The organism is Pseudomonas sp. 1L-E-NC-VB-C3 (assembly GCF_057291535.1).
The window spans coordinates 1-227,311 of the sequence record NZ_JBXAWD010000007.1; the positions used below are offsets into that span (position 1 = coordinate 1).

Annotated in this window: 211 protein-coding genes and 1 pseudogene (1 of these 212 cut by a window edge); 134 read left to right on the top strand and 78 right to left on the bottom strand. The window is 60.4% G+C overall.

Annotated features, from left to right (window positions below; genetic code table 11):
• Positions 1-154: 154 nt before the first annotated feature.
• The 4 genes from AC0Z5Z_RS12850 to AC0Z5Z_RS12865 form a co-directional block, all read right to left on the bottom strand.
• On the bottom strand, positions 155-532 hold the full coding sequence (locus tag AC0Z5Z_RS12850; RefSeq protein WP_252877654.1) for a YgaP family membrane protein: 378 nt from the start codon (positions 530-532) through the stop codon (positions 155-157).
• Between the two features lie 81 nt (positions 533-613).
• A complete protein-coding gene (locus tag AC0Z5Z_RS12855; RefSeq protein ID WP_007911337.1) occupies positions 614-1,084 on the bottom strand; it encodes an RNA methyltransferase in 471 nt (156 codons plus the stop codon).
• A 182-nt stretch (positions 1,085-1,266) separates the two neighbouring features.
• A complete protein-coding gene (locus tag AC0Z5Z_RS12860) occupies positions 1,267-1,638 on the bottom strand; it encodes a YajD family HNH nuclease (RefSeq protein WP_003222612.1) in 372 nt (123 codons plus the stop codon).
• A gap of 47 nt (positions 1,639-1,685) precedes the next feature.
• Complete coding sequence (locus AC0Z5Z_RS12865; RefSeq protein WP_071174691.1) at positions 1,686-2,372, bottom strand: spermidine synthase; 687 nt, start codon at positions 2,370-2,372, stop codon at positions 1,686-1,688.
• 80 nt (positions 2,373-2,452) lie between these two features.
• Here AC0Z5Z_RS12865 and AC0Z5Z_RS12870 point away from each other — a divergent pair, with 80 nt between their 5' ends.
• A complete protein-coding gene (locus AC0Z5Z_RS12870) occupies positions 2,453-2,737 on the top strand; it encodes a hypothetical protein (RefSeq protein WP_016771228.1) in 285 nt (94 codons plus the stop codon).
• On the opposite strand, the gene AC0Z5Z_RS12875 is transcribed toward AC0Z5Z_RS12870, so the two are convergent.
• Entirely contained in the window at positions 2,734-3,207 is a 474-nt protein-coding gene (locus tag AC0Z5Z_RS12875) for a cyclic nucleotide-binding domain-containing protein (protein ID WP_016771227.1), read from the bottom strand. The two genes, AC0Z5Z_RS12870 and AC0Z5Z_RS12875, sit on opposite strands and share 4 nt — an antisense overlap.
• 235 nt (positions 3,208-3,442) lie before the next feature.
• Positions 3,443-5,497, bottom strand: a complete 2,055-nt coding sequence (locus tag AC0Z5Z_RS12880; protein ID WP_252877656.1) for a S9 family peptidase — start codon at positions 5,495-5,497, stop codon at positions 3,443-3,445.
• Between the two features lie 236 nt (positions 5,498-5,733).
• Here AC0Z5Z_RS12880 and AC0Z5Z_RS12885 point away from each other — a divergent pair, with 236 nt between their 5' ends.
• The 3 genes from AC0Z5Z_RS12885 to AC0Z5Z_RS12895 are packed head-to-tail and all read left to right on the top strand — an operon-like array spanning position 5,734 to position 7,578.
• Complete coding sequence (locus AC0Z5Z_RS12885; protein WP_056783588.1) at positions 5,734-6,231, top strand: hypothetical protein; 498 nt, start codon at positions 5,734-5,736, stop codon at positions 6,229-6,231.
• A 15-nt stretch (positions 6,232-6,246) separates the two neighbouring features.
• Positions 6,247-7,023, top strand: coding sequence for a class II glutamine amidotransferase (locus tag AC0Z5Z_RS12890; protein ID WP_252887460.1), 777 nt, complete (start codon positions 6,247-6,249; stop codon positions 7,021-7,023).
• 12 nt (positions 7,024-7,035) lie between these two features.
• Positions 7,036-7,578, top strand: coding sequence for a DUF2937 family protein (locus tag AC0Z5Z_RS12895; RefSeq protein WP_016771223.1), 543 nt, complete (start codon positions 7,036-7,038; stop codon positions 7,576-7,578).
• Positions 7,579-7,880: 302 nt separating this feature from the next.
• On the opposite strand, the gene AC0Z5Z_RS12900 is transcribed toward AC0Z5Z_RS12895, so the two are convergent.
• A complete protein-coding gene (locus AC0Z5Z_RS12900) occupies positions 7,881-8,795 on the bottom strand; it encodes a LysR family transcriptional regulator (protein WP_485611182.1) in 915 nt (304 codons plus the stop codon).
• Between the two features lie 159 nt (positions 8,796-8,954).
• Between AC0Z5Z_RS12900 and AC0Z5Z_RS12905 the strand changes: the two genes are divergently transcribed.
• The 4 genes from AC0Z5Z_RS12905 to AC0Z5Z_RS12920 all read left to right on the top strand — a co-directional run bounded on the left by AC0Z5Z_RS12905 (position 8,955) and on the right by AC0Z5Z_RS12920 (position 12,677).
• Positions 8,955-10,241 carry an MFS transporter gene (locus AC0Z5Z_RS12905; RefSeq protein WP_016771221.1) on the top strand — a complete coding sequence of 429 codons (1,287 nt, stop codon included), beginning with the start codon at positions 8,955-8,957 and terminating at the stop codon, positions 10,239-10,241.
• A gap of 62 nt (positions 10,242-10,303) precedes the next feature.
• Positions 10,304-11,056, top strand: coding sequence for a 5-oxoprolinase subunit PxpA (locus tag AC0Z5Z_RS12910; protein ID WP_353188785.1), 753 nt, complete (start codon positions 10,304-10,306; stop codon positions 11,054-11,056).
• A complete protein-coding gene (gene pxpB, locus AC0Z5Z_RS12915) occupies positions 11,053-11,757 on the top strand; it encodes a 5-oxoprolinase subunit PxpB (RefSeq protein ID WP_457264058.1) in 705 nt (234 codons plus the stop codon). The genes AC0Z5Z_RS12910 and pxpB overlap by 4 nt, the downstream gene beginning before the upstream one ends.
• A complete protein-coding gene (locus AC0Z5Z_RS12920; protein WP_256809410.1) occupies positions 11,754-12,677 on the top strand; it encodes a 5-oxoprolinase subunit C family protein in 924 nt (307 codons plus the stop codon). Before pxpB ends, AC0Z5Z_RS12920 begins: the two co-directional genes overlap by 4 nt.
• Before the next feature lie 19 nt (positions 12,678-12,696).
• Here the strand turns inward: AC0Z5Z_RS12920 and AC0Z5Z_RS12925 are convergent, their stop codons facing one another.
• On the bottom strand, positions 12,697-13,875 hold the full coding sequence (locus tag AC0Z5Z_RS12925; RefSeq protein ID WP_016771218.1) for a vWA domain-containing protein: 1,179 nt from the start codon (positions 13,873-13,875) through the stop codon (positions 12,697-12,699).
• Positions 13,876-13,887: 12 nt separating this feature from the next.
• Entirely contained in the window at positions 13,888-14,733 is an 846-nt protein-coding gene (locus AC0Z5Z_RS12930; RefSeq protein ID WP_007911294.1) for an AAA family ATPase, read from the bottom strand.
• A 225-nt stretch (positions 14,734-14,958) separates the two neighbouring features.
• Between AC0Z5Z_RS12930 and AC0Z5Z_RS12935 the strand changes: the two genes are divergently transcribed.
• Complete coding sequence (locus AC0Z5Z_RS12935) at positions 14,959-15,456, top strand: helix-turn-helix domain-containing protein (RefSeq protein WP_056783602.1); 498 nt, start codon at positions 14,959-14,961, stop codon at positions 15,454-15,456.
• On the opposite strand, the gene AC0Z5Z_RS12940 is transcribed toward AC0Z5Z_RS12935, so the two are convergent.
• On the bottom strand, positions 15,453-16,529 hold the full coding sequence (locus AC0Z5Z_RS12940) for a DUF748 domain-containing protein (protein ID WP_056783605.1): 1,077 nt from the start codon (positions 16,527-16,529) through the stop codon (positions 15,453-15,455). The genes AC0Z5Z_RS12935 and AC0Z5Z_RS12940 overlap by 4 nt on opposite strands.
• A 141-nt stretch (positions 16,530-16,670) precedes the next feature.
• Here AC0Z5Z_RS12940 and cysK point away from each other — a divergent pair, with 141 nt between their 5' ends.
• Both cysK and AC0Z5Z_RS12950 read left to right on the top strand, forming a co-directional pair.
• The gene (gene cysK, locus AC0Z5Z_RS12945) at positions 16,671-17,645 is read left to right on the top strand and encodes a cysteine synthase A (RefSeq protein ID WP_095180659.1); all 975 of its coding nucleotides are present in this window, start codon (positions 16,671-16,673) and stop codon (positions 17,643-17,645) included.
• Positions 17,646-17,829: 184 nt separating this feature from the next.
• Positions 17,830-18,768 carry an aspartyl/asparaginyl beta-hydroxylase domain-containing protein gene (locus tag AC0Z5Z_RS12950; protein WP_252868967.1) on the top strand — a complete coding sequence of 313 codons (939 nt, stop codon included), beginning with the start codon at positions 17,830-17,832 and terminating at the stop codon, positions 18,766-18,768.
• A 46-nt stretch (positions 18,769-18,814) separates the two neighbouring features.
• Here the strand turns inward: AC0Z5Z_RS12950 and AC0Z5Z_RS12955 are convergent, their stop codons facing one another.
• Together AC0Z5Z_RS12955 and AC0Z5Z_RS12960 are read right to left on the bottom strand one after the other, a co-directional pair.
• Positions 18,815-18,991 carry a hypothetical protein gene (locus AC0Z5Z_RS12955; protein ID WP_191622380.1) on the bottom strand — a complete coding sequence of 59 codons (177 nt, stop codon included), beginning with the start codon at positions 18,989-18,991 and terminating at the stop codon, positions 18,815-18,817.
• Between the two features lie 43 nt (positions 18,992-19,034).
• Positions 19,035-19,571 carry a hypothetical protein gene (locus tag AC0Z5Z_RS12960; protein WP_056783608.1) on the bottom strand — a complete coding sequence of 179 codons (537 nt, stop codon included), beginning with the start codon at positions 19,569-19,571 and terminating at the stop codon, positions 19,035-19,037.
• Positions 19,572-20,017: 446 nt separating this feature from the next.
• On the opposite strand from AC0Z5Z_RS12960, the gene AC0Z5Z_RS12965 reads away from it, so the two are divergent.
• Positions 20,018-20,881 (top strand): DMT family transporter, encoded by an 864-nt coding sequence (locus tag AC0Z5Z_RS12965; RefSeq protein ID WP_095180660.1) that lies wholly within the window; start codon positions 20,018-20,020, stop codon positions 20,879-20,881.
• A 113-nt stretch (positions 20,882-20,994) separates the two neighbouring features.
• Here the strand turns inward: AC0Z5Z_RS12965 and AC0Z5Z_RS12970 are convergent, their stop codons facing one another.
• Positions 20,995-21,903: a DMT family transporter gene (locus AC0Z5Z_RS12970; protein ID WP_056783615.1), complete on the bottom strand. Its 909-nt coding sequence runs from the start codon at positions 21,901-21,903 to the stop codon at positions 20,995-20,997.
• A gap of 214 nt (positions 21,904-22,117) precedes the next feature.
• Between AC0Z5Z_RS12970 and aceK the strand changes: the two genes are divergently transcribed.
• The 5 genes from aceK to AC0Z5Z_RS12995 all read left to right on the top strand — a co-directional run bounded on the left by aceK (position 22,118) and on the right by AC0Z5Z_RS12995 (position 30,529).
• Complete coding sequence (gene aceK, locus AC0Z5Z_RS12975) at positions 22,118-23,839, top strand: bifunctional isocitrate dehydrogenase kinase/phosphatase (RefSeq protein WP_056783617.1); 1,722 nt, start codon at positions 22,118-22,120, stop codon at positions 23,837-23,839.
• Positions 23,840-24,113: 274 nt separating this feature from the next.
• Positions 24,114-28,025: an ATP-dependent RNA helicase HrpA gene (gene hrpA / locus AC0Z5Z_RS12980; protein ID WP_485611183.1), complete on the top strand. Its 3,912-nt coding sequence runs from the start codon at positions 24,114-24,116 to the stop codon at positions 28,023-28,025.
• 402 nt (positions 28,026-28,427) lie between these two features.
• Entirely contained in the window at positions 28,428-29,549 is a 1,122-nt protein-coding gene (locus AC0Z5Z_RS12985) for a beta-ketoacyl-ACP synthase III (RefSeq protein ID WP_016771207.1), read from the top strand.
• Positions 29,550-29,684: 135 nt separating this feature from the next.
• Positions 29,685-30,296 (top strand): RNA polymerase sigma factor, encoded by a 612-nt coding sequence (locus tag AC0Z5Z_RS12990; protein ID WP_041478829.1) that lies wholly within the window; start codon positions 29,685-29,687, stop codon positions 30,294-30,296.
• On the top strand, positions 30,290-30,529 hold the full coding sequence (locus AC0Z5Z_RS12995; protein WP_236167956.1) for an anti-sigma factor family protein: 240 nt from the start codon (positions 30,290-30,292) through the stop codon (positions 30,527-30,529). The genes AC0Z5Z_RS12990 and AC0Z5Z_RS12995 overlap by 7 nt, the downstream gene beginning before the upstream one ends.
• A gap of 176 nt (positions 30,530-30,705) precedes the next feature.
• On the opposite strand, the gene AC0Z5Z_RS13000 is transcribed toward AC0Z5Z_RS12995, so the two are convergent.
• Positions 30,706-32,028 (bottom strand): putative porin, encoded by a 1,323-nt coding sequence (locus AC0Z5Z_RS13000; RefSeq protein WP_041478827.1) that lies wholly within the window; start codon positions 32,026-32,028, stop codon positions 30,706-30,708.
• 280 nt (positions 32,029-32,308) lie between these two features.
• Here AC0Z5Z_RS13000 and AC0Z5Z_RS13005 point away from each other — a divergent pair, with 280 nt between their 5' ends.
• Positions 32,309-33,433, top strand: a complete 1,125-nt coding sequence (locus tag AC0Z5Z_RS13005) for a GNAT family N-acetyltransferase (RefSeq protein ID WP_485611184.1) — start codon at positions 32,309-32,311, stop codon at positions 33,431-33,433.
• A gap of 117 nt (positions 33,434-33,550) precedes the next feature.
• Here AC0Z5Z_RS13005 and AC0Z5Z_RS13010 read toward each other — a convergent pair whose 3' ends face one another.
• From AC0Z5Z_RS13010 to AC0Z5Z_RS13025, 4 genes are all read right to left on the bottom strand, one after another.
• On the bottom strand, positions 33,551-35,383 hold the full coding sequence (locus tag AC0Z5Z_RS13010; RefSeq protein ID WP_095180666.1) for an ABC transporter ATP-binding protein: 1,833 nt from the start codon (positions 35,381-35,383) through the stop codon (positions 33,551-33,553).
• Positions 35,384-35,471: 88 nt separating this feature from the next.
• Positions 35,472-36,035 carry a peptidylprolyl isomerase gene (locus tag AC0Z5Z_RS13015; RefSeq protein ID WP_252868970.1) on the bottom strand — a complete coding sequence of 188 codons (564 nt, stop codon included), beginning with the start codon at positions 36,033-36,035 and terminating at the stop codon, positions 35,472-35,474.
• A gap of 3 nt (positions 36,036-36,038) precedes the next feature.
• Positions 36,039-36,842: an alpha/beta fold hydrolase gene (locus AC0Z5Z_RS13020; RefSeq protein ID WP_150636572.1), complete on the bottom strand. Its 804-nt coding sequence runs from the start codon at positions 36,840-36,842 to the stop codon at positions 36,039-36,041.
• 14 nt (positions 36,843-36,856) lie between these two features.
• Entirely contained in the window at positions 36,857-37,780 is a 924-nt protein-coding gene (locus AC0Z5Z_RS13025) for a PA3225 family LysR-type transcriptional regulator (RefSeq protein WP_016771199.1), read from the bottom strand.
• 49 nt (positions 37,781-37,829) lie between these two features.
• Here AC0Z5Z_RS13025 and AC0Z5Z_RS13030 point away from each other — a divergent pair, with 49 nt between their 5' ends.
• The 3 genes from AC0Z5Z_RS13030 (at position 37,830) to AC0Z5Z_RS13040 (ending at position 40,544) form a co-directional block, all read left to right on the top strand.
• Positions 37,830-38,144 (top strand): hypothetical protein, encoded by a 315-nt coding sequence (locus AC0Z5Z_RS13030; RefSeq protein WP_016771198.1) that lies wholly within the window; start codon positions 37,830-37,832, stop codon positions 38,142-38,144.
• Between the two features lie 231 nt (positions 38,145-38,375).
• On the top strand, positions 38,376-38,975 hold the full coding sequence (locus tag AC0Z5Z_RS13035) for an FMN-dependent NADH-azoreductase (RefSeq protein ID WP_041478822.1): 600 nt from the start codon (positions 38,376-38,378) through the stop codon (positions 38,973-38,975).
• Between the two features lie 711 nt (positions 38,976-39,686).
• Entirely contained in the window at positions 39,687-40,544 is an 858-nt protein-coding gene (locus tag AC0Z5Z_RS13040; protein ID WP_485611185.1) for a carboxylate/amino acid/amine transporter, read from the top strand.
• Positions 40,545-40,634: 90 nt separating this feature from the next.
• On the opposite strand, the gene AC0Z5Z_RS13045 is transcribed toward AC0Z5Z_RS13040, so the two are convergent.
• A complete protein-coding gene (locus AC0Z5Z_RS13045) occupies positions 40,635-41,933 on the bottom strand; it encodes a mechanosensitive ion channel family protein (protein WP_056783642.1) in 1,299 nt (432 codons plus the stop codon).
• 191 nt (positions 41,934-42,124) lie between these two features.
• Between AC0Z5Z_RS13045 and AC0Z5Z_RS13050 the strand changes: the two genes are divergently transcribed.
• Positions 42,125-43,465: a DEAD/DEAH box helicase gene (locus AC0Z5Z_RS13050; protein WP_485611186.1), complete on the top strand. Its 1,341-nt coding sequence runs from the start codon at positions 42,125-42,127 to the stop codon at positions 43,463-43,465.
• A gap of 51 nt (positions 43,466-43,516) precedes the next feature.
• On the opposite strand, the gene AC0Z5Z_RS13055 is transcribed toward AC0Z5Z_RS13050, so the two are convergent.
• From AC0Z5Z_RS13055 to AC0Z5Z_RS13065, 3 genes are all read right to left on the bottom strand, one after another.
• Positions 43,517-43,792, bottom strand: coding sequence for a hypothetical protein (locus AC0Z5Z_RS13055; RefSeq protein WP_041478956.1), 276 nt, complete (start codon positions 43,790-43,792; stop codon positions 43,517-43,519).
• Positions 43,793-43,895: 103 nt separating this feature from the next.
• Entirely contained in the window at positions 43,896-44,069 is a 174-nt protein-coding gene (locus AC0Z5Z_RS13060) for a YhfG family protein (RefSeq protein WP_110645024.1), read from the bottom strand.
• A 256-nt stretch (positions 44,070-44,325) separates the two neighbouring features.
• Positions 44,326-45,069 carry a DUF899 domain-containing protein gene (locus tag AC0Z5Z_RS13065; RefSeq protein ID WP_485611187.1) on the bottom strand — a complete coding sequence of 248 codons (744 nt, stop codon included), beginning with the start codon at positions 45,067-45,069 and terminating at the stop codon, positions 44,326-44,328.
• Between the two features lie 174 nt (positions 45,070-45,243).
• Here AC0Z5Z_RS13065 and AC0Z5Z_RS13070 point away from each other — a divergent pair, with 174 nt between their 5' ends.
• Entirely contained in the window at positions 45,244-45,636 is a 393-nt protein-coding gene (locus AC0Z5Z_RS13070) for a transcriptional regulator (RefSeq protein WP_095180673.1), read from the top strand.
• Positions 45,637-45,756: 120 nt separating this feature from the next.
• Here AC0Z5Z_RS13070 and AC0Z5Z_RS13075 read toward each other — a convergent pair whose 3' ends face one another.
• From AC0Z5Z_RS13075 to AC0Z5Z_RS13085, 3 genes are all read right to left on the bottom strand, one after another.
• Entirely contained in the window at positions 45,757-46,626 is an 870-nt protein-coding gene (locus tag AC0Z5Z_RS13075; RefSeq protein ID WP_252868975.1) for a DUF6279 family lipoprotein, read from the bottom strand.
• Positions 46,627-46,703: 77 nt separating this feature from the next.
• On the bottom strand, positions 46,704-47,420 hold the full coding sequence (locus tag AC0Z5Z_RS13080) for a TorF family putative porin (protein WP_236167948.1): 717 nt from the start codon (positions 47,418-47,420) through the stop codon (positions 46,704-46,706).
• A gap of 203 nt (positions 47,421-47,623) precedes the next feature.
• Complete coding sequence (locus AC0Z5Z_RS13085; RefSeq protein ID WP_016985943.1) at positions 47,624-47,812, bottom strand: hypothetical protein; 189 nt, start codon at positions 47,810-47,812, stop codon at positions 47,624-47,626.
• A 339-nt stretch (positions 47,813-48,151) separates the two neighbouring features.
• Between AC0Z5Z_RS13085 and AC0Z5Z_RS13090 the strand changes: the two genes are divergently transcribed.
• The 3 genes from AC0Z5Z_RS13090 to AC0Z5Z_RS13100 all read left to right on the top strand — a co-directional run bounded on the left by AC0Z5Z_RS13090 (position 48,152) and on the right by AC0Z5Z_RS13100 (position 50,657).
• Entirely contained in the window at positions 48,152-48,988 is an 837-nt protein-coding gene (locus tag AC0Z5Z_RS13090) for a CvfB family protein (RefSeq protein ID WP_485611188.1), read from the top strand.
• Positions 48,989-49,082: 94 nt separating this feature from the next.
• Positions 49,083-49,475 (top strand): DUF2177 family protein, encoded by a 393-nt coding sequence (locus AC0Z5Z_RS13095; protein WP_150636587.1) that lies wholly within the window; start codon positions 49,083-49,085, stop codon positions 49,473-49,475.
• Between the two features lie 252 nt (positions 49,476-49,727).
• Positions 49,728-50,657 carry a DMT family transporter gene (locus AC0Z5Z_RS13100; protein WP_024012047.1) on the top strand — a complete coding sequence of 310 codons (930 nt, stop codon included), beginning with the start codon at positions 49,728-49,730 and terminating at the stop codon, positions 50,655-50,657.
• Here the strand turns inward: AC0Z5Z_RS13100 and AC0Z5Z_RS13105 are convergent.
• Positions 50,605-51,786 (bottom strand): MFS transporter, encoded by a 1,182-nt coding sequence (locus AC0Z5Z_RS13105; protein ID WP_485611189.1) that lies wholly within the window; start codon positions 51,784-51,786, stop codon positions 50,605-50,607. The genes AC0Z5Z_RS13100 and AC0Z5Z_RS13105 overlap by 53 nt on opposite strands.
• 103 nt (positions 51,787-51,889) lie before the next feature.
• On the opposite strand from AC0Z5Z_RS13105, the gene ptrR reads away from it, so the two are divergent.
• Both ptrR and AC0Z5Z_RS13115 read left to right on the top strand, forming a co-directional pair.
• The gene (gene ptrR / locus AC0Z5Z_RS13110) at positions 51,890-52,783 is read left to right on the top strand and encodes a putrescine utilization regulator PtrR (protein ID WP_041478964.1); all 894 of its coding nucleotides are present in this window, start codon (positions 51,890-51,892) and stop codon (positions 52,781-52,783) included.
• 142 nt (positions 52,784-52,925) lie between these two features.
• Positions 52,926-53,054 carry a PA1414 family protein gene (locus AC0Z5Z_RS13115; protein ID WP_003184145.1) on the top strand — a complete coding sequence of 43 codons (129 nt, stop codon included), beginning with the start codon at positions 52,926-52,928 and terminating at the stop codon, positions 53,052-53,054.
• Positions 53,055-53,215: 161 nt separating this feature from the next.
• Here AC0Z5Z_RS13115 and AC0Z5Z_RS13120 read toward each other — a convergent pair whose 3' ends face one another.
• The 4 genes from AC0Z5Z_RS13120 to speB all read right to left on the bottom strand — a co-directional run bounded on the left by AC0Z5Z_RS13120 (position 53,216) and on the right by speB (position 57,704).
• Entirely contained in the window at positions 53,216-54,595 is a 1,380-nt protein-coding gene (locus tag AC0Z5Z_RS13120; RefSeq protein ID WP_150636591.1) for a sodium:solute symporter family protein, read from the bottom strand.
• Positions 54,596-54,758: 163 nt separating this feature from the next.
• Positions 54,759-56,270: a purine-cytosine permease family protein gene (locus AC0Z5Z_RS13125; RefSeq protein ID WP_150636593.1), complete on the bottom strand. Its 1,512-nt coding sequence runs from the start codon at positions 56,268-56,270 to the stop codon at positions 54,759-54,761.
• 51 nt (positions 56,271-56,321) lie between these two features.
• Entirely contained in the window at positions 56,322-56,744 is a 423-nt protein-coding gene (locus tag AC0Z5Z_RS13130; RefSeq protein ID WP_150636595.1) for a YybH family protein, read from the bottom strand.
• Between the two features lie 9 nt (positions 56,745-56,753).
• Complete coding sequence (gene speB / locus AC0Z5Z_RS13135; protein ID WP_003222717.1) at positions 56,754-57,704, bottom strand: agmatinase; 951 nt, start codon at positions 57,702-57,704, stop codon at positions 56,754-56,756.
• A 396-nt stretch (positions 57,705-58,100) separates the two neighbouring features.
• On the opposite strand from speB, the gene AC0Z5Z_RS13140 reads away from it, so the two are divergent.
• Together AC0Z5Z_RS13140 and AC0Z5Z_RS13145 are read left to right on the top strand one after the other, a co-directional pair.
• Positions 58,101-58,994 carry a LysR family transcriptional regulator gene (locus AC0Z5Z_RS13140; RefSeq protein WP_095180681.1) on the top strand — a complete coding sequence of 298 codons (894 nt, stop codon included), beginning with the start codon at positions 58,101-58,103 and terminating at the stop codon, positions 58,992-58,994.
• Positions 58,995-59,001: 7 nt separating this feature from the next.
• Complete coding sequence (locus AC0Z5Z_RS13145; RefSeq protein WP_485611190.1) at positions 59,002-59,598, top strand: tRNA-uridine aminocarboxypropyltransferase; 597 nt, start codon at positions 59,002-59,004, stop codon at positions 59,596-59,598.
• Positions 59,599-59,716: 118 nt separating this feature from the next.
• Here AC0Z5Z_RS13145 and AC0Z5Z_RS13150 read toward each other — a convergent pair whose 3' ends face one another.
• The 3 genes from AC0Z5Z_RS13150 to AC0Z5Z_RS13160 all read right to left on the bottom strand — a co-directional run bounded on the left by AC0Z5Z_RS13150 (position 59,717) and on the right by AC0Z5Z_RS13160 (position 64,768).
• Positions 59,717-61,078, bottom strand: coding sequence for an HlyD family type I secretion periplasmic adaptor subunit (locus AC0Z5Z_RS13150; RefSeq protein ID WP_024012054.1), 1,362 nt, complete (start codon positions 61,076-61,078; stop codon positions 59,717-59,719).
• Positions 61,079-61,088: 10 nt separating this feature from the next.
• Positions 61,089-63,248, bottom strand: coding sequence for a type I secretion system permease/ATPase (locus AC0Z5Z_RS13155; RefSeq protein ID WP_122505896.1), 2,160 nt, complete (start codon positions 63,246-63,248; stop codon positions 61,089-61,091).
• Positions 63,249-63,409: 161 nt separating this feature from the next.
• Positions 63,410-64,768: a TolC family outer membrane protein gene (locus AC0Z5Z_RS13160; RefSeq protein WP_039761048.1), complete on the bottom strand. Its 1,359-nt coding sequence runs from the start codon at positions 64,766-64,768 to the stop codon at positions 63,410-63,412.
• Between the two features lie 532 nt (positions 64,769-65,300).
• Between AC0Z5Z_RS13160 and AC0Z5Z_RS13165 the strand changes: the two genes are divergently transcribed.
• Positions 65,301-73,148, top strand: coding sequence for a retention module-containing protein (locus AC0Z5Z_RS13165; protein ID WP_485611191.1), 7,848 nt, complete (start codon positions 65,301-65,303; stop codon positions 73,146-73,148).
• A gap of 167 nt (positions 73,149-73,315) precedes the next feature.
• Here AC0Z5Z_RS13165 and AC0Z5Z_RS13170 read toward each other — a convergent pair whose 3' ends face one another.
• The 3 genes from AC0Z5Z_RS13170 to AC0Z5Z_RS13180 all read right to left on the bottom strand — a co-directional run bounded on the left by AC0Z5Z_RS13170 (position 73,316) and on the right by AC0Z5Z_RS13180 (position 77,479).
• Positions 73,316-76,336, bottom strand: coding sequence for an Ig-like domain-containing protein (locus AC0Z5Z_RS13170; RefSeq protein WP_485611192.1), 3,021 nt, complete (start codon positions 76,334-76,336; stop codon positions 73,316-73,318).
• Positions 76,337-76,485: 149 nt separating this feature from the next.
• Positions 76,486-76,881 carry a YbaN family protein gene (locus tag AC0Z5Z_RS13175; protein WP_056783699.1) on the bottom strand — a complete coding sequence of 132 codons (396 nt, stop codon included), beginning with the start codon at positions 76,879-76,881 and terminating at the stop codon, positions 76,486-76,488.
• Positions 76,882-76,891: 10 nt separating this feature from the next.
• Entirely contained in the window at positions 76,892-77,479 is a 588-nt protein-coding gene (locus AC0Z5Z_RS13180; RefSeq protein ID WP_101158594.1) for a UPF0149 family protein, read from the bottom strand.
• A 397-nt stretch (positions 77,480-77,876) separates the two neighbouring features.
• On the opposite strand from AC0Z5Z_RS13180, the gene recQ reads away from it, so the two are divergent.
• The 3 genes from recQ to AC0Z5Z_RS13195 all read left to right on the top strand — a co-directional run bounded on the left by recQ (position 77,877) and on the right by AC0Z5Z_RS13195 (position 82,678).
• The gene (recQ, locus tag AC0Z5Z_RS13185) at positions 77,877-80,006 is read left to right on the top strand and encodes a DNA helicase RecQ (protein ID WP_485611193.1); all 2,130 of its coding nucleotides are present in this window, start codon (positions 77,877-77,879) and stop codon (positions 80,004-80,006) included.
• 307 nt (positions 80,007-80,313) lie between these two features.
• Entirely contained in the window at positions 80,314-80,748 is a 435-nt protein-coding gene (locus AC0Z5Z_RS13190; protein WP_016771142.1) for a MarR family transcriptional regulator, read from the top strand.
• A 127-nt stretch (positions 80,749-80,875) separates the two neighbouring features.
• The gene (locus AC0Z5Z_RS13195) at positions 80,876-82,678 is read left to right on the top strand and encodes a motility hub landmark protein FimV (RefSeq protein WP_252868982.1); all 1,803 of its coding nucleotides are present in this window, start codon (positions 80,876-80,878) and stop codon (positions 82,676-82,678) included.
• Positions 82,679-82,783: 105 nt separating this feature from the next.
• Here AC0Z5Z_RS13195 and AC0Z5Z_RS13200 read toward each other — a convergent pair whose 3' ends face one another.
• The gene (locus tag AC0Z5Z_RS13200) at positions 82,784-84,973 is read right to left on the bottom strand and encodes a patatin-like phospholipase family protein (RefSeq protein WP_310214889.1); all 2,190 of its coding nucleotides are present in this window, start codon (positions 84,971-84,973) and stop codon (positions 82,784-82,786) included.
• A gap of 71 nt (positions 84,974-85,044) precedes the next feature.
• Here AC0Z5Z_RS13200 and AC0Z5Z_RS13205 point away from each other — a divergent pair, with 71 nt between their 5' ends.
• Positions 85,045-85,332, top strand: a complete 288-nt coding sequence (locus AC0Z5Z_RS13205) for an Rdx family protein (protein WP_076566525.1) — start codon at positions 85,045-85,047, stop codon at positions 85,330-85,332.
• On the opposite strand, the gene AC0Z5Z_RS13210 is transcribed toward AC0Z5Z_RS13205, so the two are convergent.
• Complete coding sequence (locus AC0Z5Z_RS13210) at positions 85,326-86,219, bottom strand: DMT family transporter (RefSeq protein WP_095180689.1); 894 nt, start codon at positions 86,217-86,219, stop codon at positions 85,326-85,328. The two genes, AC0Z5Z_RS13205 and AC0Z5Z_RS13210, sit on opposite strands and share 7 nt — an antisense overlap.
• Before the next feature lie 72 nt (positions 86,220-86,291).
• Complete coding sequence (locus tag AC0Z5Z_RS13215; protein WP_024012062.1) at positions 86,292-87,056, bottom strand: AraC family transcriptional regulator; 765 nt, start codon at positions 87,054-87,056, stop codon at positions 86,292-86,294.
• Between the two features lie 135 nt (positions 87,057-87,191).
• On the opposite strand from AC0Z5Z_RS13215, the gene AC0Z5Z_RS13220 reads away from it, so the two are divergent.
• On the top strand, positions 87,192-88,007 hold the full coding sequence (locus AC0Z5Z_RS13220) for a UDP-2,3-diacylglucosamine diphosphatase (protein WP_095180691.1): 816 nt from the start codon (positions 87,192-87,194) through the stop codon (positions 88,005-88,007).
• Between the two features lie 110 nt (positions 88,008-88,117).
• Here AC0Z5Z_RS13220 and AC0Z5Z_RS13225 read toward each other — a convergent pair whose 3' ends face one another.
• Both AC0Z5Z_RS13225 and AC0Z5Z_RS13230 read right to left on the bottom strand, forming a co-directional pair.
• Positions 88,118-88,708 (bottom strand): HD domain-containing protein, encoded by a 591-nt coding sequence (locus AC0Z5Z_RS13225; protein ID WP_056783723.1) that lies wholly within the window; start codon positions 88,706-88,708, stop codon positions 88,118-88,120.
• A 14-nt stretch (positions 88,709-88,722) separates the two neighbouring features.
• Entirely contained in the window at positions 88,723-89,034 is a 312-nt protein-coding gene (locus AC0Z5Z_RS13230; RefSeq protein WP_095180692.1) for an Mpo1-like protein, read from the bottom strand.
• Positions 89,035-89,199: 165 nt separating this feature from the next.
• Between AC0Z5Z_RS13230 and AC0Z5Z_RS13235 the strand changes: the two genes are divergently transcribed.
• Positions 89,200-90,261 carry an AraC family transcriptional regulator gene (locus AC0Z5Z_RS13235; RefSeq protein WP_485611194.1) on the top strand — a complete coding sequence of 354 codons (1,062 nt, stop codon included), beginning with the start codon at positions 89,200-89,202 and terminating at the stop codon, positions 90,259-90,261.
• Here the strand turns inward: AC0Z5Z_RS13235 and AC0Z5Z_RS13240 are convergent.
• Entirely contained in the window at positions 90,218-91,672 is a 1,455-nt protein-coding gene (locus AC0Z5Z_RS13240) for a TrkH family potassium uptake protein (RefSeq protein WP_024012066.1), read from the bottom strand. The two genes, AC0Z5Z_RS13235 and AC0Z5Z_RS13240, sit on opposite strands and share 44 nt — an antisense overlap.
• A 121-nt stretch (positions 91,673-91,793) precedes the next feature.
• Between AC0Z5Z_RS13240 and AC0Z5Z_RS13245 the strand changes: the two genes are divergently transcribed.
• Complete coding sequence (locus AC0Z5Z_RS13245) at positions 91,794-92,360, top strand: nitroreductase family protein (RefSeq protein ID WP_056783730.1); 567 nt, start codon at positions 91,794-91,796, stop codon at positions 92,358-92,360.
• A gap of 213 nt (positions 92,361-92,573) precedes the next feature.
• Here AC0Z5Z_RS13245 and AC0Z5Z_RS13250 read toward each other — a convergent pair whose 3' ends face one another.
• The 6 genes from AC0Z5Z_RS13250 to AC0Z5Z_RS13275 all read right to left on the bottom strand — a co-directional run bounded on the left by AC0Z5Z_RS13250 (position 92,574) and on the right by AC0Z5Z_RS13275 (position 96,904).
• Positions 92,574-93,914: a sensor histidine kinase gene (locus AC0Z5Z_RS13250; protein ID WP_485611195.1), complete on the bottom strand. Its 1,341-nt coding sequence runs from the start codon at positions 93,912-93,914 to the stop codon at positions 92,574-92,576.
• 176 nt (positions 93,915-94,090) lie between these two features.
• Positions 94,091-94,543, bottom strand: a complete 453-nt coding sequence (locus AC0Z5Z_RS13255; protein WP_310214903.1) for a Spy/CpxP family protein refolding chaperone — start codon at positions 94,541-94,543, stop codon at positions 94,091-94,093.
• 259 nt (positions 94,544-94,802) lie between these two features.
• The gene (locus AC0Z5Z_RS13260; RefSeq protein ID WP_016771129.1) at positions 94,803-95,480 is read right to left on the bottom strand and encodes a response regulator transcription factor; all 678 of its coding nucleotides are present in this window, start codon (positions 95,478-95,480) and stop codon (positions 94,803-94,805) included.
• 7 nt (positions 95,481-95,487) lie between these two features.
• Positions 95,488-95,898 carry an SH3 domain-containing protein gene (locus AC0Z5Z_RS13265; protein WP_039761083.1) on the bottom strand — a complete coding sequence of 137 codons (411 nt, stop codon included), beginning with the start codon at positions 95,896-95,898 and terminating at the stop codon, positions 95,488-95,490.
• Between the two features lie 108 nt (positions 95,899-96,006).
• Positions 96,007-96,306 carry a YciI family protein gene (locus AC0Z5Z_RS13270; RefSeq protein ID WP_016771127.1) on the bottom strand — a complete coding sequence of 100 codons (300 nt, stop codon included), beginning with the start codon at positions 96,304-96,306 and terminating at the stop codon, positions 96,007-96,009.
• Between the two features lies 1 nt (position 96,307).
• Entirely contained in the window at positions 96,308-96,904 is a 597-nt protein-coding gene (locus tag AC0Z5Z_RS13275) for a septation protein A (protein ID WP_024012071.1), read from the bottom strand.
• An 87-nt stretch (positions 96,905-96,991) separates the two neighbouring features.
• On the opposite strand from AC0Z5Z_RS13275, the gene AC0Z5Z_RS13280 reads away from it, so the two are divergent.
• From AC0Z5Z_RS13280 to rluB, 6 genes are all read left to right on the top strand, one after another.
• Entirely contained in the window at positions 96,992-97,855 is an 864-nt protein-coding gene (locus tag AC0Z5Z_RS13280; RefSeq protein WP_460125148.1) for a PHP domain-containing protein, read from the top strand.
• Between the two features lie 13 nt (positions 97,856-97,868).
• A complete protein-coding gene (locus AC0Z5Z_RS13285; RefSeq protein ID WP_041478985.1) occupies positions 97,869-98,498 on the top strand; it encodes an L-threonylcarbamoyladenylate synthase in 630 nt (209 codons plus the stop codon).
• Positions 98,499-98,621: 123 nt separating this feature from the next.
• Positions 98,622-99,320, top strand: a complete 699-nt coding sequence (locus AC0Z5Z_RS13290) for a segregation and condensation protein A (protein WP_172828192.1) — start codon at positions 98,622-98,624, stop codon at positions 99,318-99,320.
• 11 nt (positions 99,321-99,331) lie between these two features.
• Positions 99,332-100,297, top strand: coding sequence for an SMC-Scp complex subunit ScpB (scpB, locus tag AC0Z5Z_RS13295; protein ID WP_485611196.1), 966 nt, complete (start codon positions 99,332-99,334; stop codon positions 100,295-100,297).
• Positions 100,298-100,440: 143 nt separating this feature from the next.
• On the top strand, positions 100,441-100,632 hold the full coding sequence (locus AC0Z5Z_RS13300) for a DUF1289 domain-containing protein (protein WP_016771121.1): 192 nt from the start codon (positions 100,441-100,443) through the stop codon (positions 100,630-100,632).
• Between the two features lie 142 nt (positions 100,633-100,774).
• Complete coding sequence (gene rluB / locus AC0Z5Z_RS13305) at positions 100,775-101,995, top strand: 23S rRNA pseudouridine(2605) synthase RluB (protein ID WP_485611197.1); 1,221 nt, start codon at positions 100,775-100,777, stop codon at positions 101,993-101,995.
• A 196-nt stretch (positions 101,996-102,191) separates the two neighbouring features.
• Here the strand turns inward: rluB and AC0Z5Z_RS13310 are convergent, their stop codons facing one another.
• A complete protein-coding gene (locus AC0Z5Z_RS13310; RefSeq protein WP_485611198.1) occupies positions 102,192-103,157 on the bottom strand; it encodes a leucyl aminopeptidase in 966 nt (321 codons plus the stop codon).
• 71 nt (positions 103,158-103,228) lie between these two features.
• A complete protein-coding gene (locus AC0Z5Z_RS13315) occupies positions 103,229-103,366 on the bottom strand; it encodes a hypothetical protein (protein WP_003222780.1) in 138 nt (45 codons plus the stop codon).
• An 892-nt stretch (positions 103,367-104,258) separates the two neighbouring features.
• Between AC0Z5Z_RS13315 and AC0Z5Z_RS13320 the strand changes: the two genes are divergently transcribed.
• Both AC0Z5Z_RS13320 and arfB read left to right on the top strand, forming a co-directional pair.
• The gene (locus tag AC0Z5Z_RS13320; protein ID WP_252868992.1) at positions 104,259-105,671 is read left to right on the top strand and encodes an amino acid permease; all 1,413 of its coding nucleotides are present in this window, start codon (positions 104,259-104,261) and stop codon (positions 105,669-105,671) included.
• Positions 105,672-105,894: 223 nt separating this feature from the next.
• Positions 105,895-106,308 (top strand): alternative ribosome rescue aminoacyl-tRNA hydrolase ArfB, encoded by a 414-nt coding sequence (gene arfB, locus AC0Z5Z_RS13325; protein WP_016771119.1) that lies wholly within the window; start codon positions 105,895-105,897, stop codon positions 106,306-106,308.
• On the opposite strand, the gene AC0Z5Z_RS13330 is transcribed toward arfB, so the two are convergent.
• From AC0Z5Z_RS13330 to phhA, 6 genes are all read right to left on the bottom strand, one after another.
• Positions 106,305-107,492 (bottom strand): MFS transporter, encoded by a 1,188-nt coding sequence (locus AC0Z5Z_RS13330; RefSeq protein ID WP_041479047.1) that lies wholly within the window; start codon positions 107,490-107,492, stop codon positions 106,305-106,307. The genes arfB and AC0Z5Z_RS13330 overlap by 4 nt on opposite strands.
• Before the next feature lie 112 nt (positions 107,493-107,604).
• Positions 107,605-107,787 carry a hypothetical protein gene (locus tag AC0Z5Z_RS13335; RefSeq protein ID WP_039761215.1) on the bottom strand — a complete coding sequence of 61 codons (183 nt, stop codon included), beginning with the start codon at positions 107,785-107,787 and terminating at the stop codon, positions 107,605-107,607.
• Positions 107,788-107,857: 70 nt separating this feature from the next.
• Positions 107,858-107,989, bottom strand: coding sequence for a hypothetical protein (locus tag AC0Z5Z_RS13340; protein WP_016771117.1), 132 nt, complete (start codon positions 107,987-107,989; stop codon positions 107,858-107,860).
• Between the two features lie 333 nt (positions 107,990-108,322).
• Positions 108,323-109,516: an amino acid aminotransferase gene (locus AC0Z5Z_RS13345; RefSeq protein WP_095180700.1), complete on the bottom strand. Its 1,194-nt coding sequence runs from the start codon at positions 109,514-109,516 to the stop codon at positions 108,323-108,325.
• A complete protein-coding gene (locus tag AC0Z5Z_RS13350; protein WP_016771115.1) occupies positions 109,516-109,872 on the bottom strand; it encodes a 4a-hydroxytetrahydrobiopterin dehydratase in 357 nt (118 codons plus the stop codon). Before AC0Z5Z_RS13350 ends, AC0Z5Z_RS13345 begins: the two co-directional genes overlap by 1 nt.
• A gap of 115 nt (positions 109,873-109,987) precedes the next feature.
• Positions 109,988-110,779: a phenylalanine 4-monooxygenase gene (gene phhA / locus AC0Z5Z_RS13355; protein ID WP_130926714.1), complete on the bottom strand. Its 792-nt coding sequence runs from the start codon at positions 110,777-110,779 to the stop codon at positions 109,988-109,990.
• Positions 110,780-111,172: 393 nt separating this feature from the next.
• Here phhA and AC0Z5Z_RS13360 point away from each other — a divergent pair, with 393 nt between their 5' ends.
• From AC0Z5Z_RS13360 to AC0Z5Z_RS13400, 9 genes are all read left to right on the top strand, one after another.
• Positions 111,173-112,735 (top strand): sigma-54-dependent phenylalanine hydroxylase transcriptional regulator PhhR, encoded by a 1,563-nt coding sequence (locus AC0Z5Z_RS13360; protein WP_016771113.1) that lies wholly within the window; start codon positions 111,173-111,175, stop codon positions 112,733-112,735.
• Positions 112,736-113,079: 344 nt separating this feature from the next.
• Complete coding sequence (locus AC0Z5Z_RS13365) at positions 113,080-113,820, top strand: flagellar basal body rod protein FlgF (RefSeq protein ID WP_016771112.1); 741 nt, start codon at positions 113,080-113,082, stop codon at positions 113,818-113,820.
• 45 nt (positions 113,821-113,865) lie between these two features.
• Positions 113,866-114,651, top strand: coding sequence for a flagellar basal-body rod protein FlgG (gene flgG / locus AC0Z5Z_RS13370; protein WP_016771111.1), 786 nt, complete (start codon positions 113,866-113,868; stop codon positions 114,649-114,651).
• A 51-nt stretch (positions 114,652-114,702) separates the two neighbouring features.
• Positions 114,703-115,398 (top strand): flagellar basal body L-ring protein FlgH, encoded by a 696-nt coding sequence (gene flgH / locus AC0Z5Z_RS13375; protein ID WP_016771110.1) that lies wholly within the window; start codon positions 114,703-114,705, stop codon positions 115,396-115,398.
• A gap of 27 nt (positions 115,399-115,425) precedes the next feature.
• Entirely contained in the window at positions 115,426-116,514 is a 1,089-nt protein-coding gene (locus tag AC0Z5Z_RS13380; RefSeq protein WP_024012083.1) for a flagellar basal body P-ring protein FlgI, read from the top strand.
• 11 nt (positions 116,515-116,525) lie between these two features.
• Positions 116,526-117,842 (top strand): flagellar assembly peptidoglycan hydrolase FlgJ, encoded by a 1,317-nt coding sequence (flgJ, locus tag AC0Z5Z_RS13385; protein WP_056783752.1) that lies wholly within the window; start codon positions 116,526-116,528, stop codon positions 117,840-117,842.
• A gap of 25 nt (positions 117,843-117,867) precedes the next feature.
• A complete protein-coding gene (flgK, locus tag AC0Z5Z_RS13390; RefSeq protein ID WP_071171415.1) occupies positions 117,868-119,913 on the top strand; it encodes a flagellar hook-associated protein FlgK in 2,046 nt (681 codons plus the stop codon).
• 13 nt (positions 119,914-119,926) lie between these two features.
• Complete coding sequence (locus tag AC0Z5Z_RS13395; protein ID WP_485611199.1) at positions 119,927-121,495, top strand: flagellar hook-associated protein 3; 1,569 nt, start codon at positions 119,927-119,929, stop codon at positions 121,493-121,495.
• 109 nt (positions 121,496-121,604) lie between these two features.
• On the top strand, positions 121,605-125,198 hold the full coding sequence (locus tag AC0Z5Z_RS13400; protein WP_485611200.1) for a glycosyltransferase: 3,594 nt from the start codon (positions 121,605-121,607) through the stop codon (positions 125,196-125,198).
• A gap of 362 nt (positions 125,199-125,560) precedes the next feature.
• Here AC0Z5Z_RS13400 and AC0Z5Z_RS13405 read toward each other — a convergent pair whose 3' ends face one another.
• A complete protein-coding gene (locus AC0Z5Z_RS13405; protein WP_485611201.1) occupies positions 125,561-125,770 on the bottom strand; it encodes a hypothetical protein in 210 nt (69 codons plus the stop codon).
• Positions 125,771-126,277: 507 nt separating this feature from the next.
• Between AC0Z5Z_RS13405 and rfbF the strand changes: the two genes are divergently transcribed.
• The 42 genes from rfbF (at position 126,278) to flhB (ending at position 167,711) form a co-directional block, all read left to right on the top strand.
• Positions 126,278-127,051, top strand: a complete 774-nt coding sequence (gene rfbF / locus AC0Z5Z_RS13410; RefSeq protein WP_041478997.1) for a glucose-1-phosphate cytidylyltransferase — start codon at positions 126,278-126,280, stop codon at positions 127,049-127,051.
• Positions 127,033-128,115: a CDP-glucose 4,6-dehydratase gene (rfbG, locus tag AC0Z5Z_RS13415; RefSeq protein WP_122691622.1), complete on the top strand. Its 1,083-nt coding sequence runs from the start codon at positions 127,033-127,035 to the stop codon at positions 128,113-128,115. The genes rfbF and rfbG overlap by 19 nt, the downstream gene beginning before the upstream one ends.
• Positions 128,112-128,672: a dTDP-4-dehydrorhamnose 3,5-epimerase family protein gene (locus AC0Z5Z_RS13420; RefSeq protein ID WP_485611202.1), complete on the top strand. Its 561-nt coding sequence runs from the start codon at positions 128,112-128,114 to the stop codon at positions 128,670-128,672. The genes rfbG and AC0Z5Z_RS13420 overlap by 4 nt, the downstream gene beginning before the upstream one ends.
• Positions 128,669-129,895 (top strand): methyltransferase domain-containing protein, encoded by a 1,227-nt coding sequence (locus AC0Z5Z_RS13425; RefSeq protein WP_485611203.1) that lies wholly within the window; start codon positions 128,669-128,671, stop codon positions 129,893-129,895. Before AC0Z5Z_RS13420 ends, AC0Z5Z_RS13425 begins: the two co-directional genes overlap by 4 nt.
• Entirely contained in the window at positions 129,892-130,743 is an 852-nt protein-coding gene (locus AC0Z5Z_RS13430) for an NAD-dependent epimerase/dehydratase family protein (protein WP_485611204.1), read from the top strand. The genes AC0Z5Z_RS13425 and AC0Z5Z_RS13430 overlap by 4 nt, the downstream gene beginning before the upstream one ends.
• Complete coding sequence (locus AC0Z5Z_RS13435) at positions 130,740-131,810, top strand: class I SAM-dependent methyltransferase (RefSeq protein ID WP_024012091.1); 1,071 nt, start codon at positions 130,740-130,742, stop codon at positions 131,808-131,810. Before AC0Z5Z_RS13430 ends, AC0Z5Z_RS13435 begins: the two co-directional genes overlap by 4 nt.
• Before the next feature lie 17 nt (positions 131,811-131,827).
• Positions 131,828-132,565, top strand: coding sequence for a rhamnosyl O-methyltransferase (locus AC0Z5Z_RS13440; RefSeq protein WP_122506029.1), 738 nt, complete (start codon positions 131,828-131,830; stop codon positions 132,563-132,565).
• A gap of 55 nt (positions 132,566-132,620) precedes the next feature.
• A complete protein-coding gene (locus AC0Z5Z_RS13445) occupies positions 132,621-135,533 on the top strand; it encodes a TIGR00180 family glycosyltransferase (protein WP_485611205.1) in 2,913 nt (970 codons plus the stop codon).
• Between the two features lie 30 nt (positions 135,534-135,563).
• Positions 135,564-136,565 (top strand): UDP-N-acetylglucosamine 4,6-dehydratase (inverting), encoded by a 1,002-nt coding sequence (pseB, locus tag AC0Z5Z_RS13450; RefSeq protein WP_485611206.1) that lies wholly within the window; start codon positions 135,564-135,566, stop codon positions 136,563-136,565.
• On the top strand, positions 136,562-137,725 hold the full coding sequence (gene pseC, locus AC0Z5Z_RS13455; RefSeq protein ID WP_485611207.1) for a UDP-4-amino-4,6-dideoxy-N-acetyl-beta-L-altrosamine transaminase: 1,164 nt from the start codon (positions 136,562-136,564) through the stop codon (positions 137,723-137,725). Before pseB ends, pseC begins: the two co-directional genes overlap by 4 nt.
• 6 nt (positions 137,726-137,731) lie before the next feature.
• Positions 137,732-138,427 carry a pseudaminic acid cytidylyltransferase gene (gene pseF / locus AC0Z5Z_RS13460; RefSeq protein WP_485611208.1) on the top strand — a complete coding sequence of 232 codons (696 nt, stop codon included), beginning with the start codon at positions 137,732-137,734 and terminating at the stop codon, positions 138,425-138,427.
• Positions 138,424-139,929, top strand: coding sequence for a UDP-2,4-diacetamido-2,4,6-trideoxy-beta-L-altropyranose hydrolase (pseG, locus tag AC0Z5Z_RS13465; protein WP_485611209.1), 1,506 nt, complete (start codon positions 138,424-138,426; stop codon positions 139,927-139,929). Before pseF ends, pseG begins: the two co-directional genes overlap by 4 nt.
• Positions 139,922-140,974 carry a pseudaminic acid synthase gene (gene pseI / locus AC0Z5Z_RS13470; RefSeq protein ID WP_122602236.1) on the top strand — a complete coding sequence of 351 codons (1,053 nt, stop codon included), beginning with the start codon at positions 139,922-139,924 and terminating at the stop codon, positions 140,972-140,974. Before pseG ends, pseI begins: the two co-directional genes overlap by 8 nt.
• A 227-nt stretch (positions 140,975-141,201) precedes the next feature.
• A complete protein-coding gene (locus AC0Z5Z_RS13475; protein ID WP_016771093.1) occupies positions 141,202-142,128 on the top strand; it encodes a ketoacyl-ACP synthase III in 927 nt (308 codons plus the stop codon).
• 87 nt (positions 142,129-142,215) lie between these two features.
• Complete coding sequence (locus AC0Z5Z_RS13480) at positions 142,216-143,505, top strand: motility associated factor glycosyltransferase family protein (protein ID WP_485611210.1); 1,290 nt, start codon at positions 142,216-142,218, stop codon at positions 143,503-143,505.
• On the top strand, positions 143,502-143,768 hold the full coding sequence (locus tag AC0Z5Z_RS13485; RefSeq protein ID WP_056783793.1) for a hypothetical protein: 267 nt from the start codon (positions 143,502-143,504) through the stop codon (positions 143,766-143,768). The genes AC0Z5Z_RS13480 and AC0Z5Z_RS13485 overlap by 4 nt, the downstream gene beginning before the upstream one ends.
• Before the next feature lie 242 nt (positions 143,769-144,010).
• Positions 144,011-144,871, top strand: a complete 861-nt coding sequence (locus tag AC0Z5Z_RS13490) for a flagellin domain-containing protein (RefSeq protein ID WP_016771090.1) — start codon at positions 144,011-144,013, stop codon at positions 144,869-144,871.
• A gap of 72 nt (positions 144,872-144,943) precedes the next feature.
• The gene (locus AC0Z5Z_RS13495; protein ID WP_041479011.1) at positions 144,944-145,300 is read left to right on the top strand and encodes a flagellar protein FlaG; all 357 of its coding nucleotides are present in this window, start codon (positions 144,944-144,946) and stop codon (positions 145,298-145,300) included.
• An 82-nt stretch (positions 145,301-145,382) separates the two neighbouring features.
• Entirely contained in the window at positions 145,383-146,831 is a 1,449-nt protein-coding gene (fliD, locus tag AC0Z5Z_RS13500) for a flagellar filament capping protein FliD (protein WP_095180716.1), read from the top strand.
• A 129-nt stretch (positions 146,832-146,960) separates the two neighbouring features.
• Entirely contained in the window at positions 146,961-147,359 is a 399-nt protein-coding gene (fliS, locus tag AC0Z5Z_RS13505; RefSeq protein WP_041479013.1) for a flagellar export chaperone FliS, read from the top strand.
• 11 nt (positions 147,360-147,370) lie between these two features.
• On the top strand, positions 147,371-147,667 hold the full coding sequence (fliT, locus tag AC0Z5Z_RS13510) for a flagellar protein FliT (protein WP_016771085.1): 297 nt from the start codon (positions 147,371-147,373) through the stop codon (positions 147,665-147,667).
• 172 nt (positions 147,668-147,839) lie between these two features.
• The gene (locus AC0Z5Z_RS13515) at positions 147,840-149,315 is read left to right on the top strand and encodes a sigma-54 dependent transcriptional regulator (protein WP_041479014.1); all 1,476 of its coding nucleotides are present in this window, start codon (positions 147,840-147,842) and stop codon (positions 149,313-149,315) included.
• A 110-nt stretch (positions 149,316-149,425) separates the two neighbouring features.
• Positions 149,426-150,637 carry a sensor histidine kinase gene (locus AC0Z5Z_RS13520; RefSeq protein WP_485611211.1) on the top strand — a complete coding sequence of 404 codons (1,212 nt, stop codon included), beginning with the start codon at positions 149,426-149,428 and terminating at the stop codon, positions 150,635-150,637.
• Positions 150,638-150,642: 5 nt separating this feature from the next.
• A complete protein-coding gene (locus AC0Z5Z_RS13525; protein ID WP_056783797.1) occupies positions 150,643-152,025 on the top strand; it encodes a sigma-54-dependent transcriptional regulator in 1,383 nt (460 codons plus the stop codon).
• 128 nt (positions 152,026-152,153) lie between these two features.
• Positions 152,154-152,483, top strand: a complete 330-nt coding sequence (fliE, locus tag AC0Z5Z_RS13530) for a flagellar hook-basal body complex protein FliE (RefSeq protein ID WP_016771081.1) — start codon at positions 152,154-152,156, stop codon at positions 152,481-152,483.
• A 14-nt stretch (positions 152,484-152,497) separates the two neighbouring features.
• The gene (fliF, locus tag AC0Z5Z_RS13535; RefSeq protein ID WP_041479017.1) at positions 152,498-154,285 is read left to right on the top strand and encodes a flagellar basal-body MS-ring/collar protein FliF; all 1,788 of its coding nucleotides are present in this window, start codon (positions 152,498-152,500) and stop codon (positions 154,283-154,285) included.
• Complete coding sequence (gene fliG / locus AC0Z5Z_RS13540) at positions 154,278-155,297, top strand: flagellar motor switch protein FliG (RefSeq protein WP_016771079.1); 1,020 nt, start codon at positions 154,278-154,280, stop codon at positions 155,295-155,297. The genes fliF and fliG overlap by 8 nt, the downstream gene beginning before the upstream one ends.
• Positions 155,298-155,301: 4 nt before the next feature.
• Complete coding sequence (fliH, locus tag AC0Z5Z_RS13545) at positions 155,302-156,108, top strand: flagellar assembly protein FliH (protein WP_041479018.1); 807 nt, start codon at positions 155,302-155,304, stop codon at positions 156,106-156,108.
• Complete coding sequence (gene fliI / locus AC0Z5Z_RS13550) at positions 156,098-157,456, top strand: flagellar protein export ATPase FliI (protein WP_016771077.1); 1,359 nt, start codon at positions 156,098-156,100, stop codon at positions 157,454-157,456. The genes fliH and fliI overlap by 11 nt, the downstream gene beginning before the upstream one ends.
• A 6-nt stretch (positions 157,457-157,462) precedes the next feature.
• Entirely contained in the window at positions 157,463-157,912 is a 450-nt protein-coding gene (fliJ, locus tag AC0Z5Z_RS13555; RefSeq protein ID WP_016771076.1) for a flagellar export protein FliJ, read from the top strand.
• Between the two features lie 190 nt (positions 157,913-158,102).
• On the top strand, positions 158,103-158,408 hold the full coding sequence (locus AC0Z5Z_RS13560) for an STAS domain-containing protein (RefSeq protein ID WP_056783805.1): 306 nt from the start codon (positions 158,103-158,105) through the stop codon (positions 158,406-158,408).
• A gap of 5 nt (positions 158,409-158,413) precedes the next feature.
• Complete coding sequence (locus AC0Z5Z_RS13565; protein WP_485611212.1) at positions 158,414-160,117, top strand: ATP-binding SpoIIE family protein phosphatase; 1,704 nt, start codon at positions 158,414-158,416, stop codon at positions 160,115-160,117.
• 30 nt (positions 160,118-160,147) lie between these two features.
• The gene (locus tag AC0Z5Z_RS13570) at positions 160,148-160,495 is read left to right on the top strand and encodes an Hpt domain-containing protein (RefSeq protein ID WP_041479021.1); all 348 of its coding nucleotides are present in this window, start codon (positions 160,148-160,150) and stop codon (positions 160,493-160,495) included.
• A gap of 105 nt (positions 160,496-160,600) precedes the next feature.
• Positions 160,601-161,968: a flagellar hook-length control protein FliK gene (locus AC0Z5Z_RS13575; protein ID WP_150636662.1), complete on the top strand. Its 1,368-nt coding sequence runs from the start codon at positions 160,601-160,603 to the stop codon at positions 161,966-161,968.
• Positions 161,969-162,306: 338 nt separating this feature from the next.
• A complete protein-coding gene (gene fliL / locus AC0Z5Z_RS13580) occupies positions 162,307-162,810 on the top strand; it encodes a flagellar basal body-associated protein FliL (RefSeq protein WP_016771071.1) in 504 nt (167 codons plus the stop codon).
• 9 nt (positions 162,811-162,819) lie between these two features.
• Complete coding sequence (gene fliM / locus AC0Z5Z_RS13585; protein WP_003222890.1) at positions 162,820-163,788, top strand: flagellar motor switch protein FliM; 969 nt, start codon at positions 162,820-162,822, stop codon at positions 163,786-163,788.
• Positions 163,789-163,843: 55 nt separating this feature from the next.
• A complete protein-coding gene (fliN, locus tag AC0Z5Z_RS13590) occupies positions 163,844-164,302 on the top strand; it encodes a flagellar motor switch protein FliN (protein ID WP_016771070.1) in 459 nt (152 codons plus the stop codon).
• Entirely contained in the window at positions 164,303-164,755 is a 453-nt protein-coding gene (gene fliO / locus AC0Z5Z_RS13595; protein ID WP_016771069.1) for a flagellar biosynthetic protein FliO, read from the top strand.
• Positions 164,755-165,513 carry a flagellar type III secretion system pore protein FliP gene (gene fliP / locus AC0Z5Z_RS13600; protein ID WP_150636664.1) on the top strand — a complete coding sequence of 253 codons (759 nt, stop codon included), beginning with the start codon at positions 164,755-164,757 and terminating at the stop codon, positions 165,511-165,513. The genes fliO and fliP overlap by 1 nt, the downstream gene beginning before the upstream one ends.
• Positions 165,510-165,779, top strand: coding sequence for a flagellar biosynthesis protein FliQ (gene fliQ / locus AC0Z5Z_RS13605; protein WP_016771067.1), 270 nt, complete (start codon positions 165,510-165,512; stop codon positions 165,777-165,779). Before fliP ends, fliQ begins: the two co-directional genes overlap by 4 nt.
• Positions 165,780-165,782: 3 nt before the next feature.
• A complete protein-coding gene (fliR, locus tag AC0Z5Z_RS13610) occupies positions 165,783-166,568 on the top strand; it encodes a flagellar biosynthetic protein FliR (RefSeq protein WP_073472764.1) in 786 nt (261 codons plus the stop codon).
• A gap of 3 nt (positions 166,569-166,571) precedes the next feature.
• Positions 166,572-167,711: a flagellar biosynthesis protein FlhB gene (flhB, locus tag AC0Z5Z_RS13615; protein WP_016771065.1), complete on the top strand. Its 1,140-nt coding sequence runs from the start codon at positions 166,572-166,574 to the stop codon at positions 167,709-167,711.
• A gap of 667 nt (positions 167,712-168,378) precedes the next feature.
• Here flhB and AC0Z5Z_RS13620 read toward each other — a convergent pair.
• Positions 168,379-170,688, bottom strand: a complete 2,310-nt coding sequence (locus AC0Z5Z_RS13620) for an Ig-like domain-containing protein (RefSeq protein WP_485611213.1) — start codon at positions 170,686-170,688, stop codon at positions 168,379-168,381.
• A 276-nt stretch (positions 170,689-170,964) separates the two neighbouring features.
• Entirely contained in the window at positions 170,965-171,324 is a 360-nt protein-coding gene (locus AC0Z5Z_RS13625) for a DUF6124 family protein (protein ID WP_217850644.1), read from the bottom strand.
• A 622-nt stretch (positions 171,325-171,946) separates the two neighbouring features.
• On the opposite strand from AC0Z5Z_RS13625, the gene flhA reads away from it, so the two are divergent.
• The 14 genes from flhA (at position 171,947) to AC0Z5Z_RS13695 (ending at position 186,484) form a co-directional block, all read left to right on the top strand.
• Positions 171,947-174,076 carry a flagellar biosynthesis protein FlhA gene (gene flhA / locus AC0Z5Z_RS13630; RefSeq protein WP_016771062.1) on the top strand — a complete coding sequence of 710 codons (2,130 nt, stop codon included), beginning with the start codon at positions 171,947-171,949 and terminating at the stop codon, positions 174,074-174,076.
• A gap of 11 nt (positions 174,077-174,087) precedes the next feature.
• Positions 174,088-175,428 carry a flagellar biosynthesis GTPase FlhF gene (gene flhF / locus AC0Z5Z_RS13635; protein ID WP_024012117.1) on the top strand — a complete coding sequence of 447 codons (1,341 nt, stop codon included), beginning with the start codon at positions 174,088-174,090 and terminating at the stop codon, positions 175,426-175,428.
• 116 nt (positions 175,429-175,544) lie between these two features.
• A complete protein-coding gene (gene fleN / locus AC0Z5Z_RS13640) occupies positions 175,545-176,375 on the top strand; it encodes a flagellar synthesis regulator FleN (protein WP_016771060.1) in 831 nt (276 codons plus the stop codon).
• On the top strand, positions 176,372-177,112 hold the full coding sequence (fliA, locus tag AC0Z5Z_RS13645; RefSeq protein ID WP_016771059.1) for an RNA polymerase sigma factor FliA: 741 nt from the start codon (positions 176,372-176,374) through the stop codon (positions 177,110-177,112). The genes fleN and fliA overlap by 4 nt, the downstream gene beginning before the upstream one ends.
• 167 nt (positions 177,113-177,279) lie before the next feature.
• Entirely contained in the window at positions 177,280-177,651 is a 372-nt protein-coding gene (locus tag AC0Z5Z_RS13650) for a chemotaxis response regulator CheY (protein ID WP_024012118.1), read from the top strand.
• A gap of 18 nt (positions 177,652-177,669) precedes the next feature.
• Positions 177,670-178,458, top strand: coding sequence for a protein phosphatase CheZ (locus AC0Z5Z_RS13655; protein ID WP_016771058.1), 789 nt, complete (start codon positions 177,670-177,672; stop codon positions 178,456-178,458).
• Positions 178,459-178,511: 53 nt separating this feature from the next.
• The gene (locus AC0Z5Z_RS13660) at positions 178,512-180,797 is read left to right on the top strand and encodes a chemotaxis protein CheA (RefSeq protein ID WP_252883383.1); all 2,286 of its coding nucleotides are present in this window, start codon (positions 178,512-178,514) and stop codon (positions 180,795-180,797) included.
• A 49-nt stretch (positions 180,798-180,846) separates the two neighbouring features.
• Entirely contained in the window at positions 180,847-181,992 is a 1,146-nt protein-coding gene (locus AC0Z5Z_RS13665) for a protein-glutamate methylesterase/protein-glutamine glutaminase (RefSeq protein WP_056783833.1), read from the top strand.
• Positions 181,992-182,732, top strand: a complete 741-nt coding sequence (locus AC0Z5Z_RS13670) for a flagellar motor protein (protein ID WP_016771055.1) — start codon at positions 181,992-181,994, stop codon at positions 182,730-182,732. Before AC0Z5Z_RS13665 ends, AC0Z5Z_RS13670 begins: the two co-directional genes overlap by 1 nt.
• Positions 182,733-182,744: 12 nt before the next feature.
• The gene (gene motD, locus AC0Z5Z_RS13675) at positions 182,745-183,635 is read left to right on the top strand and encodes a flagellar motor protein MotD (RefSeq protein ID WP_016771054.1); all 891 of its coding nucleotides are present in this window, start codon (positions 182,745-182,747) and stop codon (positions 183,633-183,635) included.
• Between the two features lie 42 nt (positions 183,636-183,677).
• Positions 183,678-184,466 carry a ParA family protein gene (locus AC0Z5Z_RS13680; protein WP_039763606.1) on the top strand — a complete coding sequence of 263 codons (789 nt, stop codon included), beginning with the start codon at positions 183,678-183,680 and terminating at the stop codon, positions 184,464-184,466.
• A gap of 91 nt (positions 184,467-184,557) precedes the next feature.
• The gene (locus AC0Z5Z_RS13685) at positions 184,558-185,511 is read left to right on the top strand and encodes a CheW domain-containing protein (protein ID WP_485611214.1); all 954 of its coding nucleotides are present in this window, start codon (positions 184,558-184,560) and stop codon (positions 185,509-185,511) included.
• Positions 185,512-185,601: 90 nt separating this feature from the next.
• Positions 185,602-186,087 (top strand): chemotaxis protein CheW, encoded by a 486-nt coding sequence (locus tag AC0Z5Z_RS13690; protein WP_016771050.1) that lies wholly within the window; start codon positions 185,602-185,604, stop codon positions 186,085-186,087.
• 1 nt (position 186,088) lies between these two features.
• Positions 186,089-186,484, top strand: coding sequence for a DUF2802 domain-containing protein (locus tag AC0Z5Z_RS13695; protein ID WP_016771049.1), 396 nt, complete (start codon positions 186,089-186,091; stop codon positions 186,482-186,484).
• A gap of 142 nt (positions 186,485-186,626) precedes the next feature.
• Here AC0Z5Z_RS13695 and AC0Z5Z_RS13700 read toward each other — a convergent pair whose 3' ends face one another.
• The 3 genes from AC0Z5Z_RS13700 to fliK all read right to left on the bottom strand — a co-directional run bounded on the left by AC0Z5Z_RS13700 (position 186,627) and on the right by fliK (position 190,074).
• Complete coding sequence (locus tag AC0Z5Z_RS13700; RefSeq protein ID WP_485611215.1) at positions 186,627-188,021, bottom strand: RCC1 domain-containing protein; 1,395 nt, start codon at positions 188,019-188,021, stop codon at positions 186,627-186,629.
• A 152-nt stretch (positions 188,022-188,173) separates the two neighbouring features.
• The gene (locus AC0Z5Z_RS13705) at positions 188,174-188,503 is read right to left on the bottom strand and encodes an EscU/YscU/HrcU family type III secretion system export apparatus switch protein (protein WP_485611216.1); all 330 of its coding nucleotides are present in this window, start codon (positions 188,501-188,503) and stop codon (positions 188,174-188,176) included.
• Entirely contained in the window at positions 188,500-190,074 is a 1,575-nt protein-coding gene (fliK, locus tag AC0Z5Z_RS13710; RefSeq protein ID WP_485611217.1) for a flagellar hook-length control protein FliK, read from the bottom strand. The genes AC0Z5Z_RS13705 and fliK overlap by 4 nt, the downstream gene beginning before the upstream one ends.
• A 197-nt stretch (positions 190,075-190,271) precedes the next feature.
• Here fliK and ccmA point away from each other — a divergent pair, with 197 nt between their 5' ends.
• From ccmA to AC0Z5Z_RS13760, 10 genes are all read left to right on the top strand, one after another.
• Entirely contained in the window at positions 190,272-190,907 is a 636-nt protein-coding gene (gene ccmA, locus AC0Z5Z_RS13715; RefSeq protein WP_073472746.1) for a cytochrome c biogenesis heme-transporting ATPase CcmA, read from the top strand.
• Complete coding sequence (ccmB, locus tag AC0Z5Z_RS13720; protein WP_039763615.1) at positions 190,904-191,572, top strand: heme exporter protein CcmB; 669 nt, start codon at positions 190,904-190,906, stop codon at positions 191,570-191,572. Before ccmA ends, ccmB begins: the two co-directional genes overlap by 4 nt.
• A 97-nt stretch (positions 191,573-191,669) precedes the next feature.
• Positions 191,670-192,425, top strand: coding sequence for a heme ABC transporter permease (locus AC0Z5Z_RS13725; RefSeq protein ID WP_150741294.1), 756 nt, complete (start codon positions 191,670-191,672; stop codon positions 192,423-192,425).
• Entirely contained in the window at positions 192,422-192,598 is a 177-nt protein-coding gene (gene ccmD / locus AC0Z5Z_RS13730; RefSeq protein WP_016771045.1) for a heme exporter protein CcmD, read from the top strand. Before AC0Z5Z_RS13725 ends, ccmD begins: the two co-directional genes overlap by 4 nt.
• Complete coding sequence (gene ccmE / locus AC0Z5Z_RS13735) at positions 192,595-193,050, top strand: cytochrome c maturation protein CcmE (protein ID WP_016771044.1); 456 nt, start codon at positions 192,595-192,597, stop codon at positions 193,048-193,050. Before ccmD ends, ccmE begins: the two co-directional genes overlap by 4 nt.
• Before the next feature lie 3 nt (positions 193,051-193,053).
• Positions 193,054-195,042 carry a heme lyase CcmF/NrfE family subunit gene (locus tag AC0Z5Z_RS13740; protein WP_056783848.1) on the top strand — a complete coding sequence of 663 codons (1,989 nt, stop codon included), beginning with the start codon at positions 193,054-193,056 and terminating at the stop codon, positions 195,040-195,042.
• Positions 195,039-195,575, top strand: a complete 537-nt coding sequence (locus AC0Z5Z_RS13745) for a DsbE family thiol:disulfide interchange protein (protein ID WP_024012128.1) — start codon at positions 195,039-195,041, stop codon at positions 195,573-195,575. The genes AC0Z5Z_RS13740 and AC0Z5Z_RS13745 overlap by 4 nt, the downstream gene beginning before the upstream one ends.
• On the top strand, positions 195,572-196,042 hold the full coding sequence (locus tag AC0Z5Z_RS13750) for a cytochrome c-type biogenesis protein (RefSeq protein WP_485611218.1): 471 nt from the start codon (positions 195,572-195,574) through the stop codon (positions 196,040-196,042). Before AC0Z5Z_RS13745 ends, AC0Z5Z_RS13750 begins: the two co-directional genes overlap by 4 nt.
• The gene (gene ccmI / locus AC0Z5Z_RS13755; RefSeq protein ID WP_150636686.1) at positions 196,039-197,238 is read left to right on the top strand and encodes a c-type cytochrome biogenesis protein CcmI; all 1,200 of its coding nucleotides are present in this window, start codon (positions 196,039-196,041) and stop codon (positions 197,236-197,238) included. The genes AC0Z5Z_RS13750 and ccmI overlap by 4 nt, the downstream gene beginning before the upstream one ends.
• Positions 197,239-197,263: 25 nt before the next feature.
• A complete protein-coding gene (locus tag AC0Z5Z_RS13760; RefSeq protein ID WP_016771039.1) occupies positions 197,264-197,668 on the top strand; it encodes a hypothetical protein in 405 nt (134 codons plus the stop codon).
• A 45-nt stretch (positions 197,669-197,713) separates the two neighbouring features.
• On the opposite strand, the pseudogene AC0Z5Z_RS13765 reads toward AC0Z5Z_RS13760, so the two are convergent.
• Together AC0Z5Z_RS13765 and AC0Z5Z_RS13770 are read right to left on the bottom strand one after the other, a co-directional pair.
• A pseudogene (locus AC0Z5Z_RS13765) lies at positions 197,714-198,285 on the bottom strand (VapC50 family PIN domain-containing toxin).
• Entirely contained in the window at positions 198,282-198,749 is a 468-nt protein-coding gene (locus AC0Z5Z_RS13770) for a helix-turn-helix domain-containing protein (protein WP_217850660.1), read from the bottom strand. The pseudogene AC0Z5Z_RS13765 and the gene AC0Z5Z_RS13770 overlap by 4 nt, the downstream one beginning before the upstream one ends.
• A gap of 183 nt (positions 198,750-198,932) precedes the next feature.
• On the opposite strand from AC0Z5Z_RS13770, the gene AC0Z5Z_RS13775 reads away from it, so the two are divergent.
• Both AC0Z5Z_RS13775 and AC0Z5Z_RS13780 read left to right on the top strand, forming a co-directional pair.
• Positions 198,933-199,145 carry a type II toxin-antitoxin system HicA family toxin gene (locus tag AC0Z5Z_RS13775; RefSeq protein WP_076566640.1) on the top strand — a complete coding sequence of 71 codons (213 nt, stop codon included), beginning with the start codon at positions 198,933-198,935 and terminating at the stop codon, positions 199,143-199,145.
• Complete coding sequence (locus AC0Z5Z_RS13780) at positions 199,145-199,549, top strand: type II toxin-antitoxin system HicB family antitoxin (RefSeq protein WP_016771035.1); 405 nt, start codon at positions 199,145-199,147, stop codon at positions 199,547-199,549. The genes AC0Z5Z_RS13775 and AC0Z5Z_RS13780 overlap by 1 nt, the downstream gene beginning before the upstream one ends.
• A 112-nt stretch (positions 199,550-199,661) precedes the next feature.
• Here AC0Z5Z_RS13780 and AC0Z5Z_RS13785 read toward each other — a convergent pair whose 3' ends face one another.
• The 9 genes from AC0Z5Z_RS13785 to gcl form a co-directional block, all read right to left on the bottom strand.
• On the bottom strand, positions 199,662-200,861 hold the full coding sequence (locus AC0Z5Z_RS13785; protein ID WP_122611605.1) for an MFS transporter: 1,200 nt from the start codon (positions 200,859-200,861) through the stop codon (positions 199,662-199,664).
• A 167-nt stretch (positions 200,862-201,028) separates the two neighbouring features.
• On the bottom strand, positions 201,029-202,027 hold the full coding sequence (locus AC0Z5Z_RS13790) for a sulfate ABC transporter substrate-binding protein (protein ID WP_056783861.1): 999 nt from the start codon (positions 202,025-202,027) through the stop codon (positions 201,029-201,031).
• Positions 202,028-202,131: 104 nt separating this feature from the next.
• Positions 202,132-202,956, bottom strand: a complete 825-nt coding sequence (locus tag AC0Z5Z_RS13795; RefSeq protein WP_041479613.1) for an ion transporter — start codon at positions 202,954-202,956, stop codon at positions 202,132-202,134.
• A gap of 21 nt (positions 202,957-202,977) precedes the next feature.
• On the bottom strand, positions 202,978-203,892 hold the full coding sequence (locus AC0Z5Z_RS13800) for an urea transporter (RefSeq protein WP_252869021.1): 915 nt from the start codon (positions 203,890-203,892) through the stop codon (positions 202,978-202,980).
• A 226-nt stretch (positions 203,893-204,118) separates the two neighbouring features.
• The gene (gene pyk / locus AC0Z5Z_RS13805) at positions 204,119-205,534 is read right to left on the bottom strand and encodes a pyruvate kinase (RefSeq protein ID WP_095180738.1); all 1,416 of its coding nucleotides are present in this window, start codon (positions 205,532-205,534) and stop codon (positions 204,119-204,121) included.
• Complete coding sequence (locus tag AC0Z5Z_RS13810) at positions 205,531-206,805, bottom strand: glycerate kinase type-2 family protein (RefSeq protein ID WP_457263951.1); 1,275 nt, start codon at positions 206,803-206,805, stop codon at positions 205,531-205,533. Before AC0Z5Z_RS13810 ends, pyk begins: the two co-directional genes overlap by 4 nt.
• Before the next feature lie 154 nt (positions 206,806-206,959).
• Positions 206,960-207,853 (bottom strand): 2-hydroxy-3-oxopropionate reductase, encoded by an 894-nt coding sequence (locus tag AC0Z5Z_RS13815; protein ID WP_016771028.1) that lies wholly within the window; start codon positions 207,851-207,853, stop codon positions 206,960-206,962.
• A 162-nt stretch (positions 207,854-208,015) separates the two neighbouring features.
• Complete coding sequence (gene hyi, locus AC0Z5Z_RS13820) at positions 208,016-208,798, bottom strand: hydroxypyruvate isomerase (protein ID WP_056783872.1); 783 nt, start codon at positions 208,796-208,798, stop codon at positions 208,016-208,018.
• Positions 208,799-208,976: 178 nt separating this feature from the next.
• Positions 208,977-210,752: a glyoxylate carboligase gene (gene gcl, locus AC0Z5Z_RS13825; RefSeq protein ID WP_041479607.1), complete on the bottom strand. Its 1,776-nt coding sequence runs from the start codon at positions 210,750-210,752 to the stop codon at positions 208,977-208,979.
• Positions 210,753-211,020: 268 nt separating this feature from the next.
• Between gcl and AC0Z5Z_RS13830 the strand changes: the two genes are divergently transcribed.
• Both AC0Z5Z_RS13830 and AC0Z5Z_RS13835 read left to right on the top strand, forming a co-directional pair.
• Positions 211,021-211,461, top strand: a complete 441-nt coding sequence (locus AC0Z5Z_RS13830; protein ID WP_460142901.1) for a GlcG/HbpS family heme-binding protein — start codon at positions 211,021-211,023, stop codon at positions 211,459-211,461.
• A 212-nt stretch (positions 211,462-211,673) separates the two neighbouring features.
• On the top strand, positions 211,674-212,132 hold the full coding sequence (locus tag AC0Z5Z_RS13835; protein WP_460142902.1) for an REP-associated tyrosine transposase: 459 nt from the start codon (positions 211,674-211,676) through the stop codon (positions 212,130-212,132).
• A 102-nt stretch (positions 212,133-212,234) separates the two neighbouring features.
• Here the strand turns inward: AC0Z5Z_RS13835 and AC0Z5Z_RS13840 are convergent, their stop codons facing one another.
• On the bottom strand, positions 212,235-212,843 hold the full coding sequence (locus tag AC0Z5Z_RS13840; RefSeq protein WP_041479604.1) for a TetR/AcrR family transcriptional regulator: 609 nt from the start codon (positions 212,841-212,843) through the stop codon (positions 212,235-212,237).
• Between the two features lie 135 nt (positions 212,844-212,978).
• Between AC0Z5Z_RS13840 and AC0Z5Z_RS13845 the strand changes: the two genes are divergently transcribed.
• Entirely contained in the window at positions 212,979-213,893 is a 915-nt protein-coding gene (locus AC0Z5Z_RS13845) for a DUF808 domain-containing protein (RefSeq protein WP_024012143.1), read from the top strand.
• A gap of 127 nt (positions 213,894-214,020) precedes the next feature.
• On the opposite strand, the gene AC0Z5Z_RS13850 is transcribed toward AC0Z5Z_RS13845, so the two are convergent.
• Positions 214,021-214,809 carry an MlaA family lipoprotein gene (locus AC0Z5Z_RS13850; RefSeq protein WP_041479602.1) on the bottom strand — a complete coding sequence of 263 codons (789 nt, stop codon included), beginning with the start codon at positions 214,807-214,809 and terminating at the stop codon, positions 214,021-214,023.
• Positions 214,802-216,100: a serine protein kinase PrkA gene (locus tag AC0Z5Z_RS13855; protein ID WP_024012145.1), complete on the bottom strand. Its 1,299-nt coding sequence runs from the start codon at positions 216,098-216,100 to the stop codon at positions 214,802-214,804. Before AC0Z5Z_RS13855 ends, AC0Z5Z_RS13850 begins: the two co-directional genes overlap by 8 nt.
• A gap of 224 nt (positions 216,101-216,324) precedes the next feature.
• Between AC0Z5Z_RS13855 and AC0Z5Z_RS13860 the strand changes: the two genes are divergently transcribed.
• A complete protein-coding gene (locus AC0Z5Z_RS13860) occupies positions 216,325-216,693 on the top strand; it encodes a hypothetical protein (RefSeq protein ID WP_485611219.1) in 369 nt (122 codons plus the stop codon).
• Positions 216,694-216,813: 120 nt separating this feature from the next.
• Here AC0Z5Z_RS13860 and AC0Z5Z_RS13865 read toward each other — a convergent pair whose 3' ends face one another.
• Positions 216,814-218,409: a glycoside hydrolase family 17 protein gene (locus tag AC0Z5Z_RS13865; protein WP_485611220.1), complete on the bottom strand. Its 1,596-nt coding sequence runs from the start codon at positions 218,407-218,409 to the stop codon at positions 216,814-216,816.
• 297 nt (positions 218,410-218,706) lie between these two features.
• Between AC0Z5Z_RS13865 and AC0Z5Z_RS13870 the strand changes: the two genes are divergently transcribed.
• From AC0Z5Z_RS13870 to AC0Z5Z_RS13880, 3 genes are all read left to right on the top strand, one after another.
• On the top strand, positions 218,707-219,558 hold the full coding sequence (locus tag AC0Z5Z_RS13870; RefSeq protein WP_056783890.1) for a glycine betaine ABC transporter substrate-binding protein: 852 nt from the start codon (positions 218,707-218,709) through the stop codon (positions 219,556-219,558).
• A gap of 240 nt (positions 219,559-219,798) precedes the next feature.
• The gene (locus AC0Z5Z_RS13875) at positions 219,799-220,110 is read left to right on the top strand and encodes a DUF485 domain-containing protein (RefSeq protein WP_016771016.1); all 312 of its coding nucleotides are present in this window, start codon (positions 219,799-219,801) and stop codon (positions 220,108-220,110) included.
• On the top strand, positions 220,107-221,765 hold the full coding sequence (locus AC0Z5Z_RS13880; protein WP_236169685.1) for a cation acetate symporter: 1,659 nt from the start codon (positions 220,107-220,109) through the stop codon (positions 221,763-221,765). The genes AC0Z5Z_RS13875 and AC0Z5Z_RS13880 overlap by 4 nt, the downstream gene beginning before the upstream one ends.
• A gap of 1,041 nt (positions 221,766-222,806) precedes the next feature.
• Here the strand turns inward: AC0Z5Z_RS13880 and gltA are convergent.
• Complete coding sequence (gene gltA, locus AC0Z5Z_RS13885) at positions 222,807-224,096, bottom strand: citrate synthase (RefSeq protein ID WP_003222994.1); 1,290 nt, start codon at positions 224,094-224,096, stop codon at positions 222,807-222,809.
• A 363-nt stretch (positions 224,097-224,459) separates the two neighbouring features.
• On the opposite strand from gltA, the gene sdhC reads away from it, so the two are divergent.
• The 4 genes in view from sdhC to AC0Z5Z_RS13905 are tightly spaced (at most 11 nt apart) and all read left to right on the top strand, a layout consistent with a single transcriptional unit that may run on beyond the window.
• Entirely contained in the window at positions 224,460-224,834 is a 375-nt protein-coding gene (gene sdhC / locus AC0Z5Z_RS13890) for a succinate dehydrogenase, cytochrome b556 subunit (RefSeq protein WP_016773673.1), read from the top strand.
• A complete protein-coding gene (gene sdhD / locus AC0Z5Z_RS13895) occupies positions 224,828-225,196 on the top strand; it encodes a succinate dehydrogenase, hydrophobic membrane anchor protein (RefSeq protein WP_008049683.1) in 369 nt (122 codons plus the stop codon). The genes sdhC and sdhD overlap by 7 nt, the downstream gene beginning before the upstream one ends.
• A gap of 3 nt (positions 225,197-225,199) precedes the next feature.
• Positions 225,200-226,972, top strand: coding sequence for a succinate dehydrogenase flavoprotein subunit (gene sdhA / locus AC0Z5Z_RS13900; protein WP_024012149.1), 1,773 nt, complete (start codon positions 225,200-225,202; stop codon positions 226,970-226,972).
• An 11-nt stretch (positions 226,973-226,983) separates the two neighbouring features.
• Positions 226,984-227,311: the 5' portion of a succinate dehydrogenase iron-sulfur subunit gene (locus tag AC0Z5Z_RS13905; protein ID WP_016773675.1), read on the top strand. It continues 377 nt past the right edge of the window; only the first 328 of its 705 coding nucleotides appear in the window; it begins with the start codon at positions 226,984-226,986; its stop codon lies off the right edge, out of view.

Genomic DNA, 227,311 nt, shown 5'->3' on the forward strand with positions numbered 1-227,311 from the left:
TGGGCCTGCATGCGGGCAGGCGAAGACTTCAGTACAGCCAAGCTTTTTAGCGATAAACACACCCAAAAAGCTTGACCGTGAACAGAGTATCTACAATGGAAAACGTGATTCCGTGTAGGAGCTGCCGCAGGCTGCGATCTTTTGCTTTAAAGCCTCAGACGCCGGCCTTCGGCGAGGTCAGCGAATCATTGCCGGTGACGGTCGCCGTTTCCGTGGCCACTTCGGCATTGGTCTTCAACTTGCTCAGTTCTTCCCCGGCGCGTTCGATCTTCGCCCGCACGTTGCTCATGTCCTGACGGCCTTTTTCCAACAGGCTTTTCGCCGAGCAGTGTCCGGTGATGCCACGGGCTACGGCCATGCCGCCGAGCGCCACTTGCAGCAGGCCGAATACGCCGCCACGGCGCAGGCCCTTGCCGACCATCAGCACGCCGCCGGTCAACGAGCCGACGCGCTCCCAGCCATGCACATTCTTGTGCGAAGGCGACTGGAACGGGGTGGATTCGATGCGTTCTACGCGTTTGAGCTCGCTCATGATCTATCTCCAAGCAGGGTGCGATTGATAGATAAGCTGACTGCCGGGGCCGTCAGCTTGTTCCATCGAATGTGCGACGCTTCAGCGGAATTTCGGCCCGGAGCGGGTGTTCAGGCCCTTGGCCATGCGGTCGTAGAGCACGACGTTGACCGTGGCGGCGAGGTTCATGCAGCCGGTGGTGGGGATGTACACGACGTCTTCGCACCAGTCGCGAATCTCCTTATCCAGCGAGCCGTCTTCCGGCCCGAAGATGTACAGGGCGCGGTCGGGGTGGGTGTATTCCGGCAGCGGCCGTGCGCCTTCGACCAGCTCTACCGCAACGGGCACGCAGTTAAGCGGAAGGATTTTTTTCAGGTCGTCGATGCCGATCAACGGGATGTCGTAGTGCACGCGCTTGGTGTCGGTGACGAAATCGGCGGCGCGTTCATAACGCTTGCCGGTGTAGAACACCGACGCCACGCCGTAACAGCCTGCGGCGCGCATCACCGAACCGACGTTCTCCGGTGATTTGGGGTTATACAAACCAATGCAGCTGTACCGTTTGTCTGCCACGAGCGGGGTGCCTTCGGGAAAAAGAGGGCGATTATACGGGGATTGGGGGAGGGCGGGCAGATTCGAGATTTGTGGTGCCTGGCCGGCCGCCTTCGCGAGCAGGCTCGCTCCCACAGGGGAACGCATTTCAACTGTGGGAGCGAGCCTGCTCGCGAAAGGGCCAGCTCAGGCGATGAAGATCTTCAATCTTCTTTTTTCATCAGGCCAGCCAGGGCCGCAAACGGGTTATGCGTGGCCTTGGCGATCTTCGGTGTGCTCAGCGAGCCGTCGCCGAAATACTGCTGATCGGTGTAACGCGAGTGCTCGTTGTCGTGGCAATACAGGCACAACAGCTCCCAGTTCGAGCCGTCCTGCGGGTTGTTGTCGTGGTTGTGGTCGCGGTGATGCACAGTCAGTTCGCTCAGGCGCTTGCCGGAAAACTCGCGGGCGCAGCGGCCGCAGACGTGCGGGTACATTTTCAGAGCCTTGTCGCGGTAGCCCATTTCCTTGTCGCGCTGGTTGTCGGCGAGGATGCGGTCCAGCTTCGACGTGTTGGTGGGGGTGGACGAACTCATGGGTTCACCTTTGCAGAAAGACTGATGACGGTTATGCGCAGTTTAGCTCAGCCCTTGAGCTTCTCGGCAATCCAGATCGTGTGACGGGTGCCCTTGTTGCCGTGGGCGAAGACCTGGACTTCTTCGGCCTTGAAACCGGCCTTCTTCAATTTGTCGGAAAACTGTCGGTCGGCGCTGGCCGACCATACCGCGAGCACACCTTTGGGGCGCAGCGCCTTGGCGCAGGCATTCAGACCTGCGGCGGAATACAGCCAGCTGTTGGCCTTTTGAGTCAGGCCTTCGGGGCCGTTGTCAACGTCAAGCATGATCGCATCGAAACCGTTCGGCTCGCTTTGCAGCACATTGGCCACATCTTCCTGACGGATCACCGTGCGCGGGTCGAGCAATGGCCGACCGGACTTCTCCCCGAGCGGGCCGCGATTCCACTCGACTACGCCGGGCACCAGCTCAGCGACCACCACTTCGGCGGACTTGCCCAGGTGCTTGAGTGCCGAGGCGAGGGTGAAACCCATGCCCAGGCCGCCGATCAACACCCGCGAATTCGGCCGGCCGGCGACCTTGCGGCAGGGGATCTCGGCCAGCGCATCTTCAGAACCGTGCATGCGCGTGTTCATCAACTGTCCGCCGTCGCCGCCCTGGATCTTGATGACGAAATCCTCGCCATACTCGAACAGGCACAGGGCACCGCCGTTTTCAGGGATCGGGGTGGTGTCGAGCAGAACGAAACGTTTCATGGAAATCTCTAAAGGGGGGAAGGCAAGCAGGCGCGTTGGGAGTAGCCTGAGCACAGACTAAAGGCCAAACGGAGCCCTTGATGAAGCGCACCATTCTAACGGTCATTACCCTGGCCGCGCTCGCGATTACTGCAGTGCAGGCCCAGCAGAGCGTTCCGGTCAGCCCGACGCCGCAGCCCGGCTCGCCCGGCACCGCGACGCCGACACCGTATCCGCAGATCACCCCGATCACCCTGCCCAAGTCGGGCGCCGGTAGCGGCAGCCCGCCATTGGTGCCGATCGAAATGCCCAGCCCGCCGAGCAAGGATCAACCGGTGCCGGGCATCGAGCCGAACGGCAACAAGGTCAAATCCCCCGGCGGTTAAACCTGTTGCGCGGCGAGCTGGCCGTCGGCCATGCGCAGGCGTTTGGACAGCGAGACGGCGAGGGCGCGGATGATCTTCGCGGCGATTTTCGGTGCGTCGTTGAGCATTTTCTCCAGCGAATCCTTGCCCAGATTGAGCAACTGACAATTGCTCGCCGCGATGCAGGTAGCCGAGCGGCGCTCGCCATCGAGCACGGCCATTTCACCGAAGGCCCGGCCGCTGCGCAGGGTGGCCATGGTGATGACCTGGCCGTCAGCGCCGGTTTTCTGCACGGCGACCTGGCCGGTGTGGATGATGCACATGAAACTGCCGGCATCACCCTCGCGAAAAATCGCCTCGCCTTCAGCCACGGTGCTGATGCTGAAATAGCCGGAAGCGGCCGCGAAGTCGGCCAGCTGCAATTGATCGAACAGGCCACAGTCCATCAGCCAGTCGCGGATCTCGTTGTTCAGAAAGGTCGGTTCAGACATGTCGATGCGGTCTTTTTGTTATCACATTTCAAGGCTATACACGGATCCCGTAGGAATGGGCTTTTGTGGCGAGGGGATTTATCCCCGCTCGGCTGCGCAGCAGTCGCAAATCCTGCCAACTCGGTGCTTCAGGAATACTGAGTTTGCAGGGTTTGGGGCCGCTTCGCAGCCCAACGGGGATAAATCCCCTCGCCACAAGGGTCTGCTGTAAGACCCAAGCCACCCACAGAGTTCCTCAGGCAATCTGCAAAACCTTGAACACAAATGCATATTCGAGCGCTACGTCACGTAATCCCTGATAGCGCCCGCTCATGCCGCCATGCCCGGCGCCCAGTTCGGTCTTGAGCAGCAGCACATTGTCGTCGGTCTTGGTTGCGCGCAATTTTGCTACCCACTTGGCCGCTTCCCAGTACTGCACGCGGCTGTCGTTGTAGCCGGCGATCACCAGCAGTGGCGGATAAGCCTGCGCGGTGACGTTTTCGTACGGTGCGTAAGCCTTGATCCGATCATAGACGTCCGGTTCTTGCGGGTTGCCCCATTCGTCGTATTCGGTGACGGTCAGCGGCAGATCGGGGTCGAGCATGGTGTTGAGCACGTCGACGAACGGCACTTCGGCAATCGCCACGCCGAACAGGTCCGGGCGCTGATTGAGTACCGCGCCGATCAGCAGGCCACCGGCGCTGCCGCCGCTGATCGCCAGTTTTTCCGCCGTGGTGATGCCGTTGAGGATCAGAAACTCAGCGCAAGCGATGAAGTCGCTGAAGGTGTTGTGTTTGTGTTCCTGCTTGCCGGCGCGATACCAGGCTTCGCCCAGCTCGCCGCCGCCGCGTACGTGGGCAATGGCGAAGGCCATGCCGCGATCGAGCAGGCTCAGGCGGGCGTGAGAAAACCACGGATCGAGGCTGGAGCCGTAAGCGCCATAACCATACAGATACAGCGGCACCGGTTTACCGACCATTTCGCGCTTCATCACCAGACTGATCGGCACCTGCGTGCCGTCCGGGGCGGTGGCCCATAGGCGTTGGCTGACATAGGCGTCGGCATCAAATTGGCCGAGTACCGGGGTTTCCTTGAGCACCGTTTGCTCGCCGCTGGCAAGAATCAACTGGCGCACCTGGGCCGGGCGATTCAATGCTTCGTAGCGCAAGCGAATGCGGTCGCTCTCGAATTCCAGGCTGTTTTGCACGTGGAGGCTGTAGGCCGCATCGGGCAATTGCACGCGATACGGCGCCGAGCCCTGCGGGTGAACCTCGATGATCGGCAGGCCACCTTCGCGCAGACTCAAAGTCATCGCTTCGGTGTTGAGGCTGACACCGTCGAGCATCACTTCTTCGTTGTGCGGGATCAGGTTCTGCCAGTCGGCCTCGCTCGGCGGCACGCCAGTGTCCGGGGCCTGATACAGGGCGAAGTTGATGCCGTCGCGGTTGGTACGGATAAACCATGTCCAGACGCCATCGAGCAGGCCGTGGTCGACGTCGTATTCGTGATCTTCGACCCGTGGCGCCAGGCAGCTGAACGGCAGGTGCGGTTGGTTGGCGTCCAGCGCCCAGACTTCACTGGTGGTCTTGCTGCCCAGCGACAGCAGCAATTGCTGTTCGGAGCTGGCGCGGTAGCAATGCAGGAAGAAACGCCCGTCCGGCTCGTGAAAAACCTCTTCGGCGGCAGTGCCATCAAGGCGATAGCGGAACAGTTTGTGCGGGCGATGGGTGTCGTCGAGCACACCGAAAAACAGGGTCAGGCTGTCGTTGGCCCAGGTCATGCTGCCGTCGCAGTCCTCGAATTCCAGTTCGCTGACCTTGTCGTTGGACAGCTCCTTGACGAACAGCGTGTAGATCTCGTCGCCCGAGGTATCGACGCTGTAGGCCAGGCGCTGGTGATCGGGGCTGATGCTGAAAGCACCGAGCGAGAAGAAACCGCCGTTGGCCAGCGCATTCGGGTCGAGCAATAGTTGCTCGCGGCTTTCATCGAGGGTCAGGCTGTCGTCCGCCGGGCGCGGGCAGCGGTAGTGCCGGGCATATTCGTCACCGGCGGTGGTGCGCGTGTAATAAAGGTAGGGGCCCCAGGGCGAGGGCAGGGACAGATCAGTCTCGAGAATCCGCCCCTTGATTTCGTTGAACAGGCTTTCGCGCAGCTCGGCCTGATCGGCGATTTGCGCTTCCTGATAAGCGTTTTCAGCCTTGAGGTAGTCGAGCACCGCGTCGGTATCGCGTTCCTGCAGCCAGGCATACGGGTCGGCGCCGGGCGCCCGCTGGGCAATCGGGGCAGTCATGACATTGGCGGATTGGGGCATGGAAGGCTCTCGGACAATATTCGGAATTGGGTTGTTCGCAGGTCTTGAAAGCGCCGCAGCCCGTGTGGGAGCGAGCCTGCTCGCGAAAGCGGTGTGTCAGGCAACGCTGTTGCAACTGACAGTCCGTATTCGCGAGCAGGCTCGCTCCCACAGGGGCGGCTGCTGGCCGTCTGGTATTGGGACAAGCCGCATGGGCGAAAAGTCGTTACTATAAGCGCCTATTTGCCTGCCTTGCCATGGACACCATGACCGAGAACGACTATCTGATCGCCTGGGGCCTTTACGCCTTTGCCGCCGTGGGCTGCCTGCTGGTATGGATGCGCCTGACCACCTGGATGTGGCGTTGGCTGCGCGAGCCGCTGCGTGTGCTGATGGCGGTGTTGCTGTTCAGCCCGACCATCGTCGATCCGGTGAAAGCCAAAGTTGCACCGGCCATCGCCATCACCGCCCTGGACATGCTGTTCAAGGTCGGCAACAACGCCTGGCGCGCGGTTTCCGATCTGTTCATGTACGGCATGATCGCCTTCGGGGTGTATCTGGTTTTCGTCTTGATCCGCCTGCCGATCGAGCGTGCCTCGGTAGCACGGCGTGAACGCGCCGAGGCAGCCAAGGCCGCCGCCCGTGCCGAAGAGCGCGACGATGATCAACCGTTCGGTGGCGCCGGTGACGACCGCTACGGTCGCCCGCCAGTACCGAACAATCCGCAGCGCATGCGGGTCGAGCCGCGTCTGTAACCCGAGAGTCCGCACATGTGTGAATTACTGGGCATGAGTGCCAACGTGCCGACCGACATCGTGTTCAGCTTCACCGGCCTGATGCAGCGCGGCGGCCGTACCGGCCCGCACCGCGACGGCTGGGGCATTGCCTTCTACGAAGGGCGGGGCCTGCGGCTGTTTCAGGACCCGGCAGCGAGCAGCGAGTCGGAAGTTGCCAACCTGGTGCAGCGTTATCCGATCAAGAGCGAAGTGGTCATCGGCCATATTCGCCAGGCCAACGTCGGCAAGGTCTGCCTGTCCAACACCCACCCGTTCGTCCGCGAACTGTGGGGGCGCAACTGGTGTTTCGCGCACAACGGCCAGCTCGCCGACTTCACTGCGATCAAGAGTTTCTACCGACCGGTCGGCGATACCGACAGCGAAGCGGCGTTCTGCGATTTGCTCAACCGGGTACGCGCAGCCTTCCCCGAGCCGGTCGATATCGAAACGCTGCTGCCGGATCTGGTCGCAGCGTGCGCCGAATATCGCAGCAAAGGCGTGTTCAATTGCCTGCTCAGCGACGGTGACTGGCTGTTCTGTTACTGCTCGACCAAACTCGCCCAGATCACCCGCCGCGCCCCGTTCGGCCCGGCGCGGCTCAAGGATGTCGATGTGATCGTCGACTTCCAGGCCGAAACCACGCCCAACGACGTGGTCACGGTGATTGCCACCGAGCCTCTGACCGAAAACGAAACCTGGACCCGTTACGAACCGGGCCAATGGAGCCTGTGGCGACGCGGCGAATGCGTCAGCCAGGGCAAGACCGAATAAGGATTTGCACCCATGTTGCTCAGTTATCTACGGCTGGTGTTGTTTGCGGCGGGCCTGTTGATCGGTGTCCAGGTGCCGGGGTTCATCAACGATTACGCCCAGCGTGTCGAAGCGCACCTGATCGAAGCGCAGACCGGTCTGCGTGGTTTCCAGGGCACGGCGGATCAGTTTTTCAAAGGCGATATGCAGGCGCTGGTCGCGCATTACCGGGCCAGCGAAGATCCGATTTTTCGCAGCGATGCCGACAGCCTGAACACTTTGCTCACTCGCCAGGTCGCGCTGGATAAGCAGTTCCAGGCGATGCAAGGCCCGTGGTATGTGCGCTTCCTGCAAGTGGTGCTGGCCGCCGATCCGGATATTCGCAAGGAAACCTGGAACGGCTACAGCTACCAGATCCTGCTGACGCCAGAGGCGATGATCTGGGGCATGAGCGGCGCATTGCTGCTGTCGTTCGGCATCGAATGCCTGTTCCGCCTGATCGACTGGGTCGTCCTCGGCGGCCGCCGCCTGCGCCAGAGCCGGCCGATCGAAGATCGCGATGTGCGCGGTTTGTAAGACTTGCACAATCCCCTCTGGCAAGAGAGGCCTTATGGCATGGGGGATTCTGTGGTGAGTGGGCTCTGGGGTGAGTGGGTTCTGTGGTGAATGGGCTCTGTGGTGAATGGGCTATGGGGGGAGTGGGTTCTGTGGCGAATGAGTTCCGTGGCGAGTGGGTTCTGTGGTGAATGAGTTCTGTGGCGAGGGGATTTATCCCCGTTGGGCTGCGCAGCAGCCCCAAAACCTGCACTGAAAGACCGCGTTGGCCGCAATCACGACTGCTGCGCAGCCGAGCGGGGATAAATCCCCTCGCCACGTAATCATTCAGTAAGGGTGATGTAGTCCTTGCCGACCTTGTGCGCATACCCCGCCAGGACCTGCTGACACAACGTCACGATCTCCTCGACCCACTCAACCCCGACCCGCCACGACACCACCACCGGCAGATTCGCCGGCCGCTGCTCGATGTCGAGCAAGATCAATTCGCCCCGTGCCAGCCCCTCGGTCACCAGCACCGGCGGCAGCGCGCCGATACCGAAGCCGTCGCGCAACAACCGGGTGATCGCCGACACCGAGTTCACGCAATTCAAGCGTGGCGCCATGACGCCGCTGGCCTGCATCAGCGCGACGATATCCTGATGCGGTCGTGAGTTTTTCGAATAGGTGATGATCCGCTCCTGCGCCAGTTCGGCGAGGTCGGCGTAGTCGCGGTTGTAGATCGAATTGCTCGCGACAATCCAGCCCAGCGGATGGCTCGCCAGCTCGAGGCTGCGCACGCTTTCGTGACGGACCAGATCGGTTTGCAGAACCAGATCAAGGAAGCCTTTTTGCAGTTGATCGCAGAGGTTCAGCGCGGTATCCGCGACCAATTCGATTTCCACCCGTGGGTACAGATCGGTCATCTGCGCCACCAGCGGGCTCAGCCAGGTATGGATCACTGTGTCCATCACGCCGATACGCACCCGGCCGACCTTGCTCGAACGGGTCTCGATCGACTGCTTCAGCGCCGCCATGGTGTCGAGCATCTGCTCGGCATAGTCGAGCACTTTCAGGCCTTCCGGGGTCAGGCTGACGCCGCGTGAGTCGCGCAAAAACAGCTTTACGCCCAGCTCGCCTTCGAGCACCGCAATGCGGCTGGAAATCGATGCCTGGGTGGTGAACAGCTTGTCAGCGGTCAGGCGAAAACTCTTCAGGCGCGCGACCCAGACAAAGGTCTCGAGAAACTTCAGATTCATGGACAAGGCTCGAGTGACAAATTTTTCTTATGCCTAAGGCGGGTTTTTATTCGTTGGACGGCGCAGGGCAGGGCGACGAAAAATCGGCGCATCCGGTTCCCACGATAGGCGTCGTCGGAGCTTCGAACAAGACCAATAAAAGCCCTGCGGAGATTTGCCATGAGTGCTCCCGATACCCTTCCTTTATCCAAGCCTGCGGCGCGTCCGGGGCCATTCGACTGGTACCGCAACATCAACCAGCAGGAGCGCCGCACGTTCTGGAGCTGCAAGATCGGCTACGGTCTGGACGGTATGGACACGCAGATGCTCAGCTTCGTCGTGCCGACGCTGATCGCGATGTGGGGCATCACCACGGGCGAAGCGGGGCTGATTCACACCAGCACCTTGATCGCTTCGGCGATCGGCGGTTGGGTCGCCGGGATCCTCTCCGACCGCATCGGCCGCGTGCGCACGCTGCAACTGACGGTGCTGTGGTTCGCCTTCTTCACCTTCCTCTGCGGCTTCGCGCAAAACTACGAACAATTGTTGATCGCGCGCACGTTGATGGGCTTCGGTTTCGGCGGTGAATGGACCGCTGGCGCAGTGTTGATCGGTGAAGTGATCCGCGCCAAGGATCGCGGCAAAGCGGTGGGCATGGTGCAATCCGGCTGGGCGCTGGGCTGGGGCCTGACGGCGATTCTGTACGCGCTGCTGTTTTCGGTGTTGCCAGCGGAAGATGCCTGGCGCGCGCTGTTCATCCTCGGCATCGTGCCGGCGATATTCGTGATTTTTGTCCGTCGACTGGTGAAAGATCCGGAGATCTATCGCGAAGCCAAAGCCGCGCAAACTCCGGAAAACCCGGCGAAGTTCTACGAGATCTTCGCACCGGGAATGCTCTTCACCACGTTTCGCGCTTCTTTGCTGACCACCGGTGCGCTGGGCGGCTACTACGCGATCACCTCCTGGCTGCCGACTTTCCTCAAAAACGAGCGCGGTTTGAGCGTGCTCGGCACCGGTGGTTATCTGGCGATGGTGATCGTCGGTTCCTATGTCGGTTATGTGATCAGCGCGTATCTGACCGACCTGCTGGGGCGGAAAAAGAACTTCATTTTGTTCGCGGTCGGCTCGTTCACCATCGTTCTGCTCTACACGCAGATGCCGGTCAGTAACGGCGTGATGCTCTGGCTGGGCTTTCCGCTGGGCTTCTTCGCTTCGGGGATTTTCAGCGGCATGGGTGCGTTTCTCACCGAATTGTTCCCTACGCGGATTCGCGGCTCGGGCCAGGGTTTCTGCTACAACATCGGCCGCGCGCTGGCGGCGTTGTTCCCGCTGTTGATCGGCCTGCTCAGCCAGAAAGTGCCATTGAGCATGGGCATCGGCGCCTTCGCGGCGGTCTCCTATGGCGTGGTGATTCTGGCGGCGCTGAGCCTGCCGGAAACCCGTGGCAAGCAACTCGACGCGCAGTAACTGATACCCTGCGCAGAAGTCTCCTACAGATAAAAAGACCAGCAGCTACAGGAGTGTTCACCGTGAGCCGCCTGCTATTGAATTGCGACATTGGCGAGAGCTTCGGCAGCTGGACCATGGGTCTGGACGCCGAAGTCATGCCCTTCATCGATTGCGCCAACGTTGCCTGTGGTTTCCATGCCGGCGACCCGAGCATCATGCGCAAAACAGTGGCGCTGGCGCTCGAGCATGGCGTGCAGATTGGCGCGCACCCGGCCTATCAGGATCTGGTCGGATTCGGCCGGCGTTCCATGGCCTATTCCGCGCAAGAGCTGCAAGACATCCTGCATTACCAGATCGGTGCCCTCGACGGCATCTGCAAGGCGCAGGGCGGGCGCGTGAGCTACGTCAAACCCCACGGCGCGATGTACAACGACATGATGGCCAACCCTGCGCAATTGCGTGCGGTGGTGCAGGCCGTGGCCGCTTATGATCGCAATCTGCCGCTGATGTTGATGGCGACCCGAGACAACGCTGCGGCGCAGCAAATTGGCGATGAATACGGCGTAACGCTGTGGTTTGAAGCATTCGCCGACCGTGCCTACGACAGCGCCGGCCGGCTGGTCTCCCGGCAACTGCCGGGCGCCGTGCATCACGATCCCGAAAAAATCATCGAGCAAGCGCTGACCATTGCCGATGGCGGCGCGCTCACCGCCAGCGATGGCAGCGCCTTGATCCTGCGCGCCAATACCTTGTGTGTACACGGCGACAACGCCAGTTCCGTGGCCGCCGTGCAGCGCATTCGCCAGGCCTTGCAGCAGTCGAGTGCGTCATGAACCCACGGATTGAAGTGGTGGCGCTCGACTGCCTGATGCTGCGTCTGTTCGATGAAATCGCCGAAGCCAACATGCCGTGGCTGCTCGCCGCCAGCGAGCGTTTGCGCACGGCGTTTGGTGCACAGTTGATCGATCTGGTGCCGTCCTATACGACGTTGATGGTGCATTACGACCTGACGCTGTTGAGTCCTGCTCAGGCGCGTGACTTGATCGCCGAAGCGCTGGTCGATCTGACGCCGAATGCGCGCCGTGCCGGGCAGCGCCACGTCTTGCCGGTCTGGTACGACTTGAGTGTCGGCCCGGAACTGAGCCTGTTGGCTGAACGCAGCGGTCTCGCGGTGGAGGAGGTGATTCGTCGCCACAGCGCACGGGAATATCAGGTGTTCGCGTTGGGCTTTGCGCCGGGTTTTGCCTTCATGGGCCTGGTCGAAGAAATGCTCGCCGCGCCGCGCTTGAACACACCGCGCAAGAAAGTCGCCGCTGGCAGCGTCGGTATCGCCGAGCGGCAGACCGCTGCCTATCCGGTGGTCTCGCCCGGTGGCTGGAACCTGATCGGGCGCACCCCGGCGCAACTGTTTGATCGCCATCGCGACGGCTACAGCCTGATGCAACCGGGCGACACGGTGCGCTTCGAAGCCGTCGATCACGCCGAATTCATACGCTTGGGCGGCGATGACACCCCACTGGAGGCGCTGGCATGAGTCGATTGATGATCGAGGCCAGCACGCCGCTGTGCCTGTTGCAGGATGCCGGGCGGTTTGGCGTGCGGCATCTGGGCGTGACCCAGGGCGGCGCGGCGGATTGGTGTTCGATGAGCTGGGCCAATTGGCTGCTCGGCAATGAGCTGGATGCAGCAGTGGTTGAAATCACCCTCGGCGGGTTTGCTGTTGTGGCTGAAGAGGATTGCCTGCTGGCGCTGGCGGGAGCGGATCTCGGCGCGCAGATCGACGGCCAGCCGCTGGCGCCGTGGCGCAGTTTCAAATTGGCGAAAGGCCAGACATTGCGGTTCACGCAGCCTTCGCTCGGCGCCCGGGCGTATCTGGCCGCGCCCTTTGGGTTTACTGCGCCCAAGGTACTGGGCAGCAGTGCCACGGTGGTGCGCGAAGAATTGGGCGGGCTTGATGGCATGGGCCTTCCGCTCGCCAAAGGGGCGGTGCTCGGTTACAGCGGCGAAGCGTTGGCAGTACGGGAAATGCCTTCGGCGCTGCGGCCGGATTTCAAAACGCACGCGCCTTTGGACTTGGTGCTCGGCGCACAGATCGGCCAGTTCAGCGGGCAGAGCCTGTTCGATGTCTTCAACAGCGCCTGGACCATCGACAGTCGCGCCGACCGCATGGGCATCCGCCTGCTCGGCTCGGCGTTGCAATATCAGGGCGCGCCGATGATCTCCGAGGGGATTCCGTTGGGCGCGGTGCAGGTGCCGCCCGATGGCCAACCGATCGTGTTGCTCAATGATCGCCAGACCATTGGCGGATACCCGCGCCTGGGCGCGTTGACGCCGCTGGCGCTGGCACGATTGGCGCAATGTCTGCCGGGAGTGAAGGTGAGATTGCGGCCGGTGGTGCAGGACGTCGCGCACCGCGAGCATGTCGAGTATTTGCAGCGCTTTAAAGATCGCTAAAAGCTTCGCGAGTTAACGATTATTTGGAAAGAAACCGCATCCCTTCTTCAAGCCCGCGCAGCGTCAGCGGATACATCTGATCCTCGATCAGATCGCGGACGATGTTGGTCGACGAGGTATAGCCCCAGGTGTCCTTTGGATACGGGTTGATCCAGATGAGCTTCTTGTATTTCTCCATGAAGCGCTGCATCCACACGTAACCCGGCTCTTCGTTCCAGTGCTCGACGCTGCCACCGGCCTGGGTGATTTCGTAAGGCGCCATGGCGGCGTCACCGATGAAGATCACTTTGTAGTCGGCGCCGTATTTATGCAGCAGATCCTGGGTCGAGGTGCGTTCGGAAGTGCGGCGCATGTTGTTCTTCCACACTGATTCATAAATGAAGTTGTGGAAGTAGAAATACTCAAGATGCTTGAACTCGGTCTTGCAGGCCGAGAACAATTCCTCGCAGATCTTCACGTGCGCATCCATCGAACCGCCGATGTCGAACAACAGCAGCAGCTTCACCGTGTTGCGCCGTTCCGGGCGCATCTGGATATTCAGCAGGCCGGCGTCCTTGGCGGTGTGGTCGATGGTGCCGTCAATGTCGAGTTCTTCCGCCGCACCCTGACGGGCGAACTTGCGCAGACGACGCAGGGCGACCTTGATGTTGCGCGTGCCCAGTTCCACCGAATCGTCGAGGTTCTTGTACTCGCGCTGATCCCAGACCTTGACCGCTTTGCCCTGACGCTTGCCGGCATCGCCAACGCGGATGCCTTCCGGGTTGAAACCGCCGGAACCGAACGGGCTGGTGCCGCCGGTGCCGATCCATTTGTTGCCGCCGGCGTGACGTTCCTTCTGTTCTTCCAGACGCTTCTTGAATTCCTCGATGAGCTTGTCCAGCCCGCCAAGGGACTGGATCTGCGCGCGTTCTTCGTCGCTCAGCGAACGCTCGAATTCCTTGCGCAGCCAGTCTTCGGGAATCAGCGCCTGCAAGTGATCGTCGAGTTTCTCCAGGCCATTGAAGTAGGCACCGAACGCGCGGTCGAACTTGTCGAAATGGCGCTCGTCCTTCACCAGAATCGCCCGCGACAAGTAGTAGAACTCGTCCATGTCGGCGAAGGTCACGCGCTGTTTCAGCGCGTTGATCAGGTCGAGCAGCTCGCGTACCGACACCGGCACCTTGGCTGCACGCATTTCGTTGAACAGGTTGAGCAACATGGCAGCAGCCTCTTAGCGGGTGCCGCGCCGGCTCATGAACGCCAGGCGCTCAAGCAGTTGCACGTCCTGTTCGTTTTTCACCAGTGCGCCTGCCAGCGGCGGAATGGCTTTGGTCGGATCGCGCTCGCGCAGCACCGCTTCGCCGATGTTGTCGGCCATCAGCAGTTTCAGCCAGTCGACCAGCTCGGACGTCGAAGGCTTTTTCTTCAGGCCCGGTACCTTGCGCACGTCGAAGAACACGTCGAGCGCTTCGCTGACCAGGTCCTTTTTGATGTCCGGGTAGTGCACGTCGACGATTTTCTGCAGGGTAGTGCGGTCGGGGAAAGCGATGTAGTGGAAGAAGCAGCGGCGCAGGAAGGCGTCCGGCAGCTCTTTCTCGTTGTTGGAAGTAATGATGATGATCGGGCGCTTCTTGGCCTTGATGGTCTCGTCGATCTCGTAAACGTAGAACTCCATCTTGTCGAGTTCTTGCAACAGGTCGTTGGGGAACTCGATGTCGGCCTTGTCGATTTCGTCGATCAGCAGAATCACCCGCTCCTCGGACTCAAAGGCTTCCCAGAGCTTGCCCTTCTTCAGGTAATTGCGCACGTCATGGACTTTTTCATTGCCCAGCTGCGAGTCGCGCAAACGGCTGACCGCGTCGTACTCGTACAGACCCTGATGGGCCTTGGTGGTGGACTTGATGTGCCAGGTGATCAGCTTGGCCCCGAACGACTCGGCCAGTTGCTCGGCGAGCATGGTCTTGCCGGTGCCCGGCTCACCCTTGACCAGCAGCGGCCGTTCCAGGGTGATGGCGGCGTTGACCGCCAGCTTCAGGTCATCGGTGGCGACGTAGGCCTGGGTGCCTTCGAACTTCATCTGCAAATCCTCGAACGGTAACGCTGACCTTGCGGGCAGGGCGGGGCGAATAATCGGATGCCCGACTATAACGCGCACGCCGGTCGACTGTGAACGCAGACGGCTTATTCAGTCTCTGAATGGAGCGTCACATGTTGACTCAGTCTCGGCGGATGGCCAGTATTCCGGTATCGCCGATTTGGCGATAGCCTTTCTTACTCGGTTAGTAAAAAGGGCAGAAAATCGATGTTACCCATGAAACGGCCGCGTCTGCGATCTGCGCACGTCCTGTCGGATTTCAGGTTGGCGCTGACATTTATCAATGGTCAGGAACTGACAGTTGATTTGGGGATGGATATTCATACTTATCCAGGTCTGCGGCCACTGCTTGATCGCGAAGTCTTTGCGACTGCCGTAGTCGGGGACGAGGGTTGGATCGTTGAATGGGTTGAACCCGACGTACAGATCGGTGCAGACACCTTGTATATGGATGCGCTAGCGCAAAATGCCCAGGATGAGAACACGCGCATTTTTATCGATTGGCGCGCCCGTACCGGACTTTCTCTCAATGATGCGGCCGAAGCGCTCGGTGTGAGCGCTCGCAGCATCAGCCGTTACAGCAATGGGCGTGAAGCAGTGCCACGTTCTTTGGCGTTGGCCTGTCTGGGCTGGGATTCGCTGCAACAGCGTTCATCGATAGCGGCCGAAGACACAGGTCGATATGTCGTCAACCGCAAAAATTAACCCTCATCCGGCTTCGGCCGCTCATATCGCGCATTGAATGCCTGGATGAAGCCATTGCGCAAAATCTGCAAAAACGCTTCGAAGGCGTTGACGTTCTGCTGGTGAACATTGCCGCTGAGTTCGACGCGAGTGGCGAACTGGTTTTTGTTCTGGTTTTTCAGCACGGTCTCGGTGCCGCCGACCAGCGCTTCCCAGATGGAGCGGAACAGGCCTTTGTTCTTGTTCTCGACGTCTTGCTGCCAGTTGAAAACGTCGACGTCGCGCAGCAGGGGTTTGATGTAGCCGGTGAGTCGGGCTTTCTCTGCCTTCGCTTCGATAACCACGTCGCCGTGGCCGGCGTTGAAGTCGAACTTGCCGTAGGCGGCGGCGAAGTCGTTCATGCGTTTGAGCTCGATGTCACGGGCGCGCAGACGGAATTCAAAGTCTTCGAAGTTGCTCAGCGGATCGAAGGTGGCGGTGGTTTCCAATGGCGCGTGGCCCAGCAGCAAGGCCTTGCCTTCAAAGCGGGCGTCGCGTTTGCCTTCCTTGTCGACCACATTGGTCAGGTTGTAGATGCTGGCGTTGACGTTGCTGGCGTTCATGTTCACCGGCGGCTTGGAATTGAAGTTGCGGAAGGTGATACGGCCGTCGTTGATCTGCACTTCATCGAGGGTGATCGGCAGCAGCTTGCCCAATTGTTCACGCCAGTCGGTGCCCTGACCGGTTTGCGAGTTCTGCTTGTTGGGGCCGCCGTCGACGAAGTTGATTTCGGGGTTGAGAAATTGCACCTGCGCGACCACGGCATGGTCGTACCAGAGCGAATGCCAGCTCACCGACAGGTCGATCAACGGCGCATCGACGAACGGCACCGGGACCTTACCATCGACCTTGACGATCTTCAGGCCATTGATTTTGTAGGCGCCGCGCCATAGCGCGAGATCGACATCCGTGATCTGTCCACGGTAATCGCCCATGTCCGCGAGCTTGTCATTGAGGTAGTCGCGTACCAGATAGGGCAGGGCGAAATGCAGGGCGACCAGCAGCACCACGACACCCGCCAGGGTCCAGAGCGGCCAGCTGTAACGACGTTTCATGCCATTGTTCCTTCAAGAGTGTGGCTTGACGATTCAATGCGATTGACTCCGCGCGTTTGCAGACGTTCGACCCGACTGGACTGTGATCGGCAACGGGCTTACCTTGGAAGGCTGAATTCAACGCTGCATAAGGACCCAGCCATGAGCCGTATTTACGCTGACAACGCCCACTCCATCGGTAATACGCCGCTGGTCCAGATCAACCGCATCGCGCCGCGCGGGGTTACGATTCTGGCCAAGATCGAGGGGCGCAATCCCGGTTACTCGGTCAAATGCCGAATCGGCGCCAACATGATCTGGGACGCCGAAGGCAGCGGCAGACTCAAGCCGGGCATGACCATTGTCGAGCCGACTTCCGGTAACACCGGTATCGGTCTGGCCTTCGTTGCCGCTGCGCGTGGCTACAAGTTGATGCTGACCATGCCGGCATCGATGAGCATCGAGCGCCGCAAGGTTCTTAAAGCCTTGGGCGCGGAACTGGTGTTGACCGAGCCGGCCAAGGGCATGAAGGGCGCCATCGAGAAAGCCGCGGAAATCGTCGCCAGCGATACCGATAAATATTTCATGCCGGCGCAATTCGATAACCCGGCCAACCCGGCGATTCATGAAAAGACCACCGGCCCGGAAATCTGGAACGACACCGACGGCGCCGTGGATGTGCTGGTGGCAGGCGTCGGCACCGGCGGAACCATTACCGGTGTCTCGCGGTATATCAAGAACACCGCCGGTAAACCGATTCTGTCCGTGGCTGTCGAGCCCGCTTCTTCGCCGGTGATTACGCAGGCGTTGGCCGGCGCCGAGATCAAGCCGAGCCCGCACAAGATTCAAGGCATCGGTGCCGGTTTTGTGCCGAAGAATCTTGATCTGTCGATGGTCGATCGCGTCGAGCAGGTGACCGATGAAGAATCCAAGGCCATGGCTTTGCGACTGATGCAGGAAGAAGGGATTTTGTGCGGCATTTCCTGCGGTGCTGCCATGGCGGTGGCGGTGCGTCTGGCGGAGAAACCAGAGATGCAGGGCAAAACCATCGTCGTGGTGCTGCCGGATTCGGGCGAGCGTTATCTGTCGAGCATGCTGTTCAGTGACCTGTTCACCGAGCAGGAGAACCAGCAGTAAGCCTGTTGATTCAGGTCAGCCGAGGTTCAGGTGCTGCATGCTAATAAAGGCTTTGTTGCGTAATGCTTAACACTTAATCTTGTGTCAGGCGGGTTTTTCCGCAGGCCGGTAGTGTTTATCATGGCCGGCTGCCATGCCGGGTAAAGGGCATTGCGCAGCGTTGTCTTTATTCAAGGAGTTGTTGATGACCGTTTCGTTTGCCGCCAAGGCGTTTGTGCTGTTGCTGTTTCTGGGCAGCACGCTCTATGTGCATTTGCGCGGCAAGGCGCGTTTGCCGGTATTGCGCCAGTTCGTCAACCACTCCGCGCTGTTCGCGCCCTACAACGCGTTGATGTACCTGTTTTCCGCAGTGCCGTCCAGACCGTATCTGGATCGCAGCAAGTTTCCGGAACTGGATGTTCTGCGCGACAACTGGGAAACCATCCGCGACGAAGCCATGCACCTGTTCGACGAAGGCTACATTCGCGCTGCCGAAAAGAATAACGATGCCGGTTTCGGTTCGTTTTTCAAGAAAGGCTGGAAGCGTTTCTATCTGAAGTGGTACGACAAACCGTTGCCATCGGCCGAAGCCCTGTGCCCGAAAACCGTGGCGCTGGTCAGCGCCATTCCCAACGTCAAGGGCGCGATGTTTGCGCTGCTGCCGGGCGGCAGTCACCTCAACCCGCACCGCGATCCGTTCGCCGGCTCGCTGCGCTATCACCTCGGTTTGTCGACGCCCAACTCCGATGATTGCCGGATCTTCGTCGACGGTCAGGTCTATGCCTGGCGCGACGGCGATGACGTGATGTTCGACGAGACCTACGTGCACTGGGTCAAGAATGAAACCGCTCAGACTCGAGTGATTCTGTTCTGTGACATCGAACGTCCGCTGAGCAACCGCTTGATGACCCGGATCAACCGCTTCATCAGCGGCTGGCTCGGCCGCGCCACCGCGCCGCAGAATCTTGATGACGAACGCGTTGGCGGCATCAACCAGGCTTATGCCTGGAGCAAGAACTTCAGCGACCGTTTCAGCGGCGTGGTCAAGCAGTGGAAGCGCCGCCATCCCAAGGCCTACAGGGTAATGCGCCCGGTGCTGGCGGTGCTGGTGCTGACGATGCTGGGGTACTGGTTGTTTGGCTGAGGCTGGATCAGACAATAGAAAACCGCTCTTTGGGAGCGGTTTTTCATTAGCGGAAGGAAAAGGACGACCCGGCTAATGCGCCGCTTGGCTCTTCAACGGCTGGATTGACCAGTGCATTCCTGATGCGATGCATCTCGGTTTCAGATAATTCAACAGATGGCTGCTTTTTCTCCATCTTTCTGGATTTGAAGTTTGATGCTTTCTTTTCAACGACAGCTTTCATGGGATCTCCCACGTTGATCACTAAATGAGCAGGTGCTCAGATACTAGACTTGGTCAATACGCTTCACAAGACGGCCCTCAGAGTCGAATTCGAAACCCAGTTGACGGTATAGAGGTATAGCTCCCGAAAGAGGCTCCTGAATTTCGATTTGCTGGCTGCCGATGATACGTGCGAAATGAGTGACGGCAGTCAGGGCGAAGGTCGCTATGCGGCCCTTGAGCGGGTGTTCGTTTGGGTGCCCCTCAAGACGCACAATTTTGACTCTCAGTCGGCTTTGGTTCGGATTGGCGAAACAAAGTCCGCACAGTTCACGATCAAACCAGATTGCCAGATCGAAGCTCATTGGTTCTTTGGCTTTCCATCGGACAATTTCCTCCCAGCAGAAATGCGGATCGAGCCATTGCTCATAAGCTTTCATGGCGGACGCATCAATAGCCTCGAAGCGAACCTTGGAATAATCAACGTCAACAATTGCGCGCGCCTCGAGTTCGCTGTGTAGCTTCGCAAATGTAACTGCCGCCCGCTTCCTCGCCTCCGACCGATAAACCTGATACCGCAAATACGTCCGTTTCCTTGGCATATGATCTCTTGCATTCCATGTCTCCTGACAATCCGTTGCCACGCCAATAACCCTAACCACCCGGCGCCGCACTGTCGCTACCGGCCCATTGCCCAAGTCATTGCAATCTGTGTCCCGGGCTGGTTATAGTCAGCCCGCTTGAGCGCCATGCTCACGCCTTCATTTCCTCAATAAAGATCAGCATCCATGCCTGCATCCCTCATCAACGCGGTAGTCGATTCAGCGGTCAACGCTGGCGTCGTGCCGTGCGGGAATCGGCAGCCTGTGCAGATCAGTCATTACCCTCCACCTGTCAGTAGCACGCCGGTGTGCGCAGTCGTTTCGCCGCCGGGCGTTGGTGTTCGGGGCTGATCGGCAGTTTCTGCTGAACCCCGCGCCCGCCAGAAAAACCTACTGAATTTCAGCTTCGGCTGAGTTGGCTTCTTGCCTGACTACAGGTGGTATTCATGTTTGTCCTTTCGAAACAGTCCGCGCTCGCGGCGACGTCCACGAGCCTGTTCGTTCTGCTGTGGAGCAGCGGGGCGATTTTCTCCAAATGGGGCCTGGCCCATGCTTCGCCCTTTGCCTTTCTGCTGATTCGCTTCGCCATCGCCCTGTGCGGGCTGGTGTTGCTGGCGCCGCTGCTCAAACTCAAGTTGCCCAAGGGCGGCAAACCGATGCTGTTTGCGATCGCCACCGGCGTGGTGCTGTTGGGCGCCTATCAGATCTTTTATCTGCTGGCGCTGGACTGCAAAGTCACGCCGGGGGTGATGGCCACTCTGATGGGCGTTCAGCCGATTCTCACCGTGGTGCTGATGGAGCGCCAGCGTTCGGCGAGCCGCCTGTTCGGCCTGACGCTGGGGCTGACAGGGCTGATCATGGTGGTTTATCAGGGCATCGGTCTGGCCGGAATGTCCTGGGCTGGCATGTTGTTCGGTTTGCTGGCGCTGGCGAGCATGACGCTCGGCTCGATCATGCAAAAACGCATCACCGACAATCCGCTCGGTACGCTGCCAGTGCAGTACCTGGCCGGCCTGTTGCTGTGCGCGGTGTTCGTACCGTTCCAGCCGTTTCACTTCGAGCACAGCGCAGGCTTTATTGTCCCGGTGTTATGGATGGGCCTGGTGGTGTCGGTGCTGGCGACGCTGTTGCTGTATCGACTGATCGCGCGGGGCAATCTGGTGAATGTCACCAGCCTGTTCTATCTGGTGCCGGCGGTGACGGCAGTGATGGATTACCTGATTTTCGGTAATCGTCTGGCGGCGTTGAGCGTGTTGGGAATGCTGCTGATTATTGTCGGGCTGGTATTTGTGTTCCGTAAAACCGGATAGCCGATAGGCAGGTGGCGCTTGTTGCGCCGCCTTTCGCGAGCAGGCTCGCTCCCACATTGGAATGTATTTTTCTGTGGGAGCGAGCCTGCTCGCGAATATCTGCGGCAGAAAATCTAACGGACTGACACCTTTGCAGGCCTCACCACCGCCGGCTTCAACACCAGCCACAACGCTGCCGCAATCAGCACCCCGCCATAAATGTGCGCCATCGACAACGGCTCATCCAGCAACAACGCCCCCCACAACACGCCGAACGGCGGGATCATGAAGGTCACGGTCATCGATTTCACCGGGCCGATCGAGCTGAGCAGGCGGAAATAGATGATGTAGGCAAACGCCGTGCAACCCAGGCCCAGGCCGAGCAGCGACAGCCAGACATGCCAGCCACCCCAGCTGACCGGCGGCGCAGTGATCACGCTGTAGGCGAACAGCGGCAGCAGAAACAACGTCGCTCCGAGCATGCTGCCCAGTGCCGACAAACGGCTGTCCAGCCCACCGGCCTGATCCAGCCAGCGCCGCGCGAGGAAACCGGCAAAGCCATAACAAGTGGTCGCCAGCAGGCAGGCGACCGCGCCCATCAGCAGTTGCAGGTCGAAGGCCACGGGACCGGCGCGTGTCAGCACGCCGACGCCGAACAGGCCGAGGAACACACCGCCCAGCTTGGCAATCGTCAGTTTCTCGCTGAAGAACAAACCGCCAATCAACACGCCCATCAGCGGCGTCGTGGCGTTGAAGATCGCCGAATAGCCGGCCGGCAATACCTGGGCGGCAACCGAATACAGCGTCGCCGGAATCCCCGAGTTGATCACGCCCAGTAGCATCACGGTCTTCAGCTTGCCCTTGAAGTCCCAACTGATGCGCATCAGCCCAAGGATCACCAGCAGCCCGGCAGCCGCGATCGACACGCGAAAGAACCCGGTCGGGATCGTGCCGATCACCGGGGCAATGATGCGCATGAACAGAAAACTCGCGCCCCAGATAGCGGCCAGCGACAACATGCGGAAAATATCGACAGGGCTCACGGCGGGCTCCTTCCTTGATCGGGACGAGAGTGTTGCCGAGCGTCCGGATCATGGCAACCGCTATTCGGGCTTTTAATTCTGTCTTGGGATTAACCTGCGCGAGAAACACCGTCAACGGTCAGCGCTGTATCGGTTTTGGCAGAAATTGCGCTTTTCCTGCGAGCGCTTCCGTGACTAAGCTCAGACCAACCGAATTCCCGCCGAGGTTTCATTTATGTCGCAGCAATGGCCAGCCACCGAGATCGCCCGGATGATCCTCGCCGGCTTCGACGATTACCGCGAGCATTTCCGCCGCATCACCGATGGCGCGCGGGAGCGCTTCGAACAGGCGCGCTGGCAGGAGGCGCAGGCCGCGTCGGCGGCGCGGATCAGTCTGTATGAGGAAAAGGTCGGCGAAACCGTCGCTCGCCTGCGCGAGTATTTCGACGAAGAGACCCTGATGAACGTCAGCTGCTGGCCGCTGGTGAAAAGCGCCTATATCAGTGTCATCGACCTGCGCTTCGACGATGAACTGTCCGAAACCTGGTACAACTCGATTTTCTGCGGGCTGTTCAGCCACGACCTGATCAGCGACGGCTGCATGTTCATCCACACCACGCGTCCTAGCCTGCGCCGTGCCCGCGCCGCGCAAACCCGTACGTACAAGCCGCAGGGCCAGTTGTCCGGGATGCTCGCCAGCATCTTCGCCGATTACCGCTTCAGCGAGGATTACGCTGATTTGCCCGGCGACTTGCTGCGGCTCGAAGCGCAATTGCGCGAGAACCTGCCGGACTGGGTGTGCAAGGACCCGGAACTGAGTGTCGAGCTGTTTTCCTCGGTGCTCTACCGCAACAAGGGCGCGTATCTGGTCGGACGCATCTACACCCGCGACGAGCAATGGCCGCTGGTGATTCCGCTGTTGCACCGCGAAGGCCGGGGCATTCAGATCGATGCATTGATCACCGACGAAGCCGATGTGTCGATCATCTTTTCTTTTACCCGTTCGTATTTCATGGTCGATGTCCCGGTGCCGGCGGAGTTCATCGGTTTTCTGCGGCGCATCCTGCCGGGCAAGCACATCGCCGAGCTGTACACCTCGATCGGCTTCTACAAGCACGGCAAGTCGGAGTTTTACCGCGCGCTGATCAATCACCTGGCCAACACTGACGACCAGTTCATCATGGCCCCGGGCGTGCGCGGCATGGTCATGAGCGTGTTCACTTTGCCGGGTTTCAACACCGTGTTCAAAATCATCAAGGACCGTTTCTCGCCGTCGAAGAACGTCGACCGCGCCACGGTGATCGAAAAATATCGACTGGTGAAAAGCGTCGATCGGGTCGGGCGCATGGCCGATACCCAGGAGTTTGCCGATTTTCGTTTTCCCCTGAGCAAGTTCGATCCGGCGTGCCTCGAAGAACTGCTTGAGGTGGCGCCGTCGACGGTTTCGGTCGAAGGCGAAACCGTGCTGATCCGCCACTGCTGGACCGAACGCCGGATGACCCCGCTCAACCTGTATCTGGAAAATGCCAACGACGCCCAGGTACGTGAAGCGCTTGAGGATTACGGCCTGGCGATCAAGCAGCTGGCGGCGGCGAATATTTTTCCCGGGGATATGCTGCTGAAGAACTTCGGCGTCACTCGACACGGCCGGGTGGTGTTCTACGACTACGACGAAATCTGCTTCCTGACCGAAGCCAACTTCCGCCACATCCCGGCACCGCGCACGCCGGAGGATGAAATGGCCTCTGAGCCGTGGTACTCGATCGGCCCGCTGGACGTGTTTCCCGAAGAGTTTCCACCGTTCCTGTTTGCCGATGCCGGACAGCGCAAGCTGTTCGATCAGTTGCATGGCGAGTTGTACAACGCCGATTACTGGAAGGGCTTGCAGGAGGCGATTCGGGCGGGGAAGGTGATAGACGTCTTCCCATATCGGCGCAAGGGCCTCGACAACGAGTAGCTCTTTTAAAAGCCCCTCACCCCAAGCCCTCTCCCAGAGGGAGAGGGAGCTGACCGAGGTGTCTTGGGTCAAACGCCGACCTGAAAGAGCTCGGCGATTATGGATTCGGCAAAGCTCTTTCAGGTCGATGTACCTTTGAAGCATCCCCCAATCGGTCCCCTCTCCCTTTGGGAGAGGGCTAGGGTGAGGGTCGCAATCCCCCTGACACGCCACAACCCCCCCAAATCTGCGACAATCCGCCCCTGCATAAATAGACGACCGAATTGCCTACCCGATGACCGACGAATCGCCCTCCATCGACAAACTGCTGAAAAACCTCGATCACGCTATGCTCGCCGACCGTCACCGGCTGCGGCGGCAGTTGCTTGAACTGCGCAAGAGACCCGACGAGGCCAAACTGGCCCAGTGGGTGACGCGCATGCAGGCGTCCTGTGATCAGGTACTGGCGCGTCGCGCGAGCCTGCCGGTGATTCGTTACGACGACAGTTTGCCGATCGCGGCCAAGCGCGACGAAATCAAAAAGGCCCTGGAGCAACATCAGGTGCTGATCATCGCTGGCGAAACCGGTTCGGGCAAAACCACCCAGTTGCCGAAAATCTGCCTTGAAATCGGTCGTGGCCAGCACGGTCTGATCGGCCATACCCAGCCGCGTCGGATCGCCGCGCGCAGCGTCGCCAGCCGTGTCGCCGAAGAACTCGGCACGCCGCTTGGAGCGCTGGTCGGCTATCAGGTGCGTTTCGAAGATCAAAGCGATGCCAACACCCTGATCAAACTGATGACCGACGGTATCCTGCTGGCGGAAACCCAGAACGATCGCTACCTCGAACGCTACGACACGATCATCGTCGACGAAGCCCACGAACGCAGCCTCAACATCGATTTCCTCCTCGGTTACCTGAAAACCCTGCTGCCACGCCGTCCCGACCTGAAGGTCATCATCACGTCGGCGACCATCGATCTGGAGCGCTTCTCCAAGCACTTCGATGACGCGCCGATCGTCGAAGTGTCGGGTCGTACTTTCCCGGTGGAAACCTGGTATCGGCCGCTGACGCTGGAGCAGGACGAAGAGGGCAACCGGGTCGAGGATGACCTGACCGTCGATCAGGCGATTCTCGCCACCCTCGACGAAATCGCCGCCTACGAGCGCAGCGAACGGCGCAGCCCCGGCGATGTGCTGGTGTTCCTGCCCGGCGAGCGCGAGATTCGCGATGCTGCCGACATGCTGCGCAAGGCCCAGCTCAAGCACACTGAAATCCTGCCGCTGTACGCGCGCCTGTCGCCGGCTGAACAGCAGCGGATTTTCCAGTCGCACCCGGGCCGCCGTGTAGTGCTGGCGACCAACGTCGCCGAAACCTCGCTGACCGTGCCGGGCATTCGTTACGTGATCGACAGCGGCACCGCGCGCATCAGTCGCTACAGCTATCGGGCCAAGGTGCAGCGCTTGCCGATCGAAGCGATTTCCCAGGCCAGCGCCAATCAGCGTAAAGGTCGCTGCGGGCGGGTCGAGCCGGGTATCTGCGTGCGTTTGTACAGCGAAGAGGATTTCCTCGGCCGCCCGGAATTTACCGATCCGGAAATTCTGCGCACCAACCTCGCCGCCGTTATTTTGCAGATGCTCCATCTGCGCCTTGGCGAAATCACCGCGTTCCCGTTTATCGAACCGCCGGACGGCAAGGCGATCAGCGACGGTTTCAACCTGCTGCAAGAACTGTCGGCGGTGGATCGCAACAGCCAGCTGACGCCACTCGGTCGACAATTGGCGCGCTTGCCGGTCGACCCGCGCATGGGCCGCATGCTCCTGGAAGCGGCCAGGCTCGGCAGCTTGCAGGAAGTGCTGATCGTCGCCAGCGCCATGTCGATTCAGGACCCGCGCGAGCGTCCACCGGAGCGTCAGCAAGCGGCGGATCAGGCCCATGCGCAATGGAAGGATCCGGATTCCGACTTCGCCGGGCTGGTCAATCTGTGGCGTGGTTTCGAAGAGCAACGTCAGGCGCTGACCGCCAACCCGCTGCGCAACTGGTGCCGGAAGAATTTCCTCAATTACCTGCGCTTGCGCGAGTGGCGTGATTCTCATCGTCAGTTGAGCCTGATCTGCCGCGACATGCAGCTGAGTCTGAACAAAGAGCCGGCGGATTATCCGAAGCTGCACAAAGCGGTACTGGTCGGCTTGCTCAGCCAGATTGGCCAGAAAACCGAAGACGGCGATTACCTCGGCGCGCGGCAACGGCGCTTCTGGATTCATCCGTCGTCGGGCATCGGCAAGAAGCGTCCGCAGTGGCTGATGACTGCTGAGCTGGTCGAAACCACCAAACTCTACGCGCGCATGGTCGCCAAGATCGATGCCGACTGGATCGAACCGCTGGCCGGGCACCTGATCAAGAAAAACCATTTCGAGCCGCATTGGGAGAAGAAGCGCGGGCAGGTCGTAGCTTATGAGCAGATCACCCTGTTCGGCCTGATCGTGGTCGGTCGCCGCCCGGTGCATTACGGCCCGGTCGATCCGGTGGTGTCGCGTGAGCTGTTTATCCGCGAAGGTCTGGTGCGCGGCGAGATTCAGTCGCGGGCCAAGTGCCTGAGCGCCAATCAGAAACTGCTCGAACAGCTCGACGAACTGGAAGCCAAGGCTCGCCGTCGCGACATTCTCGCCGACGAAGAAACCTTGTACGCCTTCTACGATGCGCGTCTGCCGGCGGAGATCCACCAGACCGCGACCTTCGACAGTTGGTACAAGGTCAACAGCCAGAAAGACCCGCAGCTGCTGATCATGCGCGAAGAAGACGTGCTGGCCCGCGAGGCCAGTGAAGTCACCGCCCGTGATTACCCGGACACCCTGCACATCGGCGATCTGGAACTGGCGCTGACCTACCATTTCGAACCCAATCACCCGCGCGACGGCGTGACCTTGCGCGTGCCGGCGCCGCTGCTGCCGATGCTGCCGCCGGAGCGTCTGGAATGGCTGGTACCGGGCCTGATCGAGGCCAAGTGCATTGCCCTGGTGCGCAACCTGCCGAAAGCCCTGCGCAAGAACTTCGTGCCAGTGCCGGACTTCATCAAGGCCGCGTTGCAGCGCATGACTTTCGCCGAAGGTTCGCTGCCGCAAGCGCTCGGTCGCGAGCTGCTGCGCATGACCGGCGCGCGGGTCAGTGATGAGGCGTGGGCGGAAGCGGCGCAGCAGGTTGAAAGCCATCTGCGCATGAACCTGGAAATTGTCGATGGCGAGGGCAAGTTCCTTGGCGAAGGCCGCGATCTGGCTGAGCTGACCGCACGCTTCGCCGAAGCCAGCCAGGCCGCGCTGGCGGTGCCGCAGAGTGCGAAAAGTCAGCAACCGATCGAGGCAAAAGTCTTTGCCCCGGTGGCGGAAAAGACCCAGCAGAAGATCGCCGGGCTGTCGATGACGGTGTACCCGGCGCTGGTGGAAGAGGGCGGCGCGGTCAAGGAAGGGCGCTTCTCGACCCCGGCCGAAGCCGAGTTCCAGCATCGTCGGGCCTTGCAGCGTTTGTTGATGCAGCAACTGGCCGAGCCGGCGAAATTCCTCCGGGGCAAGTTGCCGGGGCAGACTGAACTGGGCTTGCTGTATCGCGAACTGGGCCGCGTCGATGCGCTGGTCGAAGACATTCTGCTGGCCAGCCTCGACAGCTGCATTCTCGAAGGTGAAGACCCGTTGCCCCGCGATGGCGCCGGATTGGCGGCACTGGCCGAACGCAAACGCGGCAACTGGACCGAGCACGCCGAGCGGGTTGCGCGGCTGACGCTGGAAATCCTCAAGATCTGGCACGGTCTGCAAAAACGCTTCAAGGGCAAGATCGATCTGGCGCAAGCGGTGGCGTTGAATGACATCAAGCAGCAGATCGGCAATCTGGTCTATCCGGGGTTTGTCCGCGAGACGCCGATGCAGTGGCTTAAAGAGTTGCCGCGTTACCTGAAAGCGGTCGAGCAGCGTTTCGAGAAACTCGGCGCACAGGTGCAGAAGGATCGCGTCTGGAGTGGCGAACTCGCTGGCCTGTGGGCGCAATACCAGACCCGCGCGGCCAAGCATGCGCAGGAAGGCAAGCGTGATCCGCAGCTGGAGTTGTACCGCTGGTGGCTGGAGGAATACCGCGTGTCGTTATTTGCTCAGCAGTTGGGGACGAAAGTGCCGATCTCCGACAAGCGCCTGAGCAAACAGTGGAGCCAGGTCGAGCCCTGACCTGCAGCCATACACAATCCCCCTGTGGAAGCGGGCTTTGTGGCGAGGGGATTTATCCCCGTTGGGTGGCGAAGCCGCTCCAAAAACTGCAACCTCGGTTCATCAGCTATACCGAGCGTGGTGGGTTGGCGACTGCTTCGCAGTCGAACGGGGATAAATCCCCTCGCCACAGAGTTGAGTTCATATGGTGAATGGCAGTTGTGCTTGAGAACGGCGCCAAAACCTCGGGTTTATGGCAAACTTCGCCACCATAACCCGCCGTTTCGCGACCCAGAGCCTTCGGCCGTGTCGCGCTGCGGAATAAACGATGCCAGGTTTGCGTCCCCCGGATGGGAATAGACCCTTTGCGTGTTGGTACGACGGTTCCAGCACTTTCTGCCTGAACAGATTAGAGAAACGACCATGCATAACGTCGTCATCAGCGGCACCGGCCTGTACACACCGGCCAACAGCATCTCCAACGAAGAGCTGGTGCAGTCTTTCAATACCTACGTCGCCCAGTTCAACGCCGATAACGCCGAGGCCATTGCCAGCGGTGAAGTCCAGGCCCTGACTGAATCCAGCGCTGCGTTCATCGAAAAAGCCTCTGGCATCAAGAGCCGCTTTGTCATGGACAAGGACGGCATCCTCGATCCGCAACGCATGGCCCCGCGCTTGCCCGAGCGCTCCAACGACGAATGGTCGGTGCTCTGCCAGATGGCCGTTGGCGCAGCCGAGCAAGCCTTGCAGCGAGCCGGCAAAACCGCAGCCGACATCGACGGCGTGATCGTCGCCTGCTCCAACCTGCAACGCGCTTACCCGGCCATCGCCATCGAAGTCCAGGAAGCGTTGGGCATCGAAGGTTTTGGTTTCGACATGAACGTGGCGTGTTCTTCCGCCACCTTCGGCATCCAGGCCGCCGCCAACAGCGTGCAACTGGGCCAGGCGCGGGCGATCCTGATGGTCAACCCGGAGGTCTGCACCGGGCACCTGAACTTCCGTGATCGCGACAGCCATTTCATCTTCGGCGATGCCGCGACTGCGGTGATCATCGAACGCGCGGATCTGGCGACCTCCCCGTACCAGTTCGACGTGGTCAGCACCAAATTGCTGACCAAGTTCTCCAACAACATCCGCAACAACTTCGGCTTCCTCAACCGCGCGGCAGAAGAGGGCATCGGTGCCCGCGACAAGCTGTTCGTGCAGGAAGGCCGCAAGGTGTTCAAGGATGTCTGCCCGATGGTCGCCGAGCTGATTGGCGAGCATCTGGAAGAGAACCAGCTCAACGTTGGCGACGTGAAGCGTTTCTGGCTGCACCAGGCCAACCTGAGTATGAACCACTTGATCGTGCGCAAGCTGCTCGGCCGCGAAGCTACCGAAGAAGAAGCTCCGGTGATTCTCGACAGCTACGCCAACACCAGCTCGGCCGGTTCTGTCATTGCTTTCCATAAATATCAGGATGATCTGGCCTCGGGTTCGCTGGCGGTGCTCAGCTCCTTCGGTGCCGGTTATTCGATCGGTAGCGTGTTGCTGCGCAAGCGCTGAAACAGGTTAATTTCCCCTTAATCGCGTCGATCTTTCCTACATCCGAAGCGATTGAAACGCTGTAATTTTTCGGACGTCGCGGCAGGTGCACACCTGCCGCGTTCATTTTCGAAGTCCGGACAAGGGGATTGATGGATGGCGGCTGACGACACCCAACTGCTCACGCGCCTGCTGGCGGGGGAGCAAAAGGCTTTCAAGGAACTGGTCACCACGTATCAGAGCGCCATGCGCGCTGTGGCTTACGCGATTGTCGGCCAGCGTCATGTCGAGGAAGTGGTGCAGGATGCCTGGCTGTCGGTGGTGCGCCATCTGGCCAGCTTCGAAGGCCGTTCCAGCCTCAAGACCTGGTTGCTGACCATCACCGCCAATTCGGCCAAGAGTCGCTACAAGCTCAATCGCCGGGAGGTCCTGCTCGACGACCTGCCATCGCCCCACGGCACCATCGGTGACGATCGCTTCTCTTCCAGCGATGGCCACTGGCTGGTCGCGCCGTTCGCCTGGCACCAGGACACCCCCGAAGCGCTACTCACCGAAAACGAACTGCGCGAATGCCTCGAACATACGTTGCTGAGTCTGTCCGAGTTGCAGAGCAGTGTCCTGCTGTTGCGCGAACGCCAGGGCCTGGAGCTGGAAGAGATCTGTAATCTTCTGGAGATCTCGCTCTCCAATGTCCGCGTGCTGCTGCACCGGGCACGCTTGAAGGTCTTTGCGACCGTGGAACATTTTGAGGAGACAGGAGAATGTTGACCTGCAAGGAGCAAGTGGCACGATCCAGCGATTATCTCGACGGCCAACTGAGCTTTCGCGAGACGCTGATGGTGCGTCATCACCTGTTGTTCTGCCCGAACTGCCGGCGCTTCATGCGGCAGATGCGCGTGATGCAGGCAACCCTGAAGGCGATGCCGGACAAACCGGACGAGAACGTCGATGCCTTGGCCGAACGCCTGGCCGAGCAACGACGAAAAGACAACCCCCTGTAGGAGCTGTCGAGTGAAACGAGGCTGCGATCTTTTGATCTTGTTTTCAGTATCAAGATCAAAAGATCGCAGCCTTCGGCAGCTCCTACAGGGGTTTTTGCATCCTGCAGAAATAACCCGGTGCGGGTGAAACGAACGGATGATGGGGATCGTCCCGCCCGCACCGGGCTATTACTTTCTTAGAACTTCGCTTCAGCATCCAGCTGCAGGGTGTTGGCATCTGCATCGCGCTGGCTGCGGCTGGCGAAGTCGGCCTTGGTCAGGAAGTACGTGGCGCCGACGGCGAAGTTCTTGTCGATGTCGTAACCGACCTTGAACTTGTGCCCGCGCGAACCGGTGGTGCCGTTGGCGAAGTCGGAGTCGGTGAAGGCGCCGACCACGGCATTGCGCTGCACGTCGCGATAGTTGTAGTCGAGGTTGAAGCCGAAGACTTTCGACTTGGCGCCGAGCAACCATGCGGTGTCCTGATCGGTCACGGCATCGTTGTTCTTCACGTACTGGCCGTAGAACGACAGTGGCATTGGCAGGCCGCCGATGTCGATCTGGCTGAACCCTTCATACAGACGGAATTCGTTGTTCGCCGAGTTGCCGTTGACTGCCAGGGCGCACGGCGTCGAGGTGCCGGTGCAGCGGCTGTCTTCGTCGTTCTGGTAGGCGTAGACGCTGCCGCCGACGGTCATTTTCAGGTTGTCGGTGATGTTGAAGCGGCTACCCAACTGGCCAGCGGTCAGGCGCAGGTCGTGGCGGAATTGCACGCCGTCGCCGTCAACGTTGTCCTTGAGGTTGTAGTTACCCAGGCTGCCGAACAATTCGGCGCTGCCGCCCAATGGATACTTGTAGGTAACGGCCAGACCTTCCGGGTTGATATCGCTGTCCCAGATCACGTCGCCCATGCTCACCCACGGTTGCAGCATCTTGCCGCCGATCACGTGCAGGTTCTTGATCTGATCAGGGTGATAGTCGATGTAGCCGAGGTCGAGCCAGATCTGCTTCTTGTCGAAGTAGTTGTCCTGATCCTGGTTGGTCGAACGCGCGTCGTCACCGCCGCCAGTGGCGATGCGGATACCGGTGTCGACTTGCGGGTTGATCTCGGTGTAGGCGCCCAGACGCGCACGGATGCGCTGGCGATCCTTGTCGCGGCCGCCGTTGTTCGGCTCGCCGTCGATCTTGATGGTTTCCTGGCGGATACGTACGTCGCCCTTGAACTGGGTCTTGGCCGCCCAGGCCAGTTTCTGGTCGAACAGGCTCTGTTCGTTGGTCTTCTTCGCGACCGCCGCCACTTGTTCGTTGGTTTCCTGCTGCGCCTGTTGGGCGATTTGCTGAGCCTTCTGATCCTTGGCCAGTTCTGTTTGCAGCTCGATGTACTGCGCCTGGGAAATCGACCCGTTGGCCTTGAGCATGTCGAGCAGTTTGGCGTCGACTGCAGCACTGGCCGGAACGCTCATGGCCAGCAACAAGCCGCCGCACAGGGCCGCTGCAGTTTTCGTGGAAGCAAGACGCATAGCAATCTCCGAAGATGAAGGGGATGGCTGAACCATCCTGGGCACAACCGGCTGAAGGCCGGAAAACTGTGTCCGGGTTAGAACCCGGCGCTCTAAAAACAGGCGCCAGTATCGCGATGGTTTATGACAGAGCGGTGGCACAGTGATGGCAGGTTGATGACGATGCGTATCAGGCGTGAACTATCGAGTTAGAGCGCTGTCGGCCGATTGAGCGTGTGCAACGGGGTCGCGATCAGCGATACTCGCCGGGCTTTGTCGCCAAGCTGTGGAGTGCCAGTGAATGCCGTTGCAACGCCTGCAAGACGTGTCAGAAATCGCCCCGGCAAGCTGGGATGCGCTGGTGCCGGACAACCAGCCGTTCCTGCGCCACGCCTTTCTCAGTGCGCTGGAAGACAGCGGCAGTGTCGGCCCGCATTCGGGCTGGCAGCCCGAACATTTACTGCACATCGAAGATGATCGACTGATCGCCGCACTGCCCAGTTATCGCAAGTGGCACTCCTACGGCGAGTACGTCTTCGATCACGGTTGGGCTGACGCCTGCGCGCGTGCCGGCATTGATTACTACCCCAAACTCCTGACTGCCGTGCCCTTCAGCCCGGTCAGCGGTCCGCGCTTGCTGGCGGCGAAGGTCGAGGACGGTTTCGAACTGCTGAAAAGCCTGCCGGGCTATCTGCAGATCGAAGAACTGTCCAGCGCGCACATCAATTTCACCGATCCGTTTACCGATGCTGCGATGGCCGAGCAACCGGGTTGGCTGCAGCGCATCGGCTGTCAATATCACTGGCAGAACCGTGGTTACCGCGACTTTCAGGACTTCCTCGACGCCCTCAGCTCACGCAAGCGCAAGCAGATGCGCAAGGAACGCGAGCAGGTGGCGGGGCAGGGCTTCGAGTTCGAGTGGCTGGAGGGGCGTGAGCTGGACGAGGCACAGTGGGATTTCGTGTACGCCTGCTATGCCAACACCTACGCGGTGCGGCGTCAGGCGCCGTATCTGACGCGGGAGTTCTTCAGCCTGCTGGCCGAACGTATGCCCGAAGCGATTCGCGTGGTCTTGGCCAAACAGGGCTCCCGGCCAGTGGCGATGGCGTTCAGCCTGGTCGGTGGCGACAGTTTCTACGGGCGTTATTGGGGCTGCCTGGCCGAGTTTGATCGGCTGCATTTCGAGACGTGTTTTTATCAGGGCATGGATTACGCGATTGCCCATGGCATCCAGCGTTTCGATGCCGGGGCGCAGGGCGAGCACAAGTTGATTCGCGGCTTCGAACCGGTGATCACCCATTCCTGGCATTACCTGCGCCATCCGGGGTTGAAAGCGGCGGTGAAGGATTTCCTCCAGCAAGAGCGCGCTGGGGTTCTGGCGTATGCCGAAGAGGCGAGAACGGCGTTGCCCTATCGCCAAACCTGACCATGATCGTTCCCACGCTCTGCGTGGGAATGCAGGCCGTGACGCTCCGCATCACTGGACGCGGAGCGTCCCTTGAGGCGTTCCCACGCGGAGCGTGGGAACGATCATATCGCGCGATCAATCGATGCCGACAAAGCCTCCGGTCTGGTGTGCCCACAAGCGCGCATACAAGCCGCGATGGGCGAGCAGTTCGGCGTGGGTGCCGCTCTCGGCAATCTTGCCGTTTTCCAGCACCACCAGGCGGTCCATGCGCGCGATGGTGGAGAGACGGTGGGCGATGGCGATTACGGTTTTGCCCTGCATCAAGGTCTCGAGGCTTTCCTGGATCGCCGCTTCGACTTCCGAATCCAGTGCCGAGGTGGCTTCGTCCATGATCAGGATCGGCGCGTCCTTGAGTAGCACCCGCGCGATCGCGATGCGCTGGCGCTGACCACCCGAGAGTTTCACCCCGCGCTCGCCGACATGCGCGTCGAAACCGGTGCGGCCTTCAGCGTCGGACAGCAGTGGAATGAACTCATCGGCGCGAGCCTTGTGCACCGCCTCCCACAGTTCGGCGTCGGTGGCGTCGGGTTTGCCGTAAAGCAAGTTGTCGCGGATCGAGCGGTGCAACAGCGAGGTGTCCTGAGTGATCATGCCGATCCGCGCACGCAGGCTTTCCTGGCCGACTTCGGCAATGTTCTGCCCATCGATCAGGATGCGCCCGCCCTCGACGTCGTACAGGCGCAGCAACAGGTTGACCAAGGTTGATTTGCCGGCGCCGGACGGGCCGATCAAGCCGATTTTCTCCCCCGGTTTTATCGTCAGATTGAGGTCGCCGATGATGCCTTTCTTCTTGCCGTAGTGAAAATCCACGTGCTCGAAACGCACTTCGCCCGAGGCCACGGCCAGCGGTTTGGCCTGCTCGCGGTCGGTGACGCTGACCGGTTGCGAAATGGTGCGCAGACCGTCCTGGACCATGCCGATGTTTTCGAAAATGCCGGTGACCACCCACATGATCCAGCCGGACATGTTGACGATGCGAATCACCAGGCCGGTGGCCAGGGCAATCGCGCCGACGGTGATCAGCGACTGCGTCCACAGCCACAATGCCAGCGCGGTGGTGCCGACGATCAGCAGGCCGTTCATGGTGGTAATCGCCACGTCCATGCTGGTCACCACGCGACCGGCCATCTGCGCTTTGACGGTCTGTTCCTCGATCGCTTCCTTGGCGTAGTGCTGTTCGAAGTTGGTGTGAGCGAACAGTTTCAGCGTGGCGATGTTGGTGTAGCCGTCGACGATACGGCCCATCAATTTCGAGCGCGCGTCAGAGGCTTCCACCGAACGCTCTTTCACGCGCGGCACGAAGTAATACAGTGCGCCGATGTAGGCGACGATCCAGGTCAGCAACGGGATCATCAGGCGCCAGTCGGCCTCGGCGAACAGCACCAGCGAGCTGATCGCATAGATCACCACGTGCCACAGCGCGTCCACCGCTTGCACGGCGGAATCGCGCAGCGAGTTGCCGGTCTGCATGATGCGCTGGGCGATGCGCCCGGCGAAGTCGTTCTGGAAGAAATTCAGGCTCTGCTTGAGCACGTAGCTGTGGTTCTGCCAGCGGATCATGCTGGTCATGCCGGGGCTCAGGGTCTGATGCACCAACAGGTCGTGCAGGGCAAAGAAGATCGGTCGCAACACCAGGGCGACCACCAGCATCCAGGTCAATTCGAGGGCGTGGTCGCTGAAGAAATTCGGGTTGGGTGTGCCTTGGGCCAGATCGATGATGCGGCTCAGGTAACTGAACAGCGCAACCTCAATCAATGAGGCAAACAGGCCGATGACGAGCAGGGCGGCGAAACTCGGCCAGACCTGCTTCAGGTAGTAGATATAGAAGGGCCAGACACGGTCCGGCGGGGACGCCGTCGGGGCGTCGCGGAAGATATCGATCAGTTGTTCGAAACGGCGATAGAGCATCAGATAACCGCCCGGAATCCGGGCTCTCCTTTTATCAGTGCGAGCGGCGCAGGCTCAGCCCGGCGCCGCTCTATATGCCCGGCGAAACTCAGTCGATGCGCTTGGCCGACTTGATGATCACAGGGTCGACAGGCACGTTCTGCATGCCGCTTTTGGTGGTGGTCTGCGAGTTGACGATGACGTCTACGACATCCATGCCCTTGACCACTTTGGCGAACACGGCGTAACCGGCGTCACGGCCCGGATCGAGGAATGCATTGTCGGCAACGTTGATAAAGAACTGGCTGGTCGCCGAGTCAGGAATGGAAGTACGCGCCATCGACAGGGTGCCACGAACGTTGTGCAGGCCATTGCTGGCTTCGTTCTTGATCGGCGCCTTGGTTTCTTTCTGTTGCATCTGCTGGGTGAAGCCGCCGCCCTGAGCCATGAAGCCCGGGATCACGCGGTGGAAAATGGTGTTGTTGTAGAAACCGCTGTCGACGTATTCAAGGAAGTTCTTCGTGCTGATCGGTGCCTTGACCGGGTCCAGTTCGATTTCGATCTGGCCGTTGGTGGTGTCCAGCAGCACGTGGGGCGCCTTGGCCGGGGTAGCAGCCATCAGGTTGGCGGCAAACAGTACAGAGCCGGCGGCGAGGGCGAGTTTTTTCAGCATGGGTCAGTGATCCTGAGAGTGAAGGTCGGCTGTGGCGAGAAAATCCAGCAGCGTTTGATTGAAGCGTTCGGGTTGATCGAGCGGGGTGGCATGGCGCGAGTCGTCAATGACCACCAGCCGCGCATCCGGCAGCAGTTTTACATAGGTTTCTTTTAACGCCACCGGTGTGTAATCACGGTCGGCGCTGATGACGAGCGTTGGACAGGACACCCGGGAAAGTCGTTCCTGAACGCCCCAGCCCACGATCGCATCGAAGCTGGCGAGATAAGCACGTTTGTCGTTTTTTGCCCAGCGTTCGGCCATTTTCCGTCGCAGATCGGCCTGTTCCGGCTTGGGGAAAAGTTTGCTGCCGAGGGCTTTGCCGATGGTTTCCAGGCTGAGCAGGCGCATCAGGCTCCAGCGTTTGAACCACTGCCAGTAGTCGTCGCGGGTGCGCAATTTGACTTGTGGCGCGCTGTTGACGATGGTCAGGCTCTTGAGCGCCTGCGGCTGATCGACGGCCAGCTGAAAACCGATCATCCCGCCCATCGACAGCCCGACGTAGTGCACCGGGCCGAGGCGCAGGTGCTCGATCAAGGCCAGCAGGTCGGCGCTGAACCCGGCAATGCTGTAGCGCTCGCGGGGTTTGTCCGAGCGCCCGTGGCCGCGAATGTCCGGGACGATCACCCGGTAGTGCGCGGCCAGCGCCGGGATCTGCATTTCCCAGTCCAGTGTGCTCGAGCCGAGCCCGTGGACCAGCAGCAGCGGCGCACCGTGGCCATATTCCTCGTAGTGCAGGTTGCAACCTTCGTGCTCGAAATACGCCATCGGTGAACTCCGTGTCAGGCTTGTTCAGGTGCGGCGAACGGTGCGTCCAGCGGCAAGGTGTCGAAGGTGCGCAGCAGTTCGATGAGGATCTGCGTGGCCGGGCCCAGGGGTTTGTCCTTGTTCGAATACAGATAGAAGCTCGAATTGCGGCTGCCGCCTCGATCCAACGGTAGCAGCTTGAGCGAACCATCCTTCAATTCGCGGTCGATCATGTGTCGCGGTAGCCAGGCAAAACCCAGGCCGCTGCTGACAAAGGTCGCGGCGGTGGCAAGGCTGCCGACGGTCCAGCGCTGCTCGGCGCCGAGCCAGCCGACATCGCGCGGCTGCTGGCGGCCGGAGTCGCGGATCACCACTTGCATCTGGGTTTCCAGATCCTGAAAGCTCAGCTCGCGATTGAGCCGATGCAGCGGGTGATCAGGATGGGCGACGGCGACGAACTCGACATCGCTCAACTCCGCACCCAGGTAGCCCGGAATGCTCAGGCCGGTGATCGCCAGGTCCGCCACGCCTTCGAGCAGCACTTCCTCGACCCCCGACAACACTTCCTCGCGCAAACGCACGCGGCAGCCGCGACTCTGCGGCATGAACGCGGTCAGCGCGCGGACGATCCGCGCGCTCGGGTAGGCCGCATCCACCACCAGCCGCACTTCCGCTTCCCAGCCTTGCTCCATGTGATGGGCGAGGTCTTCGAGTTGGCTGGCCTGTTTGACCAATTGCCGCGAACGGCGCAACAACACGCCGCCGGCCTCGGTGAGCACAGCTTTGCGCCCGTCGATGCGCAGCAACGGCACGCCGAGCTGATCCTGCATGCGGGCGACGGTGTAGCTCACCGACGATTGCGAACGGTGCAGGGCCTCGGCGGCCTGGGCGAATCCGCCGTGGTCGACCACGGCCTGCAACGTTCGCCATTGATCAAGGGTCACGCGGGGCGCTTTCATCAATAGCTCCTCTTGTCCTAAGCTGGCCGTCCCTCATGGAGACTGCCGAATGAAAAAATTCTGTTGTGTGGTGCTGGCGCTGCTGCCGTTGACCGCGTTTGCCTATCCGATCGATGTGCAAAAGGATCTCAACGGCATGAAGATCGACTACGAGACTTACGACACGGACAACGACATCGGCTCGATCCGCGTGGCCAACTACGGTGATGTCGACGCGACCTGCCGTGCGGTGTTCAGCAACGGCCCGGAAGCACCGCGCACGCGCAGCATCGACGTGCCGGCGGGCAAGCATAAAAACGCCACGGCCAAGTTCACCCGCGAGATCATCAAGCTGCGCATCAAACTGACCTGCACCCCGAAATAACGCTATTACCCTGTGGGAGCGAGCCTGCTGGCGAAGACGGAGTGTCATCCAGAGATGATGTGACTGACATTCCGCTTTCGCGAGCAGGCTCGCTCCCACGGGGATATGGGTTTAGCTTATAAACGAATTTATCGATGGATTACAGCGGATATTTGCGCTTTTTCATCGATTCGACTCTGTTTAACCTTCACTCCATCGACTTACAACATTCTCGGATGGAGGCTACACACCATGTCCCGCGTTCTGATCATCGAAAGCAGTGCCCGCCAGCAAGACTCGGTTTCCCGTCAACTGACCCAGACCTTCATCGCTCAGTGGAAAGCCGCGCACCCTGCCGATCAGATCACCGTGCGTGACCTCGCCGCGAACCCGGTGCCGCACCTGGACGCCAACTTGCTGGGCGGCTGGATGAAGCCCGCCGAACAGCGCAACGACAGCGAACAGGCGTCGCTGGACCGTTCCAACCAATTGACTGATGAGCTGCTCGCCGCCGACGTGCTGGTGATGGCTGCACCGATGTACAACTTTGCGATCCCGAGCACGCTCAAGGCCTGGCTTGACCATGTGCTGCGTGCGGGGGTGACCTTCAAGTACACCGAAACCGGCCCGCAAGGTCTGCTCAGCGGCAAGCGCGCCTTTGTCCTGACTGCTCGCGGTGGTGTGTATGCCGGTGGCCCGGCGGATCATCAGGAACCGTACTTGCGGCAGGTGATGGGTTTCATCGGGATCAACGACGTGACCTTTATCCATGCTGAGGGCATGAACCTGGGCGGTGACTTCCAGGAGAAGGGCCTGAATCAGGCCAACGCCAAACTGTCTCAGGTCGCCTGATCGGTTAATCGCCAGATAATCGCCGATTGTTTAAGTGACCTGGCGCAACCCCTTCAAGGTTCCACGCGCATCGAACCTCCCTTTGCACTTTTGCTCCTGAGTGCTGTAGCCCGATTGAACGCTTTAGCGAGATCGGGCTTTTTTTTGTCTGGGTTTTCTTGGCGGCCTTTGGGCCGACCAGGCTCTTGGGGTTTTGGGTGAATATCCGTTACTGCGGTGTTGCGGCTGGCGGTTCCGCTCTTACAGCGGGTTACTTTGGCAAACGCCCCAAAGTAACCAAAGGTCTGTGCCCCAACGTTCGGCCCGCTCGCTGGGGCTCGGGGTTCCTTCGCTGCGGGATCGATCCGGGCGCAGCGGCTCCGGTTTGCTTCGCTGCACCTCCTTCCGCTGTGTTTGGCTGCGCCAGACGGTCGCTGCGCTCCCACGCCCGGATCAATCCCTCCGCTCAGCCTGCCGACGGGGCGGGTGGATCAAGATCAAGAGCGGTACTCGAGCTTGCGCTCATTGTGTTGAGTGGTGGAGGGCCGGTTTTTGGCTTCTTTGGATTCGATGCGGTATTTCATGTCGGCGTAGCTTGTCCAACCACCTCGGTCAGTCCCCTCTCCCTCCGGGAGAGGGCCAGGGTGAGGGGCTTTTGATTCCGGCGCCGTTTGCTGTTGGAGCCCATCCGAAAAACCGCTATCGTCGCCGCCATTCGATTTCGAGGCGAGCATGGGCTATCTACTTTTTGTCACGCTGATCCAAGCGTTTTCCTTCAGTCTGATCGGCGAATACCTGGCTGGGCATGTCGACAGTTACTTTGCGGTGCTGGTCCGTGTGGTGTTGGCCGGGCTGGTGTTTATTCCGTTGACGCGCTGGCGTTCGGTGGAGCCGGCGTTCATGCGTGGCATGTTGCTGATCGGCGCGTTGCAGTTCGGGGTGACTTACGTCTGCCTGTACCTGAGCTTCCGCGTGCTGACGGTGCCGGAGGTGTTGCTGTTCACCATTCTCACGCCGCTGCACGTGACGTTGATCGAAGACGCGCTGAACCGCCGCTTCAACCCGTGGGCGTTGATTGCTGCGCTGGTAGCAGTCGGGGGTGCGGCGGTGATTCGCTTCGACAGCATCAGTCCCGACTTCTTCATGGGCTTCCTGCTGCTGCAACTGGCCAACTTCACTTATGCCGCCGGGCAGGTCCTGTACAAGCATCTGGTGGCGAAGCATCCGAGTGACCTGCCGCATTACCGCCGTTTCGGTTATTTCTACCTCGGTGCATTGGCGGTTGTGCTGCCAGCGTTCCTGTTGTTCGGCAAGTCGAACTTTCTGCCGGAAGCGCCGTTGCAATGGGGCGTGTTGCTGTTTCTCGGTCTGGTCTCGACTGCATTGGGTCTGTACTGGTGGAACAAGGGCGCGTGCACGGTCAACGGCGGAACACTGGCGGTGATGAACAACCTGCACGTGCCGGTGGGGTTGCTGTTGAATCTGCTGATCTGGAATCAGCATGAGGAACTGGGGCGGTTGTTCCTTGGCGGGGGTGTGATTCTGGCAGCGGTGTGGATCAGTCGGTTGGGCATTAAACGCACTGCGTAACCCGTGTAGGAGCTGCCGAAGGCTGCGATCTTTTGATCTTGAACATCAGAAGATCGCAGCCTTCGGCAGCTCCTACATGTGATTAGTAAGTTACATCAGGTGTTTTTCCGGCTCGGGAATACTCGCCGAGCCCAACACCGCTGGCAGCAAGCCTGCGCGCAAATCCCCTCCACTCGGCTGTTGATACAGGCTCAACCCGAACTCCGGCAGCACCGCCAGCAGGTAATCGAAAATATCCCCCTGAATCCGCTCGTAATCGGCCCACACCGTGGTGCGGGTGAAGCAGTAGATTTCCAGCGGAATGCCCTGCGCGGTGGTCTGCATCTGCCGGACCATGCAGGTCATGTTCGGCTGAATCTCCGGGTGACTCTTCAGATACGCCAGCGCATAGGCGCGGAAGGTGCCGATATTGGTCATGCGGCGGCGGTTGGCCGACATCGCCGCGACATTGCCCTGGGCTTCGTTCCAGGCCTTGAGCTCGGCTTTCTTGCGGCCCATGTAGTCGGTCAGCAGGTGCACCTGCGAAAGCTTTTCTTCCTCGTCGTCGCGGATGAAGCGCACGCCGCTGGCATCGATGAACAGGCTGCGCTTGATCCGCCGACCGCCGGACTGCTGCATGCCGCGCCAGTTCTTGAACGACTCGGACATCAGGCGCCAGGTTGGGATCGAGACGATCGTCTTGTCGAAGTTCTGCACTTTGACCGTGTGCAACGTGATGTCGACCACGTCGCCATCGGCGCCGACTTGTGGCATCTCGATCCAGTCGCCGACCCGCAGCATGTCGTTGCTGGTCAGCTGCACGCTGGCGACGAACGACAGCAGCGTGTCCTTGTAGACCAACAGAATCACCGCCGACATCGCACCCAGACCCGACAGCAGCAACAGCGGCGAACGGTCGATCAATGTAGCGACGATGATGATCGCGCCGAACACGTACAAAACCATTTTCGCCAGTTGCACGTAGCCTTTGATCGAGCGCGTGCGGGCGTGCTCGGTGCGCGCGTAGATGTCGAGCAGGGCGTTGAGCAGGGCGCTGACCGCCAGCAGCAGGAACAGAATGGTGAAGGCCAGCGCGACGTTGCCGAGGAAATTCATCGCGGTTTTGCTCAGCTCCGGCACCAGGTGCAGGCCGAACTGGATCACCAGCGATGGGGTCATCTGCGCCAGTCGTTGAAACACCTTGTTGTGGCGAAAGTCGTTGATCCAGTGCAGCGCCGGTTGGCGGCCGAGCATGCGGCTGGCGTGCAGGATCAGGTAACGCGCCACCCGTCCAAGCACCAGCGCGATGACCAGCAGCACCAGCAGCGCCAGTCCCGATTGCAGAAGTGGGTGCTCTTCGAGCGTGCCCCAGAGGCCTTGGGCTTTGAGCCAGAGCTGTTTGATATCCATGAGCGAAACGTTTCTTCTGTAAGACGCGAGGGCCGATTAGAGCATTTAAGACGCTGTGTATTGCAGCGAGTGACAAATCGGGCAACAAAAAAATCACTGATTGTCGCCGTTTGCACAAAGAAACTCGGCCTGAGCGCTCGAAACCGGTAACCTATGCAGCTGTTTTTTTGCATATCTTCGAGGTAGCACCCGTGTTTTCCCAATTCGCCCTGCACGAACGCCTGCTCAAAGCCGTGGCCGAGCTGAAATTTGTCGAGCCAACGCCAGTGCAAGCCGCGGCCATCCCGCTGGCGCTCCAGGGGCGTGATCTGCGGGTGACGGCGCAAACCGGTAGCGGCAAAACCGCCGCTTTCGTCCTGCCGATCCTCAATCGCCTGATCGGCCCGGCGAAGATCCGCGTCAGCATCAAGACGCTGATCCTGCTGCCAACCCGTGAGCTGGCCCAGCAGACTTTGAAGGAAGTCGAACGCTTCTCGCAGTTCACCTTCATCAAGTCCGGCCTGATCACTGGCGGCGAAGACTTCAAAGTCCAGGCCGCCATGCTGCGCAAAGTGCCGGACATCCTCATCGGCACCCCGGGGCGGATGATCGAGCAGCTCAACGCCGGCAACCTCGACCTGAAAGAAGTCGAAGTGCTGGTGCTCGACGAAGCCGACCGCATGCTCGACATGGGTTTCGCCGAAGACGTGCAGCGTCTGGTCGATGAGTGCCCGAACCGTCAGCAGACCATGCTGTTCTCCGCCACCACCGGCGGTTCCGGCCTGCGCGAAATGATCGCCAAGGTCCTGAACAACCCTGAGCACCTGCAGCTCAACGCGGTCAGCCAGCTCAACTCGACGACTCGTCAGCAAATCATCACCGCCGACCACAATCAGCACAAAGAGCAGATTGTGAACTGGCTGCTGGCCAACGAGACCTACCAGAAGGCCATCGTCTTCACCAACACTCGCGCCATGGCCGACCGCATCTACGGCCGCCTCGTGGCTCAGGAATACAAGGCGTTCGTGCTGCACGGCGAGAAAGACCAGAAGGATCGCAAACTGGCGATCGATCGACTGAAACAGGGCGGCGTAAAGATCCTCGTCGCCACTGACGTTGCGGCCCGTGGTCTGGACGTCGACGGTCTGGATCTGGTGATCAACTTCGACATGCCACGCAGCGGCGACGAGTACGTGCACCGCATCGGTCGTACCGGCCGTGCCGGCAACGATGGCCTGGCGATCTCGCTGATCTGCCACGGCGACTGGAACCTGATGTCGAGCATCGAGCGCTACCTGAAGCAAAGCTTCGAGCGCCGCACGATCAAGGAAGTCAAAGGCACCTACGGCGGACCGAAAAAGGTCAAGGCCTCGGGCAAAGCCGTCGGCGTGAAGAAGAAAAAGACCGACGCCAAGGGCGACAAGAAGAAAATCGCCGCCAAGACGCCGACCAAGCGCAAGAGCGTCAACCGTCCAAAGCCGGATTCTCTGGTGAGCAGCGACGGCATGGCCCCGCTCAAGCGTCGCAAGCCAGCAGAACCTGCGGCTGAGTAAGCTTTAGAACGCGCATAAAAAAACCGGACAATGTCCGGTTTTTTTTCGTCCTCAACTGTCGGCTTTTTTCTCCGCCGATCCCAGTTCCTTCAGACGCTGATCGATCAACTGGCACTTGTCCGGCAGATCGGCGCTGGCCGTGCCCAGATCCATTTTCTGCAACTCGGCGTTAATCTCCTTGGCTTTTTCCGGATTCTGCTCGGTGAGCTTTGAGACTTCCTTGGCCAGTTGTTCGCGTTTGATCGTCGCCTCTTCCGGCGTGCAAGCCCAGACGGGCAGGGCGCAGGCGAGAGTGGCGGCGAGGGAGAGCTTGATCAGGATTTTCATGGGCAGGCCTCAGTTCCGGTTAAGGCGGGTTAACCGGTTGAGGGCTGAAGCGTGGCAAAAGTTCAGTAAGCTTCGCAGGAGGAATGCGGATCAAAGTCCACAGCTACGTTTCAGCTAATTGCAAGATAGCTTTCAACGCGGCCTCTCGCGTCGGCAGCTTGATCTCGCCTTCACAAGCAGACGGAACGAAACCTTCAAGACGCAAACTCGCTGCGAAGTTGGCTTTGCGATGCTTGGCAAACCAGATTTTTTTGGTTTCTAAACTGAGCTTTTGCATTGGCGCCTGTCCATGTCAGAACCTCGTATTATAGCGGACGCACATCCGCAGAGCCCTGTCGGCTTAATACGGCACAAACGATACAGCGTTGAACAACATTTCGACGTGCGTGCCAAATTCCCAACCAGACATTGTTCTCCTTGGGAGCGAGCCTGCTCGCGAAACAGGCGACACGTTAGCACCGCCTTGTCGTGTAATCGTTTTTCGCGAGCAGGCTCGCTCCCACAGGTCCTCGTGTGTTTTCTCCACAGTGAACTCAAGATCGCTGCTCACCATGACAGCAACCCGACTTCGGCACACCGTCATACCGATCATGATGTCGCACCCATTCCATGATCTCGTCTTCATTCCGGCCCTTGGGCGTCAGATCAAGGTAGTGGTAAGCGCCGACCAGCATGTCCAGACCGCGTGCGTACGTTGAATAGGTGTGAAAAATCTCGCCTTCGTCATTGCGATAAAACACGCTCAGCCCCGGCATTTCTTCCTCGGCGCTGTCGGTTTTTTCGTAATTGTAGGTAGCCTTGCCCTCGGCGACATCTTCAGCCCGGGCGCAGACGCCGAAGTCGTAATTGAAATCGCAACCTTCTGACGAGACCCAGTCGAATTTCCAGCCCATGCGTTGTTTGAACGCCTGAAACTCGCGCAACGGCGCGTGGGAAACGGCGACAACTGCGACGTCGTGGTGGGCTAGGTGCTGGTTGGCTCCATCAATGTGGTCACTGAGGAACGAGCAGCCCTGGCAGCCTTGCTCCCAGCCTTTGGCAAACATGAAGTGATAGATGACCAACTGGCTGTTGTTGCCGAACAGGTCATTGAGCTTCAGTTCGCCGTTCGGACCTTGGAAGTGATAGTCCTTGTCGACTTTCACCCACGGCAGGGCGCGGCGCTCGGCGCTGAGGCGATCGCGTTCCCGGGTGAAGGCTTTTTCGTGGGCCAGATGCTGTTGACGGGCAGCGAGCCATTCTTCGCGTGATACCACCGGATGGTTTGCAACGTTCATGACCATGTCTCCTGCGGGTTGAACCGGCTGTTTCAGACTAGTCGTTTAACCAGCGAGAGAATCGACAGACCGCCGGTCGGTCGCCGCGAAGATATGCGGCTGAACGGCTGCGCAGCGCTTGGGTCACAACCTTTGAAAGCGGCACAAATCACCCGCACCGGAGGTTGAACCAGGATGACAACTTATAACTGGGATTTGATTGAACGTTTGCTGCATGAAGTGCAGAACAGCGCTGGACAGAGCTTCGCTCCCCGCGCTTATGCCGAAGCCTACGCGGCCGAGAAAGCCAGCGCTGGCGAGCCGATCGAGAATCTCGACCATTTGAAAACGTTGGCCTGTGAGTATGAAAGTCTGCTGCTTGACCGTGGTTATATCGAGCCGCGTCCGGATCATGAAGGCAGTACCGGCAACAATTTCATTCTGACGCAGCGCGGTTCCAGCCTGCTGAGCCTGATCGACAGCAGCATCCCCGGCAACGACCACCCGCGTCAGGTGCTGGATGAGCAGGAGGATGCGCTGGATGAGGTGACATTTGATGAAGTCGCTTCAAAGGCTCAAATCGCCTGAGCCAGCGAAATCTCCCTGTGGGAGCGAGCCTGCTCGCGAATACGGTTTGTCAGTGACATTGAACTGTCTGATACACCGCTTTCGCGAGCAGGCTCGCTCCCACATTGGATTCCAGTAATCTCAAGGTTTCTGAGCGGCCTTGAGACATTTCAGGTCATTGAAGTCTTTACGCACTCTCTCGATTTTCTTCAACAACCGCTCACGCTGTTGCGGTGTGCTCTGCGCCATCAGATCGACAAACAGCGAGCGTGCCTGGGCTTCAGTGTTGGCGTAGGCCTTGCGGTAATCTGCTGTCCATAAGCGCTCGCGGTTGACCAGAAGCGTCTCGATGCGTTGTGGGAATTCGGGGCTTTGGCGTTGCGCAACGGCGGCACTGAACTGTTGCTGCCAGTGCGCGCGGTTGGCGATCCATTGGGTGTTCTGGTCGCCCAAGGCATTGGTCCAGGCCACGACGCGTTGTTTCTGTGAATCACTGAGCGGTCCTAGCCAATCGTTCAGGCGTTTTTCCATGCGCTCGCCGCGTTCCTTGATCTGTTGGGCCAACGGCGGTTTCACGTATTCCTGCTGACGTTTGCGCAAATCCTTGGCAAACGCGTCGTTCATTTCTGCCACCTGTCTATCGTCCAGACCTTGTAGCAACTCGATGGCCGAAGGGGTGATTTCCCGGGCGGTTTCGGCAATGGCCTGCTTGGCTTCGGCGGTGCGCTCCTGCAGGGCGGCGTCGCTGACCTGATTGCTCTCGACCATGGCCTGCAATCGGTCCAGCCAGTCGAGGTAACCCGGTAACTGCGTGGTGCAGTGCCAGCTCAGGTGTTCTTTGAGCCGGTCGTTGAACCAGTCTTTCTGCTCGCCGTTCATGTCCACGTAGTCACTCAGCGACCATGGAATAATCACGTCGAGGTTGCGGTAGGCCAGGCCCACGCGGCTGCAAGCGCCGAGGGCGAGGGTGAAGATCAGCAGGGCGGCAATCTGTTTGAACCAGCGAGACATGGGCAAATCCTTGCGAGAGCCTGGCGTCGGAAATCTGATTCTTATGTGATGCAGGATGCGCGCGGCAGTTCAGCCGATCAATAGAACGTGCGTACAGCCTTGAGGGTGACGAGGCCGTCGCACTCGCTGTTGTGCCCGGAATAGGCCGAGCAATCGCTGCCGCTGAGGCTGGAATTGCTGTAGATCAGATCGAGATCGACACCCATGAATGGTCGCGACAGCTTCACCGACCAATCGGTGAAACTGCTGACATAACCACCGTCCACCGCCACCGGTGTGTTCAGTTGATGGGTGGTGTATTTCATGCTCACGCCGATGCCGAACGGCTGATTGCCAGTGAGGTCGGCAAACAAGGTGTTGTTCTGTTTATCCGGGTCGTTGCTCAATGCGATGCCGAAGCGACTGCCGAGCAGAGTCAGACCGCCGAACAGCTCCTGGCTGTCGAGGGTGTCCACGCGGGGATAGCTGTAATGGATCATCCCGACTTCATAGCCGAGCACCTGATCGAAAGGCTGCTTGAAGCCGACGTAGGAATCGATCTCGAGGTTTTTGCCGGGGGTGATGCCCATGCTCGGCGCGTACTGACCGAAATACACGCCGCTGTCGTGGCTCAGGTCGAGGCCGCCGTGAAACGAGCCGACCGCCGCCGGTTTCACCAGACCCTGGGCCATGCTGCGGCTGGGCGTGGTGCCGAGCTTGAGATCGAAGTCGCCCAGTTCACCCTGAAAAACCTGCGCGTGCGCGGTCGCGCCTGACAGCAGGCTGACGAACAATAAACAGGAAAATGGGCGCATGCGTCACTCCATGAACCGCGAGCGCAGGGCGAAGGCCTGCTGAAACGCTTGATCTAGACGCGTGCAAGGATACCGGCGAATAACCGGCATTGATGGCCGTTCGTCGATTTTTGAGGATTATTGTTTAAAGCGAAGGGGTATTGCGCGGTGCCAGTCCAGGCGCTTCGAAGCTCAAAGCGCCTCTGGACGGGGTAAAACCGGTGTTACTTCTTGCCCAGGCTGATCTGCTTGGACGGGCCGAATGTCTGGCCACTGACGCCTTTGGCAATTTGCTGGATCTCGCCGCCGGACTTGAGGAATGCTGCGATCTGATCGTTGATCGATTCGCTGGTTTCAACGGCTGGAGCTGGCTTTGCTTTGCTGGTGGATGCTTTTACACGCATGGCGGCCATTAACCTTTAGAAAAGTAACTCGGCCAGGCATCGTACAGGAATAACTTGACAATAGCTTGGTAAATATCCCCCGGAATAACCAAGCCCAGCGCTGTATTATTGCCTGATCGACACTGTTAATTTTTAGCTAACTCCCTGTTTTAAATAAGAACATCGAATCGGCGTGAGGCAATTGTGCGCAGCCGTAAGCCGCTGGGCCGGACTGACGAGCGGCACCTCACCGGGCAGTGCTCAAGCAAAATCAACAGGTTGAAGCAGATTTTCCGCTGCGAGGATCTGTCGCCCGACGTTTGCGGCAAAAACGGGTAGAATGCCGCCCACGTATTGAGGGTTTCGGAAATGGCTTTAGTCGGGCGTTACAACAGTTTGCAAGTGGTTAAACACACTAACTTCGGTTTATATCTGGACGGCGGTGCCGACGGCGAAATTCTTTTGCCCAACCGTTATATCCCCAAAGATATTCCCAGCGAAGATGAAGACTGGCTCAACGTATTCATCTATCTGGACAGCGAAGACAAACTTCTCGCCACTACGGAAAAACCCAAAGTTCAGGTCGGCGAATTTGCCAGCCTGAAAGTGGTTGAAGTCAACAGCATCGGCGTGTTCCTCGACTGGGGGCTGCCGAAAGATCTGTTGCTGCCGTACTCGGAAGAAAAGCGCCAGATGACTGCTGGCGAATACTGCGTGGTGCACGTCTACCTCGACAAACACACGCGCCGCATCACCGCCACCGCGCGCCTCGATCGTTACCTGGACAAGACCCCGGCCACCTACAGCCCGGGCCAGGAAGTTGATCTGCTGGTTGCCGAAGCCACCGACATGGGCTTCAAGGCGATCATCAACAACAAGCACTGGGGCCTGATCCACAAGAACGAGATCTTCAAGTTCATGCGTTCGGGCATGCGCGAGAAAGGCTTCATCAAGGAAGTGCGTGCCGACGGCAAGATCAGCCTGAGCCTGCAACCGGTTGGCCAGGCAGCGGCCAGCAGCCTGAGTTCGAAGATCCTCGGCAAGTTGCGCGAAAACGACGGCACCCTGGCGGTCAGTGACAAGAGTGATCCGGCACTGATCAGCAGCCTGTTCGGCGTCAGCAAGGGCAACTTCAAGAAAGCCATCGGCTCGCTGTACAAGGAAGGCAAGATCGTCATTCACGCCGATCGCATTGAACTAACCTGACTCACCGCAGGCCCATGTAGAAGCTGCCGAAGGCTGCGATCTTTTGATCTTGATCTTGAAAGTCGGCGGCTCCCACATCTAAAGGGGTGAGCCAATGAAAAAGGCGCTGATCGCATACGTCTCGACGCTACTGACGTTTCTGCTGCTCGATGGCATCTGGCTCGGGCTGCTGATGGCGCCGACCTATCGCGAACTTCTCGGTTCGCTGATGCTGGATAAACCGCTGCTGTTGCCCGCAGCGGTTTTTTATTGCCTGTACGTTATTGGCTGCGTGGTATTCGTGGTCTTGCCGGCGCTGAGCTGGCAGCGAGCGGCGAAGCTGGGTGCGCTGTTGGGGCTGGTGGCGTACGGCACTTATGACCTGACCAATTGGGCGACATTGCGCGACTGGTCGGTGCAGGTGAGTTTGATGGACTGGGCGTGGGGGACAGTGGCGACGGCGGTTGCCTGCACGGTGGGTTATCTGGTGGCGAAGCGGTTTGCCTGAGTTGATCCGGCAGTTGTGTTGGCAATGCTGCCTCTTCGCGAGCAGGCTCGCTCCCACATGTTCACCGAACCCTCTGTGGGAGCGGGCTTGCCCGCGAATGACGGCGCAGCCGTCAACCATTCAGCGCTGACGCCACTGACCAAATAAAGGTCTTTTCCAGACGGCTTTTTCCGCGCATCTGATTGATAATCCCCGACACTGTTTTCTGACCATTGGATGGCCTGCCATGTTGTGTGTGTTCGAGGTGTTGCGGTGAGTGCCGAGCGGCGCAATGCCGACGGTTTTGCCCTGCAAGTGATGATCGGCCTGTGCCTGATCTGGGGTGTGCAGCAAGTCCTGATCAAATGGGCGGCGACTGACATCGCGCCGGTGATGCAAGCGGCGGGGCGCTCGGGGATTTCTGCGTTGCTGGTCGGTTTGCTGATCTGCTGGAAGGGCGGTTGGGATCAGGTCGGCAGCACCTGGCGCGGCGGCTTGCTGGCCGGTGCGCTGTTTGGTCTGGAGTTCCTGTTCATCGCCGAAGGCCTGCAACTGACCACCGCCGCGCATATGTCGGTGTTCTTGTATACCGCGCCGATCTTCACCGCACTCGGCGTGCATTTCCTGCTCGCCAGCGAGCGGTTGCGCCCGTTGCAATGGCTGGGGATTCTCCTGGCTTTCATCGGCATTGCGATTGCCTTCGCCGGCGGTGTGTCGTGGGACAACCTTGATCGGCGCATGCTGCTGGGCGATGCCTTCGGCGTATTGGCCGGCGCTTGTTGGGGCGCGACCACCGTGGTGGTGCGCGCCTCGCGACTGTCGGAAGCGCCGGTGACGCTGACCCTGTTCTATCAGTTGCTGGTCGGTTTCCTCGGTCTGCTGTTGATCGCGCTGTTCAGCGGCCAGATCACCCACGTCAGCCTGACTACCGTGGCGGTGGCCAGTGTGCTGTTCCAAGGGCTGGTGGTGTCGTTCTTCAGCTACCTGGTGTGGTTCTGGCTGCTGCGCCGTTATCTGGCGGCCAACCTTGCGGTGTTCTCGTTCATGACGCCGTTGTTCGGCGTGACCTTCGGCGTGCTGCTGCTCGGCGAACAGTTGAGCCTGAACTTCGTCATCGGCGCCGTGCTGGTGCTGCTCGGCATCACTTTCGTCAGCGCCGAGCAGTGGCTGCGTCGGCGTTTGCGCAAGGCGCTGGGCCAGTAGCCTTGGCCTGCATCGCCAGCGCGCCGGCCAGCAACAGGCCGGCACCGGCGATCAGCAGCGCCGGCTGCAAACCGCCGCTGAAATGGCTGCTCAGCGCCGCCAGCAGCGGGCCGCTCAGTTGGCCGACAGCGAAGCACGCCGTGAGCATCCCGGCGTTGCGCTGAGTGGCGTGGGGCGCCAGCTCTCGCGAACGCTGCATGACCAGTTGCATGCACGCCAGAAACGGCGTGCCGCAGAGGATCACCCCCAACGCCAAGCCGACGCCGCTGCCCAGCAGACAGGCGAACACTCCGGCCGCTTGCAGCCACAGCGTCGCCATCAGCCAGTGCCGCGTGGTCTCGGGATCATGCCGACGCAAGCTCACCAGCCACACACCGATCGCCGCGCCGAGGCCAAAACACGGCCAGAACAGATCTGCCTGCCACTGGCCATGAAACTGCGCGTTGGCCATTTGCGCCAGAAACGTCGCCGGAATGATGTAGCCGATGCCGTACAGCGCATACACCAGCGCCAGTCGGCCAATGCCTCGATTCGCTGTTTTCACATGCATTGTCGCTGGGCTCGCTGCCGCCGTGGGCTGCGGTAACAACCGCCAGACGCCGAGCATCATCAGCAGCGCAGCCGCCGCGTAAATCAGCCACAGGGTTGCCGATGTCTGCTGCAATCGATGTGAGACCAGCGCCAGCAAGCCTGTGAGAAAAATCCCCAGACCCGGCCCGGCAAAAACCAGAGCACCCCAGCGCGGGCGACCCGCTGCCGCCGCCAGCGGCTGGCTGAGCGAAGTAATCATCACCAGCACCCAGGCACTCGCCACCCCGGTGCCAAAGCGCAACAGCAGGTGCGACCAGAAACCGCTGGCCCAGAACGACGCCAGTGTCAGCAGCACGCACAGCCACAGCCCGCCATGCAGCCGTCGCTGCACCTGCTGCGGCCGCTGCGCGAACATCGCATCCACAGCACCAAGCAGATAGCCGAGGTAGTTGGCCGCCGCGATCAGCCCGGCGGCGGTGAGGTCGATCTGCCCTTCGCTGAGCAGGTGCGGCATCTGTGGCGTCAGGGCGAAACGGCCGATGCCCATGGCCATCATCAGGGCAACGAAACAGGCGGATAAACGTATCAGCGGCGACATGGTCGGGCTTCCTTCAAGGCAGCAATGACCGTCAGGCTAGGATCGATTGACTTTCTTTAAAATTGAATAATAGTGAGTAACTTGTTCTGTTCAGGAGAAGATTGTGGAATTCAGCCAGCTGCGGATATTTCAGGCGGTCGCCGAGGAAGGCTCGATCACCCGCGCCGCCGAGCGCTTGCATCGTGTGCCGTCGAATCTGTCGACGCGCCTGAAACAGCTCGAGGAGCAGCTGGGTGTCGAATTGTTCGTGCGCGAACGGCAGCGTTTGCAGTTGTCGCCGGCGGGCAAGGTGCTGCTCGACTACACCGGCAAACTCTTCGCTCTGCGCGATCAGGCCAGTGCGGCGGTGATGGGCGGGCAACCGGCCGGGGATTTCGTGCTGGGCACCATGTACAGCACGGCGGCGATCCATCTGCCGGCGCTGCTGGCGCGTTATCACAAGCAATACCCGACGGTGAATTTGCAGGTGCAATCGGCGCCGACCGGCGAACTGCTCGAAGGTTTGCTCACCGGCCGCCTCGACGCGGCATTGGTCGACGGACCGCTGCAACTGGCCGGGCTCGATGGCGTGCCGCTGTGCGAGGAACGGCTGGTGCTGATCACTGAAATCGACCATCCACCGGTGCACAGCGCGCGCGACGTGGAAGGGCGCTCGGTGTTCACTTTTCGCCAGGGTTGTTCATATCGCATGCGCCTGGAGGCATGGTTCTCTCACTACCATGCCGCAATGGGCCGGCCGATGGAGATCGAGTCGTATCAGGGCATGCTCGCCTGTGTGATTGCCGGCAGTGGTGTGGCGTTGATGGCCGAGTCGATGCTCGCCAGCCTGCCGGGTCGAGAAAGCGTCGCCGTGCATCCGTTGGCCGAGCCGTTCGCGGGTGCGACAACATGGCTCATGTGGCGCAAGGGTATGGCCGGGGCCAACCTGAATGCCTGGATCGACGTGCAGCAAGCGGTCTATCCCGTGGCTTTGCATGAAGTGCGGGAAACCGCGTGAACCAATCGCAACAGATTCTGTTCAATTCAGTAACAGATCATTGCGGATTTGGCCGAGCATTGCGTAGGACTTCGGACTATTATCAGTGCGAAGCGGCCTCAGAATTCCGGCCGCTCAGCACCACCCTGAAGGGGGCATGACGATGAAAGAGAAAATCCAGAACTGGCTGCACGATTTGGGAGTTGCCCTCGGTTTGATCGAACCGCCTCTGCAACCGGTACCGATTCGCACGGACGACGAACAGCGCCGACGCCAGCCACGTCGCCGTTAATACCTGCGATCAGAGATTTCAAGATCGCAGCCGTCGGCAGTTTCTACAAATGGTAGGAGCTGCCGAAGGCTGCGATCTTTTGCTTTTCGCCAAGCGAAAAAAACGGGTGTGGCCACCGACGCCACACCCGCTGAAGAAAACATCAAGTCGTTACAGCCGATTCATACCGCCGTTGCCACGGTCGCCGGGCGACGGGACAACAGGCTGACCACGACAAAACTCACCAGGCCAACGGCCAGGCTGTAGTAGATCGGCGTGTTGGCATCCAGACCATCCTTGAACATGAACAGCAGAGCTGTGGCGAAGCCCAGGCCCATGCTGGCGATCGCGCCGGCAGTGGTTGCGCGTTTCCAGAAGATCGCTCCGATCAACGGAATCAGCATGCCGCCAACCAACAAGTTGTAGGCGAGGGTGAGGGCGCTGATCACGTCATTCACCACCAGCGCGATACCCAGCACCACGACACCGGTCAGCAGCGTGAACAGGCGGTTCACGCGCAGGCTCGACTGCTTGCCGCCACGCAGCTTCGGCAGCAGGTCTTCGGTCAGCGTGGTGGCAGCGGCGAGCAGGCCGGCGCTGGCGGTGGACATCATCGCTGCCAGTGCAGCCGCGATCACCAGACCACGGATGCCATCGGGCAGCGACAGTTTGACGATGGCCGCGAAGGCATTGTTGACGTTGTCCAGATCCGGAATCAGCACGTGCGCGGCCATGCCGATCAGCGCGCACGCCAGGCCGTAAACGATGCAGTAGATGCCAGCGATGCTGCCGGCGTATTGCGCGACCTTGGCGGTCTTGACGGTGAACACCCGTTGCCAGATGTCCTGGCCGATGAGGATGCCGAAAAAGTAGATCATGAAGTAGGTGATGATCGTGTCCCAGCCGATCGTGGTGAAGTTGAACGCAGTGGCCGGCAGTTTCAGTACCAGCTCATCCCAGCCGCCGACACGGTACAGGCAGATCGGCAAGAGGATGAACATCAGGCCGACGGTCTTGATGATGAACTGGACGATGTCGGTCAGGGTCAGCGACCACATGCCGCCGATCGCCGAATAGATCACCACCACGCCACCGCCGAGCAATACCGAAATCCAGAACGGCAGGCCGAACAGCACTTGCAGCACGGTGCCGATGGCGAGGATCGAGGTCACGCCGATCATCAGCGCATAAGCCAGCATGATTGCCGCGCTCGCCGAGCGGGCCATCGGGTTGTAGCGTTTTTCCAGGACCTGGGTAACGGTGTAGATCTTCAGTTTCAGCAGCGGCTTGGCGAGGAACAGGTTCAGCGCAACGATGCCGCAACCCAGTGCCGCACATAGCCAGAAACCGGAAATGCCATGCACGTAGCCCAGGCGCACGGTGCCGACGGTCGACGCACCGCCAAGCACGGTAGCGGCCATGGTGCCCATGTACAGGCTCGGGCCGAGGTTGCGACCGGCGACGAGAAAGTCCTCGTTGGTCTTGGCCTTGCGCATGCCGAAATAGCCGAGCAAGAGCATGCCGGCGGCGTAGATGAGGACGACGAATAAATCCAAAGCCATGATGGCGTGTCTCCGATTGTCTTTTTTATGGTGAAGCAAATGGGGTCTGCAAGGCTTCCTGTGGGAGCGAGCCTGCTCGCGAATTCGCACGCACATTCAATAAAGATGTGACTGACAGATCGCTTTCGCGAGCAGGCTCGCTCCCACAGGGTTTTGCGTTTATTCAGGCGGCCTGGCGCATGGCGGGTTTAGCCGGGGCATCGTTGCTTTGGCTGCGCACATCCGTCGGCCCAAACACCTCCCGAGGTTCGGGGAACAGGCGCAGCAGCGTCAGATACACCACCGACGCCAGGCCCAATGTCACCGGCAAGCTGATGTCGATGCCACCGGCCAGTTCGCCCAGCGGGCCGACAAACTGTCCCGGCAGGTTGACGAAGCACAGGCCGACCAGTGCGCTGGGGATCCACGCGCCGAGGCCGCGCCAGTTCCAGCCGTGGTTGAACCAGTAGCGTCCGCCCTGTTCACCGCGGGTGAACACTTGCAGGTCATCCGGGCAGTAGAAGCCGCGCCGTACCACCAGGCCGATGATCATGATCACCATCCATGGGGTGGTGCAGGTGATGATCAGCACGGCGAAGGTCGACACGCTCTGCACCAGGTTCGCCGCAAAACGGCCGATGAAGATGAAGGCGATCGACAGCACGCCGATCAGCAAGGTCGCCTTGACCCGGGAGAGCACGCGCGGGAACACGCTGGACATGTCCAGCCCGGTGCCATACAGCGACGTGGTGCCGGTGGACATGCCGCCAATCACCGCAATCAGGCACACCGGCAGGAAGAACCAGCTCGGCGACACGGCCAGCAAGCCGCCGACATAGTTGTTCGCGGCGATGTAGTCCGGCGCCTTGATCGCGACGATGGTGGCGGTGGCAAGGCCGAACAGGAATGGGATCAACGTCGCCAGTTGCGCGGCGATCACCGCCAGCATGATCCGGCCCTTCGGCGTCTCACGCGGGATATAGCGCGACCAGTCGCCGAGGAACGCACCGAAGGAAATCGGGTTGCTCATCGCCACCAGCGCCGCGCCGATGAATGCCGCCCAGAACCCGGCCTGACCCAGCGCCACGCTGCCGGCGTACTGGCTGTCGAAAGCGGGGGCGAAGGCGAAGATGCCGAGCAGGAACAACAGGCTCGCGGCCCACACGGCGATGCGGTTGACCCACAGCATGATGCGGAAACCGTAGATGCACACGGTCAGCACCAGCAGCGCGAACAGACCGTAGGCCAGGCCCAGGGTCAGGTCGGTTTCCGGCAAATCGACGAGGCGTTTGGCGCCGCCGACCAGCGCATCACCCGAGCTCCACACTGACAGCGAGAAGAACGCGATCGCCGTCAGCAACGACAGGAACGAACCGACAATCCGCCCGTGCACGCCGAAGTGCGCACCGGAAGACACGGCGTTATTGGTACCGTTGAGCGGGCCGAACAGGCCCATCGGCGCGAGGATCAGCGCACCGACCACCACACCCAGGACAATCGCCCAGACACCGGCCTGAAACGACAGGCCGAAGAGCACCGGGAAACTGCCGAGCACAGCGGTGGCAAACGTATTGGCGCCGCCGAAGATCAAGCGAAACAGGTCGCTGGGTCGGGCGTCGCGCTCATGATCCGGGATCTGTTCGACCCCGTTTGTTTCGATGCTGCTAAGGCTTTTTTCGTTGTTGTTGTTATTCATGATCTGCTCCGATCATCAGGCGCGCTCATCGTGCGTGAGCGTCACCATTGGCTAAGGGGGTGGCAGCCCTTCCGGCATTGCGGACAAATGTTCGTGACAGGCCAGCCATAGGCCTTGTTGTTCTAGACTCGACGCTTGTCTTCTGAAAACAATCGTCTCGCGCTCCTGGCTGAAGTGTTGCTCCCCTTGCATGCGCAGCTCGGTGGCCACGTCATGGATGAAAACCGCCACGTCACCCTGCAGGCTGACAAAGGCGTTGCTCGAGGTGCACGACAGCACCTCGAAACCATCCTCGGCACGCCAGCGGTCCCACAACGCCTGATAGGCATCGCGCGACAGCAATGGCTGGTCGAGGGTGTAGAAGACGAAGCTGGCATCGGCGCTGAACGCCCCGAAGTAAGCTTCGCGATCGTTACGCGCAAACGCGGCGACCAACTCGGCGGCCGCGTGCAAAACCTGATCACGTGCGTGCATGACCGACCCTCAGCGATGAACCACGCCAGGCAGTACGCAGAGCATTTCGTACAGCAGGTTGGCGGCCAGCAGCGAGGTGTTGCCGGTGGTGTCGTAAGCGGGCGAGACTTCTACCAGATCGCAGCCGATCAGGTCGAGGCCCTGACAGCCACGGACGATTTCAATCGCTTGAATGGTGGTCAGGCCGCCGATTTCCGGGGTGCCGGTGCCGGGCGCCCAGGCCGGGTCGATGCCGTCGATGTCGAAACTCAGATACACCGGACCGCCACCGACCTTCTCGCGCACTTCGGCCATCAACGGCGCCAGCGACTTGTGCCAGCACTCTTCGGCTTGAACGACGCGGAAGCCCTGATCGCGGCTCCAGTTGAAGTCGTCGGCGGTGTAACCCTGGGCACGCAAACCTATCTGCACCACGCGATCGCAATCGAGCAGACCTTCTTCGACGGCACGACGGAACGTGGTGCCGTGGGCGATCTTCTCGCCGAACATGTGATCGTTGACGTCAGCGTGGGCATCGATGTGTACCAGGCCAACCTTGCCGTGCTTTTTATGAATCGCACGCAGGATCGGCAGGGTGATGGTGTGGTCGCCACCCAGGGTCATCGGGATGACGTTGTGCTCGAGGATGTTGTCGTAGGCTTCTTCGATGATGCGCACGGCGTCGAGCAGGTTGAAGGTGTTGATCGCCACGTCACCGATGTCGGCCACCGACAGCGAGTCGAACGGCGCGGCGCCGGTGGCCATGTTGTACGGGCGGATCATCACCGATTCGGTGCGGATGTCGCGCGGCCCGAAGCGGGTGCCGGGGCGCAGCGAAGTGCCGATGTCCAGCGGCACGCCAACGAAGGCAGCGTCAAGGCCGGCAGCGGTCGGTACATGGGGAAGTCGGAGCATGGTGGCGATGCCGCCGAAGCGCGGCATTTCATTGCCGCCCAGTGGTTGGTGAAGAATCTTGTCCACGGGTAGGGCCTCATCGTCTTTGTTTTATTTATGCCGGCGCGCCGTTGAGCACAGGTTCGGACGCCGCTGTGGGGTCGATCATGCGAAATGTAGTGACGGGGAAGAATCGCTACGGGCAAAAACTTAGTTCAGATTTTTCTAAACTAATGGGAGAGGTGGGATTAGACTTTGGTGGGTTCGAATGAAGTGTAGGGCTGAAGATTGTTGCCCTCACCCCATCCCTCTCCCAGAGGGAGAGGGGGCCGACCGAGTTGTTGGCGGAATCTGCATCGACCTGAAAAATCGAGTCGAACTCAGGATTTGAAAGCCATGGAGATCGGCTCCCTCTCCCTCGGGGAGAGGGCTGGGGTGAGGGGCTTTTCCCACATACACACAGTTGCAAAGCCCGGAGTAGACATGGCCAACGCTTTACCCGACCTGAAACTCCTGCGCATCTTCGTCAGCGTCGTGCGCCATCAGGGTTTTGCCAACGCGCAGCAGGAACTCAACCTGTCGACCTCGGCGATCAGCACTTACATGAGCCAGCTCGAAACCGCGCTCGGTCTGGTGCTGTGCCATCGCGGGCGCGGTGGCTTCAGCCTGACCAGCAAGGGCGAGCTGTTCCATCAGGAAACCCTGCGCCTGCTCGCCGAGCTTGAAGGCTTCGAGCAATACGCCGCCGCGCTGAAGGGCGAACTGCGCGGCACGCTCAACCTTGGCGTGATCGATTCCACGGTCAGCGACAAGGCCCTGCCGTTTGCCGAAGCCATCGGCGCCTACAGCCAGGAACACCCGGCGGTGCATCTGCACCTGTCGGTGATGAGCCCTTACGAATTGCAGCTCGGCGTGCAGGACAATCGCCTCGATCTGGCCATCGGTGCGTTTTCCACGCGCATGAGCGGTCTGGTCTACATGCCGCTGTACCGCGAGCAGCACTGGCTGTATTGCAGCAGTCGTCACCCGTTGTTCAACGAGCGGCGCATCCCCGAGCAGGTCATCACTCAGCAACGAATGGTCGGGCGCGGTTACTGGAGTCAGGCGGAACTGGCCCGCCACGGTTTCAAACACAGTGCCGCGACCGTGGAAAGTATGGAAGCGCAGCTGATTCTGGTGCTCTCCGGCGCCTACATCGGTTACCTGCCGGAACACTACGCGCAGGCCTGGGCCGACAAGGGCGATCTGCGCGTTCTGCTGCCAGCGACCTTCGGTTATCAGGCGCCGTTTTCGATGATCATGCGCAGGGGCCGCAGCCGCGAGCCGCTGATCCAGACCTTCCGCGATTTGCTCAAAGCGCAGCTCAATCAGGCTTGAGAAAAAAATGTCCCGACCCCAATGCCCGCGCTGCCTGCGCCCCCAGACCCATTGCCTGTGCCCATTGATTCCGCACCTCGATAGCCGCACCCGGGTGTTGCTGCTGCAGCATCCGAGCGAGGTCAGTCACGCGCTCAATACCGCGCGGCTGGCGGCGCTGGGGCTGAGCAATGCCGAGCTGATTGTCGGCGAGGTATTCGAAGATTTGCCGAAACTGTTGAACCGGCCGGGTTATCAGGCGCGCTTGCTGTTCCCGGCTGAGGATGCGCAGTCGTTGCAGGTTTACGCGCCAAATGATCAGCCAATGTTGCTGGTCGTCCCGGACGGCACCTGGCGCAAAGCGCGCAAGATGTTGCACCTCAATCCGCTGCTGGCAGCACTGCCACGGGTGACGCTGGTCGAGGGCGGCGTGTCGCGCTATCGCTTGCGCAAGGCACCGGGGCCAGGGGCGCTGTCGACTATAGAGGCGATCGTGCAGGCGCTGGAAACCCTCGAAGCGCCGACGACGTTTGCGCCGTTACTGAAACCGTTTGAAGCGCTGATCGAAGGGCAGATTGCGGCGATGGGGGAGGAGGTCTTCCAGCGTAACCATGGCGACAGATGATCATTGTCTGTGCGGGCTTCTTCGCGAGCAGGCTCGCTCCCACAGGGGAACGCATTCCAATTGTGGGAGCGAGCCTGCTCGCGAAAGCGCCAGATCAATCACCGCAATTCAAAGATCACTAGCGCTCGCGCATCGCCTCGGTCCGCGCTTTCAACACCGGTTTGAGCAGGTAATCCAAGACGCTTTTCTCACCGGTAATAATGTCCACCGTCGCTACCATCCCCGGGATGATCAGCAGTGGTTTCACGTCGCCGCCCAAGTGATTCTTGTCGGTGCGCACCTGAATCAGATAGAAGCTGTTGCCCTTGTCATCGGTGATCGTATCGGCGCCGATCAGTTCGAGCTTGGCGCTCAGCCCGCCGTAAATCGTGTAGTCGTAGGCACTGAACTTGACCATGGCTTTCTGGCCCGGATGCAGGAACGCGACGTCTTGCGGGCGGACCTTGGCTTCGATCAGCAGGTTGTCTTCCAGCGGCACGATTTCAACCATGTCGCTGCCCGGCTGGACCACGCCGCCGATGGTGTTGACCTTCATCTGCTTGATCACGCCACGCACCGGCGACGTCACCGTAGTGCGACTGACGCGGTCGTCGATGGCGATGCTCGACGCGGTGATTTTCGACAGGTCGGTGCGTTTCTCATTCAGCTCTTTGGCGGCCTCGGAACGGAAGGTCTGCTCGGATTCGTCGATCTTGCTGCGGATCTCGGCGATGGCTGATTCGGCGCGGGGAATCGCCAGCGTGGTGGCGTTCAGCGAGCCGCGAATTTCCACGGCACTGCGTCTGAGGCGGAGGATTTCCACCGGTGAAACGGCGCCGGTTTTGACCAGCGGTTCCGACATGTTCATCTCTTGCTGCAACAACGCGAGGCTGGAGCTGAACTGGCCTTGCTTGGAGCGAAATTCGGCCAGTTCCTGGGTTTTCTGCCGCAGTTGTTCACTGAGGGTGCGCTGTTCGCTGGCCAGGCGGCGTTGGCGTTGCTCGTACAGCGAGCGCTCGTCCTCGGCGACTTGCGGCGCTTTGGCGATGACTTCAGCGGAGAGTTTGAAGGGGCGCCCCTCGGCCTCCGCTGACAAGCGTTCAACCTGTGCGGTCAGCGCGTAACGGTCGGCCTCGCTCTCGCCCTTGTTCGAGCGAAAGCGCGTGTCATCCAGACGCAGCAGCGTGTCGCCCTTGCCGACCATCTGGCCTTCGCGAACGAAAATCTCGGTGACAATGCCGCCCTCGAGATTCTGGATCACCTGGACTTTGCTCGACGGGATCGCCTTGCCTTCGCCCATGGTCACTTCTTCGAGCACGGCGAATTTGGCCCAGACCAGGGCGGCGATCAGCAGCGCTGCCGCCAGCCACACGGTGATCCGCGATTTGCGCGGCGAATCCTGCAACGCCGCGCCGGCGGTTTCCGGCATGAACTCGGCTTCGGCGCTTTTGCCGAAGCTGTCGAAGTAGCCGCGCTTGTTGCTATCGGAATAAGCAGGCATGGCGTAACTCCTAGACCGCCGCCGAGCCGACACGGCCCTTGCGCAGTGCGTCGATGACCGCTTCTTTCGGGCCGTCAGCGACGACCCGGCCGTTATCCAGCACCAGCAACCGGTCCACCAGGCTCAACATCGAGGTGCGGTGGGTGACCAGCAGCAGGGTTTTGCCTTGCACCCAGCCATGCAGTTTCTGCCGCAGTGCATCTTCGCTGCTGTTGTCCATGGCGCTGGTGGGTTCGTCGAGCAGCATGATCGGCGGATCGAGTAGTAATGCCCGCGCCAGCAACACCGCTTGGCGTTGGCCGCCGGAAAGCAGCTGTCCGCGTTCGCCCACCGGTCGGTCGAAGCCTTGCGGGTGTTGTCGGGCCAGTTCGGTGACGCCAGTCAGTTCGGCGACTTCGAGCATGCGTGAATCGCTGATGTAGCGCGCGCCCAGGGTCAGGTTGTCGCGCAGGCTGCCGGCCAGCAGCGGCAGGTCGTGGGCGACATATCCGATCTGCTGGCGCAGGTCAGCCACGTCCAGTTGGCGCAGGTCGAGGCCGTCGAGCAACAGCTGGCCTTGTTCCGCTTCGTAGAAGCCCATCACCAATCGCGCCAAGGTACTTTTGCCGGAACCGCTGCGGCCGATGATGCCGACCCGCTCGCCGGGTTTCAGGCTGAAGCTGACCTCGCTCAGCGCCGGTGCATTCTGGCCGTTGTAGTGGAACGTCACGCCGCTGACGTCCAGGGCACCTTGCAGCTGCGTACGTTCCAGTGGCCGTTGTTTGCCGTCGCGTTCCTGCGGCAGGGCCATCAGCGCGTCGGTGCTTTTCATGGTCAGTTGCGCTTGCTGGTAACGGGTGATCAGCCCGGCGATCTGGCCGAGCGGGGCGAGCACGCGGCTGCCGAGCATGTAAGTGGCGACCAGCGCGCCGACACTGAGATTGCCGGCGATGATGCTGTAAACCCCGGCAACAATCGTCGCCATCCCGGAAAACTGCTGGATGAACAGCGTGCCGTTGGTGGCCAGCGCCGACAGGTTGCGCGCGTGGCTGTCGAGGCGGGTGAGGGCGCCGTGGGTGCTTTCCCATTTGTGCTGGCGCTCGCTTTCGGCGCCGCAGGCCTTGAGGGTTTCCAGACCGCCGAGGGTTTCGATCAGCACCGCCTGACGCTCGGCGCCGAGGCTCAGGCTTTTCTGCACGGTGTCACGCAGGCGCACCTGAATCGCCATGGCGAAGATGATGGTGATCGGAAACGCCAGCAGCGGAATCACCACCAGCCAGCCACCGAGCAGGCCGATCACTACCAGCATCAACACCACGAAGGGCAAGTCGATCAGACTCGTCAGGGTCACGGCAGTGAGAAATTCACGCAGGCCCTGGAAGTCGTGAATGCTCTGGGCAAAGCCGCCAATGGTTGCTGGCCGCGCCTTCATCGACATGCCGGTGATGCGCTCGAACAAGGTTGCCGAGAGGATCACATCGGTTTTCTTCCCGGCGGTGTCGAGCAGATGCGCACGCACCACGCGCAGCACCAGTTCAAAACCGGTGCCGATCAGCAAACCGATCGACAGCACCCACAGCGTCGAGGTCGCCTGATTGGGCACCACGCGATCGTAGGTCTGCATGACGAACAGCGGCACCATCAGGCCGAGCAGGTTGATCAGGAAACTGGCGAGGATCGCATCGCTGTACAGCCATTTCGACAGTTTGAGAGTGTCGCGAAACCACGCGTTTACCCGTGGCACCAGCGGCGCGCGGAGGTCTTCGAGTTCATGGCGCGGGCGGGCGAACAAGGCCTGGCCGCTGTAGTGCTCGTTGAGTTCTTCGCGGCTCACCCATTGCTCGCCGCCGTCGGCTTCGCTGGGCAGCAGCAGGGCTTTGCCGTCCTCGCCGAAGCGCCGCAGCACGGCAGTGCGGCCGTCGTTGAGCAGCAGCAGGATCGGCAGGTTCAGCGGCGAAATGTCTTTCAGGTCACGGCGCAACAACCGCGCCTGCAATCCGGCCCGCGCGGCTGCACGGGGCAGCAGATCGAGGCTCAGGCGTTGTTTGTTGAGGGGCAGCCCGGCGCTCAGGCTGGCACGACTGACCGTGGCGCCATGCAGTTTGCAGAGGATCAGCAGGCCGTCGAGTAACGGGTCGTCGAAGCTCAGGCGCGGATCGACCCCGATGGCGCCGGGTTCCATGCTGGTCATAGTGATTGCCTCTGTTGAACGGGCTCGGTTATCGGATCGTTCCCACGCTTTGCGTGGGAATGCAGCCCGTGACGCTCCGCGTCACTGGACGCGGAGCGTCCCTTGAGGCATTCCTTTGCTGCGCGTGGGAACGATCAGGGCAAAGTCAGTTCCTGCACCGTTTATTTCAGTTCCGGCAGGCGCGCCTGGTTTTTCACTTCGGTCGTGGCAATCGCATCAGCCGGCAGCACCACGCGTTGCTTGCTCAGCAACTGGCCCATGTTCGCCAGCACGCGGTACATCGAGTATTCCTCGGTGTAGCGGATTTCGGTGTAGCGACGGTTGGCGTTGTACAGCTCGTTTTCGCTGTCGAGCAGGTCGAGCAAGGTGCGTTGGCCGAGGCCGAACTGGTCCTGATAAGCGGCGCGCACGCGTTTGGTGGTTTCGGCGTATTCGCGGGCGGTCGGTGTCTGCTTCTTCGCGTTCTCCATGGCGTTCCAGGCCAGGCGAATGTTCTCGTTGAGCTGACGCAGGGCGTTGTTGCGGATGTCCATCGCCTGGTTGATGTCGTGGGCATTCGCGGCCAGGCGTGCCTTGTCGCTGCCGCCTCGGAACAGGTTGTAGTTCATCACCACACCGACACGCCATTCGTTGTCGTGGCCTTCGTCGCCCTGCACGTTGTTGTTCGCGCCCACTGCCGCTTCCGCGTCGAAGCGCGGGTAGAACGGCGACTTGGCCACTTCGTACTGGCTCTCGGCGGACTGCACGTCAGCCTGGGCCGATTTCAGGTACGGGTTGTTGTCGACCATGCTCTGCTGCGCTTCACGCAGGTCCGGCGGCAGTTCACCGCGAGTCGAGGCCGGGGTTTCCAGCTCATCGGGCATGCGTCCGACCACGCTGTAGAAATTCGATTCGGCGTCGGCCAGATCGACTTCGGCGGTGTCGAGGTTGTTCTGCGCCAGTGCACGACGGGCAACCGATTGATCGGAGTCTGCAGTGCTGCCGATGCCGCGCTCGGTGCGCAGGCCGATCTGATCGTTGACGCGCAAGTGCGCCTGCAAATTGTTCTTGGCCAGCGTCACCAGTTCCCGACGCTTGAGCACTTCGAGGTAGACCTCGATGGTGCGCAGGGCCAGATCCTGCGCGGTGCCTTGCGCGTAGTAGGCGCGCGAGTTGGACACGCCCTTGGTGCGCTCGACCTCGTTGGCGGTGTTGAAGCCGTCGAAGATCATCTGCCGCAAGCGCAGCTCCGACTGGGTGTAATTGAGGATTTCGGTGTTGTGGTTACCGAAAGCGCGGGTATTGGTGTTGTCGCTGTAACCGCGACCGTAGGCAGCGTTCAGATCGACCGACGGATAAAACCCGCCCTTGGCCACTTTCACCTGTTCATCCGCTGACAAGCGGGCGTCCACGCGCGACGCCAGTTCCGGGTGAGTGGCGATGGTGCTTTGAATCGCCTCGGTGAGGTTCATCGCCTGGGCTTGGGAAGTGCAAGCCATGGCCAGCAAAACCGCGCTGCAGAGGGGGGTTAAAACGCGCATGGGTGCATCTCCCTGGATCTCAATGTTGTGTTACCGTCGCCAAATATTTGACGTAATTTTAGGGTGTAAGCGTTTCACTCTTGTAACAACAGAGCTAAGAACATCCTAGAGCGTAGCTAAGAAAAAATTTTCATAAGGCTTATTCCAAAAAAAACTTATGCGGTTTTTCAAAAGCAGCACATTGTTCAGCTCGAAAGCCTTTGTTTTATGCGCTTTAGGGAGCTCGAAAAGGCTCGAGGAAAGTTCCATTCACTTTGCGAGACACTGCGAAGTACTGCTGAAGGGGAGGGACGCGTAACGGTGAATGAGCGACAGATTTTTGTCACTCAGGTGATTCACCACCGTTACGTAGCGCTAGTGGGTCGGCGGATTGAACAGGGTTGGCAAGTGCTTGATAGCGCTGACAATTCACCTCAAGCCGGGCCTGCGAAACGAACTGTCGAGGGTGCGAGCGTCGCCCCCGGCAACCCGATTGAGCCATGGGCTGCTTCGCGAACCAGTGCCGACGGTGGTCGGCAGCGGAGGATTTCACATGGCAACGCTCATCGGTACGGTCACAAAAGTCATTGGTCAGGTGTTCGCTCAAGCGAGCGACGGCATCAAGCGTCCGTTGTTCGAAGGCGATCGTTTGTACGCCGGCGATCAACTGATCACCGGCGCGGAAGGCGCGGTGGCAGTGAAACTGCAAAACGGCGAGGAATTGACCCTCGGCCGGGGCAGCAGCATCACCATGACCGGGCAATTGCTGGCCGACCAGGCTGTGCCGGTGAACGTCGACGAAGCGCAGACCCCAAGCCAGGCGCAACTGACCGATGTCGAGCAAATCCAGCAAGCCATCGCCGCCGGTGAAGACCCAAGCAAAACTGCCGAAGCCACTGCGGCCGGCCCCAACGCGCCCACCGGCAATACCGGTGAACTGGGCGGCGGGCACAGTTTCGTTCTACTGACCGAAGTCGGCGGCCGGGTCGATCCGATCATCGGTTTCCCCACCGCCGGCTTCAACGGCATTCCCGAATTTCCCGAGTATCGTCGCGACGCGGACATCGATAATGGCGACGACACGCCAGCGCCGGTCGTGGTGCCACCGCCACCGGTGAACAACCCGGTCATCCTCAACGGCCTCAATGGGGCGGATGGTGAACTCAACCTCAATGAAGCCAATCTGCCTGACGGTACAGCGGCCAATCCAGGCGCGCTGACGCAAAGTGGCAACTTCACGGTCTCGGCAGCGGATGGTTTGAACAGCCTGAGCATCGGCGGCATCAACGTGATTGTTGGCGGCGTGCCGATTGGCTTTCCCCAGTCGATCACCACGCAACTGGGCAACACCCTGACCATTACCGGTTACAATGCGGCCACTGGCACAGTCAGCTACAGCTACACCCTCAACGGCAACGAGACCCACGCGGCCGGCGACGGCGTGAACAACCTCAGCGAACAGTTCACCGTAATCGCCACCGACAGCAATGGCGACAGCGCCACCGGCACCCTCGACGTGAACATCACCGACGACGTGCCCAAAGCGTTTGACGACGCCAACGGCATTGCCTCGGAAACCTTGCTGACCCTGACCGGCAATGTCCTCACCAATGACATACAAGGCGCCGACCGCGTACCCACCGGTCCAGTCACGCCCGGTACATTCACCGGTACCTACGGCACCTTGGTTCTGAACGCCGACGGCACCTACACCTACACGCTCAATACCAGCGATGCCGATTTCAAAGCCTTGACCGGTGGCGGCAACGGCACAGAGACCTTCGCCTACACCATCACTGATGCCGACGGCGATACCAGTAGCGCCAACCTGGTTCTGCAGATCCACAACAACGACGATCCAGTCATCATTGATGGCCTGAACGTCGCCGGTGGCGAGTTGACGGTTTACGAGAAAAATCTCGGCGACGGCAGCGCCCCGGATGCTGGTGCGCTGACGCAAAACGGCACGTTCACCATCACTGCACTGGACGGCGTCACCACGCTGACCGTCGGCGGCATCGCCGTGGTGACCAACGGCGTCGCCGCAGGCTTCCCGCAGTCAATCACCACGCCATTGGGCAGCACGCTGACGATTACTGGTTTCAACGCTGCAACCGGCGTGGTCAGTTACAGCTACACCCTGGCTGATAACGAAACGCATCCGAACGCCAACGGCGCGAACAATCTGCCTGAGCAGTTCGCAGTCACGGTGGTCGATGACAACGGCACGACGGCCAACGGCACCCTCGACGTAAACATCACCGACGACGTGCCAAAAGCGTTTGACGACGCCAACGGCATTGCCTCGGAAACCTTGCTGACCCTGACCGGCAACGTCCTGACCAACGACGTGCAAGGTGCCGACCGCGTACCGACCGGTCCAGTCACGCCCGGTATATTCACCGGTACCTACGGCACCTTGGTTCTGAACGCCGACGGCACTTACACCTACACCCTGAACACCAGCGATGCCGATTTCAAAGCCTTGACCGGCGGCGGTAACGGCACAGAGACCTTCGCCTACACCATCACTGATGCCGACGGCGATAGCAGCAGCGCCAATCTGGTTCTGCAGATTCACAACAACGACGACCCAGTCACCATCGATGGCCTGAACGTCGCCGGCGGCGAGCTGACGGTTTACGAGAAGAACCTTGGCGACGGCAGCGCCCCGGATGCTGGTGCGCTGACGCAGAACGGCACGTTCACCATCACTGCACTGGACGGCGTCACCACGCTGACCGTCGGCGGCATCGCCGTGGTGACCAACGGCGTCGCCGCAGGCTTCCCGCAATCGATCACGACGCCACTGGGCAGCACGCTGACCATTACCGGGTTCAACGCTGCAACCGGCGTGGTCAGTTACAGCTACACCCTGGCTGACAACGAAGCGCATCCGAACGCCAACGGCGCGAACAATCTGCCTGAGCAGTTCGCAGTCACGGTGGTCGATGACAACGGCACGACAGCCAACGGCACGCTGGATGTGAACATCGTCGACGACCTGCCGAAAGCCAACGATGACAGCAATGGCACTGCCTCAGAAAGCCAACTGACGCTGACTGGCAATGTCCTCACCAACGACATACAAGGCGCCGACCGCGTACCGACCGGCCCAGTCACGCCGGGTACTTTCACCGGTACTTACGGCACGTTGATGCTGAACGCCGACGGCACCTACACCTACACGCTGAACACCAGCGACGCCGACTTCAAAGCCTTGACCGGCGGCGGTAACGGCACAGAGACCTTCGCCTACACCATCACTGACGCCGACGGCGATTCCAGCACTGCCAACCTCGTTCTGCAGATTCACAACAACGACGACCCGGTGCTGCTCAACGGCCTCGACGTCAACGGTGGCGAACTCACCGTCTACGAAAAAAACCTCAGCGACGGCACCAGCCCCAACACCCCAGCGCTGACACAGAACGGCACTTTTACCGTCAGTGCTCTCGATGGTCTGCAGACCCTCACGGTTGGCGGCATCGCGGTGATCACCAACGGCGTGGCCGCAGGTTTCCCGCAATCGGTGATCACACCCCTGGGCAGCACGTTGACTATCACCGGTTATGACCCGGCAACCGGTGTAGTCAGTTACAGCTACAGCCTGGCCGACAACGAAGCTCATCCAACCGCTAACGGCGCCAACAGCCTTACCGAGAACTTCGACGTGGTGGCGACTGACACCGATGGCAGTACCGCCAGCGGCCAGATCAACGTCAACATCGTCGATGATTTGCCGACCGCGCATGCGGACGCGGCTTCGGTGGCGGAGGGCGGCACCGTCAGCGGCAATGTGCTGGATAACGATGTCGGCGGCGCGGATGGCCCGGCGATTACCGGCGCAGTCGTCGGCGTGCGTGCCGGTGCCGACACCTCGACTTCGGCCATCGGCGGACTCAATTCGCAGATCAACGGCACCTACGGCTACCTCACGCTTGATGCCAACGGTAACGCCGTTTATCACAGCAATCCCAACGCGGTGAACGGTCCGGGTGCGGTGGATGTGTTCACCTACACCGTGCGCGATTCCGATGGTGATGAAAGCACCACGACGATCACCATCGACGTCTATAACAGCTGCCTGAAAGCGGTCAGCGACACTGACGTCACCGTCTACGAAAAAGCCCTCGACCTGAACCGGGACGGCCAGGATCTGGCGGCGGGCAGTGTGGTCGGCAGCGATCCGAACAGCACTGGCGAAACCGCTTCCGGCACCCTGGTCGGCTCGGTCACTGGTGCGGTCGGCGCGATCAGCTATGCACTGGTCGGCAGCGCCACCGGTAATTACGGGCAGATCGTCCTCAATGCCAATGGCACTTACACCTACACCCTGACTTCGCCAGCGACCACCACGCCGCATGCTGACGACGGCGCCAACAGCCTGAGCGAAACCTTCACCTATCAGGCCACCGATTCGCTGGGCAATGTCGTCACCAGCACGATCGTTGTGAGCATCGTCGATGACGTGCCGAAGGCGCTGAATGACAGCAATGCCGACAACGCGACCGAAGCCCAGGTGACCCTGACCGGCAACGTCCTCGACAACGATGTGCAAGGCGCCGACCGCGTCGCCAGCGGCCCGGTGACCGCCGGTACTTTCACCGGCACTTACGGCACCCTGGTGCTCAACGCCAACGGCACTTACACCTACACGCTGGACGCCAATGACGCCGACTTCAAAAACCTCCATGGCGGCGGCAACGGCACGGAAACCTTCGCCTACACCATCACCGATGCCGACGGCGACACCAGCACCGCCAACCTGGTGTTGAACATCCACAACAATGACGATCCGGTGTGCCTCGACGGCCTCAACGTGAAGGGCGGCGAAATCACTGTTTACGAGAAAAACCTCAGCGACGGCAGCAACCCCGACACCTCGGCGCTGAGCCGGAGCGGCAGCTTCACCGTGACCGCTCTTGATGGCCTGCAAACCCTCACGGTCGGCGGCATTGCGGTGATCAGCAATGGCGTCGCCGCCGGTTTGCCGCAATCGGTGGTCTCGCCACTGGGCAGCACCTTCACCATCACCGGTTACGATCCGGCCACCGGCGTGGTCAGTTACAGCTACACCCTGGTCGACAACGAAGCTCATCCGAACGCCAACGGTGCCAACAGCCTCAGCGAGAGCTTCGACGTGGTCGCCACTGATACCGATGGCAGTACCGCCAGCGGTCAGATCAACGTCAATATCGTCGACGATTTGCCGACTGCCAACGCCGATACCGGCTCGGTGGCGGAGGGCGGCACGGTCAATGTCAGTGTGCTCGGCAATGACAGCAGCGGCGCCGATGGTGCCGCAACGGTGGTCGGCGTGCGGGCCGGCAGCAACACCGCGACATCAGCCAGCGGCGGGCTCAACAGCAACATCAACGGCAACTACGGCCACCTGACCCTCGACGCGGCGGGCAATGCGGTTTACCACAGCAACCCGAACTCGGTGAGCCCGCCGGGCGCGACCGACACGTTCACTTACACCATCCGTGACAGCGACGGCGATGAAAGCACCACGACGCTGACCATCAACGTCGCCGACAGCAAACTGGTCGCCTCGGTGGATCAGGATGTCACTGTCTACGAAAAAGCCCTCGACCTGAACAAGGATGGCCAGGATCTCGCCCCCGGCACAGTCACCGGCAGCGAACCGGGCAATACCGGTGAAACCGCCAGCGGCACGCTGGTCGGTTCGGTCAGTGGCGGCAGCGGCGCGATCACTTACACCCTGGTCGGCAACGCCACCGGTAGCTACGGGCAACTGCTGCTCAACGCTGACGGCACCTACACCTACACGCTGACCTCGGCGCCGAAAACCGCGCCGAACGCCAACGACGGGCCGAACACCCTCAGCGAAACGTTCACCTACAAAGCCACCGATGCCCTGGGCAACAGCACCACCAGCACCCTGGTGGTGAACATCGTCGACGATGTGCCGAAAGCCGTTGCCTCGGATCGCTCGGTAACCGCAGTGGAGATCGATTCGAACATTCTCATCGTCCTCGACATCTCCGGCAGTATGGCTGATGCCTCTGGCGTGCCGGGCCTGTCGCGGCTGGCACTGGCCAAGCAGGCCATTGGTGCCTTGCTCGACAAGTACGATGATCTGGGCGATGTGAAAGTGCAGCTGGTGACGTTCAGCAGCAATGCCGCCGACCGCACCACCGTGTGGGTGGATGTCGCCACCGCCAAGACACTCCTCGCCGGTCTCAACGCTGGCGGCGGCACCAACTACGATGCTGCCGTAGCAGTGATGCAGACCGCGTTCAACACCTCCGGCAAACTCACCGGGGCACAGAACGTCGGCTACTTCTTCTCTGACGGCAAGCCCAACGAGGGCGACATCGGCACGGCTGACGAAGCCGCGCTGAAAAACTTCCTCGACGCCAACAACATCAAGAACTACGCCATTGGTCTGGGCAGTGGCGTGAGCAACGCCAACCTCGATCCGCTGGCCTACGACGGCATCAACCACACCAATACCAATGCGGTGGTGGTCACCGATCTCAATCAGCTCAACTCGGTATTGTCCGGCACCGTGCAGGGCGCGCCGATCACCGGTTCGCTGCTGGGCGAGGGCGGTTCGTTCGGCGCCGATGGCGGTTTCATCAAGTCGATCGTGGTCGACGGCACCACCTACACCTACGATCCGAAAGCCCTCAGTGGCCAGGGTTCGTTGACCGCGAGCGGCGGCGCCAATCACGGCACCTTCAATACCGCCAACAACAGCGTCAGCATTGCCACCAACAACAGCGGCACGCTGGTGGTCAATCTTGATACCGGCGAATACAGCTACACCTCGCAGAAAACCACCGCCGTGGTGATCACCGAAAACATCGGCTTCACCGTCAGCGACAACGACGGCGATCTGGCCAGCTCCACCCTGACGGTGAAAGTGATCCCCAACGCGCCACCGGTAGCGATGGACGACCACGTCATCACCAACGTGCTGTCAGGCAACATCGTGGTGCCGGGCGAGCTGTTGCTGGCCAATGACACCGATCCGAACGGCGACACCCTCAACGCCACACCCACCAGTTTCAATACCGGTTGGGTGTCGAAAGCGGCGGACTTCACCGGCAGCGGCCTGATCGGCTTCACTGGGCAGACCAATAACGCAGCCAACCAGAATCTGGCCAATGTGCGCAGCGCCTTCAGCGCCAATGCCGCGACCATGACCGCCGTGCTGGTGGTCAGCGGTTATCTGGGCATGGTGAGCAACAGCAATGCCAACGATGAAGACCGCATTACCGTCAATCTGCGTCAGGGCGAAACCCTCAATCTGGATCACAATCTGGGTGCCGGTAAGATCAGCATGGAGTATTCGCTCAACGGCGGTGCCTGGATGGCGCTGGCGGACGGCCAGACCCTCAGCGCCTCGGCGGACGGCGTCTACCAGATTCACATCACCAACATTGGTAATGGTGGCGGCAACCCGAATGCGGCGGAGAACTACCAGCTGACCATGACCCTCAACTACGCCGCGGCCCACGACATCACGCCGGACTACCACGGCACTTACGCCGCCAACGACAACCACGGCGGCAGCGACACGGCCAACATCAGCATCAGCTATCAGGACGGCCACACCCTGACTGGCACTGCTGGCGACGATGTGTTGGTGGCGGGCAGCGGCAACAACGTGATCAATGCCGGCGACGGCAACGACGTACTCACGGCAGGCTCCGGCAATAACGAAATGCACGGCGACGCTGGCAACGATTTGCTCTACAGCGGCGCGGGCAACGATCTGCTCGACGGCGGCACTGGCAGCGACACCGCCAGCTACGCCCACGCCACAGCCGCCGTCACCGTCAATCTCGGCCTGCTGGGTGCGCAGAACACCCTCGGCGCCGGTACCGATACGCTGACCGGCATCGAAAACCTGCTCGGCTCCAACTTCAACGACAGCCTCACCGGCGACGGCAACAACAACGTGATCAACGGTGGCCTCGGCAACGACTTCCTCAATGGCGGCGCTGGCGATGACTTGCTGATCGGTGGCATGGGCAACAATACGCTGACGGGCGGGGCAGGGGCGGACACCTTCCAGTGGCTCAAGGGCAACAGCGGCCATGACCTGATTACCGATTTCACCCCCGGTACCGACAGGCTCGATCTGTCGCAACTGCTGCAAGGCGAAAACGCCAGTACCGCGTCGCTGGACGACTATCTGCACTTCACCGTCAGCGGCAGCGGCGCCTCGGTGATGACCAGCATCGACGTCAGCGCCATGGCCGGCGCCGCGCCGAGCCAGACCATCGACCTGGCCGGCGTCAACCTCGCCAGCCACTACGGCGTGACCCCGGGCGCAGGCGGCATGATTGCCAGCGGTCACGACACAGCGACGATCATCAGCGGCATGCTCAATGATCATTCGTTGAAGGTGGATACGGTTTGAGCTGAGGTCTGAAATGACAAAACCCGCCGCCCCGGTTGATTCGGGACGGTGGGTTTTGTCTGTCTGTAGAGACGTGTTGTCTTTAAGTCAGCCTTCGCGAGCAGGCTCGCTCCCACAGGGGAGAGCGGTGAAACTGTGGGAGCGAGCCTGCTCGCGAAGAGGCCGGTTTATCCGTAAATGGGATAGATACACCATGGAGCCCATCGGGCGTTCAGGTCCGAATGGCAATAAATTCCGCCGTTGGCATGTCCATATATCGCTCGCAGGTTGCCAGGACAACCGCTTTCATCACACATCCTGTAGATCCCTCCAGCGGCTATTGGCCAATAAGGATCGGGACCATATACAACTTGCATGGCGTGCAGTGCTCTGCTCATCGGTTCTGCGCCCGGAATGCTGTATCGCCAGTTGAGCGCCTCTTGGTGTGTCATGCCGTAGCCGCCGATAGCCAACTGATAAACATTCGTCACACTGACGTAATAGGAAAATGAGCTGAATCGGTCCTGTACGGTAATGTACGTATTGCCGTTACGTATGCCCGTGACTTTCCCGTTGCCGTCGACATAAGCCACGTTCGGATTACTGCTTCTGTAGGTGATCGGGTGGACGCCTGTAGACGGGACGGCGGCGCGGATTTGGGTATTGTTTGGAAAATCTGCACTGTGAGTGTGGCGCCATGCATAAACTCTCAGTCCTGACAGGGCCATGGCGCTGTTGTTGACTTGCAGCGCTTTGCGCAGCGTGAACGAGCGTAAAGGAGAGAGAAGACTGTCGCCATAGAGTGCTCGAATCTGCACGACTGTCAGTACATCGACAACGAGCCCCTTCAATAGCGTTGAAAATTTCCCGTCCTTGTCTGTGGTCAATGTCTCTATCGACTTGCCATTCACCAGAACTTCAACCTGCTGTTCTACGCTCGCAGTTCCCTCGATCGTGACATTCGGATCAACCGTCAGGTCGCTATGCGGAATCTCCCTGTTCTGCGAGTCCTTAATCAGTGTGATGACCGGCTGCAACTCAACCAGAGATTCGATCTGATAGGTCTGGTGGGGAAATTCCACTGGATTGCCGCGCAACCCCAGGCGCACGGAAAATATCAATGTCGCCGTACTGCCGCTTTTGAGATTTTTCAACACTTCCAGCGTCGGCGTTGACAGTTCCCGTATCAGCCCGGCGCTGGTGACGCTCGCCTCCGCGTTCATGATGACGTGGCGAACAGGGTTGTCTTTGCTGTCGATGCCGATCAGCACCAGCGTCATGCTCTGGCCCGGCCGTTGTCCGTGCCAGAGGTTGACCGCCAATTTGTCTGCGCTGGTCAGTTTTTTTACGTCCAGGATTGCGTTATCAATGCCAATGATTCGCGGTCTCGGAAACCTGGGATCCTGATCAGCGATCAGTTTGAAAGAAATCTCAGTTTCCGGAGAAGATCCGATTTTCTTGCCGTCCTGATTCAGGTTGAATTTGAATCGCACGGTTTCACCGTGAAGCGCCACAATGAGGCGCCTGTCGAACGTAAAGCGGGCTTGTTTGGCCGAATCCAGATCTACCAGCGGGAAGCGATCAAATCCCAAGGGCAGTGGTGTGCACACCAGGCGAACCTTCTCGGTCTTGGCATCGAGATATTCCACCAGCATGCTCGGCAGCGCTGCCAAGGGATCAAGCGGATTAGTGAAAGGCGATACCAGTGAGGGCGGCGTGAGGACAAGCTCCTTGGGATCGCCGATCTTCAACTGCGCGATATCGGAAAAGACTTCACTTTCGCCGGGATTGGTGATGGTGGCCTGCACGGCCAGTCTCGCGCTGGCGTAGGGCTTGATGTACTCGTTCTCGGCCTCGAAAACGATGGGCTTTGAAGGATCCGTTACAAGCTGTCCCCAAGTAAACCGTACCAACTTGCCGTTGATGTCTGTGGTCTGCCAATGCAGCTTGACCTCTGCCCCTTGTTTCAAGGGCCAGAAACTGGCGACATTTATAAAGGCTTTGGCAGTGTCGACTGCCAGCTCACCTTCCACCAGTGGGGTGACCTCCGGTGCTCCCAGTGGCAAGGATTTACCCGCAACGGTGACGTCAGCAGGTTTGGAAAGTTTGGACTGACCTGCTCTGGTCAGAATATAAGTTGCCCGTAAACTTCCACCTATCACATTTTGAATGCGGAAATTTTCCACGGGAAAGTTCAGTGTCTTGCTGTCTACGGTCACCGTTAAAGAATAGGTATGAGTGACTGGCACGTTGTTTCGGGTGAATCCTTCCAGTGTCAGGGCGATCACATCGTTGATCGCAAAACTGCCCGTCAGGAGAATGTTCGTCGGGCCGCCTGCAAGCCAGTCATGGTGTATTACGTCGTCGGCATCGGACTGCTCGAAAATCGGCGCGGTCAGCAGGGTTATTACGGGCTTGAACGGCAGAATGAGCGGTTCCGAAAAACCACTGGAGTTCTCGACAACGTCATAAACGCTCCAGCGCACCACCAGATTGCTGGTTTGTTGCAATTTGCCGAGCAAGTCAGGCGTCAGCTTGAAAACGATGTCGGCCGAGTCGTCGGTCACGACGAAGTCCAGCCGCAGCGAACCAAATGTCAGCACGACCGTATCGCCGATCTGCTGATTGAAGTAATGCTTGACCGTGACTTCCATGCCCTCTTTGATGACGTTCTGATCGACGATACTTTCCGATGCGATTGGCAGCTTGAGGCCCTGATTGGAAGGCTTGCCGCCGTCAATGTCCGCTTCGCCCGGAGCGGGATGTTTGAACCAGAGTTGTGAGTGTGGCGATTCCCCCGGGTTGCCGCTCAGTCTCGTGACTTTAATCCAGCAATCCAGCCTGACGTCGGTAAACGGCAGGAATTTCTCCTCGAGGGTTTCAGCTGTAATGTCAAAAAGTACGGTTTTAGGGGTCTTTCCATCGGCCTCAAAATCGTCCTCTGTAAGGGCGAAATCAATCACGGACGAAGGGGTGGTGACATCGGGTCTATCGAGGAAGACTTCGATACGGTCACCGAGGGCTTGAGACAGATACGCCGGGAGACTGAAGCCCAATCCGTTAATGTTCTGAGCAATCATGGCGATGTTGATACCGTAGCTCTGGTCAGTTTGCAGCTTGTGCAGGAGTGGTTGCGGCGGATAGAGGGCCAGCACACCGATACCGGAACGCGGCGCAGGAGGGAATATCAGGTATTGTGAGCTGTTCATGAATTTTCGCCTTCCACACGGGGCGCTTACCTGGGCTGTCAGCGCCGATACGGAAGAATTAAGCATGCGACGTTAAAGCGCGCACCTGTCAACTCTGACAGGTGCGGACGGATATCGGATGAACGGTTGTGCCGCCGACGGTGGAGCAATCAGCGTTTTTTCAAGGTCTTCTGCCGCACAATATAAACCGTCACCAACACCGCACTGGTCAGCATGAACCCACGCGCCCAAACCAACGGCACCAGATAACACGAGAACAGAATGCTCACCCACATCAGGCCGATCGCGTAGACCTTGCCTTTGAGCGGGATGCCGTTGCCTTCGAGGTAGTCGCGAATCCATGGCCCCAGCCGTGGATGTTCGACCAGCCAGCGATAGAAGCGCGGAGAGCTGCGCGCGAAGCAGGCCGCGGCGAGCAGGAGGAAGGGGGTGGTGGGCAGGACCGGCAGGAAGATGCCGATCACCCCCAATGCGACGCTGAGCCAGCCGATGGCCAGCAGGACGTAGCGCAACATCAGGGGGCGGTTGCCTATGGGGTTGTCCATAGGCCGGGTCTTAGTGATGACGAGGCTTGAGGATCGCCGGTTTTTCGTCGGGGGCCTGGCACAGCAGATACAGCGCGGTCAGGGCTTCCGGGATCTGAACGATCATGTCGTCCATCAGGTTGGCGTCCTTGGCGATGTCTTCGAACTCAGGCTGCTCGTCGAACAGACCGGAACCGACCATGATCGGCAGGAGCATTTCGCTGACTTCTTCTTCGGCGGTTTCGAACCAGGCCGCTTCGCGCAGGAACACGCCTTCCATGAAACCGATGCACCAGCCGCGCAGTTCGGAATCGTCCGGCTCTTCGCCCAGATCCAGTTCGCACGGCAATTCGAATTCTTCATCCGAGGCCAGTTGACGAGCGATGTGCGCTTTGAGGCCGATCAGTGTGGCTTCGATTTCGGCACGCTGGGCTTCGTCGGCGTAATGCGGCTCTTCGGCGAACAGCGCGTCGATCCACTCGCGCTCCGGAACGTCTTCGGAGCAGATAGACAGCGCGGTCAGGTAACCGTGGGCGGCGACGTAATCCAGCGCCTCGTCGTGCAGCTCGTCGGCATCGAGGAAGACTTGCAGGCGGGTCAGTTGCTCAGCGAAGGACATTACGGGGCTACCTTGGGGAATAAACAATGCGGGAATTCTAGGCTTTCTTGCGCGCTCTAGCCAGCCGCTTGGCAGATTTGCCGTAATTGCCGGACGGTATACAAAGCCATGTGGGAGCGAGCCTGCTCGCGAAGGCGGCATGTCAGGCACTGTTGCATTGACTGACCGATTGCTTTCGCGAGCAGGCTCGCTCCCACAAGGGCTTTTTGTGTGTCGGTCGGGCGGTGTCTTCTCAGCGGCACCCTGTGCGGCGAAGGCCTCGGGTATACTGCCGCGTTTTGCGATCCCTGCTGGCGCTGCGCTGGTCATGCAATGTGTTCTTACGTTTTGTTTAAGCAGCCGAAGCTGCTCTGAACCAGCCTGAGCAGGGATGTATCGGTAGATTTTTGGAGTTTTTATGCTCGAACAGGCTCAACGCGTCCTCAAGGACATCTTCGGCTACGACAGTTTCCGTGGCCGTCAGGGTGCGATCATTGAGCGCGTGGCCAGCGGCGGTGATGCGCTGGTGCTGATGCCTACCGGTGGCGGCAAGTCGTTGTGCTTCCAGGTGCCGGCACTGTTGCGCGAGGGCCTGGCGGTGGTCGTTTCGCCGTTGATCGCGCTGATGGACGATCAGGTCGCCACCCTTGAAGAACTGGGCGTCGCCGCCGCTGCGCTGAACTCCACGCTGAGTGCCGAGCAGCAGCGTGATCTCGCCCTGCGGATCAAGCGCGGCGAAGTGAAAATGCTCTATCTCGCGCCCGAGCGTCTGGTGCAGCCACGCATGCTGGCGTTCCTGCAAAGCCTGGAAATCGCCCTGTTCGCCATCGACGAAGCGCATTGCGTGTCGCAATGGGGTCACGATTTCCGCCGCGAATACCTGCAACTGGGTCAATTGGCCGAGCTGTTCCCCAACGTTCCGCGCATTGCCCTCACCGCGACCGCCGACAAGCGCACCCGCGAAGAAATTGTCGATCGCCTGCACCTGCAGAACGCCGAGCGCTTTCTGTCGAGTTTCGACCGCCCGAACATCTTCTATCGCATCGTGCCCAAGGAGCAGCCGCGCAAACAGTTGCTGGCGTTCCTCGCCGAACGGCGCAGCGATGCCGGCATCGTTTACTGCCTGTCGCGCAAGAAGGTCGAAGAAGTTGCGGCGTTCCTCAGCGAGCAGGGCTTCCCGGCGCTCGCGTATCACGCCGGTCTGCCCAACGATCTGCGCGCTTATCACCAGAAGCGCTTCCTAAACGAGGAAGGCCTGATCATGGTCGCCACCGTGGCGTTCGGCATGGGCATCGACAAGCCCAACGTACGTTTTGTCGCGCACCTCGATCTGCCGAAATCTCTCGAGGCGTATTACCAGGAAACCGGGCGCGGCGGCCGTGACGGGCTGCCGGCGGATGCGTGGATGGCCTACGGTCTGCAAGACGTGGTGATGCTCAAGCAGATGCTGCAGAACTCCGAAGGCGACGAGCGGCACAAGCGTCTGGAGCAGCACAAGCTCGACGCGATGCTCTCGCTGTGCGAAGAAACCCGCTGCCGCCGGCAGGCGTTGCTGGCCTATTTCGATGAAGACATGCCTGAGCCGTGCGGGCACTGCGACAACTGTGTCGACGGCGTGCAGACCTGGGACGCCACCGAACCTGCTCGTCAGGCCTTGTCGGCGATTTTCCGCACCGGCCAGCGCTATGGCGTCGGTCATCTGGTCGACGTGTTGCTGGGCAAGGACAACGAAAAGGTGCGCAGCTTCGGCCATCAGCATTTGTCGGTGTTCGGTGTTGGCAAGGCGTTGAGCGAGAGCGAGTGGCGCTCGCTGTTCCGCCAGTTGGTGGCGCGTGGGTTGGCCGATGTCGATCACGAGGGTTATGGCGGTCTGCGTCTTAATGACAGTTGCCGGCCGCTGCTCAAAGGCGAAGTGAAACTGGAACTGCGCCGTGACCTGAAACCGCAAGTCACTGCCAAAACGGGTAGCAAGAGCCAGGCCAGCCAACTGGTGCGCGGCGAGGAACGCGAACAGTGGGAAGCCTTGCGCGCACTACGGCGCAAATTGGCCGAAGAACACGGCGTGCCGCCGTACGTCATCTTCCCCGACTCGACGTTGTTGGAAATGCTCCGCAGCCAGCCGACGTCTCTGGCGGAAATGGCCCGGGTCAGCGGCGTCGGCGCACGCAAGCTGGAGCGCTATGGCGAAGCCTTCCTCGAAGTGCTCGGCGGCGAGGCGGAGGCGCCGAAGGTGGTCGCCGATGTCCGTCACGAGCTGATCACCCTGGCCCGCGCCGGCATGACCCCGCTGCAGATCGCCGGGCAGTTGCAGTGTTCGGAGAAGAACGTCTACGCCATGCTCGCCGAAGCCATCGGCAAGCAACAGTTATCGCTGGAGCAGGCGCTGGATTTGCCAGAAGAGCTGATGGGTGAAGTGCAGGACGCGTTTCTCGATGGCGAGGGCGAGTTGCCGTCCGTCGCCGAAGTCGCCGAGTTGTTCGCCGGACGTGTTCCTGAAGGCGTGCTTTATTGTGTGCGGGCGGCGTTGCAGTCTGAATTCGAGATGTAATCTGGCCGTTCCCTAACCCCAGCCCTCTCCCACAGGGAGAGGGAGCCGACCGCGGTGTCTGGCGGCAGACTCGACCTGCAAAACCGAGTCGATTATGGATTCAGCGAGCGCTGTCGGGTCGGCGAATTTTCAAAGCATCCCCCGCTCAGTTCCCTCTCCCACTGGGAGAGGGCTAGGGTGAGGGGCTTTTGATCTTCGCGCAGTTGTAACGATTCAGTACAGAGCCACTCTTGCCTATAACTGCCGCCCATGCTTAGCTGACTAATAATTAGATTTTCCGTATTTTCAGTCTAACCGTGAGTGTTTTATGCCGTTAACCGATCAACATCGCTTTGGTATGCAACTGGCCCAGATGTCCCGTGGCTGGCGTGCCGAACTGGATCGTCGCCTCGCCGGGCTGGGCCTGTCGCAGGCGCGCTGGCTGGTGCTGCTGCATCTGGCGCGTTTTGAAGAGGCGCCTACCCAACGCGAACTGGCCCAGAGTGTCGGCGTCGAAGGCCCGACCCTGGCGCGCTTGCTCGATAGTCTGGAGAACCAGGGACTGGTGCAACGCCAGTCCGTGATGGAAGACCGCCGGGCGAAAAAAATCGTGCTCTGCGCACCTGCCTTGCCCCTGATCGAACAAATCGAAACCATTGCCACGCAACTGCGTCACGAACTGTTCGAAGGTGTCGACGAGGCGGATCTGAAGGTGTGCATGCGCGTGCACGGGCACATTCTGGCCAACCTGGAAAAATCTTGAGGCACATCCCGGCAGCGATTTTTTGAGAGATCGCGCTGAGCCGACTATAAGAACTACTGGGCAATATCGTGTTCGTACCGGATGTGCGAACGCATAGAAACCGGTTTTGCTTATTTAAGGGATGCTCATGCTCGCAAGTCGGCACGTGCTGCGCGGGGGCGCCAAATGGCTGCTGCTCGCTGGCGTATTCAGCTATTCGACCTGGTCGATGGCGTTGGGGTTGGGCGAAATCACTGTTCACTCAGCCCTCAATCAGCCGTTCAAGGCCGACATCGCGCTGGTCGATGTCGGTACGTTGACGCAAAACGATCTCTCGGCCAGCCTGGCTTCGGCGGATGAGTTCGGCCGGGCGGGCGTCGAGCGGGTGTTCTTTCTCAATGACCTCAAGTTCACTCCGATCCTGCGCGGCAGCCGCCAGATGATCCGGGTGACGTCCGGCAAACCGGTCAACGAACCTTTCCTGAATTTCCTCGTGCAGCTCGATCAACCCAACGGCCGTCTGCTGCGCGAGTACACGGTGTTGATCGATCCGCCGGGTTCGCCGGGCATCGTGCCCGCCACCGACGAGCCGGATCCGCGCCCGCAATCTTCTGAGTTTCCAACCGTCGAACCGGTTACCGCACCGCCCCAGGCTGCCCAAGGCAAACGCCCTGCGACGCCTGTGCCGCCAACGCCGGCGCCGCCTGCCAATGATGCGCAGGCCGAGCAACTGGCCGCCAGCGTGCTGCTCACCCAGCAACTGCAAAAGACCCTCGACGAACAGAACCTCAGGCTGCAAGAGCAGCAAGTGCAAATAGCCGACGGCAAGAAGCAGATTGAAGATTTGCAAACCCGCTTGGCCGAAGTGCAGAAAGCACCGCCACCGCCCGTGGTCGCTCCGGTTCCGGCCGCTGTTTCAGCCCCGGTCGAGGCGGCAGACGATGGCGTGAACTGGCCGCTGCTCGGCGGACTTCTATTGCTGCTGGGCGTGCTGGCTGCGTTGCTCATACGTCGCCGTCAGCAAGGTTCGACCGCAGATGGCACGCCGATGCCGCTATTGCCTGTGAGCGCCGAAGACAACGTTGATGAGCCTGAACTTCAACAATCTGTCGGTGCGCACGCGGCCGCCGATCATCGCGACGAACCCGGTGCCGGCGACGTGCTGGAGGCTGTGGGCATCTATCTGGCCTACGGCCGGCTCAGCGAAGCCGCCGGGCTGCTGCGCGATGCCTTGCACAAGGAGCCTGAACGCACCGATCTCGGTTTGCAGTTGCTGGAGGTTCTTGGGCGCCAGGGTGACAGCGCCGCTTACGAACAGCAGGAAAACCGCCTGCGTGCGCTTGGCGTCGATGAGCGCGAACTGATTGAAACCCGCGCTCGCCATCCCAAACTGGCAGGCGCCGCACCGGCGGCATTTGCAGCAACGCCAATCGCGCCTGAGCTGCCCGTGGCCACGGCAGCGACCGCAGCTGCGCCGCTTGCATCGTCGCCCGGCGCTCTCGAGGATGATTTCGAATTGAATCTGGGCGAGCTGTCGATGGATTCAAATTGGGATCTGAACGACAGCCGCACCGATTCCGCCGCACCGCCAATCGATGATCCAGAGCTGGGCACTAGCTTGTCAGTGCTGCCTGTCGATTTTGACCTGCCACAGGCTGCATCTGCTGAAGAAGCCGAACTTGAATGGATACCCGAACCCGACGCCCAGCCGCTCGACGATGACTTTCTCAATGAGTTCGGCGATCCCGAGCCGTCGCTGGTGCTGGAACCTTTGGATCTGCAACCACCCGAGTCCACCGACATCGAGTCCGCCGGCAAGCTCGAACAGGCACAAACCTGCATCGACGATGGCGACATCGACAGTGCGATCGCGCTGCTCAATGAATTGCTCAGGGAAGGGGATGAGCCGTTGAAGCAGACGGCAAGGACGTTGTTGGCGGGGATTCGCTGAGCGCCAACGGATTTTTGGGTTCACCCGAGACCGCCTTCGCGAGCAGGCTCGCTCCCACAGGATAGAGCGCATTCCATAGTGGGAGCGAGCCTGCTCGCGAAGGCGTCAGAACGTCTGCCCCAGATTCAGATAAACCGCCTGCTCATCCGCATCATTCAACCCATACGTGAAGTTCAACGGCCCCAGCGGCGTGTCGAAGCCGATAAACACACTCGCGGCGTTGATGTAGCCGCTGTCGAACTCATTGTCATTGTTCCACGCCCGACCGCGCTCCAGCGAGGCGCCGGCGTACAGCGGGAAGTCCAGCGGCAGGTACGAGCGCGGCGTCAGGCGGCGGTAGTACACGGCGCGCATCAGGCTGACATTCTGCCCGGACAGCGCATCCTCACGGAATCCTGACAACTGCCGCGCGCCGCCGAGCAGGAAGCTTGAGGTCACCACATTGGCATCGTCCAGCGTCCGGCCGTAGCGCCCGCCGAGTATCAGCGTATCCGGCCCGTGGCTCATGGCCTTGTCGAAATTCAATTCCCACTGGCGATAGCGATTGTCTGAACCCAGGCCCGGTTCGAACTGGGCAAACGTCAGGCTGACGTCCTTGCCCTCGTGCGGAAAGTAGACGTTGTCCAGCGAGTCGTAGGAATACTTCACGGTATAGAAGCCTTCGTTGAAACTCTCGCTCGGCAGATCCTGATCGCCGATGCGTACGTCAGCTTTGCCCCAGGCCTGGCCGACGCCGAGTCGCACTTCACCGTTGTTGCCGATCTGCCGGCCGAGGTTGAGGCCGAAGCCGTAACGCTCGACGCGATACTGGGCGATCGGATCGTTATCCAGCACCGAGTCAACGTTCTGCGCCTCGAACGACCCGTAGGGCGCGACGAAGTAACGCGAGCCGACGTCCAGCGGCTGATAGAACTCGCTGTACAGCTCCTGCTTGTCGCCGATCTGCGCGCGGGTCAGCCATTCCGCACCGAGGCGGTTGATGCCGTTGACGCGATAACTGGCACCAAGGTTGAAGGCACTGTCGCCGCGCATGTCGTCCGACAGATTCAGGCCGACCCGCAAGTAATCGGTGCCGCTGCGCTTGCCGCTGGCACTGATGACCAAGGTGTGATCCTGGCCTTTGTGCACCACGCGGTAACGCACTTGATCGAAGTAATCGAGGCCGTACAGCGTGCCCATGTCCGAATGCAGGCGGCCCAGGTCCAGCGGCGCGCCGATCGGTTGGCGGATGTAATAGCGAATCACGTCATCGTCGACCTTCGAGTCATTTTCGACGCGGATCGCGGTGATGATCGGCGTGCGCTGGCCCGGCTGACGGGCGGCGTTCAGTTCCGCGTCCTGGGTTTGAGTCGGCTTGAGTTGCGCCAGCCGCGCATCGAGGATTCGCGTGGCGCGATAACCGGCGTCGATCATCTCTTGAGCCTTGCCGAAATCGGTCACGCCGAACGCGGCCAGCGCAGGCTGGATCAACACGTCATTGGCATGCAGAGTCGCCAGTTGTTCCTCGGAATTGCGCCGGGTCATCAGAGTGATCGACTGATTGAGCACATCGACCACCGTGGTCAGTTGCTTGCGATTGCGCAGCGGCGTGCCGATGTCGACGACGATGGCGATGTCGACGCCCATTTCCCGCGCAACATCCAGCGGGATGTTGTCGGTCATGCCACCGTCCACCAGCAGGCGCCCATCGAGCTCGACCGGGGCGAACACCGCCGGGATCGACATGCTCGCGCGGATCACTTGCGGCAGGTGGCCTTTGCGAAACACCACTTTTTCGCCATTGGCGATGTCGGTGGTCACGGCCCGAAACGGGATCGGCAGTTTGTCGAAGTCGCGGGTGTCGCTGGTGTGCGCCAACAGGCTTTCCAGCAACAGTGCGAGGTTCTGGCCCTGAATCACCCCCAATGGCAGGCCGAGACTGCCGTCGTCGCGGAAGCTGAGTTTCTGCTTCACCAGAAAATCGCGGTCGTCCTGCTTGCGTCGAAATGGCACGTCCTCACGCGGCGGCGCGTCGGACAGCGCCGCTTGCCAGTCGATGCTCAGGGCGAGTTTTTCCAGCTCGTCGATCTTATAGCCCGATGCGTACAGGCCGCCGACCACCGCGCCCATGCTGGTGCCGGCAATGGCGTCGATCCTGATGCCTTGTTCTTCCAGCGCCTTGAGCACGCCGATGTGCGCCAGCCCGCGCGCAGCGCCGCCGGACAGCACCAGGCCGACTTTCGGTCGTGGCGCTTCACTGGCGTGAACCAGCAGGGGAAGGAAACCAAGCAGCAGGCAAAACAGCAAACGGCGCATTGTGAGTCTCGGGGCAAGCGGTAAAGCCGGCTATTATAGCGGCGCCCTCTGTCTCAGGAGTTTCAGCGATCATGACCGTCGCCAAAGCCGAAGTTGTCATCACTTATTGCACTCAATGCCAGTGGCTGCTGCGCGCGGCGTGGCTGGCTCAGGAATTGCTCAGCACCTTCGCTGACGACCTGGGCAAAGTGTCGTTGGTGCCGGGCACCGGTGGGGTGTTTCACATCACTTGTGCGGGTGTGCAGATCTGGGAGCGCAAGACCGACGGTGGTTTCCCTGAGGCCAAGGTATTGAAGCAGCGAGTGCGCGATCAGATCGATCCTGACCGCGACCTCGGCCACAACGACCGCACTCAGTGAGAGGCGGCCTCGGCGGCGACGGTTGTCTTGTCGCTGCCGCCTGACATCCGCGCCGACACCACAATCGCGACGATGATCAACGCGCCACCGATGAGCATCCGCAGGGTCGGGGTTTCACTGAACAGCAGCCAGGCGAGGGTGATGCCGTAGACCGGCTCCATGGCGAACACCACTGCCGCCGTGCGTGCCTTGATCACCGCCAGACTGGCGACGAACAGGCTGTGCGCCACGCCCGTGCAGAACACTCCGAGCAGCGCGATCCACAACCAGTCCAGCGCTCGGACCTGACTCAACTGCGGCGCCGCGACCGGCAACAGACACAAAGCCACGACGACGTTCTGGCACAACGCTGCCTGCACCGCCGGGATGCGCCCGGAACTGGCGCGGTTGGTCAGCGACAGCAGGGAAAACAGCAGGCCGGACAACACTGCCCAAAGCAAGCCGACGGTGGCGCCGCTGCCCAGATCAAATGCGGGCGTCACCAGCACCAGACCGATGCTGACCAATACCACCAGGACGATTTCATTGGCACGAATACGTTCGCGGAAGATCAGTCCTTCGAGAATCACCGTGAACGCCGGGAAACTGGCAAAGCCCAACGTGGCGATGGCCACCCCGGCGATCTTCACGGATATGAAGAAACTCACCCAGTGCCCGGCCAGCAACACGCCGCTGAGGGCGAGGCGCCGCCAGTCCACGGCCTGAAGTTTCTGCCAACCATGCTGGCTGGCGAAACGGGCAAAAAATGCCAGGGCGAGCACGGCGAAAGCTGCACGTCCAAATACGATCACAGCAGGGGATGCGGCAGCGAGTTTGCCGAACACACCGGTCAGGCCAAACATCAAAGCGCCGATATGCAGAGCGCCGAGGGCGGTACGCGGAGTCATTGCATTCCTTTTTTCAGGTTCAACTTCATGGGGCCATTGAACCGCGTCTCGGCCTGCAAGTCTGTCGGCAGGCTATCGTCTTTTGTCGCAGGAATCGCGCCGGAGATGTCCGGGCGACGAGCCGAACTCACGTAGGACTGCGGCCGAGAACGCACTCTGCGAGCTGTAACCGACGCGACTGGCTACTTCACCAATCGGTAACGCAGTGTCGCGCAGCAGTTGCACCGCGAGATGCAGGCGTCGACTGCGGATGTAATCCATCGGCGTCTGTCCGCATTCGGCCATGAACCGTGCGTGCAGGCGCGCACTGGACAACCCGGCCACGCGCGCCAGGTCAGCGACTTGCAGCGGATAGCCGGCGTATTGCTCGATGTGCGCATCCAGCGCGGCGTAGGGCAGGCGACGCGCACGGAGTTCGGCAGGTTGCGCGTGATTGAGACTGGCCAGCAGCAACACCGCGCCTTGCTGCGCGATCAACGGATCGCTGACCGGACTGTTCGCCAGCCAGCTGACCAATTGGCTCTGCCCCGAGTCCAGCGACAGCCGCCCCGGATGATCGAGCAAGCGGCGACTGGCCTCGGCATGCGCGCCCAGCGAGTCCTGCACCCATTGTCCTTCAGGGATGTCGAGCACCAGGCAGCTGCTGCCTTGGGGACTGTCGCAGGCATGATGAGCGCCGGACGGAACCACCACGACACTCTGCTGACGCACTTGGCTGCCACAGCCCTCGACCTCGAAATCCAGCGCACCGGACAGCCCGAACACCAATTGCGCGTGCTCGTGGCTGTGCACAATCAAATCGTGGGTGTACTGACGCAGGGTGAGGATCGGTCGCATGGCAGGTTGTCTCCGAAGTGGCCGCCAGTCTACACCGCCGTACGCCGGATGCGCTGTCACACGACTGACTCAAGCCTGTCACGCTCGATTAACCCGGCGCGCGCAAGCTGGCGAAAACATCGCAGAGGGTTGCCCATGACCAGCGCCGAGCTCGCCCGACCCAGTCGCAAACAACGGGTGCGAACCCTGTGGATCTCCGATGTGCACCTGGGCACCCGGGATTGCCAGGCCGAGCACTTGTCGCAATTTCTCAAGGGCTACCACGCCGACAAGGTCTATCTGGTCGGCGACATCATCGACGGCTGGAAACTGCGCAGCGGCATGTACTGGCCGCAAGCCCACACCAACGTCATCCGCCGATTGCTGACCATGAGCAAGCGCGGCACTGAGGTGATCTACGTCACCGGCAACCATGACGAATTCCTGCGGCGCTATTCGAAACTGATTCTGGGCAATATCCAGTTGGTCGACGAGGCGGTGCACGTTACGGCGGACGGTCGGCATTTGCTGGTGATCCACGGCGATCAGTTCGATGTGATCACCCGCTATCACCGCTGGCTGGCGTTTCTCGGCGACTCGGCCTACGAATTCACCCTGACCCTCAACCGCTGGCTCAATCACTGGCGTGCCCGCTATGGCTACGGTTACTGGTCGCTGTCGGCGTACCTGAAACACAAGGTCAAGACAGCGGTGAGTTTCATCAGCGACTTTGAAGAAGCCATCGCCCACGAGTGCGTGAAGCGCGAACTGCATGGCGTGGTTTGCGGGCATATACACCATGCCGAGATTCGTAAGGTGGGGGAGGTGGACTACCTCAATTGCGGCGATTGGGTCGAGTCGTGCACGGCGCTGATCGAGCATTGGGACGGCACGATCGAGTTGTATCGGCTGGCGGATGCCCAGGCGCGGGAGGCGCAATTGAAAGCTGCCAAAGTTGCCGAGCTCGCCTGAGCGAAAGATCACCCTGTGGGAGCGAGCCTGCTCGCGAAGGCGTAGTGTCAGACAAAGCTTATGTGCCTGATACAGCGCTTTCGCGAGCAGGCTCGCTCCCACATGTGTTCTCAGGCGGGGCTGTGTTCTTGCATCGCGGCTTTGTAGATCGAGTTCTTCGGCTGCGCAAACAGCCTTTCCATCATTGGCTCGAAGAAACTCAGCGGCAACGTGTCGTATGCCGGATCAAACGCCGCCGCATCGTATTTGGCACAGAACTCGGCAGTGGCGTGGAACTGCGGATGGTCCTTGAATTGCTCGCGCAAATGCCGATCCATGCCCAGGTGATGAAAGAAGTAATAGCCCTGAAAGATGCCGTGCTTCTCCACCATCCACAGATTTTCCGCACTCACGAACGGCTTGAGAATCGCTGCGGCGATGTCCGGATGGTTGTAGGAACCGAGGGTGTCGCCGATGTCGTGCAACAGCGCGCAGACCACGTATTCCTCGTCACGCCCGTCGCGAAACGCGCGGGTCGCGGTTTGCAACGAGTGGGTCAGGCGATCCACCGGGAAACCACCGAAGTCGCCTTCAAGCAGCTTCAAATGCGCGAGGATCCGCGATGGCAGCTGTCTGGCATAGGCACTGAAATCGGCGGCGATAATCGCCCAGTCTTCCTCGGTGCCGTCCTTCATATGGGTGAAGCGAGCATGGGCATTCATTGGCAGACCCTCATTCAGAACGCCACGCGACCGAGAATCATGTCGCGGTACATGACGAAATCGCCGAGCAGGCTGTACAGCGGATACTGAAACGTCGCCGGGCGGTTTTTCTCGAAAAAGAAATGGCCGATCCAGGCAAAGCTGTAACCGGCCAGAGGTAGCGCGAGCAACAGCAGCCAGGCGCCTTTGGCGATGCTCAGGGCGAGAATGAAGATGACCAGAGAAGTGCCGATGAAATGCAGACGACGGCAGGTGCTGTTGCTGTGTTCGGCGAGGTAATACGGATAGAACTCGGCGAAGCTGTTGAACTGCTTGATGTTTTCCACGACCGCGCTCTCTGTGGTGATTGTTCTGGCAACAAGTTGTGCGTCGGGCAGCTTATTTGAGTCTAGAGTGATCATTGGCGTGGGCGAGTGACAATCGGCGCCACTTTAGTATCCTTCGCAAATAGGGCGGTTATCTGCAGCCCGTCATGTAAAAGAATAACAACCATGAGCGAACGAACGACTTCTGCAAGCTGGGCGATGGGGATTGTCAAAGCACTGGAGATGGACGGCCTGGATTGCCGGGTTCTGTTCAGGCAACTGGGGCTGGATTTCAGCGCCCTTGAAGATCCGGATGCACGCTTCCCGCAAGACTCCATGACCCGGCTCTGGCAGCGCGCGGTCGAGGTGTCCGGCAACCCGGCGATCGGCCTGAACATGGGCAAAGTGGTGCGCCCGGCCTCGTTTCATGTCGCCGGCTATGCGCTGATGTCGAGCAATACCCTGGCTGAAGGCTTCCAGCGTCTGGTGCGCTATCAACGCATCATTGCCGAAAGCGCTGATCTGAGCTTTCGCCTGCTCGACGAAGGTTACGCGCTGATTCTCACCGTGCACGGCGATCATCTGCCGCCGACCCGGCAGAGCACCGAAGCGTCACTCGCCTGTGCACTGGCGCTGTGCGGCTGGCTGACCGGGCGCCCGCTGCACCCGGTCAAAGTGTTGATTCAGGGCGATCAGCCGACAAATCTGCAACCTTATAAAGAAGCCTTTCACGCACCGCTGGTGTTCAACGCGCCGTACGACGCGTTGATTTTCGAACGGGCCGATATGGAGGCGCCGCTGCCGACCGCCAACGAAGCCATGGCGCTGTTGCATGATCGCTTTGCCGGGGAATATCTGGCGCGGTTCTCCGAGAGCCGCGTGACGCACCGGGCACGCCAAGTGTTGTGTCGTTTGTTGCCTCAAGGTGAGCCCAAGCGCGACACCGTGGCGCAGACGCTGCACCTGTCGCAGCGCACTTTGCAGCGGCGCTTGCAGGAGGAGGGCACCAGTTTTCAGCAGTTGCTCGACGACACCCGCCGCGAGCTGGCTGAGCAATATCTGGCGCAACCGAGCATGACCTTGCTGGAAATCGCCTACCTGTTGGGCTTTGCCGACCCGAGCAACTTCTTCCGCGCTTTTCGCCGCTGGTTCGACACCACGCCCGGCGAGTACCGCTTGCGCCTGGCGCAGGTGCCAGATGCGGTCAATGACGCCAGAACGCCGGAATACACAGCACAAACACCGTAATGATCTCCAGTCGGCCGAGCAGCATGCCGAACGACAGAATCCATTTCGCCGCATCCGGCAGGGTCGCGAAGTTGCCGGCCGGGCCGATGGTTTCGCCCAGGCCCGGGCCGACGCCGGACACGGTGCTGGCGGCGCCGGTCAGTGCGGTCATCCAGTCGACTCCGAGCAGCGACAGCAGCAGCGCGATCACGCAGATGGTGATGGCGAAGAAGAACGAGAAAGTCAGGATCGAACGAACAATTTCTTCGTCGAGGCGGTGACCGTTGTACTTCTGTTTGATCACCGCGCGCGGGTGGATCAGCTGATTGAGGTTGGCCTTGAGCAGGATGTAGGCGACCTGAAAACGGAAAATCTTGATCCCGCCCGCCGTCGAACCTGAGCAGCCGCCGACAAAACCCAGATAGAAAAACAGCATCAGCGAGAAGTTGCCCCACAGGCTGTAGTCACCTAGGGCAAAACCGGTGGTGGTGACTACCGAGGTCACGTTCAGCGCCACATGCCGCAATGCTTCCAGCCAATGCAGCTTGGTGGTCCACCAATACCAGGTGCCGAGCACCAGCCAGGTCACCAGCAACATTGCCAGCAAACCCTGCACCTGTTGATCCCTGATCAACGCACGGCGGTTGCCGCGCAGCGTCGCCACGTACAGGGTGAATGGCAGGCTGCCGAGAATCATGATAACGATCGCCACCCAGTGCACCGCCGGTTGCGTCCACTTGGCCAGCGACTGGTCAGAGGTCGAGAAACCACCGGTGGAAATCGCCGACATCGCGTGGTTGATCGCATCGAACGGGCTCATTCCGGCCCACCAGAACGCCAGACTGCCGAGAATGGTGATGCCGACGTAGGCCGCCACGATCAGCCGCGCCACCATGTGCGAGCGCGGCATGACTTTCTCCGAGCGATCGGAGGATTCGGTCTGGAACAGGCGCATGCCACCGATGCGCAGCAGCGGCAGAATCGCCACCGCCATGCCGATGAAGCCGATGCCGCCGATCCAGTGCAGCAGCGACCGCCACATCAGAATCCCCGGCGACATGTTGTCCAGGCCGTTGAGCACCGTGGAACCGGTGGCGGTGATGCCGGACATGCTTTCGAAGAACGAGTCGGTGTAGCTGATGTGCTGGGTCAGCAGAAACGGCAGCGCAGCGAAAATGCACACTACCAGCCAGCTGCTGACCGTCAGCAGATACATGTCGCGCGGGCGCAGGTGAATGTGTTCCGGTCTGCCGGGTATCACCAGAGCGAGGCCGGCGACAAAGGTGATCATGCTCGCCCAGAGGAACGACGGCAGATCGCTGGTGCGCTCGAAAATCACCAGCGTGGCCATCGGCACAACCATGGCCACAGCCAGCGTGATCAGGAAGATGCCGATGATAAAACCAATGATCCGTAAGGTCGGCAACGCCATGAAATCCGCTCGGGCTGATTGAACAAGGGCGCCATTCTACCTGCGGGGCAAGGCATGTAAACCGGCAGGCGCTGCGCAGTTGCAGCTAGAATAGCTGCACATTTTTCAAAGGAGGTGGCCGATGCAGGCTCTCGACGCGTTGCTCAACCGTGTTTCCGTTCCCCGCCTGGTCGAACCGGCCCCTACTGCCGAGCAGCGCGAAGCCCTGTTCGGCGCGGCCTTGCGTGCCCCGGATCACGGGCATTTGCAGCCTTACCGCTTTTTGACCGTCGAAGGCGCGGCGCGTGAGCAAATGGGCGAGTTGCTGGCCGAGGCGGCCCGCCAGCAGGGCGGCGAAGTCACCGACGCGATGATCGACAAGGCGCGCAACGGCCCACTGCGCGCGCCGCTGGTGGTTGTGGTCATCGCGAAATTGCAGGAACACGTGAAATATCCGAAGGCCGAGCAACTGCTCACGGCCGGCTGTGCGGCCCACGGGATTTTGCTCGCGGCGTATGCGCAGGGAATTGGCGCGGTGTGGCGCACCGGGGATCTGGCGTACTCCAAGCATGTGGCCGAAGGCCTGGGGCTGGTGGAAGGCGAGGAGGTGATCGCGTTCCTCTATCTCGGCACGCCGCAGAAAGAGCCGCGCGTGGCGGAGAAGGTTGATCTGGCTGAGTTCGTCAGCGCCTGGCCAGGTAAGGTCTGAAGATCAAAAGCCCCTCACCCTAACCCTCTCCCAGAGGGAGAGGGGACTGATTGGGGGATGCTTTGGAATTACACCGACCTGAGCGTCCTTCGCTGAATCCAGCGTCGGGATACCGGACGTCTGGTTTCTGCGAATCCATAAGGTCGATGCACAACGGCAGACAACTCACCCCAACCCTCTCCCTCCGGGAGAGGGTTGGGGTGAGGGGCTTTTTCAGGGCTGGACCACGACTCCCGGTACCAGCGGCAATTCCAGACTCGCCACAAAGCCGCCCTGCGGATGATTGGCCAGCGTCAGCGTGCCGCCATGCCGTTCTGCCGCGCGTTTGGCGATCGCCAGCCCCAGGCCATGCCCGGCAGCGGTCTGCCCCGGCGCCCGGTAGAACGGCTCGCCCAACTGACTCAGATGTTCGGTCTGCACCCCCGGCCCGTGGTCGCGCACGCTGATGACAATCCGCTCTCCCTGCCGCGCAGCCTGCAATTCGATTGGCTGATCGCTCGGGTTGAAGCGCTGGGCGTTGCGCAGCAGATTATCCACGGCGCGCTCGATCATCGTCGGCCAGCCTTTGAGATTCAGTTGTGACTCAGCTTGCAGGCGTACGGTCTGCTCGGGAGAGCCCAACTGCGCATCCTTTTGCAGTGTGGCGAGCAACGCATTCAGGTCGACTTCTTCAGCGCTGGCATTGTCGGCATCGACTCGCGCCAGCACCAGAATTTCACTGATCAACGCCTCCAGCCGATCGCATTCGCGGGTCAGGCGTGGCCACAGTTTTTCGCGCTCTTCAGGGTTGGCGCGCTCGGCCAAAGCCAACGCGATGCGCAGGCGCGCCAGTGGTGAGCGCAGTTCATGGGAGACATCGCGCAGCAACTGGCGCTGACTGCCGATCAGGCTTTGCAGGCGCGCGCCCATCCGGTTGAAATCGGTGGCCAGCACGCCGAATTCGTCGCGGCGGTTGGCGAGTTTCGCCAGACTGTTCTGCTGATAAGTCGTCTGCCCCAGATCATGCACCGCGCCGCGCAAGCGACTGAGCGGGCGGGTGATGGAGAAAGTCACGAGCAAACTGAACAGGGTCAGCACCACCAGCGCAATACCCAGCGCACTCAGTGGCCAGAGCAGACTTTCGCGGTGCCAGGCGTCGAGTTCCGGGTGCGGGATGCGGTAGATGAACAGGTAGGTGTCACCGGTTTTTTCGCTGGTGATTTCGTCGGTCAGGCGCCGCCACGGCAGGCGGCGATCGTCGTTGTTCTGCCGCGCTTCGAATGCTGCGGCCCGGCGCGGGAAGGTGCCACGCACCACCGGATCGCCGGTTTCATTGAGCACCTGAACGTCGATGTGATACTGGCGTTTACGTTGTTCGAGGATATCCTGCGCGGCTTCCTCGCCTTGGGCTTCGTAAGTCTGCGTCCATTCTGCGGCCAGCGTGTTGAGGCCGGGATGGCGGCTGAGAATCCACGCGTCCTGATTGAGCATGTGCCCGAGCAGGATCGACAGCCCGGCTACCAGAGCGATGGCCAGCCAGAAGCTCGCAAGAATCCGCCAGAACAGTGAACGCACAGAAACTCCTCGAAAATCACACCGTTCAAATGTGGGAGCGAGCCTGCTCGCGAAGGCGTAGTGTCAGTCAATCCATCGCTGGCTGATACACCGCCTTCGCGAGCAGGCTCGCTCCCACATTCGATTTGAATGGAACAGGCCCGACGAGGTAAGTCGTCGGGCCCAGGGTCAAGCCATTATTGCGCCTTTGGTGCCTGCTGCGCTTTCCAGGCCTTGAACTCGGCCCACTCGGCGCGGCGTTCGGCGCGTTTCTTCTGGATTTCGTCGAACTGCTTCTGTTGCTCGGGCTTAAGCAGTGCGCGGACATCGGACTCGGCTTTCTTGTGGTTGGCCGCGATCTCGTCCTTCATGGCTTTCTGGTCGGCCGGCGAGAGTTTTTCCAGGTACTTGTCGACCACCTGCTTACGCTCGTGCATCTGCTCGCCCATGATCTTGCGAATCTGCTCGCGCTGTTCGCGGGTCAGGTCGAGCTGGCTGTACGGGCCTTTGCCGTGCATGCCACCGTGCATCTGACCGCCGTGGCGCGGGCCGTCCAGCGGACCACCCAGCGGACCGCCATCCTGCGGCATGGCCATGGCCACGGTTGGCAGAGCGGCAGCGAACATCAGAGCGATAAGAGTCTTGCGCATGGTGTATCTCCTTGTCTCGTTCCCGGTACGTTCCGGATGAGTGCAGATTACGCAGATCAAGGTCAGCGGCGGTCAGCGCAGCGTAAAGCTTCGGTAAAGACGTTTCGTGCCCGGCCTTACACATATCCAGTGCAGGAGGTGCTGAAGGCTGCGATCTGATCGTTCCCACGCTCTGCGTAGGAATGCAGCCGAGGACGCTCTGCGTCCTGCAGCCTGAAGATCGCCGCCTTGGGCAGCTCGTACACGGAACAAGATGGTTTTACAGGCTGTAGTAGTAACCACGGCTACGCAGCGCAACGATGCGTGGGCGGCCGTCGGGGTGGGGGCCGATTTTTTTGCGCAGGTTGCTGACGTGCATGTCGAGGCTGCGGTCGTACAGGGTCAGCTTGCGGCCGAGGGCCAGTTGCGCCAGTTCCTGTTTGTCCAGCGGCTCGCCCGGCTGTTTGAGCAGGGCTTCGAGCAGGCGGCTTTCGGAGACGGTCAGGGTCAGTTCTTTTTCGTCGATGCTGACCACGCCGCGCACCGGGCTGAAACTCAGGTCGCCCAGCTCGAGCTGCGTCGAAACGGCTGCCGGGTGGCTGCGGCGCAACACGGCACGCAGGCGCGCGGTCAGTTCGCGGGGGTCGCAGGGTTTGGCCAGATAATCGTCGGCACCCAGTTCGAGGCCGAGGATGCGGTCCAGCGGTTCGCCACGCGCTGACAGCATCAGCACCGGCAGGTCGGCGTGGTCGTTGCGCAATTGCTTGAGCAGTTCCAGACCGCTGCCGTCGGGCAGCATCACGTCCAGCACCACCGCCGCCGGGGCGGTTTCGGCCAACGCCTTGCGGGCGCTCTGGCCGTCGTGGCAGGCGCGCACCTGGAAGCCTTCCTGGCTCAACCAGCTACTCAGGAGTTCGCACAACTCCTGGTCATCATCAATCAATAACAGCTCGCTCATGACTCACTCAATTTAGCCATTGCCGACGTTTTCGGCTTGCACCGCTGGCAAAGATACCGCAGAGCAGCGCCAATAGCGCTACCCCGGCGCCAGTGACGAACCACTGCTGTTGATCGGTCAGCAAACGCGGCAGCGGGCTGGCCTGGGCTTCCTTGAGTTGCAGCTTCAGACGCTGGTTCTCCTGGCGCAGCCGGGCGAGCTGGGCGCTTTCGCGAGTGTTGTCGGCATTTTGCAGTTGTTTGTTCAGTTCTTCGCGCTGCTGTTCACTGGCCTTCAGCCGCTGCTGCAGCTCGGTGATCTGGCTGCCGGCGCTCAATGACAATGGCGTGGAGCTGCCGCCTTCGGTGGTTTCCTCACCATGGGCGGGGGCCATGATCGACAACGTGAGCAACATCAGACACAACGGACCCTTGCGCATCGCGACACCTGTTTCCAAATGGATATTGGGCAGGTTGTCGGCAGGCAAACGAGAATAATGAGCGATTGAGAGCGCGATGAACCGAGAAGGTTCATCGCGTGGAAGGACTTAAGGCAGGACTTGCTTGAACGGCTTGACGATCACATTGGCGTAAACGCCAGCGGCGATGTACGGATCGGCATCGGCCCAGGCCTGTGCGGCGCTGAGGGAGTCGAACTCGGCGACGATCAGGCTGCCGGTGAAACCCGCTGCGCCCGGATCATTGCTGTCGACTGCCGGGTGCGGGCCGGCCAGCACGATGCGGCCTTCGCCCTTGAGCGCTTGCAGGCGTTCCAGATGCGCCGGGCGCGCGGACAGGCGAGCTTCGAGCGAGTTGGCAACGTCGGTGGCAATGATGGCGTAGAGCATGTCAGTCCTCGGTTTTTGGCGTTGTGGTATCGGTGTCATGCAGATGGCGCGACAGGTAGACGCCCTGTGCGACCAGGAACAGCACGGTCATGCCCAGGCTGCCGAACACCTTGAAGTCGACCCAGATGCTCTGGAAGGTGAAAGCGACGAACAGGTTGGCGGCGCCGCAGAACAGGAAGAACGCGATCCAGGCGATGTTCAGGCGGGTCCAGACCGGGTCCGGCAGGGTCAGCGCGTGACCCATGATGCGTTTGATCAGCAAGCGATCGCCGATGAAGTGGCTACCGATAAAGGCGGCAGCGAACAGCCAGTTGACCACCGGCGCTTTCCATTTCAGGAAGGTTTCGCTGTGGAAGGCCAGCGTCAGGCTGCCGAATACCAGGCAGGCGATCAGCGTCAGCCACTGGCTCTTTTCCAGCTTGCGCTGCTTGATGAACAGCGCGCCGTACACCACCAGGGAACTGATGATCAGCATCGCCGTGGCGCTGTAGATACCGCCTACGGTCACTTGCTGGCCGGCAATGTCGACGACCCGTGGATCAAGTTTGTAAACGATGAAGAACAGCAGAAGCGGGATGAAATCGATGAATTGTTTCACAGTGAGAGCCAGAAGCTGGATGTGGCGGCATAATAACAAACATATGGGCGCGCGATAGCGCCAGCTGATTTGAGGTTACAACTCCCCGTGAATGTTGATTTGCACTGCCACAGCACGGCCTCCGACGGCGCCCTGGCGCCTGCGGTTCTGGTTGCGCGAGCGTTCGAAAACGGCGTGCGAGTCCTGGCGTTGACCGACCACGACACTCTTGAGGGGCTCGCCGAGGCGCGTACTGCCGCCGCCGAGTTGGGCATGCAACTGGTCAATGGCGTCGAATTGTCCTGCACCTGGGGCGGGGCGACCATTCACGTATTGGGCTACGGTTTCGACGTCAACGCTGCGCCGTTGGTCGAAGCGATCGCCAAATTGCACGATGGCCGCTGGCTGCGGTCGGAAGAAATAAGCCGCAAGCTCGCTCTGAAGGGCATGCCCGGGGCCCTCGACGGCGCCCGGCAGATCCAGCAGGAACTGGGCGACAGCGGCAACGCGCCGGCCCGGCCGCATTTCGCCGACTGGATGGTGCGTGAAGGTTATGTAAAGGATCGCGCCGAGGCGTTCCGCAAATGGCTCGGCGCCGGCAAACTCGGCGACGTCAAACTGCACTGGCCGACGCTGGAAGACACTGTCGGGACCCTGCGCGCCGCCGGTGCCTGGGTCAGCCTGGCGCATCCCTGGCACTACGATTTCACCCGTAGCAAGCGCCGAAAGCTGATTGCCGACTATATTCAAGCAGGCGGGCATGCTATCGAGGTGGTCAATGGCCATCAGCCCGCAGAACAGGTGGGCAGCCTGGCGATCCTTGCCCGTGAGTTCGGTCTGCTGGTCAGCGCCGGCAGTGACTTCCATGGCCCTGGCGGCTGGTCCGAGATCGGCCAGTACCGGCCGGTTCCCGAGGACCTTCCACCCCTGTGGTGTCGGTTCAAACATGACACAGATATTGCCGCCGTCTGAACAGGTAGAGAATGTGAGTCAATTTTTCCAGATACATCCGGAAAACCCGCAAGCGCGCCTGATCAAACAGGCGGTCGAGATCATCCGCAAAGGCGGGGTGGTGATTTATCCCACGGACTCGTCCTACGCCATTGGTTGCCAGATCGGCGACAAGACCGCCATCGAGCGTGTGCGACGGCTGCGTCAGCTCGATGAAAAGCACAACTTCGCGCTGATCTGCAGCGACCTGTCGCAACTGGGCAATTACGCCAAGATCGACACCGGCACCTTCCGCATTCTCAAGGCGCACCTGCCGGGGCCTTACACCTTTATTCTCAACGCCACCCGCGAAGTGCCGCGCCTGTTGCTGCATCCGAAAAAACGCACCATCGGCCTGCGCGTGCCAAGCCATCCGATCGCGCTGGCGCTGCTGGCCGAACTCGGCGAGCCGCTGATGAGCGTGACGCTGATCATGCCCGGCGATGAAGACCCACTTACCGATCCCTACGAAATGCGCCAGTTGCTCGAGCACCAGGTCGATCTGATCATCGACGGCGGCTTTGGCGGCATCAAGGCCTCGACGGTGATTGACCTGACTGGCGACGACCCGGAAGTGGTCCGCGTCGGTTGCGGCGATCCGACGCCGTTCATGGTCGAGGCCTGAATGTCCGCAGTGGAAACCGTGGTCGATCCCCAGGCCGGCGCCCAGCAGGAACTGCCGTTCGCGATGGTCTATGGTCAGGCGGTCATGGAAATGCCGCTGGACCTGTACATCCCGCCGGATGCGCTGGAAGTCTTCCTTGAAGCCTTCGAAGGCCCGCTCGACCTGCTGCTGTATCTGATCCGCAAACAGAACATCAACATCCTCGACATCCCGGTGGCGGAAATCACTCGCCAGTACATGGGCTACGTCGAGTTGATGCAGTCGGTGCGTCTGGAGCTGGCCGCCGAATATCTGGTGATGGCGGCGATGCTCGCCGAGATCAAATCGCGCATGCTTCTGCCGCGCGCCGAAACCGTTGAAGATGAAGAAGACGACCCGCGTGCTGAACTGATCCGCCGCTTGCAGGAATACGAGCGCTTCAAGGCTGCTGCCGAAGGTATCGATGGGCTGAGTCGGGTGGGCCGCGATGTGATCGTGCCCAAGCTCGACGCCCCGGAAGCACGGGCGCGCAAGCTGTTGCCCGACGTCGCGCTGGAAGAGATTCTGATGTGCATGGCCGAGGTGCTGCGCCGTGGCGACATGTTCGAAAGCCACCAGGTCAGCCGTGAAGCGCTGTCCACCCGCGAACGCATGAGCGATGTGCTGGAACGGCTCAAGGGCGGCGGCTTCGTGCCGTTTGTCGAGCTGTTCACCGCTGAAGAAGGCCGCCTGGGTGTGGTGGTGACCTTCATGGCGATCCTTGAACTGGTCAAGGAATCCTTGGTCGAGCTGGTGCAGAATGAGCCGTTCGCCGCGATCCACGTGCGAGCCCGAGCCGAATAACGAGTCCCTGTATGAACCTGACTGAACCCCGCGAGCTGGCGTCCCTGCTTGAAGCCTTTCTGTTGGCCTCGGGAAAGCCGCAATCCCTTGAGCGCCTGTATGAACTGTTTGAAGAAGGCGAGCGGCCCGAGCCGGCGGTCTTCAAGAAAGCCCTGACCCTGCTCGGCAAGTCCTGCGAGGGTCGCGCCTTTGAACTAAAGGAAGTCTCGTCGGGCTATCGTTTGCAGATCCGCGAGAAGTTTTCACCGTGGGTCGGCCGTCTCTGGGAAGAACGCCCGCAGCGCTATTCCCGTGCGTTGCTGGAGACCATCGCGCTGATCGCCTATCGCCAGCCGATCACCCGTGGCGAGATCGAAGACGTGCGTGGCGTGGCGGTCAACAGCAACATCGTCAAGACCTTGCTCGAGCGTGAGTGGATCCGCGTCGTCGGCTATCGCGACGTGCCGGGCAAACCGGCGATGTTCGCCACGACCAAGGCGTTTCTCGATCACTTCAACCTGAAAAACCTTGAAGATCTGCCGCCGCTGGCCGAGCTGCGCGAGATGGAAGCCGAACCGGTGCTCGACTTCGACGACGCGCCGGTGCCGCAGAGTCTGCAGGAACTGGCCGACGCCAGCGCCGAGCCGGAGGAGGAGAAGGAAGAAACCAGTTTCCATTCCCTGCTGCTGGAGCTGGACAGCATGGAAGAGGGCATCAAAACCGATTTCGACGATTTGCTGCGCGATGCGGTGGATGGCGAAGCGCCGGTGCCCGAGCCTGAGATCATCGAGCCGGTTGTTGAAGCTGAAGTTGAACTTGAAGCGGCGCCTGACGCCGAACCGGAAGAGGACGTCCTGGGCGTCGCCGAGGCCCGCGAGAAACTCCTGGCCGCCGTTGCCGCCCTCGAACAGCCTGAACCGGAACTCAGCGAAGAAGAAGCCGAAGCCCGCGCACTGGCCGAGGCGATCGAAGCCGAACGGCGCGAGTTCGAAGACTGACGCCTATCGAGAAACCAGTGAAGACGCTGTGGGAGCGAGCCTGCTCGCGAAGGCGGTGTGTCAGATACATTAATGCTGAATGACAACGGGCCTTCGCGAGCAGGCTCGCTCCCACAGGGTGAAATGTCGTTCTGGAGATTGCGATGAGCTCAACCAAAGACCCCTGCATCAGCCTCTGCAAATTCTCCGACGACATCTGCCTGGGTTGCGGTCGCAGCAAGCGCGAGATCAAGGCCTGGAAGAAGCTCGACAAGGACGACAAACGCACGGTGCTGGCCGAAGCCGCGCTGCGCCTGATCAAACTCGGCGGTGCCGGTCGGCGGAAAAAGAAATAACCGGCAATCGATCAGCTAGTCTCTGATGCGCGATGGCGCACATCCGCGTATGATTCGCGACCCTTCGCCGATCCCTTCGGCCTGGACCCAGTTTTCAATACTTCAGGCGCCGCCTGAACAGACCACACCGGGAGGTGCCCAGATGAGTGACATCAATCAGAAAGACGACCAGGAAATCGGCCCAGCAGGCGAAAAGCTGCAGAAGGTCCTCGCCCGTATCGGCGTCGGCTCGCGCCGTGACGTGGAATCCTGGATCAGCCAGGGCCGGATCAAGGTCAATGGCAAAGACGCCACCCTCGGCCTGCGCGTCGACATGCACGACGCCATTACCATCGATGGCAAGGTGATCAAACGCGAAGAGGCCGCCGAATCGGTGCGCCGCGTGATCATGTACAACAAGCCTGACGGCGAAATCTGCACCCGTGACGACCCGGAAGGCCGTCCGACCGTGTTCGACAAGCTGCCGCGTCCGAAAGAAGGCCGCTGGATCAACATCGGCCGTCTCGACATCAACACCACCGGTCTGCTGATGTTCACCACTGACGGTGAGCTGGCCAACCGTCTGATGCACCCGTCCTACGAGATGGACCGCGAGTACGCCGTGCGTGTACGCGGTGAAGTCGACGACGAGATGATCGAACGCCTGAAGGCCGGCGTGGTGCTGGAAGACGGTCCGGCGCGTTTCACCGACATTCAACAGGCGCCGGGCGGTGAAGGCTTCAACCATTGGTACCACTGCGTGGTCATGGAAGGGCGCAACCGTGAAGTGCGTCGTCTGTGGGAATCGCAGGGTCTGGTGGTCAGCCGTCTGAAGCGCGTGCGTTTCGGTCCGGTGTTCCTCAACTCCGACCTGCCGATGGGCCGCTGGCGCGAAATGAGCCAGTACGAAGTCGACGTCCTCAGCGCCGAAGTCGGCCTGACGCCGGTGGCAATGCCGCAGCTGAACGCCAAGAGCAAGGACAAGCTCGAACGCATGCAGCGCAAATCGTCGCGGCCGATGGCCAAGACCGAGCGCGTACGTACCCTGCGTCCAGCCGCCGGCGCACCGACCGGTCCACGCCCGGGCCGCGAGCCGCAAATCGAAGGCGAGCGTCCAGGTCGCAAGCCAGTTGCCCGTGACGGCGAGCGCGCACCGCGTCCGGCCAGCGGTCGCACTGAGCGTGGCGAAGGTCGTGCACCGGCCGGTCGCGGTACGCCAGTGGCGGATCGTCCAGCCGACACCACCAACAAGCGCCCGGCCAAACCGGCGCCAAAGCGTCCGGGGATCAAACTGGTCGACGGCGACAAGCCCTCGGGCAAGCGTCGCGGCGCACCGGCCGGTTCCGGTCAGCGCCCGGGGTTCGGACGCAAGAAGCCTGAGTGAGGCAGCTGTGAGTTACTAGCTGCAAGCTGCAAGTTGAAGCAAAAACGCCAACCTTAGGGTTGGCGTTTTTTTTCGTCTGGCGAAACTCATGTAGCGTCTGATTGGGCCTCTTCGCGAGCAGGCTCGCTCCCACATTGGAGTTGCGTCGAACATAAATCCCTGTGGGAGCGAGCCTGCTCGCGAAGGTGTCAGTCGCCTAAAACACAAATCGGCCATCGAAAACCGGCTTGTCATCCAGCGCCAACACCCCGCCAGAAAAGATCAGGTCCAGGTGATGACTGCCCTTGGCGCCACCGCCTAATCCAAGATGCAACCCACAATGCCGCTCCTCAAACCCGGCATTGCGCGCATACAGATCCTTCACGCCTTCGTTTGTGCCAATCCCCAACTCCTCAATCCGCCGGTTCGACGGGTTGGCATCCAGGTATTTGTTGAAATCATGCTCCAGCCCCGGCACGTCGGTGGCGATGCGGCTGATGGTCGAATTCTCGATCCACAGCTCCAGCGGCGATTCCAGCACGCCGTACTTGCGCGCGAAGGGGATGGTGCTGAGGAAGGTGCCCTTGAACTTCACATGGCCGTTGATAGCTTCGCTGTGGGTGGCGATTTCGCCGGGGGCGAGGTCGAAGTTGCCGACGCCATTGATGTCGGTCCACTTCTTGATGCTGCTCATCGGCGTTTCGAACCATGAGCCGTGGTCATCCTTGAAACTCAGCATGGTCGCTTGGGACATGCGCTGGATCAGGTGACTGTTGAGCCCGGCGATGCGTTGCGGGGTGATGCTGAAGGTGTCGTAGAAATAGTCGCCGTAATCCTTGAACAGCAGCGACTTCTTCCAGTTTTCCGCCATCACCGCTTGCAGCGCACGAACGAATTCCGGGCCGTCGGGGCGTGGGTTGGGCAGGGTGGAAGAGTCGTAGAAGAAAATGTACAGATCGCTGTCGGCAATTGCCTCGGACAGCGCTGCGGTGCTTTCCAGGTCCAGGCGCCGGGCGCTGAACTCAAAGCGCGGATGCTCGCCGGCCTGTTCGGCAATGGCGCCGGTCAGGGCTTCGTAATCGGCGGTGTGGCCAAGCATGACCTTCGCCGAGTCGAGGCCGGCGAGGGCAGGGTGATGTTCGAGGTAGTAAAGGAAATGCGAGATGGCGCGGGGCTTGTCCATGAATCCTCCCTGACTGACCGGGGAATGAAGCGGCAGGCACGACCGGCCGGACCGTGCCTGCCCGGGATGTCTTACAGAGGCCACATCGCCGTGCCGAACGGAACCACCGCGTCGGCTTGCATCATTTCCACAGCGGCCTCATGGGTTGGCGCTTCAAACCATTCGTCCAGTTGCAGTTCGGTATCCAAGTCTTTTTCCAGTGCTTGCATGGTCGATCTCCTAGAGAATTTCACGGTTTATGACTGACCGGTCGAGGTGGCCGGTGAGACGTGAAAAACCTAGTTGAGGCTTTTTCGTAATGCAAAATTTTATCCATTTAATTTTTAAATAGACTTTTTGTTCTGTTTTTCAGGATCGGTTTTCTTATTTGAAAACAAAAAACTAGGCAGGCGAAATTGATAGCAAGCTAGCTACCGTCAATATGCAGACGTCCTTCGGAAATTTCTGATTCGGAAAATATTCGTTACGCGTTGTAAACAAAACGTGACGAAAAGACCCCGCCGGAGCGGTGATTTCCCGACTCCGCATCGGTTGTAAGGAAAAGCTTCCGTAAGCCGGGAGAACAGCTGCCGCGCAAGGCTCTGGCGCGCTTGTTTCCAGCCTTCAGGCAGGGTGTGATGCGCCCCATGCCTGTCGTGCAGGCGAATAACAAGAAGGAGGCGCAATGAACGCCGCGACTGATTTCCACTTCTCCCCGTGGGACGGTTTTTTCCTCGTCCCCGTCGATGGCCTGCAAAGGCCTGACTCATATTTTGCAGCCGCTCGGCACTGTCGAGGCGGACACGTGCAATCCCGGCAACCGACACGCTGATCAGGCGGGTCTGGCAGCAGGGGGTTAGCGGTGTACAATGCGCCGCGTTTTAACTGTGACCCTCTGCGTAATCGCAAAAATCTCGAGGCTATCCGCCTTGTTCACTCCGCCGCGCCACAAGCGTGCCGGGTTCGATTTCGTCACAGATAAAAACAAACAGGTGACGCATGACCGTTGTAAATGAGCTGAACTCCTGGTGCCTGCGCTGGGGTTTGATCGGGGCTGCCTGAAATCGCAACCTTGCAGCAACGTCTACTGAACATCATCAAACCTTGCGTGAGACCTTTTTCATGAGTGGACAACCCTCGCAATCAGGCGAGCTTAAACGCGGCCTGAAAAATCGCCATATTCAACTGATCGCCCTCGGTGGCGCGATCGGTACCGGATTGTTCCTCGGTTCTGCCGGGGTACTGAAATCCGCCGGCCCGTCGATGATCCTCGGCTACGCCATTTGCGGCTTCATCGCCTTCATGATCATGCGCCAGCTCGGCGAAATGATCGTCGAAGAGCCGGTGGCCGGTTCCTTCAGCCACTTCGCCCACAAATACTGGGGCGGTTTCGCCGGTTTCCTCTCGGGCTGGAACTGCTGGATTCTGTACATTCTGGTGGGCATGTCCGAGCTGACAGCGGTCGGCAAGTACATCCATTACTGGGCGCCGGATATCCCGACCTGGGTCTCCGCTGCTGCATTCTTCGTGCTGATCAACGCGATCAACCTGGCCAACGTCAAAGTCTTCGGTGAGGCCGAATTCTGGTTTGCGATCATCAAGGTCGTGGCCATCGTCGGCATGATCGCCCTGGGCAGCTACCTGCTGGTCAGCGGCCATGGCGGCCCGCAAGCCTCGGTGAGCAACCTGTGGTCCCACGGCGGTTTCTTTCCCAACGGGGTGAGCGGTCTGGTGATGGCCATGGCGATCATCATGTTCTCTTTCGGCGGTCTGGAAATGCTCGGCTTCACCGCTGCTGAAGCCGATAAACCGAAAACCGTGATCCCGAAAGCGATCAACCAGGTGATCTACCGCATCCTGATTTTCTACATCGGCGCGCTGGTGATCCTGCTGTCGCTGACTCCTTGGGACAGCCTGCTGGAAACGCTCAACGCCTCGGGTGATTCCTACAGCGGCAGCCCGTTCGTACAAGTGTTCTCGATGCTCGGCAGCAACACCGCCGCGCACATCCTCAACTTCGTCGTGCTGACCGCCGCGCTGTCGGTGTACAACAGCGGCACCTACTGCAACAGCCGTATGCTGCTGGGGATGGCCGAGCAGGGCGATGCGCCAAAAGCTCTGGCGAAGATCGACAAGCGCGGCGTGCCGGTGCGTTCGATTCTGGCTTCGGCGGCAGTGACGCTGGTTGCCGTGTTGCTCAACTACCTGATCCCGCAGCACGCGCTGGAACTGCTGATGTCGCTGGTGGTTGCGACGCTGGTGATCAACTGGGCGATGATCAGCTACTCGCACTTCAAATTCCGCCAGCACATGAACCAGACCAGACAGACGCCACTGTTCAAGGCGCTGTGGTACCCGTACGGCAACTTCGTCTGCCTGGCGTTCGTGGTGTTCATCCTCGGCGTGATGCTGCTGATCCCGGGGATTCAGATCTCGGTGTACGCGATTCCGGTGTGGGTGGTGTTCATGTGGGTCTGCTACCTGATCAAGAACAAGCGCAGTGCCCAGCAGGCGCTGCCAGTGATCGCCAAGTAACCGCTCAAGCAGAAACAGCAAACCCGGCCAAGTGCCGGGTTTGTTGTTTTGAAATGGAAAAATCTGACATCACACCGAACCCTGTGGGAGCGAGCCTGCTCGCGAAAGCGGTCCATCAGAAACATCTGCATCGACTGACACACCGCCTTCGCGAGCAGGCTCGCTCCCACAGAGGTTGAGTGAATCGGGTTATCCTGCACGCTCTGATTACGGACGCTTTTCCATGCTGGTGATTTCCAACAACGTGCATCTGCCGGATGCCGAGATCGAATTGACCGCCATCCGCGCGCAAGGCGCCGGTGGGCAGAATGTCAACAAGGTCTCCAGCGCCATGCACTTGCGCTTCGACATTCCCAACTCGTCTTTGCCGGAGTTCTACAAGGAACGCCTGCTGGCACTGCGTGACAGCCGTATCACCAGCGATGGCGTGCTGATCATCAAGGCGCAGCAATACCGAACCCAGGAAGCCAACCGCGCCGATGCGCTGGAGCGGCTGGTCGAGCTGATTCTCAGCGCCACCAAAGTGGAAAAGAAACGCCGCCCGACCAAGCCGACCCTTGGCTCGAAGAAGCGTCGGCTGGAGTCGAAAACCAAGCGCGGCAGTATCAAGGCCGGGCGCGGCAAGGTGGACTTCTAAACCTCGCGATACTTCGCCGTGTGCTTGTACAGATAGACACTCAAGCCAAGGCCGCTCAACGCTGCAAATGCGGCGAACAGGAAGATCGAAGCAAAACCGAATCCTGCTGCGATCGCCCCGGCCAGCGGCCCGGTGATCCCCAGCGACAAATCAATGAACAGTGAATAGGCACCGACCGCCGCGCCACGGCTCGAGGCCGGCACCAGATTCACCGCCTCCACGCCCAGCGCCGGGAACACCAGCGAGAAGCCGAAACCGCTCAGCGCCGCGCCCGCCAGTGCCCAATGCGCATCCGGCGCAATCCACAGCAACAACAGCCCCAACGTTTCCACCGACAGGCAGGCAATCGCCACGCGAAATCCGCCGAGGCGGTTGATCAGGTTGCCGAACAGCAGCCGCGCGCCGATGAAGCTGGCGCCGAACAGGCTCAGGCACAGCACGGCGTTGTCCCAGTGCTGGGTCGCGTAATACAGGGTGATGAAAGTGGCGATGGTGCCAAAACCGATCGAACCCAGCGCGAGCCCGCAGCCGTGGGGGAAGACTTTGCCCAGCACATGCATGAACGGCAGGCGTTCGCCGGCGACGATCGGCGCGGCGGTCTTCGGCCATGCCAGCGCCAGACCGAGCAGGGCGAGGAGGATGATGCTCACGCCCATGCTCCACAGCCCCAACCTGCTTACCAGCCACACACCGAACGGCGCGCCGATCGCCAGGGCGCCGTAACTGGCGATGCCGTTCCAGGAAATCACTTTCGCCGTATTCGCCGCGCCGACCCGGCCGATGCCCCAGCCAATCGAACCGGAACCGACCAGGCTTTCCGCGCTGCCCAGCACCAGACGGCCAATTAAGAGGCTGATCAGACTGAGCAGCGGCAGGTTCGGCGTCCACGCGGAAATCAGCATGAACACACCGCTCAAGCCGCAACCAGCGAGGCCAATCATCACTGCGCGTTTACTGCCCTGGTTGTCGATGATCTTGCCGGCATACGGGCGGCTGAGCAGGGTGGCAAGGTATTGCACGCTGATCACCAGCCCGGCGATCACGGCGCCGAAACCAAGGTCACTGTGGACATAGCCCGGCAACACGGCGAGCGGGATGCCGATGTTCAGGTAACCGATAAAGGTGAAGAGGACGATGGAGACTACTTGCAGCGTAACCGCCAGCGGACGCTGGGGCTCGGATATAGACGACATGGGTAACGATCCACGGGAGCAGCAGATTAGATAGGCTGCTCATGATACCGGCGTGAACCGTTCAGGGGCGGGGAAAAGTAAAACTATTTGCCGGGCGGCGCTTTCAGGATTTCGCCGGGGCGACCAGTTGCGTGGTGACGAGGGCGGCGAGGGCGTTTTCTTCGCTGCCGAAACGTTCGAGCAGGGCAGCTTGCTTCTCGGGCGAGAGGCGATTCCAGATCTCGATCATCTTCTCGGTGGCGCCGATCAGCACGGCAGCTTGGCTTTCGGAGAATTCGTCGGTCATGGCGGGCTCGGGTTTCAGGCAGTGTGGAAAGCGCATGTTAGCGCTTTCCACACGGTCTGTACGGCGGGTCTTACTCTTCGCTGTCGGCTTTGCGGCTGTCAGCGGCTTCTTGCGGCTCGGGCTTTTCAGCACCGGCGTGTTGCGGGGTCGTCTGCTCAGGTACGTGCAGGCTTGGGAAGGGGAGATTGGGAATCTCGTGCATGGGTGCGCTCCTCGCTAAGTCTGTTGATAGATCAGGTGCTCCGCGCTTTACAAAGCCTGCGCAGGATACAGCAGGAAAAATGACAATCAGACTTTTAATTCAAATTAATGCGACAGATGGCCGCAGGGCGCGAGATCAACCGAAAACTAAATGTGGGAACGGGCCCTGTGGTGAGGGGATTTATCCCCGATGGGCTGCGAAGCGGCCCCAGACCCTGCATACGCGGAATGTCTGACACTCCGCGAGCAACAGTGTACGACTGCTGCGCAGCCGGGCGGGGATAAATCCCCTCGCCACAAGGGCCCGCTCCGACCGGGTTGTGTACTGCAAAAACTATTTGCAGGCGTCAGCGATCGCGTCAGCGAGCATTGCGAGGCGGGTGGCGTCAATGCCGGCGACGTTCGCGCGGCCGGAGCTGACCATGTACACGCTGTGCCGCTCGCGCAGGGTTTTCACCTGTTCCGGCGACAGGCCCGTGTAGGAGAACATCCCGCGTTGCACACCGATGTGCGCGAAACGCTCGCGCAAACCGTGGGGTTCCAGCGCTTCGACCAGACCGCTGCGCAGCTGGGCGATCCGCAGACGCATCGCTTCCACTTCATCGGCCCAGCGCGCTTTCAGCTCTGGATCGGCGAGGATGGTCGCGACCACCGCCGCGCCGTGATCCGGCGGCGTCGACCACAGGTTGCGGGCGATATTGGCCAGTTGGCTGCGGATGTCGATGAGCTTGTCGGCGCTGGTCGCGCAGACGATCAGCGCACCGGTACGGTCGCGATACAGGCCGAAGTTCTTCGAGCAGGAACTGGTGATCAGCAGCTCCGGCACTTGCGCCGCGAACAACCGGGTCGACCACGCGTCCTGCTCCAGGCCATCGCCAAAACCCTGATAAGCAAAGTCGATCAGCGGCAGCAGATCGCGGCTGCGCACCACTTCAAGCACGCGCTTCCAGTCGTCATGGCTCAGGTCGAAACCGGTCGGGTTGTGGCAGCACGCATGCAGCAGCACCACGTCGCCCTTCGGCACTTCCTTGAGCACGGCGAGCATCGCTTCGACGTCGAGGCGATTGTCACTGCCCACATAGGGGTAGTGGCTGACCTTGACCTTGGCGGCGGCGAAAATGGTTTCGTGAATCGGCCAGGTCGGGTTGCTCAACCACACGCCTTTGCCCGGCAGGCATTGCGCGATGAAGTCGGCAGCCAGACGCAGGGCGCCGGTGCCGCCCGGGGTCTGGGTGGCGCCGGCGCGTTGTTCGGTGATCAGTTGTGAGTCGGCACCGAGCACCAGCTCATTGATGACCTTGCCGAACAACGGGTTGCCGTGGCCACCGATGTAGGTTTTGGTGTCCTGGCTTTCGACCAGTCGCGCTTCGGCGATTTTCACCGCTTCGGGAATCGGCGTCAGGCCCTGGGCATCCTTGTAGACGCCAACGCCGAGGTCGAACTTGCGCGGATTGGCATCCTGCGCATAGGCCTCCATCAAACCGAGAATCGGGTCGCCGGGAACCCGGCCGATGGCGTCGAAGTGCATCACTTGCGTCCTTCTGCGGTCTTCGCTACTTCGTCAGTGCGCGCGGCCATGATGAAGTCGTTGCGGTGCAGGCCTTTGATCGAGTGGCTCCACCAGGTCACGGTGACTTTGCCCCACTCGGTCAGCAGGCCCGGGTGGTGACCTTCGGCCTCGGAGATCTCGCCGACGGCGTTGGTGAACGCCAGCGCGTGTTTGAAGTTCTTGAACAGGAAAACTTTCTCCAACTGCATGATGCCGTCGCGTACTTCGATGTTCCAGTCAGGGATCTGCTTGATCAGGATCGGCAGCTCTTCGTCGCTGACTTGTGGCGCATCGGCGCGGCAGGCTTCGCAGTGGGCTTGGTTCAAAGTCGACATGGTGTATTCCTGAAAACGAGTGTGTTTTTTATTAAAGCGCGTGTGCCGCCAATGCCGTCACGCTAAAGCAAAGTGGCGGCGACGGACAGACGCAATTGTCAGCAAAAGTCGCGGTTCAGGCGGCTTTGGGTTTCGGCGGAAATTTCGGCGCGTGCAAGCCCAGCTGCATGCCCTGACGGACCATGGCCATGATGTCTTCATGGGCCACATCGAACAGGCGCTTGAGATTGGGCAGGACGAAGTACAACGGTTGCAGAATGTCGATGCGATACGGCGTGCGCATGGCTTCCAGTGGATCGAAGAACTGATGCTCAGGCTCGTCCGACAGGCAGTAAACGGTTTCTTTCGGCGAGGACAGAATTCCGCCACCGTAGATGCGCTTGCCGTGCGGGGTGTCGACCAGGCCGAATTCGATGGTCATCCAGTACAACCGGGCCAGATACACGCGCTCTTCCTTGGTCGCCTGCAGGCCGAGCTTGCCGTAGGTGTGGGTGAATTCAGCGAAGTAGGGGTTGGTCAGTAGCGGGCAGTGGCCGAAGATCTCGTGAAAGATGTCGGGCTCTTGCAGATAGTCGAGTTCTTCGCGGGTACGTATGAAGGTGGCGACGGGGAATTGCTTGCTGGCAAGCAACTCGAAAAACGTCTGGAAGGGAATCAGCGCCGGCACCCGGGCAACCTGCCAGCCGGTGGTCTCGCCGAGGACTTTGTTGATCTCGGCCAGTTGCGGGATGCGGTCGTGGGGCAGACCGAGTTTTTCGATACCGTCCAGATATTCCTGGCACGCGCGACCTTCAATCACCTTCAACTGGCGAGTGATCAGCGTGTTCCACACCGCATGTTCTTCGGCGGGGTAGTCGATAAAACCTTGCGCATCGGGCTCGCGAGCCACGTATTGCGTCTGCTTCATGCTGCTCTCCTGCTAGGAAATTCGTTTTTGTTATGTCCAGCGATGGCTAAAGGAATACCCGAGAGTGACAGGGCGTGCAGCATGTTGACCGGTGTGTGCGTAGGAAAATTCTGCGTATTTCGTAAAGTTATCGTTACGCTTTGTCGGGTAATGCGCATTTACGGTGATTGGCGGGTTTGAAAAGGGTCGGGGCTGTCACATAATCTTGACAACTATCTGCGTGCCTCGACAGAAACATCTGCCCCGGGCGCGCCACAGAACCCTGTGGGAGCGAGCCTGCTCGCGAAAGCGGTCTGTCTGACACATCGATACTGGATGTGCTGGCGCCTTCGCGAGCAGGCTCGCTCCCACAAGGACATGTGTTTACCTCTCAAACCTGTCGGGCCTTTTTCTATGCGCATCAAAGTCCACTGCCAGAACCGCATCGGCATCCTGCGCGACATTCTCAATCTGCTGGTGGCGTACGGGATCAACGTCGCTCGCGGCGAGGTGGGTGGTGAGCATGGCAATGCGATCTACCTGCACTGCCCGAACCTGATCAACATCCAGTTTCAGGCGTTGCGCCCCAAGTTCGAGGCAATCGGCGGGGTGTTCGGGGTCAAGCGCGTCGGGCTGATGCCCAGCGAGCGCCGGCACATGGAACTGAATGCGTTGCTCGGCGCGCTGGAGTTTCCGGTGCTGTCGATCGACATGGGCGGTTCGATCGTTGCGGCCAATCGCGCGGCGGCGCAGTTGCTCGGGGTGCGCGTCGATGAGGTGCCGGGGATTCCGCTGTCGCGCTACGCCGAGGATTTCGATTTGCCGGAATTGGTGCGCGCCAACAAATCGCGAATCAACGGCATGCGGGTCAAGGTCAAGGGCGACATCTTTCTCGCTGACATCGCGCCGCTGCAATCGGAACACGACGACAGCGAGGCCATGGCCGGCGCCGTATTGACGCTGCACCGCGCCGATCGGGTCGGCGAGCGAATCTACAATGTGCGCAAGCAAGAGCTGCGCGGGTTCGACAGCATCTTTCAAAGCTCGAAAGTCATGGCCGCTGTGGTCCGCGAAGCGCGGCGCATGGCGCCGCTGGATGCGCCGCTATTAATAGAAGGCGAAACCGGCACTGGCAAGGAATTGCTGGCGCGCGCCTGCCACCTCGCCAGCCCGCGCGGACAGTCACCGTTGATGGCGCTCAACTGCGCCGGGTTGCCGGAGTCGATGGCCGAGACCGAGTTGTTCGGCTACGGCCCCGGCGCCTTCGAAGGTGCGCGGGCCGAAGGCAAGCTTGGCCTGCTCGAATTGACCGCTGGCGGCACGCTGTTTCTCGATGGCGTCGGCGAGATGAGCCCGCGTTTGCAGGTCAAATTGCTGCGCTTTCTTCAGGACGGTTGCTTCCGTCGCGTCGGCAGTGATGAAGAGGTGTATCTGGACGTGCGGGTGATCTGCGCGACGCAGGTGGACTTGTCCGAATTGTGCGCGCGCGGCGAGTTTCGCCAGGATCTCTATCACCGCTTGAACGTGCTGTCGCTGCACATCCCGCCGCTGCGCGAGTGCCTCGACGGTCTGACGCCGCTGGTTGAACACTTTCTCGACCAGGCCAGTCGGCAGATCGGTTGTCCGCTGCCGAAACTGGCCCCGGCGGCGATGGATCGCCTCAGCCATTACCACTGGCCGGGCAATGTGCGGCAACTGGAGAACGTGCTGTTCCAGGCGGTTTCCCTGTGCGACGGCGGCACGGTCAAGGCCGAACATATTCGCCTGCCGGATTACGGCGTGCGTCAGCCGCTTGGCGATTTTTCCCTCGACGGCAGTCTGGACGAGATCGTCGGGCGTTTCGAAAAAGCGGTGCTGGAACGCTTGTATTCCGAGCATCCAAGCAGTCGGCAGTTGGGCAAGCGGCTCGGTGTTTCGCACACCACCATTGCCAACAAGCTGCGTGAGTATGAGGTTGGCAAAACCTCCGAAAGCTAAATAGAGCCTTTGTGGCGAGGGGATTTATCCCCGATGGGCGGCGAAGCCGCCCCGCTTTTTCTTCCCGGCGACCTCATTTGCAGGCTTGGCGACTGCTGCGCAGCCGAACGGGGATAAATCCCCTCGCCACAGGATCTCCATCCCCCGCCGAACTCAGGATTGCCACTAACCGGCATGACACCGCCGGTTTTTCGTCTTCGACCCATTTCAGATTCCCCCTCCGATCCCCTCAAGTCCCCTGTTTACCGGGCCTTCCCCCGCCAATAAAAAGTTGGTCTGCAAATTGCTTATGGCTGAGCAGTACAGCGGTGGGCGGCAAACGTCCGGCATGCAGAGGAAACACTGTGGACAAGTACCTTTATGTGGCAATGACCGGCGCCAGCCAGAACGCACTGGCGCAGCGGGCGCATGCCAACAACCTGGCGAACATTTCCACCAACGGCTTCCAGCGCGACCTCGAGCAGGCGCGTTCGATGCCGGTGTTCGGTGACAGCTTTCCGGCGCGCGCGTTTGCCATGAGCGAACGTCCTGCCACCGACTTCACGCCGGGCTCGCTGGTGCAGACCGGTCGTGAACTCGACGTCGCGGTATCCGGCAACGGTTTCATCGCCGTACAAAACCCCAGCGGTGGTGAAAGCTACGTGCGTACCGGCAGCCTCAACATCGACGCCCTCGGCGTACTGCGCGCCGGCAACGGCATGCCGGTGATCGGTAATGGCGGCCCGATCGCTGTGCCGCCCGAGCAGCAGGTCGAAGTCGGTGAAGACGGCACCATCAGCATTCGCGCAATGGGCGAAGGCCCCCGCGTCATGGCCGAAGTCGACCGGATCAAGCTGGTCAACCCGGACATCAAGAACATGAACAAAGGCCTCGACGGTTCGATTTACACCAAAGACGGCCAGCCGGCGCAAGCCGACGCCAACGTCAAACTGGTCTCGGGTTTCCTTGAGTCGAGCAACGTCAATGCCGTGGAAGAAATGACTTCGGTGCTGGCCCTGGCCAAGCAGTTCGAGTTGCACGTCAAGATGATGAACACCGCCAAAGACGACGACCAGGCCATGGCTCGGGTCTTGCAGATCAGCTAATTATCAGAACGTCGCGCCGTAAAACAGGCGCACGAGGAGAATCGAATGCTTCCGGCTCTATGGGTTGCCAAAACCGGTCTGTCCGCCCAGGACACCAACCTGACCACCATTTCCAACAACCTGGCGAACGTTTCGACCACGGGTTTCAAGCGTGACCGTGCCGAGTTCCAGGACTTGCTCTATCAGATCAAGCGTCAGCCAGGCGCCCAGTCGACCCAGGACAGCGAACTGCCGTCGGGTCTGCAAGTGGGTACCGGTGTGCGCATTGTCGGTACCCAGAAAAACTTCACCGCCGGCAGCCTGCAAACCACCGAGCAGCCGCTGGACATGGCCATCGACGGTCGCGGTTTCTTCCAGATCCTGCAGCCGGACGGCACCACGTCCTACACCCGTGACGGTACTTTCCACCTCGACTCCAATGGCCAGATCGTCAACGCCAGCGGTTTCGCGCTGGAACCGGCGATCATCATCCCGAACGATGCGCAGACCTTCACTGTCGGCCGTGACGGCACCGTGTCGATCACCATCGCCGGCAACCCGGCCTCGCAAGTGATCGGCAACCTGCAGACCGCCGACTTCATCAACCCGGCCGGTCTGCAAGCAGTGGGCAACAACCTGTTCCTGGAAACCGCTGCTTCCGGCGCGCCGCAGATCGGCACCCCGGGCCTGAACGGTTTCGGTACCACGCTGCAGAACACCCTGGAAACCTCGAACGTCAGCACCGTTGAAGAGATGGTCAACATGATCACCACTCAACGCGCCTACGAGATGAACTCCAAGGTGATCTCCACCGCCGACCAGATGCTCTCGTTCGTAACGCAGAATCTGTAATCCAGTCTTTGGGGCGGCCTGAGGTCGCCAGCAACACCGTGAGGTAGGGTCATGAAGCGCTTTGTATCTGTTCTGGCATTGAGTGGGGTCGTCTCGCTCGCGGGCTGCGTCGCCCCGACGCCCAAGCCCAATGACCCTTACTACGCCCCGGTGTTGCCGCGCACACCGTTGCCGGCGGCTGCCAATAACGGCTCGATCTATCAGGCCGGCTTCGAGCAGAACCTGTACAGCGACCGCAAGGCGTTCCGGGTCGGTGACATCATCACCATCACCCTGAACGAGCGCACCCAGGCGAGCAAGAACGCCAACTCGCAGATGGACAAGAACAGCGATAACTCGATCGGTCTGACCTCGTTGTTCGGCTCCAGCCTGACCACCAACAACCCGATTGGTGGCGGTGACCTGAGCCTCAACGCCGGCTACAGCGCCGACCGTTCGACCAAGGGTGACGCCAAGTCCGGGCAGAGCAACAGTCTGACCGGTTCGATCACCGTGACCGTGGCCGATGTGCTGCCCAACGGCATCATCGCCGTGCGTGGCGAGAAGTGGCTGACGCTCAACACCGGTGACGAACTGGTGCGCATCGCCGGTATGGTCCGCGCCGATGACATCGCGACCGACAACACCGTGTCGTCGACCCGTGTCGCCGATGCGCGCATCACCTACTCGGGTACCGGCGCGTTTGCCGATACGAGTCAGCCAGGCTGGTTCGACCGTTTCTTCCTCAGCCCGCTGTTCCCTTTCTAGGTGGCTACGTTGAATCTGAAAAGCCTTATGGTGGCCGCGTTGTTGATGTCTGCGGCGTTCACCGCACACGCCGAGCGGCTGAAAGACATCGCCAGCATTTCCGGCGTGCGCTCCAACCAGTTGATCGGTTACGGCCTGGTGGTCGGGCTTAACGGCACCGGTGACCAGACGACGCAGACTCCGTTCACCCTGCAGACCTTCAACAACATGCTCTCGCAGTTCGGCATCAAGGTGCCGCCGGGATCGGGCAACGTGCAGTTGAAGAACGTCGCGGCGGTGTCGGTGAGCGCCGATCTGCCAGCGTTTGCCAAACCGGGTCAGCAGGTCGACATCACCGTATCCTCGATCGGTAACTCCAAGAGCCTGCGCGGCGGCACCTTGCTGTTGACGCCGCTCAAGGGTATCGACGGCAACGTCTATGCGATCGCTCAGGGCAATCTCGTGGTCGGCGGTTTCGACGCTGAAGGCCGCGATGGTTCGAAGATCACCGTCAACGTTCCGTCGGCCGGTCGCATCCCTGGCGGTGCCTCGGTGGAACGTGCGGTGCCGAGCGGTTTCAACCAGGGCAACAGCCTGACGCTGAACCTCAACCGTTCCGACTTCACCACCGCCAAGCGCATCGTCGACAAGGTCAACGACATGCTCGGCCCTGGCGTCGCCCAAGCCATCGACGGCGGATCGGTGCGGGTCACTGCGCCACTGGATCCGAGCCAGCGCGTCGACTACCTGTCGATCCTGGAAAACCTCGAAATCGATCCGGGGCAGGCGGTGGCAAAAGTCATCATCAACTCGCGCACCGGCACCATCGTCATCGGCCAGAACGTGAAAGTGTCGCCAGCCGCCGTGACCCACGGCAGCCTGACCGTGACCATCACCGAAGACCCGATCGTCAGCCAGCCGGGCCCGCTGTCCAACGGCCAGACTGCCGTCGTACCGCGCTCGCGAGTGAATGCCGAACAGGAAGCCAAACCGATGTTCAAGTTCGGCCCGGGCACCACCCTCGACGAGATCGTCCGTGCGGTGAACCAGGTCGGCGCAGCACCGGGTGACCTGATGGCGATTCTCGAAGCTCTGAAGCAGGCCGGCGCATTGCAAGCCGACCTGATCGTGATCTGAGGCCGGACACCATGGATATGCGCAAAAGCGGTCTGGTCAGCAGCAGCGATTCGGGTTCCTACTCCGACCTCAATCGTCTGAACCAGCTCAAGGTCGGCGACAAGAACAGCGACGAAAACATGCGCAAGGTTGCGCAGGAATTCGAGTCGCTGTTCCTCGGCGAAATGCTCAAGTCGATGCGCTCGGCCACCGAAGCGCTTGGTCAGGACAACCCGCTGAACACGCCGGCGGCCAAGCAGTATCAGGAAATGTACGACCAGCAACTGGCGGTTTCGATGTCCCGCGAGGGCGGTGGTATCGGTCTGGCCGACGTGCTGATCCGCCAGATGTCGAAGAACAAACCGATGGCGCCGGGCGAGGCTGCAGCCGCGTCCGCCGCCAAGCAGCAGGAAGCGCTGGCCAAGGCCGCCGCCGTACCGACGCCGATTGCCGCCGGCACCGTCGCCACCGGTCCGCTGTCCCGCGTCAACGGCGAGCGTCCGTTGTGGGCATCGCGCTCGGTGCATGCTCCGAACAACACCGATATTTCCCATCGCAACGACATGGCGCTGATCAACCAGCGGCGTCTGGCGCTGCCGCCGAAACTGGCCGACCGGTTGCTCGCCGGTCTGGTGCCGTCGGCGCCGAGCGCGGCCACTGCCAGCACTGCGGCGGCAGCGACCAACGCCTTGCCGCAACGGGCTGCGACTACCGCCGTCACAGGCTCCGGCGCGTTGTACAACGGCGACTGGCTGGCCCGTGCCGAAGAGCAGAAAGCCGCTGGCGGGCAGATGCAGGTTTACGGCCGCGCCATGGCGCAGATTCCGCTGGCACCGGCGAAGAAGGCCTTCAGTTCCGCCGACGAATTCGTCAACACCATGCTGCCGATGGCCAAGGAAGCCGCTGACCGCATCGGCGTCGATCCGCGTTATCTGGTGGCGCAAGCGGCACTGGAAACCGGCTGGGGCAAATCGGTCATGCGCGCTCAGGATGGCAGCAGCAGCCACAACCTGTTCGGCATCAAGGCGAGCAGCAACTGGAAGGGCGATTCGGCCCGCGCGATCACCAGCGAGTTCCGCAATGGCGCGATGGTCAAGGAGACGGCCGAGTTCCGTTCCTATGCCTCGTACAAGGACAGCTTCCACGATCTGGTGACGTTGCTGCAGAGCAACAATCGCTATCAAGAAGTGCTGAAGTCGGCCGATAACCCAGAACAGTTTGTACGCGAGTTGCAGAAGGCCGGTTACGCCACCGACCCGAACTACGCGACGAAGATTTCGCAAATTGCCAAGCAGATGAACAGTTTTGAAAACTACGCTGCGGCGGGTGTCTCCACCACGCCTTTATAAGGCACCAGGTAATAAGGTCTGAACCATGAGTTTGCTCAATATCGGGATGTCGGGACTGTCGGCCAGCCAGTCCTCTCTGGCTACGACAGGCAACAACATTGCCAACGTCGACACCGCCGGTTATTCACGTCAGCAAACCGTGCAGGGCACCAAGTCCTCGCAGCAGTACGGCAGCGTTTTCATCGGCACGGGCACGACCCTGGCCGACGTGCGCCGGGTGTACAACTCGTATCTGGAATCGCAGCTGCACACCGCGACGTCGCTGGACAGCGAATCGGCTGCCTTCCTCAAGCAGGCGACGCCGCTGGACGCGATGCTGTCGGACACCAACACTGGCCTGACCGGTGTACTGCAGAAATTCTTCACCTCGATGCAGGGCGTATCGACGTCGGCCACCGATGACACTTCGCGTCAGTCGGTGCTGACCGGTGCACAGGCGCTGACCAGCCGTTTCAATACCCTGGCCAAGCAGCTCAACGATCAGAACACCACGATCAACGGCAGCCTCGGCGACATGACTGCCCAGGTGAACAAGCTCGCCACGGCGATTGCCAATCTCAATCAGAAGATCGGCGAAATCTCCACCAGCGGCGGGGCGCCGAACGACCTGCTCGACAGCCGTAACGAAGCCGTGCGTCAACTCTCCGAGCTTACCGGTGCGCAAGTCGTCGAGCGCGGCACCAGCTTCGACATTTATGTCGGCAGCGGCCAGCCGCTGGTCATCGGCAACACCACCAACAGCCTGAGCATGGTCGCGAGCAAGACCGACCCGTCGCGCATGTCGATCCAGATGGATCGCGGTTCGAGCACCATCGACATCACTTCGGTGATCAGCGGCGGCGAAATCGGCGGTCTGCTGACCTATCGCAAGGAAGTCCTCGACCCATCGCTCAACGAGCTCGGTCGCGTGGCCCTGGTGATTGCCGATCAGATCAACAGCCAGCAAGCACAAGGCATCGACAAGAACGGTGACTTCGGCGCGGCGATTTTCAACAACATCAACAGTGCCGCCCTGATCAGTCAGCGCAGCATTGCGAAGGATGGCAACAGCGCCGGTTCGGGCAACCTCGATGTGACCATCAAGGACACCGGCAAGCTGACCACCAGCGATTATCAGGTGACCTTCACCAGCGCTACCGATTACACCGTCAAACGTTCCGACGGCACCGATCTGGGTGCATTCAGCACCACGACCAATCCGCCGCCAGTGATCGACGGCTTCACCCTGGCCTTGAACGGCGGCGCGCTGAGCGCGGGTGACTCGTTCAAAATCACGCCGACCCGCAACGCGGCGGCGAGCATTCAGACGGTCCTGACCGATCCGAAGAAAATCGCTGCGGCAGGTCCGCTGACCGGCGTCGCCAGCGCCAACGGTCTGGGCACTTACACCCAGCCGACGCTCAGCGACAAGATCGATATCTACAACCCGACCGCCCAGGCTGACATGCAGGCGGCGCTGAAGAATTCAACGCCGGTCAAACTGGTATTCGGTGCAGCCAGCGGTGGCAGCCAGTCGTACAACCTGGTCGACGCCAAGGGCGCGACCATCGGCACCGGCACCATCGTGCCTGGCCAGTCGAACACGCTGAACCTGAAAGTCGGCATCGTCGATGCCAGCGGCAACCCGGTGATGGACACTACCGTCACGCCGAACGTACAGAAGACCTTCACCGTGCAGACCACCGTGGGCGGCACGCCGAAAACCGGCGAGACCTTCACCATGAACCTGACCGGTGCGGCGTCTTCGGACAACCGCAACGCCCAGGCACTGGTCGCGTTGCAAACCAAACAGACCGTGGACACCGGTTCGGCGAGCAAGGGCATCAGCCTGACCGACGCCTACAACACCCTGGTGACCAACGTCGGTACCAAGACCGCCCAAGGCAAGTCCGACAGCGCCGCAACCACGGCGATTCTGGAGAACGCCAAGGGTGCCCGCGATTCGTTGTCCGGGGTCAACCTGGACGAAGAAACCGGCAACCTGGTCAAGTACCAGCAGTACTACACAGCGTCTTCGCAGATCATCAAAGCTGCGCAGGAAACTTTCGCCACGCTGATCAACAGCCTTTAAGGAGTCGTAATTCATGCGCATTTCCACCGCCCAGTATTACGGAACGCAAGCCTCGGATTATCAGCGTAACTTCAACAAGGCTGTCGCTACCGCGAGCGAGGCGAGCAGCCTGCAGCGTATCAACACCGCCGCCGATGATCCGATCGGTGCCGGGCGCTTGCTGCAGCTGGGTCAGCAGGCGGCGATGCTCGATCAGTACAAGACCAACGTCAACACCACCAAAAGCGCCTTGACCGTGCAGGAGTCCACTCTGGATTCGATCACCACGGCGTTGGCGCGAGCCAAAGAGCTGGCCTTGGCCGCGAACAACGGCACCATCACCGACAAGGATCGCCAGGCGTACGCCTCGGAACTGGGTGAGATCCAGCAGCAAGTGCTGGGCCTGATGAACGCCAAGGATGCCAACGGCAACTATCTGTTCTCCGGTTCGAAAACCGACACCGCGCCGTATTCGAAGAATTCTGACGGCACGTTCAGCTACAACGGCGACCAGACCACCATCGATCTGGGCATCGGCGACGGCATGACCGTGGGTACCAACACCACCGGTTGGGACGCGTTCCAGCAGACCATCAACACCGGCCGCACCAACACCAAAATGGCTGCGCCAGCTGTGGATGACGGCCGTGTCGTGCTGTCCAACGGCACCGTCGGCACTGCCGCCACCTACGACGCCAAGTTCACCGCCGGGCAGCCGTATACCATCGATTTCGTCAGCAGCACCCAGCTGAAAATCACCGATGCCTTAGGCAACGATGTGACCGCCGAGGCCAGCCAGAATGGCTTGATCAGCAACAGCAGCGGCGCCAACCAGACCGTCAGCTTCCGTGGCGTCGACCTCAAGCTGAACGTCAACCTGAAGGCAGGCGATACCAATCCGGACGCCGTTATCGCAGGGCACAGTTTTCAGCTGTCGGCCTCGCCGGACTCGTTCACCACCACGCGTAATCCGGGTAACCCGTCGACCAGCGTGATCACCGGTTCGACCATCACCGATCAGGCAGCCTACACCGCAGCGTTCCCGCAGGGCGGCGCGGTGCTCAAGTTCACCAGCGCCACCGATTTCGATCTGTATGCCGCGCCGGTGACGGCCGACAGCAAGCCGGTTTCCTCGGGCACGGTTGCCGGCGGTAACGCCACCGCTGCCGGTGTGACTTTCGCCCTGGGCAGCGCGCCGGCCGCTGGTGATCAGTTCTCGATCCAGCCGAACAATCATCAGACCCAGAACGTGCTCGACACCCTGGGCCAGATGATCACCGCGCTGAATACGCCAGTCGACGGTGACCCGGTTGCCAAGCAGAAATTGCAGGGCGCGATGGAGGCGGGCCTCGGCAATATCGATGCCGCTTCCAACCAGATCGGCACGGCGGTGACCACCATTGGTGCCCGCGGCCAGGCGCTGGACATGCAGACCATCACCAACGACAGTCTGACCACGGCGAACAGCACGACCCAGGGTTCGATCCGTGATTCCGATCCGGCTGAAGTCATGACCCGTCTGACGCTGCAACAGACCATGCTGCAAGCCGCGCAACTGGCGTTCAGCAAGATCAGTCAGTTGGGGCTGTTCAACAAGATCTGATGATTGGCGGGCGCGTGCGCGCCCGCCAACGTTGTCCCTCTGTTAATGATTTTTTGCGGTATCAAGGGCTCGTTTTTGCGAGCGGGCTCGTACCGCCTGTGAGCCCGCCGTGAATTCACTCCCCCTCGTCAGCATTGCCATCCCTGCGTTCAATCCGCGCTTTTTCGAGCGGGCATTGAACAGCGCCGTCAGCCAGACATACGCGCCTCTTGAGATCATTGTCTGCGACGACAGTCGTGGTCATGAGATCGAAGGGATTGTCAGCGCTGTGGCCGAGCGCTCGGGTGTTGCCGTGCGCTATGTGCGCAACCCGCGCACATTGGGCATGGTCGGCAATCTCAAGGCGTGCCTTGATCAGGCGCAGGGTGAATTCGTCAAGTTCATGTGTGACGACGACCATCTCTATGCCGCCTGCATCGAGCAGCAGGCGCACGAGATGTTGCGTGAGGAAGTCAGCCTGGTGCTGGCTCAGCGGCTGTTCTGGGACGCCGACGACATCATTCTGCCGGCGCGCCTGGAAAACACTTCGTTGTCACCGGCCAGCGGTCTGTTCAAGGGTGACGACCTGCTGGGCATCTTCGAAAAATTTCCGGTCAATGTGCTGGGCGGTTTCTCCAGCGCCTTGTTTCGTCGTTCGGACCTCGTCGACTTGTTGCCGGCGCTGACTCAGGACGGCCACTGCTTTGTCGCCACCCTGGATTTCGCCTTGTACGTATGCCTGCTGCGGCGCGGCAATCTGGCGATGTCGAACACCGTGCTCAGTGCCGAGCGGCTGTATCCGGAGCGCTTGAGTGCTCAGCAGCCGATGAAAGACGCGGTCGAGGTCGAGCGCGAGTGGATTCTGCAAATGCTCAAGGCGCGCAGCGGCGAGTCGGCGCCAGCGCCGGGTTGGGTGCGCTATGTCCCGCTGACCAAGGCTGACGTAATGCCGCGCGTCTGGGAAGAGCTGCCCCTGAGCCGTACGCTGGGTACCAAGCAGAGTCGCCAGGAGTGGTGCGTCGGCATCGATAGCTGGAGCTTCGCCGAACTCTACGCGCACTGGCTGCAATGCCGCAGTCTCACTGAAGGGCAGCGCAAGTTACTGCCGGAAACTCTGGCCGCCTGGCCACAACAGCCGCGAATAGTGCCGATCGTCATTGATGCCCAGGGCAGTCGCGATGGAGTCGAGCGCACGCTTGAGGCGCTTGCTCGGCAGGACTATGCCCCTGAACTGATTCTGGTGCTGTCCGCTTCCTGTAACGAGGCGACGCTGGATGGCCGCGTATTCCACATGCCACTGGAAGGTGACGGGCTGGGTCAGATCAACGCGTTGTTGCCCCAACTGGAGGGCGCCGACTGGTTTTACCTGTTGCAGGCCGGTGACCGGCTGATGGTGCCGGCCTTGCTGGTCATGGCTGACCGGATCGCGCACTCGCCGTCGCTCGGTTGCGTGTACAGCGATGAAGGCGGTCTGCGCGATGGTGAGTCCGTGGAACCCGCCTTCAAACCCGATTTCAACCTTGATCTGATGCGCAGCTACCCGTATGTCGGGCGCGCCTTGGCGTTCAAGCGCGAACGCTTTCTGGCGCTGGGTGGTTTTGACACGACGTTCACCGAACTGGCTCCTCACGACATGCTGTGGCGCATGGTCGAAAGCGACGGCACCCAAGTGATCGGGCATGTCGCCGAAGTTCTGCTGGAGTCGCCATTCGATCTGTCGCGGTGGTTGGCCGAGCCAGGCGTCATCGAACAGAACCCTCGTGTGCTCGAAGCGCATCTGCAACGCATTGGCGTCGCCCATGAAATCCGCCGTGGCAGTTGCCACTTGCTCAATCGTGTCGACTATCGGCACGCGCGCCGTCCGCTTGTGTCGATCATCATCGTCACCCGGGATCAGACCGCTGCCTTGCAGCGGTGTGTCGAGACCGTGCTGGAAAAAACCGCCTACGCCGAATACGAACTGCTGCTGGTCGACAACGGCAGCGAAACCGCTGAGGCCAGAGCATGGCTGGACGGCATCGCGCAATTGGGTGGCGACCGGATCCGCGTGCTGACGTACCCGCAGCCGGACAACATGGCTGCCCTGCACAATTTTGCCGTGACCAAGGCTCGTGGCGAATATGTGCTGCTGCTCAATACCTTTGCAGTGATCACCCACGCCGACTGGCTGGACGAACTGCTCAATCATGCGCAGCGCCCGGAAGTCGGCGTGGTTGGCGCCAAGTTGTTCAACCCGGATGGTTATGTGCTGCATGCCGGCATGATTCTGGGGATGCAGGGCGCGGTCGGGTTGCCATTTTATGGACAGTCGCTGCAGTCGGACGGTTATATGTTCCGGCTGCAGGCCGCCCACGATCTGAGTGCGGTCGGCGGTGATTGCCTGATGGTGCGCAAGGCGGTTTTCGAGGCGGTGGCAGGGCTTGATGAAGAGGATTTGAAGCAGGCGCTGAACGTGGTGGATCTGTGCCTGCGCATCGGCCAGGAAGGCTACATGGTAGTGTGGACGCCTTATGCCTTGCTGGCTCAGGGCGTGCGCCCGACTGTCGAGTCGACAGCTGAGCAAGGCCAGCAACATGTGCACGAGCAGGAGATCTTCTACAAGCGCTGGCTGCCGCGCATTGCCCGCGATCCGGCCTTCAATGTCAACCTGTCCTTGCAGGGCGTCGGAGCGACCAGTTTCAGCCTTGAGCCGGGCCTGCGTACGGGGTGGACTGCTTTTTCCAGGCCGCAATTGCCCAACGTACTCGCTGTGCCGATCAATGCCTCAGCCATTGGCCATTACCGCATGAGTCAGCCGCTGATAGAGCTGGAAGCGGCGAACCGGGCCGAAGGGTGTATTCGTTACGGCTTGCCGTCGATCATTGAAATCGAGCGTCAGTCGCCGGATGTCATCGTCCTGCAAGGGCGATATTCCCAGGGCGCGATCGATGAAATCCCGCCGCTGAAAAAATTCTGCCATGCCCGGCGCATCTTCGAGCTGGATGACTATGTGATTGATGTTCCGCATCGCAATGCGCATATCCGCAACATGCCCAGCAAGCAGGAAATGGAGCGGATGGTGCGCCAGGCGATCAGCCTGTGCGACCGCGTGGTGGTGTCGACTCAACCACTGGCCAATGCGCTGTCGGACATGCACCACGACATTCGCGTAGTCCCCAACATGCTCGCGCAAAACCTCTGGACCGGTTTGCGGGGTCAGCGCCGCACCTCGAAAAAACCTCGCGTGGGTTGGGGCGGAGGCACCAGCCACCATGGCGATCTGGCGGTGATTGCCGATGTCGTGCGTGAGCTGGCCAACGAAGTCGACTGGGTATTCTTTGGCATGTGCCCGGATGACCTGCGTCCGTACATGCACGAGTTCCACGGTGTGATTCCTCTGGACGTCTATCCGGCCAAGCTGGCCAGTCTGAACCTCGACCTGGCTCTGGCACCGCTGGAGTTTCACATTTTCAATGACTGCAAGAGCAATCTGCGTTTGCTGGAATACGGCGCCTGCGGTTACCCGGTCATCTGCACTGATACCGAAGCCTATCAGGGCTATCTGCCGTGCACGCGGGTGAAGACCAACAGCACTGATGAATGGCTGCAGGCGATTCGCATGCATCTGGCCGACCCTGACGCCAGTTATCGCATGGGTGACGAGCTGCACGAGGTGGTCATGCGCGATTATGTGTTGCGTGGTGACAATCTGCGGTATTGGGAGAATGGCTGGCTGGCGGATTGATCGTTTATATAGGTGGCTTTTTGGGGTTGCCTTTTCTTTGGGGCCTTGGCGGCCTTTGGGCCGACCAGGCTGTTGGGGTTTTTGGGTGTAGATCCGTTTCTGCGGGTGTTGCTGATTACGGTTCCGCCCTTACGGCGGGTCACCTTTTTCAAACGCCAAAAAGGTAACCCAAAAGGCTTGCTCCTGCGTTCGGCCCTCGCAGGCTCGGGTTCCTTCGCTGCGGGACTGATCCGGGCGCAGCGGCTCCGGTTTGCTTCGCTGCACCTCCTTCCGCTGTGTACGACTGCGTCGTACGGTCGCTGCGCTCCCACGCCCGGATCAATCCCTCCACTCAGCCTTCCGACGTCGCCGGTGGATCAAGATCAAAAGCGGTACTCGAGCTTGCGCTCATTGTTGAGTGGGGCGGCTTTGCCGCGGGCAGCTGCGCTGCTTTGATTTGCTTTGCTTTGCTTTGCTTTGCTTTGCTTTGCTTTGCTTTGCTTTGCTTTGCTTTGCTTTGCTTTTGCTTTTGTGGGAGCGAGCCTGCTCGCGAAGGCGGCCTGCCGAGCAACCCATTTCTCCCAAATGCCCACGATCCAACTGTAGGAGCTGCCGAAGGCTGCGATCTTTTGCTCTTGCTCTTGCTCTTGCTCTTGCTCTTGCTCTTGCTCTTGCTCTTGCTCTTGCTCTTGCTCTTGCTCTTGCTCTTGCTCTTGCTCTTGCTGTTCTGTGGGAGCGAGCCTGCTCGCGAAGGCGGCCTGACAGCCGACCCATTTCTTGCTGGATGCACGCGATCCAACTGGAGCTGCCGAAGGCTCGGGCCGCGATCGGACGATCTTTGCTCTGGCTTTCGATCTCTTGCCCCTTCACGCCCTCAGCCTGCCCATCAGCCTGTTGCCACTTCCACCGACGCCTCTATCAGCCATCTCCGAAAACCCGAGTCTGAGCTGGCGCGTTTCCTGCAAGTGCCCCGCAAATCGCCATAAAACGAGCGCTCGCGGTGTTTCCTCCTGCGCCCGTAGCGGCAGAAGGTTTGGCCAGAAGGCCTGCGACGCTCAAAAAAGCAGTGCGCAGCCCGGTGACGTACGAGAGGGGAGACGATGAAGGCAGTAATTTTGGCGGGTGGCCTCGGCACGCGCATCAGTGAAGAGTCGCACCTCAAGCCCAAGCCGATGATCGAGATTGGCGGCAAGCCAATTCTCTGGCACATCATGAAGCAGTATTCCGCCCACGGGATCCACGACTTCGTCATTTGCCTGGGCTACAAGGGCTACGCGATCAAGGACTTCTTCGCCAACTACTTCCTGCATACATCCGACGTCACTTTCGACATGCGCAACAACCGCATGGACGTCCATCAGAACTACAGCGAGCCGTGGAGTGTGACCCTCATCGATACCGGCGAGGAAACCATGACCGGTGGCCGCCTGTTGCGTGCCGCGCGTTATCTCAAGGATGAAGAGGCGTTCTGCTTCACCTATGGCGATGGCGTTTCCGACATCAATATTGCTGAGCTGGTCGACTATCACAAGGCTCACGGCCGCCTGGCGACCGTCACTGCGGTGCAGCCGCCAGGTCGTTACGGCGCGCTTGAACGGCAAGGTGACCAGGTGCTGGGTTTCACTGAAAAACCCCGTGGGGACGGTGGCTGGATCAATGGCGGTTTCTTCGTGCTGTCGCCAAAAGTGCTGCCCTACATCAGCGATGACAGCACCACCTGGGAAGCCGAGCCGTTGGCCCGTCTGGCTCAGGACGAACAACTGAAAGCCTTCGAGCACGAAGGTTTCTGGCATCCGATGGACACCCTGCGCGACAAGAACCATCTCGAAGCGCTGTGGCAGAGCGGGGAGGCCCCATGGAAGCAATGGGCCTGAGTGCGGAGTTCTGGCGTGGCAAGCGTGTTCTCGTCACCGGACACACCGGTTTCAAAGGCAGTTGGCTGACCCTTTGGCTGCAAAGCCTTGGTGCGCAAGTCAGCGGTTTTTCGCTGGATCCGTCGACTGAGCCAAGCCTGTTCGAACTGGCGCGCGTGCACGAAGGCATCAATGATCAACGCGGCGATTTGCGTGACCTCGGCGCCTTGCTGGAAATCATCGCCGAGACCGAGCCGGAAATAGTCCTGCATCTGGCGGCCCAGCCTCTGGTGCGCGAGGGCTATCGCGATCCGCTCGGCACCTATTCAAGCAATGTCATGGGCACGCTGAACCTGCTCGAAGCGATTCGTCAGGTCGGCGGCGTGCGCGCCTGCGTGCTGGTCACTACCGACAAGGTCTACGCCAACAAGGAATGGCTGTGGCCGTATCGCGAAGACGAAGCCCTCGGTGGCCACGATCCTTACAGCAGCAGCAAGGCCTGCTGCGAATTGCTCGCGCAGTCGTACGCCGCGTCGTTCTTCCCGGCGGACAAACATGCCGAACACGGTTTGGCCCTGGCTACCGCACGCGCCGGCAATGTGCTGGGCGGTGGTGATTTTGCCCCGGAGCGACTGATTCCCGACGTATTGAAGGCATGGACCGCCGACGAGCCAGTGACCCTGCGTTACCCGCAAGCGGTGCGCCCGTGGCAGCACGCGCTGGAGCCACTGGCCGGTTATCTGCAATTGGCTGCTGCTCTCTACGAGTACGGCCCGGAATACGCCGGTGCGTGGAACTTCGGTCCCGGTGAGGCCGACATGTGCAGCGTCGGTGAAGTGGTTGAACTGCTCGCCAACCGTTGGCCGCAGGCCCGTGGTTTGCGCATCGAGCCGAGTGAATTGCACGAAGCCGGTCTGCTGCGTCTGGACAGCAGTCGTGCGCGGCAGGTGCTCGGCTGGCAGCCGCGCTGGTCGTTGCAGGCGTGCCTGGCGCAGACCCTCGATTGGCACTTGGCGTGGCAGAACGGCGATGATATGCGCGCCGTAACTCTGGGCCAATTGAATCTGTACCGAGGCGCGCTGTGAGCGAGTTTTCCCTGCAAGCGTTGCCATTGGCCGGCCTGTTCAGCGTTCAGCATAAACGTTTCGAAGACCAGCGCGGGCACTTCGCCCGGTTGTTCTGCGAGGGCAGCCTGAGTGCGTTCGGCAATGAATTTCATATCCGCCAGATCAACCATTCCTGCACCCGCGAGAAGGGCAGTGTGCGTGGCCTGCATTATCAGAATGCCAACGCCCCGGAAGCCAAACTGATCACGTGCCTGCGCGGTGAGGTCTGGGATGTGGCGGTGGATCTGCGCCCGGACTCGGAGACGTTTTTGCACTGGCACGCCGAGCACTTGAAGGCGGGCGATGGCCGCAGCCTGTTGATTCCGGGCGGTTTCGCTCATGGCTTTCAGACGCTTACCGAAGACGCCGAATTGCTCTATCTGCACAGCGCCGATTACGCGCCGGAGCACGAGGGCGGCTTGTCGGTGAACGATCCTCGGCTGGCGATTGCCTGGCCGTTGCCTGTCAATAATTTGTCAGCGCGCGATTCCAGCCATCCTGCGCTCGATCAACACTTTGCTGGAGTGCGTCTATGAATTGCCGTGGGTGCGCCGCACCGCTGAATCTGCCGCTGATCGACCTCGGCACTTCGCCGCCGTCCAACGCCTACGTGCACGCCGATCGCCTGGAGCAGGCCGAGCAATGGGTGCCGCTCAAAGTCGCGGTGTGCCAGCAATGCTGGCTAGTTCAGACCGAGGACTACACCAGTGCCGACAGCCTGTTCGATGCCGAGTACGCCTACTTCAGTTCGTTCTCCAGCACTTGGCTGAATCACGCCGAGCGCTATGTCGCCGAGATGAGCGAGCGTTTCGGTCTGACCGCCGACAGCCGTGTGGTCGAGGTCGCCGCCAACGACGGTTACCTGCTGCAATACGTCGCCGCGCACGGGATCCCATGCCTGGGCGTCGAGCCGACTCGCAGCACCGCACAGGCTGCACGCGAGAAAGGCCTGGAGATTCGTGAGCTGTTCTTCGGCTGCGACACCGCCACGCAATTGCGCAACGAAGGCTGGAGCGCCGACCTGATGGCGGCCAACAACGTGCTCGCGCACGTGCCGGACATTAACGATTTCCTCGCCGGCTTCGCGACGTTGCTCAAGCCGACCGGCGTCGCCACCTTCGAGTTTCCGCAACTGCTGACGCTGATGGCTGGCGCGCAGTTCGACACGCTGTATCACGAACATTATTCCTACCTGTCGCTGACCGCCGTGCAGACCCTGTGCGAGCGCAATGGCCTGGAAGTGTTCGACGTCAGCCAATTGAGCACTCACGGCGGCTCGCTGCGCGTATTCGTGCAGCGCAAGGACGGCCAGCGCCGCGCTGTTCTCCCGGCAATTCAGCAACAACTGCAGGCAGAACTCGATGCCGGGGTGAAAACCCCTGAGTACTACGCGACCCTCGCGCCTGCTGCCGAACGCATCAAACATGACCTGCTGCGCTTCCTGTTGCAGGCCAAGGCCGACGGTAAACGTGTGGTCGGATACGGCGCGGCAGCCAAGGGCAATACCTTGCTCAATTACGCCGGGGTCAAGCCAGACTTGCTCGCTTGGGTCGCGGATGCCAACCCGCACAAACAGGGCAAGTTCTTGCCGGGCAGTCGCATCCCGATTGTTGCGCCAGCGCAGATTGACATTGAGAAACCGGACTACGTGCTGGTGCTGCCGTGGAACCTGCTGCACGAAGTCAGTCAGCAACTGGCGCAGGTGCGTCAGTGGGACGGGCGCTTCGTCATCGCCGTGCCTGAGTTGAAAGTGCTGTGAAAGTTCTGGTCACTGGCGCCACGGGCTTTGTCGGTCGGCATCTGGTTGCTGCATTGCTTGCGCGCGGCTGCGAAGTCCGCGCGGTGGCGCGCAACGCAGAAACGGCGCAGGGCATGCCATGGATCAACCACGTCGAATTCGTCGCGGCAGACATTCACGCTGCCGACCTGAATGTTGTCGCGCTGACCGAAGGCATCGACGCGCTGGCGCATCTGGCCTGGCCTGGGCTGCCGAACTATCGGGCGCTGTTTCATTTCGAGCATAACCTGATGGCCGACTACCGCTTTATCAAGAGCGTGGTCGCGGCAGGCGTGTCGCAGGTGCTGGTGACCGGCACCTGCTTCGAATACGGCATGCAGAGCGGTCCGCTCAGCGAGTCAACCGAGCCACGGCCGAGCAATCCCTACGGTCTGGCCAAACATACGCTGCACCTGTTTCTGCAGAATTTGCAGCAGGAGCAACCGTTCACATTGCAGTGGGCGCGGTTGTTCTATCTGCATGGTCAAGGGCAGAACCCCAACAGCCTGCTGGCCGCGCTGGACCGGGCAATCGATGCTGGCGAGGCGTCGTTCAACATGTCGGCCGGTGAGCAGTTGCGCGATTTCCTCGCGATTGAAACCGCCGCAAGTCATCTCGCTGCGATCCTCCATCAGCGCGAGTTCGACGGCGTGATCAACTGCGCCAGCGGTCAACCGGTGTCGGTGCGTGCGCTGGTCGAACAGCGCTTGCGTGAGCGTGGCGCAACACTGGATCTGAACCTCGGCCACTACCCGTATCCGACCCACGAACCGCTGGCGTTCTGGGCCGTCACCGAGCGCTTGCAACAGTTATTGGGAGAGTCGCCATGAGGCACGAGTTGTACCGGGCCACCGGCCTGCCGGTGTTGCAGAACCGCACTTTCGCCGATGCCGAATCGGCGCGTGCCTCGGCCAGCGCCGACATGCTGCTGGTGCAGGACGAGCGCAGCGGTCTGGTCTTCAACGCCGCGTTCGATGCCGACAAGCTCAGTTATGACGCCGACTATCAGAACGAGCAGGCGCACTCCGGCCAGTTCCAGCAACACCTGCGCGATGTCGAAGGCATCATCGGCAAGCACTTCAAGGGCCAGGAACTGATCGAAGTCGGCTGCGGCAAGGGCTACTTTCTCGAGTTGCTCAAAGGCCTGGGCTATTCGATCACCGGCATCGACCCTGCTTATGAAGGCGAAAATCCCGAGGTGATCAAGGCGCCGTTCACGCGCGGCCTCGGCCTGGCGGCAGACGCCATTGTGCTGCGTCATGTGCTGGAGCACATCGAAGACCCGGTGAGCTTTCTGGCCGTGATCGCCGAGGCCAATCAGGGCGGGCAGATCTACATCGAAGTGCCGTGCCTGGACTGGATCCTCGAGCACAAGGCCTGGTTCGACCTGTTCTACGAACACGTCAATTATTTCCGTCTCGATGACCTGCGCCGGATGTTCGGCACGGTGCACGAGGCCGGGCATCTGTTCGGCGGCCAATATCTGTACATCGTCGCTGATCTGTCGACGTTGCGCCTGATACCCGAACAACCGGTGCCGCGCCTGACTCTGCCTGAAGATTTCAGCGCCAGTCTCGACCGCGCTGTGCAGATCATCCGCTCGGCGCCTGCGCAGGGTTCGGCGATCTGGGGTGCCTCGTCCAAAGGCGTGATCTATTCGCTGTACCTGCAACGCGCCGGCGTTGCGGTCGATCGCGTAGTCGATATCAACCCGGCCAAGCAGGGGCGTTATCTGCCGCTGAGCGGCGCGCGCGTGTCCTCGCCGCAAGAGGCTATGGATGCGCTGCCGGAAGGCGCGCACCTGTTTGTGATGAATTCCAATTACCTCGAAGAGATCAAGCGGATGACCGGTGGACGCTACGTCTATCACGCCGTCGACAGCGCTTCGTTTCAGTGACCCTTGAGATGACCAACATGACCGACAACAGCATCAACCAAGCCTTCGAAGCCGAGTGCCGCGAGCAGATCGCCCAGCAAGGTGACGACCCCAAACTGACCGGCCTGGCCCGCGATTTCTTCAACGAATCGGCCAAGCACAAATACAGCTACCACTTCTCGTGGATGGGCCGCCCGATCATCCAGCTGCCGCAAGACATGATGGCCATGCAGGAGATCATCTGGCAGGTCAAGCCGGACCTGGTTATCGAGTGCGGCATTGCCCACGGCGGTTCGATCATCTACTACGCCTCGCTGCTCGAGCTGCAAGGTCACGGCGAAGTGCTGGGTATCGACCTCGATATTCGCCCGCACAACCGTGAAGCCATCGAAAGCCACCCGATGGCCAAGCGCATCAAAATGATCGAAGGTTCGAGCATCGACACGGCCATTGCCGCTCAGGTGCAGGCCGCCGCCAAAGGCAAGAAAGTCATTCTGGTCCTCGACTCCAATCACACTCACGATCACGTGCTCGAAGAACTGCGTCTCTACGCGCCGCTGGTATCGGTCGACAGCTATTGCGTGGTCATGGACACCGTGGTTGAAGACATGCCAGCCGATTTCTTCCCGGATCGTCCATGGGGCCCGGGCGACAACCCGAAAACCGCCGTGTGGAAGTACCTGGAAGAAAACCAGGACTTCGAAATCGACCAGCAATTGCAGAACAAACTGCTGATCACCGTGGCGCCGGACGGCTACCTGCGTCGCGTTCGTTAATTCGCAACATTTACCCAGAGTTGTTTCGGCGAGTCGCCGGTTGTGGAGAGAAGTTATGCAAGGCAAGTACAGTTCTGAACTGACGCTACCGCTAGATGAGCTGTTGACGGTGGTGCTGATTACCCACAACCGACCGGCGTTCCTGCGTCGGGCTGTGAAGTATTACAGCGACTTGCCCTGCAAGATCATGGTGCTGGACTCCTCGCCGGAGCGTCCGGAAGGCGATTTTTCCGCCGTCGATTACCATCATGTGCCGCAATTCGCGTACTGGGGGATGCAGGCCAAACTGGCCTATGGTGTCGAGCAACTGACCACGCCGTACATGGTGCTGGCGGCCGATGACGACTTCATCCTGCATGATTCATTGGCCGAATCCGTGGGTTTCCTGCAGGCCAATCCGGATTACGGCATGTGCCACGGCTACTGCCTGATGTACCTGACGCTGGCCGGTGGCGTCAGCTACTACCGCCGCGACAAAAAAGTCCAGGAAGACTACTGCTCCGAACAGGCTCAGGAGCGGGTCATCGATTACATGAGCCAGTACATCCCGCCGTTCTATGCGGTGACCCGTACTGATCTGATGAAGACCTGGCACTCGGCATTGCCACCTGGCACCAGCTTCCAGTGGCAGGAAATCGGCCATGTCTATTTCCTGCTGGCCAGTGCCAAAGCGCGGATTCTGCCGATCCCTTATGTGGTTCGGGAGATCAACTACGGTGCCTCCGAACACAGCACCGAGGTGTATCACTCGCTGACCTACGTCGATGCCAAATCGGTGGCCGAGCGTGAAGCCTTTGCCGAGTTCCTTGCCGCGCTGCCAACCCAGATCAAAGGGCTGGACGCCGAGCAGGGTAAAGCGCTTGCCCTGCAAAGCTTCGAGGCAATGGTCGACAGCCTGCAATCGAATCGAGCGCTGACCGCGGAACTGATCATCCAGTCCACCTGGAATCAGGAGCTCAAGTACCCGGATCGCCGTTTCGGGCCTTTGCAGTACGTGGAAATGCCGTTCTACAACGAGGCATTTTTCGACCGCCTGGCGCAGTTCGAATTCATGCTGCACGCCATGCCGGCGGGGCGCATCCAACTTGAAGGCCTGGAGGGCGTCTGGACCCGTCAGGCGCACTTGCTGCAAGCACGCAACAACGACACCCCGGAAAGCGTTCTCGACCGTTTGTGGCAGGCTCACGATCTCAATGCGTTCAATCGCACCGTGATCAAGCGGCTGGCGGCTCAGCTGACTTCGATGGGCCAAGCCGAAGAGGCGCAAGCGATGCAGGCCTGGATCGAGCGTCTCGAAGCGTTGACCGTCGATGACCATCATGCGGTCATGGACAAGATGCAGTCCGGTCGCCTGCTCAACTGGCTGGCCGCACGTGCGCCCGGCGCTCATCTTGAGGCAATCGGCCAACATCTGGCGGTGAATGGCGGTGGGCCGCAGTTCGGCATTTTTCTGCTGGATCTGGACGACGACATCGACAAGCTTCAGGTGTCTCTCGACAGCTTGCTGGAAGGGCAGTGCAAGGCCTTCCGCATTGTCGTGTTCACCACCGGCGAAGCGCCCGCCGCGACCACGGCACAGAACACCCTGCATTTTGTCCGAGTGACCGCGGGCAATCTGATCGACAAGCTCAATCAAAGCGCTCGTCAATCGCCGTGTGACTGGCTGCTGTTGGCTGAAGCCGGTGATGAGTTCACTGCCAGCGGATTGTTGCGCGCCAGCCTGGAGTTGATGAACGCCGGCGATTGCCGCGCGGTATCCACCGACGAAATCCAGCGTCAGGAAAACGGTGCCCTGACCGACGTGTTCCGGCCGGGCTTCAACCTTGATCTGCTGCTGAGCCTGCCAACGCTGATGGCGCGGCACTGGCTGGTACGGCGCGATGCGCTGGTCGAAATCGGCGGCTATCGCGCTGATTTCAGTCAGGCACTGGAGCTCGATGTGCTGCTGCGTCTTATCGAAGAACACGGCCTCAACAGCCTGGCTCACCTCGACGAGCCGCTATTGATCAGCCAGGCACCAGAGCTGGTCGAGAATGCTGACGAGCGCCTGGCGCTGCTGCGCCATCTGGGCAATCGCGGCTACAAGGCCAAAGTGACGTCAGCGGTTCCAGGGGTTTACCAGATCGACTATCACCACAGTGATCGTCCGCTGGTATCGATCGTTATTCCGGCGGGCAGCGATCTGGCGGTGCTGCAACGTTGCCTTGAAGGTGTGCTGCTGCGTACCCGTTACCATCATTATGAAGTGCTGATCGCCACCGCTGCGGATCAGACGGCTGAGATCAATGACTGGCTCGGCACTTACAAGCACTCCAGAGTGCAGGTGCTGCGTACTGACCGGACGTTGAGCGAAGCAGGATTATTCAACGCGGCCAGTCGTCAGGCGCGTGGCGAGTACCTGGTGCTGCTCGCCGCCGATGCGGAAGTGGTCAATCCGAACTGGCTCGACTCTTTGCTCAACCATGCTCTGCGTCCAGAGGTTGGCGTGGTCGGGCCGAAACTGATCGACCGTGATCGCAAGATCAGCCAGGCGGGATTGATCCTGGGCCTGAACGGCGGGGTCGATTCGCCCTTCGTCGGTGAAGAGCACGATGCCGATGGTTACCTGCACCGCTTGGCGGTGGAACAAAACTACTCGGCGGTATCGAGCGTGTGCCTGATGGTCCGCAAAGAGCTGTACGAGGCGCTCGGCGGTCTGGACGAAAGCACATTTGCCGAAGGCTTCGGCGATGTCGATCTGTGCCTGAGCGCCGGGCAGGCCGGTTATCTGACGGTATGGACTCCGGCGGTGCAAGTCATCCATCAGGGCGGTATGCCTGACGCCCCGCAAGCGCTGCTGGCCCTGCGCGAAAAATGGCCGGCGGCATTCGTTCAGGATCAGGCCTACAACGCGAACCTGAGCCTGAAGGGCAAAGGCTTCGTGCTCGATGAGAATGCTTCACTGGACTGGGCACAGTTGCTCGCTTAAGCCTGGCGACAGGGACGGAATAATCAAAATATGTTCAACGGTAAATCGATCTTCATCTCCGGCGGCACCGGCTCGTTCGGGCGCAACTTCATCCGTCGCTTGCTCGAGCAATACCAGCCCAAGCGTGTGGTGGTGTTCTCCCGCGACGAGCTGAAACAGTACGAGATGCAGCAGACGTTCAACGCGCCGTGCATGCGTTATTTCATCGGTGATGTGCGTGACGCCGAGCGCTTGCGTCAGGCCATGCGCGGCATCGATTACGTGGTGCATGCCGCCGCGTTGAAGCAGGTGCCGGCGGCCGAGTACAACCCGACCGAATGCATCCGCACCAACGTCAACGGCGCGGAAAACATCATCGCCGCAGCGATCGATAACGGCGTAAAGAAAGTCGTCGCGCTGTCCACCGACAAGGCCGCCAGCCCAATCAATCTGTACGGCGCGACCAAGTTGCTCTCGGACAAATTGTTCGTCGCCGCCAACAACATTGCCGGCGAGCAGCAGACCCGATTCGCCGTAGTACGCTACGGCAATGTCGCCGGTTCGCGCGGCTCGGTAGTGCCGTTCTTCAGCAAGCTGATCGCTGACGGCGCGCAAGAATTGCCGATCACCGACGAGCGCATGACGCGGTTCTGGATCACCCTCGACCACGGCGTGCAGTTCGTCCTCGACAGCTTCGCCCGCATGCATGGCGGCGAAGTGTTCGTGCCGAAGATCCCGTCGATCCGCATCGTCGATCTGGCGCGCGGCATGGCCGAGCATCTGCCACACAAGAACGTCGGCATTCGTCCCGGTGAGAAGCTGCACGAACTGATGGTGCCGCTGGACGATGCGCGCATGACCCTTGAGTTTGACGACCATTACACGATTCAGCCGTCGATTCGTTTTACCAGCGTCGACGTCGATTTCGCGGTCGATAAACTCGGTGAACGTGGCCGTGCAGTGGACGAGTATTTCGAGTATCGCTCGGACACCAACCCGCATTTCCTTTCAGTGGGGCAGATCGCCGATCTGCACGCGAAGCTGTCGGTATGATTCCTTACGGTCGGCAGAGCCTTGATCAGGCGGACATCGATGCGGTGGTCGAGGTGCTGCAATCGGACTGGCTGACTCAAGGGCCGACCATCGAACGCTTCGAGCAGGCCATGGCCGCGCGTTGCCAGGCCGATTTTTCCGTGGCGGTGTGCAATGCCACGGCGGCGCTGCACATTGCTTGTCTGGCCGCTGACCTGGGGCCGGGCGATCGCTTGTGGACCTCGCCGAATACGTTTCTGGCTTCGGCCAATTGCGGGCGTTATTGCGGCGCTGATGTTGATTTCGTCGACATCGATCCGCTGACCTGGAACCTCGATGCCTTTGCCCTTGAAGCGAAGCTCGAACAGGCCGAGCGCGACGGCGCGTTGCCCAAAGTCCTCGTCGCCGTCGCGTTCTCCGGGCAGAGCTGCGATATGCGCAAGATCGCCGATCTGGCGGTGCGCTACAACTTCACTGTGATCGAAGACGCCTCGCACGCGGTGGGGGCGAGCTACGCCGGCCGCCCGGTCGGTTGCGGCGAATTTGCGGCAATGACGGTGTTCAGTTTTCACCCGGTGAAAATCATCACCAGCGCCGAAGGCGGCATGGTCCTGACCAATCGCCCGGTGCTGGCCGAACGTCTGCGACGCCTGCGCAGCCATGGCATGACCCGCGAAGCCGAGCACATGACCGAGCCCAGCCACGGGCCTTGGTATTACCAGCAAATCGAGCTGGGCTTCAACTATCGGATCACCGATCTGCAAGCGGCGCTGGGCCTGTCGCAACTGGCCAAACTGGATGAGTTTGTTGCACGTCGCCGGGAACTGGCCGCGCGTTACGATCAACTCCTCGCCTACCTGCCGCTGACCTTGCCGAGCGCGCAACCGGAGGCCGAATCGGCGTGGCACCTTTACGTGGTGCGCGTGCAGGTCGAGCGCTGCAACCTCAGTCATCGCCAGGTGTTCGAAGGTTTGCGCGCCGCCGGCATCGGCGTGAATCTGCACTATATTCCGCTGCATCTGCAGCCTTACTATCGCAAGCTGGGTTTTGCCGAGGGCGATTTCCCCGAGGCCGAGCGCTATTACGCCGAGGCGATCAGCTTGCCGCTGTTCCCTTTGCTCAGCGAAGCACAACAGGATCAGGTGGTCGAGCAACTGCGTCGGCTGCTACTGGAGGAGTAAGGCACCGTGAGCTGCGTCGCGATCATCCCCGCCCGTGGTGGCAGCAAGCGCATCCCGCGCAAGAATCTCAAACCGTTCGACGGCGTGCCGATGATCGTCCGCTCGATTCGCACGGCGCTGGAGTCAGGGCTGTTCGAGAGCGTTGTGGTCAGCACCGACGATGACGAAATCGCCGACGTCGCACGAGCACATGGCGCTGAAGTGCCATTCATGCGACCGGCCGATCTGGCCGATGATTTCACCGGTACCGCTGCGGTGATCGTGCATGCCTTGCAGCAATTGCCGACGTTCGATTACGCCTGTTGTGTATACGCGACTGCACCGTTGTTGCAGGCGCGTTATCTGCGTCAGGGTCTGGATTTGCTCAAGCAGCATCCGCACAAGTCGTTTGCCTTTTCGGTGTGCGGCTTCGGCTTCCCGGTGCAGCGCGCACTGACCCTCGACGAGGAGGGCGCCTTGATGTCGCTTTATCCGGAATATCGCACCACCCGTTCGCAGGATCTGCCCGAAGCGTTTCAGGATGCCGGGCAGTTTTACTGGGGCCGCAGCGAAGCGTGGTTGCGCGGCGAGACGCTGTTCTCGCCAGCGAGTCTGCCGGTGATCCTGCCGCGTCATCTGGTCCAGGACATCGACACCCCCGAGGACTGGAAACGCGCCGAATACCTGTACGCCGCGCTCAAGGCCGGCGGAGAACTGCAATGAGAGTGCTGATCCGCGCCGACGCCTCGCCAACCATTGGCAGCGGCCACGTCGCCCGTTGCCTGACGCTGGCGCGGGTGCTGAAACAGCAGGGCAGTCATGTCGCATTCGCCTGCCGGCGTTTGCCCGGGCATCGACTGGATGCCCTGAATGCCGAGGGCTTCGAGACCTTCGCGCTGCCCGAGCGCTATCGCGACGAAGACCCGCTGCAGGCCATCGAATCGATGTTGCCGTGGCAGTTCGATATTGATGCACTGGGCCTGCTGCTGGATGGGCAGGCACCGTTCGACTGGATCATCGTCGACCATTACGGCCTCGATCATCACTGGCAAACCGCGGCCCGGCGCTGGGCGCATCGAATCGCCGCCGTGGATGATCTGGCCACGCGGCGTTACAGCGTCGATCTGCTGCTCAATCAGAACCTGTCCGGTCTTAGCGAAAACTACGCGCCGCTGCTGCCGCCAGGCTGTCGCACCTTGCTCGGCCCGCGCTACGCCATGCTGCGCGAAGAATTCAACTGCGATGCCATCGAGATCAAACCGAAGGCCCGCCGGGTGCTGGTGAATTTCGGCGGTTTCGACGCGGCGAGGCAGACTCACCATGCGATGCTGGCGCTGGCTGATTTCACTGAGTTGCAGGTGGATTTCGTCGCTGGCGCCGACAACCCGGCGTGGACGCAGATGCAAGCGTTGGCCGAGACGCGACCGAACTGGCGCCTGCACAGTTTCGTTAGCGATTTCCATCAGCGCATGACTGAGGCCGATCTGTTTATCGGCGCCGGCGGTGGCACCAGTTGGGAGCGCGCGGCGCTGGGTTTGCCGACCATCTGCATCGCTGTGGCGAACAATCAGCAGGCCAATGGCGAAGTCATGGCCGCTGCCGGTGCGCATGTGTTCATGGGCGCCCGCGAGCAGGTCAGCGTCGAGCAGTTGCGTGATGCGGTCGGCTTCGTCGTGAACAATCATTTTTTGCGCCGCAGCCTCGCCGAGCGTTCGCGGCAACTGGTCGACGGACGCGGTGCCGAACGCGTGGCGGCGGCGCTGGCCGGCGCGGTGCTGAAACTGCGCCCGGCGACGCTGGACGATGCGCAGTTGCTGTTCGATGGGCGCAATGCTGAAGCGGTACGGCGCTGGTCGCTGGAAACCGGTGTGATCGATTGGACTCAGCATCTGAACTGGCTGACAGCGACCCTGCGCAATCCGCAACGGTTGCTGTTGATCGCCGAGGCGGACGACGGCCCGGTCGGGGTGCTGCGTTACGACTTGCGCGGGTTCGAAGCCGAAGTGTCGATTTATCTGCTGGAAGGGCGTTTCGGCCTCGGTTGGGGCAGGGCAGTGCTCAGCCGTGGCGAAGCGTTTGTCGCTGCGCACTGGCCGCAACTGACACGCATCACTGCCCGGGTCATGCCGGCCAATCAGTCCTCATTGAAAGTCTTTCGCGACGCCGGGTTCATCCAGGAAACCTGCGCGTTCAGCCGTGTTTTGAAGGATCACCCGCATGTCTAGTTTCAAGATTGGCCACCACACCATCGGTGCCGATGCGCCGCCGTTCATCATTGCCGAGATGAGCGGCAACCATAACCAGTCCCTCGCCGTCGCTCTGCAAATCGTCGAGGCGGCGGCCAAGGCCGGGGCGCATGCCTTGAAGCTGCAAACCTACACCGCCGAAACCATGACGCTGGATTTGGCTGAAGGTGAATTCTTCATCAAGGATCCGGGCAGTCTGTGGGCCGGCACGTCGCTCTACGATCTCTACGAAAAAGCCCACACACCGTGGGAGTGGCACGCGCCGATTTTTGCTCGGGCCAAGGAGTTGGGGATGCTCGCATTCTCGACGCCGTTCGATGACAGCGCGGTGGATTTTCTCGAAAGCCTTGAAGTGCCGGCGTACAAGATCGCCAGTTTCGAAAACACCGATCTGCCGCTGATCCGCCGTGTGGCGGCTACGGGCAAACCGCTGATCATCTCCACCGGCATGGCCAGCATCGCCGAACTGGATGAAACCGTGCGTGCCGCCCGCGAGGCCGGGTGCAAGGATCTGGTGTTGCTCAAGTGCACCAGCACTTATCCGGCCACGCCACTCAACAGCAATGTGCGCACGATCCCGCATCTGCGCGAGCTGTTTGGTTGCGAGGTGGGGCTGTCAGATCATTCGATGGGCGTTGGCGTGTCGGTGGCGGCGGTGGCGCTGGGGGCGACGGTGGTGGAGAAGCATTTCACCCTCGATCGTTCCGCCGGTGGCGTGGACGCGAGTTTCTCCCTGGAGCCTGCGGAGCTGGCCAGTCTGGTCGTCGAAACCGAGCGTGCCTGGCAGGCGATGGGGCGTGTTCAGTACGGTCCGACCGAGGCCGAGCGCAAGTCGCTGGTCTATCGCCGCTCGCTGTATGTCACCGCTGACATGGCTGCCGGTGAAGCCTTTACCGGAGACAATCTGCGCGCCATTCGCCCCGGTCTCGGTCTGCCGCCCAAGCACACCGAAGCCGTCCTCGGACGCCGTGCGCGCACCGCGATCAAGCGCGGTACGCCGCTGGACTGGTCGCTGGTCGAATAGGCCAATCTGCCATCGATTCGGCAAAATAGCGTGACCTGCGAGTCATAACGCGCATCTTCACTGTATTGTATTGACCGGGGAGATGGCGCCTGGCCCGTTTTGCGGTTCCAGTGATAGCCCTTTGCGCTTCCCGTGGCTGCCCGTCGTGGCGGCCGTTTTCTGTTTGTCGGCGCCCCTCGAATCCTTGCGAGCGGTGGTTTTGGGCTGTTTTTTATTGGGAAGCCGTAATGATTGGCATAAAAAGCATTGCGAGCTACGTTCCTGTAGCCGGCGTGGACAATTACGCACAAGGTGCAAAATTCGAGAAGGATGAAGAATTCATCCTGGGCAAGATCGGTTCGGCGTTCCTGCCGCGCAAAGACGCTGAGCAGGAAACCTCCGATCTGTGCGTGGAAGCGGCCAATGCGCTGTTTGCCAGCAATCCTGAACTGAAGCGTGAATCGATTGACGCGTTGATTGTCGTCACCCAGAACGGTGATGAAGAAGGCCTGCCGCACACAGCAGCAATCGTCCAGGACAAGCTCGGCCTGCCGACCAATGTCGCAGCGTTCGATATCTCGTTGGGCTGCTCCGGTTATGTATACGGCATCTACGCGATCAAGGGCTTCATGGAAGCCGCCGGTCTGAAGAACGGCCTGCTGATCACCGCTGACCCGTATTCGAAAATCGTTGACCCGGAAGACCGCAACACCACCATGCTGTTTGGCGATGCCGCCACCGCCACCTGGATGGGCGAAAACCCGACCTGGGCGCTGGGCAAGGCCAAGTTCGGCACCGACGGTTCCGGCGCACCGCATTTGAAAGTCAGCAACGGCGTGTTCTTCATGAATGGTCGTCAGGTGTTCAACTTCGCTCTGCTGAAAGTGCCGGCGCACTTGCACGAGTTGCTCGACGATTCCAATCTCAAGGCCGATGACATCGACGCATTCTGCATTCACCAGGGCAGCGCGGCGATTGTCGACGCCGTGGCGCGACGCTTTGAAGGCGAACCGGAGAAGTTCATCAAGGACATGGTCGAAACCGGCAACACCGTGTCGTCGAGCATTCCGCTACTGCTGGAAAAACACGTGCTCGATTCCGACTGGCAGCGCGTTGCGCTGAGCGGTTTTGGTGTCGGTCTGTCGTGGGGCTCGGCGATCATCTATCGTCCGTAAGCCGCAGCAAAAACCTCTGATACAAAAATAGCGTTCAAGGTTAACCTTGAACGCTATTTTTTTGCCCGAGAAGGAGCGCGAGGCGCCATGAGCGAGTTTTTCCAAGCCAATGCCGAGGTGTTGCAACGGCGCTGGCCGGCGCTGTTCGAGCGATTGATGGCCGAAGACAGCGCGTCCGTACAGGCCGAACTCGTGCAAGGGCTGGGCTCGACGCTGAGCGTCGATGGCATTCAGCTCACCAGTCGCCATGATCGTCTGCATGAGGCGCAAATCCAGGCGGCGAGCCTGCCGGAAAAACCGCATGTTCACGTCTATGGCACTGGCCTCGGCGATTTGCCCGGTGTGCTGCTTGAGCGCGCAGGGCTGGAGCGTCTGTACGTGCACATTCTCAACGGCGCGCTGTTCGCGCTGGTACTGCAACTGCTCGATCAGCGCCAGTGGCTGCAGGATCCCCGGGTCGAACTGTTTTACGCGGGTGATCACCCGGACTTTTTCACCCCGTTCTTTGCCCTGCCGGCCGAGATGTTATTGGCCGATGACTTCAACGCGAAGATCCGCGACCGGCTGATCAATGAAGTACACCTGACATTCAACAATCGCGATTTCGATCCGCAGTCGCCAGAAATCCAGCAACGCTTGCAGGAATGTCTGCCGGTGCTGCTTGGCGATAACGATGCCGCGCAGCTGTTCGGCAGTTGCGCTGGACGTGAAATCTACGTGATCGCCACCGGGCCGACACTGGAGCAGCATTTCGAACGTCTGGCGGCGATCCGTCAGCTTGCTGAGCGGCCGTTGTTCATCTGCGTTGATACGGCCTATCGGCCATTGCGTGAGCACGGCATCGAGCCTGATCTGGTGGTGAGCATCGATCAGCGCATCGGCTTTCGGCATCTGCCGTGCGAGGCGTCCGAGAACATTGCGCTGGTGTACTTGCCGATGAGCGATCCGCAGGTATTGAAGGCATGGAAGGGCAAGCGTTATGGCGGCTATTCGGCCAGCCCGATCTACAGCGACCTGCGAGAACAGTATCCACGCGGTGAGCTGCATGTCGGCGGTAGCGTGATCCATCCGGCGGTGGATCTCGCGGTAAAAATGGGCGCGAGTCGAATCACTCTGTTCGGCGCCGACTTCGCCTTCCCGATGAACAAGACCCACGCCGGTTGGGACGACGGCGATTTAGGCCCGCCGCTGGCCCACGCGCGGCACTGGGTGCGCGATGGTCATGGTCAGCGCGTCAGCACTCAGCTGAATTTTCGCGGCTATCTATGTGTGCTTGAGCGTTATATCGCTGCGCATCCGCAGGTCGAGTTTCTCAACAGCAGCCGCGCCGGTGCATCGATTGCCGGGACCGCTTTCAATCCGGAGTTCGTGCAATGAGTGCGCTGAACCAGAGTCAGCATCAGTGCCGCCAGTGCGCGGCTTTGTTTCGCTTGGGGCGTGATGTCGAGGCGGCGTTGACCATGGTCGATGTGTTCGAACAGGCCCATCAATCTCTGTCGTCTGCCTCAGTGGATATCCAGCAGGCGTGGGCACAGGTGCTCATGCAAATGCTCGATTGCCAGGAGCGCCAGGACTGGTTGGGACTGGCCGACTATATGGAATACGAACTGGTTGAATTGCTGGAAAGTGCCAGGCGCTGAACTGCTGCGCAGCACTGGCCCGCGGCTTTGCGTGACAGGCAGTTTTATGGCGTCATTTTTATGCGGTTGAAGTACAGCTAAGTCATTGTTTTATCGGGGGTGGCGTGGTGATGGCAAAATTTTTTCAAAAAGCCCTCAAGCAACCTGCAAACCCGACGATAACTATTACGAAGGTTCTCTAGGCCATACCCGGCGGTTGCCAGGGCCGGAAGCCGCAGTACCCAACCAACGAGGAATTCGTCATGGCTTTAACAGTAAACACCAACACCACATCGTTGAACGTTCAGAAAAACCTGAACCGCGCTTCCGACGCTCTGTCCACCTCGATGCAGCGCCTGTCTTCCGGCCTGAAAATCAACAGCGCCAAAGACGACGCCGCTGGCCTGCAGATCTCCAACCGTATGTCCTCGCAGATCCGCGGTAACACCCAGGCCATCCAGAACGCCAACGACGGTATCTCCGTTGCCCAGACCGCTGAAGGCGCTCTGCAAGCTTCGACCGACATCCTGCAGCGTATGCGTGAACTGGCTGTTAAAGCTCGTAACGGTACCAACGGCACCGCTGACCAGACCGCTACCAACGCTGAATTCGCTCAGATGTCTGACGAAATCACCCGTATCTCGGCTGCTACCAACCTGAACGGCAAAAACCTGCTGGACGGTTCGGCTGGTACTGTGACCCTGCAAGTTGGCGCAAACACCGGTTCGGCTAACCACATCGACCTGGTACTGAGCTCCAAGTTCGACGCCGTCAGCCTGTCGGTAGGTAGCGGTACTGTAGTTCTGACCGGTACTTCGGGTACTGGTGCTGGTTCTGCTTCGCAGAACATCGACAACGCGATCACTGCAATCGACGCCGCTATCGCTGCAATCGGTGCAACCCGTGCCAGCCTGGGTGCTTCGCAAAACCGTCTGACCAGCACCATCTCCAACCTGCAGAACATCACTGAAAACACCACCGCTGCTCAGGGTCGTGTACAGGACACCGACTTCGCCGCAGAAACTGCTAACCTGACCAAGCAGCAGACTCTGCAGCAAGCTTCGACCTCCGTACTGGCTCAAGCCAACCAACTGCCTTCCGCTGTACTGAAGCTGCTTCAGTAATCCGGAACAAGTTTAGGCGGGGGAGTGCGCTTGTCGTGCTCTCTCGCTTTTTTACGTTAAGAGGTGATGGGCATGGACATGAGCGTAAAGCTTAACGTGTCTTATCCGGCTCCCAAGCCAGTGACACCGGTTGCTGACAAACCGTCAGAGCTGCCTAAAGTCCAAAAGACTGAAGCACCGGTCGCTGCCAAGGATCAGGATTCGGACGGCGCCAAGTTGAAGCTGGCGGTGCAAGAGATCGAAAAGTTCGTCCAGTCGATCAAGCGTAATCTGGAGTTCTCGATTGACGAGCATTCCGGCAAGGTCATCGTCAAGGTGATCGCGAGCGAGACGGGTGAAGTCGTTCGACAGATTCCTTCCGCCGAAGCCCTCAAACTGGCCGACAGCCTCGCCAATGCAAGTCATGTATTGTTCGACGCCAAGGTCTGATAAATGGCATGAATAGTGTTTGTTCGTTCTCAGGACGCGTGTAACGGTCAAAAGAATGGCAGCAATCTGAAGGGAGATGCACATGGCAAGTCCAATTTTACCGGGTTCCGGACTGGGTTCCGGCCTGGACATCGGCGCGATCGTGACCGCGCTGGTCAACGCCGACAAGTCTGCCAAGCAGACGCAGATCGATACCGCGACCAAAAGCAACAGCCTGAAGATTTCCGGCGTTGGTTCGCTGAAAAGTGCACTGGCGGCCTATCAGAAAGCGATGGGTGATCTGAACAAGGCAACAAGCCCGGCGTTTGCCGGTTTTACTGCAACCTCGGATACGCCAACTGTCGTCGGTGCCACTTCGGATAAAACCGCCGTGCCGGGTACTTACAGCGTAGTCGTGAAAAACCTGGCCACCGGCTCCAAAGTTGCCAGTGCCGCCTTTGCCGGCGGGGCCGCCAGTGCCATTCCGAGTGGTACTCTGAAAATCAGTCAGAATGGCATTGATTACAATGTCGCGATTCCGGCCAATGCCACCTTGCAGTCCACGCGCGATGCGATCAACACCGCGCAGTCCAGCAATGGCATTTCCGCGAACATCGTGACTGACAGTACCGGCGCCTCGCGTCTGGTACTGAGCTCCAACAAGACGGGCGCCGGCATGGACCTGCAGGTCAGCGGTATCGCCGGTCTCGAGATCGATGGCACCCAGAAGATGGGTGACAGTCCTGCGGCAGGGGCATCCGGTGCGGTCGGTGATGTGGCCAAGGACGCGAGCCTGACCATCGACGGACTGGCCGTTACCAGCAAGACCAACACCGTCACCGGTGCGATCAGCGGCATGACGCTGAATCTGGTCACTGCGAGTCCCGTCGTGGGCGGCGTGCCAACGCCGGCTACTGTATCGGTTGCGACCAATACCGCCGGCATCCAGACATCGCTGCAATCGTTCATCGATTCCTATAACACCCTGAAGAAAACCATCGACACCTTGTCCAAGGCAACGCCGGATGCCGATGGCAATCTGACCGTTTCGGCGGCGTTCACTGGTGACGCTCTGCCGCGTTCGTTGATGGCGGACGTGCGCGCTCAGTTGACAGATCCAGGGGCGGGCGGAGCAGGCCAATTGTCCGTGCTTTCACAGATGGGTGTGTTGACTGACAGTAAAACCGGTTTGCTGACGCTCGATACTGCAGTGTTCAACAAGCGTATGGAAATCCCAGGCATGGCTGGCCAGGTTCAGCAGCTCTTCAGCGGCACCGACGCCAAGAATGGTCTGTTGGCGCGTATGACTGCGGCGGTTGATCCGTACGTCAAGACCGGTGGGCTGCTGGATCAGCGCAGCTCCAACCTGGCGAGTCTGACGAGCGGCTTGCAGAAGCAGCAGGCGGCGCTGGATCTGCGGGTTGCCAATCTGACGTCGACATTGACCGCCAAGTACAACGCCATGGACTTGCTGGTAGGGCAGATGAAGGCAACGGCGAGCAACATCACGTCGTTCTTCAGCTCGCTGAACGCTCAGCAGTCGGCGAAGTAACAGTCAGTAACGACAAAAACCCGGCTACGCTTTATCGGCGTGCGCCGGGTTTTTGTCTTTTGATCTAAAGTTTTCGGGCCGGTTGGCGATACACTGGTTATACGAGTCAACGTGGCAATGAGGTAGAACATGAACCCGATGTTAGCCCTTCGGCAGTACCAGAAAGTCGGCGCCCATGCGCAGACGTCCGAAGCGAGCCCGCACCGCCTGGTGCAAATGTTGATGGAAGGTGGCCTGGCCCGGATTGCGCAGGCCAAGGGCGCCATTGAGCGCAAGGATATTCCCGGCAAGTGCACGGCGATCAGCAAGGCCATCGGCATTGTCAGTGGCCTGCGTGAAGGTCTCGACCTTGAAAACAATGCAGAGGCACTGGCCGATCTGGATGGCCTGTACATCTACATGATGAAGCGCCTCGCCGAGGCGAACATCAGCAGCGATCCCCGTGTACTCGACGAAGTCGCCGGCCTGCTGACCACGGTCAAAGAAGGTTGGGACGCCATCGCGCCCGTGCCGGCTCCGCAGTTCTGAAGGAGATCACCATGAGTCTTGTATTGCAGCGAATTGCCGATACCCGTGAAGCGTTGGTCGGAGCATTGGCCGAACGAAACTGGGAAGCCATCGGCGAGCTGGATCTGGCTTGCCGTTCCTGCATGGAAGACGTCATGGCGGAAGCTTCGCTGGACGAAGTTGCGTTGCGCGATAACCTCGAGGAGCTGCTATTCGTCTACAAAGAGCTTCTCGAGGTGGCAATGGGGGAGCGGCAGGCGATAGCCAACGAGATGTCGCAGATCACCCAAGCGCAAAAGGCTGCAAAGGTTTACCATCTGTTTGGTTGATTAACCGTCAGTTAAACCAGAGATGTGCGCCATAAATTTGACTGTGCACGGTTTTTTGACTTAACTAGTGGCTATTATCAGGTTTAGGGCGTCTACAGGCACATGGTGTCCTGCAAGCGTCTCGCTTGCCTTATTTTTCGGGCATTGAGTTGACTAGGGAAGTTGCTATTGCATGTGGCGTGAAACCAAAATTCTGCTGATCGATGACGATAGCGTCCGCCGCCGCGACCTGGCGGTGATTCTAAATTTTCTTGGCGAAGAAAATTTACCCTGCGGCAGCCATGACTGGCAGCAGGCAGTCGGCTCTTTGTCGTCTAGTCGTGAAGTCATTTGCGTACTGATCGGGACCGTTAATGCTCCTGGCGCGCTTTTGGGCTTGCTAAAGACACTCGCAACCTGGGATGAGTTCCTTCCGGTTTTGTTAATGGGCGATAATTCTTCCGTTGACCTGCCTGAAGACCAGCGTCGCCGCGTGCTGTCGACCCTGGAAATGCCGCCCAGCTACAGCAAATTGCTCGATTCGCTGCATCGCGCCCAGGTCTATCGCGAAATGTACGACCAGGCCCGCGAACGCGGCCGTCATCGCGAACCCAATCTTTTCCGCAGTCTTGTCGGCACCAGCCGTGCGATTCAGCACGTCCGGCAGATGATGCAGCAAGTGGCCGACACCGACGCCAGCGTGCTGATCCTCGGCGAGTCCGGCACCGGCAAGGAAGTGGTCGCGCGCAACCTGCACTATCACTCCAAACGCCGCGACGCGCCATTCGTGCCGGTCAACTGCGGGGCGATCCCTGCAGAGCTGCTGGAAAGCGAACTGTTCGGCCACGAGAAGGGCGCCTTCACTGGCGCGATCACCAGCCGTGCCGGGCGCTTTGAGCTGGCCAATGGCGGCACGCTGTTTCTCGACGAAATCGGCGACATGCCGCTGCCGATGCAGGTCAAGCTGCTGCGCGTATTGCAAGAGCGCACCTTCGAACGCGTGGGCAGCAACAAGACCCAGAGCGTCGACGTGCGCATCATTGCCGCAACGCACAAGAATCTCGAAAGCATGATCGAGATCGGCTCGTTCCGCGAAGACCTCTACTATCGCCTGAACGTGTTCCCGATCGAGATGGCGCCGCTGCGTGAGCGCGTCGAAGACATCCCGCTGCTGATGAACGAACTGATCTCGCGCATGGAGCACGAGAAGCGCGGTTCGATCCGTTTCAACTCGGCGGCGATCATGTCGCTGTGCCGTCACGGCTGGCCGGGCAACGTCCGCGAACTCGCCAACCTGGTCGAGCGCATGGCGATCATGCACCCGTACGGGGTGATTGGCGTGGTCGAGTTGCCGAAGAAATTCCGCTACGTCGACGACGAAGACGAGCAGATGGTCGACAGCCTGCGCAGCGATCTGGAAGAACGCGTGGCCATCAACGGCCATACGCCGGACTTCAGCGCCAATGCACTGCTGCCGCCTGAAGGTCTCGACCTCAAGGATTACCTCGGTGGCCTGGAGCAGGGCCTGATTCAGCAAGCGCTGGACGACGCCAATGGCATTGTTGCCCGCGCCGCTGAGCGTCTGCGCATCCGTCGCACAACCTTGGTCGAGAAGATGCGCAAGTACGGCATGAGCCGGGCCGGAGGAGATGAACAGGCGGATGATTGACGCCTGTTTTTCAAGCGCTTCATTTATAAGCGGTTTTTTTTAGGCACGGGTATTGCTATAGCCCTCGCAACGTTCCGTTTCACTGACGGTCAGCCAAGCGAGAGAGCCCAATGCCCCATGCCGCCCAGATCTCTTCTGCCTCCAATATCGTGGGGCAACCCTCGTCCGTAGAGCAGGCAAGTCGTCAGGGACTTGAGCAGGCCTTCCAGCTGTTCAACCAGATGTCGAGCCAGCTGACCGACTCCTACAGTCTGCTCGAAGCGCGGGTCACCGAGCTCAAAGGTGAGCTGGCCGTGGTCAGCGCCCAGCGCATGCAGGAGCTGGCGGAAAAAGAACGCCTGGCCAATCGCCTGCAAAACCTTCTCGACCTGTTGCCCGGCGGCGTCATCGTCATTGACGGCCACGGTCTGGTGCGCGAAGCCAATCCTGCCGCCATCGATCTGCTTGGCTCGCCACTCGAGGGCGAACTCTGGCGCCATGTGATCGCACGCTGCTTCGCTCCCCGTGAAGACGACGGTCACGAAATCTCCTTGAAAAACGGTCGACGTCTGTCGATTTCCACCCGCTCGCTGGATGCCGAGCCGGGGCAGTTGGTGCTGCTCAACGACTTGACCGAAACCCGGCATCTTCAGGATCAACTGGCACGGCATGAGCGTTTGTCGTCGCTGGGGCGCATGGTTGCCTCGCTGGCCCATCAGATTCGAACACCGCTGTCCGCCGCTTTGCTCTACGCCAGTCATTTGACTGAACAGCAACTGCCAGTGGAAACCCAGCAACGCTTTGCCGGCCGCCTGAAAGAGCGTCTGCACGAACTCGAACATCAAGTGCGCGACATGCTGGTGTTCGCTCGCGGTGAATTGCCGCTGACCGACCGCCTCACGCCCGGTGCCTTGATGCAGTCGCTGCAGGCTGCGGCGCTGACCCATGTGCAGGACCTGCCGATCCGCTGGCAGTGCGACAGCCATGCCGGTGAGTTGCTGTGCAACCGCGACACACTGGTCGGCGCATTACTGAATCTGATTGAAAACGCCATTCAGGCCAGCGCTGGCGAAGCGCGCCTGAAAGTGCATTGCTACACCAGAGGCAACACCCTGCGTCTGTGTGTCAGCGACAGCGGCAGCGGCATTGAGCCGACAGTTTTGGCGCGCCTCGGCGAGCCTTTTTTTACTACCAAGGTCACCGGCACCGGCCTCGGCCTGACCGTGGTCAAAGCGGTGGCCCGTGCGCATCAGGGAGAATTGACCCTGCGTTCGCGAGTCGGGCGCGGCACTTGCGCGCAGGTCAGTCTGCCGCTGTTTTCCGCTGCACAAGGAGTTGAATAAACGTCATGGGCATCAAGGTGTTGCTGGTCGAGGATGACCGTTCGTTGCGCGAGGCGCTGGCCGATACGCTGCTGCTCGCCGGCCACGACTATCACGCCGTCGGCAGCGCCGAAGAAGCGCTGACGGCCGTCGCGCAGCAAGCTTTCAGCCTGGTGGTCAGCGACGTCAACATGCCGGGCATGGACGGTCATCAATTGCTTGCGTTGCTGCGCGCACGCCAGCCGCAATTGCCGGTGCTATTGATGACCGCCCACGGCGCCGTCGAGCGTGCGGTCGATGCGATGCGCCAAGGCGCGGCGGATTATCTGGTCAAGCCGTTTGAGCCCAAGGCATTGCTCGATCTGGTGGCGCGGCATGCGCTGGGCTGCATTGATGCTGGCGAAGCGGAAGGCCCCGTCGCCGTTGAACCGGCCAGTGCGCAGTTGCTTGAGCTGGCGGCACGGGTCGCGCGCAGTGACTCGACTGTGTTGATCTCCGGCGAGTCCGGCACCGGTAAAGAAGTGCTGGCGCGCTACATTCACCAGCAATCGCGACGGGCGAGCCAGCCGTTTATTGCGATCAACTGCGCGGCGATTCCCGACAACATGCTCGAAGCAACACTGTTCGGCCATGAGAAGGGCTCGTTCACCGGCGCCATCGCTTCGCAGGCCGGCAAGTTCGAGCAGGCGGACGGCGGCACCATTCTGCTCGACGAAATTTCCGAAATGCCCCTGGCCCTGCAAGCCAAGTTGCTGCGCGTTCTGCAAGAGCGTGAAGTGGAGCGAGTGGGCGCGCGCAAGCCGATCAGTCTGGATATTCGCGTGGTCGCCACGACCAACCGCGATCTGGCCGGTGAAGTGGCGGCGGGGCGTTTTCGCGAAGACCTGTTTTACCGCTTGTCGGTTTTCCCCTTGGCCTGGCGTCCACTTCGCGAGCGCACTGCCGATATCCTGCCGCTGGCGGAAAAATTGTTGGCCAAACACGTCAATAAAATGAAGCACGCAGCAGCCAAGCTGTCCCCCGAAGCTCAAGCTTGCCTGACCGCGTACCCGTGGCCGGGCAACGTGCGGGAGCTGGACAACGCCATTCAGCGCGCGTTGATTCTGCAGCAGGGCGGTTTGATTCAGCCGCAGGATTTCTGCCTGAGCGGTGCGGTGACATTTGCGCCGTTGCCGATCACGGCACCGGTGATCCGCGAGGTGGAAATCGAGGCGGATTCTTCCGGCGCGCTGGGCGATGACCTGCGCCGCCGGGAGTTTCAGATGATCATCGACACCCTGCGCGCCGAGCGTGGCCGACGCAAGGAAGCTGCCGAAAAGCTCGGCATCAGCCCGCGCACCCTGCGCTACAAACTGGCGCAAATGCGCGATGCCGGGATGGATGTCGAAGGTTATCTGTTCGCCACCTGATCGATGCTGCAAAACATTCCAGATGCTTTTCTCAGAAGGGTGCCCACTAGCTGGCACCCTTGTTGCTAATACCTGTGTACCCGCCGAGTGAGTGTCAAAAAATTGCGGGCCGCCCAAGAGAGTAGACCATGAGCCAAGGTATTGAATTTAATCGGTTGATGATGGACATGCAGGCCATGAAAGTGGATGCCATGTCTGCGCGTAAATCGACTGCCGCTGTCCCTGAAATCGCGGGCAGCAGCTTTTCCGACATGCTCGGTCAGGCGATCAATAAAGTCAGCGATACCCAGCAGGCGTCGACTCAACTGGCCAACGCGTTCGAGATCGGCAAGAGCGGTGTCGACCTGACTGACGTCATGATTGCGTCGCAAAAAGCCAGCGTGTCGTTCCAGGCTCTGACCCAGGTGCGCAACAAGCTGGTCCAGGCTTACCAAGACATCATGCAGATGCCGGTTTAAGGGCGAAATAAGTCATGGCAGAAGCAGTCGCTGATAACGTTCCGGCCAAGGCCACCCCGATCGACGGCAAACCGCCGCTGTTCGGCCTGTCCTTTCTGGAAAACCTTTCCCAGATGACCGTGCTGCGTCAGGTCGGCCTGTTGGTCGGTCTGGCGGCGAGCGTGGCGATTGGCTTTGCCGTGGTGCTGTGGTCGCAGCAGCCGGATTACCGTCCACTGTACGGCAGCCTTGCCGGCATGGACGCCAAGCAGGTCATGGAAACCCTGGCCGCCGCTGACATTCCCTATAACGTAGAACCCAATTCCGGCGCCTTGCTGGTCAAGGCCGACGACCTGTCCCGTGCGCGGATGAAACTCGCTGCCGCTGGTGTCACTCCCAGCGACGGCAATATCGGTTTCGAAATCCTCGACAAGGAACAGGGTCTGGGCACCAGCCAGTTCATGGAAGCGACCCGTTATCGTCGCGGCCTCGAAGGCGAACTGGCGCGGACCATCTCCAGCCTGAACAACGTCAAGGGTGCCCGCGTGCACCTGGCCATTCCGAAGAGTTCGGTGTTCGTCCGTGACGAGCGCAAGCCTAGCGCTTCGGTACTGGTCGAGCTGTACAGCGGGCGTTCGCTGGAGCCGGGTCAGGTGGTGGCGATCATCAACCTGGTCGCGACTTCCGTGCCCGAGTTGAGCAAATCGCAGATCACCGTCGTCGATCAGAAGGGCAACCTGCTCTCCGATCAGGCGGAGAACTCGGAAATGACCATGGCCGGCAAGCAGTTCGATTACAGCCGCCGCATGGAAAGCATGCTCACCCAGCGCGTGCACAACATTCTGCAACCGGTACTGGGCAACGATCGCTACAAGGCTGAAGTCTCCGCCGACGTCGATTTCAGTGCCGTCGAATCGACCGCCGAGCAGTTCAACCCGGACCAACCGGCGTTGCGCAGCGAGCAGTCGGTCAACGAACAACGCACCGCCAGCAATGGCCCGCAAGGTGTGCCGGGTGCCCTGAGCAACCAGCCGCCGTCGCCTGCCTCGGCGCCGCAGACCACCGGTGGCACCGCCGCACCGGCCGGGATGATCCAGCCGGGTCAGCCACTGGTTGACGCCAACGGTCAGCAGATCATGGACCCGGCCACCGGCCAGCCGATGCTCGCACCGTACCCGGCGGACAAGCGTCAACAATCCACCAAGAACTTCGAGCTCGACCGTTCGATCAGCCACACCAAGCAGCAGCAGGGCCGTCTCAATCGCCTGTCGGTGTCGGTCGTGGTCGACGATCAGGTCAAGATCAACCCGGCCAACGGCGAAACCAGCCGTGCGCCGTGGAGCGCCGACGAATTGGCGCGCTTCACCCGTCTGGTGCAGGACGCCGTCGGTTTCGACGCCAGCCGTGGCGACAGCGTCAGCGTGATCAACATGCCGTTCTCCGCCGAGCGCGGCGAAGTGATTGCCGATATTCCGTTCTACTCCCAGCCTTGGTTCTGGGACATCGTCAAACAAGTGCTGGGTGTGCTGTTCATCCTCGTACTGGTGTTTGGTGTGCTGCGTCCGGTGCTCAACAACATCACCGGCGGTGGCAAAGGCAAGGAGCTGGCCGGTCTGGGCAGCGACGTGGAACTCGGTGGCATGGGCGGCCTGGACGGCGAACTGGCCAACGACCGCGTGAGCCTCGGTGGTCCGCAGAGCATTCTGTTGCCGAGCCCGAGCGAGGGTTATGACGCACAACTGAATGCAATCAAGAGTCTGGTAGCTGAAGACCCGGGTCGCGTGGCTCAGGTCGTGAAAGAGTGGATTAACGCAGATGAGTGATAACCGAGCCGCCACCGTCAAACTGACCAAGGTCGACAAAGCCGCGATTCTGCTGCTGTCCCTGGGTTCGACCGATGCTGCGCAAGTGCTGCGCCACATGGGACCCAAAGAGGTTCAGCGCGTCGGCGTGGCCATGGCGCAGATGGGCAACGTCCATCGCGAACAGGTCGAGCAGGTGATGAGCGAGTTCGTCGACATCGTCGGCGATCAGACCAGCCTCGGCGTCGGTTCCGACGACTACGTACGCAAGATGCTCACCCAGGCCCTGGGCGAAGACAAGGCCAACGGCCTGATCGACCGCATCCTGCTCGGTGGCAACACCAGTGGCCTCGACAGCCTGAAATGGATGGAGCCGCGCGCCGTCGCCGACGTCATCCGTTATGAGCACCCGCAGATCCAGGCGATCGTGGTCGCGTACCTCGACCCGGATCAGGCCGGTGAAGTGCTCGGCAACTTCGACCACAAAGTGCGTCTGGACATCATCCTGCGCGTCTCGTCGTTGAACACCGTGCAACCGGCCGCCTTGAAAGAACTCAACCAGATTCTCGAGAAACAGTTCTCCGGCAACTCGAACGCCTCGCGCACCACCCTGGGTGGCATCAAGCGTGCGGCCGACATCATGAACTTCCTCGACAGCTCGATCGAAGGCCAGCTCATGGACTCGATCCGCGAAGTCGACGAAGACCTGTCCGGTCAGATCGAAGACCTCATGTTCGTCTTCAACAACCTTGCCGACGTCGACGACCGTGGCATTCAGGCGCTGTTGCGCGAAGTCTCTTCCGATGTGCTGGTGCTGGCCCTCAAGGGCTCGGACGAGGGCGTCAAGGAAAAGATCTTCAAGAACATGTCCAAGCGTGCCGCCGAACTGTTGCGCGACGACCTCGAGGCGAAAGGCCCGGTGCGCGTCAGCGACGTCGAAACCGCGCAGAAGGAAATCCTCACTATTGCCCGTCGTATGGCCGAAGCCGGCGAGATCGTGCTCGGTGGCAAGGGCGGCGAGGAAATGATCTAAGCCCATGGATAAGCCTGACGAGTCTGTGACGGATCTGATCCGCGCCCGCGATGTTCGTGGTTTCGAATCCTGGGCGCTGCCCAGCTTCGACCCGCCGAAACCGGAACCCGAGCCGGAGCCGGAGCCCGAACCGCCCGAAATGGAAGAAGTGCCGCTGGAAGAAGTCCAGCCACTGACCCTGGAAGAACTCGAAAGCATCCGTCAGGAGGCTTACAACGAGGGCTTCGCCATCGGCGAAAAAGAAGGTTTTCACAGCACCACGCTGAAGGTGCGTCAGGAAGCAGAAACGGCGCTGGCGGCGAAAATCGCCAGCCTTGAGCTGTTGATGGCCAACCTGTTCGAACCGATCGCCGAGCAAGACACCCAGATTGAAAAGTCGCTGGTCGACCTCGTGCAGCACATCACCAAACAAGTGATCAAGCGCGAACTGGCCATCGACTCGACACAGATCGAACACGTCATGCGCGATGCCCTCAAGCTGTTGCCGCTGGGCGTGGAAAACGTGCGCCTGTACGTCAATCCGCAGGATTTCGCCCAGGTCAAAGCCCTGCGCGAACGCCACGAAGAAACCTGGCGCATCGTCGAGGACGAGTCGCTGTTGCCGGGCGGTTGCCGGGTTGAAACCGAGCACAGCCGAATCGACGCCAGCGTCGAGTCACGGGTGACCCAGGTCATGGCCAAGCTGTTCGACCAATTGCATGAGCAGGCTCTGCATCCGGCAGCGCCTGACTTGAGTCTGGACATTCCTGAAGACACCCCAGCGGCTGTCGACTCTGACGAGCCGCGCGCGGACGCCAGCGATGCGCCTTGAACGCACCAGCTTCGCCAAGCGCCTGAGCACCTACGCCGAGGCCACCGAGATTGCCGGCGCGCCGATCCTTGAAGGTCGGCTGCTGCGCATGGTTGGCCTGACCCTCGAAGCCGAAGGCCTGCGCGCCGCCATGGGCACCCGCTGCATGGTGATCAATGACGACAGCTACCATCCGTCTCAGGTGGAAGCGGAAGTCATGGGTTTTTCCGGCAGCAAAGTCTTTCTGATGCCGGTCGGCAGCGTCGCCGGCATTGCCCCGGGCGCTCGTGTGGTGCCGCTGGCCGACACCGGTCGTTTGCCGATGGGCATGAGCATGCTCGGCCGTGTTCTTGACGGTGCCGGCCGCGCGCTGGACGGCAAGGGTGGCATGAAGGCCGAAGACTGGGTGCCGATGGACGGCCCGACCATCAACCCGCTCAACCGTGATCCGATCAGCGTACCGCTGGATGTCGGCATCCGTTGCATCAACGGTTTGCTGACGGTCGGCCGTGGCCAGCGTCTGGGTCTGTTCGCCGGTACCGGTGTCGGTAAATCGGTGCTGTTGGGCATGATGACCCGCTTCACCGAAGCCGACATCATCGTCGTCGGCCTGATCGGTGAGCGTGGCCGCGAAGTTAAGGAATTCATCGAGCACATCCTCGGTGAAGAGGGCCTCAAACGCTCGGTAGTGGTTGCCTCGCCAGCAGACGATGCACCGCTGATGCGTATGCGCGCGGCGATGTATTGCACGCGCATCGCCGAGTATTTCCGCGACAAGGGCAAGAACGTGCTGCTGCTGATGGACTCGCTGACCCGTTTCGCCCAGGCCCAGCGCGAAATCGCGCTGGCCATCGGCGAACCGCCAGCAACCAAGGGCTATCCGCCCTCGGTGTTCGCCAAGCTGCCGAAACTGGTGGAGCGCGCCGGTAACGCGGAGAAGGGCGGTGGCTCGATCACGGCGTTCTACACCGTACTGTCCGAAGGCGACGACCAGCAGGACCCGATTGCCGACTCGGCGCGTGGCGTGCTCGACGGCCACATCGTCCTGTCGCGGCGCCTGGCCGAGGAAGGCCACTATCCGGCGATCGACATCGAAGCGTCGATCAGCCGGGTGATGCCGGCGGTGGTTTCGCCGGATCACATGCAGCGCGCGCAGTATTTCAAGCAGCTTTGGTCGCGCTATCAGCAGAGCCGTGATTTGATCAGCGTCGGTGCCTATGTGGCCGGTGGTGATCGCGAGACCGATCTGGCGATTTCCCTGCAGCCGCAATTGGTCAGGTATCAGCGCCAGGGCCTCAACGACAAAATCAATCTGGGTGAAAGCCAGGCCTATCTGGAAACCCTGTTCGCCCCTGCGGCGGGCGGGTAACCGGCCATGGCCGTCAGCCGCGCTGCGCGCCTGGCACCGGTGGTGGACATGGCCGAGAAGGCCGAGAAAGCCGCCGTGCAGCGCCTCGCCTACTTTCAGGGCCAGGTCAAAGTTGCCGAAAGCAAACTGGCCGACCTCAATGCCTTTCGTCTGGATTACTCGCAGCAGTGGATCGTGCGCGGCAGCACCGGCGTGACCGGGCAATGGCTGCTGGGCTTTCAGGGTTTCCTGGCGCAACTCGACACCGCCGTCGACCAGCAACGGCAGAGCCTGGTCTGGCACCAGAACAAGCTCGACAAGGCGCGTGAAGAGTGGCAACAGGCATTCGCCCGCGTCGAGGGCTTGCGCAAACTGGTGCAGCGCTATCGTGATGAAGCGCAACGCCTGGAAGACAAGCGGGAGCAGAAGCTGCTCGATGAACTGTCGCAGCGGTTGCCAAGGCGTGATGCCTTCTAAACCTCACCGCCAAACCCTGTGGGAGCGAGCCTGCTCGCGAAAGCGCCGTGTCAGTCAATCCTGTAGTCAACTGACAGAATGCCTTCGCGAGCAGGCTCGCTCCCACACTTGTTCCACTGTTGCGCCTTGCCCCAAGCCTATCCAGGTGCTAAACCTTGTACAGGTTCGTCAATGACAAGGAAGCCAGTCAATGTCAGTCGTTACAGAAGTCTCTCCAGACCAGAAAAAGCTCACGATCGCCGTCAAAGGCCGGTTCGATTTCGGTCGCCATCAGGAATTTCGCGAGTCGTATGAACGGCTCCCACACAAACCCGAATCCATCGTGGTCGATCTCAAAGAGGCCACTTACCTCGACAGCTCCGCGCTGGGCATGTTGCTTCTGCTGCGTGATCACGCCGGTGGCGACAATTCGGATATCCGTGTCGTCAACAGCAGCTCCGATGTGAAGAAAATCCTCGCGATTTCCAACTTCGACAAACTCTTCGACATCAGTTGACGCCCATGCAGGCGCAAGAGCCGCTGACCATTCTTATCGCCGAAGACAGCGCCGCCGACCGGCTGCTGCTGTCGACCATTGTCCGCCGTCAAGGTCATCAGGTGCTGACGGCGGCCAATGGTGCGGAGGCGGTCGAATGCTTCCAGCAGCAACAACCCGATCTGGTGTTGATGGACGCGCTGATGCCGGTGATGGACGGCTTCGAAGCGGCGCGGCAGATCAAGGCGCTGGCGGGTGAAACGTTGGTGCCGATCATTTTCCTCACGTCGCTGACCGAGAGTGAAGCGCTGGCTCGGTGTCTGGAGGCTGGCGGCGACGATTTTCTGGCGAAGCCGTACAACCAGGTGATCCTTGCCGCCAAAATCAAGGCGATGGATCGCTTGCGGCGCCTTCAGGCAACGGTCCTGCAGCAGCGTGATCTGATCGCAAAACATCATGACTATCTACTCAACGAACAACGCGTGGCCAAAGCGGTGTTCGACAAGGTCGCACATTCCGGTTGCCTGAGTGCGCCGAACATCCGTTACCTGCAATCGCCGTATGCGCTGTTCAACGGTGACTTGTTGCTGGCGGCGTACACGCCTGCCGGTGACATGCACGTCATGCTCGGCGATTTCACCGGGCATGGCTTGCCGGCAGCGGTGGGGGCGATGCCGCTGGCCGAAGTGTTTTATGGGATGACCGCCAAGGGCTATGGCCTGGCCGAAACCCTGCGCGAGATGAACGCCAAGCTCAAGCGCATCCTGCCGGTGGACATGTTCTGCTGTGCCACCTTGCTCAGTCTGAGTTTCCAGAGCCGTTCGGTGGAGGTGTGGAACGGTGGCATGCCCGACGGTTACTTGCATCGCATGGCCAGTGGCGAGCGCGTGCCCTTGCCGGCGCGGCATTTGCCCCTGGGGATTCTCAGCGCGCAAGCCTTCGATGACCGTACGGATGTCTATCCGATGGCCGTCGATGATCGAGTGTTTCTGTTATCGGACGGGGTGATCGATACCTGCGATGCCAATGACCAGTTGTTCGGCGTCGAACGCTTGCAGCAGGTGTTTGCGGCGAACCGTGAGCCGGATCGGTTATTCGAGGATATCGAGCAAGCGTTGCGCGATTTTCGTGGGCAGGCCCGTGATGATGTGAGCATGGTCGAAGTCAGTCTGCTCGAGTCGGCCAAGGCCCACGGCGCAGCGCCGGTGTATTCCGACAGCGGCCAGTCGTGCCCGCTGGACTGGTCGGCCAGTTTCGAGTTTCGCGGCGCCACACTCAGGCGCTTCAATCCATTGCCGTTCCTCTTGCAGTTGCTGCTTGAGGTGCATGGCCTGCGCGCGCAAAGCGGGGCGCTGTACAGCGTGCTCGCCGAGTTGTATTCCAATGGGCTGGAGCATGGCGTGCTCGGGCTGGACTCGAGCCTCAAACGCGATGCGGCAGGTTTCGCCCGCTACTATGAAATGCGCGCGGCGCGGTTGGAGGCGCTGCAAGACGGTTTCGTGCGAGTGCATTTGCAGGTACAACCGCGAGGCGAGGGTGGGCGGCTGGTCATCCGCGTCGAGGATAGCGGCAAGGGGTTTGATGTGGCGCGGGTCATGGAAAGGCCCGTGGATAACGTCCGCTTGTCGGGACGCGGCATCGGTCTGGTCCGGCAGCTGGGGCGCAACGCCAGTTGGTCGGACCAAGGTCGTAGTGCCAGCGTGGAGTTTTTCTGGGAGATTGAGGCATAATCCGCCCATTCTTGATCAAGGAGTGAGCAAGTGACAGACCCACATGTAAATCGCGAAGTCCTCGATACTTTGCGCGAGGTGATGGAGGACGGCTATACGGAATTGCTGGAGACTTTTCTGGCAGATTCGCAAAGCCGCCTGCACGAGTTGCAGGACAGCACCAGCGCCAAAGCGCTTTCCGATGTAGCGCATAGCTTCAAGGGCAGCGCCAGCAACATGGGCGCGGTTCGACTGGCCGAGTTGTGCCAGGACCTGGAGTCGAACGCGAAGGACAAAAGCCCGGAAGCGCTCGCTCAGCTAGTCGCCGATATCCATTCTGAATTCGCCGAAGTACGTCCGGTGTACGAAAGCGAAAAGCACCACGCCCACATCCACTGAAGCTGCCGTCCGGCGCTTTTCGCAAGTGTCTGGCCAAACTGGCCCGGCACTTGCAGTCAACTTGCTCAACTGTACCTACGATCCCAGTGCAGCGGAGACCGTGTCATGCCTGCGACCCCCAACATTCTTCTTCAGACCGCCGCTCAGGCCAAGGCGCAAGCCGCCTCTGCCAAATCGTCGGCAATGGCCGCAGACGCCGGGGACAAGGCCTCCAGCTTCGCCAAAGTGTTTGCCGATCAGGCGCCGGCCAAGCCCGCCGTGAGCGCTGACAATTCAGTCAGGCCGGCACGCGATAAGGTCGCGGACAGCAGCGGCAAAAAGGATATCGGCAAAGATCAATCTGCCGCGCCCCAGCCAGCAGTTGCCGATAGCGGCAAAGCGTTGCCTGCCGACAAAGCGGCGGCGAGCGACGACGCGACTGCCACTGCCGATGACACCGCTGAAACCATACAACCCCCTGTGGCCGATGCCGCGCCTGTAGACCCGGCCCTTGATCCGGCCTTGGCGCAAGTCGTTCAGCCGTTGGTGGCAGCGCCTGTGGTGCAAACGCCAACAGTCGCCACGCCAGCCCAGCCGGAAACCGAAACGCCTGCACTGGCGGTCGTGTCGGGCATGGTCAAAGATCCGGCGGCAACCGACAGCGATTTCGATCCATCGGCCGACCCGCTCGACTCGATGCCGGCCGTGCGCATGGCGATGGAGCAGGGCGGGCATATTTCCGCCGCCAGTCAGGCGCAACCGAAAGCCACGCCTGCTCAAGCTCAGGCTGACGGTGAATTGACCGCCGCGCAGAACTTTGCCGCCGGCATGGCCAGCATGCTCGACGTGCAGGACGACAAGGACAGCACCAGTCAGCGCGGCGAACAAGCTTTCAGCGGGCTGATCGACGATGGTCTGAAGGATCTGAAATCGGCTACCAGCGACACCCGCGTCGATGACTTCGCCAACCGTCTGGCGGCACTGACCCAGGCCGCTACGCCGAAAACCGCCAATGCGCTGCCGGTGAATCAGCCGATCGCCATGCACCAGAGCGGCTGGACCGAAGAAGTGGTCAACCGCGTCATGTACCTGTCCAGCGTCAACCTGAAGGCCGCCGACATTCAGTTGCAGCCGGCGGAGCTTGGGCGTCTGGATATCCGCGTGAACATGGTTCCCGATCAGCAAACCCAGGTCACCTTTATGAGCGCACACCCAAGCGTGCGTGAAGCGCTCGACAGCCAGATGCACCGCCTGCGTGACATGTTCAACCAGCAGGGCATGGGCCAGGTGGACGTCAACGTCGCCGACCAGAACCGTGGCTGGCAGGGGCAGCAAGGTCAGGAACAGGCGCAGCAGGGGCAGAGTGGCCGGACCAGCGCTGCGGGTGGCCGCTTGGATTCGGCGGATGAGGAATTGGCACCGGCTACTGTCGCTGAAGTGGCGGCGCAGACTACCAGCGTAATTGGCAGCAGCGCGGTCGACTATTACGCCTGAGCAAATCAAGAGCCCCCTCACCCTAGCCCTCTCCCAGAGGGAGAGGGGACCGATTGGGGAATCTTGAAGAACTACGCCGACCTGAACGAGCATCGCTGAATCCGTTCGACATTCGGCGACCTGTTGATTCCCGCCCTGAACTTGCAATCACCTCGGTTGTGCAGGTCGATGTCCAGCCCCATTACATCTCGGTCGGCCCCCTCTCCCTCAGGGAGAGGGCTGGGGTGAGGGTGCTTTTGACTTTAGCGTCGTTCTCGACCTCCGACACTTCTGGCATAACACTTGCTCTTGCCTTGCCGTGCGACTGTGAAACCCCCGATTAGTGACGGATTATTGGCATGGCGAAGAGCGAAGCTGCAGCAGTAAAAGACCCCGCAACCAAAGGCAAACTCAAGCTGATCATCGTGATCGTGCTGGCGTTGCTGGTGGCCATTGGTGCATCCGTCGGGGCGACCTGGTTCTTCATGCACGGCGCGCAAAGCAAGCCTGCCGAGGCCGCTGAAGCAGCGCCGGTCGGCAAGCAGGCGGCGATTTTCGAGCCGATGGCGCCGGCCTTCGTGGCCAACTACAACCAGAACGGCCGTCAGCGCTACATGCAGGTGAGCATCACCATGCTGGCGCGGAATCAGGCCGATCTGGACGCGCTCAAAGTGCACATGCCGGTTATCCGCAACAACCTGGTAATGCTCTTCTCCGGTCAGGATTTCGCCACACTGGCGACACCGGTCGGCCAAGAGATGTTGCGCCAGAAGGCCACCGCCAGCGTCCAGGAAGTGGCGCAGAAAGAACTGGGCAAAGTGGTCATCGAACAGTTGCTTTTCACTAATTTCGTACTGCAGTAGGAACACGACATGGCCGTGCAGGATCTGCTGTCCCAGGATGAAATCGATGCGCTGCTGCATGGCGTCGATGATGGTCTGGTACAGACCGATAATGCTGCCGAACCCGGCAGTGTCAAAAGCTACGACCTGACCAGTCAGGATCGCATCGTCCGTGGACGCATGCCGACGCTGGAAATGATCAACGAGCGCTTTGCCCGCTACACCCGCATCAGCATGTTCAACATGCTGCGCCGCTCGGCGGACGTGGCTGTCGGTGGTGTGCAGGTGATGAAGTTCGGCGAATACGTGCACTCGCTGTACGTGCCGACCAGCCTCAACCTGGTCAAGATCAAACCGCTGCGCGGCACCGCGCTGTTCATCCTCGACGCCAAACTGGTGTTCAAGCTGGTGGACAACTTCTTCGGTGGTGACGGCCGTCACGCCAAGATCGAAGGGCGTGAGTTCACCCCGACCGAGTTGCGCGTAGTGCGCATGGTGCTCGAGCAGGCTTTCGTCGATCTGAAAGAAGCCTGGCAGGCGATCATGGAAGTCAATTTCGAGTACATCAACTCGGAAGTGAACCCGGCCATGGCCAACATCGTCGGCCCGAGCGAAGCAATTGTGGTCTCCACCTTCCACATCGAACTCGATGGCGGTGGCGGCGATCTGCACGTGACCATGCCGTACTCGATGATCGAGCCAGTACGCGAGATGCTCGACGCCGGTTTCCAGTCCGACCTCGACGATCAGGACGAGCGCTGGGTCAACGCCCTGCGCCAGGACGTGCTCGATGTCGACGTGCCGATCGGCGCCACCGTGGCCCGCCGCCAGTTGAAGCTGCGCGACATCCTGCACATGCAACCGGGGGATGTGATCCCGGTCGAGATGCCGGAAGACATGATCATGCGCGCCAACGGCGTGCCGGCCTTCAAGGTCAAGATGGGCTCGCACAAAGGCAACCTCGCGTTGCAGGTGATCGAGCCGATCGAGCGTCGCTGAGGCGGCGCTTTTCACCCCCGTATTTAACCGAATTGTTGCCCGCCGAGGACACATGATGAACGACGATATGAACGCGCAGGACGACCAGGCACTGGCCGATGAATGGGCTGCGGCCCTGGAAGAAACCGGTGACGCCGGCCAGGCTGACATCGATGCACTGCTGGCCGCCGACGCCGGCACTTCCAGCTCCAACCGTCTGCCGATGGAAGAGTTCGGCAGCGTGCCGAAGAACAATGATCCGGTGACCCTCGACGGTCCGAACCTGGACGTGATCCTCGACATCCCGGTGTCGATCTCGATGGAAGTCGGCAGTACCGACATCAACATCCGCAACCTGCTGCAACTCAACCAGGGTTCGGTGATCGAGCTTGATCGTCTGGCCGGTGAGCCGCTCGACGTGCTGGTCAACGGCACCTTGATCGCCCACGGCGAAGTAGTGGTGGTCAACGAGAAGTTCGGCATCCGCCTGACCGACGTGATCAGCCCAAGCGAACGCATCAAGAAGCTGCGCTGAGTGAAAAGGTTTCTCTGGGTGCTGCTGGCATGGCCGTTGAGCGTGCTGGCTGCCGAGCCGGGCGCAACCACTGCCGCGCCTGCCGCCACCGCGCCAATGGTCAATAGCGGCGTGGCCGGTCAGTTGACACAACTGGTGTTCGGTTTGCTGCTGGTGCTGGGTTTGATTTTCTTCCTCGCCTGGCTGCTGCGCCGCGTGCAGCAGGCGGGGCCGGCCGGCAAGGGCCAGGTGATCGAGCTGATCGGCTCACGCGCGCTCGGTCCGCGTGACCGCTTGATGCTGGTGCAGGTCGGCAACGAGCAGATTCTGCTCGGCCTCAGCCCCGGCACCATCACCGCGCTGCACGTGCTCAAAGAGCCGGTCGAAGTCCCCACCGCCAGTGAAAAAGCGACGCCGGAATTTGCTCAGCATCTGCTGAAGATTCTTGGCAAGGACCAAAAGGATACGAAGTAATGGGTGCGCTCCGCATCGTCTTGACGCTGGTCCTGTTGCTGGCCGCGCCGCTGGCGTTGGCCGCCGATCCGTTGTCGATCCCGGCGATCACGCTGGGCACCAATGCCGACGGCGCGCAGGAATATTCGGTCAGTCTGCAGATCCTGCTGATCATGACCGCGCTGAGCTTTATTCCAGCGGCGGTCATCCTGATGACCAGCTTCACGCGGATAATCATCGTCTTCTCGATCCTGCGTCAGGCCCTCGGCCTGCAACAGACGCCGTCGAACCAGATTCTCACCGGCATGGCGCTGTTCCTGACGCTGTTCATCATGGCGCCGGTGTTCGACCGGGTGAACAACGACGCGCTGCAACCGTATCTGGCGGAAACCCTCACCGCCCAGCAAGCGGTGGAAAAGGCTCAGGTGCCGATCAAGGACTTCATGCTCGCGCAGACCCGCACCAGCGATCTGGAGCTGTTCATGCGCCTGTCCAAGCGCACCGACATTGCCAGCCCGGATCAGGCGCCGTTGACCATTCTGGTGCCGGCGTTCGTGACTTCCGAGCTTAAAACCGCCTTCCAGATCGGCTTCATGATCTTCATTCCGTTCCTGATCATCGACCTCGTCGTGGCGAGCGTGCTGATGGCCATGGGTATGATGATGCTCTCGCCGCTGATCATTTCGTTGCCGTTCAAGATCATGCTGTTCGTGCTGGTCGATGGCTGGGCGCTGATCATCGGTACTCTGGCCAGCAGTTTTGGAGGTGTTTCGCCATGACGCCGGAAGTCGCGGTCGATATCTTTCGTGAAGCCCTGTGGCTGACCACCATGATGGTTGCCATCCTGGTGGTGCCGAGCCTTCTGGTCGGCCTGCTGGTGTCCATGTTCCAGGCCGCCACGCAGATCAACGAACAGACCCTGAGCTTCCTGCCGCGTCTTCTGGTGATGCTGGTGACCCTGATCATCGGCGGTCCGTGGATCGTGCAGACGTTCATGGAATACATCATCCAGCTGTACAAAAACATTCCGATGGTCATCGGCTAAGCCATGCAATCGCTGCTTCAGCTGACCGACACCCAGATCAGCACCTGGGTGGCGTCGTTCATGCTGCCGCTGTTTCGCGTGGCGTCGATGCTGATGGTCATGCCGGTATTCGGCACCACCCTGATCCCGCGCCGCGTGCGCCTGTATTTCGCCGTGGCGATCACCGTGGTCATCACCCCGGCGCTGCCGCCGATGCCCGCCGTCAGCCCACTCGATCTCAGCGGCCTGTTGCTGATCGGCGAGCAGATTCTGGTTGGCGCCGTGCTCGGCTTTTCCCTGCAACTGTTCTTTCAGGCGTTTGCCGTCGCCGGGCAGATTGTCGCGGTGCAGATGGGCATGGGCTTCGCCTCGATGATCGACCCTACCAACGGCGTTTCGGTGGCGGTGATCGGGCAGTTCTTCACCATGCTGGTGACGTTGCTGTTCCTGTCGATGAACGGCCATCTGGTGGTGTTCGAAGTCCTCACTGAAAGTTTCACCACGCTGCCGGTCGGCGGCGGTTTGATGGTTGCGCATTACTGGGAACTGGCCGGCAAACTCGGCTGGGTCCTCGGCGCCGCATTGCTGCTGGTGTTGCCGGCCGTCACCGCACTGTTGGTGGTCAACATCGCCTTCGGCGTGATGACCCGCGCCGCGCCGCAACTGAACATCTTCTCGATCGGTTTTCCGCTGACCCTGGTGCTCGGCCTGTTCATCGTCTGGGTGGGCCTGGCGGACATTCTCAACCAGTATCAACCGCTGGCCAGCGAGGCCTTGCAGTTGCTACGCGAACTGGCACGGGCGCGCTGAGTCATGGCAGAGAGCGAAAGCGGTCAGGACAAAACGGAAGACCCCACGGAGAAGCGCAAAAAGGACTCTCGTGAGAAGGGTGAAATCGCCCGTTCCAAAGAGCTCAACACCCTGGCCGTGATGATGGCCGGCGCCTCTGCGCTGCTGATTTTCGGCGGCATGCTTGCGCAAGAAATGATGGACGTGATGCGCCTGAACTTCACCCTGTCCCGCGAAGTGGTCATGGATCAGGGCGCCATGGGCCGATTTTTGCTGGAGTCGGGCCTGATCGCGTTGCTGGCGATTCAGCCGGTGATGATCACCCTGTTGCTCGCCGCCATCATCGGGCCAATCTCCCTGGGTGGCTGGCTGTTCGCGGCAAGTTCGCTGGCACCCAAATTCAGCCGGATGAACCCGGCCGCCGGCCTCAAACGGATGTTCTCGTTCAAGGCTGTGGTTGAACTGCTCAAGGCATTGGCGAAGTTTCTGATTACCTTGGGCGTGGCGCTGTTGGTATTGTCCGCCGACGTCGACGACTTGCTGCGCATCGCCCACGAACCACTGGACATGGCGATCATCCACAGCGTCTTGCTGGTGGGCTGGAGCACGCTGTGGCTGGCCTGCGGTCTGATCATCATCGCCGCCGTCGACGTGCCGGTGCAGATCTGGGAGAGCATGAAGAAGCTCAAGATGACCAAGCAGGAAGTGCGCGACGAACACAAGGACCAGGAAGGCCGCCCCGAGGTCAAACAACGCATTCGCCAGACCCAGCGCGAAATGTCCCAGCGACGGATGATGGCGGCGATTCCCGAAGCCGACGTGGTCATCACCAACCCGACCCACTACGCGGTCGCGCTCAAGTACGACTCGGAGAAGGGCGGCGCGCCGGTGCTGCTGGCCAAGGGCAGCGACTTCATCGCCCTGAAAATCCGCGAAATCGCAGTGGCCAACAACGTCATGCTGCTCGAGTCGCCTGCGCTGGCGCGCTCGATCTATTACTCAACTGAGCTTGAGCAGGAAATTCCCGGTGGACTGTATCTGGCGGTGGCGCAGGTATTAGCCTACGTCTACCAGATCCGCCAACACCAGGCGGGCAAGGGCAAACGGCCGGACCCGCTCAAGGATGATCTGCCGATTCCACCGGACTTGCGGCGGGATTCCTGACGTTGCTGCGCAGCCTTTTGTCTGAGATTCCCCTTTACTGTCAACTCTGACAGGTGCAGTCGCCGTGATTTTGCAGTTTGATGCAAGATGCAGCTGCGTACTGGCGCGGTCAGGCGAGCGAGTGCAAGGGAGCACGACGATGAAAGGTATTTTCAGCAGCTACGATGAAAAAACCGGCAAAGGCACCATCACGCCGAAGCCGACGGGACGATGCCTTTCCTTTGCCGAAGCCACGAATTTTTTCTGACTGCCAAAGAGTACCGATTCAGCGTTCCATTGGCTGAGGCCTTGCAGGCGAAGATCAAAGTGGGCGGCGAAGTCGAGTTCGAATTGCCCAGGACCAAAAATGGGAAAGTGAAAATCCTTCGGTATTGACCGGCAGTTTGCCCTCATCGCCAAACACCTGAAAAGAAAACCGCCGTCCCGATGATGCGCAACGGCGGTTTTTTTGGGCGATTATTGCCTGTCAGTAGCCTTCGCGAGCAAACTTGATTCCACTTGTAATGCGATCAACCGTCGAAAGTGAGCCTGCTCGCTAAGGGGTCATCCCGGTCAGGAAAACAACCAAGTTCAAGCCCCGCTGTTCTAGATCACTGGTTAAATAAATCCGTTCCCTTTACTCCTGTCCCCTTTTCTCTCAATTCTGATGAGGCGAAGCGTCGACTCACTACCGCAAACACAAGACAGTGTGTCCAGGGCTAGAATGATAAGCATGCTCTCTCCACCCGTGTCCTTCGTTGTACAACCCCCAATACAAACTAACGTCTGAGCGAATTCCATAGGCAGCGGGCTGAGTCACAAAAAATTTAGTTCGGAACAAAACCAGGTCTGACGTTTTTACAGCACGGCCATTCGCATTGACCCACTGATCAATCTTTGAATCAGCTATAAGTGATGGTGAGACAATGCATTGTTCGACGTTGCTTACAGAAACAGAAATTGAGGCATGTTGGCCTGAGCTATCTCTTACATTGATGGTGGTGCTGCCATTACCTTCACTCCAGATTAACCCGACGTCATTGACGTTTGCGATTTTTGGATTATCCGATTGATAAGTAATTTGACCCACTCCTCCTGACGCTTGACGATTTGCTGAGGCTCCAGACGGATGAACACCCGTAAGGCGCCATCTATCGATGTACTGACCACTGGTATTCACGATTGACACTGTCCTGCCTGACAACTCTAAAGGTGAATCATCTATGATGAGTTTTGCACGTACCTTGAGGCCTACATTTAGACTAGGGAACAGAGTAGCGTCGTTTTTGTCCCCGTTGGTGCTGAATCCAACACTAATGTCCACGCGAAGAGATCCATCAACAAGGCGGTCTAGTTCCGAACGCAAAAGCGTTCTGCTCAATTTACCTGGCATTTCAATTTCAATTCCATTAGCCAACGAAATTTCGTAGTCCGATCCATCATCTTTTTTTCCTACGCAAAGCAGCCAGAACTTTTGTCCCTTTGCCATGGCTGTCCAGGTATCGACTGTCACAGTCGCATCGCCATCAAAAGTCGATAAATCAAGTACTTTTCCTTCGTCCGGCCCAATTGCTTGGAGAATTACGGGTGTCGGCAAACGCGGGTCTCCATCAGCGATTGTCATGACATCAAACCTGACTGTTGGTGATTCTCCAGCCGGAACTCCGGTACGAATCAAATCCCACCGCAACTCAATCGCCTTGCCATGCCAAGCCGCCAGAAACGCAGCGCTCAATGAAATCTCTGCAATCCCACCAACAAAATCCACCACCGGAAACGGCGGCGCACCGGCCGGCGCGTTCACCTGGACGAATTGAGCTTTATCGTCTTTCTCTGCTGCGAAGCCTGTTATCTGAAGCTTCACTCCATCCGGATTAGCCAAAACGTCAATCGGCACTGTGGGCGGGTTCAAGGTCGGGGGTGGCAGGTCAAGTTGCAGGCCAATGACGGTATACACCTGATCCGGAAACCGCGTGGCGCTAGCGAAGTCATTGCTCTTGTCCTCCGATACCCAGAATTCCAGTTTCAACAGCGATCCTTCTTTCAATTCTTTCAGAAAAGCTATGAGCAGCGGTTTATCCCAGAACCCCTGACTGACCCAGGTCGCATTCACCTTGTGGGTGTCACCATTCCAGAATTGCAGGACGTGCGCCGAGCCGTCGGGTTTCTGGCCGGTGAGCTTCAGCCACACCTGCTGACCGACCTGGATCCCCGTCCAGTTGCGTGCTCGTAGCGTGGCGTCCTGGCCCCTCAGTGCGGCCACGTCGAGCATGCCGTCCACGGCCTCAGCGATTATCGGCGAGTTGTACACCTTCTGATTGGCGGTGATAGTGATCGGGGTCGTCGCCGACTCATTGTTGTTGGTCAATTGATCGCGCACCCTGGCGAAGACCGAATGGGTGCCGTCGCCAATCAACTGCAATTCGGCAGCCGTCAGGGTATGGGTGATCGGGCTTGTGGGGTTGGGAAATGTGATGCTCCAGGTGCCTATGGTGAGCGTGACCGTGTCGTGAGACCGTGGGTAACCGACGGTGATCGTGATGACTGCCGTCTGCCCCGGTGCGACGCTGGGTGGATGGCTGACGGTGACGGTAGGCGCCGGGTTGTTGTAGAGCAGCTTGAGTGTGGGTGAGTCAGCGTCGTTACCGCTGGCTCGGGTCACTCTGTAGTGGACATCGTTGACACCGTTTGTGAACCAGCTCGCCGGCACGCGCAAAAGAATGCGTTCCTGCTCCTCACCGGGATAGATGGTTTTGCTGATGCCGGTGCTGACTCCGTTGACAAAAATAGTCACGACGTCATAAGCCGCCATGACCCAGTTCCGCAAGCCGGTTATGGGGTCGATGACAAGTTCTACCCCAGATGGAGTGAATGCCGAGAGAGGAAGGCCACCATCGGCAGTACCTGGAGGCAGCACCGGTGTTATCCATTGCGGGGGGTACACGGGATACAAGGCCAGGGCAGCGTTGGCTTCGGTTGAATGGACTTGAACGCTCATTCTGTTCTCCAGGAACAATGGCAGGCAAGGTTCATCACAACGCAGAACGAGGCGCCCGTCACCTGTCAGATCTGACAGGTGGGGACGGTTTTCCGACCAATGGTATCGCTGAAGGGGTGGGCGCTCCTGCGCCGCCGAGAGGCCTAGCTCGCGCAAGCTGCACTCGACAGGATCTTCAGCCGCTGCAAGATTTGCATCCAAGAAGATCAAAATGTGGGAGCGCGCTTGCTCGCCAAAAGGCCGGCTCTCTCACTCGAATCACTCAGCCGAACCGCATCATCCAGGCAACTCCAGATTATCCAGCACCCGATTTACCGCCAGTTCCCCGAGCATGATCAGTTGCGCAATCCCCATCAGCGTTCGGCGCTGCGATGGTTTGACCAGCCCGGCGAATTCCTGGGCGATGGTTTTGGCCGAGGCGAGGGTTTCGCAGGCGTTGGCCAGGAGGTCTTCGTTTTTGGTGTCGGCGGTGACGGCGTACATGGCGCGGGGGCTGAAGGGTGGTGGGGTCGAGCCGGGTGGGCAGAGGTAGTGGTCGAGGGCGCGATCGGCGGCTTCGTGGAGTTTTTTTGAATCGAGGGATTCGTAGGGGGAGGTGGGGTCGGATTCGGGCGGGTTGGGTGTTGGTTTGATCATGGTGAAGCTCCTTTGAAATGGAGCCGCGACAACCTGTCGCTAAACAGGGAGGGTGGCGGCTGTACGCGGGTTAGCGAACCGGTCAAAGGCACCCGGCAGACCCGAAGGTCTCCCGCATACAGCCACCATGACGAAATCGCGAAAATACAGATCCGCAACGAAGCCTGGAACGCTGATGCACCTTTGACTTGAGTTCGAGTCGCTAAACCCGATCGCTGATTCGTCAGCGACCGGACCACGATAGAACTCGACCCCAAAGCGCACAAGCCGGCGGATTCTGGCTTGGCTGTAGGCAATGGCGCAAGGATTTGTAGCCTTGAGACCGTGTCTGCAGGTGTCTTTTAAACAGCTTCGTTTAAATCGACAAAATGCGCCGCATTCGATGGCCTCTTCGCGAGCAGGCTCGCTCCCACAGGGGCCGTATTCCAAATGTCCGATTGGGAATGCATGTCAAACTGTGGGAGCGAGCCTGCTCGCGAAGGGGCCAGCCCAATCAGCCGATAAATCCCAAGTAAAACCGCTCTATTTCATTCCCCGGCAAAAGTTGGAAAGCTTCTTGCAATAGCCGCCCTGCGCCCGTTCGGGGCGTCAAAAGTTTGCTTTAAAGGAACGGGGAAAACCGGTGGATCGCACTCAGTTATTCAATACAGCACGCACCAACGTTGCCGACCTCAGTCGAGGCAATCTGGGCGTGCCGTTGTTGCTGCTGGTCATGCTGGCGATGATGATGTTGCCGGTACCGCCGTTCCTGCTCGACGTCTTCTTTACCTTCAACATTGCCCTGTCCATCGTCGTCCTGCTGGTCTGCGTGTACGCGCTGCGGCCGCTGGATTTCGCCGTGTTTCCGACGATCCTGCTGGTGGCGACGTTGCTGCGACTGGCGCTGAACGTGGCCTCGACGCGAGTGGTCATGCTCCACGGTCAGGACGGCCACGCCGCTGCCGGTAAGGTGATTCAGGCCTTCGGTGAGGTGGTGATTGGCGGTAACTACGTGGTCGGTATCGTGGTCTTCGCGATCCTCATGATCATCAACTTCGTCGTGGTGACCAAGGGTGCCGGGCGGATTTCCGAGGTGAGCGCGCGCTTCACCCTCGATGCGATGCCCGGCAAACAAATGGCGATCGACGCCGACCTCAACGCCGGCCTGATCGACCAGAATCAAGCCAAGTCGCGCCGTCAGGAAGTCGCCCAGGAGGCGGAGTTCTACGGTTCGATGGACGGTGCCAGCAAGTTTGTCCGTGGTGACGCGATCGCCGGCCTGCTGATTCTGTTCATCAACCTCATCGGCGGCATGGCCGTGGGTATCTTCCAGCATGGCATGAGCTTCGGCGACGCGGGCAAGGTTTACGCCTTGCTGACCATCGGTGACGGTTTAGTGGCGCAATTGCCATCACTGTTGTTATCTACAGCAGCGGCGATCATGGTGACCCGTGCTTCCGGCTCGGAAGACATGGGCAAGCAGATCAACCGCCAGATGTTCGCCTCGCCGAAAGCGCTGGCCGTGGCCGCTGGTTTGATGGCGGTGATGGGTCTGGTGCCGGGCATGCCGCACTTCTCCTTCCTGAGCATGGCCGCGCTGGCTGCGGGCGGCGCGTACCTGTTCTGGAAAAAGCAGAACGTTGCCAAGGTTGTCGCGCTGGAAGAGGTCAAGCGTCAGCAGGAACTGCTGCCGTCGCCAGCCCGCGCCATGGAAACCAAAGAGCTGGGCTGGGACGACGTGACGCCGATCGACATGATCGGCCTGGAAGTCGGCTATCGCCTGATTCCGCTGGTGGACCGCAATCAGGGTGGGCAATTGCTCGCGCGGATCAAGGGTGTGCGCAAGAAGCTCTCGCAGGATCTGGGCTTCCTGATGCCGACCGTGCACATCCGCGACAACCTCGATCTGGCGCCGAGCGCTTATCGCTTGACGCTGATGGGCGTGATTCTCGCTGAGGCCGAGATCTACCCGGACCGCGAACTGGCGATCAACCCCGGCCAGGTGTATGGCTCGCTCAACGGGATCAACGCCAAAGATCCGGCTTTCGGCCTGGAAGCGGTGTGGATCGAAATCAGCCAGCGTGCGCAGGCGCAATCGCTCGGCTACACCGTGGTCGACGCCAGCACCGTGGTCGCCACCCACTTGAACCAGATTCTGTACAAGCACTCCAGTGAGCTGATCGGCCACGAGGAAGTGCAGCAACTCATGCAATTGCTGGCCAAGAGCTCGCCGAAACTGGCTGAAGAGCTGGTGCCGGGCGTGGTTTCGCTGTCGCAGTTGCTCAAGGTTCTGCAAGCGCTCCTCGCCGAGCACGTGCCGGTGCGCGACATCCGCAGCATCGCCGAGGCGATCGCGAACAACGCCGCGAAGAGTCAAGATACCGCCGCGCTGGTCGCCGCTGTGCGGGTCGGCGTATCGCGCGCCATCGTCCAAAGCATTGTAGGCACTGAGTCCGAGCTGCCTGTAATCACATTGGAACCAAGGTTGGAACAGATATTGCTCAATAGTCTGCAGAAGGCAGGACAAGGCTCGGAAGAGGGCGTTCTGCTGGAGCCGAGCATGGCCGAGAAGCTGCAACGTTCGTTGATCGAAGCGGCCCAGCGGCAGGAAATGCAAGGCCAACCGGTGATCCTGCTGGTAGCAGGCCCGATTCGCGCGATGCTCTCGCGCTTCGGTCGCCTCGCAGTGCCAGGGCTGCATGTACTGGCCTACCAGGAAGTACCGGACAACAAGCAAGTGACCATCGTTGCGACAGTAGGGCCCAACGGCTGAGGTAGTGGTTTATGCAAGTTAAGCGTTTTTTCGCCGCCGATATGCGTCAGGCCATGAAGCTGGTTCGCGATGAGCTGGGCGCTGATGCCGCCATCATCGGCAACCGCCGCATTGCTGGCGGCGTCGAGTTGACGGCGGCTCTGGATTACAAATTGTCGGCGCTGGCGCCACGGGTTCCGAACATGGAACTCGAAGACGAGCTGCGCAAGACCCAGTCGCGCATCGTCACCGCCCAGGCCGAGCTGAGCCTGCGTGGCGAAGCCGACGGCAACACCAATCAGCAGTTGTTCGCCGGGCTGCCGTTGACCGCAGGCCTGCCGCTGACTGCTGCCGAACCACTGAGCGAGCCGACCTACGCCGCACCGACGCGCCCGGCCGCAGCGCCTGCGCAGGCCTCGGCGGGTGTCGATCCGCGTGCACTGGATTCGATGCGTTTTGAATTGAACAGCTTGCGCGAGTTGATGGAAGTGCAGCTCGGCACCCTGGCCTGGAATCAGCTGCAAGGCAGCCGTCCGGCCCAGGCCAATCTGTATCGCCGTCTGCAGCGCATCGGCCTGTCCGGCCCGCTGTCGCGCGACCTGTTGGCGATGATCACCGATATCGAAGAGCCGCGTCAGGCCTGGCGCATGCTGCTCGCGCACCTGGCGCGGATGATTGCCGTACCGGAAGTCGAGCCGCTGGAAGAGGGCGGTGTGATTGCCATGGTCGGCCCCGCCGGCATGGGCAAGACCACCACGCTGGCCAAGCTCGCCGCGCGTTACGTGCTCAAGTACGGCGCGCAGAACGTCGCACTGGTGAGCATGGACAGCTTCCGCATCGGCGCGCAGGAACAACTGAAAACCCTCGGACGCATCCTCAACGTGCCGGTGACGCACGTCGATCCGGGCCAGTCGCTGGTGCAGGCATTGGATCCACTGCTACGCAAACGCGTGGTTTTGATCGATACTGCCGGGCTGCAAGCCAGTGATCCGGCGTTGCGCATGCAGCTTGAGAGCCTGGCCGGGCGTGGCATTCGCTCAAAAAATTATCTGGTCCTGGCAACCACCAGCCAGAAACAGGTTCTAACCGCCGCTTATCACAGTTACAAGCGTTGCGGGCTGGCCGGTTGCATCCTGACTAAACTGGATGAAACGGCCAGTCTCGGCGAAGTGTTGAGCCTGGCGATCAGTCATGAATTGCCGGTCGCGTACCTGACCGATGGCCCACGGATTCCGGATGATCTGCATCTGCCGCGTCGTCATCAATTGGTCAGCCGCGCCGTCAGCGTGCAAATGCAGGAAGAACCCAGCGAAGAAGCCATGGCTGACATGTTCGCTGATATCTATCACAGCCCGACCAAGCAGGTTGGCTGAGGTAATCATGAACAGTTTTTGTACCTACATCGATGGTCTGCCACGCATTGTTCCGATCAGGAACGCGCAGCCAGTAATGTGGCCTCCGTCTATGCAAGACAAGGTAAAGAAATAACATGGGCAGCATGCATCCCGTACAGGTGATCGCGGTGACCGGCGGCAAAGGTGGCGTCGGCAAGACTAACGTGTCAGTGAACTTGTCGCTGGCGCTGGCAGAGCTTGGCCGTCGGGTCATGCTGCTGGACGCCGACCTGGGCCTGGCGAACGTCGACGTTCTGCTGGGGCTGACACCCAAGCGCACACTGGCCGACGTTATCGAAGGCCGTTGCGAACTGCGCGACGTGCTGTTGCAAGGCCCGGGCGGGATTCGCATCGTGCCGGCGGCCTCCGGCACGCAGAGCATGGTGCACCTGAGCCCGGCGCAACACGCCGGCCTGATCCAGGCGTTCAGCGACATCGGCGACAATCTCGACGTGCTGGTGATCGACACCGCTGCGGGTATTGGTGACTCGGTAGTCAGTTTCGTTCGTGCCGCGCAAGAGGTGTTGCTGGTGGTCTGCGACGAGCCGACTTCGATCACCGACGCTTACGCGCTGATCAAGTTGCTCAACCGCGACTACGGCATGAACCGCTTCCGCGTGCTGGCCAACATGGCGCAGAGCCCGCAAGAAGGGCGCAACCTGTTCGCCAAGTTGACCAAGGTCACGGATCGCTTCCTCGACGTCGCCCTACAATACGTCGGCGCCGTGCCATACGACGAAAGCGTGCGCAAGGCAGTGCAGAAGCAGCGCGCCGTCTACGAAGCCTTTCCCCGTTCCAAGTGCGCACTGGCCTTCAAAGCCATCGCCCAGAAGGTCGATACCTGGCCGCTGCCCGCCAACCCGCGCGGGCATCTGGAATTTTTCGTCGAGCGTCTCGTGCAGCAAACCGCAGGGCCTGTGATATGACCGCCAGTGGCATGAATCTTTACAAAAAGTCGGCGCGTGACGCGCAATACGAATTGATCGAGCGTTACGCGCCACTGGTCAAGCGCATTGCCTATCACTTGCTGGCGCGCCTGCCGGCCAGCGTGCAGGTCGAAGACCTGATCCAGGCCGGGATGATCGGTTTGCTGGAAGTCTCGACCAAATACGACGCCAGCAAAGGCGCCAGTTTCGAAACGTACGCGGGCATTCGAATCCGCGGCGCGATGCTCGATGAAGTGCGCAAAGGGGATTGGGCACCACGCTCGGTTCACCGTAATACCAGGATGGTCAGCGACGCGATTCGCTCGATTGAAGCTAAAACCGGCCGTGACGCTAAAGATCACGAGGTTGCGGCCGAACTCCAATTGAGTCTCGACGATTACTACGGGATTCTGAATGACACCTTGGGCAGTCGCCTGTTCAGTTTCGACGACCTCTTGCAGGACGGCGAACACGAAGGGCTGCACGAGGATGGCGCCAGTGCTCATATGGAGCCGTCACGCGATCTGGAAGATGAACGCTTTCAGGCGGCGCTGGCGGACGCGATTGCCAATTTGCCGGAGCGTGAGCGACTGGTGTTGGCGCTGTACTACGACGAAGAGCTGAACCTCAAGGAAATCGGTGAAGTCCTTGGCGTCAGTGAATCGCGGGTCAGCCAGTTACACAGCCAGTGCGCGGCCCGTCTGCGGGGGCGTTTGGGGGAGTGGCGAGCGCGCTGAAGGCAGTGTGGGGACACTGCGAAACGAGGCTGGTGCGGTGATGAACGGCGCCGGTCTCGATCCGTTGTGCTCCAGACAAACTTTAAGTGCTGCGCCGATTGATTGAAGTGGCGCGTCCAGGTGCTGGGCGCGTTTAAGACTGCTTGGAGGTCGAATTGAACAAAGACATGAAAATCCTCATCGTTGATGACTTCTCAACGATGCGGCGGATCATCAAGAACCTGCTGCGCGATCTTGGGTTCACCAACACCGTCGAGGCCGACGATGGCACCACTGCCATTCCGGTGCTCAACAGCGGCAGCATCGACTTTCTGGTAACGGACTGGAACATGCCGGGCATGACCGGTATCGACCTGCTGCGTCACGTGCGCGCCGATGAAAAACTCAAGCACCTCCCGGTGTTGATGGTGACTGCTGAAGCCAAGCGCGAGCAGATCATCGAGGCCGCTCAGGCCGGTGTGAACGGTTACGTGGTCAAACCTTTCACGGCTCAAGCGTTGAAAGACAAAATCGAGAAGATTTTCGAACGCATCGGCTGATGAATGCGCGGGGGAGCTATGGAGCATAACGAATCATCACAGGGCGATTTCGAATCGACCCTGAAAAAACACGCGGTCGAACTGGTCGAGAGCCTTGAAAAAGGCAAGTTCGGCGACGCGGTGCAACTGATCCATGAGCTCAATCAGACCCGTGACCGCGGCCTGTATCAGGAAGTGGGCAAGCTCACACGTGAACTGCACAGTGCGATCGTCAATTTCCAGATCGATCCGCACATGCCGCAGGCCGAGGAAGTGTCGCAAATCACCGACGCCACCGAACGCCTGGGCTATGTGGTCAAGCTGACGGAAGCCGCGGCCAACCGCACCATGGATCTGGTGGAAAGCGCCACGCCGGTGGTCAACAGTCTGGCTGATGAAGCGCAGACGTTGAGCGCCGATTGGGGCCGCTTCATGCGTCGCGAGGTCGGGGCTGAAGAGTTCCGTGAACTGGCGCGCCGGGTCGACGGTTTTCTGTCACGCAGCAGCACGGACAACCGTGCGGTGTCGAGCAACCTCAACGACATCCTGCTTGCTCAGGATTACCAGGACCTCACAGGTCAAGTGATCAAGCGTGTGACCCAACTGGTCACCGAAGTCGAAAGCAATCTGCTCAAACTCGTGCTCATGGCCAGTCAGGTCGACCGCTTTGCGGGCATCGAACATGACCGCGCCGCAATGCTTGCTGAAAAAGATCCACAAAAACATCTCTCGCAGGGTGAAGGTCCGCAGATTCATGCCGATAAACGAGAAGACGTTGTGTCCGGTCAGGACGATGTGGACGATTTGTTATCCAGCCTTGGATTCTAGAGTTTCGGAATTCGGGTTTTTTGGGTTTTTAGACCTGTAGGAGCACCCCATTAATGAGCTTCGGCGCCGATGAAGAGATCCTTCAGGATTTCCTGGTTGAGGCCGGCGAGATTCTTGAGCAACTGTCCGAACAACTGGTCGAGCTGGAAAGCCGCCCGGATGATGCAGATCTGCTCAATGCAATTTTTCGCGGTTTCCACACTGTAAAAGGGGGCGCCGGCTTCCTTCAGCTCAATGAGCTGGTGGAGTGCTGTCACATCGCCGAAAACGTCTTCGACATCCTGCGCAAGGGTGAGCGTCGCGTTGATGCAGAACTGATGGACGTGGTGCTCGAAGCACTGGACGCGGTGAACAGCATGTTCAGCGAAGTCCGTGAGCGTGCACCGATCACCGCTGCCACGCCGGAACTGCTGGCCGCGCTGGCGCGTCTGGCCGAACCGCAATCGGCGGATGAAGCCCCGGCTTCGCCGGTTGCCGAGATGATCGAAGAACTGGTCGTTGAAAGCGACTCCTCGGACGACATCACCGATAACGAATTCGAACAACTGCTGGACTCGCTGAATGCCGTCAAGGCCCAGGCTGAGGCTCCGGCCGCTGCTGTGGCGCCCGCGCCGGTTGCCGACACGGCGGCGAGCGATGAAATCACCGACGCCGAATTTGAATCGCTGCTCGATCAGCTGCACGGCAAGGGCCAGTTTGCTGTCGATGCGGTCGCTTCGGCGGCACCAGCAGCGCCGGCTGCTCCGGCCGCGCCTGCTGCGGGTGACAGCTCGGACATCACCGACGACGAATTCGAAGCCTTGCTCGATCAGTTGCACGGCAAGGGCAACTTCGCCGTTGACGCGCTGGAATCGGCCATCGCTTCGGCCCCGTCAGCACCTGCTGCACCGGCAGCCGCTGCGGCCGGCAGTGATCTGATCAGCGATCACGAATTCGAATCGCTGCTCGACGAATTGCACGGCAAAGGCAAGTTTGACGCCAGCGCTGCGACTGCCGGCTCCGTGTCGAGCGTCGCCACGCCAGCGGCGAAAGCTCCGGCTGCCGCTGCTGCGCCGAAGCCTGCCGCCAAGCCTGAGCCGAAAGCCGAGGCGCCGAAACCGGCCGCCGCTGCTGCACCGGCTCCGGCCCGTGCGCCAGCCGCTGCACCGGCAGAAAAACCGGCCAGCGAAGCGGAAACCACCGTGCGCGTCGACACCGCGCGGCTCGACGAGATCATGAACATGGTCGGCGAGCTGGTGCTGGTGCGTAACCGTCTGGTGCGTCTGGGCCTCAACAGCGGCGACGAAGCCATGTCCAAGGCTGTGTCGAACCTCGACGTGGTCACCGCTGACCTGCAGACCGCCGTGATGAAAACGCGGATGCAGCCGATCAAGAAGGTCTTCGGGCGCTTCCCGCGTCTGGTTCGCGACCTCGCACGTCAGCTCAAGAAAGAGATCAACCTGGAACTGGTGGGCGAAGAAACCGACCTCGACAAAAACCTTGTCGAGGCTCTGGCCGACCCGCTGGTCCACTTGGTGCGCAACGCCGTCGACCACGGCATCGAGTCGCCGGAAGAACGCGAAGCATCGGGCAAGGCCCGTGGCGGTCGCGTGGTGCTGGCGGCCGAGCAGGAAGGCGACCATATCCTGCTGTCGATCTCCGACGACGGCAAAGGCATGGACCCGAACGTCCTGCGTTCGATCGCGGTAAAACGCGGTGTGATGGACAAGGACGCCGCCGATCGCCTGAGCGATACCGAGTGCTACAACCTGATTTTCGCTCCGGGTTTCTCGACCAAGACCGAAATCTCCGACGTGTCCGGCCGTGGTGTCGGCATGGACGTGGTGAAGACCAAGATTTCCCAGCTCAACGGTTCGATCAACATCTACTCGACCAAGGGCCAGGGTTCGAAGATCGTCATCAAGGTGCCGCTGACCCTGGCGATCATGCCGACGCTGATGGTCATGCTGGGCAATCAGGCGTTCGCGTTCCCGCTGGTCAACGTCAACGAAATCTTCCACCTCGACCTGTCGACCACCAACGTCGTCGACGGTCAGGAAGTGGTGATCGTGCGCGACAAGGCGCTGCCATTGTTCTACCTCAAGCGCTGGCTGGTCAGCTCCGCCGCTCACGAAGAGCAGCGCGAAGGCCATGTGGTGATTCTTTCGGTGGGCACTCAGCGCATCGGCTTCGTCGTCGATCAACTGGTCGGCCAGGAAGAAGTGGTCATCAAGCCATTGGGCAAAATGCTCCAGGGAACTCCGGGCATGTCCGGCGCCACCATCACCGGTGACGGCCGCATTGCGCTGATTCTCGATGTTCCAAGCATGCTCAAGCGTTACGCCACAAAGCGTATTTGAATCCGGGGCGGCGGCGCGATGACGCGCCGCTGCACCTAATGGAGTGTTTATGGCAGTCAAAGTCCTGGTGGTGGACGATTCGGGTTTTTTCCGCCGCCGCGTCTCGGAAATTCTTTCGGCGGATCCGAGCATCCAGGTGGTCGGCACGGCCACCAACGGTAAAGAGGCGATCGATCAGGCCATGGCCCTCAAGCCTGACGTGATCACCATGGACTACGAGATGCCGATGATGGACGGCATCACGGCAGTGCGGCACATCATGCAGCGCTGCCCGACCCCGGTGTTGATGTTCTCCTCGCTGACCCACGAAGGCGCGCGGGTAACCCTCGATGCGCTGGACGCCGGCGCGGTGGATTTCCTGCCGAAGAATTTCGAAGACATCTCGCGCAACCCCGAAAAGGTCAAGCAGTTGCTGTGTGAGAAAGTCCACAGCATCTCGCGCAGTAACCGTCGTTTCAGTGCCTACAGCGCGCCGGCTCCCGCCGCTGCGCCAGCGCCGACGCCTGCTCCGGCAGCGTCGAGCTACGGCAGCCACACGAGCCACAGCAGCCCTGTCCCGGCACGTCCGGCACCTGCGCCTGCGCCTGCCCGTGCATCCGCTGCCAGCGCTTCGTCGCCGGCTCCGAAACGCAAAGCCTACAAACTGGTTGCCATCGGCACCTCGACGGGCGGCCCGGTCGCGCTGCAACGCGTACTGACGCAGTTGCCGGCGAACTTCCCGGCGCCGATCGTGCTGATCCAGCACATGCCGGCGGCGTTCACCAAGGCGTTTGCCGAGCGTCTCGACAAGCTCTGCCGCATCAGCGTCAAGGAAGCCGAGGATGGCGACATCCTGCGTCCGGGCCTGGCGCTGCTGGCGCCGGGTGGCAAGCAGATGATGATCGACGGCCGTGGCGCGGTGAAGATTTTGCCGGGTGACGAACGTCTGAATTACAAGCCGTGCGTGGACATTACCTTCGGTTCTGCAGCCAAGTCTTACGGCGACAAAGTTCTGGCAGTGGTGCTGACCGGCATGGGCGCCGACGGCCGCGAAGGCGCGCGTCTGCTCAAGCAGGGCGGCAGTTCGGTGTGGGCGCAGGACGAAGCTAGCTGCGTGATCTACGGCATGCCGATGGCCATCGTCAAAGCCGATCTGGCTGACGCGGTGTATGGTCTGGACGACATCGGCAAGCACATCGTCGAGGCGTGTATCTGATGGATGTTCTCAGCCTAATCGGCCTCATCATGGCGTTCGTCGCCATCATCGGCGGCAACTACCTTGAAGGCGGTCACCTCGGCGCGCTGGCCAACGGCCCGGCAGCGCTGATCGTGCTGGGCGGCACGGTCGGTGCTGCGCTGCTGCAATCGCCGATGAGTGCGTTCAAGCGCGCCATGCAGATTCTCGGCTGGATCTTCTTTCCGCCGCGTGTCGATCTGGCCGGCGGCATCGACCGCGTGGTCAATTGGAGCCTGACGGCGCGCAAGGAAGGCTTGCTTGGCCTCGAAGGCGTAGCCGACGCCGAGCCTGACAGCTATTCGCGCAAGGGCCTGCAATTGCTGGTCGACGGCGCCGAGCCGGAAGCCATTCGCAGCATTCTCGAAGTGGATTTCTACACCCAGGAATCCCGCGACATCGAAGCGGCCAAGGTCTTTGAGAGCATGGGCGGCTACGCGCCGACCATCGGCATCATCGGTGCGGTGATGGGCCTGATTCACGTGATGGGCAACCTCGCTGATCCGTCGCAACTGGGTAACGGCATTGCCGTGGCGTTCGTCGCGACCATCTATGGCGTGGCCAGTGCCAACCTGATCCTCTTGCCGGTCGCGGCCAAGCTCAAGTCCATCGCGTTGCGGCAGTCGCGTTATCGCGAAATGTTGCTGGAAGGAATTCTGTCGATCGCCGAAGGTGAAAACCCTCGTTCCATTGAGTTGAAGCTGCAAGGCTTCATGGACTAAGGGAATAACCTCATGGCTCGTCGTCGCCACCAGGAAGAACACGTCAATCACGAGCGCTGGCTCGTGTCCTACGCGGATTTCATCACTTTGCTGTTCGCGTTTTTCGTGGTGATGTACTCGATCTCGTCGATCAACGAAGGCAAATACAAAGTCATTTCCGAAGCGCTGATCGGCGTGTTTACCGACTCTGACCGCTCGCTCAAACCGATTCCGATCGGCGACGAACGACCGAAAACCGTGACCCCGGCCAAGCCGCTGGTCAAGGATGCCGAACAGGTCGACGCCGGTATTTCCGGGGCCAGCGATCCGCTGAAAAGCATCGCCGATGACATCAGTGCCGCCTTCGGTGACTTGATCAGCTCCAACCAGATGACCGTGCGCGGCAACGAGTTGTGGGTCGAGATCGAGCTCAATTCCAGCCTGTTGTTTGGCAGCGGCGATGCCATGCCGAGCGACATCGCGTTCAACATCATCGACAAGGTCGCGGCGATCCTCAAACCGTTCGATAACCCGATCCACGTCGAAGGCTTCACCGACGATCAACCGATCCGCACCGCGCAGTACCCGACCAACTGGGAACTGTCCTCGGCGCGCTCGGCGAGCATCGTGCGCATGCTCGCCATGCAGGGCGTAAACCCTGGGCGACTGGCGTCGGTGGGCTACGGCGAATTCCAGCCAGTGGCCAACAATGCCACGGTCGAAGGCCGGGCGAAGAACCGTCGAGTGGTGCTGGTGGTGTCGCGCAATCTCGATGTACGCCGCAGCCTCACCGGCACCGGAACCGCCAATGCGCAACCTGATGCGGCGTTGAAGCGCGCTGGCACACAAACTGCACCGACCCCGGTCAAGACGCCGGGACGCGAGAGTGCCGTCAATTCTCCGTCGCCCGCATTAACACGCTGAAGCATGTCTCGGCCAGCCGTCTGGCCGGGAGGAACGAACTGAATGAGAGTCTGGGCAGTCGCCAATCAAAAGGGTGGTGTCGGTAAAACCACATCCTCCATCGCTCTAGCCGGGTTGCTGGCCGAGGCGGGCAAGCGCGTGGTTGTGGTCGATCTCGACCCGCACGGCTCGATGACCAGCTATTTCGGCTACGACCCCGACAGCCTGGAGCACAGCAACTACGATCTGTTTCTGCACAAGGGCAGCGTGCCGCAAGGCCTGCCGGGGCAGTTGCTGTTGTCGACCAGCGACGAGCGCATTTCCCTGCTGCCATCGAGCACTGCACTGGCCACCCTTGAGCGGCAGTCGCCGGGGCAGAGTGGCTTGGGCCTGGTGATCGCCAAGAGTCTGGCGCAATTGTGGCAGGACTTCGATTACGCGATCATCGACAGCCCGCCGTTGCTCGGTGTGCTGATGGTCAACGCCCTCGCGGCGAGCCAGCAACTGGTGATCCCGGTGCAGACCGAGCACTTGGCCGTGAAAGGTCTGGAGCGCATGGTCAACACCCTGGCGATGATCAATCGTTCGCGCAAACAACCGTTGCCGTTCAGCATCGTGCCGACTTTGTTCGACCGCCGCACGCAGGCGTCGATGGGCACCTTGCGTGTGCTGCGTGACAAATTTCCCGAAGACATCTGGCACGGCTACATCCCGGTCGATACCCGTCTGCGCGACGCCAGCCGGGCGGGCGTCACGCCTTCGCAATTCGACGGCAAGAGCCGTGGCGTGCTGGCCTATCGTGCGCTGCTCAAGCACCTGCTCGCGCAGCAACTTGTTCCGCAGGTGGCCTGAGCATGATCTTTATTCGCTTGCCCGAACCCTGTGGGAGCGAGCCTGCTCGCGAAGCGGACAACGCGGTTTCCCTGTCAGGCGCTGATCACCGATGAACCGCCCAGTGAAACTCACGTCACGTCCGCAACAGGCCTTGCAGTCCTATCTGGCAGACCTGTTGCTCGACCTGCCCGAGGACTTGCCTGCGCCGGTCGAAGCGCCGCCGCCAGTCGTCGAACAGGCGCAGCCTGAAGTGGTGGAAAGCACCGAGGCCATGGACGAGTTCCAGGCCGCGGTGCTGGAAGAACAGGCCCGCGACGCGCAGAAATCCGTCGCTCCAATTGCCGCGCCCGCTGCTGCCCCCGTGGCCAAAGCGCCAGTCGCGCTGATCGACGAACCGCGCGCGCCGCTGTCGACCTTGGCGCCGCTGCTGCAAACGCAATTATTGACCGTGCCGGAACCCGAGCCGGAGCCAGAACCCGCGCCGCAGATTGCGGAGCCGAAGGTGCTGGTCCCGCCGCTGGTCGAAGTGCACCTGCCACCGAACAACCCGCCGCCACCGGTCGAACCCGATGGCCGTCCGGCCTGGGCTGCCGATGCATTCGAATGCTTGCTGTTCGACGTTGCCGGGCTGACCCTGGCGGTGCCGCTGGTGTGCCTCGGCTCGATCTATTCGCTGGCCGGCCACGAGCTGACGCCGCTGTTTGGTCAGCCGGAGTGGTTCCTCGGGATTCTGCCGAGCCAGGCTGGCAACCTGAAAGTTCTGGACACCGCGCGCTGGGTCATGCCGGATCGTTACCGCGATGACTTCCGGCAGGGCCTGCAATACGTGATTTCGGTACAAGGTTACGAGTGGGGGCTGGCAGTGCATCAGGTCAGCCGCTCGTTGCGCCTGGACCCGAATGAAATCAAATGGAGAAGTCACCGGGGTCAGCGGCCATGGCTCGCCGGCACCGTGATCGAGCACATGTGTGCATTGCTTGACGTATCCGCGCTGGCCGAGTTGATCGCCAGCGGCGGGGCAAAGCACTTGAGTGGCAACAAGCCGCTACATAAACCGACATAGCAGCCGACATAACAATCAGGCGATGGCATTTTCCAATGCCACCACACAGAACACACACCGCCCGGGGCGGTTTTTTCGAGGGGTCAGGGTATGAGTAGTCAGGCGTCGAATGCAAAAGGTTCTGAAGATCCGATCCTGCAATGGGTGACCTTCAAACTGGATAACGAAACCTACGGCATCAACGTGATGCGCGTGCAGGAAGTGCTGCGCTACACCGAGATCGCGCCGGTGCCGGGTGCACCGAGCTACGTGCTGGGCATCATCAACCTGCGCGGTAACGTGGTCACCGTGATCGACACCCGTCAGCGCTTCGGCCTGCACAGCGGCGAGATCAGCGACAACACCCGTATCGTCATCATCGAAGCCGACAAGCAAGTCGTTGGCATCATGGTCGACAGCGTGGCCGAAGTGGTTTACCTGCGTCAGTCGGAAATCGAAACTGCGCCGAACGTCGGTAACGAAGAATCGGCCAAGTTCATTCAGGGCGTGTGCAACAAGAACAACGAACTGCTGATTCTGGTCGAGCTGGACAAGATGATGAGCGAAGAAGAATGGTCGGAACTGGAGAGCATCTGATTTGATTCTCGAGGTTGCGGTAATTGTTCTGTTCCTGTTCTGGGCCGGCACGCTGGCGATGTTCGTCTCGTACATCAAGGCGCAGCGAGTGATCGCTGCACAGCAGGCCCAGGGTGATGCGCTGCGTGATCAGCGCATCAAGGAACTGGCCAAACGCGTCGACGACTACCAGAACGGCAACGTGCGCATGGGCGAGGCCCTGCACGAGTTGCGCGCGGTGGTAAGCCCGTTGCCGGACAAGATCGTTGCACTTGAACAACGCGACCCGTCGAGCCTGTCATTCGCCCAGGCGGCGAAACTGGTGGGCATGGGCGCCAGCGTCGATGAACTGACTCAGTCGTGCGGCTTGACCCAGGCTGAGGCGGAGTTGATGCGCAAGTTGCACAAGGGCAGCTAGGGGCTTCAAGCTTCAAGCGGCAAGCAAGATCAAAAGATCGCATCGGAGGCAGCGCCTGCATAAATCTCGTGTAAGCGCTGTCGAAGGCTGCGATCTTTTTTCTCGATTGCATCGCAGGCATAGCGATCCGCAGTTGTCCGGATCAGCTCGCCGAAGTTTTTGTGTAACTGATCAGTTGATACAGGGCTTTCTGCTCACCGTTACCGCCGAAGTCGGCGTTGCCCCAGGCCACTACCCGACGATCTGCCCTGAGTGCCACGAAGGTATCGCCTCCTCCGTACACAGCACGCACGTCAGTGAGCAAATGGGCAACTGCGCTGGTATCGCCGCCGCCGTTCTCTCTTCCCCACGCAACTGCCACGCCGTTGCTGCGCAATGCTACGACCGCGTCTTGGTTGGCATTAATGGCGACAATGTCTCTCAACTGGCGAATGTCTGGCGGAATGTTAACGATATCGCTGGGGAGGGTAGCCCAAGCGTGCACTGAGCCATCCCCGCACAGTACGACAAATCCGGATCCGGAGCCTATGACGTGGACGATGTCGTTGCGACTGGCAATCTCTTCTGGCATGGGCGGCATATGTCCCCATACGACCAGTGCGCCATTGCTTCTGCATGCTGCAAAGGCTGAGCTGTTACTGGCCAGGTCGACGATATCTCTCAGCGCTGCGATGTCCGACGGCACTTGGCCTCCAAGCGATTCATGCCCCCATGCGCGCACTTGGCCATTGTCGCTCAGTACTGCGAAAGCATGAGTCGAGCAAGCCAGTCTGGTTATGTCGGTGAGCAACGCGATATCGTCCGGCAGCTGCGCTGAATGGTCATGATAGCCCCAACAGACGACGTTGCCAGTGCTGCGCAGCGCGGCGAAACCATACTGGCCACCCGACGCTTGCATGATATCGGTCAAATCGGCGATTTCGGGCGGAAGTGCGCCTCCCATCTCGGGCATGCCCCATGCGACAAGCTTGCGCGATTCAAGAAGGGCTACGAAAACATAAGTGCTTCCCGACACCGCGACAACCGTATTCAGCTGTGCGATATCTTCGGGGACGGTCCCGCTGGGCTGAAGTCCCCAAGCGAGGACATTGCCTTGCGCGCGCCGAATCGCAAAGGCTCTCATCCCCGCCGACAACTCTACGACGTCGTGCGCTTCTCTTACCGGTTCCGGCAAAGTGCCGCCGCCATCGACGTGACCCCATGCATGGACTGCCCGGCTGTCCAAAACAGCGCACAGGGCGAATGATGTACCGATAATGTTTGACGGGTTCAGGGTTATCCGTTTCTTGCCCGACCAGACGACCAGTTCCTCATAAGGCCGGACATCGAAAAATTCGCTACCAGTGGCTGGCTGCTTGTCTCCAACATACTGCCACGTGACGTTCAACGGTTTGAGCGTTGAGGCGTCCAGCGCTACAAGTCGCCAGCTGCGCGTGTAGAAGTTGCCAAGACCACCCCGATTGCCGCGTGCGCCCATGACCAGCAGTCCGCCTTCAGCGTTTATCTTCAGGGGCAATTCATCTTTCTCGTTTGGCATGGAATCAATCCCTCGAGATTGTGGACCTGCGGGCAACCTGGTCAGGTCTGGTCCGTAATCAAGCGCTGCGGGATCGGGCATGCGCTACTGTCAGACCTGACAGTAGCGACAAACGGTATATGGCAGGGCGCAGAAGAGACTGCGACTGCGGCTCAGTAGTCATCCCCGCGCGCGGTGATGTCCTTCTCGACCATCGGCGCGTTCGGGTCCTGTCCATCGGGGAATTTGCCCTTCAGATTCCAGGCAAACGCGATGATCTCGGCAATGGTGCGATAGAGCTCTTCGGGAATGCTGTCGCCCAGTTCCATCCGCGCCAACAGGCGCACCAGTTCTGCGTTCTCGTAGATCGGCACTTCGTAATCGCGGGCGATACGCAGGATTTCTTCGGCCAGTTCCTCGTCGCCCTTGGCAGTGAGGGTCGGGGCGTGGTTGCCGTCGTATTTGAGGGCGATGGCCTGGCGTGGGGCGGTGGAATCGTTCATGCGGTTTCGTCGACCCAGCGGTGTTCGAGGCGGGTTTGGTTGCCTTGCGGCGGGGTGCCGTGGTGGCAGTCGAGGTCGCCGACGTTGAGCCCGGAATCGAGCAAGCGCTGGCGCAGGGCGAACAGGTTGTTCTCGATCAGGTCGGCGGTGTACGGCCGCTCGGCCCACAGCTGACTGGACAGGCTGCCGGCGATCAATTGCGCCTGAATCTGCATTGGCCCGAGCGGTTCCAGATCGAAGGCCAGATCGACGCGCCACAATTGCTGTTTGGCTTCGCGTTCATCGCGGCGTTCATGCGGCTGCGGTTCGCGCTCCGGCGCTTCTTCACGCTGGAATTTGACCTGCAACGGCACGATGTCTTGCAAATTGCGCATGGGGATTTCCAGTTGCCAAGTGCTGAGCAGGCGGCCATCGTCGGTGACGCCGGTCTGTTCCAGGCTCGACAACTGATGGCTTTGCAGACGCGACACCGCTGCGGCGGCGAGGCGCAGCAGTTGTTCGAGATCACTTTCGCCTTCGAGTTTCGCCAGCAGTCGTTCGGGCAACGGGAAGCTGCTCGGCACCGGTTTGGCGCTGACCTGGCCGAGGGTGCCGAGGGCGTTCCGGACGAAACTCGGCAGCGCTTGCGCCAGGGTATTGGCGGCGATGATCGCATTGAAATTGGTGTTGCTCGGCAGGCCCGGGGTCAGTTGCGCGATCAGCTTGAGCAGGTCGGCTTTCATGTCCGGGGTGAGAGTCGGGTTTTGTCCGCCGAGCAATTTCGCTTCGAGGAACGCGCCGCTGTTGGCCAAGGCCAGCGCTACGCCTTTGGCGGTGCTCATTTGTTGCACGTCCGGCAGGCTGGCAAGCAGCTTGTCGACCACCGTGCGCAGATCGGCCGAAGTCTGATCGCTGGATGGCGGCAGGTTCTGCAACATCTTCAGCAGACCATCGAGCGAGCCCTGACGACTTTGCTGACCGAGCAATTGCTGACTCACCGCCAGTTGTTCCTGGCGGCTGCTCAGCGGCACGAATTTGAGGGTTTGCGCATCCTGCACCTGCGCCGACAACAAGGTGCCGATGCGCAGCGGTTGCGGGCTGTCGACGGTCAAAGTGCTGCCGCTCAATGCGGTGTTGAGCAGGGTGACCATCGAGCGAAATACCGCCGCTTGCCCCGGCGTCTGCGGCAGGGCCTGCGAGGTCACGACTTTGCCTTGCAGCAGGGTGCCGGCGGGCAATTGCGCGGTATCGATGCGGGTCAGGGTGGCGACGCTGCTGGCAATCGCTTGTTGTACGGTGATCGCCAGATTGCCGGCCGAGGGCTGAGTGATCGCCAGGTTGGTGCCCTGTGGCAACGGCAGGTTGCTGCTGGCCTGCACGGTGGTCTGGCGACCGCTGTCGAGGGTCACTTTGAGCAGCAATTCAAAGGTCTGATCAGCCTGCTTGAGCGACAACACCTCGGCCTTGGCGCTTTGTCCCGCGCCGATCAAGCCTTCGACCGGTGTCAGCAGCTTGAGCAGTTCACCCATCTGCGGGCGAGCGCTCGCCGGCACGGTGGGCGGCAGCGGGAGGATGTTCATTTCGCCTGTCATACGCGGACACAACCTGAGGAAATTGCGCTCTTGAGAGTAAGGCACGGCATGTATAATGCCGCGCGTCGTGCGCTTCGTTCAAAAAACCTGGCAATTGTTTGATCCAGCTCGCCAGATCGAGCGATCAAAGCATCTATGCTGCATCTCTTTAACGGCCGCTCTAGAGCCGACTTGAACCGTATAAGGCCCGTGATCCCTTGACCAGTCCTGTCCTGCAAACCGTTGCCCTGGCGTGTGAACGCGATCTGCGGCTGCTTTTCGAAAACCTCGAATTGCGCCTGGCCAGTGGTGACATGGTGCAGATCAGCGGCCCCAACGGCAGCGGCAAGACCAGTCTTTTACGTCTGCTCGCCGGTTTGATGCAACCCACCGACGGCCAGGTGCTGCTCAACGGTCAGCCGCTGACCGAGCAACGCAGCGAACTGGCGCGAAACCTGTTGTGGATCGGCCACGCTGCCGGGATCAAGGATCTGCTCACTCCCGAAGAAAACCTGTCGTGGCTGTGCGCCCTGCATCATCCCGCCGAACGCGAGGCGATCTGGCAGGCGCTGGCAGCGGTAGGATTGCGCGGTTTCGAAGACGTTCCCTGCCACAGCCTTTCCGCCGGTCAACAGCGCCGTGTGGCGCTGGCGCGGTTGTATCTGGACAGCCCGCCGTTGTGGATTCTCGATGAACCTTTCACCGCGCTGGACAAGCAGGGTGTCGCTCAGTTGGAAGAGCATCTGGCCGGCCACTGCGAACGCGGCGGTCTGGTGGTGCTGACCACCCACCACACCCTGAGCCGCATGCCGGCCGGTTATCGCGACATCGATCTGGGGAAATGGGCGGTATGAGTGTCTTCGGCCTGCTGCTTGCCCGCGAATCGCGACTGCTGTTCCGCCGCCCGGCGGAGCTGGCCAATCCGCTGATTTTCTTTGCCATCGTCATTGCCCTTTTCCCGCTGGCCGTCGGCCCGGAAACTCAAGTCTTGCAAAACCTGTCCCCGGGGTTAGTCTGGGTGGCGGCGTTGTTGTCGGTCCTGCTGTCGCTGGACGGATTGTTCCGCAGTGATTTCGAAGACGGCTCGCTGGAACAGTGGGTCCTTTCGTCGCACCCGCTGCCGCTTCTGGTCCTGGCCAAGGTGCTGGCACACTGGCTGTTCTCCGGTCTGGCACTGGTGCTGCTGTCGCCGTTGCTGGCGCTGATGCTCGGCTTGCCCGCTGCGTGCCTGCCGGTGCTGCTGCTGTCGTTGCTGTTGGGCACGCCGGTGTTGAGCCTGCTCGGCGCAGTCGGTGCGGCGCTGACGGTCGGCCTGAAGCGCGGCGGGCTGTTGCTGGCGCTGCTGATTCTGCCGTTGTACATCCCGGTGTTGATCCTTGGCAGTGGCGCGTTGCAAGCGGCGTTGCAAGGCATGCCGGCGACTGGATACCTGTTGTGGATGGCCAGCCTCACAGCGCTGGCGATCACCCTGACACCCTTTGCAATAGCCGCTGGCCTGAAGATCAGCGTCGGCGAATAATAATGAGGCCTGGTCAAAAATTGACCACTTCTTCCAGAAGAAAGGCATGACCCTCTGCCAGCTCGCGATGATGAGCGGCAACCGTGATGGAAACAGTATGAACTGGACCTGGTTTCACAAGCTCGGCTCGCCCAAGTGGTTCTACGGCATCAGCGGCAAGTTCCTGCCGTGGTTGAGCATTGCAGCATTGCTGCTGATCGGCGTTGGCGTGATCTGGGGCCTGGCGTTCGCGCCGCCGGACTACCAGCAAGGCAACAGCTTTCGCATCATCTATATCCACGTGCCAGCGGCGATGCTCGCCCAGTCGATCTACGTAATGCTCGCGGTGTGCGGCGTAGTCGGGCTGGTGTGGAAAATGAAGCTGGCCGACGTTGCCCTGCAATGCGCCGCACCGATCGGTGCGTGGATGACCGCCGTGGCGCTGGTCACCGGGGCGATCTGGGGCAAGCCGACCTGGGGCTCGTGGTGGGTGTGGGATGCGCGCCTGACCTCGATGCTGATTCTGCTGTTTCTGTATTTCGGTGTGATCGCGCTGGGCAATGCCATCAGCAACCGCGACAGCGCCGCCAAGGCCTGCGCGGTGCTGGCGATCGTTGGCGTGATCAACATTCCGATCATCAAATACTCGGTGGAGTGGTGGAACACCCTGCACCAGGGCGCGACGTTCACACTTACGGAAAAACCGGCGATGCCAGCGGAAATGTGGCTGCCGCTGCTGCTGACAGTGCTGGGTTTCTACTGCTTCTTCGGCGCCGTGCTGTTGCTGCGCATGCGGCTGGAAGTACTCAAGCGCGAGGCCCGCGCCAGTTGGGTGAAAGCCGAAGTGCAGCAGAGTCTGGAGGCGGCACGATGAGTTTTGCTTCATTCGGCGATTTTCTCGCCATGGGCCATCACGGCCTGTATGTCTGGTCGGCCTACGGCATCTGCCTGGCGGTGCTGGCCCTCAACGTAGTGGCGCCGATTGCGGCGCGCAAGCGTTATCTGCAACAAGAGGCGCGTCGTCTGCGCCGGGAGAACGGCAAGTGAATGCGCTGCGCAAAAAACGTCTGATCATCATTCTGGCGATTCTGGTCGGAGTGGGCGCTGCTGTCGGCCTGGCCCTGAGCGCGTTGCAGGAAAACATCAATCTGTTTTACACACCGACGCAGATCGCCAACGGCGAAGCGCCGCAGGACACGCGCATCCGCGCTGGCGGCATGGTCGAGGCCGGTTCGCTGCAACGCTCCAAGGATTCGCTGGACGTCAAATTCGTCGTCACCGATTTCAACAAATCCGTGACCATCGCCTATCGCGGCATCCTCCCGGATCTGTTCCGCGAAGGGCAGGGCATCGTTGCCCTCGGTAAGCTCAACGCTGATGGCGTAGTGGTCGCCGATGAAGTGCTGGCCAAGCACGACGAGAAGTACATGCCGCCGGAAGTGACCAAAGCGCTGAAGGACAGCGGTCAATCCGCACCGACGCCTGTGAAGGAGGGTTGATCGATGGCTGCTGCACTGTTTATTCCCGAGCTGGGCCATTTGGCGATGATCCTCGCCCTGTGTTTTGCACTGGTCCAAGCGCTGGTGCCGATGCTCGGCGCGTGGCGCGGCGACCGCTTGTGGATGAGCCTGGCGCAACCGGCTGCGTGGGGCCAGTTCGCCTTTCTGCTGTTTGCCTTTGGCTGCCTGACCTATGCGTTCATGACCGACGATTTCTCCGTCGGCTACGTGGCGATGAACTCCAACAGCGCGCTGCCCTGGTACTACAAATTCAGCGCGGTGTGGGGCGCCCACGAAGGTTCCCTGCTGCTGTGGGCGTTGATCCTCGGCGGCTGGACCTTCGCCGTGTCGGTGTTCTCCCGGCAGTTGCCGCAAGTCATGCTCGCCCGCGTCCTGGCGGTGATGGGCATGATCAGCACCGGTTTCCTGCTGTTCCTGATTCTTACCTCGAACCCGTTTTCGCGGATCCTGCCGCAGATTCCCGCGGACGGTCGCGACCTCAACCCGTTGCTGCAGGACATTGGCCTGATCGTGCATCCGCCAATGCTGTACATGGGCTATGTCGGTTTCTCCGTGGCGTTCGCGTTTGCCATCGCCGCGCTGCTCGGCGGGCGTCTCGATGCGGCGTGGGCGCGCTGGTCGCGGCCATGGACCATCGTCGCCTGGGCCTTCCTCGGCATCGGCATCACCCTCGGTTCGTGGTGGGCGTATTACGAACTCGGCTGGGGCGGCTGGTGGTTCTGGGACCCGGTGGAAAACGCCTCGTTCATGCCATGGCTGGTCGGCACCGCGTTGATTCACTCGCTGGCGGTCACCGAGAAACGCGGCGTGTTCAAGAGCTGGACGGTGTTGCTGGCGATCGCCGCGTTCTCGTTGAGCCTGCTCGGCACTTTCCTCGTACGTTCAGGCGTGCTGACTTCGGTGCATGCCTTCGCTTCGGATCCCGAGCGCGGCGTGTTCATCCTGATTTTCCTGCTGTTCGTGGTGGGCGGTTCGCTGACCCTTTTCGCCCTGCGCGCGCCAGTGGTGAAAAGCCAGGTCGGGTTCAATCTTTGGTCACGGGAAACCTTGCTGCTGGGCAACAACCTGGTGCTGGTTGTCGCTGCATCGATGATCCTCCTTGGGACCTTGTATCCGCTGATTCTTGATGCCATCAGTGGCGCCAAGCTGTCGGTCGGCCCGCCTTACTTCAATGCGTTGTTCATTCCGTTGATGGCGTTGCTGATGCTGGTCATGGCGATCGGCGTGATCGTGCGCTGGAAGGACACGCCAGTGAAATGGCTGGCGAGCATGCTCACTCCGGTGCTGCTCGGCAGCGTCGCATTGGCCGTGGTGGCCGGCGTGGCTTATGGCGATTTCAACTGGGCAGTGATCGCGACGTTCCTGCTGGCGGCGTGGGTGTTGCTTGCCGGTGTGCGCGATTTGTTCGACAAGACGCGGCACAAAGGTCTGATCAAAGGTTTGCCGACGCTGACCCGCAGTTATTGGGGCATGCAGATCGCCCACCTCGGCATCGCCGTGTGCGCGCTGGGCGTGGTGTTGTCGAGCCAGAACAGTGCCGAACGCGACCTGCGTCTGGCGCCGGGCGAGTCGATGGATCTGGCCGGCTATCAATTCGTCTTCGAGGGCGCGAAGCATTTCGAAGGGCCGAATTTCACCTCGGACAAAGGCACCATCCGCGTCATTCGTGACGGCGAGGAAATCAGCGTGCTGCACCCGGAAAAGCGTCTGTACACCGTGCAGAACTCGGTGATGACCGAAGCCGGGATCGATGCCGGTTTCACTCGCGATCTCTACGTCGCCCTCGGCGAGCCGCTGGATAACGGCGCCTGGGCCGTGCGCGTTCACGTCAAACCGTTCGTGCGCTGGATCTGGTTCGGCGGCTTGCTGACCGGATTGGGTGGTTTGCTGGCGGCGCTGGATCGGCGTTATCGGGTCAAGGTGAAAAGCAAAGTGCGCGAAGCGCTGGGCATGACGGGAGCGGCGGCATGAGGCGTTGGTTGATGTTGTTGCCGTTGGCGATTTTTCTGCTGGTGGCGGTGTTTCTCTATCGCGGCTTGTACCTGGATCCGGCGGAGCTGCCGTCGGCGATGATCGACAAGCCGTTCCCGGAGTTTTCCCTGCCGAGTGTGCAGGGTGACAAGACGCTGACCAAGGCCGACATCCTCGGCAAACCGGCGCTGGTCAATGTCTGGGGCACTTGGTGCATTTCCTGCCGGGTCGAGCATCCGGTGCTGAACAAACTTGCCGAGCGCGGCGTGGTGATCTACGGCATCAACTACAAGGACACCAATGCCGACGCCTTGAAATGGCTGGCCGAGTTTCACAATCCGTATGCGCTGGATATTCGTGACGACGAGGGTTCGCTGGGCCTCAACCTCGGTGTCTACGGCGCGCCGGAAACCTTCTTCATCGACGCCAAAGGCATCATCCGCGACAAGTTCGTCGGGGTGATCGACGAGCAGGTCTGGCGCGAAAAACTCGCGGCCAAGTATCAGGCGCTGGTCGATGAGGCCAAGCCATGAAGCGTTTTCTCGCTGCGGTCGTGTTGGGTTTGAGCCTGGCCGGTGTCGCCCACGCGGCCATCGATACCTACGAATTTGCCAAAGAGGGTGACCGCGAGCGTTTCCGCGAGCTGACCAAGGAACTGCGCTGCCCCAAATGCCAGAACCAGGACATCGCCGACTCCAACGCACCGATTGCCGCCGACCTGCGCAAAGAGATTTTCCGCATGCTCGGCGAGGGCAAGGACAATCAGCAGATCATCGACTTCATGGTCGATCGCTACGGTGATTTCGTCCGCTACAAACCGGCGCTCAATGCCAAGACCGCGCTGCTGTGGTTCGGTCCGGCCGGATTGCTGCTCGGTGGTTTCGTGGTGATCGTGCTGATCGTGCGCAGGCGTCGCGGGCAACGCGCCGAAACGCCGTCATCGCTGTCTGCCGAAGAACGTCAGCGCCTCGACCAACTGTTGGATAAAAACCAAGAATGATTGATTTCTGGCTCGCCGCAGGGCTGTTGCTTCTGGTCGCCCTGAGTTTTCTGCTGATCCCGGTACTGCGCGAACGCCGCGCTCAGCGGGAAGAAGATCGCACCGCGTTGAACGTCGCGCTGTACCAGGAACGGGTTGCCGAGCTGCAAGCGCAGCAGGCCGAAGGCGTGCTCGACGCCGCGCAACTGGACAGCGGCCGCGCAGAAGCCGCGCGTGAATTGCTCGCTGACACCGAAGGCGTCACCGCACCGCGTGTCTCCCGCCTGGGCAAGCCGTTGCCGCTGCTGGCCGCCGTGTTGGTACCGGTGCTGGGTCTCGGTCTGTACCTGCATTTCGGCGCCGCCGACAAGGTCGAACTGACCCGCGAATTCGCTCAGGCACCGCAGTCGATGGAAGAGATGACCCAGCGTCTGGAACGTGCGGTCGCCGCACAACCGGATTCCGCTGAAGGTCTGTATTTCCTCGGCCGTACCTACATGGCTCAGGACCGTCCGGCAGACGCGGCGAAGATGTTCGAACGCGCCGCCAACCTCGCCGGTCGCCAGCCGGAACTGCTCGGCCAGTGGGCGCAGGCGCAGTATTTTGCTGACGGTAAAAAGTGGTCGGAGCAGATTCAGAAACTGACCGACGAAGCGCTGAAGGCCGATCCGAAGGAAGTTACCAGCCTCGGCCTGCTCGGCATCGCCGCGTTCGAAGGCGAGCGTTATCAGGAGGCCATCGACTACTGGAATCGCCTGCTCGCGCAACTGCCGCCGGATGACAACTCTCGCGCTGCGCTGCAAGGCGGCATCGAGCGTGCCGCCGAACGCTTGAAAGCCAGCGGCGGCAAAGTTGCCCAGGCACAGGCGCCGAAAGCGGCATTGCTGACAGTCAGCGTTGATCTGGCCAGCGAACTCAAGAGCAAGGTGCAACCGGGCGACAGCGTGTTCATCTTCGCCCGCGCCACTTCTGGCCCACCGGCGCCGCTGGCGGCCAAACGCCTGACCGTCGCCGACCTGCCGGTGACCGTCGAACTGGGCGATGCCGACGCGATGATGCCGCAGTTGAAACTGTCCAACTTCCCTGAAGTCCAACTGGTTGCGCGCATCTCACGAGCCGGTCAACCGACTGCCGGTGAGTGGATCGGTCGCAGCGGCCCAGTGGCCAGCAGCACCACCGCGCCACAAAAACTGACTATCGACAGCCCGGACAAGTAACCGGACCCAACAGGAAAGCACCGCCATGCACACCATCGCCCGCATCACAGTCCTCACACTGGCCCTGGGCTTGAGTGCATGTGCGGTACAACGCCCGGAACCGACCACCAGCCTGCCGCCAATCCCGCCCTCGCAGCCAAGCCCGACCCCGTCGACCTCGCCGAGCCCCGGCAAGAGCATCCCGGCCAAACCCGCCAAGCCCGTGCCCCGCACCTCGGCCAGCTTCGCCCCGCCACCGGGCGGCAACAGCCACTGGGACCAGAAGCTCGGCGTCTACGTGCTCGACGACCAGACCAACACCTTCTACCGCCAGCGCACCTACTACCGCTGGAACAACGGCTGGAGCCGCTCGGTCAGCCCCAACGGCCCGTGGGAAGACACCAACATCCACGGCGTCCCGCCGGGGTTGGGCAAGAAGTTCGGGCAGTGAGAGAAACGGCGATCCTGGGATCGCCGTTTTTTTTGCGTCTGATTTTCAGAGAATCGCACGATAGTTACCTAACGCCTTTACCGACTCGACCAATCCTTGCCGTTGGAGAAAGCCAAGATATTTGTCCACCTCCACATTGGGCGTTTTCAATTGCCGTCGCTGGCTTTGAGCCGCAGCGACGACGGCAGCCGAATCAAGATGGAAAAGGTTTTCCACAAACTCATCCGGGTGCTGAGCTTCAATGCCGTATGGCGCGAGGTGACGGGTGGGGAAATCTTTCAGGTTGAACGTCACTATTACATCGGCACCGCATCGGATTGCGGCCGCTAGAACATGGCGATCGTTCTCATCAGGCAGTGTCAGGCCTGACACCAAGTCTTCATAGCCATCGATACACGCGTCTGGAATGGCCAGGTCCATCAATTGCGATGTGCGATCGAGTTGTTCGAGGGGCAGGTCGGACCTGTTCTTCAATAAGTTACGCTTCCATTCGTGGTGTATTTCCTGAGTCCAGCGAGCCCGATACAGCCCTGACAACGCGAGCCACGGAAATCTCTTAAAGGGGCCGGATATAAAACGCATGCATCGTATACAGCAGTGAAAGAGGAATGCCTCACTCGTATCCTGTCCTTAGCGCCTGTGCCTGCTCCGCGAGAAGCATCATTGCCTGCTCGCTGGCGGTGTCTCGCCGGGTTTTATATTCCATCAGATCGGCAAAACGCACACGTCGGTGCTTGCCTGTTTTATGGTAGGAAATCTCACCGCGCTCCAGCAGTTTGATCATGTGCGGACGTGAGACGTTGAGCAGATCGGCAGCTTCCTGCGTGGTCAGCTCCGCGTGGATCGGTACCACCTTCACAGCGTTGCCCTGCGCCAGCGCCGCGAGGATATCGCTCAGCAAGCGCAACGCCGATGTTGGCAGCTCGACGCTGTGGGCTTCGTTCTGTTCATCAAAAATCTGGATTCGCTGAGTTTCAAAACCGCTTGCGAGAAATGCGGTCAGGGCGCGCTGGCCTTCAATCGCGGCTTTGACCTCTCGTTCGACAGGCAGGTTGATGGCAGATGGAGTAGCGGTGGTCATAAGACAGTTCCAGCATTGTAAGGAAGATCCGCGGACGTTATTCGAATCAAACGAAATTCGCAATAAACGAAACTGGTTCAGGAATACTTTGTAAAACTACCAACCATCACCCCGTCCCATTCTGTGCTTGAGTAAAGATAACTCTAGAGTTACTTTTAATGGGCCAAGCCAAGGAGGCGGTTGGTGCAGAGCAGGCTATTGATGAAGGAGCTGGAGGAGGCGGGCTGGACGCTGGATCGGGTTGCGGGCAGTCATCACATCTTCACTCATCGTTACAACCCGAACACGATTGCCGTCCCGCATCCGAAGAAGGATTTACCGCTGGGGACAGTCAAAAGCATTCGGCGGCGCGCGGGGTTATTCAGCCCGCCAACCCGTCATGAAGGAGATCCGTAATGCAATATCCCATCTGCATCGAGTGGGGTGACGAGAACACTGCCATCGGTATTCAGATCCCCGATATTCCCGGCGCAGTCACGGCCGGGGACAGCTTTGAGGAGGCCTACAACGCGGCCGTGGAAGTGGCTCACCTCATGCTGCAGGAGATCGCGGCGGCCGGTCAGGCGATTCCGATGCCGACCTCGGCAGCGGCGCATCGCAATCATCCGGATTTTGCCGAGATGGGCTGGGGCATGCTGGAGCTGGATATCTCGCCGTACCTTGGCAAGACCGAAAAGGTCAACGTTACGCTGCCCGGCTATGTGATTCAGCGTATTGATCGCTATGTACGCGAGCATAACGTCAAAAGCCGCTCCTCGTTTCTGGCGGATGCGGCGATGGAGAAACTGGTCCGGTATTGACGGTCTGCGCAATTGTGGGAGCGAGCCTGCTCGCGAAGGCGTCAGGTCAGGCACTGATCTATGGCTGACACACCGCCTTCGCGAGCAGGCTCGCTCCCACTATGACATCGCGTCAGGACGCGACTTTTCGCTGCGCCAGCGCAGCGTTTTGCGATGCACTCAAAAACCGCAACAACGCCAGTAACGGAAAGACGCTGCCGACAATCACGATCCACAACCAGCCGCCATGCTCGTACACCGCGCTGGCCACCGACGAGCCGAACGCGCCGCCGATGAAGATGCTGGTCATGTACAGCGCGTTCAAACGGCCACGACTTTTCGCGTCCAGCGAGTACACCGCGCGTTGGCCCAGGACCATGTTCATCTGCACGCAGAAGTCCAGCACCACGCCGGTCACGGCCAGGCCGATGACGCTGTAGGCCGGGTGAATGAAGGCGGGCAGGAAGCTCAGGCTGGCGAAGAGCATGGCCAGCAGCGAGGCGATGCGTGTGTGACCGGCATCAGCGAGGCGGCCGCTGATTGGCGCGGCGATGGCACCGATCGCGCCGACCAGGGCGAAGATCGCGATTTCGCTTTGCGACAGGCCATGGTTGCGTGCAAGTTCCAGCGGCACGGCGGTCCAGAACAGGCTGAACGTGGCGAACATGCAGCCCTGATAAAACGCCCGCTGACGCAGCACCGGTTGCTGGCGCAGCAGCGTCCACAGCGAGCCGATCAATTGGCCATAAGTTGCGCTGTGATCTGGCTGGCGCTTGGGCACGGTCAGTGCCAGCACCACGCTGATTGCCGCCATCAACGCCGCGGCGATCATGAACATGGCGCGCCAGCCGAGGTGATCGGCGACCACACTCGACACCGGTCGCGCCAACAGAATACCCAGCAGCAAACCGCCCATGATCCCGCCCACCACGCGACCACGGGACTCTTCCGGCGCCAGATGCGCGGCCAGCGGAATCAGGATCTGCACCGACACCGAGCTGAAGCCGACCAGCAGCGAGATCAGCAGAAATACGTTCGGCTGTTCAGTGAACGCGGCGCCAAGCAGACTGGCGATCGCCACGACCGTGGTGATGATCATCAGCCGACGGTTCTCCAGCAGATCCCCCAGCGGCACCAGAAAGAACAGGCCCAACGCGTAACCGATCTGCGTCAGCGAGACGATGAAACTGGCCATGGTGTCGGAGAGGCCGATGTCCGGCGCGATCAGGCCGATGATCGGCTGTGCGTAGTAGATGTTGGCAACGATGGCGCCGCAGCAGAACGCGAACAGCAGGACCATGCCTCGGGTCATTGCGTGAGGAGTGGTGGTCATAGGGGATCTCGGGTCGGGCACAGGAAAGCGCTGAGGCTAATGGACAACGTGGACTGGCAGAAGACGTTTTCGGATGATAACTGTTATTACGCAGTGTAATGACCGGTATTCCCGCGCAACAAAAAGGCGACCCGGTGGGTCGCCTTTTGATTTTTTCAGATCAAGCCTTACTGCCCGCTATAAATCTGATCAAACACGCCACCATCATTGAAGTGGGTTTTCTGCACCGTGCGCCAGTCACCAAAGGTCTTCTCCACCGAAAGGAAGTCGACTTTCGGGAAACGGTCGGTGTACTTCGCCAGCACCGCCGGGTCACGCGGGCGCAGGTAGTTGGCCGCCGCAATTTCCTGACCTTCCGGCGACCACAGGTACTTCAGATACTCATCAGCCGCAGCGCGCGAGCCTTTCTTGTCGACCACTTTGTCGACCACCGAAACCGGTGGCTCGGCTTCCGCTGAGACGGTCGGGTAGATGACTTCGAACTGATCGCGACCGAACTCGCGGGCGATCATTTCCGCTTCGTTTTCGAAGGTCACCAGTACGTCGCCGATCTGGTTGGTCATGAACGTGGTGGTGGCGGCGCGGCCACCGGTGTCGAGCACCGGCGCCTGCTTGAACAGCTTGCCGACGAAGTCCTTGGCCTTGTTCTCGTCGCCACCGTTTTTCAGCACATAGCCCCAGGCTGACAGGTAGGTGTAGCGGCCATTACCCGAAGTTTTCGGGTTGGGCACGATCACCTGAACGCCATCCTTGAGCAGGTCAGGCCAGTCTTTCAAAGCTTTCGGGTTGCCCTTGCGAACGATGAATACCGTCGCCGAGGTGAACGGTGCGCTGTTGTTCGGCAGGCGCGTGACCCAGTTGTCCGGGACCAGTTTGCCGTTGTCGGCGAGGGCATTGATGTCGGTGGCCATGTTCATGGTGATGACGTCAGCCGGCAGGCCGTCGATCACCGAACGCGCCTGCTTGCTCGAGCCGCCGAAGGACATCTGCACGGTGATGTTTTCGTTGTGCTCGGCTTGCCAGTGCTTCTGGAACGCAGTGTTGTAGTCCTTGTAGAAATCGCGCATCACGTCGTAGGAAACGTTAAGCAGCGTCGGTGCTGCCTGGGCGATGTTGGCCAAGGCCAGACCGGCGGCGAGAAGTGAGGCGCCAAAGAGTTTTTTCACTGCGCATTCCTTGTTCTGTGGGGGTGTTGTGTAAAAAGTGAGGCCATTTGCCAGCGACTATAGCGGGCCTCGCATAGTCGCTTAAAGATTAAAAAGCTCTGTGCTTATTCCACTTTCTTGAACAGCTGACTGCCGCAGCGCGAACAGAACGCTGCGCTCTGTTCATGGCTCTTTTTCTGGCAGCCCGGGCAGTCATGTTGCAGCTGTTCGCCGCGCATGGCGTTGGCCAGCTCAGCGGTGAAAATCCCTGTGGGCACGGCGATGATCGAGTAACCGGTGATCATCACCAGCGAGGAAATCACCTGGCCCAGCGGCGTCTTCGGCACGATGTCGCCGAAGCCCACAGTGGTCAAGGTCACGATCGCCCAATAGATGCCTTTGGGAATGCTGGTGAAGCCATGTTCCGGGCCTTCGATCACGTACATCAGCGTGCCGAACACTGTCACCAGCGTGCACACGCTGACCAGAAACACGACGATTTTCTGCTTGCTGCCGCGCAGCGCCGACATCAGATAGTTGGCTTGCTTGAGATACGGGCTGAGCTTGAGCACGCGGAAAATCCGCAGCATCCGAATGATGCGGATGATCAGCAGATACTGCGCATCGCTGTAATACAGCGCGAGGATGCCCGGCACGATCGCCAGCAGATCCACCAGGCCGTAAAAGCTGAAGGCATAGCGCAGCGGCTTGGGCGAGCAGTACAGACGCAGGATGTACTCGCCGAGGAAAATCGCCGTGAAGCCCCACTCGATATAGGCCAGAACGTCGGCGTAATTACGGTGGATGCTGTCGATACTGTCGAGCATCACGATCACCAGACTGGCGAGGATGATCAACAGCAGAATGCCGTCGAAGCGACGCCCGGCCGGGGTGTCGCTCTGGAAAATCATGACGTAGAGCCGTTCGCGCCAATTGTTGCTGCTGTCCATGGATAACGCCTGAATCGAAGATCAGCGCAGCCTAGGGTGATTCTCCTCATGAGCGCAAGACTCATGCGCGAGCGACGCTTTGCCAAGCATTTGAATGCCGGCACGAATCAACCAGCAGGCGAGGATGAACGGCGCGGTCAGCGTGGCCAGCCCGAGGGCGGCAAACAGCGGCGTCACCAGCAAGGCCAGGACAATGGCGAGCAGCGGCAGCCACGGATTTTGTCGCTGAGCGCTGAAGGCGAGGGCGGCGAGTACAGCGTTGTAGCCACCGAGCCCGAGCAGTGCGGCGGACGTGTCGTGGTGCAGCAGACTCGAGCCGAGGCCGATCGCCGACGCCAGCAGCGCCCAGCAGAACGCGCGGCGATCGGCGAGCAGCAAGCCGCTGGCGATCAAGGCCCCGGCCAATGGATGGTCGAGAAACATCACCTGGCCGAATCCGCGCAGTTCAGCGGCCAGCAGATTTGTCGTGTTCAGGTCGACCGATGCCGCCGGCGCGGACGGCTCGGCGAACATCAGCAGCACCCAGCTGAGCGCCACGAACGGCGAGGTATACGCCGGTATGGCGCGACTGCGGTACACGTGTTTGAGCCATTGCTGAGTAAGCATCGCGCTCAAGCCACCGGCTGCAAGAATCAACGGCGGCAGCAGTGGCGACCAAGGGAAATACAGGCTCAGCAGCAGGCCGAGCAGCACGCCGTTGTAGCTGAACAACCCGGCCTGGCGATCGGCCTTGGCGTAGTTGCGCCGTTGCGCGGTGAGCAGACCGGCGACGCCACCAAGCAGCGCGCCGGCGAACAGCACCGGCGCGGTCAGCAGAATCGCCAACAGACACAGCAGGCCGCACAGCGGGTGGCGCTGAAAGAAAATCTGACTGAAACCGTTGAGCAAAGCCTCGGCCCAGTCGGGGCAGTGGGTGTTGAAGTGATTGGCAGGCATGTTGAGAAAATCTGGGCAGTTGGAACATCAAAAGGTCTTGCAAGTCACTGTGGCGAGGGGATTTAGCGAAACGTCGCACCGCCCCGTTCGGCTGCGCAGCAGTCGTCGCTTTTGAGGGTGTGACGGTTTCCACAGAGAAACCGCATTCTCCGATTGGGGGCCGCTTCGCAGCCCAACGGGGATAAATCCCCTCGCCACAAGTTTATGCACCCACTTTTATGGGGGGTTAAATCAACGTCTCGATGCGCAGCGAATTGGTCGATCCCGGCTGCCCGAACGGCACGCCGGCGGTGATCAGCAGCGTGTCGCCACGCTCGGCCATGCCTTGCGCCTGAGCAATCTCCAGTGCGGTCGAGCAGACTTCGTCGACCTGACGCAGGCGATCGTTGACCACCGAATGAATGCCCCACGCTACGCTCAAGCGCCGCGCCGTTTGCAGGTTCGGCGTCAGATTGAGGATCGGTGCTTTCGGCCGTTCCCGGGATGCGCGCAACGTCGAGGCGCCGGACTCGCTGTAATTGACCAGCACCGCCACCGGCAGCACGTTGCTGATCCGGCGGATCGCACAGCTGATCGCATCGGAAACCGTCGCCTCGGCTTTCGGTCGGCTGACGTCAAGCTGGGTCTGATAATCCGGGCCGTTCTCAACTTGACGGATGATCTTGCTCATCATCTGCACGGCTTCCAGCGGGTATTCGCCGGACGCGGTCTCCGCCGAGAGCATCACCGCATCGGCGCCTTCGGCTACGGCGTTGGCGACGTCAGTCACCTCGGCACGGGTTGGGGCAGGGGAGAAGCGCATTGACTCGAGCATCTGCGTCGCCACCACCACCGGTTTGCCCAGCGCGCGGCAGGTGGTGATGATGTTTTTCTGAATCTGCGGCACGCTCTCCGCCGGCACTTCCACACCAAGATCGCCGCGCGCGACCATGATCGCGTCGCTCAACTCAGCAATCTCACGTAGTTGCTCGACCGCTGAAGGCTTCTCGATTTTCGCCATCAGAAACGCCTTGTCGCCGATCAATGCGCGGGCTTCGACAATGTCCTGCGGGCGCTGTACGAACGACAGCGCGACCCAGTCCACACCCAATTCCAGGCCGAAGCTCAAATCGCGGCGATCCTTGGCGGTCAGCGGGCTGAGGTCGAGCACCGCTTGCGGCACATTCACGCCTTTGCGATCGGACAGTTCGCCGCCGTTGAGCACGCTGGTGTCGATCGCATCGGCGTACTTGGTGACCACGCGCAGGCGCAGCTTGCCGTCGTCGAGCAGCAGGTCCATGCCCGCTTCCAGCGCGGCAATGATTTCCGGATGCGGCAGGTTGACCCGGCGCTCATCGCCCGGTGTCGCATCGAGATCCAAGCGGAACGCCTGACCGCGATGCAACTGCACCTTGCCGTCAGCGAACTTGCCCACACGCAGTTTCGGCCCTTGCAGGTCCATCAGAATGCCCAGCGGATAGTTGAGCTGGCGCTCGACTTCGCGGATCCATTGATAGCGCTTGGCGTGGTCGGCGTGATCGCCATGGCTGAAATTCAGCCGGAAGATGTTGACCCCGGCCTCGACCAGCTCGCGGATGTCGTCGATACCGTCGACCGCAGGGCCGAGGGTGGCGAGGATTTTGACCTTTTTATCAGGCGTCATGATTTGCAGTTCTCAAGGATCAGAATGGCGCGGAAGTCGTTGACGTTAGTGCGGGTCGGCTCGGTGACGATCAGCGCATCGAGCGCCTGGAAGTAGCCATAGCCGTTGTTGTTATCCAGCTCGTCGCTGGCGCTCAGACCCAGTGCGGCGGCGCGGGCGTAGCTGTCCGGAGTCATGATTGCGCCGGCGTTGTCTTCCGAGCCGTCGATGCCATCGGTGTCGCCGGCCAGCGCGTAGACGCCGGGCTGGCCCTTGAGGCTGTCGGTCAGGCTGAGGAGGAATTCGGCGTTACGCCCGCCACGGCCATTGCCGCGCACGGTTACCGTGGTCTCACCGCCAGAAAGAATCACGCACGGCGTCGCCAGTGGCTGGCCGTGATTGATGATCTGTCGGGCGATGCCGGCGTGGACTTTCGCCACTTCGCGGGATTCGCCTTCGAGATCGCCGAGAATCAAGGTGCTGAAACCGGCCTGACGGCACTTCACCGCCGCCGCGTCCAGCGATTGCTGCGGGCGGGCGATCAACTGGAAGTGGCTGCGCGCCAGGGACGGGTCGCCGGGTTTGACGGTTTCCGATTCCGGACTTTGCAGCCAGGTGCGCACGGAGGCGGGAATGTCGATGCCGTAGCGCTTGATGATCGCCAGTGCTTCGGCCGAAGTGCTCGGGTCGGCCACGGTCGGGCCGGACGCAATGACGGTGGCGAGGTCGCCCGGCACATCGGAAATCGCGTAGGTGTAAACCGTCGCCGGCCAGCAGGCCTTGCCGAGGCGGCCGCCCTTGATCGCCGAGAGGTGCTTGCGCACGCAGTTCATCTCGCCGATGGTCGCACCGGATTTGAGCAGGGCTTTGTTGATCGACTGCTTGTCAGCGAGGGTGATGCCTTCGGCCGGCAGGGCGAGCAAGGCAGAGCCGCCGCCGGAGAGCAGGAAGATCACGCGGTCGTCTTCAGTCAGGTTGCTGACCAGTTCCAGCACACGTTTGGCCACGGCCAGACCGGCGGCGTCCGGCACCGGGTGCGCGGCTTCGACCACTTCGATTTTTTCGCACGGGGCGCCGTGACCGTAGCGGGTCACCACCAGACCGGTGACTTCACCCTCCCAGCAGCGCTCGACCACTTGCGCCATGGCGGCAGCGGCTTTGCCGGCACCGATGACGATAACCCGACCCGTGCGATCGGCAGGCAAATGGGCTTCGAGGACTTGGTTCGGATGGGCCGCGTCGATGGCTGTGGCAAACAGCTCGCGCAGCAGTTGTTGCGGATCGACCGACATGGCGGGCTCCCGGAATTCTTGTTATTCGAAAGGGCGACTCAGGTCCCTTGTGGGAGCGAGCCTGCTCGCGAACGCGGTATGTCAGCCAACATGGATGTTGAATGTGAAGCCGCTTTCGCGAGCAGGCTCGCTCCCACAGGGTTTTGTGCAGGCTTTATTTATTGTCGCGAATCGAGAAATTGGCCATGTGCTCCAGGCCCTTGATCAGCGCCGAGTGGTCCCAGTTGCTGCCGCCGATGGCCGCGCAGGTGCTGAATACCTGCTGGGCATTGGCGGTGTTCGGCAGGTTGATGTTCAGTTCCTTGGCGCCTTGAAGGGCCAGGTTCAGGTCCTTCTGGTGCAGGCTGATGCGGAAGCCCGGGTCGAAGGTACCTTTGATCATGCGCTCGCCGTGCACTTCGAGGATCTTCGAAGAAGCGAAACCGCCCATCAGCGCTTCACGCACCTTGGCCGGATCGGCACCGTTTTTCGAGGCGAACAGCAGGGCTTCGGCTACGGCCTGGATGTTCAGCGCGACGATGATCTGGTTCGCCACTTTGGCGGTCTGGCCGTCGCCATTGCCACCAACCAGGGTGATGTTCTTGCCCATGGCCTGGAACAGCGGCAGGGCGCGTTCGAAGGCATCGGCGTCGCCACCGACCATGATGCTCAGGGTTGCGGCCTTGGCGCCGACTTCACCGCCGGAAACCGGAGCGTCGAGGTACTGCGCGCCTTTCTCGTTGATTTTGGCGGCGAAGGCTTTGGTGGCGGTCGGCGAAATCGAGCTCATGTCGATCACGACTTTGCCCTTGCCGATACCGGCCGCGACGCCGTCGGCGCGGAACAGCACGTCATCGACCTGCGGGGTATCCGGAACCATGACGATGATGAATTCGGCTTCCTGCGCCACTTCGCGCGGGTTGGCCAGGGCGACGGCGCCAGCGGCGACCAGATCGGCCGGGGCCGCGTCGTGGTGTTGCGACAGGAACAGGCTGTGACCGGCTTTCTGCAGGTTCGCCGCCATTGGGTGGCCCATGATGCCGGTGCCGATGAATCCGATTTTAGCCATGAGAAAATCCTCTTGTTTTTTTCGTGCTCAAGCAAATAGGGGAGCTGCTTTTCATGTGGGAGCGAGCCTGCTCGCGAATGCGGTGGAACATTCAATATCCGTGTTGACTGAACCACCGCATTCGCGAGCAGGCTCGCTCCCACAGGGGATTTGCTGTGTTTCTTAGATTGCGTTGTGTGATTTCAACCAACCCAGGCCCGCTTCGGTGGTGGTCAGCGGTTTGTATTCGCAACCGACCCAACCCTGATAACCGATGCGATCAAGGTGTTCGAACAGGAAGCGGTAGTTGATCTCACCAGTGCCCGGCTCGTTGCGCCCCGGGTTGTCCGCGAGTTGCACGTGGTTGATCTCGCCCAGGTGCGATTGCAGGGTGCGGGCCAGATCGCCTTCCATGATTTGCATGTGATAGATGTCGTATTGCAGGAACAGATTGGCGCTGCCGACCTGCTCGCGAATCGACAGGGCCTGCGCCGTGTTGTTCAGGTAGAAACCTGGAATGTCGCGGGTGTTGATCGCTTCCATCACCAGTTTGATGCCCACCGCTTGCAGCTTGTCGGCGGCGTATTTGAGGTTGGCAACGAAGGTCTTTTCCACAGTGGCATCGTCAACGCCTTGCGGGCGGATACCGGCCAGGCAGTTGACCTGGGTGTTGCCCAGCACTTGTGCGTAAGCGATCGCCAGATCGACCCCGGCGCGGAACTCTTCGACCCGATCCGGCAGGCAAGCGATGCCACGCTCGCCCTTGGCCCAGTCACCGGCCGGCAGGTTGAACAGCACTTGGGTCAGCCCGTTGGCCTCGAGTTTTGCCTTGATTTCAGCCGAGCTGAAGTCGTACGGGAACAGGTATTCCACCCCACTGAAACCGGCCTTGGCGGCGGCGTCGAAACGGGCAAGGAAATCCTGTTCGGTGAACAGCATGGACAGGTTGGCTGCGAAACGCGGCATGGTGGTCTCCTAAAAACTGATGAGGCACGGTAGGTCAGACTGAACGCGATCAGTCCCCTCTCCTTGGGGAGAGGGTTAGGGTGAGGGGGAATCCTGAGTCTGATCCCGATTGTGCGAACACCGCAAAACCTCTACCTCACCCCAGCCCTCTCCCAGAGGGAGAGGGGGCTAAAAGCAATCAATCGAGCAACGAAATCGCCGTCGGCGCATCGTTGCCGACCAGTGCCAGGTCCTCGAACTCGTTGACCGCGTTGATCTCGGTACCCATGGAGATGTTGGTCACACGCTCCAGAATGATCTCGACGATCACCGGCACCTTGAACTCTTCGATCATCTGTTCGGCCTTGCGCAGGGCAGGGGCGATTTCCGACGGTTCGAACACACGCAGTGCCTTGCAGCCGAGGCCTTCGGCGACTGCGATGTGGTCAACCCCGTAACCGTTGAGTTCCGGCGCATTGAGGTTATCGAAGGACAGCTGCACGCAGTAGTCCATTTCGAACCCGCGCTGGGCCTGACGGATCAGGCCCAGGTACGAGTTGTTCACCACGACGTGGATGTACGGCAGTTTGAACTGAGCGCCGACCGCCAGTTCTTCGATCATGAACTGGAAATCATAGTCCCCCGACAGGGCCACGACTTTGCGGCTCGGATCGGCCTTGACCACGCCCAGCGCCGCCGGAATGGTCCAGCCCAACGGGCCGGCCTGGCCACAGTTGATCCAGTGGCGCGGCTTGTAGACGTGCAGGAACTGCGCGCCGGCAATCTGCGACAGACCAATGGTGCTGACGTAGCAGGTGTCCTTGCCGAACACCTGGTTCATTTCTTCGTAAACGCGCTGCGGCTTGACCGGCACGTTGTCGAAGTGGGTCTTGCGATGCAGGCTGGCCTTGCGCTGCTGGCAATCCTGCAGCCAGGCGCTGCGGTTTTTCAGCTTGCCGGCGGCTTGCCATTCACGGGCCACTTCGATGAATACGGTCAGCGCGGCAGCGGCGTCGGAAACGATGCCCAGATCCGGGGTGAACACGCGGCCGATCTGCGTGCCTTCGATGTCGACGTGAATGAACTTGCGGCCTTCGGTGTAGACATCCACCGAACCGGTGTGACGGTTGGCCCAACGGTTACCAATGCCCAGCACCACGTCGGATTTGAGCATGGTGGCGTTGCCGTAACGGTGCGAAGTCTGCAGACCGACCATGCCGACCATCAGCGGGTGATCGTCAGGGATGGTGCCCCAGCCCATCAGGGTCGGGATGACCGGAATGCCGGTCAGCTCGGCGAACTCGACCAGCAGGTCGCTGGCGTCGGCATTGATGATGCCGCCGCCGGCGACCAGCAATGGACGCTCGGCCTGATCCAGCAGCGCCAGAGCCTTCTCGACCTGTACGCGGGTTGCGGTCGGTTTGGCCAATGGCAGCGGTTGATAAGCGTCGATGTCGAATTCGATCTCGGCCATCTGCACGTCGAACGGCAGGTCGATCAGTACAGGGCCTGGACGGCCGGAGCGCATTTCATAGAAGGCTTTCTGAAACGCATAAGGCACCTGGCCCGGTTCGAGAACCGTGGTCGCCCACTTGGTGACTGGCTTGACGATGCTGGTGATGTCGACAGCCTGGAAATCTTCCTTGTGCATACGGGCGCGGGGTGCCTGACCGGTAATGCAGAGGATTGGAATCGAGTCAGCCGAGGCGCTGTAGAGCCCGGTGACCATATCGGTGCCGGCCGGGCCGGACGTGCCGATGCACACGCCGATATTGCCGGCCTTGGTGCGGGTGTAGCCCTCGGCCATGTGCGAGGCGCCTTCAACGTGGCGAGCAAGGACGTGATCGATGCCACCGACTTTCTGCAAGGCGGAGTACAGCGGGTTGATCGCTGCGCCCGGGATGCCAAAAGCGGTATCAACCCCTTCACGGCGCATCACCAGAACGGCGGCTTCGATTGCTCTCATTTTGCTCATGGTTTTGTGCCTCTTTACGTTTTGTAATTGTATACAAGTGGCTTTGCGCAGAGTGTATTCACGGCGGACGGCGCAGGTCAATCCATTTTCTCAAGCGCCTGTTTCATTCGTCGGAAGCCCGAAGTGCTGTGGCTTTTCGTCGCATGTGGCGCTTTTCGAGAATTATTGTATACAAAAAAATAACTCATTGTGTTCTATTTGTGGCATCGGCCTGCGGCACAAACGCGCAGTCCCACGACTTTCCCTATAACAAAATGAGGACGGCACCATGAGCGCTTTAACCTTGAAAGTCGCAGTCAACCTGGTCAGCGAAGCCATCAACGCAGGACGCGGCATCAACGCCGCACCGCTGACCATCGCGGTACTCGATAACGGCGGCCACCTGATCGCCCTGCAACGCGAAGACGGCGCCAGCCTGCTGCGCCCGGACATCGCCATCGGCAAAGCCTGGGGCGCCATCGCTCTCGGTAAGGGCTCACGCCTGCTCGCCCAGGACGCGCAACAACGCCCGGCGTTTTTTTCTTCGTTGAACAGCATGGGGCAGGGCAGCGTTGTGCCGGCCCCGGGTGGCGTGTTGATTCGCAACCAGGCCGGTGAGGTGCTGGGCGCGATCGGGGTCAGTGGGGATTTGTCGGATGTGGATGAGCAGGTGGCGATCAGAGCGGTGGAGGCGCTGGATTTGAGGGCGGATGGTGGGGTGGTTGGTTGAATGTCAGTGTCTGAATAACCGCTTTCGCGAGCAGGCTCGCTCCCCCATTGGATCAGGGTTGGACACAAAATGTCTGAACACCTGAAGCCCACTGTGGGAGCGAGCCTGCTCGCGAATACGATCTGCGCTACACATCTTGCTAAAAGTCTGACGCTCCCTTTGCCATCTCCACGGCTAGCCTTCTCATGATCAACATATGAGAAGGCAACGGAATGCCGGGTTTATCTGCTTCACATCGCTTGCGCATCGGACGCTATTCAGAACACAACCGCATTTACCTTCTGACCGCCAATACCGCCGGGAGAGAACCCGTATTCAGCGATTTCTTCCTGGGCAGATTGCTTGTAAACCAATTTCGGGCAGCTGAGGAAACGGGATTGGCCAATTCTCTGGCTTGGGTCGTAATGCCAGATCATTTTCACTGGCTGATTGAATTGAAGAGTGGCTCGCTCGGCGAATTGATGCAGCGAACTAAATCCCTCAGCACCAAAGCGGTAACGCTTTCGACCGGTAGAAAGTCCAGCCTTTGGCAACCTGGCTTCCATGACCGGGCACTGCGTAAAGAGGAGAATCTGGTGAAGATGGCTAGGTATGTCATTGCCAACCCATTGCGGGCAGGGCTGGTCAAAAGCCTTGGCGACTATCCGTTGTGGGATTCGATCTGGTTATGAGTTGAGGTCTGCAGTGCGGCTATTCGCGAGCAGGCTCGCTCCCACAGGAGAATGCATTCCAAATGTGGGAGCGAGCCTGCTCGCGAAGCGGTTCCCCCGATCTCACCGATCCGGCTCACACCCCTTCAACACCAACCGGATAATCGTCTGCGCCGCCGCTTCATAATCGGCTTCATCAAGCTTGTCTTTCCCGGTCACCGCGGAAATCTGCCAGTCGAAGTCGGCGTAGGTCTGGGTCGCGGCCCAGATGCTGAACATCAGGTGGTTGGGATCGATCGGGGCGATCTGGCCGCGGTCGATCCAGCTCTGGATGCAGGCGATGTTGTGTTTGGCCTGGGCGTTGAGCTGCTCGACAAGATCAGCGCTCAGGTGTGGGGCGCCGTGCATGATTTCGCTGGCGAACACCTTGGAGGCGTAGGGCAGGTCGCGGGAGATGCGGATCTTCGAGCGGATGTAGCCGCTCAGCACTTCGCTCGGCACGCCGTCCGGGTTGAACGGGGTCGAGGCCTGCAGAATCGGCTCGATGATGCTTTCCAGCACCTCGCGATAGAGGTTTTCCTTGGATTTGAAGTAGTAGTAGACGTTGGGCTTGGGCAATCCCGCCTTGGCGGCGATGTCGCTGGTTTTGGTCGCCGCGAAGCCCTTGTCGGCAAACTCTTCGCTGGCGGCGCGCAGGATCAGTTCTTTGTTACGCTCGCGGATTGTGCTCATAAACCCGGTGGTTCCTTGCCTGTTCTGGCGGTGGCGCATGGTAGCACCGGCCTTGAGCGGCGCTCAACAATGCAGCCTGTGGCCGGCGGTCGCGTTATGCTTGGCAACATTCATACACAGAAGGAAACAGGATTCATGGCAGGAAGCAGTTTGCTGGTGCTGATCGATGACATCGCCACCGTTCTGGATGACGTTGCGTTGATGACCAAGATGGCCGCGAAGAAGACCGCCGGAGTGCTCGGTGATGATCTGGCGCTCAATGCCCAGCAGGTATCGGGCGTGCGCGCCGAGCGGGAAATTCCCGTGGTCTGGGCGGTGGCCAAGGGCTCGTTCGTCAACAAACTGATCCTCGTGCCGTCGGCGCTGGCAATCAGCGCCTTTGTGCCTTGGCTGGTGACGCCGCTGTTGATGGTCGGCGGCGCGTACCTGTGTTTCGAGGGTTTTGAAAAACTCGCGCACAAGTTTCTGCACAGCAAAGAGGAAGACGAGGCAGAGCACACGCAGTTGACCGAAGCAGTGGCCGATCCGGCGACCGATCTGGTGGCGTACGAAAAGGACAAGATCAAAGGCGCGATCCGCACTGACTTCATTCTCTCGGCAGAAATCATTGCGATCACCCTCGGCACCGTGGCAGATGCCTCGCTGACCCAGCAAGTGGTCGTCATGTCCGGCATCGCCATTGTCATGACCGTGGGCGTTTATGGTTTGGTGGCGGGCATCGTCAAGCTCGACGACCTGGGGCTGTGGCTGACGCAGAAACCCGGGCAGATGGCGAAAAAGATCGGCGGCGGCATTCTCAGCGCCGCGCCGTACATGATGAAAACCCTGTCGGTGGTTGGCACGGCAGCGATGTTCCTGGTCGGCGGCGGCATCCTGACCCATGGCGTGCCGGTGCTGCATCACTGGATCGAAGGTGTCGGCGCAGCGGCGGGCAGTGCCGGGTTTGCCGTACCGATGCTGCTCAATGGTGTTGCGGGGATTATTGCCGGTGCTGTGGTGTTGGCGGTGGTTTCGGTCGTAGGCAAGCTCTGGAAAGCGCTGAAGGGTTAATCAGCAACACATAACAAATGTGGGAGCGAGCCTGCTCGCGAATGCGGTATTCCAGTCAATATCGATGTTGACTGAAACTCCGCGTTCGCGAGCAGGCTCGCTCCCACAGTGTTTTGCGCCAGCCGATTTACTCGGCGATCTGCAACTTGCGCGCTTCGGTATACACGTACCGCACTTTTTCGTACTCGAACGGCGAGTTCATCTGGCCGTAGCGGAAGCTGGTCTGGTAGCGCTTGTCGATCGCACGCAAGGCCCAGACTTCCGGGTGGTTGGAGCTGACTTCCGCGACGTTGAGGAAGTTGATCGCGGTGTCGGCGGTGTAATCCACGGCCAGACCTGCGGTGTCGCGGATGTTCGACGGGCCGAAGATCGGCAGTACGAAGTAGGCGCCGCCCGGTACGCCGTAGAAGCCCAGAGTCTGCCCGAAGTCCTCGTTCTGGCGCGGCAGGCCCATGGCGGTTGCCGGATCCCACAGACCGGCGATGCCGATCGTGGTGTTGAGCAGCAGGCGCGCAGTGGTTTCCATCGAGCGCTGGCCCTTGAACTGCAGCAGGCTGTTGACCAGGTTCGGCACGTCGCCAATGTTGTTGAAGAAGTTGCTCACCCCGGTACGCACGAAGCTTGGGGTGATGTAGCGATAGCCATCGACCACTGGCAGGAACACCCACTGGTCGAAGCGGTAGTTGAAGTGGTAGACCCGGCGGTTCCACGATTCCAGCGGGTCATAGACGTTCAGCGCATTGAGCGTGGAGCGTTCGAATTCGCGCTGATCCAGGCCCGGGTTGAACTTGAGTTTGGTCAGCGGCTGCTTGAAGCCATCGCTGTCGACCACCACCGGTGCATCGGCTTTACTGTTGTCGGCCTGGGCCACGCCTGCACAGAGGAACGCTGCAATCAGCAGGAGATATTTAGCCACGGAAGAACTCCAGCATGGCGTCGCTGTTGACGCGGTAGTTAAGGTTGCCGCAGTGGCCGCCCAGTGGATAAACGGTCAGGCGATCACCGAAGGTTTTACGCAGGAAGCCCAAGTCGCCAGGGCCGAGGATGACGTCGTCGGCGTTGTGCATGACGGCGATTTTCGGGCTGTCGTGCAGGTAGTCCTTGAGCGCATACAGGCTGACCTGATCGATCAGTTGCAGCAGGCTGCCGCCGTCGGTGCGTGCGCGCCACATCGGAATAACCTGCTCGGTGATGTAGCAGTCGAAATCGCATTGCAGCGCACGCTTGAGGAACGGCGTGAGGCTGGTGCCTTCGGTGATCGGGAATTTCGGCGGGGTGATCAGGCCGCGACGGTTGACCAGGTCCGAGGTGTAGGCAATGTCGGCTGCCGAAAAGCGGAACGACGTGCCGATGAGCATGGCCATCTGTTCGTTGGTCAAATGTTGCTTGGATTGTTGAAAGTCATACAGCAGCGCATCGTTGAGGTCGATGTAGCCTTTCTGCTGGAAGTAGCGGGTCAGCTTGGTCAATACCAGTTCGTAGAACGTGGTGCTGTTGTTGATGCCCTTGACCTCGGTCTGCACCAGCTTGTCGAGGTTGGTCACCGAGGTGTATAGGTTGACCGGCGGGTTCAGCAGCAGGACTTTTTTGAAGTTGAAGCTACGGCGCGTTTCGTCCAGATGCGCGACGAACGCGGCATCAAGGGCGCCGAGGCTGTAGCCGGTCAGGTAATACTCGGTGACCGGCAGTTTCGGGTTCTGCGCCCGCACGGCCTGCATCACCCGGTACATGTCTTCGGCATCTTCCTTGGTCACGCCCGGGGTGGCGAAACGCGAGGCGGCACTGATGAAGTCGAAGCTGGTCGGCGAGGACAACTGCACGACGTGGTAGCCGGCCTTGTAATACAGCTTTTTCAGGTATTCGTTGAGCGTGCTGTCAAAGCGCGCGCCGGTGCCGGCAATCAGGAAGATAAGCGGCGCCGGTTTGTCCTGCGTGGCGATGCGGTAAGTGAGTTTCTTCACTGCCCAGAAATTGTCCGGCAATTGGAATTCACGCTCCGGGCGCAGGGTGAGGCTGCGGTCCGTTTGATTGATGTCGTCGTCCAGCGGCAGCTCCGGACGCAGGTCCGGTGGTGTCGTGGCGATCGTCGCCTCGAACGGGTTGGTCAGCGGATAGCCATAGCTGGCGGCGTCGATATCCACCGCCAGCGCGGACGCACTCAAGATAAGGCCGCTGAACAGCGCGGCGAAGCGCAAGGAACGGAGCATGACTAGATCCCTTAGAGGAAGGTGCCGATTGAAGTTCGCAGGCTATGACCACCGGCCGTGCGCCAAAGTGCCATGCTGCGGCACCAAACAGGCGGAATTCGGGGTAATAGTAGCTGGACGATACACGTTGCAAGGGCTCGCTGAACAGTTAACAGTTGTTAGTGCTTGCGAATGCCGGTCGGCAGATTAAGCTGGCCGCCGATTTCCGCAGATTGGAGTGCTCCATGTCCCGCCGCTTGCCCGTTATTGTGCTGCTCGTTTTGTTGCCGCTGTGGCTGGCCGGCAGTTATGCCGCGCGCTATGGCTTCATGGAAGACGGGCAGTGGGTGGGCATCTGTGTCGACGAGACCGGCCGTTGGGAATGCGTGGTGCGGTCGAACCTCGGGCTGATGATTCATTTCAAGGTGCTGGGCTGGGCGGCGGTGGGCGCGGCGGTATTGGCGTTTGTATTGCCGGGACGGGCAGGGTGGTGGCTGGGGGTGCTGGCGCTGGTGTTCGGCCTGCCGGCGCTGGCGTTGTACAACACCACATTAGCGGTATTTGCGGTGGTGATTGCCGGATTGCGCCTGGTCCGCGAGTCCCGCAGCGCCTGACAGTCAGTCATCGCGGGCAAGCCCGCTCCCACAGGGATTGAGGTGAACACAACATTTGTGTGCAGCAGAAATCCTGTGGGAGCTGGCTTGCCAGCGATGGCGATTTCGAAAGCGCTGAAATCAGGCCTTGCGAACCCGCAGGCAGCGCCACAACGCCACCACCATCAATCCACTGACCAGCGCCCAGCCCCACGCCTGCTGATTCAACATCCCTTCCTGATACAACTGCGGTGCAATCCCCGCGCCGACGATAAAGGTCAGCAGAGCAACCTCCCGACGCGGCACGCTTACCGGGCGGCACAGGTAGACCAGCGCCGGGAGGACGAACGCCATGCTGGCGAAACTGCGATAGCGCGGGTCGAAGACCATTTCCAGCATCATCACCGCCGCGGCAAAACCGGCCGCCGCGATCAGCCAGCCGGCGCGACGCTCGAGCAAATCGAATGCTCGCGCGCGCCAACCGCTGCGTGCGCTCAACGTCAGCGCGGCATGCGCGAGCACCAACAGATTCAACCCGGTCAGCAAGCCGACCCACAGCCATTCACCGGCAAACCGTGTGGTCAATCGAGCCAGATCGCCCCAAGCGCCAATCGAGCAAGCAGCGACAGCGCCCAGCAGCGGTAGCAGCAACGCCGAACGAGTGGTGCGCACGCGTCCACCAAGGATCAGCGTGCCGAGGAAAATCAAAGCACCGACTGCCAGCCATTCTTTCCAGTACGGCACATTGCTCACCGGTCCGGCGAGCACGCCTTTGTCCTGCCGATCCGCATCGAACAGCCCCCAGTAGCCGCCGACCGCGCCTTCACTGCCGCGCTTCCACGGTTGATCAAAGGCTTCGATCAGGTTGTAACGCCAGCCTTCCTGCTCGGCCATCGCCACGAATCCACGAATGAATTTCGCCTCGTTGACCCGGCTCGGCACGGCGGTCTCGCGCTGGCGGCCTTCGCTGGGCCAGCCGGTTTCGCCAATCATCACGTCTTTCGGAGCGAATTTGTTGCCGAACACCTGACGTACATCCGCCACATGCCGCAGCGCCACGTCGATATTCGACGGATCGTCTTCCCAGTACGGCAGCAAGTGAATGGTCAGAAAGTCCACGGCCGGGGCGATTTCCGGATGCTTGAGCCAGAATTCCCAGACGTCGGCGTAGGTCACCGGTTGCTTGACCTGGCTTTTGACCTTGTTGATCAGCCGGGCCAGTTGTGCGCCAGTGACCTCTTTGCGCAGCAGCGCTTCGTTGCCGACGATCACCGCTGTAACCACGTCGGGGTTGGTATTGGCCGATTTGATCAGCAGCTCGACTTCCTGTTCGGTGTCGACCGGGTTGCTGTTGACCCAGGCGCCGATCATCAACTTCAGACCGTGTTTGCGCGCCAGATCGGGCAGGGCGTCGAGGCCGGTCATCGAGTAGGTGCGGATGCATTCAAAGCGCGTCGCCAGCAGCGCGAGGTCGGCATCCATGCGCTCGGGGCGCAATTTGAACGGCACGTCGAACGGCGATTGGTCTTTGTCGAACGGTGTGTAGGAGGCGCAGTGCAACTTGTGCGTCGGCGTCGCGGCGTCCGGCAGGATCACCGGTTGGCCGAGGCCATACCAGAAACTGCCCAGGGCCAGGAGCCCGAGCAGGCAGGCGAACAGATAAGGCAGAAAAGGAAATCGGTACGTTGCGGACATGGTCAGGCCGAGTGGCTGCAAAGCGACGCATGTTACCTGCATTTATAGAAGGGCAGGTGGCTCGCAGGCGTTGTACATGCAAAGTTCGGGCGGATTGTCTGGCGTCAATTAATCTCGCTTGATTAATGGCTTTCTGATGTCGTTTCTCGCTGCCTTGAGGTCGCTGACAGAGCAGGTCGCCGGCCGCTTGAGGTTGATGATCAAACCATCAGTACCCTTTTTGAAAAATCGGCTGATGTTCGGTGTGTGAGGTCCGGCGTGATGGGGGCGCTGTGCACCATAACAATACGTTGACGATGCCCGGCATCCGTCGGGCGCAGCATTTCGGGGAAGTAAACGATGAAGATGCGACGACTTTTAGGCGCAGGTGCCGCTTTGGTGCTTGCGATGAGTTCCACTTTCGCCAACGCTGAAAAACAGACCCTGAACATCGGTTACGTTGACGGCTGGTCCGACAGCGTCGCGACCACCCACGTGGCGGCCGAAGTGATCAAACAGAAGCTCGGTTATGACGTGAAGCTGCAAGCCGTCGCCACCGGGATCATGTGGCAGGGCGTGGCCACCGGCAAACTCGATGCGATGCTCTCGGCCTGGCTACCCGTGACCCACGGTGACTATTGGACGAAAAACAAGGATCAGGTCGTCGATTACGGCCCGAACTTCAAGGACGCGAAGATCGGCCTGATCGTGCCGGAGTACGTCAAAGCCAAATCGATCGAAGACCTGAAAACCGACGATACCTTCAAAAACCGCATTGTTGGCATCGACGCCGGTTCAGGCGTAATGCTCAAGACCGATCAGGCGATCAAGGATTACGGCCTGGACAAATACAGCCTCAAGGCCAGTTCCGGCGCCGGCATGATTGCCGAGCTGACCCGCGCCGAGAAGAAGAACGAATCCATCGCCGTCACCGGTTGGGTGCCGCACTGGATGTTCGCCAAGTGGAAACTGCGCTTCCTCGACGACCCGAAAGGCGTGTATGGCCAGGCTGAAACCGTGAACAGCATCGGCAGCAAAGGCCTGGACGCCAAGGCGCCGGAAGTGGCCAAGTTCCTGAAAAACTTCCAGTGGGCCTCGAAAGACGAAATCGGCGAGGTCATGCTGGCGATTCAGGACGGTGCCAAGCCTGATGCAGCGGCCAAGGACTGGGTGGCCAAACACCCGGATCGTGTAGCTGACTGGACCAAATAATTTAAACACCGCCACACCCCTGTGGGAGCGAGCCTGCTCGCGAATGCAATCTGTCAGTTGATGCAATATCGACTGATACGACGCCTTCGCGAGCAGGCTCGCTCCCACAGTTTTTTTCTGTGTACCGGAAAATGGCTAAAACATCATGGCCATCTACTACTAAGGTCGTCTGGAACCTCTCTCGCAGCCGCATACATTAGCTACGTTCCAACAATAATTTGTGCTGCGAGGATAAAAACAATGAACGACAGCATTTACCTCTCGATTCAGAACAGTCCCCGATTCAAGGAGCTGGTTCAGAAACGGGAACGATTCGCCTGGATTCTCTCGGCAATCATGCTTGGGCTCTACTCCGCATTCATCCTGCTGATCGCATACGGGCCGCACGTGCTCGGGGCGAAACTCAGTCCTGAATCCTCGATCACCTGGGGCATCCCGATCGGTGTCGGCCTGATCATTTCAGCCTTCGTCCTGACCGGCATCTACGTGCGCCGCGCCAATGGCGAGTTCGACGACCTGAACAATGCGATTCTCAAGGAGGCTCAGCAATGATCCGGCGTCTACTGGCTTTATTGAGTGTTGCGGCTTTCGCGCCGAGTGTCTGGGCGGCTGACGCATTGACGGGGGAGGTGGCCAAACAGCCGCTGAACATCCCGGCGATCCTGATGTTCGTGGCCTTCGTCGGCGCGACGTTGTACATCACCTACTGGGCTTCGAAGAAAAACAATTCGGCCGCCGACTACTACGCGGCGGGCGGCAAGATCACCGGTTTCCAGAACGGCCTGGCGATTGCCGGCGACTACATGTCGGCGGCGTCTTTCCTGGGGATTTCCGCGCTGGTGTTCACCTCCGGTTATGACGGCCTGATCTACTCGATCGGCTTCCTCGTGGGCTGGCCGATCATTCTGTTCCTGATCGCCGAACGCCTGCGCAACCTGGGTAAATACACCTTTGCCGACGTGGCGTCCTACCGCCTCGGGCAAACCCAGATCCGCACCCTGTCCGCCTGCGGCTCGCTGGTGGTGGTGGCGTTCTACCTGATCGCGCAAATGGTCGGTGCCGGCAAGCTGATCCAGCTGCTGTTCGGCCTCGATTACCACGTTGCGGTGATCCTGGTCGGCGTGCTGATGTGCATGTACGTGCTGTTCGGCGGCATGCTCGCGACCACTTGGGTGCAGATCATCAAGGCAGTGCTGCTGCTGTCCGGTGCCTCGTTCATGGCGCTGATGGTGATGAAGCATGTGGGCTTCGACTTCAACACACTGTTCTCCGAAGCGATCAAGGTTCACGCCAAGGGCGAAGCGATCATGAGCCCCGGCGGTCTGGTGAAGGATCCGATCTCGGCATTCTCGCTGGGTCTGGCGCTGATGTTCGGCACCGCTGGCCTGCCGCACATTCTGATGCGCTTCTTCACCGTGAGTGACGCAAAAGAAGCGCGCAAGAGCGTGCTGTACGCTACCGGTTTCATTGGCTACTTCTACATCCTGACTTTCATCATCGGCTTCGGCGCGATCCTGCTGGTCAGCACCAACCCGGCCTTTAAAGATGCAGCGGGCGCCTTGCTCGGCGGCAACAACATGGCGGCGGTGCACCTGGCCAACGCGGTGGGCGGCAGCATCTTCCTTGGCTTCATCTCGGCAGTGGCGTTCGCAACCATTCTGGCTGTGGTAGCCGGTCTGACGCTGGCGGGTGCTTCGGCGGTTTCTCACGACCTGTACGCCAGTGTGATCAAGAAGGGCAAGGCCAACGAGAAAGATGAGATTCGCGTGTCGAAGATCACCACCATCGCCCTGGCGGTGCTGGCGATTGGTCTGGGCATTCTGTTCGAAAGCCAGAATATTGCGTTCATGGTCGGCCTGGCGTTCTCCATCGCGGCGAGCTGCAACTTCCCTGTGCTGCTGCTTTCGATGTACTGGAAGAAGCTGACCACTCGCGGCGCGATGATTGGTGGCTGGCTGGGTCTGGTCAGTGCTGTTGGTCTGATGATCCTCGGCCCGACCATCTGGGTGCAGATTCTGCATCACGATAAGGCGATCTTCCCTTACGAATATCCGGCGCTGTTCTCGATGATGATTGCGTTCATCGGGATCTGGTTCTTCTCGATTACCGACAAGTCGGCGGCTGCGGATAACGAGCGGGCGCTGTTCTTCCCGCAGTTTGTGCGTTCGCAGACCGGGTTGGGGGCGAGTGGGGCGGTTTCGCACTAAGAGATCAGTTGTAAGCTGCAAGCTGCAAGCTTCAAGCTTCAAGCTTCAAGAAAACGCCCTGGTTGAGAGATTGGGGCGTTTTTTTTGTGGGCGGTTATCGGTTGGTTTGGTGTGTATATCCGTTTTTTGCAGTGCTGCGGCTGGCGGTTTCGCCCTTACGGCGACTTACTTTTTTACAAGCGCCTAAAAAAGTAAGCAAAAAACGCTAGCTCCTACGTTCGGCCCGCTCGCTGGGGCTCGGGGTTCCTTCGCTCCGGGACTGATCCTGGCGCAGCGGCTCCGGTTTGCTTCGCTGCACCTCCTTCCGCTGTGTCTGGCTGCGCCAGACGGTCGCTGCGCTCCCACGCCCGGATCAATCCCTCCGCTCAGCCTTCCGACGTCGCCCGTGGATCAAGATCAAAAGCACTCGAGCTTGCGCTCATTGTTGAGTGGTTAGAAGCGTCGCATGGCTTGAGATTTTCGGTGGATTCGCCCCTCACCCCAGCCCTCTCCCGAGGGAGAGGGAGCCGATTTGTGTGGTGTTCAAAACCTGCATTCGACTCGGTATCGCAAGTCGGCGTGTTTCGCCCAAACACCTCGGTCAGTTCCCTCTCCCTCTGGGAGAGGGCTAGGGTGAGGGGCTCTTGATCTGGCTTTGGCTTTTGCTTTTGATCTTTTGCCCCTTCGGCAGGCTTCGTTACGGGATCGATCCGGGGGTGGGAGCGTAGCGACCGTACGACGTAGTCGTACACAGCGAGTGTAGGTGCAGCGAAGCCAACCGGAGCCGCTGCGCCCGGATCGGTCCCGTAACGAAGGTACCCCGAGCCCTAGCGAGCGGGCCGTACGCCGGGGCAAAGCCTTTTGGGTTACCTTTTCGGCGTTTGGAAAAGGTGACTCGCTGTAAGAGCGAAACCGCCAGCGGCAGCACCCGCAGCAACGGATATGCCCCCAAAATCCAAGAACCAGTCGGCCCGAAGGCCGCTGAAACCACAAACAAAAACGGCCTCTATATAAGAGGCCGTTCCTGACACACCACTAAACCATCACAAAAAAGAAAAACCCTTATTTGCGATCTTCCAGCTTGGTAATGTCACGCGACTCGTAACCGGTGTACAGCTGGCGCGGACGGCCAATCTTGTACGGGCTCGAAAGCATTTCTTTCCAGTGCGAAATCCAGCCCACAGTACGCGCCAGGGCGAAAATCACCGTGAACATGCTGGTCGGAATGCCGATCGCCTTGAGGATGATCCCCGAGTAGAAGTCGACGTTCGGGTACAGCGAGCGCTCGATGAAGTACGGGTCGGTCAACGCGATCTCTTCCAGGCGCATGGCCAGTTCGAGTTGCGGATCGTTGTTGATGCCCAGTTCCTTCAGCACTTCGTCGCAGGTCTGCTTCATGACAGTCGCGCGAGGGTCGCGGTTCTTGTAGACGCGGTGACCGAAGCCCATCAACTTGAACGGATCGTTCTTGTCCTTGGCCTTGGCGATGAACTTGTCGATGTTCGACACATCGCCAATCTCGTCGAGCATGGTCAGCACGGCTTCGTTCGCACCGCCGTGGGCAGGACCCCACAGTGCGGCGATACCGGCAGCGATGCAGGCGAACGGGTTGGCACCCGAAGAGCCGGCCAGACGCACGGTGGAGGTCGAAGCGTTCTGCTCGTGGTCGGCGTGGAGGATGAAGATCCGGTCCATGGCCTTGGCGAGTACCGGGCTGATCGGTTTGATCTCGCACGGGGTGTTGAACATCATGTGCAGGAAGTTTTCCGCGTAAGTCAGATCGTTGCGCGGGTACATCATGGGTTGGCCCATGGAGTACTTGTAAACCATCGCTGCCAGGGTCGGCATCTTCGCAACCAGACGGATCGCGGAAATTTCGCGATGCTGCGGGTTATTGATGTCCAGGGAGTCGTGGTAGAAGGCCGAGAGGGCGCCGACTACACCGCACATGACGGCCATCGGGTGGGCGTCGCGACGGAAACCGTTGAAGAAGGTTTTCAGCTGCTCGTGAACCATGGTGTGGTTCTTCACGGTGCTGACGAACTGGGCCTTCTGTTCTGCGGTCGGCAATTCGCCGTTGAGCAGCAGGTAGCAGGTTTCCAGGTAGTCCGACTTTTCAGCCAGCTGTTCGATCGGGTAGCCGCGGTGCAACAAAATGCCGTTGTCGCCGTCGATATAGGTAATTTTCGATTCGCACGAAGCGGTCGACATGAAACCCGGGTCGAAAGTGAAGCGGCCCGTGGCCGTCAGGCCCCGAACATCGATTACATCGGGACCAACGGTGCCGGTTAAAATGGGCAGCTCGACGGGGGCTGCGCCCTCGATGATCAACTGCGCTTTTTTGTCAGCCATGTGGCCTCCTATTTATGCTTGAACCATCAGACAGACCCCCCACGCAGGGCCCGCACCACTATAGTGAGATAAATTCGAATGTCAATTTGCCTAAAGTCTTGCTCCAGAAGGCTTTAAGCCGACTTTTTCCTCGAAATTGCCTGCCATTTACGCCTTTTATGCAACTTGTGCAATCCGCTATTGGGGGTAGGTGAACGCGTTGTCATTAGTAGCCTAACTGTCTATACTCGGCCACCGACCGCCAAGGGCTTTTGGGCTTGCTTTCATTGGGGGTCGCATCCCTGGGTGGTGGTTACCTGACCAGTGCACTCCCCAACAACTTTGCCCTGATTGTTAGGGGCTCTTCAGTGTGAAAAAAAAGCCGTGAAAAGCCAACGACCTGTAAACCTAGACCTAAGGACCATCAAACTCCCAGTCACTGCTTACACGTCCATTCTTCACCGTATCTCCGGTGTCATCCTCTTCGTGTGCCTTGCCATCATGCTTTACGCATTGGACAAGTCGCTGAGCTCCGAGGAAGGCTTCGGTCAGGTGAAAGCGTGTCTGACCAGTCCGCTAGCCAAGCTAGTGATTTGGGGCATCCTGTCCGCTCTGCTGTATCACCTGGTAGCCGGTGTGCGCCACTTGATCATGGACATGGGCATCGGTGAGACGCTGGAAGGCGGCAAACTGGGCTCGAAAATCGTTATCGCCGTTTCCGTGGTGGTAATCGTTCTGGCAGGAGTCTGGATATGGTAACTAACGTCACTAACCTGTCGCGTTCGGGCCTCTATGACTGGATGGCACAGCGTGTGTCTGCGGTCGTTCTCGCGGCTTACTTCATCTTTCTGATCGGATACATCGTCGCCAACCCTGGCCTCGAGTATGCCCAGTGGCATGAACTGTTCGCTCACAACGGAATGCGTATTTTCAGCCTGCTGGCCCTTGTTGCTCTGGGCGCTCACGCCTGGGTCGGCATGTGGACCATCGCGACCGACTACCTGACGCCAATGGCGTTCGGCAAGTCCGCAACGGCGATACGTTTCCTTTTCCAGGCAGTATGCGGCGTTGCGATGTTCGCTTACTTCGTCTGGGGTGTGCAGATTCTCTGGGGTATCTGATTCATGGCTAACATTCCAACGATTTCTTTCGACGCCATCATTATTGGTGGTGGCGGTGCCGGCATGCGCGCTGCGCTGCAGCTGGCACAGGGCGGCCACAAGACTGCGGTGATCACCAAGGTTTTCCCGACCCGTTCGCACACTGTGTCCGCACAGGGCGGCATCACGTGCGCCATCGCTTCCGCCGACCCGAACGATGACTGGCGCTGGCACATGTACGATACCGTAAAGGGTTCCGACTACATCGGTGACCAGGACGCTATCGAATACATGTGTCAGGAAGGCCCGGCTGCCGTGTTCGAGCTGGACCACATGGGTCTGCCGTTCTCGCGTACCGAGCAAGGCCGCATCTACCAGCGTCCGTTCGGTGGCCAGTCCAAGGATTACGGCAAGGGCGGTCAGGCTGCACGTACCTGCGCTGCATCCGACCGTACCGGTCACGCGCTGCTGCACACCCTTTATCAGGGCAACCTGAAAGCCGGTACCACGTTCCTCAACGAGTACTACGCTGTTGATCTGGTGAAAAACCAGGAAGGCGAATTCGTTGGTGTGATCGCGATCTGCATCGAAACCGGCGAAACCTCCTACATTCGTGCCAAGGCCACGGTTCTGGCCACTGGCGGTGCAGGCCGTATCTACGCGTCCACCACCAACGCCCTGATCAACACCGGTGACGGCGTCGGCATGGCTCTGCGTGCTGGCGTGCCGGTACAAGACATCGAAATGTGGCAGTTCCACCCGACCGGCATCGCCGGCGCCGGTGTACTGGTTACCGAAGGTTGCCGTGGTGAAGGTGGTTACCTGATCAACAAGCACGGCGAGCGTTTCATGGAGCGTTATGCTCCGAACGCGAAAGACCTTGCAGGTCGTGACGTGGTTGCCCGTTCGATGGTTAAGGAAATCATCGCCGGCAACGGTTGCGGTCCGAATGGCGACCACGTAATGCTCAAGCTCGACCACCTGGGCGAGGAAGTGCTGCACAGCCGTCTGCCAGGCATCTGCGAACTGTCGAAGACTTTCGCCCACGTTGACCCGGTAGTTGCTCCGGTTCCGGTTGTGCCGACCTGCCACTACATGATGGGCGGCGTTGCCACCAACATTCATGGCCAGGCGATCACCCAGAACGCCGAAGGTCAGGACCAGATCATCCCTGGCCTGTTCGCGGTAGGCGAAGTGGCTTGCGTATCGGTACACGGTGCGAACCGTCTGGGCGGCAACTCGCTGCTCGACCTGGTGGTCTTCGGTCGCGCTGCCGGCCTGCACCTGGAAAAGGCGTTGACCGATGGCATCGAATACGACGACGCTACCGAGTCCGACATCGAAGCTGCACTGTCGCGTCTGAACGCGCTGAACAACCGTACCGACGGTGAAGACGTTGCCACCCTGCGTCGCGAGCTGCAAAGCTGCATGCAGAACTACTTCGGTGTATTCCGTACCGGCGAATACATGCAGAAGGGCATCGCTCAGCTGGCCGATCTGCGCAAGCGTATCGCCAACGTGAAGATCAACGACAAGTCGCAAGCGTTCAACACTGCACGTATCGAAGCGCTGGAACTGCAGAACCTGCTGGAAGTGGCTGAAGCTACCGCCATCGCGGCCGAAGTACGTAAAGAGTCCCGCGGCGCTCACGCCCGTGAAGACTTCGAAGACCGTGATGACGAAAACTGGCTGTGCCACACCCTGTACTTCCCGGGTGACAAGCGCGTCACCAAGCGTGCCGTGAACTTCTCGCCGAAGACTGTTCCGACTTTCGAACCTAAAGTCCGGACTTATTAAGGGTGACCGCCATGTTGCAAGTCAGTGTTTATCGCTACAACCCTGATCAGGACGCCGCGCCGTTCATGCAGGATTTCCAGGTCGATACCGGTGGTAAAGACCTGATGGTGCTGGACGTGCTGGCCCTGATCAAAGAGCAGGACGAAGGTTTCTCCTATCGTCGCTCCTGCCGTGAAGGCGTCTGCGGCTCCGACGGCATGAACATCAACGGCAAGAACGGTCTGGCCTGCATCACGCCGCTGTCTGCCGTTGTAAAAGGCAACAAACTGATCGTTCGTCCGCTGCCAGGTTTGCCGGTTATCCGTGACCTGGTTGTCGATATGAGCATCTTCTACAAGC

Coding starts and splice junctions, on each gene's coding strand:
- AC0Z5Z_RS12850 (WP_252877654.1), bottom strand. CDS start 532: ATGAGCGAGCTCAAACGCGTAGAACGCATCGAATCCACCCCGTTCCAG.
- AC0Z5Z_RS12860 (WP_003222612.1), bottom strand. CDS start 1,638: ATGAGTTCGTCCACCCCCACCAACACGTCGAAGCTGGACCGCATCCTC.
- AC0Z5Z_RS12865 (WP_071174691.1), bottom strand. CDS start 2,372: ATGAAACGTTTCGTTCTGCTCGACACCACCCCGATCCCTGAAAACGGC.
- AC0Z5Z_RS12870 (WP_016771228.1), top strand. CDS start 2,453: ATGAAGCGCACCATTCTAACGGTCATTACCCTGGCCGCGCTCGCGATT.
- AC0Z5Z_RS12875 (WP_016771227.1), bottom strand. CDS start 3,207: ATGTCTGAACCGACCTTTCTGAACAACGAGATCCGCGACTGGCTGATG.
- AC0Z5Z_RS12880 (WP_252877656.1), bottom strand. CDS start 5,497: ATGCCCCAATCCGCCAATGTCATGACTGCCCCGATTGCCCAGCGGGCG.
- AC0Z5Z_RS12885 (WP_056783588.1), top strand. CDS start 5,734: ATGGACACCATGACCGAGAACGACTATCTGATCGCCTGGGGCCTTTAC.
- AC0Z5Z_RS12890 (WP_252887460.1), top strand. CDS start 6,247: ATGTGTGAATTACTGGGCATGAGTGCCAACGTGCCGACCGACATCGTG.
- AC0Z5Z_RS12895 (WP_016771223.1), top strand. CDS start 7,036: ATGTTGCTCAGTTATCTACGGCTGGTGTTGTTTGCGGCGGGCCTGTTG.
- AC0Z5Z_RS12900 (WP_485611182.1), bottom strand. CDS start 8,795: ATGAATCTGAAGTTTCTCGAGACCTTTGTCTGGGTCGCGCGCCTGAAG.
- AC0Z5Z_RS12905 (WP_016771221.1), top strand. CDS start 8,955: ATGAGTGCTCCCGATACCCTTCCTTTATCCAAGCCTGCGGCGCGTCCG.
- pxpB (WP_457264058.1), top strand. CDS start 11,053: ATGAACCCACGGATTGAAGTGGTGGCGCTCGACTGCCTGATGCTGCGT.
- AC0Z5Z_RS12920 (WP_256809410.1), top strand. CDS start 11,754: ATGAGTCGATTGATGATCGAGGCCAGCACGCCGCTGTGCCTGTTGCAG.
- AC0Z5Z_RS12925 (WP_016771218.1), bottom strand. CDS start 13,875: ATGTTGCTCAACCTGTTCAACGAAATGCGTGCAGCCAAGGTGCCGGTG.
- AC0Z5Z_RS12930 (WP_007911294.1), bottom strand. CDS start 14,733: ATGAAGTTCGAAGGCACCCAGGCCTACGTCGCCACCGATGACCTGAAG.
- AC0Z5Z_RS12935 (WP_056783602.1), top strand. CDS start 14,959: ATGTTACCCATGAAACGGCCGCGTCTGCGATCTGCGCACGTCCTGTCG.
- AC0Z5Z_RS12940 (WP_056783605.1), bottom strand. CDS start 16,529: ATGAAACGTCGTTACAGCTGGCCGCTCTGGACCCTGGCGGGTGTCGTG.
- cysK (WP_095180659.1), top strand. CDS start 16,671: ATGAGCCGTATTTACGCTGACAACGCCCACTCCATCGGTAATACGCCG.
- AC0Z5Z_RS12950 (WP_252868967.1), top strand. CDS start 17,830: ATGACCGTTTCGTTTGCCGCCAAGGCGTTTGTGCTGTTGCTGTTTCTG.
- AC0Z5Z_RS12955 (WP_191622380.1), bottom strand. CDS start 18,991: ATGAAAGCTGTCGTTGAAAAGAAAGCATCAAACTTCAAATCCAGAAAG.
- AC0Z5Z_RS12960 (WP_056783608.1), bottom strand. CDS start 19,571: ATGCCAAGGAAACGGACGTATTTGCGGTATCAGGTTTATCGGTCGGAG.
- AC0Z5Z_RS12965 (WP_095180660.1), top strand. CDS start 20,018: ATGTTTGTCCTTTCGAAACAGTCCGCGCTCGCGGCGACGTCCACGAGC.
- aceK (WP_056783617.1), top strand. CDS start 22,118: ATGTCGCAGCAATGGCCAGCCACCGAGATCGCCCGGATGATCCTCGCC.
- hrpA (WP_485611183.1), top strand. CDS start 24,114: ATGACCGACGAATCGCCCTCCATCGACAAACTGCTGAAAAACCTCGAT.
- AC0Z5Z_RS12985 (WP_016771207.1), top strand. CDS start 28,428: ATGCATAACGTCGTCATCAGCGGCACCGGCCTGTACACACCGGCCAAC.
- AC0Z5Z_RS12990 (WP_041478829.1), top strand. CDS start 29,685: ATGGCGGCTGACGACACCCAACTGCTCACGCGCCTGCTGGCGGGGGAG.
- AC0Z5Z_RS12995 (WP_236167956.1), top strand. CDS start 30,290: ATGTTGACCTGCAAGGAGCAAGTGGCACGATCCAGCGATTATCTCGAC.
- AC0Z5Z_RS13000 (WP_041478827.1), bottom strand. CDS start 32,028: ATGCGTCTTGCTTCCACGAAAACTGCAGCGGCCCTGTGCGGCGGCTTG.
- AC0Z5Z_RS13005 (WP_485611184.1), top strand. CDS start 32,309: ATGCCGTTGCAACGCCTGCAAGACGTGTCAGAAATCGCCCCGGCAAGC.
- AC0Z5Z_RS13010 (WP_095180666.1), bottom strand. CDS start 35,383: ATGCTCTATCGCCGTTTCGAACAACTGATCGATATCTTCCGCGACGCC.
- AC0Z5Z_RS13015 (WP_252868970.1), bottom strand. CDS start 36,035: ATGCTGAAAAAACTCGCCCTCGCCGCCGGCTCTGTACTGTTTGCCGCC.
- AC0Z5Z_RS13020 (WP_150636572.1), bottom strand. CDS start 36,842: ATGGCGTATTTCGAGCACGAAGGTTGCAACCTGCACTACGAGGAATAT.
- AC0Z5Z_RS13025 (WP_016771199.1), bottom strand. CDS start 37,780: ATGAAAGCGCCCCGCGTGACCCTTGATCAATGGCGAACGTTGCAGGCC.
- AC0Z5Z_RS13030 (WP_016771198.1), top strand. CDS start 37,830: ATGAAAAAATTCTGTTGTGTGGTGCTGGCGCTGCTGCCGTTGACCGCG.
- AC0Z5Z_RS13035 (WP_041478822.1), top strand. CDS start 38,376: ATGTCCCGCGTTCTGATCATCGAAAGCAGTGCCCGCCAGCAAGACTCG.
- AC0Z5Z_RS13040 (WP_485611185.1), top strand. CDS start 39,687: ATGGGCTATCTACTTTTTGTCACGCTGATCCAAGCGTTTTCCTTCAGT.
- AC0Z5Z_RS13045 (WP_056783642.1), bottom strand. CDS start 41,933: ATGGATATCAAACAGCTCTGGCTCAAAGCCCAAGGCCTCTGGGGCACG.
- AC0Z5Z_RS13055 (WP_041478956.1), bottom strand. CDS start 43,792: ATGAAAATCCTGATCAAGCTCTCCCTCGCCGCCACTCTCGCCTGCGCC.
- AC0Z5Z_RS13060 (WP_110645024.1), bottom strand. CDS start 44,069: ATGCAAAAGCTCAGTTTAGAAACCAAAAAAATCTGGTTTGCCAAGCAT.
- AC0Z5Z_RS13065 (WP_485611187.1), bottom strand. CDS start 45,069: ATGAACGTTGCAAACCATCCGGTGGTATCACGCGAAGAATGGCTCGCT.
- AC0Z5Z_RS13070 (WP_095180673.1), top strand. CDS start 45,244: ATGACAACTTATAACTGGGATTTGATTGAACGTTTGCTGCATGAAGTG.
- AC0Z5Z_RS13075 (WP_252868975.1), bottom strand. CDS start 46,626: ATGTCTCGCTGGTTCAAACAGATTGCCGCCCTGCTGATCTTCACCCTC.
- AC0Z5Z_RS13080 (WP_236167948.1), bottom strand. CDS start 47,420: ATGCGCCCATTTTCCTGTTTATTGTTCGTCAGCCTGCTGTCAGGCGCG.
- AC0Z5Z_RS13085 (WP_016985943.1), bottom strand. CDS start 47,812: ATGGCCGCCATGCGTGTAAAAGCATCCACCAGCAAAGCAAAGCCAGCT.
- AC0Z5Z_RS13090 (WP_485611188.1), top strand. CDS start 48,152: ATGGCTTTAGTCGGGCGTTACAACAGTTTGCAAGTGGTTAAACACACT.
- AC0Z5Z_RS13095 (WP_150636587.1), top strand. CDS start 49,083: ATGAAAAAGGCGCTGATCGCATACGTCTCGACGCTACTGACGTTTCTG.
- AC0Z5Z_RS13105 (WP_485611189.1), bottom strand. CDS start 51,786: ATGTCGCCGCTGATACGTTTATCCGCCTGTTTCGTTGCCCTGATGATG.
- AC0Z5Z_RS13115 (WP_003184145.1), top strand. CDS start 52,926: ATGAAAGAGAAAATCCAGAACTGGCTGCACGATTTGGGAGTTGCCCTC.
- AC0Z5Z_RS13120 (WP_150636591.1), bottom strand. CDS start 54,595: ATGGCTTTGGATTTATTCGTCGTCCTCATCTACGCCGCCGGCATGCTC.
- AC0Z5Z_RS13125 (WP_150636593.1), bottom strand. CDS start 56,270: ATGAATAACAACAACAACGAAAAAAGCCTTAGCAGCATCGAAACAAAC.
- AC0Z5Z_RS13130 (WP_150636595.1), bottom strand. CDS start 56,744: ATGCACGCACGTGATCAGGTTTTGCACGCGGCCGCCGAGTTGGTCGCC.
- AC0Z5Z_RS13140 (WP_095180681.1), top strand. CDS start 58,101: ATGGCCAACGCTTTACCCGACCTGAAACTCCTGCGCATCTTCGTCAGC.
- AC0Z5Z_RS13145 (WP_485611190.1), top strand. CDS start 59,002: ATGTCCCGACCCCAATGCCCGCGCTGCCTGCGCCCCCAGACCCATTGC.
- AC0Z5Z_RS13150 (WP_024012054.1), bottom strand. CDS start 61,078: ATGCCTGCTTATTCCGATAGCAACAAGCGCGGCTACTTCGACAGCTTC.
- AC0Z5Z_RS13155 (WP_122505896.1), bottom strand. CDS start 63,248: ATGACCAGCATGGAACCCGGCGCCATCGGGGTCGATCCGCGCCTGAGC.
- AC0Z5Z_RS13160 (WP_039761048.1), bottom strand. CDS start 64,768: ATGCGCGTTTTAACCCCCCTCTGCAGCGCGGTTTTGCTGGCCATGGCT.
- AC0Z5Z_RS13165 (WP_485611191.1), top strand. CDS start 65,301: ATGGCAACGCTCATCGGTACGGTCACAAAAGTCATTGGTCAGGTGTTC.
- AC0Z5Z_RS13170 (WP_485611192.1), bottom strand. CDS start 76,336: ATGAACAGCTCACAATACCTGATATTCCCTCCTGCGCCGCGTTCCGGT.
- AC0Z5Z_RS13175 (WP_056783699.1), bottom strand. CDS start 76,881: ATGGACAACCCCATAGGCAACCGCCCCCTGATGTTGCGCTACGTCCTG.
- AC0Z5Z_RS13180 (WP_101158594.1), bottom strand. CDS start 77,479: ATGTCCTTCGCTGAGCAACTGACCCGCCTGCAAGTCTTCCTCGATGCC.
- recQ (WP_485611193.1), top strand. CDS start 77,877: ATGCTCGAACAGGCTCAACGCGTCCTCAAGGACATCTTCGGCTACGAC.
- AC0Z5Z_RS13190 (WP_016771142.1), top strand. CDS start 80,314: ATGCCGTTAACCGATCAACATCGCTTTGGTATGCAACTGGCCCAGATG.
- AC0Z5Z_RS13195 (WP_252868982.1), top strand. CDS start 80,876: ATGCTCGCAAGTCGGCACGTGCTGCGCGGGGGCGCCAAATGGCTGCTG.
- AC0Z5Z_RS13200 (WP_310214889.1), bottom strand. CDS start 84,973: ATGCGCCGTTTGCTGTTTTGCCTGCTGCTTGGTTTCCTTCCCCTGCTG.
- AC0Z5Z_RS13205 (WP_076566525.1), top strand. CDS start 85,045: ATGACCGTCGCCAAAGCCGAAGTTGTCATCACTTATTGCACTCAATGC.
- AC0Z5Z_RS13210 (WP_095180689.1), bottom strand. CDS start 86,219: ATGACTCCGCGTACCGCCCTCGGCGCTCTGCATATCGGCGCTTTGATG.
- AC0Z5Z_RS13215 (WP_024012062.1), bottom strand. CDS start 87,056: ATGCGACCGATCCTCACCCTGCGTCAGTACACCCACGATTTGATTGTG.
- AC0Z5Z_RS13220 (WP_095180691.1), top strand. CDS start 87,192: ATGACCAGCGCCGAGCTCGCCCGACCCAGTCGCAAACAACGGGTGCGA.
- AC0Z5Z_RS13225 (WP_056783723.1), bottom strand. CDS start 88,708: ATGAATGCCCATGCTCGCTTCACCCATATGAAGGACGGCACCGAGGAA.
- AC0Z5Z_RS13235 (WP_485611194.1), top strand. CDS start 89,200: ATGAGCGAACGAACGACTTCTGCAAGCTGGGCGATGGGGATTGTCAAA.
- AC0Z5Z_RS13240 (WP_024012066.1), bottom strand. CDS start 91,672: ATGGCGTTGCCGACCTTACGGATCATTGGTTTTATCATCGGCATCTTC.
- AC0Z5Z_RS13245 (WP_056783730.1), top strand. CDS start 91,794: ATGCAGGCTCTCGACGCGTTGCTCAACCGTGTTTCCGTTCCCCGCCTG.
- AC0Z5Z_RS13255 (WP_310214903.1), bottom strand. CDS start 94,543: ATGCGCAAGACTCTTATCGCTCTGATGTTCGCTGCCGCTCTGCCAACC.
- AC0Z5Z_RS13260 (WP_016771129.1), bottom strand. CDS start 95,480: ATGAGCGAGCTGTTATTGATTGATGATGACCAGGAGTTGTGCGAACTC.
- AC0Z5Z_RS13265 (WP_039761083.1), bottom strand. CDS start 95,898: ATGCGCAAGGGTCCGTTGTGTCTGATGTTGCTCACGTTGTCGATCATG.
- AC0Z5Z_RS13270 (WP_016771127.1), bottom strand. CDS start 96,306: ATGCTCTACGCCATCATTGCCACCGACGTTGCCAACTCGCTCGAAGCT.
- scpB (WP_485611196.1), top strand. CDS start 99,332: ATGAACCTGACTGAACCCCGCGAGCTGGCGTCCCTGCTTGAAGCCTTT.
- AC0Z5Z_RS13300 (WP_016771121.1), top strand. CDS start 100,441: ATGAGCTCAACCAAAGACCCCTGCATCAGCCTCTGCAAATTCTCCGAC.
- rluB (WP_485611197.1), top strand. CDS start 100,775: ATGAGTGACATCAATCAGAAAGACGACCAGGAAATCGGCCCAGCAGGC.
- AC0Z5Z_RS13310 (WP_485611198.1), bottom strand. CDS start 103,157: ATGGACAAGCCCCGCGCCATCTCGCATTTCCTTTACTACCTCGAACAT.
- AC0Z5Z_RS13315 (WP_003222780.1), bottom strand. CDS start 103,366: ATGCAAGCACTGGAAAAAGACTTGGATACCGAACTGCAACTGGACGAA.
- AC0Z5Z_RS13320 (WP_252868992.1), top strand. CDS start 104,259: ATGAGTGGACAACCCTCGCAATCAGGCGAGCTTAAACGCGGCCTGAAA.
- arfB (WP_016771119.1), top strand. CDS start 105,895: ATGCTGGTGATTTCCAACAACGTGCATCTGCCGGATGCCGAGATCGAA.
- AC0Z5Z_RS13335 (WP_039761215.1), bottom strand. CDS start 107,787: ATGACCGACGAATTCTCCGAAAGCCAAGCTGCCGTGCTGATCGGCGCC.
- AC0Z5Z_RS13340 (WP_016771117.1), bottom strand. CDS start 107,989: ATGCACGAGATTCCCAATCTCCCCTTCCCAAGCCTGCACGTACCTGAG.
- AC0Z5Z_RS13345 (WP_095180700.1), bottom strand. CDS start 109,516: ATGCACTTCGACGCCATCGGCCGGGTTCCCGGCGACCCGATTCTCGGT.
- AC0Z5Z_RS13350 (WP_016771115.1), bottom strand. CDS start 109,872: ATGTCGACTTTGAACCAAGCCCACTGCGAAGCCTGCCGCGCCGATGCG.
- phhA (WP_130926714.1), bottom strand. CDS start 110,779: ATGAAGCAGACGCAATACGTGGCTCGCGAGCCCGATGCGCAAGGTTTT.
- AC0Z5Z_RS13360 (WP_016771113.1), top strand. CDS start 111,173: ATGCGCATCAAAGTCCACTGCCAGAACCGCATCGGCATCCTGCGCGAC.
- flgG (WP_016771111.1), top strand. CDS start 113,866: ATGCTTCCGGCTCTATGGGTTGCCAAAACCGGTCTGTCCGCCCAGGAC.
- flgH (WP_016771110.1), top strand. CDS start 114,703: ATGAAGCGCTTTGTATCTGTTCTGGCATTGAGTGGGGTCGTCTCGCTC.
- AC0Z5Z_RS13380 (WP_024012083.1), top strand. CDS start 115,426: ATGGTGGCCGCGTTGTTGATGTCTGCGGCGTTCACCGCACACGCCGAG.
- flgJ (WP_056783752.1), top strand. CDS start 116,526: ATGGATATGCGCAAAAGCGGTCTGGTCAGCAGCAGCGATTCGGGTTCC.
- flgK (WP_071171415.1), top strand. CDS start 117,868: ATGAGTTTGCTCAATATCGGGATGTCGGGACTGTCGGCCAGCCAGTCC.
- AC0Z5Z_RS13395 (WP_485611199.1), top strand. CDS start 119,927: ATGCGCATTTCCACCGCCCAGTATTACGGAACGCAAGCCTCGGATTAT.
- rfbF (WP_041478997.1), top strand. CDS start 126,278: ATGAAGGCAGTAATTTTGGCGGGTGGCCTCGGCACGCGCATCAGTGAA.
- rfbG (WP_122691622.1), top strand. CDS start 127,033: ATGGAAGCAATGGGCCTGAGTGCGGAGTTCTGGCGTGGCAAGCGTGTT.
- AC0Z5Z_RS13425 (WP_485611203.1), top strand. CDS start 128,669: ATGAATTGCCGTGGGTGCGCCGCACCGCTGAATCTGCCGCTGATCGAC.
- AC0Z5Z_RS13435 (WP_024012091.1), top strand. CDS start 130,740: ATGAGGCACGAGTTGTACCGGGCCACCGGCCTGCCGGTGTTGCAGAAC.
- AC0Z5Z_RS13440 (WP_122506029.1), top strand. CDS start 131,828: ATGACCGACAACAGCATCAACCAAGCCTTCGAAGCCGAGTGCCGCGAG.
- AC0Z5Z_RS13445 (WP_485611205.1), top strand. CDS start 132,621: ATGCAAGGCAAGTACAGTTCTGAACTGACGCTACCGCTAGATGAGCTG.
- pseB (WP_485611206.1), top strand. CDS start 135,564: ATGTTCAACGGTAAATCGATCTTCATCTCCGGCGGCACCGGCTCGTTC.
- pseC (WP_485611207.1), top strand. CDS start 136,562: ATGATTCCTTACGGTCGGCAGAGCCTTGATCAGGCGGACATCGATGCG.
- pseG (WP_485611209.1), top strand. CDS start 138,424: ATGAGAGTGCTGATCCGCGCCGACGCCTCGCCAACCATTGGCAGCGGC.
- pseI (WP_122602236.1), top strand. CDS start 139,922: ATGTCTAGTTTCAAGATTGGCCACCACACCATCGGTGCCGATGCGCCG.
- AC0Z5Z_RS13475 (WP_016771093.1), top strand. CDS start 141,202: ATGATTGGCATAAAAAGCATTGCGAGCTACGTTCCTGTAGCCGGCGTG.
- AC0Z5Z_RS13480 (WP_485611210.1), top strand. CDS start 142,216: ATGAGCGAGTTTTTCCAAGCCAATGCCGAGGTGTTGCAACGGCGCTGG.
- AC0Z5Z_RS13485 (WP_056783793.1), top strand. CDS start 143,502: ATGAGTGCGCTGAACCAGAGTCAGCATCAGTGCCGCCAGTGCGCGGCT.
- AC0Z5Z_RS13490 (WP_016771090.1), top strand. CDS start 144,011: ATGGCTTTAACAGTAAACACCAACACCACATCGTTGAACGTTCAGAAA.
- AC0Z5Z_RS13495 (WP_041479011.1), top strand. CDS start 144,944: ATGGACATGAGCGTAAAGCTTAACGTGTCTTATCCGGCTCCCAAGCCA.
- fliD (WP_095180716.1), top strand. CDS start 145,383: ATGGCAAGTCCAATTTTACCGGGTTCCGGACTGGGTTCCGGCCTGGAC.
- fliS (WP_041479013.1), top strand. CDS start 146,961: ATGAACCCGATGTTAGCCCTTCGGCAGTACCAGAAAGTCGGCGCCCAT.
- fliT (WP_016771085.1), top strand. CDS start 147,371: ATGAGTCTTGTATTGCAGCGAATTGCCGATACCCGTGAAGCGTTGGTC.
- AC0Z5Z_RS13515 (WP_041479014.1), top strand. CDS start 147,840: ATGTGGCGTGAAACCAAAATTCTGCTGATCGATGACGATAGCGTCCGC.
- AC0Z5Z_RS13520 (WP_485611211.1), top strand. CDS start 149,426: ATGCCCCATGCCGCCCAGATCTCTTCTGCCTCCAATATCGTGGGGCAA.
- AC0Z5Z_RS13525 (WP_056783797.1), top strand. CDS start 150,643: ATGGGCATCAAGGTGTTGCTGGTCGAGGATGACCGTTCGTTGCGCGAG.
- fliE (WP_016771081.1), top strand. CDS start 152,154: ATGAGCCAAGGTATTGAATTTAATCGGTTGATGATGGACATGCAGGCC.
- fliF (WP_041479017.1), top strand. CDS start 152,498: ATGGCAGAAGCAGTCGCTGATAACGTTCCGGCCAAGGCCACCCCGATC.
- fliG (WP_016771079.1), top strand. CDS start 154,278: ATGAGTGATAACCGAGCCGCCACCGTCAAACTGACCAAGGTCGACAAA.
- fliH (WP_041479018.1), top strand. CDS start 155,302: ATGGATAAGCCTGACGAGTCTGTGACGGATCTGATCCGCGCCCGCGAT.
- fliI (WP_016771077.1), top strand. CDS start 156,098: ATGCGCCTTGAACGCACCAGCTTCGCCAAGCGCCTGAGCACCTACGCC.
- fliJ (WP_016771076.1), top strand. CDS start 157,463: ATGGCCGTCAGCCGCGCTGCGCGCCTGGCACCGGTGGTGGACATGGCC.
- AC0Z5Z_RS13560 (WP_056783805.1), top strand. CDS start 158,103: ATGTCAGTCGTTACAGAAGTCTCTCCAGACCAGAAAAAGCTCACGATC.
- AC0Z5Z_RS13565 (WP_485611212.1), top strand. CDS start 158,414: ATGCAGGCGCAAGAGCCGCTGACCATTCTTATCGCCGAAGACAGCGCC.
- AC0Z5Z_RS13575 (WP_150636662.1), top strand. CDS start 160,601: ATGCCTGCGACCCCCAACATTCTTCTTCAGACCGCCGCTCAGGCCAAG.
- fliL (WP_016771071.1), top strand. CDS start 162,307: ATGGCGAAGAGCGAAGCTGCAGCAGTAAAAGACCCCGCAACCAAAGGC.
- fliM (WP_003222890.1), top strand. CDS start 162,820: ATGGCCGTGCAGGATCTGCTGTCCCAGGATGAAATCGATGCGCTGCTG.
- fliN (WP_016771070.1), top strand. CDS start 163,844: ATGAACGACGATATGAACGCGCAGGACGACCAGGCACTGGCCGATGAA.
- fliP (WP_150636664.1), top strand. CDS start 164,755: ATGGGTGCGCTCCGCATCGTCTTGACGCTGGTCCTGTTGCTGGCCGCG.
- fliQ (WP_016771067.1), top strand. CDS start 165,510: ATGACGCCGGAAGTCGCGGTCGATATCTTTCGTGAAGCCCTGTGGCTG.
- fliR (WP_073472764.1), top strand. CDS start 165,783: ATGCAATCGCTGCTTCAGCTGACCGACACCCAGATCAGCACCTGGGTG.
- flhB (WP_016771065.1), top strand. CDS start 166,572: ATGGCAGAGAGCGAAAGCGGTCAGGACAAAACGGAAGACCCCACGGAG.
- AC0Z5Z_RS13620 (WP_485611213.1), bottom strand. CDS start 170,688: ATGAGCGTTCAAGTCCATTCAACCGAAGCCAACGCTGCCCTGGCCTTG.
- AC0Z5Z_RS13625 (WP_217850644.1), bottom strand. CDS start 171,324: ATGATCAAACCAACACCCAACCCGCCCGAATCCGACCCCACCTCCCCC.
- flhF (WP_024012117.1), top strand. CDS start 174,088: ATGCAAGTTAAGCGTTTTTTCGCCGCCGATATGCGTCAGGCCATGAAG.
- fleN (WP_016771060.1), top strand. CDS start 175,545: ATGGGCAGCATGCATCCCGTACAGGTGATCGCGGTGACCGGCGGCAAA.
- fliA (WP_016771059.1), top strand. CDS start 176,372: ATGACCGCCAGTGGCATGAATCTTTACAAAAAGTCGGCGCGTGACGCG.
- AC0Z5Z_RS13650 (WP_024012118.1), top strand. CDS start 177,280: ATGAAAATCCTCATCGTTGATGACTTCTCAACGATGCGGCGGATCATC.
- AC0Z5Z_RS13655 (WP_016771058.1), top strand. CDS start 177,670: ATGGAGCATAACGAATCATCACAGGGCGATTTCGAATCGACCCTGAAA.
- AC0Z5Z_RS13660 (WP_252883383.1), top strand. CDS start 178,512: ATGAGCTTCGGCGCCGATGAAGAGATCCTTCAGGATTTCCTGGTTGAG.
- AC0Z5Z_RS13665 (WP_056783833.1), top strand. CDS start 180,847: ATGGCAGTCAAAGTCCTGGTGGTGGACGATTCGGGTTTTTTCCGCCGC.
- AC0Z5Z_RS13670 (WP_016771055.1), top strand. CDS start 181,992: ATGGATGTTCTCAGCCTAATCGGCCTCATCATGGCGTTCGTCGCCATC.
- motD (WP_016771054.1), top strand. CDS start 182,745: ATGGCTCGTCGTCGCCACCAGGAAGAACACGTCAATCACGAGCGCTGG.
- AC0Z5Z_RS13680 (WP_039763606.1), top strand. CDS start 183,678: ATGAGAGTCTGGGCAGTCGCCAATCAAAAGGGTGGTGTCGGTAAAACC.
- AC0Z5Z_RS13685 (WP_485611214.1), top strand. CDS start 184,558: ATGAACCGCCCAGTGAAACTCACGTCACGTCCGCAACAGGCCTTGCAG.
- AC0Z5Z_RS13690 (WP_016771050.1), top strand. CDS start 185,602: ATGAGTAGTCAGGCGTCGAATGCAAAAGGTTCTGAAGATCCGATCCTG.
- AC0Z5Z_RS13700 (WP_485611215.1), bottom strand. CDS start 188,021: ATGCCAAACGAGAAAGATGAATTGCCCCTGAAGATAAACGCTGAAGGC.
- AC0Z5Z_RS13705 (WP_485611216.1), bottom strand. CDS start 188,503: ATGAACGATTCCACCGCCCCACGCCAGGCCATCGCCCTCAAATACGAC.
- fliK (WP_485611217.1), bottom strand. CDS start 190,074: ATGACAGGCGAAATGAACATCCTCCCGCTGCCGCCCACCGTGCCGGCG.
- ccmB (WP_039763615.1), top strand. CDS start 190,904: ATGAGTGTCTTCGGCCTGCTGCTTGCCCGCGAATCGCGACTGCTGTTC.
- AC0Z5Z_RS13725 (WP_150741294.1), top strand. CDS start 191,670: ATGAACTGGACCTGGTTTCACAAGCTCGGCTCGCCCAAGTGGTTCTAC.
- ccmD (WP_016771045.1), top strand. CDS start 192,422: ATGAGTTTTGCTTCATTCGGCGATTTTCTCGCCATGGGCCATCACGGC.
- AC0Z5Z_RS13740 (WP_056783848.1), top strand. CDS start 193,054: ATGGCTGCTGCACTGTTTATTCCCGAGCTGGGCCATTTGGCGATGATC.
- AC0Z5Z_RS13745 (WP_024012128.1), top strand. CDS start 195,039: ATGAGGCGTTGGTTGATGTTGTTGCCGTTGGCGATTTTTCTGCTGGTG.
- AC0Z5Z_RS13750 (WP_485611218.1), top strand. CDS start 195,572: ATGAAGCGTTTTCTCGCTGCGGTCGTGTTGGGTTTGAGCCTGGCCGGT.
- ccmI (WP_150636686.1), top strand. CDS start 196,039: ATGATTGATTTCTGGCTCGCCGCAGGGCTGTTGCTTCTGGTCGCCCTG.
- AC0Z5Z_RS13760 (WP_016771039.1), top strand. CDS start 197,264: ATGCACACCATCGCCCGCATCACAGTCCTCACACTGGCCCTGGGCTTG.
- AC0Z5Z_RS13770 (WP_217850660.1), bottom strand. CDS start 198,749: ATGACCACCGCTACTCCATCTGCCATCAACCTGCCTGTCGAACGAGAG.
- AC0Z5Z_RS13780 (WP_016771035.1), top strand. CDS start 199,145: ATGCAATATCCCATCTGCATCGAGTGGGGTGACGAGAACACTGCCATC.
- AC0Z5Z_RS13785 (WP_122611605.1), bottom strand. CDS start 200,861: ATGACCACCACTCCTCACGCAATGACCCGAGGCATGGTCCTGCTGTTC.
- AC0Z5Z_RS13795 (WP_041479613.1), bottom strand. CDS start 202,956: ATGGACAGCAGCAACAATTGGCGCGAACGGCTCTACGTCATGATTTTC.
- AC0Z5Z_RS13800 (WP_252869021.1), bottom strand. CDS start 203,892: ATGCCTGCCAATCACTTCAACACCCACTGCCCCGACTGGGCCGAGGCT.
- pyk (WP_095180738.1), bottom strand. CDS start 205,534: ATGACGCCTGATAAAAAGGTCAAAATCCTCGCCACCCTCGGCCCTGCG.
- AC0Z5Z_RS13810 (WP_457263951.1), bottom strand. CDS start 206,805: ATGTCGGTCGATCCGCAACAACTGCTGCGCGAGCTGTTTGCCACAGCC.
- AC0Z5Z_RS13815 (WP_016771028.1), bottom strand. CDS start 207,853: ATGGCTAAAATCGGATTCATCGGCACCGGCATCATGGGCCACCCAATG.
- hyi (WP_056783872.1), bottom strand. CDS start 208,798: ATGCCGCGTTTCGCAGCCAACCTGTCCATGCTGTTCACCGAACAGGAT.
- gcl (WP_041479607.1), bottom strand. CDS start 210,752: ATGAGCAAAATGAGAGCAATCGAAGCCGCCGTTCTGGTGATGCGCCGT.
- AC0Z5Z_RS13830 (WP_460142901.1), top strand. CDS start 211,021: ATGAGCGCTTTAACCTTGAAAGTCGCAGTCAACCTGGTCAGCGAAGCC.
- AC0Z5Z_RS13835 (WP_460142902.1), top strand. CDS start 211,674: ATGCCGGGTTTATCTGCTTCACATCGCTTGCGCATCGGACGCTATTCA.
- AC0Z5Z_RS13840 (WP_041479604.1), bottom strand. CDS start 212,843: ATGAGCACAATCCGCGAGCGTAACAAAGAACTGATCCTGCGCGCCGCC.
- AC0Z5Z_RS13845 (WP_024012143.1), top strand. CDS start 212,979: ATGGCAGGAAGCAGTTTGCTGGTGCTGATCGATGACATCGCCACCGTT.
- AC0Z5Z_RS13855 (WP_024012145.1), bottom strand. CDS start 216,100: ATGCTCCGTTCCTTGCGCTTCGCCGCGCTGTTCAGCGGCCTTATCTTG.
- AC0Z5Z_RS13860 (WP_485611219.1), top strand. CDS start 216,325: ATGTCCCGCCGCTTGCCCGTTATTGTGCTGCTCGTTTTGTTGCCGCTG.
- AC0Z5Z_RS13865 (WP_485611220.1), bottom strand. CDS start 218,409: ATGCAGGTAACATGCGTCGCTTTGCAGCCACTCGGCCTGACCATGTCC.
- AC0Z5Z_RS13870 (WP_056783890.1), top strand. CDS start 218,707: ATGAAGATGCGACGACTTTTAGGCGCAGGTGCCGCTTTGGTGCTTGCG.
- AC0Z5Z_RS13875 (WP_016771016.1), top strand. CDS start 219,799: ATGAACGACAGCATTTACCTCTCGATTCAGAACAGTCCCCGATTCAAG.
- AC0Z5Z_RS13880 (WP_236169685.1), top strand. CDS start 220,107: ATGATCCGGCGTCTACTGGCTTTATTGAGTGTTGCGGCTTTCGCGCCG.
- gltA (WP_003222994.1), bottom strand. CDS start 224,096: ATGGCTGACAAAAAAGCGCAGTTGATCATCGAGGGCGCAGCCCCCGTC.
- sdhD (WP_008049683.1), top strand. CDS start 224,828: ATGGTAACTAACGTCACTAACCTGTCGCGTTCGGGCCTCTATGACTGG.
- sdhA (WP_024012149.1), top strand. CDS start 225,200: ATGGCTAACATTCCAACGATTTCTTTCGACGCCATCATTATTGGTGGT.